Genomic DNA, 222,684 nt, shown 5'->3' on the forward strand with positions numbered 1-222,684 from the left:
ACGGCATCTTCAACGAAGCCATCGCCCCCGAGATCAAGGCGCTGGCGCCGCCGCGTTATCTGGAGCGGGCGCGCGTGCTCGCCGCGATGATGCGCGTCGTCTACCTGCTGACGGCGTCGATGCCCGGCATCATGCCCAGGCTGAAATGGGAACAGCGCGCCAACGGCGTGCTGGCGCTGGTCTTGCCGGCATCGCTGGCCGATCTCTATGGCGAGCGGCCGGCCGGGCGCCTGGCGCAACTGGCCAGGATCACCAACCGCCGGCTGGTGCTGGCCGTCGAAGGTGGGCCCAGTGGGTCGGTGAAGTAGAGTCGGAGCAGAGCGGATTAGAACCTGCTCGGTCGAGTTTCTTCACACCCCTCTCTGTCCTGCCGGACATCTCCCCCGCAAGGGGGGAGATTGGCTGCTTCGTCGTCGGTGCTTTTTTCTTGCAACATTGAAGATTGGCGAAAGCCTGGATGACATCCGATCTCCCTCGTTGCGGGGGAGATGTCCGGCAGGACAGAGGGGGGTGCTGTCCCGTTGACGTTTCCAACCCAGTCCGTCAGGCCAAACCGCGCCCGTCGACCGACCAGGCTCCCGCGCCAGCCATCGCCAGCGCAACGAACCCGCCTGCTATCGCAATGTCCTTCATCAGCATCTGCTGGTGCAGGAAGGCGAGCATCGCGTCGCCCCCGCCCTGGCCGTAATGGCCGATGAAACCGGCGGCAATGCAGAAGGCGGCGAGCAGCAGCGCCGCGATCCGGGTCTGGAAACCGACCAGGATGAGCAGCCCGGCGATCAGTTCGAACAGTCCCGTGCCCCAGGCGGCAAGCGTCGGCAGCGGCAGGCCGAGGCCGGCGAAATAGCCTGTCGTGCCGGCAATATCGCTCAAAGCTTGGAAACCGGAGGGCACGAACAGGGCGGCGAGCAGCAGCCGGGAGAGCAGGAGCAGCGCGTTGCGGGGCATGTTCACCTCCGTTATCGGCCGCCGGCCGGCCTCGTCCGATGCCCCGATCCTATCAGAAAACTCCGGCCGACAGATCGGCGGGCATGTACCAACAACGAAAAAGCGGCGCGGAAAATTCCGCGCCGCTCTTTCGTTCGGCTATTGCCAGTTTTTGGCTCAGCCGCGCTTGGCGTCGATCGAATAGGCACCGGCGCCCGAGGAAGCCAGCACGAGGAAGCCGCCAGCGATGGCGAGGTTCTTGAGAAACTGGATCATCTGCATCTGGTCGGCCCAACCGGTATGGGCGACCAGTCCGGTAGCGACCGTGAAGACCGCCAGCACCCAGCCGACAATTCGGGTCTTGAAGCCGACGAGGATGGCGAGGCCGCCGAGAAGCTCGATCAGGCCGACGACAATGGCCGTTACGGTCGGCAAGGGCAGGCCGAGTCCGCCGAAATAGCCGGCCGTGCCGGTGATGGCGGTCAGCTTGCCGAAGCCTGAAAGCAGGAAGATGACGGCAAGCAGGACGCGGCCGAGGAGAATGGTGGTCGAGGCATTGGATGCGCCGGAACCGGCGACTGAAGTGTTGATGGACATGGTGGCTCTCCGGGATGGGTTGATACCGGGGAGATAGAGCAAGCCGACTGTTCACCAAAGCCACCAGGTTGGCGACACATTGTTCACAGTACTTACGTTTCCGTGATCGGGCGGCCCGCGCAAAATTCGCTTCGGGTCAGGTCGTGACGGGAGTAAATTCTCCCATCACGAACACCGGGCTTCTGGCTGACGCAATTCCGGACGGAAAACCGCAAGACATTTTTCCTGGAATTGCCTACCCCGGATGCGTCATGTCCTCCGGCCGCACCAGCCGGTCGTAATCGGCCTCGCTGACCAGTCCGGTGGCGAGCGCTTCCTCGCGCAGCGTGGTGCCCTTCTTGTGCGCGGTCTTGGCGATCTTGGCGGCATTGTCGTAGCCGATGGTCGGCGCCAGTGCCGTCACCAGCATCAGCGAGCGGTCGAGTGCCGCCTTGATGTTGTCTTCGCGCGCCTCGATGCCGACGACGCAATTGTCGGTGAAGGAGACCGAGGCGTCGGAGAGCAACTGCACCGACTGCAGGAAGTTGTAGGCCATCAGCGGGTTGTAAACGTTGAGCTCGAAATGGCCTTGGCTGCCGGCGAAGGTGAGCGCCGCATTGTTGCCGAACACCTGCACGCAGACCTGCGTCAGCGCCTCGCACTGGGTCGGGTTGACCTTGCCCGGCATGATCGACGAGCCCGGCTCGTTTTCCGGCAGCGACAGCTCGCCGAGGCCCGAACGCGGGCCGGAACCGAGGAAACGGATGTCGTTGGCGATCTTGAACAGCGCGGCGGCCGCCGCATTGATGGCGCCGTGCGAAAACACCATGGAATCATGGGCCGCCAGCGCCTCGAACTTGTTCGGCGCGGTGATGAAGGCAATGCCGGTGATGGTGGCGATGCGATCCGCCACCCTTTCGGCGAAGCCGACCGGCGCGTTGAGGCCGGTGCCGACGGCGGTGCCGCCTTGCGCCAGTTCCTGCAGGCCTGGCAATGTCAGCTCGATGCGCTTGATCGACGAGGCAACCTGCGCGGCATAGCCCGAAAATTCCTGGCCAAGCGTGAGGGGGGTGGCATCCTGCGTGTGCGTGCGGCCGATCTTGATGATGTGATTGAACTCTCTGCTCTTGGCGGCGAGCGCCTTGTGCAGGTGCTTCAGCGCCGGCAAGAGGTCGTGCACGATGCGTTCGGCGCAGGCGATGTGCATGGCCGTCGGATAGGTGTCGTTCGACGACTGGCTCATATTGACGTGGTCGTTGGGATGCACCGGCTTCTTGGAGCCCATGATGCCGCCCAGCATCTCGATCGCCCGGTTGGAGATCACCTCATTGGCGTTCATGTTGGACTGCGTGCCCGAGCCGGTCTGCCAGACCACGAGCGGGAAATGGTCGTCGAGCTTGCCGTCGATGACCTCTTGTGCCGCCTCGACAATCGTCTTGCCGATCGCCGGGTCGAGCCGCTGAAGGTCCATATTGGCTTCGGCCGCGGCCCGCTTGACGATGCCCAGCGCGCGCACGATCGATGCCGGCTGCTTTTCCCAGCCGATCTTGAAATTGCCAAGGGAACGCTGCGCCTGCGCGCCCCAATAGCGATCGGCGGCGACTTCGATCGGGCCGAACGTGTCGGTTTCGGTTCTGGTCTTTGCAGCGGTCACGGGTCTCTCCTTGTCGAAGTCGGCAACGGCGTATCGCGTTGCACAAACGGCTTCAAGCGGAGATTGCGGGCGGCGAGGATGCGAATCGGTTGAAGGTGCGGCGCTTCTCGCCTTCTCCCCTTGTGGGAGAAGGTGGATCGGCGCGCAGCGCCGAGACGGTTGAGGGGTGGGTGACGGAGTGCCGTTGGCGCCAAGCTGGAACACCCCTCATCCGACCTCTTCGCGGCCACCTTCTCCCACAAGGGGAGAAGGGAAAGAATGCGCGGTTTCGGCCTCTCACCCTAGCGGCGGACCGACAATGTCGATGCCGTTTTCTGCGCAGAGCTGCACCAGTGCCGCGATGATTTCCGGTGTTGGTTGCATCTGCGGCGGCACCTCCGGCTGTTCGGCGGGACGGCTCGCCTGACGCAGCATCGTCTCGAAATCCGAACCGCGCGTGATGGTGAGCGTACGCGCGCCTTCGCGCGATTCGACCCGGTAGGTGTGCGGCAGGCCTTTCGGCGCAATGACGGTTTCGCCGGCTTCAGCAATGCGTTCGTGGCCGTCGATCTGAAAGCGCAGTCTCCCGTCCAGGATGTGAAACACTTCGTCCTCCCTGCGATGCACATGCAGGGGCGGGGAGTCGCCATAGGGCATGCGATGCTCGACGACGCAGGTGCCGTCCTCTCCTGCCGCCGACGAGACGTGGATCGCGACAAGCGTGTTGTTGAACCAGAAGAGTTCCTTGCCTGTGATCGTGCCGGGGGTCATTGTCATGGCCGTCTGATCCTCCTGTTGCCTGTGCCTGCTGGGCCGATGACGATCTAGCCAGGGATATGCCGACAACGGAAATCGAATGATCGTATGGGGCGAATTGATGCGATGAATTTGAACGCGCTCGACCTCAATCTCATCAGGGTGTTCGACGCCCTTCTGCGGGAGAGAAGCGTTACGCGTGCCGGCGAGCAGATCGGCCTCAGCCAGCCTGCCGTCAGCGCTGCGCTCAATCGCTTGCGGCATCTCCTCAACGACCAGCTGTTCGTGCGACGGGGCAATGACATGATGCCGACGCCACGCGCCGAGAGCATGGCCGAGCCGTTACGCGTGGCGCTTCGTGAAATCGAACGCGTCTTCCACTCGGCCAAGGCGTTCGATCCGGTGGAACTGGAGCGAACCTTCACGTTCATGGGTGCGGATTTCTTTTCCATGATGCTGATGCCAACTTTAGCGGCGCGCATCGCGGGTGCCGCGCCGCGCGCGTCGCTAAGGTTTCTCGACAGCGCGCGCGGCGACGTCTCGCGGCTGCTCCAGGACGATGAAATCGACGTAGCGCTCGAGCGTCCGCTGGAGGTCTCCGACTGGGTCTCAAGCACGCCTCTGTTCCATTCACCATTCGCCATCATCGCCGCGAGCGACAACGCTGCGATCAGGCAGGCGGGGATCATGGAAGGCGAGCTTCTACCGATCGAGCTCTTCTGCGAACTGCCCCATGTTCTTCGTTCTATCGATGGCTCGATGTCGGGCTCCACCGACGAGGCGCTCCGCAAGATCGGACGAACGCGCCGTGTAAGCCTGGCCCTGCCGCACTTTCAGGCTGTCGCATTGGCAGTGGCAAACGGAAACCACCTCGCGGCAGTTCCCAGGCAGTTCGCGGTTTGGGCGGCCAAGACCCTGCCGCTCGTCATCTTTGAACCGCCACTTCCCATTGCTGTTCCGGAAATCAGGATGTACTGGCACGCGCGCCACGACGACGAGCCACCCCATCGCTGGGTTCGCGATCAGATCCTGGAGGCGGTAGGCGCACTCGGATTCGTGGAAAGCGGCGCCGCAGAAAATGCCGGCGCCTGGTCTGGTGGCCGGACGGATCAGCCCGCGGTATAGCCACCATCGATCGAAAAGATGCCGCCGCTGGTCCAGGCGGCCTCTTCGCTGGCCAGATAAACCGCGATACCGGCCAGATCGTCAGGGCGGCCGATTCTGCCGAGCGGATAGCTGCGCTCGACATAGGCTTTCAGCTCGGCCTTTGCCTCGGCCGGCAAATTGTCGACGGTCTTGCGCCGCATGGCTGTGTCGACCGTGCCGGGCGCGATGGCGTTGACGCGGATGCCGCGCGGGCCGAGTTCGAAGGCCAGCGATTTGGTCAGCGAGTTCAACGCGCCCTTCGATAGGGAATAGAGGCTCGACGGCCGCTTCGGGATCATCTTGTTGGCGAAGTAGGACGAGATGTTGATCACCGATGCGCCGGCAGCCAGATGCGGCAGCAGGCCCTGCGTGAGGAAGAACACCGCCGTCACATTGAGCGCGAAGGATTGCTGGAACTGCGCCTCGCTGACGGTTTCGAACGGCACCAGGAAAGCCACTCCGGCATTGTTGACGAGGATATCAAGCGGCCTGCCGGATTTTTTCACCTGCTCGACGACGGCCGCGATGCCGGCCGATGTGGCAAGATCGGCCGACAGCGTCTCGATAGTGCCGCCGAGTTGCTCGCGGGCAGCGTCGAGCTTCTTGGTGTCGCGGCCGACGATCAGGACGTCCGCGCCCTCGCGCGAAAAGGCCTCGGCGATCGCCAGGCCGATGCCGTCCGAGCCACCGGTGACCAGCGCGCGCTTGTTGTGAAGTCTCATTCGACGCTCCGAGATTTCTGCCTCGTCGAGAGCACCGTATTGTGGCGGCCGTGGTCAAGCCGTCGGCCTATCCCCGGGTATGAACTTCGACGCCCGCCGGCCGGCAGGCCAGCCGAGGCCGGTTACGCGCCGGCGGTCGCAAGCTCCCGCAGGGCCAGCCGGCCCGCGACATAATTCTTGACCTGGCGGACCGCCTGTTCGCGTGAGACGCTGCCCGGCTGCAGGCCGAGCCGCAGCCAAAGCCCGTCGATCAGCGCGGTGACGCCAAGCGCGATGTCGTCGGCATCTCCAGGCGAGGCGAGGCCGCGCAGGCCCGACAACAGGTTCGAGCGCATGCGCGCATGGATCACTCTCTGGATACGGGCCATCTTCTCGTCGCGCGGCACCTCGGCACAGAGCGACAGCCAGGCATGGCACAGGGGAGGCTGGAACAGATGCGTCTCGAAATTGCCCTCGATTACCGCATCCAGGCGCTCCATCGGCGTACGCGCCCGGCGAAGCCGCGCGATCACCGCCTGGCACAGGACGGCATTGGCCTCGCGCATCGCGTGCTCGAACAATTCCTGCTTGTTGCGGAAATAGTGCAGCACGATGCCCTTGGAGGCACCTGCCTGGGCGGCCACTTTTTCCAGGGTCGCGCCGGCAATGCCTTCGCGCTCCAACACCGCGAAGGCCGCCTGCCGCAGCTCCTTGCGGCGGATATCACTGAGACGCTTGAGTTTCACGGGATCGGTCCATTTCGAATCCACGTTGACATTTTCGTCCGATCAGATCAACAATTGACCCATGGGACAATAAAAAGACCGATTGGTCAATTTGATGACAATGAGGAGAACCGAAATGTTCCGCATCCTTGCAAATGGCGTCTGCCTTGCCGCTCTCATGTTGGCCTCTCATGCGGCCCAAGCGGCCGAGGCCGAGCAGTGCAAGACGGTCCGCATGGCCGAACCCGGCTGGAACGACCTTGCCTTCACCACCGGGGTCGCCAACGTCCTGTTGGAGGCGCTCGGCTATCAGCCGCAAAGCCAGGTGCTCGGCATCAACGTCATCTACGAGGGCATGAAAAACAGGGACCTCGACCTGTTCCTGGGCTACTGGGATCCGGCCATGGTCACCTATTACGAGCCCTACAAGAAGGACGGCTCTGTCGAGAATGTGCGCGTCAATCTCGTAGGTGCCAAATACACCTTCGCCGTCCCGACTTACGCTTGGGATGCCGGCGTCAAGGACATTTCCGACCTGCACAAATTCGCCGACAAGTTCGGCAAGAAAATGTACGGCATCGAGCCCGGCTCCAACCAGTTGATGATGGACGCCATCGCCGATCCCGCCTTTGGCCTGGACGGCTGGCAGGTGGTCGAGTCCAGCGAGGCCGGCATGCTGTCGGAGGTCGGCTACGAGATCAAGGAAAAGCAGTTCATCGTCTTTCAGGGCTGGGCGCCGCATCCGATGAACACGATGTACGACTTGAAATATCTGACCGGCGGCGACAAGTTCTTCGGCCCGAATTTCGGTGCCGCGACGGTAACGACGCAGGTGCGCAAGGGCTATCTTGAGCAGTGCCCGAACGTCGCGCAATTCCTCAGGAATCTCGTCTTCGACATCGATTTCGAGAATGTCGGCATGGGCTATCTGATCAATGACGGCATGAAGCCGGAGGACGGTGCGCTGAAGGCAATCATGGCGAACAAAAGCCGCCTCGACGCCTGGCTCGCCGGCGTCACCACTTTTGACGGCAAGCCGGGCCTCGCCGCGGTCAAGGAAAAGCTCGGCCTGTGAGAGCGGCCGCGCTCGATGGCTTGCCGAAGCAGGATGTGATGGCGGAGCAGGGCGCCTGGGCCAGCCGCAAGCAATTCGTCACTGTCGGCGATCTCGACATCGCCTATGTCGAGATATCGGGCGCCGAGCCGGCACTTCTGTTGGTGCACGGCTTCACCGACACCAGCCGCAGTTTTTCGCTTCTGGCGCCATATCTGGCCGGCCGCCGTCTGATCATGCCGGATCTGCGCGGCCACGGCGCCTCGCAGGCTGGCAAGAACTGCGGCATCGCCGATCTTGCCGAGGATATCGCCGGGCTGATCCAGAGTTTACAACTCGACCGACCGGTCGTCGTCGGCCATTCGCTGGGCGCCATGGTGGCTGTCGCTTTGGCTGCGGGGCACAAGGAGTTGATCGGCGGGCTGGTGGTCCTGGCCGGCACGTTGAAGCCCGATTTCGCGCCGGGTCATCCGCTGGTGGTGAGCGTCGAGGCCCTGCGAGATCCGATATCGCCGACCGATCCGTTCTATGCCTGGTGGCATGCCTGTCGTCCCGACGTGCCCGCAGCCTTTCTCACCGGCTTGGCGCAAGAGGCCTCGGCGATGCCGATCCCGCGCTGGCGCGCGATTCTCGAGGAAATCCGCCGCGCCGACCTGACCGATGCTGCGCGGGCCGTGCAGGCCCGGACGCTGATCATCGCCGGCGCCTGCGACCCGCTGTTCGGCGCGGCGCACCAGCAGGCGTTGCGGTCCGCTCTTCCTGAAGCTCTCCTCGTCCGCGCCGAGGCCTGTGGCCACAACCCGCATTGGGAAGATCCGGCCCTGGTCGCGAAGGCCATAGTCAAGGCATTTGAAGTCTAACGCCCGACCAACGATTGCGATGTGGGCGACAGCCGCAATGTCTCCGTTGGTTTGGTCAGACCAGCTTGCGCGGCCTGCCAAAAGGCCTGCCATGTCGGCGAGGCGGCGAGAGCGGCTTTGTGGCGGGCATGCGCCTCTGCGTTGTCGAAGCCGGTGACGGACATGAAGACGTTTTCATCAGCCCGCACCGGCAGGCGCGGAAAACTGTTTTCGGCATGCTCCGTAACGAAAGCGGCGAGCAGGCGTGCGTCGGCCGTCATCAGGCACGCCGTCTCAGTCTCGAAGCGAGTGGCGAAATCAGCCTCTGTGCCGGGCTGCAAATGATGAATCGCGATGACAACGATGCCGGTCAGCGGTTTGTTTTGAATGGGTTTTTCGTCATCGGCCAGGCTTGGCCGCTGCGCGCCCGCGAGGTCGAAGCCTGCGCCCGGCCACGCCGGCTTGAGCAGCAGCACATCGTCGGAATCGATCATCGTCGCATTGGCCGCATCACTGTGCGCCGCCCAGACCGGCCCGCCATAAAAAGCGGCGAGAGCATTTTTCCGCGCATCCATGCCGTCGAAGCCGCGCATCCAGACGAACATGTCAGGCCGATCGAGGTCCCGGAACTGGCCGATGACGTTCATGCCGGCGTCCTCCTGGCCCTCGATCAGCCTGCCGTCGAAGATGCCGATGAGCGTGTCGCGCCGGCCGGGCTTCAGCGTGTATTGCCGCAACTCGACGACAGGCGAGGCGAGCGCCGTGGGTTTCGGCGCGACGTTCTGGGGCAGGTTCATCCGACATTCTCCAAAACAGGGTGATCGTCCTGTTTTGTAAAACAGACCGGTTGTCCTGTTTTGTCAACATGCTAAAGTTCGGCAATGTCAGCAGAGATGACCGTCCAGCCAAAACCGCGCCCGGGAAAACGCATCAACGACCCTGAAGGCATGCGCAAGAAAGTGCTCGATGTCGCCGAGGACGCGTTCCAGGCGCGCGGCTATCACGCCTCCAGCATCGGCGATCTGATGGCGGCGGCTGATGTCAGCGGCGGAGCGCTGCATCACCATTTCCCGACCAAGAAGGCGCTGGCGCTGGCTGTGATCGACGAGCGTGTGGCGGCAGCGGTCGAAGAGACATGGATCGCGCCGGTGCTGGCGGCGGCGTCAGTGCGCGAGGGCGTGCGCTCGGTGTTCGAGGCCGTGGCGGCGGAACTGGAGCAGCAGGGGTTCGTGCGCGGCTGCCCGCTCAACAATCTGGCGCACGAACTGTCGCTTGCCGATCCCGATTTCCGCCTTGCCCTTGCCGGTATCTTTGGCGGGTGGCGGCAGGCGATTGCCGACAAGGTGCGTGCCGACCAGCAGGCGGGCAAGGACGAGGGCACGGACCCCGAACGCTTCGCCGCGCTGACGGTCGCCGCCTATTCCGGGGCGATGTCGATGGCCAAGACGGCGCAGGATGCCGGTGTGCTGCGGGATTGCCTGGCAGGGTTGGAGCGCAGCGCGCCGTCGCAGGGCGGCTTGGTTGCCAGGCGACGCAACAGGATACTGCCACGGCCGAGAATTATTTGATGTCGGCGGGACAGCACCCCCCTCTGGCCTGCCGGCCATCTCCCCCGCAAGGAGGGAGATCTGCAGCATCGGCGCTCGCTCGTACCTTCACCGGTGGAGATTGGCGAAAGCCGGTGTGACAGCCAATCTCCCCCCTTGCGGGGGAGATGTCCGGGAGGACAGAGGGGGGTGTGCAGGATCGCGACGCAGCCACTTCTCTCGACCTTGCGGCTTCGCTCTGGCTGACACGAGGGGGAAGCGAAGAAGCCTGGGCTCTTACCTACTCGGCCAGCGGCTTGATCGTCTCGTAGCCGTTGACGGATTCCGAACTGGTGCCTTCATCGTAGCGCCGCGCGAGCGCGGCTTGCAGATCGGGAGCATAGAGCGCGGTGAATGAATCCAGCGTCTCGCCGGCACCGTTCTTGAAGGTCTCCTTGACCGCCAGGACATTGTATTTGCAATCGCCCAGACGGAATGTTTCCTTGCCCTTGACGATCAGGCTCAGCGTCTTGGTGCCCTTCGGCGGCTGGTTCAGCGACAGCTCGACGAACTCTATCGTGGCCTTTGCCCCCGCCTTCAGCGGGAACAGCTTGCGCAGATCGGAAAACGGGATCATCGCCTGGCGGCCGGTGTCGCTGTCGCGAAACACCTCGATCAGGCCGGCGAACAGATATTGGGTCTGGGGCGATTGCGATTCGTAGGTGTTGGCAACCGACATCATCCCGCCGGCCACGGGCCGAAATTCGCTCTGGATGCCGGGTCTCGCCAGAACGAAACCCTTCCTGGCGGACTTGGCATCGACGCAACCGGCGGCATGCGCTTGCGCAAGCGAGACATGCCAGACCCGTGGCGTCATGTCGATGATGGCGCAGAGGCGCTGGACGACCGGCTGCTGTCCATGCTGAATCAGCAGATGATGAATCGCCGTTCGACTGGATCGCTTTCCCGACGCAACTTCCTGGTACAGGCTGCAGGATTTGCCGCGGCCGGCGCCTTGCCGCGGCCGGCCTTAGGCCAGACCGGGCAACGCGTCCAGTCGATCGACGCCACCTTCCTGTTCATCGCCGATGTCCATGCCTGCCGCATGGCGAGCGGCTTGAGCCCCAACTGCCTGCAAGAAGGCAAGACCGACGCCGCGCTGCTGCGCAACGTGGCGGTGCTGAATGCGCTTGGCGACAAGGACTGGCCGGCCGAGATCAATGGCGTCGCCACCGGCCTGCGTTCGGCCGGCAAGATAGGCGCGCCGCTCGGCCTTGTCGTCGGCGGCGACATCACCGACGATGGCGGCGGCCAGATCACCCAGCCGAGCGAGGGCACCCAACTGCTCCAGTTCAGCCAGCGCTACAGCCAAGGCGTCGGTCCGGATCGCGTGCACATGCCGGTTTATGTCGGGCTCGGCAACCATGATCTCGACCAGAACGGGCCGCCGCACCATGTCGACTGGTACCGGCGCGAACTGCGCGACTATGTCGAGGTCAACCATCGCGCCGGCGTGTTCTTCAAGCCGCCAGTGCCGGCCACCGACTATGATGTCGACACCGACTGCTACTCCTGGGACTGGGGCGGCCTGCATCTGATCCAGACGCATCGTTTCGCCGGCGATACCGGCCACGGTGCCGAGAGCAGCCTGCCATGGCTGAAGCAGGACCTGGCGACCTATGCGGCGGACGGCCGCCCGGTCGTCCTGTTCCAGCATTATGGCTGGGACACTTTCTCGGTGGAACGCTGGGATGCCGCCAGGAGCCACTTTGATGATGACGGCACCGGTGCGCCGCATTGGTGGAGCGAGGCCGACCGGCAGGCGCTGCTGGCGGCGCTCAAGGGCTACAATGTCGTCGGCATTTTCCATGGCCACCAGCACGAAACGCCGCTGATCTATCGCAGGGACGGGATCGACCTGTTCAAGCCGAAGGCTGCCTATATGGGCGGTTTCGCCCTGGCCAGGGTGACCAGCAACGGCATGGACGTGGTGCTGGGCGAGGCGATCGGCGATAATGGCGAGGTCGTGTTCACCAATGCTTTCAGCAAGGGCTGGAGCACCTGAAAAAGGCGGCCTTCGCGACCGCCTTTCCCTCGATAACAACGCGTTCCTCGATGCGGATCAGAGCGCCTTCCTGACCTTGTCCTTGACGTCGCCATAGGCCTTCTGCACCTTGCCGGCGATCCTGTCGGCCGTGCCTTCGGCCTGGGTCTGCCGGTTGCCGGTTGCCTTGCCGGCGGCTTCCTTGACCGAGCCCTTGACCTGCTTGGCCACGCCCGCGACCTGATCCTTGTTCACCATTTTTGCGCATCTCCCGGGATTTTGAATTCGAAGGAATTCATTGCGGTAGCTAACGAGCCGATGTCGGTTAGGTTCCAGGCGTCGCCCGATCGGCAGATCAGGTCGCGCGGCCGCCGCCTGGGGCAAGGTCGGTGGGCTAGGCTGTGAACACGCGTTGGCAATGGGATTTTGGAGGCCGTGCGTGCGGGGAGAAAAATGGCAGAATTTACGCTCTATATTGGCAACAAGTGTTTCTCCTCATGGTCGCTGCGGCCATGGGTGGCGATGAGGCATCTGGAGATCCCGTTCGAGGAAGGTTTCGTACGGCTGCGCACGCCTGAAACTTTTGCCAATCTGGCAAAAGTGTCGCCGACCGGTCAGGTGCCGGTGCTGAATCACAACGGCAAGATCGTCTGGGAAACCCTTGCCATCCTTGAATATCTCGCCGACCTGTTTCCCGAGAAAAAGCTCTGGCCCGCCGATATCGACGCCCGTGCGCTGGCGCGTTCGGCCGCGACCGAGATGCATTCCGGCTTTCGCGAGGTTCGCTATGGCTGGCCGATGAATTTGCGTCGGCCGAAGGGCCACAAGCCGCTTGACGCCGAGGGCGAGGCGCAACGCGCCCGCATCGAGGCGCTGTGGCGCGAGTGCCGGGAAAAATACGGCAAGGGCGGCCCGTTCCTGTTCGGCCACTTCACCGTGGCTGATGCCATGTATGCGCCTGTCGTCACCCGTTTCGATACCTATGGCGGCACGCTGGCGCAGGATACGCGCGCCTATGTCGATGCCGTGCTGGCAACGCCGGCGATGCGCCACTGGTATGCCGAGGCGGCCAGGGAGACGTGGCCGGAACCCGGCCCGGACGAATAGGATCCAAACGAAAACGCCCCTCGCACCTTTTATCGTGCGGGGGGCGTCTTTGCCATCAACTGTTATTCGATTGCTCTCATGAACTGCTGATGACACCGAATAAATGCGCGTCTGCGCAGATGGTTCCTAGATGCCGGAAAACTTTTTTCAAGTTGGCGCAAGCGCGCTGTTTGGGGTCCGATTTGCCGTCATCTCAGGTGTTTTGGCCAGGTGGTTTGGGAGAATTCCGCAGCTGTGGCTTTATGCAAATTTGACAGCGCCCCAAAAGAAGCCTATAAGCAAATCGTCGATATTTGTTTGACTGACTTTTGTTATCCGCGCTTTCGAGCGCGCCTTTGACGAACTTCCCACATCAAAAATCGGGACAAACGACGTTGTGCATCCGCATGGCGTCGAACGAATATTTGCCATGGAAAGGGTTCGTCATGAGCACCGGCACAGTTAAATGGTTCAACGCCACCAAAGGTTTTGGTTTTATTCAGCCTGACGACGGCTCGGCCGACGTTTTTGTCCACATCTCGGCCGTAGAGCGCGCCGGCATGCGCGACATCGTCGAGGGCCAGAAGCTCGGCTACGAGATGGTCCGCGACAACAAGTCGGGCAAGATGTCCGCCGACCAGTTGAAGGCGGCCTGAAAAACGAATTCAGCTCTCCCGGTGACCACGGATGTACTGGCACCGGTGAGTGGCGAATTCGGGCGCATGGCCGCGGAGACCTGAGTTTCCACGGCATATCATGTGCATAAGCAGGGCGTTCCCGTGCACCCCCGGTGCATCCTTTTGGATGTCGTCTGGTTGCGCGACGCTCTCATGGAAGGTCAGGCGGTGCCTGGCCTTTTTCATTTTGCGCGCCTTACCGCCGAAAGTGCGCTGCGCGCCGGCCTGGACGTGCTAAGGGACGCTCCAGCAATTTGAATTCGCCGCGCGTATTGCTTTGTGCGTGATCCTGACCGAAGACCCGGTCTCGCTCCATCGGCACAGGCTCCTGACAGGAGAAAGATTTGACCACCAGTTCAAAGACAACCGTCGATCAGGCCGTGTCCCTGTTCAGCAAGACGCAAACCCAGTCGATGTCGCTCAACCGCATCAATTCCGAGCGCGACGCCGTCAGCGAGGCACGCGAAGCCAAGACCGCGCGTCTGCGCGAATTGCGCCTGGAAAAGGAGGCCGACGAGATGGCCGCCGCCGCCGCGCTAGCCGCTTTGCCGAAGCGGGCCGGAAGACGCTGATGGCCACCAAACGCGTACCGCCAACACCGATCGCCGCCGACGCAACCATTGCCGACATGGTCGAAGGCCTCGACAAGCCGGTCGAATTCGTCCGGCGTGTGCTGGAAAAGCTCGAACGCTGCAAGCGTGCCCACGGTGATGCCCAGGTGCGCGTCGGCGTGCGCGGCCGCGCCGAATGCCCGAACTACCTGATCGAATATGTCCGTGAAGACGCCAAGACCCATGAGCGGGTGACTTATCAGGACGCCGCCTACAGCGGCAGCACGCATCGCGAGCTGGCGGCCCATCACATCGAGGCGGTGAAAAACTGGTCGCCCGAGGAAATGAACATCACGGCCGTTTCGGCGCTGATCGGCCGCCTGCGCAATCCGCGTGCCCCATCATCGCGCTTCGCCGACGAGGACTGACATGGCCATAAAATTCTCCTCCAAGGATCAGCCGGCAGCCTCGGGTGCCGCGGCAAAACCGGCCAAGCCGGCTGTCGCGCCGAAGGCCGGCGACGCCACCGATGCCGCGACCGATCTGTTCAAGTCGCCGGCGGATTCGCCGAAGGGCAAGACGGCTAAGAAGAAATAGCGCCTTGCCGCAAGACGCCGATCGCAACCCCGCCGCGCCAGGGCTGTCCGCCCTGGTGGCCGCCGCAAGCGTTTTGTCGTCGCAACAGGGCACCTTCGATTGCCAAAGCTGCGGTGCCTGCTGCTCCTATTCGGCCGAGTGGCCGCGCTTTTCCACCGAGGATGACGCACAGCTCGACCGTATCCCGGAAAAATATGTCGCATCAGACCTGTCGGGCATGCGCTGCGAGGGCGTGCGCTGCTCGGCGCTGTCCGGCGAGATCGGCAAGTCGACCGCTTGCGGCATCTATGACGTCCGGCCGGACGTCTGTCGCGCCTGCATGCCCGGCGACGAGGAGTGTCTGATGGCACGCCGGGCGCTCGGATTGCCGGTGTAACGGCCAATCTCCAATCGCCTCCGCTTGTGCGCCGACCCGCAGCCCGATACCTTCCTGGCCGGGTCGGGTGCCGGAGGAACCATCGTGAGCATCGAATTTCTGTTGACGTCGCTGATTGTCGTGGCTTCGCCCGGCACCGGCGTTCTCTACACGCTGAGCGCCGGCCTTTCGCGCGGCGCGCGGGCGAGCGTCATTGCCGCCTTCGGCTGCACGCTCGGCATCATCCCACACATGGCCGCCGCCATCACCGGCCTTGCGGCGCTGCTGCACACCAGCGCTCTCGCTTTCGAGACGCTGAAATATCTCGGCGTCGCCTACCTCCTCTACATGGCCTGGAACACGCTGAAGGAGAAGGGTGGCCTCAGCGTCGAGCAGGATGTGACGCCGCGCTCGGCCGGCAAGGTGATTGCCACCGGCATCCTCGCCAACGTGCTCAATCCGAAACTGTCGATCTTCTTCTTCGCCTTCCTGCCGCAATTCGTCAGCACCACCGAGCCCAATGCGCTGTCGAAGATGCTGGAACTGAGTTCCGTCTTCATGCTTTTGACCTTCGTGGTTTTCGTCGGCTACGGCATCTTCGCCGCCTCGATCCGCAGCCACGTCGTCTCGCGGCCAATGGTGTTGACCTGGATGCGCCGGACCTTCGCCGGCGCCTTCGTCATGCTCGGCGCGAAGCTGGCGCTGGCCGATCGGTAGCGCCACGGGGAGCGGTTCAGTCTCGCTGATCCGCTCCTCTTTGTTGCGCTATTCCGGGCGAAAAGCCGTTATGCGCTTTCGGGGAATTGCTCGGGCACGCTACCCCTTCACATAGCCCATCGCTTCGACGATCCGCCCGCCGGCCACGCGCATGAGGTTGACGCCGCGCAGCGAATTGCCGTCGGTCATGAAATAGCGCCAGCGGATCGTTGCCCGGTCGCCGGCAACGAAGGTTTCCTCGATATCGAAGCGCGTGCCGGCCTGGGTTGCTATCGCCGCCCAAAGCCCGACGCACGCCGCTTGACCGGCATAACGGGCGCCGTCCGGCGCTGGCACGGTGTTCTCGATCACGCAATCCTCAGCCACCAGCTCGGCGAGTGCCGAAGGATCATGGCGTTGGAATACGTCGTTGTAGCGCCGCATGATCTCGGCCGTCTGCTGGGACAGGTCGTACGCGGCTGCGTCCATGACAAGCTCCTGTGTCATCTTCTTTCTCCTGGCTTCATTGGCCTTTGGTGGCTTCGACGAGTGTTGCCTTGAGGGTGATCTGGGACACGCCGGCAAGGGCCCGCGAGACGAGGCAGCCCGCCTTGGCGGACTGTGCAAGGCGCTCGAATTCATCTTCGGCAAGTCCCGCGACCTCTGCCTCGGTTTCGAGTTCGATGCGGGTGATCGTCGGACCGGCAGCGGTTGCGCCAAGATGCACCTTGGCGACGGTGCTGATGCTTGTCGGAACATGATTGGCGTTGCCCAGTATGGCGCTCAGCGCCATCGAGAAGCAGCCTGCATGCGCTGCGGCGATCAGTTCCTCCGGATTGGTGCCCGGACCGTTCTCGAAACGCGACGGGAAGGAATAGGCGCCTTCGAAGACGCCGCTGCCGAGCCGCAACCGTCCCGAACCTTCCTTCAGCGTCCCCTGCCATTTGGCCGAGGCTTCACGAATTGTCATTGTCGTTCTCCCTTCGCATGGCATTCCTCAGGAATATATAGACTGATCTACATATTATGTAGACCGATTGTCATATTCTGCGCAAGGCCTATAATGATTCCTGCTGACAGAGGTTGACATGGCCAACGACACCCGCACCCGCATACTCGAGACGACTGGGCTGCTGCTCAGGCAGCGCGGCTATCACGGCACCTCGCTCAACGACATATTGAGCGCCAGCGGCGCACCGCGGGGCTCGCTCTATTTTCATTTTCCCGGCGGCAAGGACCAACTGGTCATCGAGGTGACGCGCGCTAGCGTTGCCGACGTGACGGAGAGGCTGGGCGAAGCGCTGGCTGCCGAAAAGGATCCGGCGGTGGCCGTCCATCATATCTACCAGTCGGTCGGGCGCATGCTGGAAGACAACCAGTTTTCGCTCGGCTGTCCGGTCGCGCCTGTCGTGCTGGACTCGCCCACCGACGTGCCGGAACTGGCGGAGTTGTGCCGCTCGGCCTTCGAACAGTGGATAGGCCTGTTGCGGGACGCCTTCGTCAGGGCAGGGGTGCCCGAGCGCCGCGCGCATGCATTGGCACTGCTGGTCGAATCGTCGCTGGAAGGACTGATGGTGATCGCCCGCGCCACCCGCGACCGCGCCCCGGTACAGGCCGTGGCCGATGAGGTGGCGGCGCTGATCGAAGCCGCGGTGGTTGCCGGCGAGGTAAAGCAACGCGCGGATGCCGCCGTCTGAGAGGCCACAACGACCGCTGCGCAAAACAAAAAGGGCGGCATCTCTGCCGCCCTTTCCGTATCTGAAGGCTGATAGGGCTGGATTAGAAATCCATACCGCCCATACCGCCCATACCGCCGCCCATGCCGCCAGGCATGCCGCCGCCGCCAGCCGACTCCTTCTTCGGAGCCTCCGCGATCATGGCTTCGGTGGTGACCAGCAGGCCGGCGACCGAGGCCGCGTCCTGGAGAGCGGTGCGGACGACCTTGACCGGATCGACGATACCCATGGCGATCATGTCGCCATATTCGCCGGTCTGGGCGTTGTAGCCGAAGGTCAAGCCCTTGTTCTCAAGGATCTTGCCGGCAACGATCGATGCTTCCGCACCGGCGTTGGCCGCGATCTGGCGGGCCGGAGCCTGCAGCGCACGACGAACGATGTTGATGCCGGCGGCCTGGTCGGCGTTGACGCCGGTGGCCTTGATGTTGGCCGAAGCGCGCAGCAGGGCTACGCCACCACCAGCAACGATGCCTTCTTCGACGGCCGCGCGGGTCGCGTTGAGGGCGTCATCGACGCGGTCCTTCTTTTCCTTGACTTCGACTTCCGTCGCACCGCCGACGCGGATCACCGCAACGCCGCCGGCGAGCTTCGCCAGACGTTCCTGCAGCTTCTCCTTGTCGTAGTCCGAAGTGGTCTCTTCGATCTGCTGCTTGATCTGGGCGACGCGGCCCTGGATCTCGGCCTTCTTGCCGGCGCCGTCGACGATGGTGGTGTTCTCCTTGGAGATCGACACCTTCTTGGCGCGGCCGAGCATGTTGAGGCCGACGTTCTCGAGCTTGATGCCGAGGTCTTCCGAGATGACCTGGCCACCGGTGAGGATGGCGATGTCTTCCAGCATGGCCTTGCGGCGATCACCGAAGCCCGGCGCCTTGACGGCGGCGATCTTCAGGCCGCCACGCAGCTTGTTGACGACCAGCGTGGCCAGAGCCTCGCCTTCGACGTCTTCCGAGATGATGAGCAGCGGCTTCGAGGTCTGCACGACGGCTTCGAGAACCGGCAGCATGGCCTGGAGGTTGGACAGCTTCTTCTCGTGCAGGAGGATGTAGACGTCCTCGAGCTCGGCAACCATCTTGTCGGCGTTGGTGACGAAGTAGGGCGAGAGGTAGCCGCGGTCGAACTGCATGCCTTCGACGACTTCGAGTTCGGTCTCGGCGGTCTTGGCTTCTTCAACCGTGATGACGCCTTCGTTGCCGACCTTCTGCATCGCTTCCGCGATCATCTTGCCGACCGACTCGTCGCCATTGGCCGAGATCGTGCCGACCTGGGCGACTTCCTCGGAGGTCTTGATCTTCTTGGCAGCCTTGCCGAGCGCCGCGACGACTTCGACGACGGCCAGATCGATGCCGCGCTTCAGGTCCATCGGGTTCATGCCGGCGGCAACGGCCTTGTGGCCTTCCTGGACGATCGACTGTGCCAGAACGGTTGCGGTCGTGGTGCCGTCGCCGGCGATGTCGTTGGTCTTCGAAGCAACTTCGCGGACCATCTGCGCGCCCATGTTCTCGAACTTGTCTTCAAGCTCGATTTCCTTGGCGACGGTGACGCCGTCCTTGGTGATGCGCGGGGCGCCGAACGACTTGTCGATGACGACGTTGCGGCCCTTCGGGCCGAGCGTGACCTTCACCGCGTCGGCGAGGATGTTGACGCCGCGCAGCATGCGCTCGCGGGCATCACGGGAGAATTTTACGTCTTTGGCAGCCATTTTTAGCTCCTGGCAGGGGCTTTGATCGAGCCCGGGAATTCAGTTGACGGAAAGGCCTGATATCAGCCGATGATGCCCATGATGTCGGATTCCTTCATGATCAGAAGGTCTTCGCCATTGAGCTTGACTTCGGTGCCCGACCACTTGCCGAACAGGATGCGGTCGCCGGCCTTGACGTCCAGCGGGACCAGCTTGCCAGCTTCGTCACGAGCGCCGGAGCCGACAGCGATGATCTCGCCTTCCTGCGGCTTTTCCTTTGCCGTGTCGGGGATGATGATCCCGCCAGCGGTCTTGGATTCGGATTCGACCCGGCGAACGACCACGCGGTCATGAAGCGGGCGGAACTTCGACTTTGCCATTTTTTCTTCCTCGATGAGAACGGTGAGAAACAGTTCCTCCATCCGGCGGCGCCGGACATATGAGTTAGCACTCACCAATGGAGAGTGCTAACGTGGCGCTGAAATAGGCTGACGGCGCGCCGGAGTCAAGGCGCTCGGAGCGCCTCTTGGCGGCATGATGATGAACTTACCGGTGCCTGGCCGAACCGAGTACCAGAAGCGGGCACCGTTCGGCCAGCGGATAGCTGCCGCTCGGCACGACGCGCACCTCGCCGAACCAGTTGGCGGCCTCTTCGATCAGCGTGGCCAGGGTCGCGAAACTGTAGCTTATGTCCGAGCCGGCATAGACGTCGATCGTGTTGATCGAGGTCATGCTCCAACCCGTCCTTGCGGCAAGAGCTTCGCGGTCTGGGAACAGGCTGCCGAAGGTATCGCGGATCGTTCCCACCTTGATGGTGAAATCGCGGTCGTTCGTCGTGGACGCCATCGCGATCCGCCATTTGAGCGCGTGGAAATTCTCGACCCCGCCGGCCAGAACCAGAGCTTCGATGCCGCGCAGATCATCTGCCGTTTCCGGTCGTGCGAAGACGCGGATCGCTGCGCGCCTGCCAGGCTTCAGCACCCTGGCGACCTCGCCAAACAACGAACTGCGCGCCGCCTGGGAATCGACCGCCGACAGGCATCCGTCGCCGATGACGGCGTCGATGCTTGCGTGATCCACGGGCAGGTCAAGCCAGTTGCCGGCGATTGCCCTTCGCGAGCCGTCGTCGCCGGCCCATACGCCGGAAATCATGGCCGCCGACTGGTCGACCGCCAACATCGACTTGCCCAGAATTGCCAATTCCGGGGTCACCCCCAAGAGCAGGACATCGGCATTTCCGAGATCAAGTTCGCGATCGAATATAGCGACGGTTTCCGCTGTTGGCCGGAGCGGCGCTTCCAGAAGTTTCCAATGGCGGTGGTAATCGTCCCAATGATTTGTCATGCAATTTTATTAACCCCTGGACGCCTGGATTTAGATACCCGCCGGGGCTTAATAGAGGTCGTCGGACAAGCCAAGACATTTCAAGAATTTACAGACAGTCCAAGAGGTAGATAGTGGCGCGCATCGTTGTGATAACGCACGAGCATGACAGGTTCCTGGGCAGGCGCGACATCCTGCTGCGCACGAGCAGCCCATACATGCTGTTCGACATTCTTGCGGAATTGAAAAGGCGCGGCCACTCGGTTCAGGTTCAGCAAGGCCTGTCGAAGCTGGTCAGCGGCGATATGGCGGTATTGCATGTCGATGCCACGGTGACGCCCACGGACTATGTCGACTACGCCCGGAGTTTTGCCTTCTGCCTCAACATCGGCGCCGACGACATATCCAAGCGGCGGATCAGCGGCGCATTGGTCGACAGAACCGATAGCTGGCAAGGTCAGGTGATCGTCAAAAGCAATCTCAACAATCGGGGTATTCCGGAGACGCTCCTCAACCGGCGATCCGAGCGCGCCGGGAAACAGCAGCCGTTTCCGCGTTTGCCAACCTTGCATCCTTATGAGGTCCATGGATCTCTCGGCGACGTTCCAGATGGCGTCTTTGATTGCGACGATCTCGTCGTGGAAAAGTTCATTCCGGAGAGAGAACCCGACGGTTTTGCTGTTCGTTTCTGGGTGTTTTGCGGAGAGCGCGAGCGCTGCACCCGCTACGTCTCTCCGAACGGGCTGGTCAAGGCATCGGAGACGATCCGGCGCGAGCCCGTCCCGGTGCCCGACCAATTGCGTGAGCGTCGGCGTGAACTCGGCTTTGACTATGGAAAATTCGATTTCGTCATGCATGAGGGCAGGGCCGTCCTCCTCGACGCAAACAAGACTCCCGGCCGTCCGCAAAATCTCGTCAAGATGTTCGCGGCCGGCGCTTTCGATCTGACACACGGCTTCGAAGGCCTCATCCCTCGAGCGAAATAGGCCGCGGCTGAGATCGCCACGGCTACAAAAACAGCCGCAGCTGGGTGTGAATGATAGACCGGTAATCCTCGATGGTCTGGCGGCTTTCCGGTTCGCCCTCGGCGAGCGCCAGGCGCACCACGCCGCCGGCGAGCTGGAAGATCAGCAGAACCATGCGTTCGAACTGCTCGCGCCTCTCGGGCTCGAGCAAGGCGATGACGTGGTCGCAGAACATTTTGGCTTGGTACCGGGTTTCCGCGATGTCGAGGTTCTTGAGCGCCTTGTCGGCCTGGATGGCGTTCTGCAGATCCTGGATGGCCGGATCGCCGGCGACACGGTTGAGATAATCATCGAGCAGCCGGTCAGCGGCCACGATCACATCCTTCGCCTCGTGGATTTCGGCGATGATCGTCGTCAGCCGTGCCCGGCTGACCTCTGAAAACCGTTCATAGAGCATCGCCAGGATCGCCGATTTGTTGGGAAAATAGTGGTAGACGGTGGCGATCGGCCCGCCCGCCAGCATGCCGACCTCCTTCATGGTGACGGCGTCGATACCCTTTTCCCCGATCAGCCGCATGGTCGTCGACAGGATCGCGTCGATGCGCTCGCGGCTGCGTTCCTGCTTGGGCCTGCGCCTCGGCTCGGTCGCCATTCTTTTCAATTCGGTCATGCACCGATCTTTCGCACGATTTTCAAATTCCGGTTGACAAGAAATATGATCAAGTATCAGTTTCTGAAATACTGACAGGTTGTCAGCTTTTTTGCCGCACGGCAAGGACGTTGGGAGGCGCCTTTGGCTTCGACAGACACCGGCCATGCAGGCAGTGGCGACTGGCTGGTCGGTAATCCGACCGGCTGGCAGCTTGCCTCGGCCCTGTGGATCGGTTCGGTCGGCCTGCTCATCCTCGGCCTGCAGCCGGTGCTGCTTGGCGCCCTTTATACTGAGGGCCATGTCAGCGGCGACGCACTGGCGCTGGTCGCCACCGCCGAGATGATCGCCATTGCCATCGGTTCGGCCGTCGTGGCGATGCTGCTTTCGGCCCACCACATGCGCTGGAAAAGTGCCGTCCTTCTGCTGCTGCTGGCGCTGGCCAATATCTGGACGGCCTATGCCGCGAGCGCCAACATGCTGATTGCGGCCCGCGCCCTGGCCGGGCTCGCCGAGGGCGGTCTGGTCGCCATCGCCACCGAACTGATCGCCCGCTCGCGGCGCGCCGAGCGCATCGGCGGCTATTTCGTCACCATGCAGACGCTGGCGCAATGCGCGCTCGCCTTGTTGCTGGCGCTCTATGTCATCCCCGCCGCAGGGTCGGCGGGCGGCTTCATCGTGCTTGCCGTCGTCTGCGTCGTGTCGCTGGCGGTCGCCTTCACTGTTCCCGGTGACTATGCCGACCTGCCCAAGGCGGAGAACCTGGCCAATGTGCTGACGGTTCCTTCACTCACCGCGCTGCTGTCGGTCTTCTGCTATTTCATGTTCTTCGGCGCGGTCTGGGCTTTTCTGGAGCCGCTTGGCGCGCAATACGGCATCGATGGCCGCACCGTCGGCCTGATCGTCTCGGCCAGCCTCGCCGTGCAGGTCCTGGGGGCGATGACGGCGACGGCGTTCGAGGCGCGCATCGATTATCGCCTTGCCATCGCGGCGATCGGCGTCGTCGCGCTTGTCAGTTCCCTGGTTCTTGCCAGTAGCCCCGGCCTGACGACGTTCTGGGTCGCTGCCCTGGCCATGGGCTTTATCCTGCTGTTCATCGTGCCCTACCAGATCCGTCTGGCGATTACCGCCGACGAGACACGCACCACCGTGCTGCTGGTGCCGGCAGCCCAACTTTTCGGCCTGGCGATCGGACCCATCGCGGCGTCGCTGCTCATTGATGGCAAGGATTTCCGGCCGGTGCCGGAATTCGCCGCCGCCAGTGCGGTGGCCAGCGTGGCGCTGCTCGGTCTGTTCGTCCTTGTGTCGCGTCGCCGTCGTGCGGTTGCCTGAGCGGGGAGGTGGGATGTCAAACATTTGGAGCAACTGGTCGGGCTTTGTAAGTGCCGAGCCCAAGCTGATCGCCAGCCCCGGCGATGCCGGTGAGCTCGGTGATCTCGTCCGGACCGCGCCTGGCCCGGTGCGCGTCGCCGGCGCCGGTCATTCCTTCACGCCGCTGGTGAAATCGCAGGGCACGATCCTGTCCCTGGAGAGACTGGAAGGGCTGGTCTCGCACGACGCTGAAAAACATCAGGCGCGGGTGCGGGCAGGGACCCGGCTCGGCGCGCTGATGGGCATCCTGCAAGGTATTGGCCAGGGCCTGCCCAACATGGGCGATATCGACCGCCAGGCGATCGGCGGCGCGCTGGGCACAGCCACGCACGGCTCGGGACCGACGCTCGGCGCCTATCACACGCAACTGGAGACGGTGCAGATCGTCGACGGGCTTGGCAAGCTCCGCGACTTCAAGCGGGCAGGGGATCAGGACATGATCCATGCCATCGGTGTCGCGCTCGGCGCTTTCGGCGTGCTCACCGAAGTGACGCTGAACAACATCGCGACCTACCGGTTGCGCCGCCGCAAATGGGTGCTGCCGATCACCGAGATGCTGCGCGATTTCGAGGCAATGATGGCCGCGCATCGCTCGGCCGAATTCTACTACATTCCGTTTTCCGGCTATGCGCAGTTCATCGCCAGCGATTTCAGCGACGCCGCACCCACCACACGGCCGCCGGAAGAGGACGAGGCGGGTTTGAGGACACTGCGCAGGCTGCGCACCTCACTTGCCTGGCTGCCATCGCTGCGTGGCCGTCTGATCCTGGGCGCCATCGCCAAATTGCCGGCCGAGGACTACGTGCAGGACTGGCTCAACGTCTATGCCAGCGACCGGCAGACCAAGTTCAACGAGATGGAATATCATTTGCCGTTCGAGGAAGGGCCGAAGGCGCTGGCCGAGATCATCGAGCTGACCGAGAAGCGTTTTCCCGAGGTCTATTTCCCGATGGAGGTGCGCTCGGTCGCGCCGGACCAGTTCTGGCTTTCGCCATTCTACAACAGGCTGACCTGCTCCATCGCCATCCACCATGATGCAGCGAACGATCCGTTGCCGTTCATGCGGGCGGCAGAGCCGATCTTCCGCAGATATGGCGGCCGGCCGCATTGGGGCAAGATGCACAGCCTGAAAGCGGCGGATCTGAAAAAGCTCTACCCGCGCTGGGACGATGCCATGGCGGTGCGCCGCGACGTCGATCCGCAAAACCGCTTCGTCTCGCCCTATATGGCCGGCCTGTTCGGCATCGAATGATGAGCACCTATTTTTCCACCCTGTCCGATGCGCTGAAGGAAGCCGGCATCTTCCAGCCCTGCCTGCTGCTCGATCGCGACCGGCTGGACGGCAACATTGCCCTGGTAAAGGAGAGACTGGATCCCGGCCTGGCCGTGCGGCTGGTCGACAAATCGCTCGCCTGCCTGCCGCTGCTTGCGCATATCGGCAAGGCGCTCGGCAGTGAGCGCTTCATGACCTTTCACCCGCCGATCAGCGAGGCGGTGCTGAAGGCGTTCCCGGATGCCGATCTGCTCTATGGCAAGCCGATGCCGATCGGTGCGGCAAGGGCTGCGCTGGTGAAGGGTAATGTTGACTGGTCGCGTGTCTGCTGGCTGATCGACAGCGAGGAGAGACTGGCGGAATATGGCGCCCTCGCTGGCGAACTCGGCATCGGCCTGCGCATCGCTTTCGAGATCGATGTCGGGCTGCATCGCGGCGGGTTCGCCAATCCTGAGGCCTTGTCGAAGGCGTTGAGCGCGTTGCCGGCCCGGCTGCATTGCGAAGGCGTCATGGCCTACGAGGCGCATGCGCCGCTCATTCCCGGCCTTTTCGGCGGACCGGCAAAGGCATTGGCCAAGGCGTCGGCGCAGGCGTCGGCGTTCGTCGCCTGTCTCGGCGCCGACCAGCGCCGTATCCTGAACATCGGCGGCAGCAAGACCGCGCTGCTTCATCATGGCGGCATGGCCAACGAGGTTTCGATGGGCTCGGCCTTTGTGCTGCCCAGTGATTTCGATACGCCAGGCCTCGACGGCTTCCAGCCGGCGGCCTTCATCGCCACGCCGATCCTGAAAATGGTCGAGCCGATGCTGCCTGGCCCGCCGGCCGTCACCCGCCTGCTGCAGGCGCTCGGCCGCTTCCCGCGCAAGGGCTGCTATCTCTATGGCGGCAAGTGGATGGCCGAGCCCGTCTTCCCCGAAGGCATGAAGGCGAACGGGCTGCTCGGCCTGTCCTCCAACCAGCAATTCATGGGCTTGCCCGCCGACGCGACCGCAAAGCCCGGCGACTACGCGTTTCTAAGGCCGACGCAGAGCGAAGCCGTGCTGCAGCAGTTCGGGTCGATCGCTGTGTTTTCCGGCGGCGGGATAGTCGATCGCTGGCCGGCGCTGCCGATGGCCTGACCGACTACGCCTTCACCGGTATCCAGATCTCCAGCCCGCCATTGCCGCTGCGTGGGTCGAACTCAGGGCCGTAGCGTTCGAATTCCGGCGCATCCGATATCTCGTGGCCGGAAGCCGGCAGCCATTTGTTCCAGATCGTATTGACCGTGCGGCGGATGGTCGAGATGTGTTCGCGGTGGGCAAAGACCGCATATTTCTGCGCCGGCACCCGCACCCGGCTGAATTCCCTCGGCAGGTCGGAAAAATCAGACACTTCGACGCCGGCGATGTAGTCGAAATTGCCGGCATCGTCGCCGTTGACGCAGACGCCATAGGCGACGTCGCCGGCCTCGCCCGGAATGTTGCCGATATAGGGGCCGAAGCGCTGCCATTGCATCGGAATGGCGGCGCTGGTTTCGCAGCTGTAGCGTTCGCCGAGGCCGGCGATCAGGAACGGCCGGCTGGTCTCGAAACGCGGTGGTTCGAGATTGGTGAGGAAGGACTGGTCCATCAGGATCGGCTCCACGAGGTCGAGCTTGTCGAGTGTGCCTTGCGCGCGCACCAGTTCCGGCGTGGTGCCGAACTGATCGCGGAAGGCACGGGTGAACGCCTCATGCGAGTTGTAGCCGGCGTCGAGCGCGACGGAGAGAATGTCGGGCGCCCCGCCGGCCAGCTTGCGCGCCGCCTCGGTGAGCCGGCGTGAGCGCATGTAGCCCATCACCGAGCGGCCCGTGGCAGCGCCGAAAGCCCGCGTCACATGAAAACGCGACACGCCGCTGCTTTGCGCGACATCGTCAAGCGAGATCGCCTCCGGCAGATGACTTTCGACGAACCACAGCGCTTTCTCGGTCGGGTTCATTTTGCTCCTCGCATTGGCCAGATCATCCTGCCGTTTCCTGGCGCGGCCAGTTTGATCGAAATTGCGCATCCCGCGCAATCGAACCGATCCCGTCACAGTCGCACACCGATATGGCACAGCGGTCGAGCGCCCCTTGCCGCCGACGAGCCAAATTCGGCAGGCTTCGCTTGACAGCGCCAGGCGGCATCCTCTAAATGCGTAATGTTATTACATATCGAGAGCGTGAAATGCATGTTTCCCCTAGCCGGCCCACCACTCCGTCCGAGAAATCCATTGCGAAGCGATTGGGGGAAATCTACGCTGAAGCGGTGATGGTCCCCGAGTCGAAAGGCGAGGGGTGAAAAGGGAACACGGTGAGATCCCCAGGGGTCGAGGCCGTGGCTGCCCCCGCAACTGTAAGCGGCGAGCAAAATCCGTGAATGCCACTGGCCGGCAAGGCTGGGAAGGCAGGATGGCGCAACGACCCGCGAGCCAGGAGACCTGCCATCACTGAGTTGACCGGACGGGGTGTGCCGGGAGGAAACGCGAATCCCGGTCTTGTCGGCCGCTTCGCCAGCTTCCTTCCGTCGCCAGTTTTGGAAAGTGACGGAAAGTTGGACGGCTCTATCGATCATCGCATCATCGTGTGCACGCTTTGCCATCCCGGCAATCTGGCGGGCAGCCGATGACCGTAGCGCTTCTCGAAGCACATGACCTCTGCGCCATGGCCAATGGGCGGGATCTGGTCCAGGCGGTCAGCTTCTCGGTGGCCGCTGGCGATCGCCTAGCCATCATCGGTCCCAACGGCGCGGGCAAGACGACGCTGCTGCGCATGCTGTCGGGCATGCTGCGGCCGAGCTCCGGCGAGGTGAACCTCGGCGGGCGCCGGCTGGGCGGGATTTCCGCCGCCGAGCGGGCGCTGCATATCGCCGTTGTCGGCCAGACCGACCAGCCCGATCCGCGGCTGGCGGTGATCGACTATGTCGAGCTGGGCCGGGTCCCGCACGCTCGGCTACGGCGCAGGAGCGAGGAGCGTGACATTGTCGTCGATGCGCTGCGCCGGACCGGCCTGCTGCCGCTGCTTGGCCGCACCATCGGCTCGCTGTCGGGCGGCGAGCGCCAGCGCGCCCAACTGGCCCGCGCCATCGCCCAGCAGCCAAAGATCCTGTTCCTCGACGAGCCGACCAACCATCTCGACCCGCGCGCCCGCGGCGAACTGCTCGACCTCGTGGCAGGCTTCGAGATGACGGTGATCGCGGTGCTGCACGATCTGGCGCTGGTGGCACCGTTCGCCACCAGGGTGGCGGTGATGAACCATGCCCGTCTGCAAGCGCTCGCCGCACCGCGCGAAGCGCTGACCCAAAAGCTGATTCGCGAAATTTTCGGCATCGATGTGCTGCGTCTGCGCCATCCGACCGAAGACCGCGAACTGACGGTGTTCGATGTTCCGAACCGTGCCGCGCCGCCATCCTGATTGAAGCCGTCCCATATCGATCATCCCGTCCACAGGAGCAAACCCTTGAAACGCCTTGCTTTTTCGCTTGCCTTCTCGCTGCTGGCCTCGACAGCCCTGGCCTTCCCGGTAACTGTCGACAGCTGCGGCAAGCCGCTGACCTTCGATGCGCCGCCGAAGCGCGCCGTCATCCAGGATCTCAACATGGCCGAGATGGCTTTCGCGCTGAAACTGCAGCCGTCGATCGTCGGCCTGACCGGCATCACCGGATGGTACAAGGTGGGTCCTGAGTTCAAGGCCGAGCAGGGTTCGATCCCGGAACTGGCGCCGAAATATCCGACGCTCGAAAACCTCGTCGCGGTCGAGCCCGATTTTTTCTTCGCCGGCTGGTACTACGGCATGAAGCCGGGTGGTGAAGTGACGCCCGACACGCTTGCTCCGCACGGCATCAAGACGCTGGTGCTGACGGAAAGCTGCGTCCATCTCGACAAGAGCCGCCCCGCCGCCTCGATGGACCTGCTCTATGGCGACGTCGAGAAACTGGGCAAGATCTTCGGCAAGGAGGCCGAAGCTGAGAAGCTTGTCTCCGGCTGGAAGACGCGGCTCGCCGACATCACCGCCAAGGTCGGCGACGCCAAGGGAACGCGGGTCTTCCTCTATGATTCCGGCGAGGACAAGCCGTTCACCGCAGGCAAATTCGCCATCCCCAGCGCCATGATATCAGCCGCCGGCGGCGACAACATCATGGCCGACATGGACACCAGCTGGGGCAACACGGACTGGGAAACGGTGGCGTCGCGCAATCCGCAATTCCTCATCCTGCTCGATTATCAGGACGGTGGCGGCTACAGGAAGCTGCTCGATTTCCTGAAGGCGCATCCAGCGATGAAGGAGACCGACGCGGTCAAGAACGAGCGCTTCGTCGCCCTGCGCTATGCCGAACTGACGCCGGGACCGGCCAACATCGAAGCCATCGACAAGATCGCCAAGGCCATGCATCCGGAAGCGTTTTGATGCCTGTCGCCCAAAAGTGCGCAGCGGTTTTGGGGCACCGACATGCATGAACAAAAGATCCTGGAAGTGCGTCGCACGCGTCCTGACAGACACGACGCATTTCCAGGCTTGCGCCATCCGGCATTTGCACTGGCCATGCTGGTGGGAGCGGCGGCGATTGCCGCTCTCGCTCTGCTGTCGATCGCCTATGGTTCGACACTGATCCCGTTGACCGACGTTGTTGCAGCACTTGGCCGCGCAATCGGCTTCAGCGGGCACGACGTGGCAGGACCGGTCGGCAAGATCGTCGTCGACCTGCGGCTGCCGCGCACGATCCTGGCCATCTGCGTCGGGGCCGGTCTCGGCGTCGTCGGTGCGCTGCTGCAGACGGTGACCCGCAACGACCTTGCCGACCCGTTCCTGTTCGGCCTGTCGTCGGGCGCCGCCGCGGGTGCGGTTTCCGTTATCACCGTCTTCGGCGACAGTTTCGGCATCTGGACATTGCCGGTCGCGGCCTTCACCGGCGGCATATTGGCTGCCGGTGTCGTGCTGCTGCTGGTGGCGCGGGTGAGGGGCCAAGGCCCGGAGCGGCTGATCCTCGCCGGCCTTGCCGTGTCCTTCATGTTCACCGCCTTGACCAACTATCTGGTCTTTGCCGGCGACCAGCGCGCTGCTCATTCGGTGCTGTTCTGGACGATGGGCGGCCTTGGCCTGGCGCGCTGGGATAATATCTGGCTGGGCGCGCTGGGAGCAGGCACCATTCTGGCTTACGCGCTGTGGAACCACCGCCGGCTCGATGCTTTCCTGGCCGGCGAAAACGCCGCCGAAAGCCTGGGCGTGCCGGTGGCGCGGATGCGAAGGATGACCTTTCTCGTCGCCGCCTTCTCGACGGCGATCCTGGTCTCGGTCGCCGGCGTCATCGGCTTCGTCGGGCTGATGATCCCGCATCTGTCGCGGCCGCTGGCGGGCCCCTTGCACCTGCGCCTGGTTGCCAGCTGCGCCGTCTTCGGCGCCGTGCTGTTGCTGGCCAGCGATCTTCTGGCCCGAACGCTGCTGCCGCCGCAGGAACTGCCGATCGGCATCATCACCAGCTCCGTCGGCGCGTTCTTCGTCGTCACCATGCTGATCCGCAACCGGCTTTGAGTGCGGCGGGCAACACTTCGCAGTTCGGAGGCTCTCAAACGGTCCAGAAATAGCGCACGATGTGGAAGAACACCGGGGCGGCGAAGACCAGGCTGTCGGTGCGGTCCATCATGCCGCCATGGCCTTCGATCAGATGGCCCCAGTCCTTGACGCCCTGATCGCGCTTGATGGCCGAGGCGACCAGTCCGCCTAGAAATCCCATCGAGCAGGCGACGAAGGCCACGGCTGCTGCCTGCAGCGGCGAGAAGGGTGTCACGAACGATAGCAGCGCGCCGAGCAGGCTCGCCGACACCAGTCCGCCGATCAACCCTTCCCAGGTTTTCGACGGCGAGACGTTCGGCGAAAAACGGTGTTTTCCAAACAGCTTGCCGAAGATGTACTGCAGCACGTCGCTGCCTTGCACGACGATGATCAGGAAGGCGATCAGCAGCAGGGTGCGGCCTTCGAAGCCCGGCACCTCGAGTGTCAGCAGGGCAGGGACATGGCTGACGCAATAGACCGAGATCATCACCGCCCATTGTTGCGCGGCGATCCGCTCGAGGAAGCGTTCCGTGTCGCCATGCAGCGCCGTTATGGCCGGCATCAGCAGGAAGCAGTAGACCGGAATGAAGATGACGAAGAGCCCGTACCAGGCGGTCCACACCAGCCAGTACTGAAACGGGATGATGATGCCGAACATGCCGAGCAGCACCCAATGGTCGCTGCGGCGGGTGTGCGTCAGCGTCACGAATTCGCGCAGCGCAGCGAAGGAGATCAGAGCGAACAGAATGGTCATTCCGTAACGCCCGAAGAAGAAGGCGACCGTCATCAGCGCCACCATCACCCACCAGGCGTTGATGCGCTGGGTGAGATTGACCAGCGTCGAACTGAGCGGCTTCGGCGCTCGCGCAGAAAGTATGGTGGCGACGATGCTGGCGGTGGTCAAAACCGCCAGCAGGCCGATGATCAGGATGGAGATTTCGTGGCGCATCAATCGTCTCGCTCGGGACGCGGGTTGAGCGCCAGAAGCGCGGCGTGGGCGCGTTCGAGGAAGGCGCGGCGTTCTTCGCCCGGACCGATCGCCACCGGCGCGCCGAAGACGACGCGGCACAACAGCGGCACCGGCAGGAACTGGCCCTTGGGCAGCACGCGCGACATGTTCTCGATCCAGCACGGGATCAGCTCGACCTCAGGCCGCGCCGTCGACAGATTGTAGAGCCCGGAGCGGAATGCCAGCAGCGGCTCTTCGGTCATGTTGCGTGTGCCTTCGGGAAACAGGATCAGCGAGTGCCCCTGGTCGAGAACCGACAGCATGATCTCGATCGGATTTTCCTCAGGTCTCGTCCACTGCCGGTTGATGAGCACCGACGACAGCATATCCTGCGCGATGAAGCGGCGCAGCCGCGACTTCCCCCAATATTCGCCTGCGGCAACAGCATGGGTGATCGCGCGCTCCCTTTCGCTGAGGCAGGCCGACAAAAGGATGAAGTCGCCATGGCTGGTGTGGTTGGCGAAATAGATGCGCTGCCGGTCGGACGGCAGGCTGCCGTTCCAGATCGGACGCACGCCTGTCACCATCCGAGCCAGCGCCGACAGGCCGACGGAGGTTACCGTCTGCAGCAAGGTGAAGGTCTTGAGCGAAAGCCTGTTCATCGCGGCGCCCAAAACCCTGCCGCCAGAAGTGCTGCGGCAAACAGAGCCAGGGCGGCACGCTGCTTGAACAGCAGACGACGCGTGCCGGCCATGCGGTCATCAAGCGAACGTGTCGCGGACGGGGCCGTTTTCAGGCGCATGCGCGCCAGCATGTCGTCCACTGCGGCACCGCCGGAAGCTTCGTCATCATGGCTGGCCATGATCCGGAACAGCAGCGCGTCAAACGCCAGCAGTGTCGACAGCATCAGCACCGCCACCGCGCTCGCGGCGGTGATCGACAAAGCAACGGCCGCGGGCAAGTTTTCGAAAGCGCCGCGCGTCGAGGCAGCCAGCGGCGCAAGGATATTCGCGGCCACCACGATTGCGGCCGGCCACCCTGCCTGCCGCATCAGCATGCCGGCGAAGCGGTCGGTGCGGTCCTGATAGGCATTGCCGGTCATGACGCTACCGGATCCGTGGCTTCTGCAAGATGAACCGGCCGGCCGAGGGCCGCGAGCATCTCGCGGGCGAGCGTCGACGTTTTGGCCCTGCCGGTCACCACCAGCCATTCGGCTACGACGCCGGCGCTGCGCTGGAAGCCGAGCGCGCAGCACACCAGCACGGTGCCGTCCCGGCGCGCGCTTTCCAGCGCGCCGGCTGCCTGTTGCTGTACCGACACGGACGGCGGCAACAGGTCGATCATCGGAAAGCTGAGCCAGCGGCAATCGGCTGCCGCCGGCTTTTCGAGTTCGGCGGCGAGGTCGATGACCGTGCCGAAGCCGTTGGCCTCGCGTGTAGTGGGAAAGCGCCCGAGAAAGACGCCATCGGCAATCGCCACCTGGGGAGCAAGTTTGCGCGTCCAGGCCCATATGTTTGCCCTGGCGCCGAGACGGTAAGGCAAGAGCAGGACACGGCTTGCAAGCGTGATGCTGCCATCGGCGGATTTCTGGAACACTTTTTCGCCTGCCCCTGCATAGGCGAGGGCGACGATGGCCAGCGCCAAAGCCGGCCAAAGCAGGAAGAGGGCGACAGCGCAAACGAATGCACCGAGCGCGGCGCCCGCCAGCGCAAGAACGGCGCCCAGCGCATAGAGCCGCGCCAGCCGCCGCGCTTGCACATCGCTGGTCAGCCGGAAGTCTGAAAACGGCAACGCGCCGCTGCGCGGAAACAGCCACAACGCAAAGAACCCGAGCAGTGCGCCGGTCGGGATGTCGATGAAATGATGCTGCCAGGTCGTCAGCACCGAGGCGCCGATGAGGAAGCACCAGCCGTGCCAGAGCGCCAGGAGAAGGCCACCGAGCCGACGGCGCCAATGATCCCAGATGATCACCAGAAGGGCGATGTGCAGCGAGGGCGCCTGGTTGAACGGCTTGTCGAAACCGCCGAGCACGGCAAACAGGAAGCCGGGCAGGCCGGTCGTCGCCGGCCGCACGAATGTCGCGGTCAGCGGGAACAGGATGAAGCAGGCAACGGCGACGATCTGCGCGGTGAGATAACGCCCGGCCAGGCGGTCCACCCCTTGCCTGTCGTTGTTGAGCAGCAGCGACAGGCCGTAGAACAGGTTGATCGACCAATAGGGCACGATGGTCCAGGCGACGAACGGGATGCCGTGCTCCCACGAGAACACGATGCTGCCGACCTCGTCGCGCCGCGAGGCCAGCCAGTTGGCGAAGCCGTAGCTGAGATAGAAGAACGGCGCCAGGAAGGCCAGCCAGAGCGCCGCCCTGACGACCACCCGTCCATAAGGCTCGGCGCGCGCGGTGGGTGCAGGCGATGAGACCATGCTGTTCAGCGGCGCCGCGCGACCGAGACGGTGAAGATGCCCCATTGGTCGATGCGCTGGTCGAGCTTTTCGAAACCGGCGGCTTCGACGAGCTGGTCCATCTCGCCTTGCGTGCGACGCCGCATGACCCAGGCCTCGCCGCCGCGATGCGAGGTCAGGCTGCGGGCGATCATCTCGAGCTGCGGGTGCCAGGGCTGGTTAGTGTAGAGCAAAAGGCTTCCCGGCTGCATGGCGCGGGCGAGCCCACCGAGCGAGCGGGCGATCATCGCATTGTCCGAGAACAGCTCGTAAAGGCCGGAAACGATGGCGAGGTCGGGCGCTGGATCGGCGCCGGCGAGCATGTCGGCATCGAAAGCGTCCGCACGCTGGAACGAGACATCAGCCGGCAATTGCCGCTCAGCGATCAGCTTGCGGCCAAGCTGGACGTTGAGGTCGGAATAATCCTGCAGGCGAACGCTCGCTGGCTGGTCGGGGCTCTTCGCGATGGCATCGAGAACATAGCGGCCATGGCCGGCGGCGATGTCGAGAATGTGCGCCGGCCGACCAGCGGCCTTGAGCGTCGCCAGGCAAGAGCCGATGAGCTCTTCGAGATGCAGCTTGCGCTGGCGGATGCCGCGCCAGCCGATGGCTTCCAGGAAGACGCGGTCGACGACGCGGCCAAGGGGCGTAAGCCCGCGCGCGTCGTTCTCGTAGACGTAATCCAATGTCGAGCCGGAATCGAAGCCGGTGGCGATGCCGGTCTTCATACCTTGCGAGACCCAGGCACCCATGCGGATGGAGGCGCGGCTGAATGCCCAATAGAGGCCCTTGGGCGACATCAGAGCGAGCGGCGAGGCAAGCCGGTCGGCCTCGTCGCGGGTGTAGCCGGCGATGTCCGCCTGCTTCAGGTCGACCGGCGCGTCCGGTGCCGCGAATTGCCTGGCGAGGAACGGCCGGATCAGCTCGAGGGCCTGCGCCCGGTCGCGTTCGCCCAGCGTGTCGTGAAAGAAGCCCGGCAGCACATGGCGTTCCTTGGTGCGGCTGCCGAGATTGACGAAGAACTCGTGCTGCGGGCCGTGGCGCACCACCCAGTCGCTGCCCGAGAGCAGAAGCTGGGTCGGCACGCTGATGGCGCGGGCGTCAGCGACGATGCGTGCGGCATGCTGGTAGAGTTCGACCAGGATGTTGGAAGCGATCGGCCGCGCGATCAGCGGATCGCTCTCGAAGGAGGCGATGCGCACAGGATCATGGGTCAGGAATTTCGCCTTGACGTAGGAATTGACGAAAAAGCGGCCCTTGATCTTCTGCCAGAGCGCGATGCCCTCCTTGGCGAAGGGTACGTAGAGTTTCACCGAGAAGGCCGGTGAAGCCAGCACCATGGCGCGCAGCTTCGGCGCATAGTCATGCACCCAGGCGGCGGCGAGCACGGCGCCGAAGGACTGCGCGATCAGCGCGATATCCCCAGTGGCGACGCCATCCCTGGCTGCAATCTCGCGCATGAAGCAGTCGATGTCGCGCACCAGCGCCGAGAAGTACGGGGCATAGCCGCGCTCGCCGGATGAGCGGCCATTGCCGCGGGCGTCCCAGGCATAGAAGGCGTGGTCCGGCATCCGCAATTCATCGACGAGATGGGCCATGCGGCCGCCATGCTCGTGGCCGCGATGGAAGAGCACCACCGCGCCCTTGGCACCGGCGGAGTCCGCCGGCCAGAATCGGTAGAAGATCTCCGTCCCGTCATGGCTGCGGAAAACCCGCTCCTGCGCTTGCCGCGCAAGGCTTTGCGTGGCCGCGGCGGCGATCGGTTCGTGCATCATGGTCTTTTCCCTCTGGCGGCCCAATGGCGGCATGGCGAGCCTCGATGCTCAGCTGGCGCTGCCAATAAGGCCGGCGCGTATCCGGTTTATGGCGGTCAGCAGCGAAAGCGTTGCCATGGCCGGAAACACAAATGGCGCGATGGATGCCGGCCACAGCCCGGCGGCGCACAGCACGGCGACCACACCCAGTGCCAGCGCCCTGTCGCTCTTGCCGAACGGCCCGGCATAGTTGCGTCCGACCTTGGCGGCGATGCCGAGCACGCCGGCGAACTCGGTCAGCACGGCCGATATCGCGAAGGCGATGACGCCCCATGCGCCAAACTCCGGAAAGACGGCAAAAGGAAGAATCAGCGCGAGGTCCGAAACGACGTCGCACAACTCGTTCAGATACATGCCAAGCGTCGAGGCTTGGCCATGCTCGCGCGCCAGCATGCCGTCCACGGCATTCAGCGCCATGCGCACGAACATCACCGCGGGGATAAGCAACAGCAGCCAGCGCCATTCGTGCCAGATCGCAATGGCCGCGCCGGCGGTTATCGACATCACGGCCGCCAGGATGGTTATGCTGTTTGCGGTGACCCCGATTGCCGCCAGCCGATTGACCAGCGGCCGCAGTCGACCCTGGAAGGCCGGCTTGAGAGCGTAGAGCGTCGGCATTTTCGTGATCCCCCGATCCTGACCAACGGCTGTACATCAATATGTCAGACCCGACCAGCATGACGTGGCGGAGCGGCGAAGCCGGCTGGCATGGCGACAGGCGATCACCAATCGGTAACCATGCCTGCATCGCATGACTGTCGTGCATATCTGCCGGCTTCTTACGCAACGCGGCATCTTGAATAGTGAGCACGCTTATTATATATCCCGCTCATGGTTTCCGATGGCATCGACAGATTGGGCTTCTTGATTCACGACGTGCAGCGCCTGATGCGCAAGCGCTTCGAGGCGAGGGCCAGTGGCTTGGGGCTTTCTTCGGCGCAATGGCGGCTTCTGGTCCGCGTTGCCAAGGAAGACGGCGTCGCGCAGGCACGGCTGGCCGAACTTCTCGAAATCGAGCCGATCAGCGTTTCGCGCCTGGTCGACCGCATGGAGGAGGGAGGCTGGATCGAGCGTCGTGCCGACGCCGCCGATCGTCGCGTCCGCATGATCTTCCTGACGCCCAAGGCGAGCGACGCCTACGCCGTGATCAAGAGCATTGCCGGAGAAGTCTATGAGGAATCGCTGGTCGGCGTGAAGCCGGAAGCCCGTCGCGTCCTCGTCGAAGGGCTCGAGGCGATGGTCCGCAACCTGACCGACGACGAGACGCCGTCCATTGAAAAAGTGAAGAATACAGAAGGCGCAGCAGCATGAACGCGGTAGCCAAGATAGACAAGAACACGACCGAACTGGAGATGGAAGCGCCGGCGCAGCCGGCCGCGGCCCCGGTGGCGGTTGCTCCCCCAGTGCAGCCGGCCTCGGCGCCGGTGAAGAAAAAGCGCCGGCTGGGCCGCCTTCTGCTGATGGTTGCGCTGCCCGCGGCACTCGCTGTCGGGGGCGGCTACGTCTGGGTCACCGGCGGCCGCTACCAAGAGACCGAGAACGCCAACCTGCAGCAGGCCAAGGTGTCGATCGCTTCCGACACGGCAGGCCGCATCGTCAAGGTCGACATCTTCGATAACCAGCTGGTCAAGCAGGGTGACGAGCTCTTTGCCATCGACCCCGAGCCATACCGGATCGCGCTGGCGCAGGCCGACGCGGCGGTGGCGGGCGCGCGTCTCAATGTCGAGCAGCTGCGCGCGGCCTATGGCCAGTCGATGGCTCAGCAGAAGTCCGATGCCAGCCAGGTCGTCTTCGCCCAGTCGCAGTTCGACCGCGCCGCCGATCTTGCCCAGAAGGGCATCAACGCCAAATCGTCGCTGGACGAGGCCAAGAACGATCTCGACAAGGCCAAGCAGCAGCTGGCCGTTGCCGAGCAAGGCATCATCAGCGCCAAGGCAGCCCTTGGCGGCAATCCCGACATCGAGACCGACAAGCACCCGACCGTGATGGCCGCGCTCGCCGCGCGCGACAAGGCGGCCTACGACCTGGCGCAGACCACGGTCAAGGCGCCGGCGGACGGCATCGTCAGCCAGGCCTCATCGTTTAAGGTCGGCCAGTATGTCGGTTCCGGCACGCCGCTGTTTTCACTGGTCGAGACCGGCGACACCTGGATCGATGCCAATTTCAAGGAAACACAGCTCACCCACATGAAGCCCGGCCAGAAGGCCGAGATCGTGGTCGACACCTATCCAGGGCGCACCTTCGAGGCGACGGTCAAGGCGATCGGCGCCGGCACGGGAGCCGAGTTCTCGCTGCTGCCAGCCCAGAATGCCACCGGCAACTGGGTCAAGGTCACACAGCGCATCCCGGTTCGTCTCGAACTGACCGATGCGGACGCCAAGATGGCGTTGCGCACCGGCATGAGCGCCACCGTTACCGTCGACACCGGCGTGGCGCGTGGCCTGCCTTCGATCTTCGGTCACGCCACGGCTGGCGAGGCCGCGCAGTAACGTCAACAGAATGCCGCAGGACCAGCGGCGGAGGTTAATAGCAGGATTGGTCTGATGGGAGGAACTGGAGAATCAGCGTTTGGGCGTGCCGCGTAGCGGCCTGGCCGAAATCTGAAATCTCCGAGGCAGCCCCGTCGGTCCTCATGTTTCCGGGCGGCAGGCATCCGCTCATCAGAGACTTTCAGTCGATGTAACCCCCACATCGACAATCGCGTCCCACCGCGACGAGGGTCTCTCAACGGAAGGCGTTGCCGCCCGGAAACCCCTTGTACACGTTTTTGTTACCTGCTGGAAGTTTCATGCCATGAGCACGCCCGAACCCTTCAAAGAAGTGCCGCATCGCGGCCTGATCACGGTCGCGCTCATGCTGGCGACGATCATGCAGGCTCTCGACACGACGATCGCCAACGTCGCGCTGCCGACCATGACCGGCGATCTCGGCGCCTCACCCGACAACATCAACTGGGTGCTGACCTCCTACATCGTTGCCGCCGCCATCATGACGCCGGTCACCGGCTGGCTGGCCGATCGCTTCGGCCGCAAGGAACTGTTCCTTGGGGCGGTTGTCGGTTTCACCGTGTTTTCGATGCTGTGCGGTATCGCCTGGAGCCTGGAGAGCATAGTGTTCTTCCGGCTGATGCAAGGCGTGTTCGGCGCCGCCATCGTGCCGCTGTCGCAAACCTTCCTGCTCGACATCAACCCCAGGGAACGCCACGGCCAGGCAATGGCCATCTGGGGCGCCGGCATCATGCTGGGGCCCATCCTGGGTCCGACGCTCGGCGGCTGGCTGACCGAGAATTTCAACTGGCGCTGGGTGTTCTTCATCAACCTGCCGGTCGGCATCATCGCCTTCCTCGGCATGGCCGCCTATCTGCCGGCGGTTGCCCGGCGGGTGCGCAGCTTCGATTTCTTCGGCTTCGCCATGTTATCGCTCGGTGTCGGTGCGCTGCAGCTGCTGCTCGACCGCGGCGGCGAGGTCGACTGGTTTTCCTCGGTCGAGATCTGGATCGAGCTTGCTCTTTCGATCACCGGATTCTGGGTGTTCATCATCCACACGCTGACGGCGGAACGTCCTTTCATCGATCCCAAGATCTTCCTCGACCGCAATTTCGTGACCGGGCTGGCATTCATCTTCGTCATGGGCGTGCTGATCCTGGCCTCGATGTCGCTGCTGCCGCCGATGCTGTCGACCATCTTCGGCTATCCGACCGTCACCATCGGTGTCGTGTTGGGGCCGCGCGGTGTCGGCACCATGATTTCGATGCTTGTCGTCGGGCGGCTCATGAGCAGGATCGACGCCAGGATTCTTGTCGTCATCGGCTTTCTGCTCACGGCGCAATCGCTCTACACCATGTCCAGCTTCACGCCACAGATGGACAATTGGCTGATCCTCAGCTCCGGCGTCATCCAGGGCCTGGGGATGGGAATGGTGTTCGTGCCGCTGTCGACCGTCGCCTTCGCCACGCTTGACGTGCGCTTCCGCACCGATGCCACGGCTTTGTTCAGCCTGGTGCGCAATCTTGGCTCATCCATCGGCGTGTCGGTCGTGACGGTTCTGATGGTGCGCAACACGCAGGTCAACCACACCGAGCTTTCGGCCTTCATCAACCCGTTCAATCCGAATCTGTGGGCGGTCTCTCCAGCCGCCGCGAGCGGCGATCCTATGGCGCTCTCACAGGTCGATCGCATGGTCAATCTCCAGGCGATGATGATCTCCTACGTCAACGACTTCAAAATGCTCATGGTGATGACGCTGCTTGCCATTCCGTTTGTTTTCCTGCTGCGCAAGCCGAAGCAGGCGCCTGCCGGCGGCGCGCCGGCAGCGCATATGGACTAGCTTTCCATCCTATTTCCCGAGCACCAGGCTCCAGTAACGGAGCTTGCTGTCGCCGCCGTCGCGCACATAGGCAAGGCCGAAGCGGGTGAAGCGCGGGTCGAGCATGTTGCGGCGATGGCCTGGTGAGTGCACCCAGATGTCGAACAGCTTCTCGAGGTCGAAACGGCCCTCGGCGATGTTCTCCGCCGCGGCACCGGAAATTCGATTGTCCTTGACGCGCGAGGCGAAATCCTTGCCCCAGCCGGTGGTGTGGCTCATGCGGCGGCGCTGCGCCATGTAGCCGGCCTGCTGCAGGGCGGCCTGTTCGAGCTGCCGGTCGGGGACCATCGGCGCGAGCCCGGCCGAGGCGCGGATGCTTGCCAGCGTGCCGGTGGCGGAGGAGGAGACCCCGGCGCCTTCGCCGGTTGGCAGTGAAACGGTGCTGCAGGCGGCGAGGCCCGCCAGGGCTGCGAGGCCGGCCAGCACCATGCGCCTGTTCAGTTTCGGCATCGGGTGGGTTTCGATTTTCGCTATGGTCATGCCCCTGAGATAACGTCGATCATGGCTTTTGCCGGGCAGAGCGGCGAAAATCGAAGATGTTAGGCGGCAGTATCGAGATCTGCGTCCGAGGAACCGCGCATCCGGTCGTCTTCCGTATGCACCCACCACGAGCCCAGCGCGTCGATGAGCGGTACAAGCTTGCGGCCAGGCGCCGTGAGGTCATAGTCGACCCGCAGCGGATAGCCGGAGTGCGCCGTTCGCCGCACGATGCCGGCTTCCTCCAGCTTGCGCAGTTCCAGAGCCAGAATGCGGTGCGACACGGTGGGGTTGTCGCGCCTCAGGTCGCTGAACCGCTTGGTCCCGTCCTTCAGATAGTAGAGCAGCAAAGTGGGCCAGCGGCCGCTGAGCACGCGCATGGTCTCTTCGATCGGACAGCATGAGACGACGTCTTTCATGGGCGGATCCTGGTTACAGAATTGTGCGTAATTTACATGGGACGACCAGCGTTTAGGGTCAAGTTTCGCTGCGCGGCGTGATCTCCTCAATCACGGAAGAAAACAAATGGAACCTATCCTGCTTTATGGCTTCCCGGCGGGAAGCTCGATGGGGCTCGTCGCTGCCTTCGAACGCGTCGGGCAACCCTATCGCCTGTGCCGCGTCGACATGCTCACCGAGATGAAAAACGATGCCTATGCCAGCATCAACGACCGTCAGGAAACGCCGGTGCTGATCACCGACGAAGGCCGGGTGCTCACCGAGACAATGGCCATCGCCGCATGGCTCGAAGCCCGCGACACACAGCGTCGCATCAGCTTCGAACCGCGCACGCCGCAAGCCGACCGCATGCACCAGCTGATGGCCTTCGTGAACACCGGCTTCACCGCCGCCTTCAGCCCGCTCTGGGTGGCATGGGAAATGGCGGCGGATGAACCGGCGCTGAAGGCGACCTTGCGCGCCTTCGGCCGCAAGGCCGTTGCGGAACGTCATGATCGGCTCGAGGCGATGATCGCCGATACGGATTTCCTGGTCGGCGACGGGCTGACTCTTGCCGATACCACGCTGATCGGCGTGGCACGCTGGGCGGAATTTCACCAGGCGATCGACGGCGCTGCCTATCCCAAGCTGGCCGGATTGCGCCTTCGCATCGAAGCCGATCCGGCCGTGCGTTATGCCCTGGCTGTCGAGGATGGCGAACAGCCCGCCGGTTCTGGCGCCTGCCTTGGCCACGTCCCCCTGACTGAGGTGATCGATCGCTTCGCTGCACCGGCGCAATCGTAGCGATACCCCATTTTCAACCAGGATGTGCCTTTGTGAGAGGCACTGATCTGCCGGAGTGCGGTCGCCGCACTCCGGCATTGTTAAACGCGACCGCCATTTTTCTCAACGCGACCGCTTGGGCCGCCTGTCGTTTCTCATTTCACCAGAGTGATCATCCGATCGGCATACATTGTGCGATTTCCGAGCGCCGCCGCGCAGTCCGACTTGACGGACGAGTTTCCGGTCATCTGTATCGTATTGCCGACAAGCCTGAGACAGTTGCCCTGGGCGCTCATATCAGAGTTGCCGGCGTAGGAAATGGGCGCGTCCGGCGCGTAGATAAAACCGCTGATCACGGAATTTGCGCCGCCATTCAATGTCAGAGCAGACGTGTTGCCGTGATCCTGAAAAATGGTGATACCGGCATAAGGGCCGCTGGTGGGCGGGGAAAGGTTCACCTTCTCATTGGCATTTATGTAGATCTGAGCGCTTTCCATGAGGAATATGGTCACGCCCTGGCCAGTCAGGCTGCCGTTTCCCCCTGGCTTTATGGTGGTGCCGCGCATGATGTAGACGCCCGGATTAAGCGTGATGTTTCCCGACAATGTCTTGTCGCAATAAGTGCCTGGCGACAGCGTGTAGGTTTTGCCGTTCGGGACCGGCAAACACAATGTGTAAGGGGGAGGAACGACGTCGGCCAGCGGATCAAAGGATGCGTACCGATGTTCGTGCGGCGTTCCGCAGGCGAGACTGGCGCTGGGTGGCAACAGCCCGCTGGTGCCGCCGACAGTTGAGACACAGCCCGCTGAAACCAGGGCGGAGCCGCCCCTGTTCACGGAATCGGGGGCGTCCGAGTTCGCCGCGATCACACAATTGTCCATCGAGACGTTGGTCGAGCCCTGCAGGTTCACGGCGGCGGACGCATGCGGATCGAGCGCCAGCACGCAGGCCTGCGCGCCAGGTTTTATCTTGACCGAGGCCGAGCGGTAGGCCTGCCAGGGGGCCGAGGCGCTGATGAAGCTTGGGCGGCTTATGCTGGACGACAGCGAGATAAAGTAGGCGCTTGGGCTGCCGCTTGCCGTTGCCGCGAAAGCGGAGACGCTGCCCAGATATTCCTGCTGGTCGGCCACGCTCATATTGGCGGCGAAGAATTGCAGCCCAAGCTGCTGGACATCGCCGGCCGCCATATCGGGAGAGAACTTCGTGCCGATGGCGAGCCCCGCCGCGTCAAGCGAGTTCTGTAGTTGCGAGGCGTCATGGCTCGTGCCGATCAGATCAACGGCGCCGGCCAAACCAATCATTATCGGCAGCATCCCGATGGCGGTCGTTATGGCAAAGTTGCCACGCTCCGAAGACCAGAAGCCTTTCAATGCGAACATAGTTCCTCGCCGAACTTCGTAAAGCTCAGGTGATACGCCAAAGATCCCTACGAGCAATTTAAGTAAATGCTAAAATGCGTAAATGCTAAAATGCAGCACAATGATTGGTCAAAATGAAGGACCGCCAAGGTACGCCATATGAGAGGTCATACGGAGAGTTGAACACTACGAGGAGTTGCTCCCCAGGCAATTGACGCGGCGACAATCGCCGCCAACTCTGCTATAGTGCCTCTCGTTCTTGAAGTGGCAGCTCTGGCGGCCATCCTGGCGGTGACCGCCCCGACACACGGGAGGAAGGTTATGGCCGGCTTTCATGTCATGGCGGACGCACGTGGAATGCATGTGCAGCCAACGGTGCGCCGCATCACCACGTCGGACCTTTGGGATGCGCTGCGCCTCGGCGTCGAGGATTTCTGGGCAAAACCTTCGCACTATGTGTTCCTGTGCTTGATCTATCCCATCGTCGGCCTGATCCTGACGCAGTGGACGTCCGGGGCCAACGCCATCCAGCTCATCTATCCCCTGATGTCGGGTTTCGCGCTGGTCGGGCCCTTTGCGGCGCTCGGCCTTTACGAGATCAGCCGCCGGCGCGAACTCGGCATGAACACCTCCTGGCGGCACGCGTTTGATGTGCGGCGCTCGTCCGCGGTTCCGTCGATCGCCGTCATCGGGATCATGCTGGTGGCGCTGTTCCTGTTATGGCTCTACACCGCGCAATCGATCTACACCGGCCTGTTCGGCGACCAGCCGCCGGCCTCGATCGGTGGCTTCATCCGCGACGTGCTGACCACCAGCAAGGGCTGGACGCTGATCCTTGCCGGCAATGCCGCGGGCTTTGTCTTTGCCGTAATCGTGCTGGCCACCACCGTGGTTGCCTTCCCGCTGCTGCTCGACCGTGACGTCGGCGCCGTTTCGGCGATCGAGACCTCGGCCCGGGCGGTAATGGCCAACCCGCTGCAGATGGCGCTGTGGGGCTTGCTGGTCGCCGTGCTTCTGGTGATCGGTTCCATCCCGCTGTTTGCCGGGCTAGCCGTCGTCATGCCGGTGCTCGGCCATGCCACCTGGCATCTCTACCGCAAGGTGGTCGAGCCCGAGCGGGCGCAGCAGACAAGGCGGCCGATGTAGGGTGCGCTGTCGCTAACTTCTTGCAATCACTCAACGACGATAGGCCGTTCAGCGATTGAGCTGGGAAACATCACCGCCCCAAAACGCGGCGCGCGGTCTTGACCGGGCGCTTTCCAGGAAGGCGACAATGATTGGATGCGGGTGCTGCTTTGTCGACGTCAGCTGCGGCACGAAGAGCGTGGCAAGGTAGAATGGGTGGGATGGCAGCAGGAGGACGCGAGCCTCGCCATTCGAATCCGTGCCGACAATGTGAAAGCCGCCGGCGTCCAGTTCTTTCTGGTAGGCTGGATTGATGCCGAAGTTGCAATAGTAGCGCTCTTTCGTGTTCGTTTGTCCATAAATCCGCGCTGCCCGGCTCCCTCGCGTCAGAAATACGTCCATGGTTTGCCCAACGAGTGAACAGGTCAGCTGTGTGACGAACAGGGTGGAAGCATAGGGATCGTATTCCGCATGCTCGGCGTCCTGGAAACCCAGCACGTTGCGGGCATATTCGACGACCATATGCTGGCAACCGCCGCAGGTTCCCAAAGCAGGAATTTCGTTTTCCCTGGCATGCCGGATGGCATTCAGAGCGCCATTCATGCTCCTGTACGGGCTGCCTGGAGCGATCCAGATCGCATCAAAAGGTGCCAGCTTGTCGCTGACCCCGGTGATCAGTTCTTCGGTCGAAATCCACTGGTGTTCGTACTGGATACCGAGCGTGGACCCGGCATGATCCAGCGCTTCGTCCATCTTGGCGTGTGGTTCGAAAGATGGCGTGTATTCACCGATCAGCGCCAATGCGAGTCGTTGTGTCATGAGAGCTCCTATGAATTGAAGTGAGCTTCCAGATGCGTTATCGGAGATGCATAAGTAAAATGCATTCGGATGATATCTATCATGACTATCACTAATATCACTCTCGCTCAGCTGCGGGTTCTGACCATGATTGTCGAAGACGCGAGCTTTTCGACGGCCGCTACGCGGATCGGCATGACGCAGTCGGGCGCAAGCCAGGCGATGAGAAGCCTTGAAGGCGTTCTTGGAGTGAAGCTTCTGGTTCGCGGCAAGAACGGGGTGTTTCCGACGGAAATTGGACAAGCAGTGCTTCAGGATGCGCGAGAGGCCGTTCTGGCCATCGAGCGAATCCAGCAAAGGAGCGCCGCAGCTTCAGGCGCTCAGACCGGGCGGTTGCGCATTGGAAGCGTGGCAAGCGCGGTAGAGCGTTTGCTGCCGCAAATACTTGCCCGCTTCCAGCGGCTTTTCCCCGGCGTCGAACTGGTTTTGCTGGAAGGAACCGATCATGAGGTTCTGGAATGGGTTGAAACAGCAGTCGTTGACGTCGGCCTGACCTCCGAACAATCAGCCGAAACTGTCGGGGATGTAGTCCTGGAGGATGATTTCGTCTTTCTTGCTGCTTGCGACCACCCGCTAGCAGCGACGGCGCGCGTCAAATTGTGCGACCTGGCCGACGAGAATTTCATCATGTCGGGCTCTGGTTGCGAGCCGGTCATCCGTCAGCTCTTCGCATCCGTGAACATCTCGCCTAAGGTTGTCCTTACGGTTCGCGATACGGCTGCCCTGGTGGAAATGGTGTCGCAGGGGATCGGTGTGACACTGATGCCTGAGCTTTCCACTCCGGAAGGAGACGCTCGCGTGTGTCGAATTCCCATTGTTCCTTGTGTTCAGAGGCGGCTGCTCGTTGTCAGTCTTGCAAGGGCCAATCGTTCGCCAGCCGCGGAGAAATTCGTGCAGCTGCTGGCGCCCTGACGTTTCTAGCTCAGCTCGCGATCATCGTCCAAGGCGAATTCAGCGCTGCGCCTCTGTCGCCATCTTCAGCGCAAGTGCCGCCAGCACGGTGCCCATCATCCAGCGCTGGATGACCAGCCACAAAGGCCGTCCGGCGAGAAAGGTGGCGATCGAGCCGGCCGTCACCGCGATGACGGCATTGACGCTGAGACTGATCGAAATCTGCGTCGCGCCGAGCACCAGTAGCTGCGACAGGACGTGGCCTTTGCCGGGGCTGATGAACTGCGGCAACAGCGACAGATAGAGCACGGCCACCTTCGGATTGAGCAGATTCGTCATCAGGCCCATGGCGAAAAGCTTGCGCGGCCTGTCCCTCGGCAATTCGCGCACTTCGAACGGCGAGCGTCCGCCCGGCTTCACCGCCTGCCAGGCCAGCCACAGGAGATAGAGCACGCCGGCAAAGCGCAGCGCGTCATAGGCGTAGGGCACGGCGAGCAGCAGCGCGGTGATGCCGAACGCCGCCGCCAGCACATAGAAGACAAAGCCGAGTGCCACGCCGCCAAGCGAGATGAGCCCCGCCTTCGGCCCCTGCGACAGGGAACGCGAGATCAGATAGATCATGTTGGGGCCAGGCGTCAGCACCATGCCGAGGCAGACCAGCGCGAAGGCGAGATGATTGGCCGTTTCGGGCATCTGTTCTTCCCCAGCGCGCCGCGAATGGATGCACGATCCGGCAGGCGGCCAACATGTGCCTGTCCCGGCAGGCGCGCGCAAGTGCATGGCGGCGCCAGCCGTTGTTCCAGCTAGCCGCCGGTGCCTACGGATCAGCCGACGACGCGCAGGTTCGACAGTTCGTTGCCGATTTCCTTGAAATCGTTCGACAAGCTGGCGCCGGTGGCGTTCCAGAACAGTTTTGCCGGCTTGCTCGCGTCCGTTGGATCCTTGCGGAAGCGCGAGTTCGACGAGCAGGATTTCAGCGCCTCGATCGCCTGCTGGTCGGCGATTTTAGTCGTCGACAGATCGAGCGCCACAGTCATCACCATGATGTTGGCTGCCTTGGCGTTGTTGCAAAGCGTCGCCATCTGCTCGTTGAGCGCGTTGGTATAATTGCCGTTAGAATAATCGAATTGGCCAATGGTGCTCGATGTGCCCATGAACAGGCGGCCCACCGACGTGCCGTTGTAGCCGGGTTTGAGATAGCCGAAGGACGCATAGGTCGACTTCGAATCGGCGGGGTCGGAATAGCCGAGCGAGGAAGGCGTGTAGTAGGTGTTGGCGCCGTCGGTCAGCACGATCACGACCTTGTCGTTGCCCCTCTCGGTTTCCGGGCGTCCTTGCGTGAAGGGCTCGCCGCTCGAAACCACGCGCCATCCCCAGGCGATGCCTTCGGGAACATTGGTGCCGCCATCGGGCTTCATCAGGTCGATCGCGGCCTTGATCGCCGTGAGCCCAGTGGCAACGCTGACATCGGTCAGCGGCGTGATCGGGTTGGTGGAGCAGCTGTAGTTCGGCCCGTTGCCGGCGGCCAGCGCCGGCGCATTGATCGGCCGCGGCTGGAAATATTTGGCCATGTTGCGCAACCGGGATTGGCCGGTGCTGCTTGTCGGGTCGTCATTCCACCAGCTGTTGATAGCGCCATAGGCCGTCGGCGCGGCCTCATCCGGATCCTGAGTGATCTTCCAATGGTTGCCGGGTTCGTCAGGGGCGAACATCGGCACGAACATCGTCGCCGGATCGCCAATCCCTATGCCGGTGTTCGCAGAGCCGCCGGAAGGCGCCGCGTCGTTGACATTGTAGGGATAGGGCCTGGCCTCGACGCAACCCTGCCAACTGGCGAACGGGCCATAGGAATCGATGTAGTCGTATTCGTCGTGGTCGCGTTTGCAGGTGTTGTTCGAGTTGTATTCGTCGCAAACCACGCGCTTGCTGTTGGTGACACGCTCATGGTTGGTGACGACCTTCATGTCTCGGTAGAGCGAAAACCGGGTCAGCATCTGGCCTTCGCCGGTACCCCATCCGGTGCCGCGCTTGTACCAGATACCGTTGGTCTGCTGGGCGTATTTGTCGACCGCGTTCAGCGTCGACCAGTCGAAATTCTCGTTCGATACCGGCGACAGTCCTTCGGTGTCCATCCAGGACGCGTTACCGTTGCCGGGTCCGACATTGACCGAGGCGGCAAACGGCACGAGGCCGAACTGCACCGGCCTGTCGACCTGCTTGATCATCGCCGCCTGCTGGGCCAGCGTGTCGACCAGCTGTTTGGCCGCGGTCTTGAGAAGGTCGATCCGCGTTTGCCCCGAGCCCGTTCCGGTCTTGGTCATCGACCCGGAATTGTCGAGCACCAGGGCGACTTCAAGAGTGTTCTTCAGCCGCACTTCCGAGGAGACGTTGAAGCTGATCTTCTGGTTGGCGTCGGTTTCGGATTTGCCGACGAGCTGACCGAAGACCGGATAGAAATAGGGCTTGTAGTCAAGCCGCGCGCTCATCTTGAGCAAGCCCCCGCCGGCGGTGTTGCTTGGCAAGGTGACGCTGAGCGTCGTGTTGGCAGGGTTGATCTTGTTGAGGTTGGCATTGAAGAAATCGAGCGCATAGGCTCTCAACTGGTCGTCGGTAGCACCTTCCGTCAGCCGGCGCGCCGTGGCGAAGTTTGCGGCATCGAGCGCATTCGAAACCGCCTGTTTTTCGCGGCTCATCTCGGTGAAGTCGACGGCCATCGCCAGGGCGCCCATGAGCGGAACCATCGCGACGACGGTCATAAGAGCATAGTTGCCGCGTTGGTCGCGGCAGAACTGACGCCAAAGTCCATGCATGTCTTGCAGCGGCCCCCGCCGGCGGATTCTCGATCAATGCCAGCTTTCCACAAAACGCTGAAGGCCGTGTTTGGGAAATCGCTCGATTGCCGGGGCAGCGCTTCACCAACCGCTAACCAATCGTGCCTGGCGAAAGCTGATGACAGGCCGGGGCGGTTCGGCTAATCCGAACCGGCTGCGGCGAACCGTCGGTCGCGGCGATCGCAACGATCATGACTGAAGGAAACGGCATGGCGGATTCGCCTGAAATCATCAGCTCGCTCGAAGACGTGTCGAAGGCCTATTCGGCAATCCTGTGCGACGTCTGGGGCGTGGTGCACAATGGTGAAACGCATTTCCCGGCGGCGGCCTCGGCATTGGCAAGGGCTCGAGAGGCGAAAATCCCCGTCGTCCTCATCACCAATTCGCCGCGCAGAAGTGCCGATGTCGTGGCGCAGATGAACGCGATCGGTGTTCCACCGTCAGCCTACGACCGGGTGGTTACCTCAGGCGACGTGACGCGGGATCTGATCGCCGAAGGGCCGCGCAAGATTTTCCATATCGGCGCCGACCGGGACTTCACCCTCTATGAAGGTCTCGACGTCGAGCTTGTCGAGGAGTTCGAGGCGTCCGGCATCGTCTGCACCGGCCTGTTCGACGACGAGGTCGAAAACCCCGAGGATTACACGGAGCTCCTGCGGCGGCTGCGCGCCCGGAACCTGCCTTTCATCTGCGCAAATCCCGACATCGTGGTCGAGCGCGGCGAACGCATCATATGGTGTGCCGGCGCGCTGGCGCGTGACTACGCCCAGCTCGGCGGCCGCACATTGATCGCTGGAAAACCTTACGCGCCGATCTACAATCTCGCGATGAAAGAGGTCGCCGAGATTCTTGGCCAGCCGGTCGAGCGCGGCCAGGTGCTGGCCATCGGCGACGGCATGATGACCGATGTGAAGGGCGCCGCCGACAATGGCTTCGATGTTCTTTATGTCTCCGGCGGCATCCATGCCCGCGACTATGGCGATGCCCTGTACCCGGACCCGGCAAGACTGGCGGCGTTCCTGGAAAAGCATGGCTATGGTCCGGTGGCCGTCATTCCCAGACTTCGGTAGGTGACGATGGCAGCCTTCCAACGCATCCTGGCAACCGCGCCGCTTCCCGCCGACCTGCGCGGCGGCGTGGTGGCGATCGGCAATTTCGATGGCGTCCATCGCGGCCATCAGGCGGTGCTCGAGCGGGCCTCTGCCGAGGCCGGACGGCGTGGAGTGCCGGCCCTGGTGCTGACATTCGAACCGCATCCGCGCAAGATCTTCAGGCCTGATATCCCGTTGTTCGTGCTGACGCCGCCGCCGATGAAGGCGAGGCTCCTGTCGCTGCTGGGCTTTGCCGCGCTGGTCGAACAGCCGTTCACGCGCGACTTCGCCTCGCTGTCGGCGGAAGCGTTCGTGACGGATGTGCTGGAAACGAACCTTGGCATTACCCACGCCGTGACCGGGTTCGATTTCCACTTCGGCAAGGATCGTCAAGGCGGCCCGGCCTACCTGATGGCGGCCGGCGAACGTCATGGCTTCGGCGTCACGCTCGTCGACGCCTTCCGGGACGAGGGCGCCGAGGTGGTGTCGTCCAGCCGCATCCGCGGATTGCTGGGCGAGGGCGAGGTGGCTGAAGCCGCCGGTCTGCTCGGCTACCGCTTCACCGTCGAAAGCGAGGTGGTCGGCGGACAGCAGCTTGGCCGCACCCTTGGCTTTCCAACCGCGAATATGAGGCTGTCGGCTGAAGCCGCACTCAAGGAGGGCATCTATGCCGTCCGCTTCCGCCGCGCCGACGGCACGCTTCACGACGGCGTCGCCAGCTTCGGCCGTCGCCCGACGGTCGACGACAATGGCGCGTCGCTGCTTGAAACCTTCGTCTTCGACTTCTCCGAAGACCTCTATGGCGAGGTCTGTCAGGTTTCCTTCTTCGGTTTCCTGCGCCCGGAGGTGAAGTTCGAAGGGCTCGATGCGCTGGTCGCGCAGATGAAGCGCGATGAAGCCGAGGCACGCGCGCTGCTTGCCGGCGTCAAGCCGCTCTCCGATCTCGACGCGGCCATGGCTTTTTGAGTCCAGGCGTGATCCCGGCTATTTTTTCAGCGCGAGGCCGACGGCGATGAAGGTCCAGCCCTGGAAGATCAGATCGATCGCAAGGAACAGACCGAGCACCCACAGGCTGTTGACCGGCCAGCCCATGGCGATGATCAGACCTGCAAGGGCGCTGATGACACCGGCGGCGACGATCCAGCCCCAGCCGCGTTCCGGCCGATGGCTGTAGCCGACCCAGGCCCTGAGCACCCCTGACGCGACCAGCGCGATCGCCAGCAGGAACGTCAGCACCGCCGAGGCAAGCAACGGATTGCCGAAAGCGAAGAAGCCGGCAACGGCGTACAGCAGTCCGCTGAGCAGCCAGTAGAAGAAGCGGCTCCAGGTCTTGACGCCGAACGCATGCACGATCTCGATGATGCCCGCCATCAGCATCAGCCATCCCACGACGTAGACGGAAGCCACCGTGGCGACGAACAGATTGGCAAAGGCAATGCCGCCGAAGATGAGCAGCAGCACACCGAGCGCGACAAACCATCCCCATTTTGTCCGTGTCTGTTCGATCGCGATTTTCAAGGCGTCGCCATGCAGGGTCATTGTCGCGGTCTCCATCGAGGGCTGCGGAATACTGCGAATGGAAGGTAATCCGGGCGCGGGCCAACGTCCAGTCGATGACCGGCAGCCGGATCGCAGCAAAGCGCGAGCGTATGTCTCGGGTTTAAATCAAATTTTACCAAACGGCCGTCAAAGCTGTCGTCGGTAACCGTGTGTGTTGTGTTAGTGGAGTGGCCATGAGTCCGGTCGGAAGAATCTCTCTGGTGTTGGCCGCTGCGATGCTGGGTGGCGCGGGCGTTGCCAATGCGGGCGAGGGCAGCTGGCTGTCCGGCGACTGGTATCTGACCGTTGGCGCCACTGGCATGGTGGCGCCGAATTTCGAGGGCGGCAAGAAGTACCTGCTCAGCGCCTCGCCGATCATTTCGCTGGGCAAGGCCGGACCTGCCGCCCGCTTTGTCTCGCGCAACGACAACATCTCGCTGGCGCTGGTCGATGATGGCGGTGTCCGCGCCGGCCTGACCGGCAAGTTCCTGTTTTCCCGCGACGATGACAACGCCGATGAGCTGAAGGGCCTCGATCCGGTGCGCTGGGGCGGGGAAGTCGGCGGCTTCTTCGAATTCTATCCGACGGACTGGCTGCGCGCCCGCGCCGAGCTGCGCCATGGCATTCGCGCCCACAACGGCTTTGTCGCCGACATTGCCGCCGACGCCTTCTACGATGTGACGCCAACCGTCAGGATTTCGGGAGGACCGCGTGTTTCCTTCGCCTCAGGCAACTATTTCGACGCCTATTATGGCGTCAACGCGCAGGAAGCGGTGGCTTCGGGCTTGAGCGAATATCATCCCGGTGGCGGGCTGAAATCGACCGGCCTTGGCGGCGCCATAACCTGGAAGGTGACCGAGCCGATGACCGCCAGCCTGTTTGGCGAATATTCGCGCCTGATGGGACCGGCGGCCGATTCCAGCCTGGTCAAGGAGCGTGGCGACCGCAACCAGTTTATGATTGGTGTGTCGACCACCTACCGCTTCGATTTCACGATGTAGGTGAATCGAACGAGAGACGCTTTATTCCTGCGTCTATCTCCGCTAAAAGCCCACCAATGACGAGCTTTTTGCGCCTTCGCGTGCTGACGATACGAATTACCGGCCCGGTGTTCCGGGCGGCCTGAGGGTCGCCGGAACCGCCGGGAATTCTGCGCGCGGCCTCTCGCGCTTTTTCCAGATCATCAGGAATGTCGCCCAAAAGTGGCCCCGGTTTTGGGAAAACGACATGCGCAAAAGTATAGTTCAACGCCCGAGCTCTTTTGCCGCCGGGCAATGCACATGGCAGACCAATGACCGATACAACTGAAACGATCGACTATTCCAAGACGCTTTACCTGCCGCGGACGGATTTCCCGATGCGTGCCGGCTTGCCGGAGAAGGAGCCGCTGCTGGTCAAGCGCTGGCAGGACATGGACCTCTACCGCAAGCTGCGCGAGAGCGCTGCCGGCCGCACGAAATACGTGCTGCATGACGGCCCGCCCTACGCCAACGGCAACATCCATATCGGCCATGCGCTGAACAAGATCCTCAAGGACGTCATCACCCGCTCGTTCCAGATGCGCGGTTACGACTCGAACTATGTGCCCGGCTGGGACTGTCACGGCCTGCCGATCGAATGGAAGATCGAGGAGCAGTACCGCGCCAAGGGCAAGAACAAGGACGAGGTGCCGGTCAACGAATTCCGCAAGGAATGCCGTGAGTTCGCCGCAGGTTGGATCACGGTGCAGGGGGCCGAGTTCCAGCGCCTCGGCGTCATCGGCGACTTCGAGAATCCCTATACGACGATGGCTTTCCATGCCGAGTCGCGCATCGCCGGCGAGCTGTTGAAATTCGCCATGTCGGGCCAGCTCTACCGCGGCTCCAAGCCGGTGATGTGGAGCGTGGTCGAGCGTACGGCGCTGGCCGAGGCCGAGATCGAGTACCACGACTATGAGAGCGACACGATCTGGGTGAAGTTTCCGATCCAGTCTGCTGATGGGGATACGATTTTACACGTCGAGGACGAAGGTGGTGAGCGAACTGGCAGGAAAATTGTCGTAAAGCCGCCGCACAGTTTGTCCCATGCTTCAGTTGTCATCTGGACGACAACGCCTTGGACGATCCCGGGTAACCGGGCGGTAGCCTATTCGCCACGCATTGCCTACGGACTTTACGAGATCGTGGCAGCCGAAAATGACTTTGGCCCTCAGCCCGGTGAGAAGCTGGTCTTTGCCGACGCGCTTGCCGATGAAAGCGCAGCCAAAGCCAAGGTGAATTTTAAGCGACTTCGCACCGTGACAAGCGAGGAACTTGCCAACGTAACGTTAGATCATCCGTTTTTTGCGTTAAACGGAGGGTATCATTTCGATGTGCCCATGCTCGTCGGCGACCATGTCACCGACGATGCCGGCACCGGCTTCGTCCACACCGCGCCCGGTCACGGCCGCGAGGACTTTGACGCCTGGATGGATGCGGCGGTGGATCTGCGCACACGCGGCATCGATCCCGCCATCCCGTTCACCGTCGACGATGGCGGCTTCTTCACCAAGGACGCGCCGGGGTTCGGCCCCGACCGCGAGGGTGGACCGGCACGCGTCATCGATGACAATGGCAAGAAGGGCAACGCCAACCAGGCCGTCATCGACGAGTTGATCAAACGCAACGCGCTGTTCGCGCGTGGCCGGCTGAAGCACAGCTACCCTCACTCCTGGCGGTCCAAGAAACCGATCATCTTCCGCAACACGCCGCAATGGTTCGTCTACATGGACAAGGACCTCGGCGATGGCTCGACGTTGCGCAGCCGGGCGCTCAAGGCCATCGACGACACCCGCTTCGTGCCCGCCGCCGGCCAGAACCGCATCCGCGCCATGATCGAGGAGCGCCCGGACTGGGTGCTGTCGCGCCAGCGCGCCTGGGGCGTGCCGATCGCCGTCTTCGCCGATGCCGACGGCAATGTGCTGAAGGACGAAGCGGTCAACCAGCGCATCATGGACGCCTTCGAGAAGGAGGGCGCCGACGCCTGGTTCGCGGCTGATGCCAAGGAGCGTTTCCTTGGCAATCACGACGCTTCGAAGTGGAAGCAGGTGATGGACATCCTCGACGTCTGGTTCGATTCGGGCTCGACGCATGCCTTCACGCTGGAGGATCGTCCTGACCTGAAATGGCCGGCCGACGTCTATCTCGAAGGCTCCGACCAGCATCGCGGCTGGTTCCATTCGTCGCTGCTGGAGAGCTGCGGCACCAGGGGCAGGGCGCCTTACGACACCGTCGTCACCCATGGTTTCACCATGGACGAGGATGGCCGCAAGATGTCAAAGTCGCTGGGCAACACCGTGGTGCCGCAGGACGTCATCAAGCAGTCGGGCGCCGATATCCTGCGTCTGTGGGTGGTGACGACCGACTACTGGGAGGACCAGCGGCTCGGCAAGAACGTGCTGCAGACCAACATCGACGCCTACCGCAAACTGCGCAACACCATCCGCTGGATGCTGGGTACGCTTGCCCATGACGATGGCGAAGAGGTGCCGATGGAGAAAATGCCGGAGCTGGAGCGGCTGATGCTGCACCGGCTGGCCGAGCTCGATGAGGTCGTGCGTTCGGGCTACGACGCCTTCGAATTCAAGCGCATCACCCGCATGCTGCTCGATTTCATGGTGGTCGAGCTGTCGGCGTTCTATTTCGACATCCGCAAGGACGCGCTCTACTGCGACGCGCCGACGAGCCTGAAGCGCAAGGCTTCGGTGCAGGTGGTGCGCCATCTCTTCGATTGCCTGGTGAAATGGCTGGCGCCGATGCTGCCTTTCACCATGGAGGAGGCCTGGCTTGACCGTCATCCCGACGCCGTCTCTGTGCATCTCGACCAGTTCCCGCAAATCCCGGCGGACTGGAAGAACGAGGCGCTGGCGGAAAAGTGGCGCCAGGTGCGGCAAGTGCGGCGCGTCGTCACCGGCGCGCTGGAGATCGCGCGCGCCCAGAAGGTGATCGGATCGTCGCTGGAAGCGGTGCCGGTCGTCACAATCAACGACGCAGCGCTCGAAGCGGCGATTTCAGATGTCGACATGGCCGAGATGGCGATCACCAGCGATCTGGTCATCGCTCATGGCGAGGCACCGGCTGGTGCCTTCGCGATCGACGACGTCAAGGGTGTCGCCGTGGTGGTCGAGAAGGCCGAGGATCGTGGCCTGTTAAAATGTGCACGCTCCTGGCGCTACACCGCCGATGTCGGCCAGGATCCGGAATTCCCGGATGTTTCGGCTAGGGATGCGGCGGTGCTGCATGAATTGAAGACGCTTGGCCGACTTTAACGGTTAGTCGGCTGGATCGGTGCACAAATGCCACGCCGGGCGGGCGAAAACCGCCCGCGCGTTGCCCTTAACGAGTGGTTGAGGTAAACACGCGAAACTCCGGAAGACAAATTGTCGCCGGATTTCCGTCGCAAGTGCTTGGACGATGGGGACCGGCCACAAGGCCGGCGGCAATCGAGAGGCTGTCTAGAGTGGGACTTTTTGGCATGACCGAGAGATATAATGCGCGCTTGGCGCTGCTGGCGCCGCTTGTCGCGTCGGGCCTCGCTTTGTCCGGCTGCATGGGCTCTCCGACCTACGGCACCGACAAGACCGCCGGCGAACAGCTGGCCGGCGATATTTCAGGTGCCTTTTCATTCGCGCCGAAGCGCAAGGAACAGATCGACTACAAGCCGCGTCCGACGCTTGTGAAGCCGGCGCCAGGCCAGAAGGAAGCGCTGCCGGCCCCGCAGGACAGCATCGAGACGGCGAGCGCCGAATGGCCCGAATCGCCCGAGCAGCGCCGCGCCCGCCTGCGCGCCGACGCCACCGCCCATCAGAACGACCCGGCTTACCAGTCGGAGATCGTCGACGACGTGCAGACCGATCCGGCCTCGGTGAAGAGGGCAATGGCGGAATCAGGCTCGAGCCACCCGCCGGCATGGACACCGGCCGATTCCGACAAGGGTCGCGCCGCCGAGATCCAGCGCCGCCTTGCCGACAGCAAGCAGGGCGATCCGAACACCCGCAAATATCTGAGCGAGCCTCCAGTGCAGTATCGTGTCGCGGCCGGCACGGCGCCGCAGAACGAGCTTGGCGAGGACGAGTACAAGAAGGAACGCCGTCTCAAGAAAGAGGCGGAAGGCAAGAAGGGCAGCGGCTGGTTCGACTGGATGCCGTCCCTGTAAAAACCGCTTCTTTCTTATTTCTTGCCGAAGGGCGCCCGGCTCAGCCGCGCCGTTCCCGGAAAAATCCTTTGAGCAACAAGGCCGCCTCGGTCTCGCCCATGCCTGGATAGATGTCGGGCCTGTGGTGGCAGGTTGGCGATGCGAAGAAGCGCACGCCATTGACCACCGCGCCGCCCTTGTCGTCGGCGGCACCGAAATAAAGCCGGCGCAGCCGGGCGAAGGAAATGGCGCCGGCGCACATGGCGCAAGGTTCCAGCGTCACATAGAGATCATGGCCGGTCAGCCGTTCGGCCGACAGTTTGCGGCAAGCTTCGCGGATGACCAGCATCTCGGCATGCGCGGTCGGGTCGGCAAGTTCGCGTGTGCGGTTGCCGGCGCTGGCGACAACACCAGCGCCGTTGGCGATGACGGCGCCGACCGGCACTTCGCCTCGCAAGGCGGCAGCCTCGGCCTCCTTCAGCGCCAGCGCCATGAAATCGGGCCGCTTCACGCGATTTCCACTCTGATTATCTCCTCGCCACCTGACGGTGATCCTGTTATTGAGCGCAGGACCTCGAAAATCGGGACTCGGTTTTCGAAAATGATCATGCGCCACATCAAAAGTGCTACAGCGTTCGTTGCGCGCCCGAAAGGATGCGCCACGCTGTAGCAGCGCAAACGGATAAAGGCCACATGGACGACAACGACAAGAAATTCCGACCCAGGAAGGGTCCGGCCAAGAGTGGGCCGAAAGCCGCGGGACCGCGCAGCCGTGATGGCGCCGCCGGCAAGGGCGGCAAGCCGTCCTTTGGCGCCAAGAAGCCTTACGCACCGCGTGGCGATCGGCCGATGGCCGCCGATGGCGAGCGGCCGAAGCGCGATTTCAAGGGCGGCGACAAGCCTTTCAGCAAAGGCCCGCGACCCGAAGGGAAGCCTTTTGAGAAGCGCGAAGGGCCGCGCAAGCCCTACGCACCGCGCGGCGACCGCCCGATGGCCGCCGAGGGTGAGCGCAAACCGTATGAGAAGCGCGAAGGACCACGCAAGCCCTACGCACCGCGCGGCGATCGCCCGGTGGCCGCCGAAGGCGAGCGCAAGCCCTATGAAAAGCGCGAGGGGCCGCGCAAGCCCTATGCACCGCGGGGCGACCGACCGGCTGCGGCGGCAGCGGGCGGCGAAAAGCGTTTCGACCGTCCCAAGCGTGATTTCAGTGACCGCGCGCCGCGCGACGCCGGCGATCGCCCGAAGCGTGACTTCGCCGACCGCCCCAAGCGCGATTTCGGCGACCGGCCGAAGCGGGATTTCAACGATCGGCCGCAAGGCGCGGCAGGCGGCAGCTTCCAGCCACGCCCGCGTCCCGCCGAGGGCGCGGAAGAGGCAGGCGAGCGCATCGCCAAGCGGCTGGCACGCGCTGGCCTGGCCTCGCGCCGCGATGCCGAGGAGCTGATCGCTGCCGGCCGCGTCAAGGTCAATGGCCGCGCCCTGACTTCACCGGCCTTCAACGTGATGCCTGATGACATCATCCATCTCGACGGCATGGAAATCCCGCCGATCGAGCGCACCCGGCTGTTCCTGTTCCACAAGCCGGCCGGCGTCGTCACCACCAACCGCGATCCCGAGGGCCGCAAGACCGTCTTCGACGTGCTGCCGGCTGAATTGCCGCGGCTGATGACCATCGGCCGGCTCGACATCAACACCGAAGGCCTGCTGCTGCTCACCAATGATGGCGGCCTGTCGCGCGTGCTCGAACTGCCGGCCACCGGCTGGCTGCGCCGCTATCGCGTGCGCGTCCACGGCAAGGTCGAGGAAAGCGCGCTTGCCGGCCTGCGTGAAGGCATTGCCGTCGACGGCGTGTTCTACGGTGCCATCGAAGCGACGCTCGACCGTGAGCAAGGCACCAATGCCTGGCTGACGATCGGCTTGCGCGAGGGCAAGAACCGCGAAGTCCGGAATATCCTGGGCTCGCTTGGCCTCGACGTGACGCGGCTGATCCGTATCTCCTACGGGCCATTCCAGCTCGATGACCTCGCCGAGGGCCATGTGCTGGAGATCAAGGGCAGGGTGTTGCGCGATCAGCTTGGCGAGCGCCTGGTCGAAGAATCCGGCGCCAATTTCGACGCCGATGTCACCAAGCCATTTTCCAACAAGCCGGTGCGGCGCACCGAAGTTCGCGAGCCGGAGCCGGAGCGGCCGAAATTCACCCGCGACGGTGAGCGCCGCCCGATCGGCGAGGGCGGTTTGATCAAGAACCGCAAACGCCGCGAAGGCAGCCGCGACGAGGCTCTGGGCAAGCTGTCGACAAGCCCTGACAGAAGCGCGGAGAAGAGTTTTGGCGAACGCGGCCCGCGTCCCGAACGCAGCTTTGGCGACAAGCCACGCGGCAGTTTTGGCGACAAACCGCGCGGCGGCTTCGGCGACAAGCCGCGTGGTGCTTTTGGCGGCAAGCCGGGCGGCGGGAAAAAGTCCGAGCGCGAGCAGCGGCCGATCGAGCCGCCCGGCCAGCGCAAGGCCAATGTCTGGATGGCACCGGGCGCGCGGCCGATCGGCAAGGGCAGGGCCGATGCAGACGCAGCCAAGGCCGCTGAAGCAAAGGCGCGAAAGGCATCGTTCAAACCGACCTATGGCAAACCGGCCGGCGCAAAGCCGTTCGGCAAGCCGCGCGGCGACCGTCCGACCAGCACACGCGGTGAGCGGCCGCGCGGCGGCCCCAAGGGCAAGTAATGCGGATCGTCGGCGGTGAGTTTCGCGGGCGTCCGCTGGCCACGCCGCGCAGCGACGCCATCCGGCCGACGACCGATCGCACCCGCGAGGCGGTCTTCAACGTGCTGGCGCATCGCTTTGCCGAGCAGTTGGACGGCGCGCGTGTGCTCGACCTGTTCGCCGGCACCGGTGCGCTCGGGCTGGAAGCCCTGTCGCGCGGTGCCTCCTATGGCGTCTTCATCGAGGAATCGGCCGAAGGCCGTGGCCTGATCCGCGACAATGTCGAGGCCTTCGGCCTGACCGGCCGCACCAAGATCTTCCGCCGCGATGCCACCGGCCTTGGCGAGGCCGGCACGCTGGCGCCGTTCGGCCTCGTCTTTGCCGACCCGCCCTATGGCAAGGGCCTTGGCGAGCGCGCCTTGCAGTCGGCGAAAGCCGGCGGCTGGCTTCGCCCCGGCGCGCTGTGCGTGGTCGAAGAGGCGGCAGTGGCGCCCTTCGAGCCGGGTCACGGTTTTTCGGTGCTGGACGAGCGCAACTACGGCGAGACCGTCATCCGCTTTATCGAGGCGGCCTGATACGCCATCGCGATTGGCGGTTCCTCTCCCCCGCTTCACGGGGACGAGGAACCGAGCTCCGCCTCTAAAATGACCAACAATTAACTTTGCTTGTCGCCAGTACCTTGCCTATCGTCTGCAGACAGAACCGGAGCCGTTGATGACATCCAGGATTGAATGGCTGCGCGGAACGCTGTTGGCGTCCTCTTTGGCTTTTGTCATGACCAGCCCGGTGGCGGCCGAGAGCCCCGTCTTGCCCAACACGGTTCCGGCCGAGTTCAAGGTCACGGATTTCCTGCTCGATAACGGCATGGAGGTGGTCGTCATTCCCGACCACCGTGCGCCGATCGTCACCCATATGGTCTGGTACAAGATCGGCAGCGCCGACGAGCCGCCCGGCAAATCCGGCATTGCGCATTTCTTCGAACATCTGATGTTCAAGGCGACGACCAATCATGCGGCGGGCGAGTTCGACCGCGCCATCTCCGATATCGGCGGCTCCAACAACGCCTTCACCTCCTACGACTACACCGCTTTCCACGAGACGGTGGCGCCGTCGGCACTCGAGCTGATGATGAGCTTTGAGGCCGATCGTATGCGCAATCTCATCCTCACCGACGATGTCATCAAGACCGAGCGCGATGTCATCCTCGAGGAGCGCCGCTCGCGCATCGACAACAGCCCCGAGGCCGTGCTGGACGAGGAGGTCGATGCGGCGCTGTGGCAGAACCAGCCCTACCGCATCCCGGTCATCGGCTGGATGCAGGAGATGCAGCAGCTGAACCGCGCCGACGCTGTCGCCTTCTATGACAAATATTACCGGCCCAACAACGCGGTGCTGATCGTTGCCGGCGATGTCGAACCGGACACGGTGCGGGCGCTGGCCGAAAAGACCTATGGCAAGGTGGCGCGCGGCCCCGATCTGCCGCCGCGCATACGCCCGGTCGAGCCGGAGCAGAACACCAAGCGCACGGTGACGCTCGCCGATGCCCGCGTCAGCGTGCCGAGCTTTTCCACCCAATGGGTGGTGCCGTCCTATCACACCGGCAAGCCGGGCGAGGCGGAAGCGCTCGACCTCTTGGCGGAGATCCTTGGCGGCGGCAATCGCAGCCGGCTCTACCAGGCGCTCGTCGTCCAGCAAGGTATCGCATCCAGCGCCGGCGCCTTTTTCCAGGGCACCATGCTCGACGACACCAACTTCACCGTCTATGGCGCGCCGCGCGGGGATGCCAAAATCTCCGACGTCGAAGCGGCGGTCGATGCCGAAGTGGTGCGCATCGTCAAGGATGGCGTCACGCCATCGGAGCTGGAGAAGGCCAAGGACCGCTATGTCAGATCGATGACCTTTGCCCGCGACAAGCAGGATTCCATGGCCAACATCTATGGCTCGACGCTGGCCACCGGCGGCAATGTGCAGGACGTCCAGCAGTGGACGGACCGCATCCGCAAGGTCACGACAGACGAGGTCAAGGCCGTCGCCGCGCGCTATCTCGTGCTCGCCCGGTCGACCACCGGTTATTTGCTGCCGCAGCAACAGGCGGGGAATTGATTTGATGAAGAGATCGAGCGTTGGCGCTGCCCCTCACCTGCCTGCCGGCATCCTCTCCCCGTACAGTGACGGGGAGAGGGGCGCCGTCATCGCCGGTTTCGCCAGTCACCATGGTTGCAAGACGGAAGCCGAGGTTGCGGCCAGCCTCCTTCTCCCCGTCACTATACGGGGAGAAGTGCCCGGCAGGGCGATGAGGGGCGGCGCCGACTTCGACAATTGTTCGTTTGGAACGACCACCCCGAGCCGCGCCATCGCCCCGCTGATCACTTTACTTCTCTCCATCCTCTTCCTCATCCTGCCGGCACTCACCGCGCGGGCCATGGACATCCAGTCCGTCACCTCGCCAAAGGGCATCACCGCCTGGCTGGTCGAGGACTATTCCGTGCCGGTTGTCGCCATCCGCTTCGTCTTCGGCGGCGGCTCGACGCAGGATGCGGTCGGCAAGGAAGGGCTGGCCAATCTGATGACCGGCCTGTTCGACGAAGGCGCCGGCCCGCTCGACAGCGAAGACTTCCAGATCAAGCTCGACGATGCCGGCGCCGAGATGAGCTTCGACGAGAGCCGCGACGGCATCTACGGCTCGATGCGCATGCTGGCCGAGCAGCGCGACCAGGCCTTCGACCTGTTGCGGCTGGCGGTCAACGAGCCGCGCTTCGACCAGCTGCCGATCGACCGCATCCGCGCCCAAATCCTGTCCGGCATCGTCGCCGGCGAAAACGATCCCGACACGGTGGCGCAGAACAAATGGGCGCGAGCGCTTTATGGCGATCATCCCTATTCCCGCTCCGACCAGGGCACCAAGGAAAGCATCGCCACCATCACGCGCGATGATCTCAATGCCTTGCACAAAGCGGTGTTCGCGCGCGGCGGGCTGCGTGTCGCCGTTGTCGGCGCCATCGACGCGGAGACGCTGAAGAAGAAGCTCGACATGGTGTTCGGCGACCTGCCGCAAAACCAGGCGCTGAGGCCGGTGGCCGATATCGACCCGAAGCTGGCGCAGCATATCGAGGTCGACTACGACCTGCCGCAGACCTCCCTGCAGCTCGCCTTTCCCGGCGTGAAACGCAAGGCGGCGGATTTCTTCCCCGCCGTGCTGATGAACGAGATTCTTGGCGGCGGCACCTTCACCTCGCGCCTGTTCCAGGAGGTGCGCGAGAAGCGCGGGCTGGCCTACAGCGTCAACTCCTCGCTCATCAACCAGGACCACGCCAGCGCGCTGATCGTCAGCACCGGCACCCGCTCCGACCGTGCTTCCGAAACGCTGGGCATCATCCGCGACGTGGTCAAGCGACTGGCCGAAGAAGGCCCGACCGAAGCGGAACTGGCGGCCACCAAGAAATACATGATCGGCGCCTACGCCATCAACAATCTGGACTCGTCCAGCGCCATCGCCTCGACGCTGGTCGAACTGCAGCTCGACGATCTCGGCATCGACTACATGCAGCGCCGGACCGGTTACATCAACGCGGTGACGCTCGATCAGGTCAAGGCGGCGGCGAAGAAGCTGCTGACCACCGAGCCGACCATCATGGTGATCGGCCCGAAATTGGCCGGAGCCGGCAAGGGATGAGAGCGGGCACGCATTTCTCTTTTCCGGACGCCGGCGCCGCCCCTCATCGCCCTGCCGGGCACTTCTCCCCGTATAGTAACGGGGAGAAGGGGGTTGGCCGCAACCTCGGCCCCCACCTTGCAACCTTGGTGATTGGCGAAATCGGCGATGGCAGCACCCTTCTCCCCGTCACTATACGGAGAGAGGATGCCGGCAGGCAGGTGAGGGGCGGCGCCAACTTCAACAATTGGCGGTCTCCGTCGCCGGCCAGAAACGAGGCAGGAGTCACGCAAAATGGCGCCTAGCTTCGGCATCGCCTTCGGCGGCGGCGGCGCGCGCGGGCTGGCGCATATTCATGTCATCGAGGCGCTGGACGAGTTGGGCATCAAGCCGGTGGCGATTGCCGGCTCGTCGATCGGCGCCATCATGGGCGCCGGCATGGCATCGGGCATGACCGGCAAGGACATCCACGACTATGCCCGCTCGATCCTCGGCCGCCGCGCCCAAGTGGCGAGCCGCATGTGGCGGGCGCGGCCGGGCACCATCGCCGAAGCCATGCAGGGTGGCATCCGCGTCAGCCAGTTCAATGTCGAGCGCATCCTGAAAGCCTTTCTGCCCGAAGCCATTCCCGAAACCTTCGGCGAGCTGCAAATCCCGCTGAAGGTGACTGCGACCGACTATTTCGGCCACAAGCTCGCTGTCTTCGAAGACGGCGACCTGCACTCGGCGCTGGCGGCCTCGGCGGCCATCCCCGCCGTGTTCCGGCCGGTGACGCGCGACGGCAGGCTGCTGATCGACGGCGGCATCTACAATCCCGTGCCGTTCGACCTGATCGAAAACGACGCCGACATCATCATCGGCGTCGACGTCGTCGGCGCGCCGGAAGAGGCCGACCGCAAACAGCCCACCTCCGTCGACCTGATGTTCGGCGCCACGCAATTGATGATGCAGTCGATCACCGCCAACAAGCTGAAGCAATGCCGCCCCGACATCCTGGTCCGCCCGGCAGTCTCGAGATACCGCGTCCTCGATTTCCTGAAGATCGACGCCTTGATGAACGAGACGGTCGATATCAAGGATGAGCTGAAGCGGCAGGTTGAGAAGGTGGTTGAGGCGAGGAATAGCGCCGCCATCAAGGGGAGGCGGGGGAAACAGGTCGGGTGAAGTGCATCTTTCCTTCACCTGAGAGGAGAGAGCCCAACCGTCTTACGACTTAGCCGTCATCGGCGCATACTCTAGCGCCACCACGCCGTTGCTAAACGGCTTTGCGGAAATCAGGTCGAGCGTCACCGCCGCGCCGCCTGGGAACAGCGGCTTGCCCTGGCCGACGGCGCCTGGATAGCTGAGCAGCCTGACGCGGTCGACCAGGCCGTGGCGCAGCAATTCCTGCGCGACGCTGAGGCTGCCATGCACGTAGATGTTGCCGCCGCTGCCTTGCTTCAGCGTCCTGACCGCTTCCGGCAGAGGCCCTTTCAGCAATTCGGCCGGCTTCCAGTCGAGCGCCTTCAGGCTGTTTGAGGCGACATATTTCGGCAGCGCGTTGAACCGGTCGGCAAAATCTCCGGTTTCCGTTGGCCAGGAGCCGGCAAAGATCTCATAGGTCGTGCGCCCCAAAAGCATGGCGCCGCTGTCGGCAAGCTCGTCCTCCTTGAACCTGTTCATCTCGTCGTTCCAGGTCACGCTGGGCAGCTTCTCGACCTCAGCAATGCCATCGACGCTGATGAATTCGGTTACTATAAGTTTTCGCATAGCGCTCTCCCTTTCCGTCAAAGGACGAACCGCGTGGGCGCTTTGCGACACGCTTCATGAAAAAAATCGCGACGCCTTGTCGTCTTCGGTTAGTGATCGAGACACGCATGACCTCAGCCGGCCTGACGGCGCACCCCGACATATTGATCCGCCCGGGGGTGTCGAAGTACCGCGTGCTCGACTTCCTGAAATCGGCGCGCTGATGAACGAGACAGTGGATACCAGGACGAGCTGAAGCGGCAGGTGGAGAAGGCGGTTGAGGCGAGGGCGGGAAGGGGAAACGACGGAAGCGGGTGGCTGGGTGAGGGTGGTGGCGTGCCGCTGAGGCGTGACGCCTACTCCGCTTGCTGAGCCGGCTTAAGCGAGCAAAATGCGACCCATAGAACGGTCGCATTTGACCTGGTGCGGATATAGGCGAGTTCACGGATGAATGGCGGCTATGCACCTCATTCCGTGCCACCTAGCCTAAGCGATTGCGTTCTTGCAATATCTCGGGACAAGCTCCAGAGCCAGTTTACATCAATGGATCTCTAATGAGTGCGCGCTTATCGACTGCCATTAGGATCGGGGAAGCCGCAAAGGCGATCTTTCGAAAAACTCAGAGCTTTCCAAGTCGAGAATTCGGAGAGCATGCAGACCTGAGCGAACGCGAACACGTCGGTGTTGAACCGATGCTTTTGGCGCTTTCGATGGAGCTAGCACTCAAAGCGTGGTTCGTCTTCGACCACGACGATCCAAGAGTTGCCAAATCGCACAATTTGATGAAGCTGTTTGATCGCCTAAAGCCCGAAAGCCAAGAGAAACTCGACGCTGAGTTCAAAAGGTCAGTGCTCCCGTATCATCCCAACGGTTTCTACATGGACTACAGCATTCGCCACATTCTGCATCAACACCAAGATGCCTTTACCGACTGGCGCTACCTTCACGAGGCGAAGAAATCGATGATGTTCGATCAGGGTGCTTTTGAGGCAACGCTCGAAATGGTGCTCCGTGAGTTCGAGAAAAGATATCGCGTTGAGCGGGCGAAGCCGCTTTGGCCATCCTGAATGCAGTCCGGATCGGGGGGGCCGATGCGGCATTGAAGGCTCGTTTCGAGCGGTAGCTTCGGGCAGGAGCTTTCCGTGCCGGAGCGAAAGGCTAACGACCGCAGCGAGGGGAGTTACGGCTGGGCGGTAACGCGCCCAATGTCGGACGTTCGACTGCCAATAGACCTATCCCATGAGCCGTCATTCGACGGATCGTAGAAGGGGCGTTTTGGTCCCAGCGTCAACGCCGAAGCGATCTAGGCAAGTCAGCGCTTCTAACTTGTCACGACGGAGACCAGTATACGCAAAATACGTATCCTGGAATTCTGTGCGCTACAGCCGATTCTTGTTTGAAGCCGCCAACGAATTTGGTACAAAGTAAGAACATCTGAATCTGGAGTCCGGTGGCCAATTTGACCTTTTTTTCAAAGCTATGGCTCCGTTTAGTCGACCATGACGCAGGCGCCCCACCCCCAAGGTATGTCGATCTTGCACCGACCGACAAAGCAGATAGGTCCGGCATCTATTCGGATGCTCTAACCTATGCAACCAACAATCCGAATGTATCGAATATTGCGCTGACCGGACCATACGGCTCAGGAAAAAGCAGCATCATAAAAACATTCCTGACCAAATACGAAAGGCCGGTCCTCCAAATATCTCTTGCGGCCTTCTTGCCTGAAGCTGACGGATCGGTCTCAACAACTGAGGTCAGGTATCCCCAACGAGCCACTGTTAGCAAGCAGGAAATTGAACGAAGCATCCTGCAACAGATGCTCTACGGCGCAGATGCCAATAACCTACCCCTGTCACGGTTTAAGAGAATTCAGTCGCCACAATGGTCGTCCTGGCTCATTTCCTTATTCATTATGGTTGGCTTGATCGCCTGCTGGCACTTACTGCAGAACAGCACAGAAATAACAAGTGGAGCTTTTTTCAAACCTAAAGATTATACTAACTGGTTTAACTTCGTTAGTTTTTCAGTAGGGTTCTTGTTTGTGTGGCAATTATTGCATTACATATATGTAAAGAGCTTAGGCGTGTCTCTGAAGAGTATATCTCTACGGGATATCGAGATCGCTTCGGAGACCGCAGCAGAAGAGTCAATTTTGAATCGGCACTTGGATGAAATTATCTATTTCTTCCAATCAACCAAGTATGACCTCGTAATCATTGAGGATTTAGATAGGTTTAATAATCCAGACGTCTTTGTAACCTTGCGCGAAATAAACAGTCTCATAAACGCCAATGCAGGCGTGAAGCGGCAGATACGTTTCCTCTATGCGCTTCGAGACAACATGTTCGTGAACACGGATCGGACAAAATTCTTCGAATTTATCGTTCCGGTGATCCCGATTATAAATAGCTCTAACTCGATCGACAAAGTTATTGAACAAGGGGAGCGTTTGTCCCTAGACAAACGGCTTGATCGTCAGTTTCTGCGCGAGGTGTCGCGCTACCTTAATGATCTGCGGTTGATACAAAATATCTTCAATGAGTACGCTGTTTACGTCGCAAATCTGGAGACGGATGGCGAGAACATTCTCGATGCGAACAAGCTGCTCGCTATCCTGATTTACAAGAATGTACTCCCCAGCGATTTTGAAGAACTGCACCGCGAAAAAGGGAAGGTCGCAGGTATACTCCATAAGCATGATGATTATGTCGCGAATTCTGAGATCAATTATAAAAATAAGATATCTGAATTAGAGCGTCATATTAGCAATGCTGAAAAGCAACTGCCCACAGATTTGGAAGAGCTCCGCAAGATTTATGCACTGACGTTGCTCACGAAAGCGCCATTGGGTTACACCTTGATCGAATTCAATGGTGCGCGGAACGACGCAATACAGACTATTGGAAATCATCAACAATTCGACGAACTCATTGAGGCGGCAGAGATCGTATTTCGTTCGCCGCAGGGTCACGCGCAGAGGATCAACATCAGCGGTTTGCAAAAAGAGGTCAATTCTGAAAAAACCTACCAAGAACGGAAAGCAGAGCTCCATCACAAGTCCGGCGAAGCCAAGGACGCGGCTGCACTAGCCGTTCGAGATCTCAGGGTGAAAATTTCGACGCTGCGTACGACAAAATTCAACGAGATCATTCGGAACGACGCGAAAGGCACGCGAGAGCTGTTCGAGGCTTTTGGTGAGAACAAAGAGCTGGTGAAGTTTTTAGTTCTTGAGGGATTTCTCGACGACAGCTATTATCAATACACATCTTTATTCCATTCGGGGCGTCTATCCCCAAATGACAACAAGTACTTGATTCAGATACGGAGCTTCAACAATCCGGCACCAGATTTTCAGATCGATAATCCCAAAGAAGTTATTGCGGGAATGCGCGAAGACGATTTCCGTCAGTCTTTCGCGCTCAACAAAGCTCTGGTTGACTGCATGTTCAGCGACCCACGCGAATATGGCTCGCAGATCGAGAAGTTGATTGGCTACATATCTTCAAATTTTTCCGCGTGTGGTACATTCTTTTCAATCTATTATGAAAGAGGAAAGCGCGTCACCGAACTGACATCTGCTCTAGCCAGCAGGTGGCCAGGATTCGTGTCTACCGCGATTTCGTCTCCTGATAGCGCTAGCCATATTGCACGGATGATTGCGCATCTGCCGGAGAGGGATATTTCATCTCTGCATCAGAAGGCTGCTGGAATCTCCGAGAATATCGCCATCAACCTGTCCAAAATCTTGGCTTTGGGGATCGATTTTGAACCTAGTCGATTGGCGCTACTTAAATTTGAGTTGAAAGATCTCAGGAGCATAAGGGATTACCCGGCCATAGCCCGGCTGATAGCCGAAGAAGGGCAATACGAACTTTCTATTGAGAACTTGGAGTTCGTGTTTCGAGATGTGTACGGTTTGACCGCTATGCGCGACCTGCAAGTCAAGCATTATACAACTGTCTTGAGAACTGAGAATCTAGCCCTGGTCGACAAGATTAAAAGTGATTTCGATCTCTATCTCAGGGGCATTCTTCTCCAATCAGACACCAATACCGAAGAAGAGGTGTGGGCGATCATTGAAGTGATCAGCCATGATGCAATCGATGGCAAATATCTTGAGCAGTTCATCGCAAAGCAATCCGCAAAACTTCCCTCACTCGTTCAAGTTCCTGCACGCCTACATTCGATGATGTTTCGCCACCGAAAGATGGAAGCTTCATGGGAGAATTGCTTGGCATATTTGGCCAGCGAGAATTTTGATCCGATGACACTCACAGCCTATTTGGATCACGACGAATCCCTGTCCATTCTTTCTTCAACCGCTGTGGCGGATCAGGAGTCTGCCCTGCCATTGCGCCAGTTCCTGCTAAAGAATAGTGACTTTAGCGATAGTGCCTACAGGGCCTATATCCGAGCCCTTCCAAAGCAATTCAAGCAGTTCCCAAGTGGGGTCAGCTTGGAAAAGTTGCAAATATTGATTGAAGAGAGGACCATAACGTTTGCAGAAGACAGCTTCGCGTTCTTAGATGGAAAGGAAAATCTACGAGTTGTTTATGTCGCGAACAACATTGATCGTTACCTGGCTGATAAAGCGAAGTTTACGTTGGACGACGATTTTCGTCAGAATCTTTTGAGTTCAAAAATTAGTGACGATCGAAAGCTAAAGATCATTGCCGATATGGATTTGACGTTATTGGCCAGTTTGCCAGATCGCGCGTCGGTTATCGGACAGATATTCCACCGTGCCGGTGCAGATTTGGGTGGCTTGAGTGCGGAAGTGGCTCAAGCTCTAATTATACATTCTAAGCCAATTGCGACTCAGATTTCGCTGTTTAACAGATGCCAAAAGACGTTGTCAGACGAAGAGGTATGGGCAACGCTCAATCAATTGCCTAAGCCATTTTCGGAGATTGAGCCAGGTTGGAAGCAACCAACGATACCGACAACGCCCGAAAATCTTGAGCTTGTAGAATGGTTGGAATCGCGCTTCATTATTTCTTCTTCCAAGCGGACGTTCTTTACAGACGAAATTCGTATCTACAACCGTAGAAAGAAGGGCTAGAGGTCGACAGGGTAGGCGACACCCTTTCCGATGTGCAACCCATTAGGTGCCTGTCCGCTTCCGGCCCCATTCGGCGTCTGGCGCGAAGCTATCGCTGAGGAATAACCGCCTTCGCCCGCTTCACCCCTGAAGGCAAAAGACCCCGGCGCCCTCAGTCCTTCGCCCGCTCCACATAGGCCCCATCGGCGGTCATCACCACAACGCGGGTGCCCGGCGCGATGTGCGGCGGCACCAGGGTGCGCACGCCGTTGGACAGCACGGCCGGCTTGTAGGATGACGAGGCCGTCTGGCCCTTGGTCGTCGGCTCGGTTTCCACCACTTCGAAGGTGGCGCGCTGCGGCAGCACCAGGGAAATAGCAATGCCGTTGAACTGCGACACCTGCACGGCCATGCCTTCCAGCAGGTAAGGCGCCATGTCGCCGACCACGGCTTCCGACACCGCGACCTGGTCGTAGCTTTCCGGGTTCATGAAATGAAAGCCTTCGCCGTCGCGATAGAGGAAGGTATGCTCGCGCTCTTCCACATAGGCGCGCTCCACCTGTTCGGTGGTGCGGTAGCGCTCCGAAACTTTCACCCCGTCGCCGATGCGGCGCATGTCGAGCTGCGTTACAGGCGTGCCCTTGCCTGGGTGGATGTTTTCGGCAAAGAGGATCACATAAAGCTTGCCGTCCTTGTCGACGACGTTGCCTTTGCGGAGCGAACTGGCGATGACTTTCACCACGGTTTTAAATCCTGCAAGAAGAGTTGACTGGCGTTTGCCGGCTTGTGCGGCGCTGGATGGGGGCCTACCGCATCTTGGCCGCCACCGCCAGCCCCCTTCCACCATGATCCGAGCCGCATGACCGAAGCTTCGCCCTGGTGGACGCCTGACGTTCATGCCGACCGCCGCCCGCGGCTGATGCTGCGCAACGGCATCGCCGCCAGCCTGCGCGACTGGTTCGCCGCCCATGATTTCGTCGAGGTGCAGACGGCGGCCCTGCAGGTCTCGCCCGGCAACGAGGCGCATCTGGCGGCTTTCGCCACCGATGCGATCGGGCCGGACGGCGCAAGGGCGCCGCTTTATCTCCACACCTCGCCGGAGTTTGCCTGCAAGAAGTTGCTCGCCGCCGGCGAGCAGCGCATTTTCAGCTTCGGTCCGGTCTATCGCAACCGCGAGCGCGGCCCCTTGCACCATCCCGAATTCACCATGCTCGAATGGTATCGCGTGGGCGAAGCCTATGAGAGCCTGATGCTGGATTGCGCGGCCTTCCTGGCGCTGGCCGCGACAAGGGCAGGGGCTACTCTTTTCTCGTTTCGTGGCCGCGACTGCGATCCGTTCGCCGAGCCGGAACGGCTGACGGTGGCAGATGCCTTCTCTCGCCATGCCGGCATCGATCTGCTGGCCACGGTCGCCGCCGACGGCAGCACCGATCGCGACGCGCTATACGCCGCCTTGATCCGGGCCGGCATGCGTACCGCGCCCGACGACAGCTGGGCCGACCTGTTCAGCCGGGTGATGGTGGAAAAAATCGAGCCATTCCTCGGGCAGGGACGAACGACCATCCTGTGCGAATATCCGGTGGCCGAGGCGGCACTGGCACGGCCGAGCCCACGCGACCCGCGCGTGGCGGAGCGTTTCGAGCTCTATTGCTGCGGCGTCGAGCTCGCCAACGGCTTTGGCGAACTGACCGACGCCAAGGAGCAGCGCCGGCGCTTCATCATCGAGATGGATGAGAAACAGCGCATCTATGGCGAGCGCTATCCGCTCGACGAGGATTTCCTCGCCGCGCTTGCCATCATGCCGCCGGCCAGCGGCATCGCGCTCGGCTTCGACCGGCTCGTCATGCTGGCGACAGGCGCGCAAAAAATCGAGGACGTGATCTGGACGCCTGTTGCCTGAGGCGCGGAAAGATCTGGCCTATTCGATTCCAGGGATCAAGACTGGACCGTGACCCCGAACCAAGAGACCACATGATCGGTACTGGATTTCAAGGTCAATCGGAAGATCTACAGTGGCTGCTTCTGAAACGGTCGAAATCGCCATTGTCGGCGCCGGAGTTGTCGGGCTGGCGACGGCACTTCGCCTTGTCGCGGACGGCCGCGAAGTCCTGCTCATCGATCCGAACGAGCCGGGCTCCGGCGCGTCATCAGGCAATGCCGGAACGATCGCCGAATATGCCTGCATGCCGGTCGGCACTCCTGCGGTGCTGCGGGCGTTGCCAAAGCTGCTGCTTGATCCCGACAGCCCGTTTTCGCTGCGCTGGCCGGCGCTGCTGCAGCTGGCGCCATGGCTCGTTCGGTTCATGCGGCAATCGCTGCCGGCGGCCACCCGGGCCAATGCGCTGGCGCTCGCCGGACTGCTGGCCGACGCCCTCCCGGCCTGGGAAGACATGGCCGGGGAGGCCGGCCTGGAGGACCAGCTGCGCCGCAATGGCTGTCTTTACCTCTATCGCCGCGAGAGCGATTTTGCCGCTGGCGCCAGCGGCCGGGCAATGCGCGCTGGGTTTGGCATCCGCCAAGAGGTGCTGACTCCCGAAGAGGTGGCGGCGCTTGAGCCGGGCCTGCCGGCGACAGCAGCGCATGGCGTGTATTTTCCCGACTCGATCAATGTCACCGATCCGGCAATGGTGATGCGGCGGTTGCTGGGCGCGGTGAGTGCCCGTGGTGCATCGGTGAAGCAGGCTGAGATCACCGGACTGCAGGTCGAGGCTGACGGTGTCCAGCTCAGCGGACCCGGCGTTCGCATCAAGGCTGGCACGGTGGTGATCGCCGCCGGTGCACGGTCGCGCGCACTGGCCGCGCAGGCCGGCGACAGGATTCCGCTCGAGACCGAGCGCGGCTATCATCTCGAATTCCACACCGACGCGCCGCTGCTCAACCGACCTGTCTGTCCCGTCGATCTTGGTTTCTACCTGACGCCGATGGCTGGCCGCTTGCGGGTCGCCGGCACCGTCGAACTCGGCGGCCTGGTCGCGCCGCCAAATCCGCGCCGGCTGGCACTGCTTGACCGTGGCGCCAGGCAAATTTTTCCCGGGCTCGGCTCGCCTGCCTCGCAATGGCTCGGCTTCCGGCCGTCCCTGCCGGATTCCAGGCCGGTCATCGGCGCTTCGCGCGGCAGCTCCCGCGTAATTCATGCTTTCGGGCACGGCCATCTCGGCCTGACGCTGGCTCCGATCACCGCGCGGCTGGTCGCCGACTTGATCGGCGGACGCGGCGGTCCGGCTCGGCTCGCACCTTTCGCGGCGGGCCGTTTCGGCCGTTGATCGACGGATGCCCCCGATCTGAGCTAGTGCGCGAAAACCTGCTCCAGCGAGCGAAAACCCTTGAATTCCAGGGCATTGCCCGAGGGGTCGCGGATGAAAAGCGTTGCCTGTTCGCCGGGCTCGCCCTTGAAACGCACCATCGGCCGTTCCAGCCAGTCGATGTCGTCACGCGCCTCCAGCCGCGTCGCCAGGCGCTGCCAGTCGTCCATCAAGAGCACGGCGCCGAAATGCGGGATCGGCACGACAATGCCGTCGACCTTGCCGTCACTGGGGGCCTGTGCGGCCTGCGGACGCAGATGCGCCGACATCTGGTGGCCGTAAAGGTCGAAATCGACCCAGGTCGCCGATGAACGGCCGATCGCACAGCCCAGCACCTCGCCATAGAAAACGCGGGTTTCATCGAGATCACGGACCGGGAAGGCGAGATGGAAAGGCGTCATCGAAATGCTCCGTGCAAGCTGCGAACCGATTTTGCGTCACAGGGTTCGCGGTTTTGAACCGCCCACCCTGCATTTTGATTGAAGCCTATGCCATTGCACAAGCCGGACCGGAACAATAGATGGGTGGGCAACGGCCGCACACCGGCCGCACCAGCAGGATTTCAGGCATGACCGATATATCAGACGCAGCAAAATTGACCGACCGCGTCGCGGCCTTGGTCGAGGCTGCCAAGAAGGCCGGCGCCGATGCCGCCGACGCCGTGGCCGTGCGCGGCCGCTCGACCGGCGTGTCGGTGCGTCTCGGCAAAGTCGAGGCTACCGAAGCCTCCGAGAGCGAGGATGTCGCGCTGCGTGTTTTCGTCGGCGGCCGCGTGGCGAGTGTCTCGGCGACAGCGGCGTCCGACCCGAAAACGCTGGCCGAACGCGCTGTTTCCATGGCGAGAGTCTCGCCTGAGGATCCCTATCAGGGGTTGGCCGACCCGGCATTGCTGGCCAAACAGACACGCGATCTCGATCTGTTCGACGCCACCGTGGTGTCCGCCGACCAGTTGAAGGAAGCCGCATTGGCGGCGGAGGCGGCAGCGCTTGGCGTCAAGGGCGTGACCAATTCGGCCGGCGCCAGCGCCGGTGCCGGCCTCGGCGGCCTGGTGCTGGCCACCTCGCACGGCTTCCTCGGCCATTATGTCGGCTCGCGTTTCTCGCGCTCGGCCAGCGTCATCGCCGGTGAGGGCACCGGCATGGAGCGCGACTATGAATTCTCCTCGCGCCAGCACTTTGCCGATCTCGATGCGCCCGAGGACATCGGCCGCAAGGCCGGTGAACGCGCGGTGCGCCGCATCGGCGCGCGCAAGGCAGCGACCGGGCCGGTCGACGTGGTGTTCGACCCGCGCGTCGCGCGCGGCATCGCCGGCCATCTTGCTGGCGCCATCAACGGCGCCTCGGTGGCGCGCAAGACCTCGTTCCTGCGTGACATGATGGGCAGGCAGGTGGCCGCGTCCGCCATCACCGTCACCGATGAGCCGCTCAGGCGGCGTGGCCAGGCCTCGCGGCCGTTCGACGGCGAGGGCGTCGAGGGCGAAAAGCTGTTGATGGTCGAGAAAGGCGTGCTCAACCACTGGTTCCTGTCGACCTCGGCTGCAAGGGAACTGGGCCTCGTCACCAACGGCCGCGGCGCGCGCGGCGGCTCCTCCGTGACGCCATCCTCCACCAATCTCGCCATCGAACCGGGCGAGCGGTCGCCGGAAGAGCTGATCAAATCGCTCAGGACCGGCTTCTACGTCACCGAAGTGTTCGGCCAGGGCGTCGACATGATCACTGGCGAATACAGCCGTGGCGCTTCCGGTTTTTGGATCGAGAATGGCGAGCTTGCCTATCCGGTCGCCGAGGTCACCATCGCCTCGAACCTGAAGACGATGTTCCTCAACATGGTGCCGGCCGATGACCTCGACCGCAATTTCGGCACCGCCGCGCCGACGCTCCTGATCGAAGGCATGACCCTTGCCGGAGCATGACCTGACCATAGCCGGGGCCATCTCCGGCGCCTCTGGGGACTTGCCGCTGCTGCGCGATGCCGCCCGCGAGGCGGGGGTCATCGCCATGCGCTACTTCGGCAACAGCCCACAAGTCTGGATGAAGGGCGGCACATCGCCGGTCAGCGAGGCCGACCATGCCGCCGACGCCTATCTGCGCGAAACGCTGCTGGCGGCCCGGCCCGACTATGGCTGGCTGTCGGAAGAGACGGTCGACGATCCGGTCCGGCTTTCCGCACGCCGGACCTTCGTCGTCGACCCGATCGACGGCACACGCGGTTTTCTGGAAGGCCAGCGCACCTGGTGCGTCAGCGTCGCCGTCGTCGAGCGTGGCCGTACGCTGGCCGGCGTGCTGGAATGCCCGGCGATGGAGGAGACCTATTGGGCGCTGCCCGGCCAGGGTGCTTTCCGCAACGGCAAGCGCATTGCGGTTCGCAAGCTGGCGGATACGGCCGAGATTTCCGGGCTGAAGCAGTTGACCGACCTGATGCCGGCCGAATGGCAGGCGCGGCTGAAACGGGCGCCTTACAGCCCTTCGCTCGCCTATCGGCTGGCCATGATTGCCAATGGCGCGCTGGATGCCACTTTCGTCAAGCCGAACGCGCATGACTGGGACATCGCCGCGGCCGACCTCATCTTGCGCGAGGCCGGCGGCCAGCTGCTCGACCAGCATGGCCGTGCTCCGCTCTATGCCGGCGAGGTGACCCGTCACGGCGCGCTCGCTGCAGGCAGCGGTGAATTGCTGGCCGTGCTCGCCGGCGTCATCGCCGGTCTGGACGCGTGAAAGCGTTTTCCCGGGCGAGATGAATTCATCTCGCCCTAAAGGTTCCAAAGTCGGCGGCTTTGGTCTAGACCTGTCACAAACTCACGATATGTGAAGGACCGACATGGCCGCGGAAGACGGAAAGAAACAGCTTTTGCATCTGGTGTTCGGTGGCGAACTGAAGAAGCTTGGCGGTACCGAATTCCGCGATCTCGACGGGCTCGACATCGTCGGCATCTATCCCGACTATCAATCCGCGCACACGGCATGGAAAGCCAAGGCGCAAGCCAGCGTGGACAACGCCCACATGCGTTATTTCGTCGTTCATCTGCACCGGCTGCTGGACCCCGACAACAAGGCTTCCGGTTGACTTCGATGGAGCATGACCTGGCGAAAGGGCCAGCAAGCGATGCCGCGCCCACGGGCAGGGGACGCAGCCGCACGACCAAGGCCTTCTGGCGCAAGATTCGCCAACCGCTGGCGCAGTCGCGATTCGTCAAGAACGCCATCGCCAGCCTGTTCGCCCAGTTCGTCCGCTTCGTGCGCCTCACCAATCGCGTCGTGGAGGGCTCGGCGCGGTTTTCGGGCGGCGCCTATACCGAGTTCGAGCCTGGCATCATAGCCTTGTGGCACGGCCAGCATCTGCTGACGCCGGCCTACTACCCCAAGCGCAAGCCGCTGGTCGCCATGGTCTCACGCAGCGCCGATGCCGAGCTCAACGCGCTGATGCTGGAAAAATTCGGCATCGAGGCGGTGCGCGGGTCGGGCGGGCGGGAAAATGCCAGGCATCTCGACAAGGGTGGGGCAAAAGCGCTTATCGCCCTGAAAAAGTCGCTCGCCGTCGGCAAGAACGTCGCCATGATCGCAGATATTCCGCACGGCACGCCGCGAGACGCAGGGCTTGGCATCGTTCTCCTGGCCCGCCTCTCGGGCCGGCCGCTTGTGCCCGTCGCCATCACCACCAGCCGCCGCAAGGTGCTGGAGAAGAGCTGGGACAAGACCACCATCAACCTGCCGTTCGGCCGTTCGTCGATCGTCATCGGCCAGCCGATCTTCGTGGCGGCCGGCGCCGATGACGCCGAAATGGAGCGCAAGCGCCAGGAAGTGACGACCGCGCTCAATGCCGCGACTGCCGAGGCCTACCGTCTCGTGGATGCTCCGCGATGAGCGGCCGCTGGGCACGGGCCATGCTGTCGGCTTACCGGTTCGCGGGTGCGGCAGCCTATCCGCTGGTCGGGCCCTATGTTGCCTGGCGCACCTCGCGCGGCAAGGAAGACCGCTACCGCCGCCGCGAGCGCTATGGCGTCGCCGGCCGCGCGCGCCCCGACGGGCCGGTGATCTGGATCCATGCCGCGAGCGTCGGTGAGACCATAGCCGTCGTGCCGCTGGTCGAAAGCATTCTCGACTACGGCGTCAACATCGTGCTGACGACCGGCACGGTCACCTCGGCGCAGGTCGCCGACGAGCGGCTCGGTGATCGGATCATCCATCAATACGTACCGCTCGACCTGAAGCCGGCGGTCAGCCGGTTCCTTGATCACTGGCAGCCGGATCTGGCGATCATCGCCGAATCCGAGATCTGGCCGATGACCATCCTCGAGCTCGGCGCGCGCCGCGTGCCGCAGGTGCTGGTCAATGGCAGGCTGTCCGACCGCTCGTTCAAGTCGTGGAAGAAACGGGCCAACATCGCCGAGGCGTTGTTCGAGAACCTGGCTCACGTCGTGGCGCAGTCGGATGTCGATGGCGAGCGGTTTCTGGCGCTAGGCGCGCGGCCGGTCACCGTGTCGGGCAATCTCAAGGTCGATACCTCGCCGCCGCCCGTCGACGAACGGGCGCTGGCGACGCTGCGGCGGCAGGTAGGCACGCGCCCGACCTGGGCGGCGATCTCGACCCATGACGGCGAGGAAGTGGTCGCGGCTGAAGTCCACGCGACGCTGCACAAACGCCACCATGGTCTGCTGACGATCGTCGTTCCGCGTCATCCCGATCGCGGCGAGGCGCTTGCGGCACAAATTTCCGGCATGGGCCTGAAGGTCGCGCGGCGCAGCAAGGGCGACAGGATCGCCGCCGACACGGATATATTGCTCGGCGACACGATCGGCGAGATGGGACTCTATCTCCGGCTGACCGAAATCGCCTTCGTCGGCCGCTCGCTTACCTCCGAGGGTGGCCAGAACCCGCTGGAGCCGGCCATGCTCGACACGGCGGTTCTCGCCGGGCGCAATGTGCAGAATTTTCGCGAGGCCTACCAGCGTCTGCTCGACAGCGGCGGCGCCAAGCTGGTGCGCGATCGCGACATGCTGGCCGGCGCCGTCAATTTCCTCCTGACCAACGAAGTGGCGCGCCACGAGATGATGGCGGCAGGCGTGGCGACCGTCGACGAAATGCGCGGCGCGCTGGCGCGCACGCTGAAATCGCTCGAGCCCTATATCCAGCCGCTGGTCGTCAAGTCGCGCCTGAAGGGCGCTAACGGGCGCTAACGTGGCCTCCGAAGCACCACCATTCTGGTGGGAAGAGCCGGACTGGCGGGTCTTGGCGCTGTCGCCGCTATCGGCCATCTATGCCGCCGCCGCCGGCCGCGGCATGCGGCGGGCCAAGCGCGAGAAGATCGAGGCACCCGTTCTGTGCATCGGCAATTTTACGGTTGGCGGCACCGGCAAGACACCGGTGGCCATCGCGCTCGCCGAAAAGGCCAAGCGCATGCATCTGAAACCAGGCTTCCTGTCGCGCGGCCATGGCGGCTCCTTCGCCGAGCCGCATGTCGTCGATATCCATCACGACAGCGCCAGGCATGTCGGCGACGAGCCGCTCCTGCTGGCCGAACACGCGCCGGTGGCGGTGACGCCCAACCGCGCCGCCGGTGCCCGGCTGCTGCTGGAACGGCATGGCTGCGATTTCCTGATCATGGACGATGGATTCCAGAGCGCCCGCATCCACATCGACTATGCGCTGGTCGTCGTCGATGCGCGCTATGGCATCGGCAATGGCCGTGTCATTCCGGGCGGTCCGCTCCGAGCCAGGATCGTCGATCAACTGGTCTTCACCAGCGGGCTGTTGAAAATGGGCGAGGGCACTGCCGCCGACGCCGTCGTCCGCCAGGCGGCACGCGCCGGCCGGCCGATCTTCGAGGCCCATACAGAGCCAAGCGGCAAGGCAGGGCTTGCCGGCAAGCGGTTCCTCGCCTTCGCCGGTATAGGCCATCCCGAGAAATTCTTCGACACGGTGCGCGAAGCCGGCGGCGAACTGGCGTTGACGCGGCCGTTTCCGGACCATCATTTCTATGCCGAGGACGAACTTGCCGAGTTGGCGGCGACCGCGCACGCCGAAGGGCTGGTGCTCATCACCACCGCCAAGGACGCCGCCCGGCTGCGCCACGGCGCCTCACAGGACTTCCTCGACCGGCTCGAGGTGCTCGAGATCGACACGGTCTTCGAACTCGACCACGTTCCCGAGCGCATCATCGACGAGACGCTCGATGCCTGGCGCCAGCGCAAGCTGAAGGGCTAAAGCAATTCCAGGAAAAGTGTGAAACGGTTTTCCTGGGAAAAAGCGCATAGCGCTTTCCCTTGGGAATTGCGTCAAACAAAGAGCTGGAGCGGTTCGCCGTTCCGTGAAACGGGGAACTGCTCTAACCGCGCTTACGCAGCTCCGGATGCATCTCGATTTCGCGGCGCAGCGAGGCGGTGGCGCTGATGTAGGGCTCCTGCCTGGCGACGCTCCAGTATTTCAACTCGTCGAGCGGAATGCTTTCGCCTGTCACCGCGCAACGCACGAACGCGCCGGGACTGGTAACCTGGAAGTCGCCATCCAAATAGCGGATGCGGGCTTCCTTGCCGCCGGGGCCTTCGAAACGGTTCATCATGCGGGGACGCCAGGGTTCATGAGGATTTCATCGCCATAAATTCCCGGCGAGGTCAAGCATGCGACAAGCCTGAGACAATGCTGAACGCTTATTGTGAGGCGGAAAAATGGTGTTGGCAGGCCGCAATGGACATTTCCTCCACTCGTCTTCCCGCCTTGCTCAGGGAAGTGATGACGCCGCAGGCAGTGCCCTCGGGGCAGGCTGATCCAGTCATGACGGCACTGGTCAAGGCGCTGGTCCAGCCGCCGGCGCCGTCTCTGCTCGCACAACAGACAGCGCCAGCGCTGTTGACTTTGCCGGCCGCGCCGATGGCCGTCAAATCGCAGCAGATCGCATCGGCTGGCATCGTCGATGCCTATCTTGCCCAACTTGAGACGGGCGAAGAGGCGGCGTTGGCAACGATCGCGGCGAGAAAGGCAGAACCCGAAGCCGAAACGCTGCGAGCCTTCTTGCCGCTTTCGACAACGGCCAATGACAATGCCCCTGCCAAGGTTGCGGGGCTGTCATTGCTGTCGCTTATCCCGCCGCAGGCTCCAGTCCCGCGCAACGCTGCCGCCCTGGGTACATTGGCGGGCAGGCACAGGCCGGCCAATCAATCCCATGGTGCGGTGCCGAACCCTGAGCAGTTGCTGGTGAAAATTGGCTTTGTTTCGATAATGGCCGGTTTTCTGGGAATCGTGATCCTCGGGTTCGTTCTGTTGTTGCTTCGCTGAGCTTCGAATCGGCCGGTTCTCGATATATGTCCGAGAGGCCTATCGCTCGGCTTCGATAAACGCCTCGATCTTGTCCGGAGCCAGCCCGGCCTCTGCCGCGATGCGGCGGGCGAGGTCGGCGGCTGCGGCACGCGGCCGCCCGATCGGCCGGTCAAGCCAGTAGGACACCGGATTGAGCGCGGTGCGCTCATCGACGGGAGTGATGCGGCCCGATTGCAATTGATGCCCGGTCAGGGGTGGGCGTGCCAGCGCGATGCCCAGCCCATAGGCGGCGGCGTCGAGCACCAGATTGTAGTCCTCGAAGCGGCGGTCCTGCGGGCGCGGGCGATAATCCATGCCTTGCGCGGCAAACCAGGCGCGCCAGGCAGACGCGTCGGAATCGTTGATCAGCGGATATTTGAGCAGCCGGGCCGGGTCGCCGCGGCCGATCTCGCGGGCAAGCCCGGGTGACGCGACGGGGAAGACATGTTCCTCGAAAAGCTGCACCGAGACGCGGCCCGGAATGCCGCCGCGTCCACAGCGGATGGAGAGATCGATACCCTCATCGGCAAGGTCGGCCTGGCGGATGTCGACATCGAGCACGATGCGCAGCTTCGAGGGATTGTTCTCCAGAGCCGCCATGCGCGGCATCAGCCACAGCCCGCTGACCGAGGGGATCGAGGTCAGCCGCACCACGGCGGTGCCACGCGGCTCGACCCAGCGGTCGGAATGGGTCGATATCAGCGCAAAGGCTTCCGACGTGCGCAGATGCAGCCGGTTCCCCTCGATCGTCAGCGAGACGCCGCGCGCACCACGGTCGAAGACTTTCAATCCCAGCCAGTCCTCGAGCTTGGCGATCTGCCGGCTGACGGCGCCATGGGTGATATTGAGCTTTTCGGCGGCCGCCGAAAAGCTGCCTGTCCGCGCCGCCGCATCGAAGGCGCGCAGCGTCTCGAGCGGCACCATTGTGTCCGAGCTGTGATCCATAGTCACAGGTGATCCTCGATTTGGTCGTTTGTCAACTGGCCTGAAATGGCGTTTTCTGCCTCTCAGGACCGAAGAATACGAGGGCAGTGAGATGAGCGCGATGACGGGCACGTTGAATTCGACACAGCGGATGGACACCACGGCAGCCATTGCTGTCGCGCTGACGGTGGTCGGCTGGGCTTCTGCCTTTCCCGCCATCCGAGCCGGTCTCGCCGCCTTCGGACCGCTGGAATTGGGTGCATTGCGCTTTGCCATCGCCGCGGTGCCGGCGGCGATCTTCCTGGCCGTCAAGCGCCCGGTGCTGCCCAGGCTCGACGAAGTGTGGCGCCTTGTCTTTGGCGGCGCCATCTTCGTCGCGCTTTATACCGTCATGCTCAATTTCGGCGAACTGACCGTCTCGGCCGGTGCCGCCGGCTTCATCATCAATGTCAGCCCGATCTTCACCGCCATCATGGCGATGGTCCTGCTGGGCGAGCGCTTTTCGGGCATGGCCTGGGCCGGCACGGTGATTTCCTTCGCCGGCATTGGCGTCATCGCCATGGCCGACGGGCATGGCCTGTCTTTCAACACCGGTGCTCTTCTGGTGCTTGGTTCGGCCTTGTGCTCGGCCGTCAACACTATCGTCCAGAAGCCGCTGTTTGCCCGCCATCATCCGTTGACCATTTCGGCTTCGAACATGGTGCTCGGCGCACTATGCCTGGCGCCCTTCCTGCCGTCGGCCTTTTCGCAGGCGGCGGTTGCCGACACGGCAGGCCTCGGCGCCGTCATCTTTCTTGGCATCGTGCCCAGCCTGATCGCCTATGCCGCCTGGGCGACCGCGCTGTCGCGTCTGCCCGCCGCACGTGCCTCCAACTTCCTCTATCTGGTCTCGCCGATGTCCGCGCTGATCGGCTTCTTCTGGCTGGGCGAAGTCCCGACGCTGCTCGGCATAATCGGCGGCGCGCTGGCGCTGGGCGGTGTCATCGTGGTGAATTTGAAGAGATGATTTGGTAAGTCGGAGCCATTCCCCGGGCGGGAGTTGCGCCTTTGCCTGCCTTGCTGGTCATCCGGAGATCCGGCCTGATCCATATTGCCGTTTCCCTCATTCGGAACGATCCCTCGGTCAAAGGCGTTTAGCCGGTGTTTATTCGACGGAGGTCCGAATGCCGGGTGCAACGACGCACCGACGCATGCAACTGGATGATCTATCCATTTTTTATCGCGAGGCAGGGCCGCCAGAAGCACCTGTCTTGCTCTTGCCGCACGGCTATCCCTGCTCTTCGTTCCAATTCCGCCGACTGATGCCGGCGCTCGCCGACCGCTGGCGAACGATTGCATTCGACTGGCCCGGCTTCGGATACAGTGGCACACCCGATTCGGCTGCCTTCGGCTATGATTTCGCCGCCTATTCCAACGTGCTTTCCAAACTTGCCGATGAATTCGGTCTCGAACGCTACGCCTTGTGGCTGCATGATTATGGCTCGCAGATAGGACTCCGGCATGCGATCTCGCACCCGGAGCGGATCAGCGCCCTGATCATCCAGAACGGCGACATCTACGAGGACGTGCTTGGCCCCAAATACGCCACGATCAAGGCTTGGTGGACCGACAAGACCGCCGACAAGCACCGTCCGCTCGAGGCCGCGGTGAGCGAGGACGGGTTCCGGGGCGAGTTCATCGGGGAAGTGGCTGACGACGTTGCAATCCGCGTGCCGCCCGATCTCTGGAGCCTTCACTGGCCATTGATGAACACGCCGGTTCGTCGGCAGATCGCCGTCGGTCTGATGGAGAAGCTGGAAGCCAATCTCAATTGGTTTCCGCGTTACCAGGCTTATTTGCGTGAACACCACCCGCCCACGCTGATCGTTTGGGGGCCAGAGGACGGCTATATGCCCGCGGCGTCGGCGCAGGCCTATAATCGCGATCTGCCCGATGCGGAACTGCATCTGATCGAGGGGGCGGGTCACTGGCTGCTCGAGACACATTTCGACGACGCGCTGCCGCTGGTCCGCGATTTCCTGGCTCGTGTTCACGGCTGATCTCACCCGGCGTCGCTTGCTGCGCTCAGTTGTTGTCCCCTGTCTGAAGGAGAACCTCATGCCGACCAAACCGACCATCGCGCGCATCTGGCGCGGTCGCACCCGCCGCGACGTCGCCGACGCCTATGAGCCATACCTGCGTGCCGAGGGTATTCCGCCCCTCGAGAAGACGGCGCTTGGCGTCCAATTGCTGCGCGAAGACCGCGATGCCGAGACGTGGTTCACAACCATCTCGTATTGGGCCGACATGCAAGCGATGACGGCCTTTACCAGAGGCGAACCGACCAAAGTCCATCATCTGGACCGCGATGCCGAGTTCCTGATCGAGCTGCCGGAGCGGATCGACATCCACCGGATACTTGTCGATCGTCAGGGACTGCGCTGAGCGGCGAATCTGGTGGTTCGCAATCTCGCCTTCTTCGCGGTGATGTCGCTGATCTGGGGGCTGACCTGGGCGGCGATCAAGCTCGGTCTCAATGACGTGCCTCCGCTACTGCTGGCGGCGGCGCGCTATTTGCTGACCGCCGCGCTTCTGGCAACAGCGGTGCGTGGAGCCGGCGCGGCATTCGCCCACGGGCGAACGGGGCGAACGGTGGTCTCGGCATTGCTGGTCAATACCGGCACCTACGGTCTGCTTTTCTGGGGAATGCAGCACGTGCCCTCGGGATTGTCGGGGCTGGTCAACCTGGCGCTGATCCCGATCCTGCTGTTCGCGATTGCCGCATTCACCGGCGAGGAGCGACCGACCTGGCGCCACGCTTCCGCGCTCGCTATCGGCAGCATTGGGCTGGTTGGGCTGTTCTGGACGCGGCTTGGCGCGGGAAGCGGTTCGAGCGGCATCGGGCTCGCTGCGATCGTCGTTGCGACCGCTTGTTATTGCTTCGGCAGCGTGGTTTCGCGCCCGCTGGTGGGCGCGGTCAAACCACTGGCGCTGACAATGGTCCAGGCTGCGATCGGCGGTGTTGCACTGCTTGCGCTGTCGCTCGTGCTGGAGCCGATCTCGGGTGAGACGCTCGAGGCGCTGCACACGCCGGCCGCCATCGGCAGTCTGCTGTTCCTGTCGCTGTTTGGCACGATCGTCGCCTATACGCTCTATCTCGTGCTGATGCGTGATTGGGGCACCGTCCGTGCCGGGCTCTACGCCTTCGTTTCGCCGATCGTCGCTTTAGCGGCCGGAGCCTGGCTCTTCGGCGAGGCGGTCGGCTGGGCTGAAATCGCCGGTGCGATCCTCCTGCTGGCGGCGGCTGCGATCGCGCTGCTCGGGCCGCCAGGCGAAAATCGCGGGTGACCGCATTGTCGGCCGATCTCCTTGGCTTGCCGGTCTCAAGTGGTGAAGCGATGGCCCGCAATCCGTCCGCAGCTATCGCCGCCCGAAAAGCCGTTCGATATCCGCCAGCTTAAGTTCGATGTAGGTCGGGCGACCGTGATTGCAGGTGCCCGAGCCGGGCGTCGCCTCCATCTGCCGCAGCAGGGCATTCATCTCCTCGGCCTTGAGCAGGCGGCCGGAGCGCACAGAGCCGTGGCAGGCCATGGTCGCGGCTATTTTGTCCAGCCGCTCCTTCAGCGTGTCGACCGTGTCGTTGTCGGCGATCTCGTCGGCGAGGTCGCGCACCAATTGCCCGACATTGGTCTCGCCCAGCATCGACGGCGTCTCGCGCACCGCGACGGCGCCGGGGCCGAAGCGCTCGATGCCGAGACCGAAGCGGGCCAGCGTTTCCGAATGCAGCGCAAGCCGCTCGGCATCCTCCTCCGGCAGGTCGATGATCTCGGGCAGAAGCAGCATCTGCGAGGGCACCGGGCGCGAGTGCAGCGCATTCTTCAGCGCCTCGTAGACCAGCCGTTCATGCGCCGCATGCTGGTCGACGATGATGAGCGAATCCCTGGTCTGGGCGACGATGTAGTTCTCATGCACCTGGGCGCGCGCCGCGCCCAGCACCGCGCCGAGCAGCGTCTCGGCCGCTTTATCCTGCCCTGCGCGTGCATCGGCGCTATGCTGCGGACCGGCATCGAAAGCCGCTTGCTCGTTTTCATGCAAGCCGCGCTGCTGGAAGCCCGCACCCTCGAAACCCATATCGAGCGGCCGCTGCGACGACCGGGCGGGATCGAAGCCGGACGGACCCGAGGCGCGGTAGGCCGCGTCGTAGCTGCGGTGGCCGTTTGCCGCTCCACCGTGGCCGTAGGATGCGGCCCCTGGCCGGAACGCCGCCATCATGCCGGCGGCCCCCGTGGTGGCGGCGCGGACGCCGGCATCGGCCAGTGCCTGTCGGATTGCCCCGACGATCAGTCCGCGCACAAGGCCGGGATCGCGGAAGCGCACATCGGCCTTGGCTGGATGAACATTGACGTCGACGATGGCCGGGTCGAGCGTCAGGAACAGCACCGTCACCGCATGGCGGTCGCGCGGCAGGACGTCGGCGTAGGCACCGCGTATGGCGCCGGCGATCAGTTTGTCGCGCACCGGGCGGCCGTTCACATAGGCATATTGCTGCAGCGCGTTGGCGCGGGTGAAGGACGGGATCGACACGTGGCCGGTCAGATGCACGCCTTCGCGCATCGCGTCGAGGGCAATAGAATTGTCCGGAAAGTCGGCGCCCATCACCTGGGCGACACGGCGCAGGCTGCCTTCCGCGCTGTCATCCGCCGCCGGCAATTCCAGCGTCGAGCGGTCCGAGCCGGCCAGCGTGAAGCGCACGGCGGGGAAGGCGATGGCGATGCGCTTGACCACATCGCTGGTGGCCGAGCTTTCGGCGCGCTCGCCCTTCATGAACTTTAATCGGGCCGGCGTTGCGAAGAACAGGTCGCGCACCTCGACCGTGGTGCCGCGATTGGCCGCCGCCGGCCTGACAGGCAGGACGCGGCCACCCTCGATGCCGATCTCGGCGGCGCTGTCACTTGCTGCCGTGCGCGAGCGGATCGAAAGTCGCGACACCGAGCCGATCGACGGCAGCGCTTCGCCGCGGAAGCCCAGCGAGCGGATGTCGTTGATATCCTTGGTGAGCTTGGAGGTGCAATGACGTGCGATCGCCAGCGTCAGCTCCCGTTCGGGAATGCCGGAACCGTCATCGGTGACGCGGATCAGGTTCAGCCCGCCGCCGGCTGTGACGATCTCGACGCGCGAAGCACCGGCGTCGAGCGCATTCTCGACCAGTTCCTTGACCACGCTTGCGGGACGCTCGATGACTTCGCCGGCGGCGATCTGGTTGATCATCGTTTCGGAAAGCTGGCGGATGGGCATGGCGCCACTATAGGCGGATTCGACGCCGATGAGGAAGCATTCGATGTCGGCGGAATAGCGATGATGCTGGCGGGACAGCACCCCCCTCTGGCCTGCCGGCCATCTCCCCCGCAAGGAGGGAGATCGGATGTCGCCACGGCTTTCGCCAATCTGCAGCGCTGCAGGAAGGGTGGCGAGGCTGGAACTGCCAATCTCCCCACTTGCGGGGGAGATCTCCGGCAGGACAGAGGGGGGTGCTGTCCCGCCGACTTCCAAGGGACTGGGAGGCACTGCCCCTCATGCCTGAGCGGCCAGCCAGTCGCGCACCTTGCGGGCGTTGTCGCTGAGTTCCCGGTTCTTCGGCCAGACGACATAGAACGCCTTGCCGGTCTTCAGCACATGATCCGTCACCGGCACCAGCAAGCCCGACGCCAGCAACCGCTCGGCGAGATGCCGCCAGCCGAGCGCAATGCCTTGGCCTTCCATGACGCCCTGAATCACCAGGCCGTAATCGTTGATGCGCAGGCCGCGCGCGGTATCGCTGAGATTGGCGCCCGCCGACTGGAACCATTCGTCCCAGCTGGCCGCCTCGCGATACGGCTCCTCCAGATGGATGAGGCGGTGCGTGGCCAGTTCGGCAGCGGATTTGGGCAGGCCGAACTTTGCCGCATAGCTGGTGCCGGCGACGGGAAATATCTCCTCGTCCGCCAGCGGCAACGAGTGATAGTCCGGCCAGTCCCGCGGCGCGCCGCCGCGCACGCCGAGCGGAATGCCTTCGGCGATGATGTCGAGGTCGCGGTCGGCGGTCTGGATACGCAGGTCGATGCCCGGCAGTTCGTCGCGGAACTGCTGCAGGCGCGGCATCATCCAGAACGAACCGAACGCGGTCGAGGCGGCCAGCGTGACATGACCGCCGGTCGCCTGCAGGCGTAGATCCTCCGCCGATTTGCGGATATGCGAAAGCCCAAGCGAGACATCGGCATGGAAGCGCTCGCCGGCCTCGGTCAGGAGAACCTGGCGGTGGCGGCGCTGGAACAGCTTGGCGCCAAGCTGCTCTTCCAACCCGCGCACGGCATAGGAGACGGCGGCCTGCGTCATGCCGAGCTCGCGGCCGGCGGCGGTGAAGCTCGAAAGCCGCCCGGCCGCCTCGAAGACGATCAGGCTGCCGGCCGAGGGCAGGAGGTGGCGCAGGCTTCGCATAATCTGAGCTTATACAAGAGATCAGGATTTTCCAGCGTCACATCACCATTTTGTCGCGCTAGGCTCCTTCATGAGTGGAATGGAGTTGCCATGAACGCACCGGCCCCTGAAGTCACCGAACATGCCAACCGCCGCAGTGGCGGCCGCCTGGGGCGCAAGGCGCTGCGCGGAGCCCCTGTAACGTCGTTCCCGACCCTGGTCCGCCAGATCCCCGTCTACCAGATGGTCCCCGATGAGGCGGTCGAACTGATCCACGAGGAGTCGCTCTTGATCCTCGAAGAGGTGGGATGCGAATTCCGCGACGACGAGGCTATCGCGCTGTGGAAGGCGGCGGGCGCGGATGTCTCGGAAACTCGTGTGCGGATCGACCGGGCCCTGCTGATGGAACTGGTATCGAAGGTCCCGTCGGAGTTCACGCTCAATGCGAGGAATCCGCAGCGTACGGTGCGGGTGGGCGGCAACAATACCATCTTCGTGCCGATGTATGGCGCGCCCTATGTGCGTGACCTCGACAACAACAGGCGCTACGGCACGCTGGCCGACCTCAACAATTTCCACAAGCTCGCCTACATGGCGCCGGCGCTGCATTCATCGAGTTCGGTCATTTGCGAGCCGATGGAAATCGCGGTACCGAAGCGTCACCTCCACATCATCCATTCCGCGCTTAAGCATTCCGACAAGCCGTTCATGGGCATCGTCACGTCCAAGGAGCGGGCGGAAGACACGATGGCGATGGCGGGAATCGTGTTCGGCGAGGAGTATGTCCGCGACAATCCGGTCCTGGTGTCGATCACCAACTGCAATTCGCCGCTGGTGTGGGACGCCACCATGCTGGACGCGATGAAGGTCTATGCGCGAAGCAACCAGCCGCTGATCCTCGCACCCTTCGCACTGTGCGGCGCCTCGACTTCGGCGTCCGCCGTGGGCGCGGTTGCGCAGGTCAATGCGGAAGCGCTGGCGGGCGTCGCCTTCACGCAACTGCTGCGCCCAGGGTCGCCGCAGATCTACGGGCAGTTCATGGTCACGGTGGACATGAAGACCGGCGCTCCGATGGGCGGCACGCCCGAGGCGGCGCAGATGATGTATCTGATGGGAGCCTTGGCGCGGAAATACCGGCTGCCGTGGCGCACGTCCGGCTTTCATGTCGGGTCGAAGCTCAACGACGCCCAGGCGGGTTACGAGGCGAACATGCTGATGCATGCCGCCATCCTCGCCGGCGCCAACTATATCTGGCACTCCGCCGGGTGGCTCGAGGCCGGCCTGACCTGCGGCTATTCGAAATTCGCCACCGACTGCGAACAGCTCATCGGCTGGTACAAATATGCCGGCGGTCTGCCGTTCGACGATTTCAAGGAAGCGATGGCGGCCATCCGCGAGGTCGGACCGCAAGGCCATTTCCTCGGCACTCAGCATACGCTCGAACATTTCGAGTCCGCCTTCTTCATGCCCTCGATCATGGACTTCAATTCGTTCGAACAGTGGAAGGCAGAGGGGGCGAAGGACCACGACACGCGCGGTCGCGAGAAGGCGCGCAATATGCTGGCGGATTACCAGGAGCCGAAGCTCGACGAAGGCATCGCCGATGGCCTGATGGATTTCATCGCGCGGCGCGAGGAGAGGCTGCCGGACAGCGTCAGTTGACGCGAAGAACCAAGATCAAAGGGAACCAGACGGGAGGAAAAAATGGCATTCTTCAGAAGCAGTGGTGATCGCGTGCCGAGCGCTATCGAGGCAATGGCGATCGAAGCACGCGCGGGTCGTGTCGACCGGCGCGAGTTTCTGGCGCTGGCAAGCGCCTTCGGCGCATCGACGGCGCTTGCCTATGGCATGATCGGCCTTGCCGTGCCGGATCGGGCCTTGGCCGAAGAGCCGAAGAAAGGCGGAACGCTGCGCGTCTCGATGTCGGTGAAGGGACAGAAGGATCCGCGCACTTACGACTGGGTGGAACTGGCGAACATTTCGCGTTGCTGGCTGGAGCCGCTTGTCCGCTATACCAGGCAGTTCACCTTCGAGCCGGTTCTGCTCGAAAGCTGGGATATCAATGACGACGCCACCGAATATGTGCTGCATGTGCGCAAGGGCATCACATGGAACAACGGCGATGCCTTCAACGCCGATGACGTCGCTCACAATCTGACGCGCTGGTGCGAGAAGAATGTCGCCGGCAATTCCATGGCCGCCCGTGTCGGCGCGCTGATCGACACAAAGACCGGCAAGGCCAGGGATGGTGCGATCACCAAGGTCGACGACAACACGGTCAAGCTGAAGCTAAGCGAACCAGACATTTCACTGATCCCGAATTTCACCGACTATCCGGCGCTCGTCGTCCATCGCAGCTTCGATGCCGATGGTGCCGATCCGATCAAGAAGCCGATCGGCACGGGACCGTTCGAACTGGTCTCCTACGATGTCGGCCAGAAGGCGGTCGTCAAGCGTCGTGAGAATGGCAAATGGTGGGGTGGTGAAGCGCCGCTCGACAGCGTCGAGTTCATCGACTACGGCACCGATTTCAACGCCACCGTTAACGCGTTCGAATCGGGTGAGATCGACCTCAATTTCGAGTCGCCCGCCGACTTCATCGACATTCTCGACAAGATGGATCTGGTGAAATCGGAGGTGGCGACGGCGACGACGCTGGTTGCCCGCACCAACATCACTCACAAGCCCTATGACGACAAGCGGGTGCGCAACGCCTTGCAAATGGCCGTCGACAACAATGCGGTCCTCCAACTTGGTTATGCCGGGCGAGGCACCCCTGGTGAAAACCACCACGTTGCCCCGATCCATCCGGAATACTATCCGCTGCCCAAGAAGACACGCGACGCCGCCGGCGCCAAGAAGCTGATGGCGGAAGCCGGACAGGCTGACTTCGAGCATGAGCTGATCACCATCGAGGACGATTGGCAGAAGAATACCGGCGACGCCATTGCCGGCCAGCTGCGCGATGCCGGGATCAAGGTGAAGCGCACGGTGCTGCCGGGTTCGACCTTCTGGAACGACTGGACGAAATATCCCTATTCGATGACGATCTGGTACATGCGTCCGCTTGGCGTCCAGGTGCTGGCGCTCGGCTATCGCACCGGCGAGGCCTGGAATGAATCGGCATATTCCAACCCCGATTTCGACGCCAAGCTCAAGCAGGCGCTATCGCTCATCGACGTGGAGAAACGACGCGAGGTCATGAAGGATGTCGAGCAGATCCTGCAGGATTCGGGCGTCATTATTCAGCCATTCTGGCAGAAGCTCTACAGCCATCAGTACAAGAAGGTGAAGAACTATGGTGTCCACCAGACATTCGAGATGGACCTTCAAAACGTCTGGCTGGACGGCTGAAACAAGGCGCGGCAGGACTTCATGAGCCGCAAAAAAGCCGATATGCAGGATACGTGGTACTGATAGGCTCAAGCCATCAAAAGCCGGAGATTCTGCATGAGACTGACAGTGCTCGTTGCCGCCCTTTCGATAGCCCTGCCGGCCGCCGCCGTCGCCGGACCGGCATCCGACGCGGTGAAGTTCTTCTATGTCCCGGCGGTCAAGTTCGAGGCCGACGAACAATATCGGGACCGGTTCACCGAACCGGTGACGAAACTGTTCGAGCTGAACGACCAGGCAACGAAGAAGAACCCGGACCAGGTCGCCTGCATCGATTTCGATCCTGGTCTCGACGCCCAGGATTTCGATCAGAAAACCGTCTCGAAAACGCTGAAACTGTCTGAGAAGCTGGATGGCGATAACGCACAGGTCACGGCAACCTTCGGCCTGTTCTCCGAGGGCGACGATTCCAAGCGTGAAATGCTCTGGTCGCTCAAGAAGATCGACGGCAAGTGGAAGATATCGGACATCGCTTCCAAGACCAGCGACTGGACGCTCAGTGCGCTGGAATGCATGGCCGGCCAGACGCCGGAGTGAAGCGATGGCCCATCGCCGGTTCCTGGCACTGTCGGGTGTGTGCCTGCTGGCGGCTCTGAGCGGCGCCGCCGCGCAAGGCCTGTTGGGTGCGCCGCCGGCAAACGCCCCGGCCGGCACCCAGCCGGGCGACAGCGGGGCACCGCCCGCAAATGCACCCGGAACCGGGGTGGAACCGGCAACGCCGCCGGTTGGATGGTCGCCAGCCGAAGCCGCGCCGGCCGCACCGATCCAGCCGGGCTCGCCGACCGCTGTGGTGCGGCCGTTTTACGATCAGGTCGGGCTGGAGATCGATCCAGCCGAGCGAAGCCATTTCATCGACCCGGCCAAAACCGTGCTCGACAAGAGCGACGCCTTGCGCAAATCCGGGCAGGGCGTGTGCCTCGACCCCAACATGGCGCTCGATAATGCCGATTACGACAAGGCCGAGATCGACAAGAGCCTGAAGACGCTCGAGGCGATCAACGGCGACCAGGCCAAGGTCATCGTCGCCTTCGTCATATCGGGCAACCCGCACCGGCTGGAATGGAAATTCAAGAGGGTCGACGGCGACTGGAAGATATCGGACCTGCTGTCGGTGACCGGCGAATGGGCACTCAGCCAATATCAGTGCGAATGATGGGCGAGCTCAACCCCGCCCGCGATAGGGCGCCACCCCGGTGTCGGGCAGCCAGGCGCCTTCGGGCGGAGCGCCCGTTTGCCAGAACACATCGATCGGAATGCCGCCGCGTGGATACCAATAGCCGCCTATGCGCAACCACAGCGGCTTGGTTGCCGCCACGATGCGGCGGCCGATCATGACGGTGCAGTCTTCATGGAAGGCGCCATGGTTGCGAAACGAGGTCATGAACAGCTTGAGCGACTTCGATTCCACCAGAGCCGCATCGGGTGCGTAGTCGATGACGATATGGGCGAAGTCCGGCTGGCCGGTGACGGGGCACAGCGAGGTGAATTCCGGACAGGTGAAGCGCACGATCGCCGGCGGTCCGTCACCACGCGAAAACGGTACGGTCTCCAGGACCGCTGCTTCGGGGCTTTGTGGCGTCTCGACGTGCGCGCCGAGCTGGGTGAGGGTTTTGGTGTCGATCATGGGCGCAATCCTTGTCGCATGCGCCCGGAGTGCGTGCGGGACGACATGCTTGAAAACGAATTTTGCCGCTCATTAGCACAATTTGAAACCGCAGGAAGACGATGACCAGCAACGATCCGCTTCTCCAGCCCTACCAGCTCAAACATTTGACGCTGAAGAACCGGGTCATGTCGACCAGCCATGAGCCGGCCTATTCCGAGGACGGCATGCCGAAACAGCGCTACCGGCTCTACCATGCAGAGAAGGCCAAGGGCGGCATGGCGCTGACCATGACCGCCGGCTCGGCGATCGTCTCGCGCGACAGCCCGGCCGCCTTCGGCAATCTGCATGTCTATGACGACAGGATCGTGCCGTGGCTGGCCGAGCTCGCCGACGCCTGCCACGAGCACGACTGCAAGGTGATGATCCAGATCACCCATCTCGGCCGCCGTACCGGCTGGAACAAGGCCGACTGGCTGCCGGTGCTCTCGGCCTCGCCGGTGCGTGAGCCGGCGCATCGCGCATTCCCGAAGACGATCGAGGACTGGGACATCGAGCGCATCGTCGCCGACTATGCTTCGGCCGCCCAGCGCTGCGAGGCCGCCGGCCTCGACGGCATCGAGTTCGAATCCTACGGCCATCTCATGGACGGCTTCTGGTCGCCGGCCACCAACCATCGCGACGACGAATTCGGCGGCTCGCTGGACAATCGCCTGCGCTTCACCAACATGGTGCTCGATGCCGTGCGGGCAGCTGTCGGCGACAAATTCGTCGTCGGCATCCGCATGGTCGCCGACGAAGATTTCGAAAAAGGCCTGTCGAAGGCGGAGGGGATCGAAATCGCCAGGCGGCTGGCGGGCTCCGGCAAGGTCGATTTCCTCAACATCATTCGTGGCTCGATCGAGAGCGATGCGGCGCTGACCAAGGTCATCCCGGTAACCGGCATGCGCTCTTCGCCGCATCTTGATTTCGCCGGAGAGGTGAGGGCGGCGACGAAATTCCCGACCTTCCACGCGGCGCGCATATCCGACGTGGCCACCGCACGCCACGCCATCGCCACCGGCAAGCTCGACATGGTCGGCATGACCCGCGCCCATATCGCCGATCCGCACATCATCAAAAAGGTGATGGAGGGGCGCGAGCATGAGATCCGCCCGTGCGTGGGCGCCACCTATTGTCTCGACCGCATCTATGAGGGCGGCGAAGCGCTTTGCGTCCACAATGCCGCGACCGGCCGCGAGGCCGAAATCCCGCATATCATCGTCAAGACCGAAGGACCGAAGCAGAAAATCGTGGTCGTCGGAGCCGGCGCCGGCGGGCTGGAGGTTGCGCGGGTCGCGGCCGAGCGCGGCCACAAGGTGATGGTGCTTGAAGCATCGAGCCAGGCCGGCGGCCAGGTGCGATTGGCGACGCAGAACCCGCGCCGCAAGGAACTGATCGGTATCATCGACTGGCGGCTGGCTGAACTCGACCGGCTCGGCGTCGAGATCCGCTACGACACTTGGGCGGAAAAAGACGATGTCCTGGCGCTGTCGCCCGATGTGGTGGTGGTCGCTACCGGCGGCCTGCCGCAGAACCCGCCGCTGACGGCCGGCGACAACCTTGTCACCTCGAGTTGGGACATCATGGCCAGCAGCGTCAAGCCGGCCGAAAATGTGCTGCTCTATGACGACAATGGCGGCCATCAGGGCATGGGCGCCGCCGAACTGATCGCCAATGCCGGCTCGAAACTCGAGCTTGTATCGCCGGAGCGTTTCTTTGCCCCGGAAATGGGCGGCATGAACCATGTGCCCTATATCAGGGCCTTTCAGGAAAAGGGCGTCACCATCACCATCAACACGCGGCTGCGTTCGGTGCGGCGCGAGGGCAATCAACTGATCGCAGAGCTGGCTTCGGATTTCGCCGATGGCTGGCGCGGCGAGCGCAGGGTCGACCAGGTGGTGGTCGAGCACGGTACGCTGCCGCTCGATGATCTCTACCTATCGCTAAAGCCTCTGTCGAAGAATGGCGGTGCGGTCGACTACGAACGGCTGGTGAGTGGTGGCGACATCTTTCCCAAGCGCAATCCAGAAGGCGGCTTCGTGCTGTTCCGCATCGGCGACGCGGTCGCCTCGCGCAACATCCACGCCGCCATCTATGACGGCATCAGGTTCGGCTTGCGTATCTGAAATTAGCTATTGCGAGGATCGGTGGCGCGCGGTCGGACCTGCGTACGAGAGCCCGTGTACTTCGGTCTGACCGCGCGCCCGCACGTCATTGGCTCGTCGCCAGATAACGTACGATTCTGCGAGCTTGTGCTGCGTGGCGGCGCTCAAAACATTCTGGCGGTGGCCATGCACAGCACGGTCAGCACCAGCAGCCCCCCTGCGATGCGCTCGCCTCTTGTCATCTTCGCGCGCAACTGGCTTTCCGTTGCCGCATCGGCACCGGCAAGCTGCCTGCTGGCTGAGCCCACCAGCGCGCCTTGCACGCCGGCGGCGATCAGGGCCGTCACGATGCCCAGCGCCAGCACCTTCTCCATCGAGCCGAAAACGCCCTCGTGAAAGAAATACCAGAGCAGTATGCCGGTCAGGAAAACCAGACCGGCAGCGCCCATTTGCGGCCGGAAGAACCGTTCCGCCCGGATGTCCGGGTCACGGCCGACCGCGATCGTCGTACCCGCCCAGAATACACCTGCCATGACATGAAGGCCGATAACGACGATGTAGACATATTGCATGACCGGATTTCCTCTTTAGCCCGCCATCTCTCGGTAATTAGATATCAAATGGTTAGATGTTAATGTATAAGTCGCGCCAGTTCCATCCGTGCATGACACCGTCTAGTGTCCTGCAATGACACCCTTCGAACGCCCGCCAGTCGGCATGAATCTCGGACGAACCGCCAAGCTGGTTGCCCAGGCCTTCGACGCTGCCCTGGTCGAGGCCGGTGGCACGCTGCCGGTCTGGCTCACTCTGCTGTCGGTCAAGTCGAGCAAGCTTGCCAATCAGCGTGAACTCGCCGGCATGATCGGCATCCAAGGCGCGACGTTGACCCACCATCTCAACGCGATGGAGGCGCAGGGCCTGCTGACGCGCCGCCGTGATCCCGTCAACCGCCGGGTTCATCTGGTCGAACTGACCGCGGCCGGAGAAGCGATGTTCGAGACATTGCGTAAGGCTGCGCTTTCCTTTGACAAGCGGCTGCGGGTCGGACTGTCCGACGAGCGGCTGGCGGAGTTCGCGCAGGTGCTGGCCGTGTTGCGGGCGAATGTGGGATGATCTTGGGGGGATCGACAGGCCTTGTTTGATCCGAGTTGCTCTGCTATATGACCACTCTAGTCATTTTGGAGCAAGCTATGCGCGAGATTCAGTTGAAGGATGCCAAGGCAACACTTTCAGCGGTGGTCGATCAAGCCGTCGCCGGGACGCCTGCCGTCATCACCCGTCACGGGCGCAAGCAGGCTGTCATTCTGTCTTTCGAAGACTATGAAAGGCTTTCGCGCGTGCCAAGTTTTGGACAATTGTTGGCGGCCTTCCCTGGTGACCTTGGCGATATTCCGCCTCGTTCCCGCAAACCGGCTCGCAAGGTCGCGTTGTAACGCGGTCGATGTTTCTGCTGGATACCAATATCATCTCGGCAATGGCGCCGTCCAAGAAAGCGGATCGGCATGCATTGGCGACTTGGCTCGACCAGGCGAGCAACCATCTGTTCCTGTCCGTTGTCACCGCATCTGAAGTTGCCGCTGGAATAGCGAAGGCCGAACGTGAGGGTGCGACAACAAAGGCGAACTCGCTGCGCGGCTGGTGGCAAGCGGTTCAGCACCTTTATGGAGAAAGAGTGCTTCCCTTCGATTTGCGCGCCGCGCATGCTGCCGGACTAATCCTGGATCGGGCGAGGGCGCACCGGCCTGGATTTGAAGACATAGCGATCGCTGCCACTGCCGAGGTTCATGGTTTAACGATACTGACGGACAACGAGCGTCATTTCGCGCCACTTGGTGTGCCAATGCTCAATCCGCTGAAGAGCTTGCCGTCTTTGCCGGCTCAGTCGTCGTAGCCCTGGATTGTCCCAAAAGTGTAATGGCGCAGCTTCAGAGCGGTGATCAGGTTTGTCAGCTTCGTCTTGCCGTCGAACGCGTTCTGGAACATCTCGTCATGCATCAGCAGGATCAGCTTGCCGGGCTTGACGAAGCGGCCATAGCCGAACAGGTGATCGATCTCGCTGACCAGATGATCGACGCTCTGCACCGGCTCGCCGTTGTCCTTGTGCACCCATTCATGGTCCCAGCCGTAGAGATAGAAGCCTGAGGCCGCGACAAACTCGTAATCGGGCTCTTCACGCCCCTCCTGGGCGAGGCCAAGCGAAGTGTCGTTCTTCGACATGGAGGGCAGCCTGAACACGTCGCGCCCCGGCAGTCTTGCATGCACCAGGGGCTTCAACCCGAGCACCGCGTTTGCCCGTACCATGTCGGCGACGACACCCTCGGTGTCGCCGTAAAAATGCCGGTAGTGATTGTAAGCATGGCTGTAGCTGTGGTTGCCGAGCGTCACCAAAGGAAGCTGCCTGGCACGCTGGACGAGCGCTCTGTTGGCGGCGCTAGCCTGTGCGTGCATGCCGACCATGAATAGGGTTGCAGGAACCTGCTCGGCTTCCAGCACATCGAGGATGTTGCTTGTGCCGTTCAGCGGCCCATCGTCGAAGGTAAGATAGATTATGCGATCGGCCCCTTGGGCGGGAACCGCAAAAATCAAAAGCGCCGCCAGCACAAACCGAAACGGTGTCATCGGCCCCGATATCCGGTTGCGATCACGACAAGGCCGCCATGTCCACAACGGCTTGTCAAGGCGAGCCGGTGCATGTCGCCCAAAAGTGCGCAGCGGTTTTGGGATAACGACATGCACAAACAAAAAGGCAAACCTATGCCAGGCTTCCTTGCAGCACCGTCAGCTTGGCCTTCTTGGGCATGCGGGCGGTCAGCCATTCCAGCGCCTTGTCGTGCGGCATCGGGAAGGCGATGGAGTAGCCCTGCACCTGGTCGCAGCCGATCGCCATCAGCGAATTGAGCTCGGCCTCGGTTTCGGCGCCCTCTGCGACGATCGAGATGCCAAGGCCACGCGCCAGCTCGGTGATGGCGCGGACGATCTTCGAGTTGTCGCCATTCTCATGGATGTTCTGGACGAAGCGGCGATCGATCTTCAGCCGGTCGATCTCGTTCGGGTTGACATGGCTGAGCGAAGCATAGCCGGTGCCGAAATCATCGAGTTCAAGATGGACGCCGGCTGCCCGGATGTGCCGCAGCTTGGCCGCGATGCCCGTCTTTTCGTCATCGAGGATGACGGATTCGACGATTTCCAGCGACAGTTTCTGCGGCGGCAGCCCGGCCTTTTCCAGCGTCTCGAACAAAAACACATCGAAGTCGTGCTCGCGCAGCTCGGTGCCGGAAACATTGACGGCAAGCCGTCCGAAGGCAATGCCGGCGCGATTCCATTCGGCCGCCTCGTTGATCGCCTTGGTGATGACGATGCGGCCGATCTCGGGCATGAAGCCGCATTTCTCGGCGACCGGAATGAACTCGCCGGGCGGGATCATGCCGCGCTCCGCATGGTTCCAGCGCACCAGCGCCTCGATGCCGCTGATCGTGCCGTTGGTCAGCGAGACCTGCGGCTGGAAATAGACCTGGAACGCCCGCTCCGCGATGGCGACCTTGATGTCGTGCTCGAGCTGCTTGCGATAGTCGAGTTCGCGGCGCAGCTCCTCGGAGAAGAAGGAGAAGTTGCCGCCGCCAAGCTTCTTGGCGGAGTAAAGCGCCAGATCGGCGTGGACCAGCAAATCCCCAGCATTGTCGGCGTCGATCGGATAGACCGCGATGCCGGCGCTGGCGCCTGGGAGAATGGTCGTGCCCTGGAAGACGATCGGCTCGTTGATGTGTGCCAGGATGCGCCGCGCCAGCATATTGATGTCTTCGGTGCCGCCGGCGCCGCCGAGGATCATGACGAACTCGTCGCCGCCCAGGCGCACGCACAGATCCGACGCCCGGCAGGAATCGCGCATGCGCTGTGCCGTGACGACCAGCACATAGTCGCCGGCGGCGTGGCCGAGCGTATCGTTGATCTGCTTGAATCGGTCGAGATCGAGCTGGACGACGGCAAGGCGTTCGCGACGCCGGTGCGTGCCCTTGATCAGCGTGTCGAAATGATCGGTCAGGAACGTGCGGTTGTGCAGGCCAGTGAGGCCGTCATGCACCGCGATGAAGGCCATGGAATTGCGCGCGTCGATCAATTCATGTGTCTTGCGCAGGATGGCGTTCGACATCGGCCTGAAGATGAACAGCGCCACCAGTATGATGACGCCGATTGTGGCGTAGAACAGCGTGCGGTGGAGAGCGAGCAGCTTCTCGGAGCGGTCGTCGGCGTCGGCAGTGATGCGCTGGCCAAGCGCGGCATAGCCCGACAAGGTCGCATTGGCGACAGAGGCGTCGAGATTGACGCGTTCGCCGCCGCCCTTGTAACCGCCATTGCCGCTGAATTGCGATTCATAGGCCGAGATCAGGCGGTCGCCATTGGCGATCAGCCCGACCGAGAAATAGTCGAGGTGGAAGGGCTTGGCGAAAAGGACGCTTTCGATCGACTTCGGGTCAAGCTTGGCCGGCGATTGCGGATCGGCTCCCGTCTGATCGAGCAGCAGGTCGTAGTTCGTCTCGAACTCCGCCGTTGCCTGCTTGAGCGCGCTGACCAGCGCCGGTTGCTTGTCGCGTGAACCGGCACCCGTTGCGCTGGCAAGGAAGACGATGCGCTGCGACAGCGTCTTTTGCGTGCTGACGATGTCGAGCAAGGTGTGGTTGTGCTGCTGGGTGGCCATCATCTGCTGCAGCAGGATGAAGGAAGCTATCACCATGGCCGCAATGATCAGCAGGGCCAGCCAATAGCCAGCCTTGATCAGCAGTATGAGCTTGCCTGAAACGGTTTGCACCGGCTGCTGCGACATTTTCGGGGGCGGCCCTCTCGCCTACGGATTCTTGCCTAAAGATTCTTGTATGAGCACCATTGAACTGCAAACGTTAACAGGACCGGAAATCGACGGCTGCCCGGCGAGGGGCGGCTGTCGAAAGATCGCGAAATGGTTATCGGCTCGTTTAGCGCCGTACCGGCATTTGAGCGGTCATCGGCCAGAACCCTTTGTCGCGGCGTCGTTCCGCGGCTGCATGATGATCGACATCGGGCCCGCATCGTGCTGCTTGCCACCGGTCCGGTCGTTTTTGCGATGGATTTTTCGCGCGGACGAGACGACAGTCAGCCCACATCAACGAGGCCGACCATGACCGCAGCATTCCTCTCCCACATCGACAGCGAACTCGTGGGGCTCAAATCGGCAGGCCTCTACAAGTCGGAGCGGGTGATCACTTCGACGCAGTCGGCCGAGATCGAGGTTGGCGGCGACAAGGTGCTGAATTTCTGTGCCAACAACTATCTCGGCCTCGCCGATAGCGCCGATTTGCGCAATGCTGCCAAGCAGGCGCTCGACCGCTATGGCTACGGGATGGCATCGGTGCGCTTTATCTGCGGCACGCAGGAAGAGCACAAGCAGCTCGAATCCACGATTTCCTCTTTCCTCGGCATGGAAGACACCATCCTCTACGGCTCCTGTTTCGATGCCAATGGCGGCCTGTTCGAGACGCTGCTGGGCGAGGAAGACGCCATTATCTCGGATGCCTTGAATCATGCCTCGATCATCGATGGCGTGAGGCTGTCGAAGGCCAAACGTTTCCGCTACGCCAACAACGATATGGCCGATCTCGAGGCGCGACTGAAAGAAGCCCGGGACTGCCGCTTCCGGTTGATCGCCACCGACGGCGTGTTTTCGATGGATGGCATCATCGCCAATCTCAGGGGTGTCTGCGACCTCGCCGAGAAATACGACGCCATGGTGATGGTCGACGACAGCCATGCCGTCGGCTTCGTCGGCCAGAACGGCCGCGGCTCGGCCGAGCATTGCGGCGTCGAGGGCAGGGTCGACATCATCACCGGGACGCTCGGCAAGGCGCTCGGCGGCGCGTCGGGCGGTTATACATCAGGCAAGAGCCAGGTGGTCGACTGGCTGCGCCAGCGCTCGCGGCCCTACCTCTTCTCCAACACGCTGATGCCGGCGATCGCCGGCGCTTCGATCAAGGTGTTCGAACTGATCAAGGACGGCGATGGGCTGCGCGACAAACTCTACGACAATGCGGCGCGCTTCCGGTCGCAGATGGGCAAACTCGGCTTCACGCTGGCCGGAGCCGATCATCCGATCATCCCGGTGATGCTGGGTGATGCCAGCCTGGCGCAGGAGATGGCGGCGCGCATGCTGAAGCGCGGCATCTATGTCATCGGCTTCTCCTTCCCGGTGGTGCCGAAAGGGCAGGCCCGCATCCGCACGCAGATGTCGGCGGCCCATTCCAGCGCCGATATCGACCGCGCGGTGGAAGCGTTTGCCGCCGTCGGGCGCGAACTCGGCGTCATTTCCTGACAGGCCAGAATCGAAAAGCGATTCCGGATCAAGAGATTCAAGGGACAAAAGCATGTCGAACATGATGAAGGCGCTGGTGAAGGCCAAGGCCGAACCGGGCATCTGGATGGAAGAGGTGCCGGTGCCGGAAATCGGCCCCAACGACGTGCTGATCAAGATCAAGAAGACGGCGATCTGCGGCACCGACGTGCATATCTACAATTGGGACCAGTGGGCGCAGAAGACGGTGCCGGTTCCGATGGTGACTGGTCACGAATTCGTCGGCACCGTTGCCGATTTCGGCACCGCGGTCACCGAATACAAGGTCGGCCAGCGTGTGTCGGGCGAAGGCCACATCGTTTGCGGTCATTGCCGCAACTGCCGCGCTGGGCGAGGGCATCTCTGCCGCAACACGCTCGGTGTCGGCGTCAACCGTCCCGGCGCCTTCGGCGAGTATCTGGCGATCCCGCAGCACAATGTCGTACCGATCCCCGATGATGTGCCCGACGAGATCGCCGCGATCTTCGATCCGCTGGGCAATGCCGTTCACACCGCATTGTCCTTTGATCTGGTCGGCGAGGATGTGCTGGTGACCGGCGCCGGGCCGATCGGCATCATGGGCGCGCTCGTCGCCCAATGCGTCGGCGCGCGCAAAGTGGTCATCACCGACATCAACCCGGTGCGGCTGGCGCTGGCCAAGAAACTCGGCGTCCAGCATGTCGTCGACGCCTCGAAGGAAAAGCTGCGGGAAATCATGCCGGCGCTTGGCATGACCGAAGGCTTTGACGTCGGCCTCGAAATGTCGGGCGCCGCTCCCGCCTTCCGCGACATGATCGACACCATGAACAATGGCGGCAAGATCGCCATTCTGGGCATCGCGCCGACCGGCTTCGAGATCGACTGGAACAAGGTCATCTTCAAGATGCTGCATCTCAAGGGCATCTACGGCCGCGAGATGTTCGAAACCTGGTACAAGATGATCGCGCTTGTGCAGGGCCCGCTGGATGTCTCCGGCCTGATCACGCACCGCATCGGCATCGACGATTTCCAAGCCGGCTTCGATGCGATGCGCAGCGGCAGTTCCGGCAAGGTGGTGATGGACTGGTAGATGCCGCCCTACCGCAGAATTCTGTTTTTCATCAGCCATTTCACGGAGCGGGGCCACGCGTAGTTCGCACCCATGCGAAGATCGGTAAACCCCTCCGAAACATGTCTCCCGGTTTCGGCGTCAAGGATGCGAATGAACATAGTATGTTCTGTTCGGTTGACGCGCGTTACGACGCCAAGCAAGGCAAGCGCCGCGCCGTGCTCCTTGGCAATCGGGCCTTCACAACCAGCGCAGTTGCGCAATCCGTGCGGCGCAGCAGCCTGTGTATCCCTCGCCGGCACATCAATTACTGTAAAACGCCCAGACTGAGAGAGCATGTCCCTCGCAACTTGTGCCGATTCCGACAGATAGCGCCTGTCATATTCATCCGGGGGAATTATTCCCGCCCCGGCGCTCTTATCCTCCAATTCGAAAGGGAACACTTCGATCGACATCGGCTTTGTCTGCTGGGCCTGCGCAAATGTGCAGGTGCCTACAAGCAGCGTCACCAGGACACTTAATGTGCGAATGCTCATCGTAGTCCTCCCGTCGGTGTGATGGGCATTATACGCGGCCTGACAACGCAAATCACGATCAAATCGAAGGCAATGCTATGCTTTGGCTGTGGTGGGAGCTCCCACGCAGTCTCGCTCGAACTCCGTCGTCCAGAGTGATTGGCTTGATCTTGGACTAGCTAGGGACCAGGCATTGGTCTCCAATGCAGCCAGTCCGCTGGTGATCGCCGCGCGCTCTTCAGCACTTAATCTTGCCAGCAAATCCCGTTCGAACGCCTTCGCCAGCGGCACCATCTCGCGATAGGCGGCAAGCCCCGTTCCGGTCAGCGTCAGATGTTCGATACGGCGGTCTTTTTCGTCCGGTTTTCGCGTCAGCCAGCGACGCCGTTCGAGTTCGGCGACAGCGCGCGAAACCTTTGTCTTGTGCATGGCCGACTGTTCGCCCAACGCCGTCGCCGTCATCGTGCCACGCTGTCCGAGCCCGGCCAGCGTGCGCCATTCGGGACGCGTGAGGCCGTGACGATCCTTGTATATCCTCGAGAATTCCCGGCTGACGGCCTCGGCAAGCCGGTGGAGCCGGTAGGGCAGGAAATTTTCCAGATTGAGAATTTCAGGCGCGTCGGACGCTTCGCTCTTGATCACCATTTTTCAAAGCCGCCATTGATGGTTACATTTTCAATGGTTACAAATGAAACCAGTTTGGTCAATGGATATCCATTTCGGGAGGAAGCAATGGCCTTTTCCTATATGCCGGGCTTCGGCAACGACTTCGAAACCGAGACGCTGCCCGGTTCGCTGCCGCAAGGACGGAATTCGCCGCAGCGGCCGGCCTACGGTCTTTACGCCGAGCAGCTTTCGGGCTCGCCCTTCACCGCGCCGCGCGGCACCAATGAGCGCTCCTGGCTGTATCGCATCCGACCGAGCGTCAAGCACACTGGGCGTTTCAAGGCGGCCAGCTATCCCTTGTGGAAGACCGCTCCCAATGTCGGCGATCATGAACTGGCGCTTGGCCAGTATCGCTGGAATCCGGTGCCGATGCCGAAGGAGCCGACCGATTTTATCAAGGGCATGCGCAGCATCACCACCGCTGGCGACGTGCTCGGGCAAACAGGCATGGCAGCGCATGTCTACGTCGCCAACCGTTCGATGGTCGACGATCATTTCTTCAACGCCGACGGCGAGTTGCTGGTCGTGCCGCAGGTCGGCGCATTGCGCTTCGTCACCGAGATGGGCGTCATCGAGCTGCGGCCCGGCGAGATCGCGGTGCTGCCACGCGGTCTGGTCTTCAAGGTCGAGCTGGTCGACAAGGAAGTCCGCGGCTACGTCTGCGAGAACTACGGCGCCAAGTTGACGCTGCCCGACCGCGGCCCGATCGGCGCCAACTGCCTTGCCAACCCACGCGATTTCAAGACGCCTTGTGCCTGGTTCGAGGAGAAGGAAACGCTGTGTCGGCTGACGGTGAAATGGTGCGGCAATTTCCATGTCACCGAGATCAGCCATTCGCCGCTGGACGTCGTTGCCTGGCACGGCAATTACGCGCCATACAAATATGATCTGGCGACCTTTTCGCCGGTCGGAGCGCTGCTGTTCGACCATCCCGACCCATCGATCTTCACGGTGCTGACCGCGCCGAGCGGCGAGGAGGGCACCGCCAATATCGACTTCGTCATCTTCCCGCCGCGCTGGCTGGTGGCCGAGGATACGTTCCGGCCGCCCTGGTATCACCGTAACATCATGAGCGAGTTCATGGGCCTGATCCACGGCCAGTACGACGCCAAGGAAGAAGGCTTTGTGCCCGGCGGCATCAGTCTGCACAATCTGATGCTGGCCCATGGGCCGGATGCGCCTGGCTTCGAAAAGGCCTCGCGCGCGGACCTGAAACCGGTCAAGCTCGACAACACCATGGCGTTCATGTTCGAAACCCGATTTCCGCAGATGCTGACCCGCTACGGCGCCGAACTCGAAACCCGGCAGGACAATTACATCGACTGCTGGGCGGATCTGAAGAAGCGTTTCAACGGCACGCCCGAGGGCGACTGGTCTTGAGCACCGAGCCAATGCCGGATCGGTTGGTGATTTTGGGCTCGAAGGGTGGTCCGGCATTGCGGCCGGGTGGTCCATGGCCGAGCTCGTCGCTGCTGCAGATGGGCGGCCGCTGCATCGTCGTCGATTGCGGCCTTGGCGTCACGCGGGGTCTCGTCGATGCCGGCATCAGCCTGAAATCGCTCGACCTGATCTTCATCACGCATCTGCATTCCGATCACGTGCTGGAGCTGGGGCCGCTGATCCACACCGCCTGGACGGCGGGTCTGGCGGCGCCGGTCCACGTGTTCGGTCCGCCCGGCACGGATCATTATTGGCAGCGCTTTTGCCAGGCGATGGAGTTCGATATCGAAATCCGCATCGTCGACGAGGGCCGGCCGGATATTCGAGACCTGGTTTCGATCGTCGAATTCGGCGAAGGCCAGGTGCTCGAGCAGGGCGGCTTGACGGTTTCGGCGCTGCGCGTCGAGCATCCGCCGGTGACCGACTGTTTTGCCCTGCGCTTCGAACACGGCGGGAAAAGCGTGGTGTTCTCCGCTGACACGGCCTTCTATCCGCCGCTCGCGGAGTTCGCCCGGAGTGCGGATATCCTCGTCCATGAAGCCATGCTGGAGCAAGGCATCGAGCGGCTGGTGGCCAGGACCGGCAATGGCGCGCGGCTGAAAGGCCATCTGCTCGCGAGCCACAGCTTTGCCGAAGAGGCCGGCAGCATCGCCAGCGATGCCGGGGTGAAGAGGTTGGTGCTCAACCACCTCATTCCGGCCGACGATCCCGGGATCGGCGAGGCCGACTGGACTGACGCTGTCAGGAAAACATGGGCCGGCGACTTGACGATCGCCCGCGACGGCCTTGTTGTGGAGTTAAGCAGCGAGAAAGCTGCACAAGGAGAGGAAACTGCATGAAGCTTGCCACATTGAAGGACGGGACGCGCGACGGAAAACTCGTCGTCGTCTCGCGCGACTTGACACGCTTCACCGACGCCTCGTTCCTGGTGCGCACGCTGCAGGCGGCGCTCGACGACTGGCGCCGCATCGCCCCGCATCTCGCGACAATAGCGGAATCGCTTGAGAACAATGCGGTGCCGGCGGAGCGCTTCCACGAGCATGACGCCCACTCGCCGCTGCCGCGCGCCTATCAATGGGCCGACGGCTCGGCTTACGTGAATCATGTCGAGCTGGTGCGCAAAGCGCGCGGCGCCGAGATGCCGGCAAGCTTCTGGACCGACCCGCTGATCTACCAGGGCGGCTCGGACGCCTTCATTCCGCCACGTGACCCGATCCGCATGGCTGACGAAGGCTTCGGCATCGACATGGAGGGCGAGGTCGCCGTCATTGTCGACGACGTGCCGATGGGCGCCACTCTCGAAGAAGCGCGCGCTGCGATCCGGCTGGTCATGCTGGTCAATGACGTCACGCTGCGCGCGCTGACGGGGCCGGAGCTGGCGAAGGGATTCGGGTTTTTCCAGTCAAAACCGTCCTCGGCGTTTTCGCCTGTCGCGGTCACGCCGGACGAATTGGGTGACACCTGGGATGGCGGCAAGGTCAGCCTGCCGCTGCTCGCCGATCTCAACGGCAGGCCGTTCGGCCGCGCCAATGCCGGTATCGACATGACCTTTAATTTTCCGGCGCTGATCGTTCACGCCGCCAAGACCAGGCCGCTTGCCGCCGGCACGATCATCGGTTCCGGCACCGTCTCCAACAAGCTCGACGGCGGACCGGGCAAGCCTGTCTCGGCCGGTGGCGCCGGCTATTCCTGCATCGCCGAACTGCGCGTGATCGAGACCATTGTGTCAGGCGAAGCCAAAACGCCGTTCCTGCGCTTCGGCGACACGGTGCGCATCGAGATGAAGAACAAGACCGGGCATTCGATATTCGGCGCCATCGAGCAGAAGGTCGAGAAATACGAGAGGTGAGGGCATGACCGGGGTCTATCTGCTGGCCGGTGTCTGGGCACTCGCTATACTGGCGGTCTTCATCCAGGCGATCCGGCTGAGTTACCGCATCGAGGCGCGCTCGCCTGACCTGACCAACCGCGGCGGCTTTCCGCGCAAGGCGATGATGTTCCACACCATCACCAACATGAAAGTCGCGCGGGATGAGGAGACGCAAGCCATGCGTCGGCGCATGAACGGGCTGCTGCTGATCGTTCTTGCCGGATTCGCGATCATGGGGGCAGGCTTGCATCTGGTGCGGGCAGGGGGATGATCTCGTGAACCTGCTCGACCATCTGCGCCGTATGGCCGGCAACAATCTGTGGTCGAACGACCGGCTCTACCGCGCGGTGCTGTCCCTCCAGCCCGGTGAGTTCGAGGCCGAACGCACCAGCTTCTTTCCGTCGATCAAGGCAACGCTCAACCACATCCTTGCGGTCGATCTTCTCTATCTCGATTTTCTCGAAGAGGGTGGTCTCGGTGCTGCCGCCCATGACGACTTCGTGCCCCTCGACGAGCCGGCGGCGTTGTTTGCCGCGCAGGTCGCAGCCGACCGGCGGCTGATCGCCTTTTGCGATAGGCTGTCGGCCGACGATCTCGATCGCCGCGTCATCACCGACCGGCGCGAGGACGGCATGATCCCCGAGCGCATCGGCGATATCCTCGCCCATGTCTTTCTGCACGACATCCATCACCGCGGCCAGGTGCACGCAATGCTTTCGGGCACGTCGGTCAAGCCGCCGCAATTGGATGAATTTCTGCTCTGTTATGATGCGAAGCTGAGGGAGAGAGAGGTCGAGCGGTTGGGTTTGTGAGAGCGACTTGTCTCGCTAATCATCCCAGAGCGACATCATAACGGGCAAAACACGGGTCGGATGTAAGGATTGCTAGGTTCTCCATTTGCGCCTGCGCGATCAGCAGTCTGTCGAATGGATCACCATGATGGTGGGGTAGGCTGCTGACGGCGTTCGCATGCTGCAAAGTGACGGCAAGTGGCTGAAATTGCATTCTGGGAAGCAGCGTTGGCAGATCGTCCGGCGCGTTGAGTTTTCCGATTGAGCGTTTGATGGCAATTTCCCAGACGCTTGCCGCGCTCGCGAACACCACCGCTTCCGAAGCCAAGATAGCGCGGTGGTGCTGGCTGAGACGTGGATCGTCTGAAATCGACCACAGGATGATATGCGTGTCGGCGAGAAACGGGCCGACCGTCATTTCACGTACTCGTCCCATTCGGGACCGAGTTCATCAAAATCGTCCGCAATCCAAATCTTGCCCTTCAAGGCGCCAATACGCGGCAGTGGTTCGGCCGCTGCCGGCGGTACGATGCGCGCGGCCACCTTGCCGTGGCGTGTGAGAACGATCTCCTCGCCGGCTTCCGCGCGGCTGACGAGTTCCGACAATTTGGCCTTGGCCTCGGCGATGGAAACATTCATAGCGCGATCCTTATGACCATAATTTAGGTCATAATTGGTCGCGCCGCAAGAAGCCCGGTTCGAATCTACCTACTCCGCAGCCTGAACCTTGATCACCCCGCGCTTGATCTGGTCCTGCTCGATCGATTCGAACAGCGCGCGGAAGTTGCCCTCGCCAAAACCTTCGTCGCCCTTGCGCTGGATGAACTCGAAAAAGATCGGGCCGATCACGGTCTTCGAAAAGATCTGCAGCAGGATCTTGGTCGTGCCGCCGTCGACGACGCCTTCGCCGTCGATCAGGATACCGTGCTTCTTCATCCGCTCGATCGGTTCGTCATGGCCATTCACGCGGTCATACGACATGTCGTAGTAGGTCTCCGGAGGGCCGGGCATGAACTTCAGGCCGTTCTCAGCCAACCTGTCGGTGGCGGCGTAGATCTCGTCGGTGCCGACAGCGATGTGCTGGATGCCCTCGCCATTGTACTTCTTCAGATACTCGGCGATCTGGCTGGTCTCGTCCTTGGACTCGTTGAGCGGAATGCGGATCTTGCCGCAGGGCGAGGTGATGGCGCGGCTGACCAGGCCGGTGATCTTGCCGTCGATGTCGAAGAAATGGATCTGCTTGAAGCCGAACAGATTGCGGTAGAAATCCCACCATGTGTCCATCTGGCCGCGGTAGACATTGTGGGTCAGGTGATCGAGATAGTAGAAGCCGACGCCTTGCGGCCGCGGGTCGCGCTCGCCCAGCCACTCGAACTCGGCATCATAGGCCGAACCCTTCTTGCCATAGGTCTCGATGAAATAGAGCAGCGAGCCGCCAATGCCGACGATTGCCGGCACGTCGAGCGCCTTGTCGGCGCCTTCGTAAGGCGTGGCGCCCTTGGCAACGGCGTGATCGAAAGCGTGCTTGGCATCGACCACCCGCCAGGCCATAGAGGCAGCACAGGGGCCGTGCTTGTCGACGAATTTCATTGCATGCGAGCCGGGTTCGGCATTGACGACATAGTTGATGTCGCCCTGGCGCCAGATGGTGATGTCTTTCGTGCGGTGCTTGGCCACCGCAACATAGCCCATACGGGTGAACAGCTCAGCGAGCTTCTGCGGCTCCGGATGCGCGAATTCGACAAACTCGAAGCCGTCGGTGCCGGCCGGGTTGTCCTTGCTGATCTTGGCGGGCGGGGCGTCGTGCGGGAAGGGACCCATGATATTCCTCCGAAAGCTGGCCTAGCCTGCGATCATAACGCGGAGGAGGCGCACGGTGCTTGCATTCAAACGCTTGAAATGATGATGTCATGCGTGAAGCGTGCATGATATGAGGAAAAGCCATGGATGAGACGCGGATTGATCAGTTCGACCGCAAGATAATGGCGCTGTTGCAGGGTGATGCGCGGCTCACCAACAACGATCTTTCGGAGCGGGTGAACCTGTCGGCGTCGCAATGCTCGCGCCGCCGCCAGCGGCTGGAGGAGGATGGCTTCATCAGGGGCTATCGCGCCGTTCTCGACCGCGACAAGCTCGGTTTTTCCCTGGTCAACGTCATTTCGGTCACGCTCGCCACGCACAACCGCGACAATGCGCGGCGCTTCGGCGAGCTGGTGGCGCGGCTGCCTGAGGTGCAGGAAGCGCACGCGCTGACCGGCGAGATGGATTATATATTGAAAGTGGTGACGCCCGACCTGAAGTCGCTGTCGGAATTCGTCAACGGGGTGCTCCTGCCGCACGAATCCGTGCAGCATGTGAAAACGGCGATCGTACTGGAGACGCTGAAGGAGACGGGTGCGTTACCGATTTAGGCAGAACAGATTTCAGTTGATACGTCGGAGGGGCAGCACCCCCCTCTGTCCTGCCGGACATCTCCCCCGCAAGGGGGGAGATTGGATGTCGCGAATCCCTTCGCCAATCGCCAACGTTGCAGGAAGAGCCTTGGCGGCGAAGCTGCCGATCTCCCCCTTGCGGGGGAGATGGCCGGCAGGCCAGAGGGGGTGTGAAGGATCGCCAGCTACGGAATGACGGAAAGGCCGTTCAGCCCTTCGACTGTTGGATCAGCCCATAGAGATTGGTGCAGCGGGCGCCGGAGCGGCAATAGGCGAAGACCGGGCCGTCGAGTTCGTCGAGCGCTTCGGCCTGATCCCCGACATTCTCGGCCGTAATCTGGCCGCTGATGACGGGGATGTAGCGGAAGGCAAGCCCTGCGGCTTCGACCGCTGCCTTGACGGTGTCGGCAGAAGGCTGGCCGGGCTGTTCGTCATCGGGCCGGTTGCAGATGACGCTCTTGAAGCCGGCTTCCTTGATGGCGGCGACGTCCTCAGGCTGGATCTGGCCCGAAACCGAATAGTCCTCGCTGATTTCGCGGTATTCCATGGCAGCATCCTCGCAAACTGGTCAGGCGGCAGTCTTGCCACTCCCCGACATGGGCGGCAATCCATACCGAAGGAATTCTCTGCCAAATAGACACTGCGTGCCGGAAAATCCAACCGGGCCGATGCGGCCCGGCTGGACAATCCTTCATACTCAACTGCCGAGAATGGCGCCTTTGATCTGACGGATGTTGTTGTGCATCATGTCGATATAGGTCGCAGCCGGGCCGTCGGGCTGCGACAGCGCATCCGAATAGAGCGTGCCGCCGACCTTGATGCCGGTTTCGCTGGCGATCTGTTCGATCAGGCGCGGGTTGGTGATGTTCTCGACGAAGATCGCAGCCGCCTTGTCCTGCTTCACCTGATTGACCAGTTTGGCGACGTCTGCGGCGGATGGCTCGGAGTCGGTCGAGATGCCTTGCGGGGCGAGGAAGGTCAGGCCGTATGCGTGTTCGAAATAGCCGAAGGCGTCATGCGAGGTGATGACGACGCGCTTGCTCTCCGGGATCGAGGCAATCGCCATTTTCACTTCACCTTCGACCGCGTCGAGCTTCTTGGTGTAGGCGGCGGCATTGGTCTGGTAGCTGACGCAGCCTTCGGAATCGGCCGCGCAGAAGGCCTCGGCGATGTTCTTCACGTAGATCCTGGCGTTGGCGATCGACTGGAAGGCGTGCGGATCGGTGACCGTCTTGCCGCCGTCGGTGCCGGCACCTTCGGCCGCGTCGGCGTCGGCGAATTCAGGCTTGAAATCGATCGGCGTCACGCCCTTGGTCAAGGTAATGATAGACGCCTTGGTGGCGCTGGCATCGACCAGCCGCTGCAGGAAACCTTCGAAATGCAGGCCGTTGACCAGCACGATGTCGGCCTTGGCCATGGCCACAGCATCGGCCGGGCTCGGCTCGTAGACATGGGCGTCGCCATCCGGCCCGACAATGGTGGTGACGTCGATGCGGTCGCCGCCGACATTTTTGGCGAAATCGGCAATGACGGTGAAGCTGGCGACCACTTTCAGCGGTGCCGCCAAGGCCGACGATGCGCCAAAGGCGGTTAATGTTATAACGCTCATAGCCAGGGCGGCATGGATCGATTTCAGCATAGACGGGTCTCCTTCTAGGGGCGGGGATCAGGCCGTTCTGTGACGGTGATGGATGATGCGCGCGCGCAGAATGCCGCGCGTGCCAAACAGGATCGAGGCGAAATAGACGACGCCGGCCGACAGGATGATGGCCGGGCCGGATGGCAGCGACGCGTGATAGGACAAAAGCAGCCCGGCGACGCAGGACGCGAAGCCGATCAGCACCGCCAGCACGCACATCGGCTCGACGCGAACTGTCCAGAAGCGGGCGGCTGCGGCCGGCAGCATCATCAGCCCAACCGACAGAAGCGTGCCGAGTGCCTGGAAGCCGCCGACAAGGTTGAGCACGACAAGGCCGAGGAAGATGAAGTGCACCGGACTGCCGAGCCGGCTGACCGAGCGCAGGAACAGCGGGTCGAGGCATTCGGCGACCAGCGCCCGCCAGAAGATGGCAAGGCTGACCAGCGTCACCGCGACGATGCCGCCGATCAGCGTCAGGGCCTCATCGTTGAGCGCCAGCACGGTGCCGAACAGCACGTGCATGAGATCGACGCTGGAACCGCGGATCGACACCATCAGCACGCCGATGGCGAGCGAAATCAGATAGAACGCCGCCATCGAGGCGTCTTCGCGCTGGATGGTGAAGCGCGAGACGGCGCCGGCGCCGAGCGCGACGATGACGCCGGCGATCAGGCCGCCGATGGTCATCGGCAGGATTTCCAAGCCATAGAACAGGAAGCCGGCGGCGGCACCGGGCAGGATGGCGTGCGCCATCGCGTCGCCCGACAGGCTCATGCGTCGCAGCATCAGGAAGACGCCGATAGGGCAGGCGCCGAGCGACAGCATCAGCGAACCGATCAAAGCCCGCTGCATGAAGCCGAAATCGGCGAAGGGCGCGATGACAAGACCGTAAAGCATGTCCATCAGGCAGCCCTCGGTCCGACGCCGTGTTGATGGTCATGGTGATCGTGGCCATGGTGATCGTGACCATGAGCGTCCTCGCCCGGCTCGCACCAGGGCGCATTTTCTTCCCAGGCCTCGTGGAAGCGGCGGGCGCGCAACAGGTTATCAGGCTTCAGCGTTTCCCGGGTTTCGCCCCAGGCGATCGGCTGGCGGGCGAGAAGCAGCGTTTCGGGGAAATTCTGCCGCACCAGGTCCAGATCGTGGACGACGACCATGATGGTGCGTTCCTCGCCATGCCAGTGCTTGATAAGGGCAATGAGGTCGCCGACCGTCTTGGCGTCGACGGCATTGAAGGGTTCGTCGAGCAGGATGAGGTCGGCGTCCTGCAGCAGGACACGCGCAAACAGCGTGCGCTGCAACTGGCCGCCCGACAGCGTGTCGATCGGCCGCTTTTCGAAACCACCGAGGCCCACCGCCATCAGCGCCTTGCTGACGTCTTCGCGATCTTCCTTGGTGTAGCGGCCAAGCAGGCCGCGCCGTGGCCACAGGCCGAGCGAAACCAGATCCACCACCCGTGCCGGAAAGGAGCGGTCGAGCTCCGATTGCTGCGGCAGATAGGCGGCACGTACACCGGGCGCGCGGATAACCTCGCCGGCCATCGGCTTCAGGACGCCGACAATGCCTTTCATCAGCGTCGATTTGCCGGAGCCGTTGGCGCCGACCACAGCGGTCAGCGAGCCCTTGCGGATGGTGCCGTCGAGATGATGGATCGCCGGATGGCTGCCGTAGCCAAGCGTCAGGTCGCGGAATGTCAGGCAGGTATTTGTCATTCTGCGATCCGTAGGCGGCGAAATCCGGCTGCTGGCAGCGGCCGATTGGATATGTGATGTTATTACATTAGTCAACAAGCCATCCGGCGGAATTGCGGCTGGCGGGTCAACTTGCCGTGTGTGGATATCATATGCCGTTGGCCCAAGGGGATTCGACCTGACGATCTTGCCCGAAGCCGGCCGCGACTCTAAAGAAGCGCAACCGCCACAGGAAGGAACCATCCAATGAGCATTCGTCGCATCGATGTTGGCCCGCGCATGAGCCAGATCGTCATCCATGGCAACACCGTCTATCTGGCTGGTCAGGTCGGCCAGCCGACCGGCAACGTCGCTTCGCAGACCAGGGATATCCTGGGGGCCGTCGACGAACTGCTGGCCAAGGCCGGTTCCGACAAGACCAAGATCCTGCAGGCGATCATCTGGCTGGCCGACATGAGCACCTTTGCCGAGATGAACGCGGAATGGGACAAGTGGGTGCCGCAGGGCAACACGCCAGCCCGTGCCACCGGCGAAGCAAAGCTCGCCACCCCGGATTATCTGGTCGAGATTATTATTACCGCGGCGATTTGATCGGCGGCCTTCTACCTCCCCCTTGTGGGGAGGTCGGACCGAAGGTCCGGGTGGGGGTCGGCGCCGCTGCCCTCCGCTATGGCTCCGGGCGTTCGGTGTTCGAAAAGCCAAATCGTTGGCTTTTCGCCAGCCTGCGGCTGGACACGCCTCACCCCTGCGAGGGCCTGAACCTTGCCACCAGCGTGTGGCTCTCGGCCGCGTAGGTAAAGCGCACATGGGTGACCGGATGTTCGGCGCTCCATGTCCGCCGCTCGACCACCAGGCATGGCGCGCCGGCTTCGATGTCGAGTGCGGCCGCTATATGCCTGTCGGCGGCGACAGCGCGAATCCGGTGCTCGGCTTCGCTCCACGGCACGCGGCCGATCAGCCATGGCCCTGGCGCTATGGCCAGGAATTCCTCATCGGCTGCTTCAGGCACGGCGGTGAGGTTGATCAGCCGCTGTTCATGCGCGAACGGCCGCTCGCCGGCGAAATGCCCACACTCCAGCGCCAGCACCGGTCCGGCCACGCCCAGCTCCAGCAGCGCGCGATCCCCGGCGCTGCTGCGCCTTTTGTGTCGCGCGACGCGCTCATAGCGGTAGGGCAGGCCGAGCGCTTCGACCTCGATGCGGATATCGTGGATTTCCAGCACCGCGGCCTGCGACTGCGGCCGGCGCACAAAGCTGCCGGAGCGGCGGCGCCGCTCGATCAGCCCGGCCTTGGCAAGCTGCGACAGCGCCTTGTTCACCGTCATGCGCGAGCAATTGTATTGCGTGCTCAATTCGTGCTCGAACGGGATGCGATGGCCGGGCGCCCAGGCACCGGATAGGATTTTTTCGCTGATGTCGGAGAGGATGCGCTGGTGCAGCGAGCCGCCGCCTTCCGCTTCCACTGTGCCGGCCATGCTCATGCCGAAAGCGCCCTCATCACGTTTCGAAAACGCTCAGCGATGGCCTCTCGCTTCGCATGCCTGCCGCCGCTGACCTGTTTGAGCCCATGCACCCAGACGCAGTCGACCTTGCTGCCATTGGCGAAGATCCAGGCGTCGAGAATTGCGTCGCCGGTCTTGCCGGCCAGCGAGGGATTTTTGGGATCGAGCGAGACGAGATCGGCCGAGGCGCCGGCGGCGATCGCGGAAGCACCGGCGCCAAGCGCGACGCCGCCACCGTCGAGTGCGGCGTCGAACAGCGCGCGGCCGGTCGAGCCGCCGGCGACCGCCAGCACATTGCGGGCGCGGTGGGCGAGGCGCTGCGAATATTCGAGCTGGCGCAACTCGTCGGGGAGGCCGATGAGCACGTTGGAATCGGAGCCGACGCCATAGCGGCCGCCATGTTCCCTGAACAGCGGCGCGGCAAAAGTGCCGTCACCGAGATTGGCCTCGGTGATCGGGCACAGGCCGGCGATGGCGCCACTCCTGGCCATGGCAACGGTTTCCGCATCGGTCATGTGCGTGGCGTGGATCAGGCACCAGCGCTTGTCCACCTTGGCATGGCCAAGCAGAAACTCCACCGGCCGCGCGCCCGACCAGGCAAGGCAATCCTCGACCTCTTTCACCTGCTCGGCAATGTGGATGTGGATAGGCCCATCCGGTGCTATGGCAGTCACCTCAATCAGTTCTTCCGGCGTCGCGGCGCGCAAACTGTGCGGAGCGACGCCGACGACAGCCTGATTCAGCGCACGAACCGATTCGCGGCATTTCTCAACAAGCCGCGAGAAGCGATTCACATCGTTGATGAATCGCCGCTGGCCTTCGTTTGGCACGGCACCGCCGAAAGACGAGTGCGCATAAAACACCGGCAACAGCGTCAGGCCGATGCCCGTCTCGCCGGCCGCGGCCGCAATGCGTTCGGCCATCTCGGCGAGGTTGGCATAGGGTTTTCCATCGCGGTCGTGATGCAGATAGTGAAATTCGCCGACGCGGGAAAAACCGGCCTCCAGCATCTCGACATAGAGCTGCGCTGCAACCGCCTCGACCTGATTGGGCGTCATCGACAGGGCGAAGCGGTACATCACCTCTCGCCAGCTCCAGAAACTGTCGGCGGAGGGGCCGCGAAGCTCGGCAAGGCCGGCCATGCCGCGCTGGAAGGCGTGGCTGTGCAAATTGGGCATGCCGGGCAACAGGATCGCGTGGCGTTCGTCGTCGGCTGTCGCAGCGGCACCAGGCTGAACGGCTGTAATGCGCCCCTCGGCCAGGGTGATCCGCACATTATCGCGCCAGCCATTGGGAAGGAGCGCCTGTTCCGCAAAGATCGCTGCCACTTTTCTCTCCGGTTCTCTGTCTCTCATGCGATGATGGCACTTGCAGTGCGTTTCGATATGTATATACATAATCGTCATCGATTGAAACGGAAAAGATGATGGCTGGACAGAGCAAAAGCCGGGCAGGGGATCTTCGTCTGTGGCGCAATGCGCGGCTCGCGACCATGGCCGAAGGGTCTGCCGGACTTGGCATCGTCGAACACGGCGCGGTCGCTTCGCGTGACGGCCGCATTGTCTATGCCGGCCCCGAGTCGGAGCTGCCCCCAACACTTGCCCAGGGCGTCGAGACGATCGATTGCGAGGGCCGCTGGATCACACCCGGCCTGATCGACTGCCACACCCATCTGGTCCATGCCGGCAACCGCGCCAACGAATTCGAGATGCGGCTGGCCGGCTCCACCTATGAAGAGGTCGCCCGGGCCGGCGGCGGCATTGTCTCCTCGGTCAAGTCGCTGCGCGCCGCCAGCGAAGACGAACTGGTCACTCAATCGCTGCCGCGCCTCGATGCGCTGATCGCCGAAGGCGTGACCACCGTCGAGATCAAGTCCGGCTATGGCCTCGACCTCGAAAACGAAAAGAAATCGCTGCGTGCAGCCCGCCAACTGGGCAACCAGCGGCCGGTGACGATCCGCACGACCTTCCTCGGCGCTCACGCGCTGCCGCCGGAAGCCAAGGGCGACAAGGACGCTTTTATCGATCTGGTCGCCAATGAGATTCTTCCTTCGGTTGCCGCCGAGGGGCTGGCCGATGCCGTCGACGGTTTCTGCGAGGGCATCGCCTTTTCGCCGGAACAGATGGCGCGCGTCTTCGATGCGGCCAAAGCGGCCGGCCTGCCGGTCAAGCTCCATGCCGACCAGCTGTCCAACCTGCATGGCGCCGAACTCGCCGCCCGCTACGGCGCTCTGTCGGCCGACCATCTCGAATACACCGATGATGCAGGTGCGGCGGCGATGGCCAAGGCCGGAACCGTGGCGACGATCCTGCCCGGCGCCTACTATTTCATCCGCGAAACCAAGAAGCCGCCGATCAGCCTGTTTCGCCAGCACGGCGTCAAGATGGCTGTCGCCACCGACAACAACCCCGGCACCTCGCCGCTGACCTCGCTGCTTCTGACCATGAACATGGCCGCGACCCTGTTCGGCCTGACCGTCGATGAATGTCTTGCCGGCGTCACCCGCGAGGCGGCCCGCGCGCTTGGTTTGCTGGAAGAAACCGGCACGCTTGAGGTCGGAAAGTCCGCCGACCTGGCGATCTGGGACATCGAGCGCCCCGCCGAACTCGTCTACCGCATGGGCTTCAACCCGCTGCATGCCCGCATTTGGAGAGGACAATGACCGAACTGACCCTGAAGCCCGGCAATGCGACGCTGGCGGACTGGCGCGCCATCTATCGTGGCGCCGTGCCCAAGCTGGACAACGCCTGCCGGCCAAAGATCAAGGCGAGCGCCGAGGCCGTCGCCAGGATCGTCGCCAAGGGCGAACCGGTCTATGGCATCAACACCGGTTTCGGCAAACTGGCCAGCGTCCGCATCCCGGCCGAGGATCTCGAGACCTTGCAGCGCAACATCGTTCTGTCGCACGCCGCCGGCGTCGGCGAGCCGATGCCGGTTGCTGTCTGCAGGCTGATGATGGCGCTGAAGCTCGCCAGCCTGGCGCAGGGCGCGTCCGGCGTGAGGCCGCAAACCATCGAATTGCTGGAAGCAATGCTGGCCAACGACGTCATCCCGGTGGTGCCGGCGCAGGGTTCGGTCGGCGCCTCCGGGGACCTTGCCCCGCTGTCGCACATGACCGCGGTGATGATCGGCGTCGGCGAATGTTTTACCCCGCATGGCCGTTTCCCGGCCAAGGTCGCCTTCGTCTCACATGGACTGGAGCCGGTGACACTGGGCGCCAAGGAAGGCCTGGCGCTGCTCAACGGCACCCAGTTTTCGACCGCCTATGCGCTGGCCGCCTTGTTCGAGGCCGAAGTGCTCTATCAATCGGCGCTGGTCGCTGGTGCCCTATCGACCGACGCGGCAAAAGGTTCTGACGCCCCCTTCGATCCGCGCATCCATGTGCTGAGAAAGCATCCCGGCCAGATCGAGACGGCCGACGCCCTGCGCAATCTGATGGCCGGCAGCGCCATCCGTGAATCGCATCGGGTTGGCGACGAACGCGTGCAGGATCCCTATTGCCTGCGCTGCCAGCCGCAGGTCATGGGCGCCGCACTCACCGTGCTGCGCCAGGCGGCCGACACGCTGGGCACCGAAGCCAATGGCGTCACCGACAATCCGCTGATCTTCGCCGAGGATGACACCGCGCTTTCCGGCGGCAATTTTCACGCCGAACCGGTGGCCTTCGCCGCCGACATGATCGCGCTCGCGGTCTGCGAGATCGGCTCGCTGTCGGAACGCCGCATTGCCATGCTTGTCGATCCGGCACTTTCGGGCATGCCGGCCTTCCTGACGCCGAAGCCCGGTCTGAACTCCGGCTTCATGATCCCGCAGGTGACGGCGGCGGCTCTCGTCTCGGAAAACAAGCAGAAAGCCTATCCGGCCAGCGTCGATTCGATTCCCACATCGGCCAACCAGGAAGACCATGTTTCGATGGCCGCGCACGGTGCGCGCCGGCTGATCGGCATGGTCGAGAATGCAACGGCGGTGGTTGGCATCGAATTGCTGGCCGCCGCGCAAGGCTGCGACTTCCATGCGCCGCTGGCCTCGAGCGACGCCCTGGAGGCAGTGCGCAGGCTGGTCCGGGCCGAAGTGCCGCATCTCGACAATGACCGGCATTTCCACCCTGACATGGAAAAGGCCATCGCCATGGTCCGCACTGGCGCAACCATCAAGGCCGCTGGCGCGATAGCGCTGCCGTCGATTTCGGGAGCGGTATGATGACCGCCACGCCCTGGCTCACCGTCACGCCCGGCACGACTCCGCTGCTGGTGTCGATACCACACACCGGCATTGACCTCGCCGGCCTTGAGAATCGGCTGGTCTCGCCCTGGCTCGGCCGCCGCGACTGCGATTGGTGGATCGACAATCTCTATGACTTTGCTGCCGGCCTCGGGGCGACGGTGGTGCACACCGCGATCTCGCGCACCGTCATCGACGTCAACCGCGATCCCTCCGGCGCCTCGCTTTACCCCGGCCAGGCGACGACCGGCCTTTGCCCGACCGAGACTTTCGATGGCGATCCGCTCTATCGCGAGGGCGAAGAACCGGGGCCGTCGGAGATCGACGAGCGTCGCGAGAAATTCTTCGTGCCCTACCATGCCGCCCTGCAGGTCGAGATCGACCGGTTGCGTGGCTTGCACGAAAAGATCGTGCTCTATGACTGCCACTCGATCCGTTCAGTGCTGCCGCGCCTGTTTGAAGGCACGCTGCCGGTTTTCAACCTCGGCACCAATGACGGCAGGAGCGCCGATCCGACGCTGCAGGCGATGGTCGGCCAGATCATGGCCGAAACCGGTGAAACCTCTGTCATCAACGGCCGCTTCAAAGGCGGCTGGATCACACGCCATTTCGGCCAGCCGCAACAAGGCGTGCATGCGCTGCAGATGGAACTTTCCAATCGCGGCTATATGCGCGAGCCCGATGGCAAGGGTACGCCGGACAACTGGCCAGTGCCTTACGATGCCGAGTTTGCCGCACCGATCCGCGCCACGCTGCGGAAAATCCTCGAGACCGCGACATCCTGGGCGCGTGTCTGACATTAGGTCCTTTTATGGAGTGACGCCATGAACAATCCTCGCCACAACATCCGCGAAGTCCGCAGCCCGCGCGGCACCGAAATCAGCGCGCGCTCCTGGCTGACGGAAGCGCCGCTGCGCATGCTGATGAACAATCTCGATCCGGACGTTGCAGAAAATCCCAACGAGCTGGTCGTCTATGGCGGCCTCGGCCGGGCGGCGCGCACCTGGAACGACTTTGACCGCATCGTCGCCTCATTGAGGACGCTGGCCGATGACGAGACTTTGCTGGTGCAGTCAGGCAAGCCGGTCGGCGTCTTCCGCACCCACCCGGACGCGCCGCGTGTGCTGATCGCAAACTCAAATCTGGTGCCGCACTGGGCGAATTGGGAAAAATTCAACGAGCTCGATAAGAAGGGCTTGATGATGTACGGCCAGATGACGGCCGGCTCGTGGATCTACATCGGCACGCAAGGCATCGTGCAGGGCACCTACGAGACCTTCGTCGAGGCCGGCCGCCAGCACTATGGCGGCAATCTCCGGGGAAAATGGATCCTGACCGGCGGTCTCGGCGGCATGGGTGGCGCCCAGCCGCTCGCCGCCGTCATGGCCGGCGCCTGCTGCCTGGCGATCGAATGCAATCCGGACTCGATCGATTTCCGCCTGCGCACCCGCTACGTCGACGAGCGCGCCGACACGCTCGACGAGGCGCTGGAAAAGATCGAACGCTGGACCAAGGCCGGCGAGGCGAAGTCGGTCGGCCTGCTTGGCAATACGGCCGACATCGTGCCGGAGATGTTCAGGCGTGGCATTCGCCCCGATATGGTCACCGACCAGACCTCGGCGCATGATCCCATCAACGGCTACCTGCCGAAGGGCTGGACGATGGCCGAGTGGCGCGAGAAGCGCGTCAGCGACCCCAAGGAAGTCGAGAAGGCAGCCCGCGCCTCCATGCGCGAACATGTCGAGGCGATGGTGGCGTTCTGGAACGCCGGCGTGCCGACGCTCGACTATGGCAACAACATCCGCCAGGTGGCCAAGGAGGAGGGGTTCGAGAACGCTTTCGCCTTCCCCGGTTTCGTGCCGGCCTATATCCGTCCGCTGTTCTGCCGCGGCATCGGCCCCTTTCGATGGGCGGCCCTGTCGGGCGATCCGGAGGATATCTACAAGACCGACGCCAAGGTGCGCGAACTGACGCCCGGCAACACCCATCTGCACAACTGGCTCGACATGGCGCGTGAGCGCATTGCCTTCCAGGGTCTGCCAGCGCGCATCTGCTGGGTTGGCCTCGGCGACCGGCATCGGCTCGGGCTCGCCTTCAACGAGATGGTGGCCAGGGGCGAGTTGAAGGCGCCTGTCGTCATCGGTCGCGATCACCTCGATTCCGGCTCGGTCGCTTCGCCGAACCGCGAAACGGAATCGATGAAGGACGGCTCGGACGCGGTATCCGACTGGCCGCTGCTCAACGCATTGCTCAACACGGCGTCCGGCGCCACCTGGGTGTCGCTGCACCATGGCGGCGGCGTCGGCATGGGTTTCTCGCAGCACGCCGGCATGGTGATCGTCGCCGACGGCACGCGCGAAGCCGCCAGGCGCCTGGAGCGGGTGTTGTGGAACGACCCGGCGACCGGTGTCATGCGCCACGCCGATGCCGGCTACGAGATCGCCGTCGAATGCGCCAAGGAGCACCAGCTCAATTTGCCCGGCATTCTCGGCTGATTGGTTGAGCCGATGCGTGTTCTGCGGGCAGCCGAATACCGGTCGATGCCGTGGAAGAACGGCGGCGGCGTGACGACGGAAATCGCCGTCTCGCCCACTGGTGCCGGGCTCGACGATTTCGACTGGCGCGTCTCGATGGCGCGCGTCGAATTGAGCGGTCCTTTCTCGCAATTTGCCGGGATCGATCGCACCCTTGCCGTGCTCGAAGGCGAGGGCATCGTCCTCGAGATTGCCGGCCACCCGCCGACATCCATAAACAGGACGACTGCCCTGTTTTCTTTCCCTGCCGACGTGCGGACCTCGGCCGCGCTGATCGGCGGACCGATCACTGATCTCAATGTCATGACCCGCCGAAGCCGGATGACGCATTCGGTCGAACGCCTGGTGATTTCGGCCCCCGTGGAAATCCGGACTGAAGCCGGCACAACGCTGATCCTGTGCTTGAACGGCGACGTCAGCGTGCCCGCCGCTGAACCGGTTCGCCTCGGGCCGCTCGACACGCTGCGGTCCGGTCCGGTCAGCACCGGCCTGCTTGTCCAGCCCGCCCATGAGGCAACGCTGTTCGTGATCCGGATCTGCGCCATCGCCGGCAAGGATTAACGCTTGTTTCCAAACATGATCGCGGTACCGGCGAAATATAGCGTAAGCTGCTGGTGGCATCACGAAAAAGCCTGAATCCTCTCCGCCGATCTGGCTTGGTGGGAAGTAGGGTGCTTGTCTTTGAGTCTTGCTGAGAGATGACGCCCTGTCGCGGTGCGGAAACAAACTTTCGGCAAGTGGGGTTTATGCAACCAATTGCATTTGAACCGGTTTTAGGGCCATTGCCGTGGCGGTGACGCCGCTCAGTGCCCGCTTACGGAATTTTCAATGAATATTCAGACCAATCCTGCCCAAATCGAGAAGACAAGCGCAAGCTTCCCGGCCATTACCGAAGAGCCGATCCGTTCCAATTACCTGCCCGAAGAGCGCCTTCGGCTGCTTGGCGAAAGCCTGGCAAAAGGCGACCTCACGGACCTGTTCGGCCTGACGCCCTTTGATTTTCAGGCCCGTATCCGGGATAGCGCCAAGAAGATCCTGGAAGTCTACCGGTCGACCAATGCTGCGCAGGCGAGGGGCGAGACGATCACGCCGGCGGCACAATGGCTGCTCGACAACAATTACCTGGTCGAAGAGACCATTTTCCAGGTTAAGCGCGACCTGCCGCGCCGGTTCTATCGTCAGTTGCCGACGCTGAAACTGCCTGACAACGGCACTGTGCCGCGCGCGCTGGCGCTGGCCTGGACCTATGTGGCGCATTCGGACAGTTCCGTTTCGGCGACGATGTTCAAGTCCATCGTCCAGGGTTTCCAGTCGGTCGAGCCGCTGAAGATCGGCGAACTCTGGGCGCTGCCTTCGCTGTTGCGCTTCGTCCTGATCGAAAATCTCCGCCGGCTGGCCGTCAGGGTCAATCGCACCCGCCAGATGCGCCAGATCGCCAACGATGTGGCCGACAAGGTCCTGGCCACCGACGACAGCGCCGACCGGCAGTCGATCCTGTCCAACTTCAGCGCCCACGCGCAGGACACCACCTTCGCCACCCAGCTGCTCTATCGCTTGCGCGATGGATCGCAGAATGCCGGCAAGGCTCTGGAATGGCTGGAAGGCGAGCTCGAAAAGACCGGCTCCGATGCCGAGGAAATCATCATTTCCGAACATCACACGCTGTCCAGCGGCAATGTGACGACGGGCAACATCATCCGCGGCCTGCGCCTCATCAACGACGTCGACTGGACGGTGTGGTTCGAAGGCGTCAGCCGCATCGACACCGTGCTGCGCGAGCGCACCGATTTCGCCGCGCTCGACTTCTTCTCGCGCGATCAGTACCGGACCGCGATCGAGGAATTGGCGCGCCGCTCGAACCTTTCGGAATATCGCGTTGCCGAGATGGCCATCGAGTTGGCCGGCCACGCCGCCAGCGATGGTGACGGCGACGCCGTTTTAACCGGGTCCGCCCACACCGATGTCGGCTTCTTTCTCGTCGGCCCACGCCGGCTGGAGCTGGAGAAGGCGATCGGCTATCGGCCCACCATCAGCCAGACAGTCAAGCGTGCCTTCCGCAAGACCGGCTGGCTCGGCATCGTCGTGCCCGTGTTTGCGCTGACGGCGCTGCTTCTCGTTCTGTCCGGCAACGCGCTTGCCAATCTTGGCCTGTCGGTGCCCTCGATCGTCCTCATGCTGGCGCTTTTTGCCGTGCCGGCCAGCGAGGGCGCGCTCGCCTTCTTCAACACGGTCGTATCGCTGTTCCTGAAACCGACGCGCCTCGTCGGCTACGATTACCGACACGGCGTGCCGCCCGAGGCGCGCACGTTGGTGGTGGTGCCGTCGCTGATCGGCTCGCGCGACGATGTCGAGGAAAACATCCGCAACATCGAGGTGCATCATCTCGCCAACACGGCCGATGAAATCCATTTCGCGCTGCTGTCGGACTGGCCAGACTCGAAGACCGAGATCGATGCGGCGGACACCGAAATCCTCGAATTCGCCCGTACCGAAATCGCCCGTCTCAACGCCCGCTATCCCTCCGAAGGCGCGCCGCGTTTCTACATCCTGCACCGGCGCCGGCTCTTCAACGCGGCGCAAGGGGCCTGGATGGGCTGGGAGCGCAAGCGCGGCAAGCTGCACGAGCTCGATCTTCTGCTGCGCGGCGACAGCGACACCACGTTCCTGCCGCTCGACGTGCCGCTGCCGGAGAACGTCGTCCATGTGATGACGCTCGATGCCGACACGCGCACCACCCGTGACGCAGTCGCCACCCTCGTAGGCAAGCTCTGCCACCCGCTCAACCGGCCGCATTTCGATGCCAGCAAGCGCGTCGTCACCGCCGGCTACGCGATCCTGCAGCCGCGCATCACCGCGTCGCTGACATCGGGCGACGATGCGTCGTTCTTCCAGCGGGTGTTTTCGGCCAATCGCGGCCTCGACCCTTATGTCTTTGCCGTGTCCGATCTCTATCAGGACGTCTTCGGCGACGGGTCCTTCACCGGCAAGGGCCTCTATCATGTCGACGCCTTCGAGGCCGCGCTGCAGGGCCGCATCGAGGAAAACACCATCCTCAGCCACGATCTGCTGGAAGGCGCGCTGGCGCGCGCGGCGCTGGTCACCGACGTCGAACTGGTCGAGGACTATCCGACCCGATACTCGGTCGACGCCTCGCGCCACCATCGCTGGGCGCGCGGCGACTGGCAGCTGCTCGGCTTCATGCTCGATCCGCGCTCCGGCGTGCCGGCGCTGTCGCGCTGGAAGATGATCGACAATCTGCGCCGCTCATTGACGCCGATCTTCTGGGTGATGGCGGCGATCGCCGGCTGGACGCTGCTGCCCTTCACGCAGGCCGCGCAATGGCAGGCCCTGCTGATCCTCAGCCTGTTCATGGCGCCGACATTCGACATCGTCAACGCCATCCTGCCCAAGAGCGGCGACCAGACGCCGCGCGGTCATTTCTCGGCCCTGGCACGCGACGTCGCCTTCGGCACCGCCATGGTGGCGCTGAAGATCGTGCTGATGGCGCACAACGCCTGGATGATGGGCGATGCCATCGTGCGCACGATCTACCGGCTCTTCGTCAGCCGCCAGAACCTTTTGGAATGGCGCACCGCCTCGCAGGCGCACAAGGCGGGCGACAACGATGTCGGTTCCTATTACGGCATGATGTATGGCGCCGTGATCATCGGCTTCGTCGGCCTTGCCATTCCGGTGCTGGCCGATTCGACCGGCGCCTTCGTCGCCTTCTTCTTCGCCCTGTTCTGGATTGGCTCGCCGGCCATCGCCAGCTGGATCAGCCGTTCGGCTGAAACCGAGGATCGGCTGCGCATATCGCAGGCCGACATCCACACGCTGCGCACGGTGGCGCGGCGCACGTGGCACTATTTCGAAAGCTTCGTGACGGCAGAACACCACCATCTGCCGCCCGATAATTTCCAGGAAAGCCCGGCGCCGGTGGTGGCGCCACGCACCTCGCCGACCAATATCGGCGTCTACCTGCTGTCCGTCGTCTCCGCCCGCGACTTCGGCTGGATCAGCCTGTCCGACGCCATCACCCGCATCGACGCCACCATGGCGACGATCGAGGGCATGCCGCGTGAGCGCGGTCACCTCTTCAACTGGTACGACACGACGACACTGAAGCCGCTCTATCCGCTTTACATCTCGGCTGTCGACAGCGGCAATCTCGCTGGCCATCTGGTGGCGGTGGCGGCGGCCTGCGCCGAATGGGCCGAAGCGCCCTCCGTCCATCTCCAGGGCGATTTCGAAGGCATTCTCGACACGGTCACCATCCTCAGCGAAAGCCTCGATGATTTGCCCGACGACCGCCGTCAGTTGCGCCCGCTGCGCCAGCGTCTCGCGGACCGTCTCGACGGCATGCGGCGCGCTGTCGACACCATCAAGGCGCAGCCCGAAATGGCGTCGATCCGCACCATCAACCTGGCTGTGCTGGCCGGCGAGATCCGCAAATTGGCCACCGCCATCCATACCGAGGCCGTGTCGCCCCAGAGCGACGTCATTGTCGACTGGGCGGCAAGGCTGGAAGCCACCTGCGAAGCGCACGTCCATGACGCGCACAGCGACGACAATGCCGTCGAGGCGCTGCGTGCCAAGCTGCTCACCTTGCGCGAGCGCACGCGCCGCTACGCCTTCGAGATGGATTTCTCCTTCCTGATGCGACCGGAGCGCAAGCTGTTGTCGATCGGCTACCGGGTCGAGGAACATCAGCTCGACGAAAGCTGCTACGACCTTCTGGCCTCCGAGGCGCGGCTGACCAGCCTGTTCGCCATCGCCAAGGGCGACCTGCCGACGGAGCACTGGTTCCGGCTTGGCCGGCCGATCGTCGAAATCGGTTTCCAGGGCGCCCTGATGTCCTGGTCCGGCTCGATGTTCGAATACCTGATGCCGCCGCTGGTGATGAAGGAGCCGCAGGGCTCGATCCTCAACCAGACCAGCAAGCTGATCATCAAGCGCCAGATCCAGTACGGCCGCCAGAAGAACGTGCCGTGGGGCATTTCGGAGGCCGCCTACAATGCGCGCGACCGCGAACTGACCTACCAATACACAAATTTCGGCGTTCCAGGTCTCGGGCTGAAGCGCGGCCTTGGCCAGAACACGGTGATCGCGCCTTACGCCACCATACTCGCGGCCCAGTTCAACCCGCGTGAAGCCGTGCTGAATCTCGCCCGATTGCGGGAGATCGGGGCGCTCGGCCGCCACGGTTACTACGATGCCGTCGACTTCACGCCGCAGCGCGTGCCGGAAGGCACGGATCACGTCGTCGTCCAGAACTACATGGCCCACCATTCGGGCATGTCGATCGCGGCGGTTGCCGACGCCATCTTCGAAGGTCGCATGCGCGACCGCTTTCACAGCGACCCGGTCATCGAATCGGCCGAACTCTTGCTGCAGGAGAGGGCGCCGCGCGACATCCCGACCGCGACCGTCAGGACCGAGGCCGACGAACGCTCCAAGGACGAGACCGAAGTCGACAGCCCCGACACCCGCATCGTGCTCAATCCGCTGCAGTCGCTGCGGTCGACCAACGTCATGTCGAACGGCCGCTATTCGGTGATGGTCACCGCGACCGGCTCGGGCTACAGCCGCTGGGGCGATCTCTCCGTCACACGCTGGCAACCGGATCCGACCGAGGACCGGCTCGGCTCCTACATCTTCCTGCGTGACGCAGGCTCAGGTGACTGGTGGTCGGCTACAGCCGAACCGAAGCGCGCCGCCGAGGAAAAGGCGCAGACCTTGTTCTCCGACGACAAGGCGAGCTTCGTCAAATCGGTGGGCACGTTGCGCTCCGAGGTCGAATGCATCGTCATCTCGGAAGGCAATGGCGAGGGCCGTCGGGTCACGCTCTACAATGACGGTCCGTCCGACCGTCACATCGAAGTGACCTCCTTTGCCGAACTGGTGCTCGGCCTGGAGGCGTCCGACAACGCGCATCCGGCCTTCTCGAAGATGTTCGTGGAAACCGAAATCTCTGCGAACAACGCGGCGATCTTCGCCACGCGGCGCAAGCGCGAGACCAGCGAGCCCGATATCGCCATGGTGCATTTCGTCACCGATCCGTCCGGATCGGCGCGCGATGCCGAGGCCGAGACCGACAGGCGCGCCTTCATCGGCCGTGGCCGTACCATCGTCGACGCAGCCGCTTTCGACCCGGGCGCCAGGCTGGGCGGCCATTCAGGCTTTACGCTCGATCCCGTCGCGTCGCTCCGCCGCCAGGTGCGCGTGCCGGCCAACAAGAAGATATCGCTGACCTTCTGGACCGTCGTCGGCGCTGGCCGCACCGAGCTGGACGAAGCCATCGCCCGCCTCGACCATCCGGAGAGCTTTGCCCGCCAGGCCATGCTTGCCTGGACGCGCAGCCAGGTGCAGACCCGCCATATGGGCCTCAGCCTGACCGATGCCGCCAATGTGCAGAAGCTGGCGCGCTACCTGATCTATCCGGATCCGTTCCTGCGTCTTCCCGCTGAATCCATCGCCACGGGGCTGGGCAAGCAGTCGAGCCTGTGGCCGACAAGCATTTCCGGCGATTTCCCGATCTTCCTGGTCAGGATCGGCGATGTCGCCGATCTCGAAATCGTTGCCCAGGCGCTGCGTTTCCAGGAATATATGCGCACCCGCGGCATGATGATCGACTTCGTCGTCGTCAACGAGCAGGCGTCCTCCTATGTCCAGGACCTGCAACGGGCGGTCGAGACGCTGTGCGAAAACAGCCGCCTGCGCGGCAAGGAGCTCGGACCGCGCCAGCACATTTTCGCGGTGCGCCGCGACCTCATGGACGAGACCACCTACAAGACGCTGCTCGCTGTCGCCCGGGTGGTCCTGCACACGCGCAATGGCACCATCTTCGACCAGATCGAGCGCGCCGAGGCGGCGGCTCTGCAGGCGCGGGACGCTCTGGCAGCATTGCCGATTCCGCGTGAATTGCCGTCGCCGACACCCACGACGCATGCTCCTGCCTCGCAGGCGGTGGCAAATGTCAGCGCCGATGGCAGCGGGCTCAGCCAGTGGAACGGCTTTGGCGGTTTCGACGGCGACGGGCGGCACTATGTCGTGCGCCTGGCCGGCCGGCGCACGACGCCGCAGCCGTGGATCAACGTCGTCTCCAACGCCTCGTTCGGCTTCCATACCTCGGCCGAGGGCGCCGCCTTCACCTGGAGCCGAAACAGCCGCGACTACCAGTTGACGCCGTGGTCGAATGATCCGGTCTCGAACCGGCCGGGCGAGGGCTTCTATATCTACGATCAGGCGAGCGGCAAGGCATTCTCGCCGCTCGCCGCCATGGTGCGCGATCCCTCGATGACCTACGAGGCCTGGCATGGCCAGGGTTTCTCGACCTTCCGCTCGAAGCGCGGACCATTGTCGATGGATCTCACCCATGTCGTCGATCCGGTCGATCCGCTGAAGATCTCACGGCTGCGCATCCAGAATTCCGGCTCGGTGCCGGCGCGGCTGCGTGTCTATGCCTATGCCGAATGGGTGCTCGGCGGGCACCGGTCGCGCACGGCGGCAACCATCGTCCCGTCGCGGGATGCCGCCAGCGGCGCGCTGCTGGCACAAAACCCCTACGGGCTGGATTTCGGCGAGCGCGTTGCTTTCCTCGCGGCCGACGGTGGCGTCCATTCGGTGACAACAGACCGATCGGAGTTCCTGGGCCGGCATGGTTCCAGCGAGCTACCCCAGGCGGTGCTGAGTGGTGCGGCGCTGTCTGGCCGTGTCGAGGCTGGTGACGATCCGTGCGCGGCGATTGCCCGCGATGTCGAGATTCCGGCTGGCGGCGACGTGACGCTGCTCTGGCTGCTCGGCGACGCCGAGTCCGCCGAGGAGGCTAGCGCGCTGGTGCAAGAGCACCGGGTCGAGGATTTCGACCAGCGGCTGGCCGACAATGAGCGCGAATGGCGCGGCTTTCTCGACACCATCCAGGTCGAGACGCCTGACAAGGCGCTCGACGCCATGGTCAATCACTGGCTGCCCTATCAGAGCCTGGCCTGCCGCATCCGTGCCCGCTCCGCCTTCTATCAGGCCAGCGGTGCCTTCGGCTTCCGCGACCAGTTGCAGGATACGCTGGCGCTGCTGGCGCATGACCCGCAACTGGCGCGCGACCAAATCCTCAACGCGGCGCGGCGGCAGTTCCCCGAAGGCGACGTGCAGCACTGGTGGCTGCCGCGCACGGGTGCTGGCGTGCGTACGTTGATCTCCGACGACGTGGTCTGGCTTGCCCACGCCACGGCGCGCTATTTGCTGGTCACCGGCGATGCCACCATCCTGAAGGAGCAATTGGCCTTCATCGATGGACAGCCGCTGGGCGAGGGCGAGCACGATGCCTTCTTCACCCCGGAAATCTCGAAGAAGACAGCGTCGCTCTACGACCATTGCGCGCGTGCGCTCGATCTCGCCATCAAGCGCAGCAGCCCCGCGGGCCTGCCGCTGATCCTCGGCGGCGACTGGAACGACGGCATGAACCGCGTTGGCGAGCAGGGCAAGGGCGAGAGCGTCTGGCTCGGCTGGTTCCTGCTGAAGACGCTGGGCGACTTCGCCCCCGTCGCCAAGGCCGAGGGCGACGCCAAGCGAGCACAGGCCTGGGCAAAGCATGCCGATGTTCTGAAGCGGGCGCTTGAGAGCACCGCATGGGACGGCGAATGGTACCGGCGCGGCAGTTTCGACGACGGCACCCCTTTGGGGTCTCGCAACTCGCAGGAGTGCAAGATCGACTCGATCGCCCAGTCCTGGAGCGTTCTTTCGGGAGAGGGCGATCCGGCACGGTCGACGACCGCGATGGAGCAAGCAACGAAGCTGCTCGTCGACGACAAGCTGAAGATCGTCAAGCTGTTCACGCCGCCCTTCTCGAAGACGGAGAAGGACCCGGGTTACATCAAGAGCTATCCGCCCGGTGTGCGCGAGAATGGCGGCCAGTACACCCATGCCGCCACATGGTTCGTCATCGCGCTTGCCGAGATGGGACAGGTCGACGAGGCCTATCGCTGTTTCTCGATGCTGAACCCCGTCAACCATGCGACCGACGAGGCCACGGCCGAGCACTATCGTGTCGAGCCCTATGTCGTGGCGGCCGATATCTATGCCGGCGACGACAATGCCGGCAACGGCAAGGGCGGCCGTGGCGGTTGGACCTGGTACACCGGCTCTGCCGGCTGGCTCTACAGGGCTGCGGTCGAGGGCATTCTGGGCATCGAACGGCGCGGCAAACGTGTCCAGTTCAAGCCGAAGCTGCCGAGCCACTGGAATGGGTACTCGGCAAATCTCAAAATGCTGGGAGCGGAACTCAGGGTTCGCGTCATCCGCGACAATAAGGCCAAGGCCGTGTCGCTGGAGGTGAATGGGACAAAGACCAAGGTTTCGGCAGTCGAACTGAAGGACGGCGAAGTTGCCGAGGTGGTCATCCGGATCCCGGCTTAATGCAATGTTGCTCAAAAACTATGCGCTCGGGCCTGGGATCCGGGGCGCGACTTTTGCCGCCACGGCGGGATGAGAGGCCGTCCCGCCTGGCGTTGCCGCCTGCCGATTGAAGGACATGCCACCGAGGAGTGCATGAAATCAAAGGCTTGAGGCGTCCGACAGGGGCGCCACGAGCAGTGAGAGTTTGGCCTCCCTTCACCTGGAAGGGCGCCCTGCAGCTTTGTTTCGCTCTATACTTCGCAAAAGGCGATTTCGGCCTTAGTCATCCGCCCGACATTGTTGCTGATTAAAATTGTGGCAGCACGTGCCAACTGCCATGATTTCGCCGCATGCCTGACATTTTACCTGTCTTCTCAAACCGTTAGGTGATCACGGCAGATTTCGGAACGTCGCCATCTTTTGTTCGCTCTAAGGGAACTGAAGGGGTACACGGCCATTGTTTTGCGACGTATCAACCGGTACGAATAAAATGATGCAGTGCACAATAAACAGCGTGGCGGAGTAACTGGGGTGACCCTTCTGCAAATCTACTGGCGAGCTCTCGGTTATCTGGCCGCGGACAGGAAACGCGTTGCGTTGATCTGTTCGGCCAACGTGGCTCTCGCCATCGTAGCGCTTCTCGAGCCAATTATGTTCGGTCGCGTCATCGGCGCCATCTCCGAGCGTGGCTCTGTCTTCACCACGCTGGTCATGTGGGCCGGTCTCGGCGCCTTCAACATCGTTGCTTTCGTCATGGTGGCGCGCGGCGCTGACCGCTTCGCCCATGCTCGGCGCAGCGAAGTGCTGTGCCAGTCCTTCGAGCGTGTGATCACCATGCCGCTCGCCTGGCACCATCAGCACGGCACCTCCAATGCGCTGCACACGATGCTGCGCGCCGTCGAAACCCTGTTCAGCCTTTGGCTCGAATTCATGCGCCAGCATCTGTCCACGGCTGTCGCCCTCGTGCTGCTGGTTCCGACCGCGATCAGCATGGACCTGCGCATGTCGCTGGTGCTGCTTGGCCTCGGGCTGCTTTATGTCGGCATCGGCCGGATGGTCATGCGCCGCACCAAGGCGGGCCAGGCTGCGGTCGAGCGTCACTACCACAAGGTGTTCGCGCATGTGACCGACTCGGTCAGCAACGTTGCGGTGCTGCAGAGCTACAATCGCCTCGGCCACGAGGCCGATACGCTGCGCCGCTACGTCAAGAACCTGCTCGACGCGCAGAACCCCGTGCTCGACTGGTGGGCGCTGGCCAATGCCTTGCACCGTCTGTCATCGGCAATCTCGATGCTGATCGTGTTGTCGATCGGCTCCTATCTCGTCACTCATGGTCAGTTGGGTGTCGGCGACGTCATTGCCTTCACCGGTTTTGCCACGATGCTGATCGCTCGCCTCGACCAGATGTCGGCTTTCGCCAACCAGATTTCGGAGGCCCGTGCCAAGCTCGAGGATTTCTACCACCTCGAGGACTCCGCGGCTGATGCCGCCGAGCCGGACGGCTTGCGCGATCTTGCCAACGTCACCGGCCATGTCCGCTTCGAGAATGTCGGCTTTGAGTTCGCCAATTCCGGCCAAGGCATCGACGACGTGTCCTTCGAGGTGCAGGCGGGCCAGACCGTCGCCATTGTGGGCCCGACGGGCGCCGGCAAGACCACGCTCATCAACCTGCTGCAGCGTGTCTTCTCGCCGTCCCATGGCCGTATCCTGATCGACGGCATCGACACCCGTACCGTGACCCGCAAGTCGGTGCGCCATTCGATCGCCACCGTGTTCCAGGATGCCGGGCTGCTCAACCGCTCGATCGAGGACAACATCCGTGTTGGCCGCGCCGATGCAAGCAATGACGAGATTCATGCCGCCGCCAATGCGGCTGCCGCACAGGACTTCATCCTGTCCAAGAGCAATGGCTACGACACGGTGGTTGGCGAACGTGGCGGCCAGCTGTCGGGCGGCGAGCGTCAGCGCATCGCCATTGCCCGCGCCGTGCTGAAGGACGCACCGATCCTGGTGCTCGACGAGGCGACCAGCGCGCTGGACGTCGAGACCGAGGACCGCGTCAAGGAAGCGATCGACGAGTTGCGCCGCGACCGCACGACCTTCATCATCGCCCACCGCCTGACCACCGTTCGCGACGCCGATCTGGTCGTGTTCATGGACAAGGGCAGGGTGGTCGAGATGGGCGGCTTCACCGAGCTGTCGCTGCGCAATGGCCGCTTTGCCAGCCTGTTGCGCGCCGGCGGCCTGCTCAACGACGAGGAAGTCCGCCGCCTCAGCCGCACCGTGCAGCAGCAGCAGGAAGCCGCCGCCTGAGCTTCTTTCTTCTACCTCCCCCTTGTGGGGAGGACCGTAGGTCCGGGTGGGGTAAGGGCGCCATCGCCGCTCCCCCACCCCGCTGCTTCGCAGCGACCCTCCCCACAAGGGGGAGGGTAAGAAGACCTGCGACACCACCGCTCGATTGCCCCGAACGCCGCGGCGGTTTATGTAGAAACGCATGAGCGACACGACTTCACGCCTGACCGGCTGGATGGATCTCGCCAACCCGACGCGCTTCGTCGGGCTGGCGGACAAGGTCGTGCCGTGGCTGGCCACGATCGCCACACTCATCCTCGCCGTCGGGCTCTATATGAGCTTCGCCGCGCCTGAGGATTTCCAGCAGGGCATAACCGTCCGCATCATGTACATCCACGTGCCTTTCGCCTGGCTGGCCATGATGTGCTACACGCTGATGGCGGTCTCGGCGCTGGGCACGCTTGTCTGGCGGCACCCGCTGGCAGATGTCGCGCTGAAATCCGCAGCCCCCATCGGCGCTGTCTCCACCGCGCTGGCGCTGATCACCGGTTCGATCTGGGGTAAGCCGATGTGGGGCACCTGGTGGGTCTGGGATGCGCGTCTGACCTCGGTCTTCGTGCTGTTCCTGATGTATCTCGGCATCATCGCGCTGACCCGCGCACTCGACGACGCAAGCCGCGCCGCCTGGGCCGCCGCCATCATCACGCTGGTCGGCTTCATCAACATCCCGATCATCAAATTCTCGGTCGACTGGTGGAACACGCTGCATCAGCCAGCCTCGGTGTTCCGCATGGGCGGCTCGACTATCGACCCCAGCCTGCTATGGCCGCTTCTGGTGATGGCGCTCGGCTTTACCGTGCTGTTCTTCGCGCTGCACCTGATGGCGATGCGCACCGAAATCCGCCGCCGCCGGGTGATTGCCATGCGCAGGGTTGCGGCACGGCAGGCCGAGCGGTCCGCCAACTGACACGCGTCGACTGTAATTTTCGCTTTCGCCAACGTCTATCTCTGAGCAGTGAGTGGGGCGCTGAAGCTGCTGATCTCCCCACTTGAGGGAGGTGGCCGGCAGGCCAGAGGGGGCGCTGTCCCGCCGGCGTGCTGAAGATACTGCGGCGTTTCGCTGGCCTTGATGATGACCCTCACCCCATCCTTCCGCGCGCCGCCACCGGCAACGTTTCCAGCACCTTGTCGCCGTCGACCAGATTGACCTCGTTGAACAGGTTTGTGACGACGCAGCAATGGTCGGGCACGACACGCACGCGCTCGCCGATGCGCAGCTTGCCGTCGCCCGAAAACGTGACGGTGCCGTGCTCCTCGCTCAGGCCCGTCACCCGCGCTCCCGACACGCCGAGCAACTCGCCGAAATCGGCGAGACCCAGCGTGTCGCTGGACAGCGCCTTGCTGCCGGCATCGAGGATAGCGCGCGTCGCTGTGGGATGGCTGACCACCGTCGACAGCACCGTCAGCGCGCAGTCGTCGAGGCCGCCGACGCCTTTGGCGACTTGATAGCGGTCGAGATAGATGTAGGTGCCTGGACGATACTCCGTGACAACAGATGTATCGCTGGAGCGCCACATATCCGGCGTGCCGCCGCTGGAGATGCGTTCGCAGGCGAGGCCCGACGCGGCAAGTGCCTGCTTGGCCTCGGTGAGCCAGGCTTCGGCCTCCGCTGCCCGCCCGGCGGCCGGGTAGGTCATCAGTCCGCCGAAGGCGAGGCCGCCGGCTCTGTCGATCCGTCTTGCCAGCGCGACCGCTTCATCAGCCGACTGCACGCCGCAGCGGCCCATGCCGGTGTCGCATTCGACCAGCACCTGCAAGCGATGACCGGCATCGGTGAAGGTGGTTGCCAGCCCTTCGAGCGTCTCCATGCTGTCCGCTGTCACCGACAGGGTGACGCGCCCGTGCAGCCCCAGAAGCCGCTCCAGCTTGGCGCGCCCAAGGATGTTGTAGGGAAGAAAAATATCGGTCAGCCCGGCATCCGCCATCACCTCGGCCTCGCCAATCTTCTGGCAGGTGATGCCGACGGCGCCGGCCGCCACCTGCTTCTTCGCCCAGTAGGGCAATTTGTGCGTCTTGATATGCGGCCTGAGCTTCAGCCCGTTCTTGTCGGCATGCGCCTGGGCGCGGGCAATGTTGGCTTCCGCGCGCGCGGCGTCGATCAGGATGGATGGCGTATCGAGATCGTGGACGGTCGGCATCATCTTTCACCCCATGAGGAATCCGCGGGTTTTATGGCCCTGAAAATCCGTGATGTCACGCGGCCAGCGAAGCGGATCTGTGGTCCATGCACCTAAGCGCAACGCCGGACAGGACGGCGAGATGGATCGACACCGCATCGACGTTCGGCTATGCGATTTGCCAGACAAATCGATACGAAGGGATCATGATCATGAAGCGCTCCGCCATCAACGACATCATCCGCGAAGCCGACGCTTTCATCCGCTCGTTCGGCTACATCATGCCGCCCTTCGCCTATTGGTCGCCGCAGGAGGCGAAGGCGCGTCAGGTCGACTCGTCGGCCGTATTCACCTCGCGGCTTGGCTGGGACATCACCGATTACGGGCAAGAGAAATTCAGGGAACTCGGCCTGTTCCTGTTCACCGTTCGCAACGGCCGCTACGAGGACATGAAGAAGGGCATGGGCATGCTTTATGCCGAGAAGATCATGATCTCGCGCAAGGACCAGCTGTCGCCGATGCACCGCCACAACATCAAGGCCGAGGACATCATCAACCGTGGCGGGGGCAAGCTGGTGCTGGAACTGTTCATGCATGACCGCGACGGCGGCATCGATCCCAAGGCCGAGGTTTCGGTGCCGGTCGACGGAACCATCCACAGGCTGCCTGCGGGTGGGCTCCTGAAGCTCGACCCGGGCCAGAGCGTCACGCTGCTGCCCGGCGTCTGGCATGCCTTCTGGGCCGAGGGCAAGGACGTGCTGATCGGCGAGGTCTCGACCGTCAATGACGATCTCACCGACAATGTGTTCCGCGAACCGATCGGGCGTTTTTCCAACATCGACGAAGACGTTGCCCCGGCGCACCTGCTGGTGTCCGACTATGAGAAGTGGCTGGGGTAGGGGGCGCCGCCCCATGCCTTCGGTGACGCCAGCCCCACGATCGAAAGCGGGTTAGCCGGTAGCGCCTACCTACTGCGATCCTTGTTCGACCGATCCTGCCGCTTCGTCCTTGAAGACGACCTTTGTGCCTTTTTGCACTTTGGAGGCGAGGTCTTCGGCATCCCAGTTGGTCAGGCGGATGCAACCATGCGAGAAGGTCTTTCCGATCTTGCCTGGGTCCGGCGCCCCGTGAATGCCATAACTATCGATGGACAAATCGATCCAGACCGATCCCACCGGATTGTTTGGTCCGGCAGCGATCGTGAAGGGGCGCTTGGTCTTCACCCCCTTGAAGGCAAACTCTGGATCGTAGTGATAGGTTGGGTGGCGCACCACGCGTTTGACCTCTGCCTCGCCACTCGGCGCGGGCTTCTCCTGGCTCCCGATCGAGGCGGGGTACGTCGCAAGCACTTTGCCGAAAGGGTCCAGCACGCGAACCTGGCGAGCGCTCTTGTCGACCTCGACGTTCCCAATGTCTTGCGGCGGATCACCTCGGGCGACAGCTGGCACCAGCAGCTTTTGCCCCGCCTTCCTGAAGCCGATGCCGGGATTGAGCCGTTCAAGCAGCTGCTCGCTGATGTGGAAGCGCTCCGCCATCTTTTCCAAGGCATTGTGATAGGCGAGCCGGGGCAGGCGGGCCATCCTCTCCATGCGCGCCGGAATTCGCCTGGTGAACGGTCCACGCACATCCTTGCGCGTCAACTCGTAGGTCTCAAGCGCGGGGCGCGAGGAGGTCGCGACCAGCTTGTCCCATGTCTCGCGGCTAAGCTTGCCGTCGGCAGGCAATCCGTTGGCCGCTTGAAACGCACTGACTGCCCGGGTGAAGTTCTCTGCTTGGCGGCCGTCGATCAGGCCTGGCGAGAAGCGTGCACGATCCAGGAGGATTTGCGCCTTCAGCACGGTCACACTGACGCCTTTCGCTTCGCTGCCGTCAAATTGGGCGTTGTTGACGGTGGCCGCGTCCAGTTTTGCCGCCGCCGTTGCATCGCATGCCATGACGAGCATGGCGGCCGCGGCAAGAACGAGCCTGATCATGGAGGTCACACTCCTGTATGAGCACCTGCTTCTATGACGTCGCACGGCCGATCTGGTTCCATTCCCCTGCATCTGAGTCCGGTTGCCGAGTGCCGATGCGCCGCAGCGAACCCGGACCAGGAGCACCCGGCGGTGGCGCGGGTGCATTGTTGATAAGGGTCCGCCATCATCAAGATGGATGGCGACTCTCGTCAGCGCCTGTGTTGGCAATAGGCCAAGGTCCCATTGAGCGTCTGTCTCCATAGGCTCGGTGATCGAGGAGAGCCAGGATGCAATTTCCTGCCCAGAAGAACAGAAGACCGGCTCAACCAGCCGAGGACGAGCGCCAGGCACGGCTTGAGAAAACAGCCAGGCTCAAGCAGCTTAGGTCCTATGCTTCCTGGCTTTCGTCTGACCCAAACGCCCAACTTCACGATGAGATAGACTGCTCGGTGCTGATCGAGGAAGGCGTGGAACGACGCGGCATGGAGCCTTGGCCGATCGGCAGGTGACACGACCGGGCGGCGAGATTTCCACCGCCAACGACGATCGGCCGACAATTGTTTGGCGAGCCGATCGGCCGCAACAGTGGCGGCAGGCTGACTTCGCGTCAGTGACAGCAGCCTTGCTGCGCGCTCGTCCTGCACAGGCAGGACGAGGTGATCGGCACATCCGCCTTGGCCATCGCCGCGGCAAGGCTTGTCTGCAGTATCGACAATTCATCAGTCTCGCCGCGCCGTTTCAGGCATTCCACCAGCCCGTGCAATGCCCAGACATTGTTCGGATGTTGGGCGCAGCGCTGCACCTTGCCGCTCAGGCCCAGGTCGTCGCGATAGACCTGTTCTGCTTCTTGCGCGTGGCTCTGGTCGAGAAGCAGCGCCGCCAGCGCATGGCGCGGCGGGTGCATCCAGGCCCACGGTTCGGTGTAGGACAAATTGTCGTCAAGCTCGACCGCCTGCCGCAAATGGCCATAGGCCTCGTCATGCCGGCCCTGGTGGTACGCCAGCTCGCCGTCGAGCAGAGCGACACCGACAGCCAGCGAAGCCTGCGCCGGGTTGCTGAGGAAGCGCCGCTCGGGCGCAATGCCTTTCAGATGCCGATGGAATTCTTCGCGCTCGCGCTCGGCTTCAGCGAAATTCCCCAGCGTCGCATGCGCCACACCCTTGGCGTAGTGCTGCATGGCCGCCGTCAGCACATAGAGGCCCGGATCGTCGGTCACCGGTTCGTCGATGATCTCCTGCCAGCGGCCGAAGCGCACTTGCACATGCGATTTCATCGCATGGTAGCCTTCCACCGTCTGCGTGAGTTTGGGCCGGCCCTGGATGGCGACCACGTCGCGCGCGACCAGGCTGCGCACTCTGTCGGCGGCCCACAGTGCAGGCTGGTACTGGCCCGACAACATGCAGGTAAACATCATCAGGTGCAGATCGTGGCAGCAGCCCAGCAAGTAGTAGGTCGGCTCGTCCGCATAGGCCAGATAGAGGTCGTTGGCGCGCACCGCCTTTTCGCTGGCACGTTTGGCTTTCTCATACTCGCCGCACAGCACATAGATGTGCCCCGGCATGTGGTTCATATGTCCGGCATCGGGGCACATCTCGCCGAGCAGATCCGCCGAGCGCATGCCGCGCTCCGGCATGGTGGACATTTCCAGGAGATGAATGTGCAGGTGGACGATCGCCGGATGTTGTGCCGCGCCGGCTTCATCGGCAAGCCGGATCGACCGCTCGCAGACATCGAGCGCCTCGACGACATCGGAATTCGGCGCCGGCGCGCCGGTCTTGAGGTTCCACAGCCGCCGCACCGTGCGCATCATCAGCGCTTCGACCAGCAGTGCCATCACATCATGGTCGTCGGGAAAGTCCCTGTATACTCGGCGCATCTCGGCGGCGTAGGCGTCATCCCACTGCTCGAATTCCGGCAGTGGCACCCGATGCGGCTTCTGAAAGCGGGCGGCCAGCGCCTCGATCAGCCGCTTCTCGACCTCACTGGCGGAAGCCGTATTGGCACGCGCCAGCTGGACATGCTCGAAGCAGCGCCTGGTCGCGCTGTCGGCCTCGGCCGCGCCATGCTCTTTCCAGGTCAGATTGTAGAAAGGGCCGGCGGCATAGGCGATGCCCCAATGGATCATCGGGCAGTGAGGATCCGTCTCCAGCGCCTTCTGAAAACACTTGATGCCTTCCTCATGGTTGAAGCCGTAGCACCAGTTGAGGCCGATATCGAACCAACCCTGGGTTTCTGCCGAGCGAGTGGAGATGGGGCGGCGGTAGGTGCCGAGGTCGAAGCGGTCCATGTCTTCCATTCAAGTTTGGGCTGTTGTTCTAGATATTGCCACCACTGCTAGCTGGTCCTTAAGCGGCGCTTCATTTTTGCCAGCCGGCTAGCTCTGGCAGGTCGTCGAGCCAACTTTTTTCCGTCATCAAGACATCGCCGGGCTGCGGGTCAGTGGCGTTTTGAATGAGCCAGTCCATCCACTTCCGATAGGCAGCCGGGTCCAACTGAGGCGGCAACACCTTGGCCTTGGCCAGCATGCGTTTGCGGAAACTCACCTGCCTGCGGAGTTTGGTCGTCGTGAATTTGATGGCCTTGCCCTGGTATTCGACCGTCCAGCGCTCATCGCCATGGCTGGTCAGCCTGTCGATGGCGAAACCGACGTCCACCGGCCTATCCCGCCACGGAAGCTCGATGGCATTCTTCCTCAGATCGAGTGCCCATCGCCTGTAGTCGGTTCCGGCACGCTGGGGCGGCAGCACCCCAGCCTGTTCGAGTATCTTCCTGCGGAAGGTCGGCTGCTTCTTGAGCTGGCCTGTCGTCAGCTCGACGCGATGCCCACGGAATTCGACATGCCATCGGATCCTCCCATTGCCGAAATACTTCACCAGCCTGTCGATGACGAACTCGTCATCGGAGAGCGTCAAGCAGCCGTCCTTGATGCTTTCGAAAATGTACTGGCTGTCAGTGAGCATGACGCGGCATTGTGCTGGAACCTTCATGAAGCTTAGCGAGTAGCACGCGCCGGCGGCAACGATCTTTTTCGCTCCGGGAATCTCGACCGGCTCAATTGCGGGCAACTGCGGGTAGCGCCCGTAAAAGCCCGGTACTGTGCGTAACTGACATAGCGATGCAGATGAAAACGATGCCAAATTGGCGTGCTAAATCATCGGTTTGCTTGTGGGATTTTGGCTGGGGAACCTGGATTCGAACCAGGACTAACGGAGTCAGAGTCCGTGGGTCTACCGTTAACCTATTCCCCAGCAGGCGCGGTCATGAACCGTGCGGGCCGAGCGGGCAAGCCGCTGTGAGCGCTGCCTTGTAGCCGCCAGCGGAAAATAGTCAAGCCTGCTCTGTGGTTCAATGGCAGGTTTCGTCAGGTGATTTCAGACACCACACTTCAGATGCAGGCGCGCGGCTCCCAGTCCAATCCCATGCCTCAAGGCTCTGTCCGGCCGAACTGTGAGCGTTCGAAGAACAGCACGACGCCCAGGCCCAAAATCAGCGGGATGATCAGGTAGAACAGCCGGAACACCAGCAGCGCCGCCAGCACGCCGACCGGATCCATGTCCGACAGGCCGGCGAGAAACACCACCTCGAACACGCCGAGCCCGCCCGGCGCATGCGAGATCTGTGCGATCGAGAAGGAGACGAGGAAGACGCCGAGAATGACGAAATAACCGGGATTGTGGGCTGCTGGCAGGGCAAAGAAGATGATCGCGGCGGCGGCCAGCAGTTCGATCGGGCCGATCAGCAACTGCCGGGCGACGATCGGCAGCGCCGGATAGTGGAGCTGAAAGCTGGCGATCTTCAGCGGGCGCAGATGCAGCCAGCTGCCGAAGACATAGGCGGCGACGAGCAGCAGCATCGCGATACCGGCCGCTTCCGACAGGCCATGATGGGCGATGCCGGAAAACCGGTCGAGTACCTCTGGCTCGAACACCAGAACGAGGCCCGAGGCGAGAATCGTCGACAGCACGAAGGTGATCCAGCAGACCGCCACCAGCACGCCGACATCCTGTCCGGTCAGGCCCCTGGTACCGTAGGCGCGATAGCGGATGACGGCGCCCGAAAACACCGAACCGCCAATGTTGTGCGACAGCGCATAGGTCGTGAAGGAGCACAGCGTGACGAACAGCCACGACACGCGCTTGCCGATATGCAGGAGCGCGATGTGGTCGTAGCCGGCAAGCGAGGCATAGGCGATGACCGAACACAGCGCGGCAAGGACCCAACCCCGGGTCGGAATGGCCGTGATACCGTCCCAGACGTCGTCGAGTGAAACGCCGCGCAGTTCGTGCCAGAGCAGCAGCAGCGAGAAGATCACGGCGGCGATGCCGACAACCGGCCAGAAATAGCGTCTCCAGTTCATTGCCTGCCAATTCATTGCCTGACTGCCATGCGTTGCGGGTCCGCTTCCTTTTCCGTGGCTGGTGGGAGGCCGGCTTGCCGGATTCTTCCGCTCATTTCAGAAATGCCTCATCGAAGCCGGCTATTCAACCGCGAACCCTTGTCGCAGCGGCGGCCGGCAAGATTTGTCCGTCGTGAGCGGCCGAAAGAGATGCCGGCAGGCGTAGCGCCGGCATCTGCGGCGTGCGGGTTCATACGCGGCCGCACCGGAACGGCGGTTTGCGGCCTGCCGGCAAAATTCGGCACGCGGCTCTTGGTGATCGGGCGCGGCGCTGTTAGTCTGGCGGCAACTTAAAACACTGAAGCGCCTGCTGCGTCCATCATAGGTTCGCGCGGCGCCGGAAGGAACGACAGTGGAAGACCACGACACCGGCGCCGGCGCGCCGGAGGTGGGCGTGTCCAGCGCTTCCCAGCGGTCGGCTGGCCCGGGGAACGCAAGCTGGCAGCAACGTCGCCCGACGGAGCTCCGCTCCGCGGACGGGCAGGCGGGCGACGCACCCCACAAAGGCAAGCCCAAGAAGCGGCGCAAGCGAAGGCGCGGGCGCAAGGTTTTTGCGCGCGACGAGGCACGTCCCACGGAGAATCGATCGCCGGCGCCGGGCAAAGCCGGTGTCCCGGCGGCGGAGTCCCACAGACCGGCGGAATCGGTGGTCTCGCCCGCCGCTGTAGTGCCACGGCCGGAACAGAGCGCCCGTCGGCCGCCGGTCCAGGAGCTTCCGGTGTTTGCGGCGCTTGACCTCGGCACCAACAATTGCCGGCTGCTGGTGGCGGTGCCGACGCGGCATGGCCAGTTCCGCGTCATCGACGCTTTTTCTCGCATCGTCCGGCTGGGCGAGGGGCTCACCGCCAATGGCCGGCTCGGCCAGCCGGCGATGGACCGCGCGGTCGAGGCGCTGAAAATCTGCGGCGACAAATTGCGCAACCGCAAGATCAGAAAAGCCCGGCTGATCGCCACCGAGGCCTGCCGCACGGCCGAAAACGGCGTCGAGTTCATCGACCGTGTCGAACGCGAGGCCGGCCTGAAGCTTGAGATCATCGACCGCCAGACCGAGGCGCGGCTGGCGGTGTCCGGCTGCGGCTCGCTGGTCGAGCGCGACACCCAAGGCGTCGTCCTGTTCGATATTGGCGGAGGTTCGTCGGAAATCGCGCTCATCGATCTCGCCGGCCGCCGTTCGCCAAGGCTGGCCCATCATATCGTGTCGTGGACGTCGCTGCCGGTCGGCGTCGTCTCGCTGGCCGAGCGCTTTGGCGGTCGCACGGTGACGCGCGAGATCTTTGCCGCCATGGTCGACGACGTTGCCGGCCGGCTGGCCAGCTTCGACGGTCGCGATCGGCTGAGCCATCTCAAGGCCAGCCCGAATTTCCATCTGCTGGGTACGTCAGGCACTGTGACGACGCTGGCCGGTGTCCACCTTGAGCTCGAGCGCTATGATCGCCGCCGTGTCGACGGGCTGTGGATGGACCGCGACAGCGTCGATCGCATGGTCGAAAGACTGGTCGGCTGGGATTTCCAGCAGCGCTGCGCCAACGCTTGCATCGGTGCCGATCGCGCCGATCTGGTGCTGGCCGGCTGTGCTATCCTCGAAGCGATCCGCGCCGTGTGGCCGTCCGAGCGGCTGCGAGTCGCCGATCGTGGCCTGCGCGAAGGTATTTTGAGCGAACTGATGGCCGATGATGGCGTCTGGCGCAACGATGGGCGTGGCAGAGCGTGAGCCCGAACCGAAGAAATAAGCAATGACGAAGAAACCGGAAAAACCAGGGTCCGCCAGCATTCGTGTGCTGAAGACGCGGATCAAGAAGAAGAGCGGGCTGAAGGAATCGTCGCGCCGCTGGCTGCAGCGCCACATCAACGATCCCTATGTCCAGCGCTCCAAGGCTGACGGCTATCGCTCGCGCGCGGCCTACAAGCTGATCGAGATCGACGACAAGCATCATCTGCTGAAACCCGGCATGAAGGTGATCGATCTTGGTGCGGCCCCCGGCGGCTGGTGCCAGGTTGCGGCCGCGCGGACGAAATCGACGGCCGACAAGCCGCATGTCATCGGTATCGATTATCTCGAAATGGACGCCGTGCCCGGCGCGCCGGTGCTGTTGATGGATTTCCTCGATCCGCTGGCGCCGCAAAAGCTGGCCGAGGCGTTGGGCGGGGATCCCGATATCGTGCTGTCCGACATGGCGGCACCGACCACCGGCCACAAGCGGACCGACCATATCCGCACCATGCATCTGTGCGAGGTGGCAGCCGATTTCGCGCTGTCGGTGCTGAAGCCGGGCGGGCATTTCCTTGCCAAGACCTTCCAGGGCGGCGCCGAAAACGAACTGCTCTCCATGCTCAAGAAGAACTTCCGCTCCGTGCATCACGTCAAGCCGCCGGCGTCGCGGGATGAATCGGTCGAGCTCTATTTGCTGGCCAAGGATTTTAAAGGGCGAGAGCCGCCGCCAGGCGGATCGGAACGTCCAGTGGACGTTCCGAAGGACTCGAGCGCCCAGAGCCATAGCGAAGGGCCGGAGGACGACGAAACGTAAAGCCAGCCGCATCAGTTGCCGGGCGGGCTCACCGTTTCCAGCGTCTTGGGCATGGTCAGCTGGCCATGGCCCGAGACGGCGTTTCCGGCATCGGGCGCCAGCCGGACGAAGGATAGCGATGCCGCCGCCGAGACCGCTGCAACGATGAAGAAGGCAATGTGGAAGTCGTCCAGCGACAGCGGGCCGCCATGGATTGACGTCGATACTTCCAGGATTCCGCCGGCCAGCGCCACGCCGAGCGCGACCGACAACTGCTGGAACACCGCTGTAATCGGCGTCGCCTTGCTGGTGTCTTCAGCCGAAACCTCGGCATAGGCGAGCGCATTGACGCCAGTGAAGAACATCGAGCGGATGATGCCGCCGACGAGCAGCATGGCCAGCATCAAGAGATAGGGTGTGTCGGGTGTGAACAGGCCGTTGATGGCGATCGAGGCGGCAGCGACCAGCGAACCGACAACCAGAACGCGGCGGAAGCCGGCGACGCGGAAGATCAGCGCGGTGACGAATTTCATGCCGATTGCGCCGATTGCAGAGACGAAGGTGATCATGCCGGACTGGAACGGCGTCAGCCCAAAGCCGATCTGGAACATCAGCGGCAGCAGGAACGGCACAGCACCAATGCCGATGCGGAACAGCCCGCCGCCAAGCACCGAGGAGCGGAACACCTGGTTGCGGAACAATTCGAGCGCCAGCAGCGGGTTTTTGGCGTGGCGCGCATGCAGCAGATAGAGCGCGCCCGATACGAGGCCGACCGCTACGGTGAGGACACCGACGATTGGCGGCAGATAGGGCAAGCTGACCACCGACAGGCCGAACACCACGCCGGATGCCGCCAGCCCGCTCAGCACGAAGCCGATGAAATCAAGTGGTGGGGTCTGCGCGGGTTCGGTCTCCGGCAGGAAACGCGTCGCCAGCCAGATGCCGATCAGACCGATCGGCACATTGATCAGGAAAATCCAGTGCCAGGTGAAGTAGGTGGTGATGAAGCCGCCGACCGGCGGGCCCACCAGCGGTCCGACCAGCGCCGGAACGGTCAGCCAGGACATCGCCGCGACGAGTTCGCTTTTCGGTGTCGCGCGCACCAGCACCAGCCGCCCGACCGGCGTCATCATGGCGCCGCCGATGCCTTGCAGGAAGCGCGACACCACGAAAGCCGGCAGCGAACCGGAGAGGGCGCAAGCGATCGACCCGACGATGAAGACGGCGATCGCGGCGCGAAACACGTGCTTGGCGCCGAAGCGGTCGGCCATCCAGCCGCTGACCGGAATGAAGATCGCCAGCGATACCAGATAGGCGGTCAGCGCCAGCTTGAGCGCGATCGGGCTGGTGTGGATGTCGACGGCGATCGCCGGCAGCGATGTCGCGATGACGGTCGAATCCATGTTTTCCATGAAAAGGGCGACCGCCAGTATAAGCGGAATGGTGCGGTTCAAGGAACGCGTCCAGACTTGAATGTTGCGTTGCCGGTTGCATGTCGGCCTTGAGGCGGGCGGTTACCATGCCTTCGCCGGCATGTCGCATTAATTTGCTGTCACTTTTGTGCGACCGGCAACCACAGGTCGCATCCCTTCGCCGAAAAGTCACCTTTCCGGGAGCGTGAAATCATCGGCTTTTCATCGGCGCTTGGACGTGGTACCAGCCAGCGCCAATCCTGAAAGGGAAGAAACGAGTCGGCGCTGTCCATTCCGGTCCAGCGCTTTTTTGTATTCCCCCACCACGTTTTATATTCAAGGGACTGGCTATGGCAAAAATCATCGAAACGTCCACCGGCGCATTGGCGCTGACCTTTGACGACGTGCTGCTGCAGCCGGGTCATTCCGAGGTCATGCCTGGCGAAACCGACGTCCGCACCCGCATCGCCGGCGACATCGACCTCAACGTGCCGATCCTCTCGGCGGCGATGGACACCGTCACCGAGGCGCGGCTTGCCATTGCCATGGCCCAGGCCGGCGGCATTGGCGTCATCCACCGCAATTTCTCGCCCGCCGAACAGGCCGAGCAGGTGCGGCAGGTCAAGAAATTCGAGTCCGGCATGGTGGTCAATCCCGTCACCATTGGCCCCGACGCGACGCTCGCCGACGCGCTGGGCCTGATGCGCAGCTATTCGATCTCGGGCATTCCGGTGGTCGAGAACGGCGGCAGCGGCGGCCACAAGATCGGACGGCTGATCGGTATCCTGACCAATCGCGACGTGCGCTTTGCATCCGATCCGGCGCAGAAGGTCCATGAACTGATGACCCGTGACAACCTGATCACGGTCAAGGAGAACGTCGACCAGGACGAGGCCAAGAGGCTTCTGCACCAGCACAGGATCGAAAAGCTGGTGGTCGTCGACAGGCAGGGCAATTGCGTCGGATTGATCACCGTCAAGGACATCGAGAAGTCCCAGCTCAACCCGCACGCCAGCAAGGACTCGCAGGGCCGCTTGCGTGCCGCCGCCGCCACCAGCGTTGGCGATGACGGTTTCGAGCGCGCCGAACGCCTCATCGATGCCGGCGTCGACCTTCTGGTGATCGACACCGCGCATGGCCACTCGCAACGCGTGCTCGACGCTGTCACGCGGGCGAAAAAACTATCCAACTCGGTCCGCATCCTGGCCGGCAACGTCGCCACCGCCGCGGGCACGCAGGCGCTGATCGACGCCGGTGCCGACGCCGTCAAGGTCGGCATCGGTCCGGGCTCCATCTGCACCACCCGCATCGTCGCCGGCGTCGGCGTGCCACAGCTCTCGGCGATCATGTCGGCGGTCGATACGGCGCACAAATCCGGCGTCTCGGTGATCGCCGATGGCGGCATCAAATATTCCGGCGATCTCGCCAAGGCGCTCGCCGCCGGCGCCAGTGCCGCCATGATCGGCTCGCTGCTGGCTGGGACCGACGAAAGCCCGGGCGAGGTCTATCTGCACCAGGGCCGCTCCTTCAAGGCGTATCGCGGCATGGGCTCGGTCGGCGCCATGGCCCGCGGCTCCGCCGATCGCTACTTCCAGGCCGAGGTGCGCGACACGCTGAAACTGGTCCCTGAAGGCATCGAGGGGCAGGTTCCCTACAAAGGACCTGTGTCTGGGGTGTTGCACCAGCTTGCAGGCGGGCTGAAAGCCGCTATGGGTTATGTTGGTGGCCGTGATCTTGCCGATTTCCGCGAGCGCGCCACTTTTGTGCGCATATCCAATGCCGGACTTCGTGAAAGCCACGCCCATGACGTCACGATTACCCGCGAAAGCCCGAACTATCCCGGCGGAGCCTGACCAGTACGGGCTCGGGCGGAACCTGACGGCAACGATCCTGCGGCTATCGCGCCACGCAGGCGCGCTCTGTTTCCTGTCGGTGGTGGTTTTCATCGCCATGACGGTTCTGGAATTCTTCTATTTCCGCCAGTTGAGCGGCGGCTTGCCGTCACTCGACATGCGCATTTTAGGGTTTACGCCGGACGAAGGCATGGCCTGGCTGACGGCGCTCGGCCGGCGCGGCGGCGAGATCATTCTCGTCTGGCATTATCTGACCTTCGATCTGTTGTTCCCGGCGCTGTTGTCGGTCACGCTGGTCAGCCTCATCCTGGCCACCGGCCGGCGATTGAAGGCTTTCCGCGTGCTGCCGGCGCAGCTGCAGTCGATTTTCGCGTTGGTCCTGGTGCTTCCCTACACGCTTGCACATTACGTTCAGAACTTTGCGGTGGCGCGGCTTCTGTCCGATTTCCTGTCGGCCAACCCGGACTCGCTGTCTTTCGCCTCGGCGCTCACCGTCACCAAATTCGCGCTTTTCGCCATACCGGTGATCGTCATTGCGGCCTTCTGGCTGGCAGGCCAGAAACGCCAGGCCTGATGCCGCACGCGAAGCCCAACCGGGCAGGGGGCACTTGATGAACCAGACCACGATCTTCTGGCCCGTTCTCGCGCATGTGCTGCTGATCTACATCGTCTACTGCGTGCTGGGTCGCCGCAGATACGGCGCAGTCAGGTCAGGCGAGGCGAAACCCGGTCAGTTCAAGGTGCGTTCGACCGAGCCGGCCTCCAGCGTCACCGTTGCCGCCAATCTCACCAACCAGTTCGAACTGCCGGTGCTGTTCTATGTGCTGTGCCTGACGCTGCACCTGACCAACGGCGTCAACTATCTGACCTTGGCGCTGATGTGGATTTTCGTCGCGTCGCGCTATTTCCATGCCTGGGTTCACCTGACCAGCAACAATCTGCTGCTGCGCAGCCGGTCCTTCTTCGTCAGTGCGGTGATTCTCCTGCTGGGATGGATCTGGTTCGCGCTGCACCTGCTCGGCGTGGTTTGAGCAGACAGTTCTCCCTTCTCCCAGCTTGCGGGAGAAGGAAAGAATGCTCGTCTACAGATCGAACACCGCAATCTTGCGCTTGTCGAACTTGATGCCGATCTCGCCGCGCACCAGCTTGAGCGCGGCCTCGCCGAACACCGCGCGCCGCCAACCCTGCAGGGCCGGTACGTCGGCCTCCTCGCCCTCGGCGGCGATACGGTCGATGTCGTCGCTGGAGGCCAGCACCTTCGAGGCAACGCCTTCCTTTTCGGCGACGATCCGCAGCAGCACCTTCAACAGTTCCGCCGCGGCGCTCGAGCCCTCGGGCGGCTGGAAACTCTTCGGCAATTTCGGCATCTGCTCCTTGGGCAAGGCAAGTGCGGTGTTGACCGCGCCGAGCAGCGCCGTTGCCGTCGACGAGCGCTCCCAGCCCTTCGGTGTCGTGCGCAGCTTGCCGAGGGCTGCCGTGTCGCGCGGCGCCTGCTGCGCCACCTCGTAGATCGCGTCGTCCTTGAGCACGCGGCCGCGCGGCACGTCGCGTTCGCGCGCCTCGCGCTCACGCCACGCCGCAACGCCCTGCACGATCGCCAATTCCTGCGGTTTGCGCAGCCGCATCTTCAGCCGCTTCCAGGCGTCCTCGGGATGCGGATCATAGGTTTCGCGTGAGGTCAGCACCTCCATCTCCTCGTTGAGCCAATGGGCGCGGTTTTCCCGCTCCAATTCGGCGCTGAGGTGCTGATAGACCTCGATGAGATGCGTGACGTCGGCCAGCGCGTAGTCGAGTTGCTTGTCGGAAAGCGGCCGGTGGCGCCAGTCGGTGAAGCGCGACGACTTGTCGAGCCGCGCGCCGGTAATGCGCTGCACGAGCTGATCGTAGGAAACACTGTCACCGAAGCCGCAGACCATCGCCGCCACTTGCGTGTCGAACACCGGATGCGGAACCAGATCGCCGAGGTGGACGATGATTTCGATGTCCTGCCGCGCGGCGTGGAAGACTTTGACCACCGCTTCATTGGCCATCAGCCTGAAGAACGGCTTCAGGTCGATATCGGGCGACAGGGGATCGATGAGCGCCGTCACGCCGGGTGCGGCCATCTGGATCAGGCACAGGATCGGCCAAAAGGTCGTTTCCCGAATGAATTCGGTGTCGACGGTGACGAAATCCGACTTTTCGAAAGCGGCGAGAACGGTCTCGAGTTCTTTCTGGGTGGTGATGACGTTCATCAAATCGCTTTTGACAGGAGTAAGGTCTTCCTAGATTTCAGCCGCCGGGGCTTTCGTCAAGCTTTGGCACCGCCATCATCAGGTTCCCGGACCATCGGAATCGTCGTTTCTCCTGGCCAGCCGCGCGAAAACCGTCGAAGTGCGCAGGAGCGCGGTGAAGCGGCCGCGCCTGCCTGCAGGCACGCCAGACCGGGCCTGCATGCGGTAAAGGATGACGGCGATGAAGATCGCATAGACCACCGCGCTGAATACAAACAGGGCGCCCGGTCCGAAATATTGCATCGCGGTCGAGGCGGCGAACGGGCCGCCAATCGCGCCGAAGGAATAGAACAGCATCAGCGCCGCGTTGATCAGCACGAACTCGCCCGTGTCGGCGCGATCGTTGGAATGCGCCGCCGACAGCGAATAGAGCGGCATGGCGAAACAGCCGAAGATGAAGATGAAGATGAAGTTGAGCGCCGGATTGCTGCCGGCGATGAACACCAGCGCCAGCGCCGAGAACATCGCGCAGCACGTCGTCATCAGCAGCACCCGGCGCCGGTCCCAGCGGTCGGAGAGGTAACCCAGCGGATACTGGATGATGGCGCCGCCGAAAATGCCGACGCTGACGAAGGTGACGACATCGGCGACCGACATGCCGATCTGCTCGGCATAAACCGGCGACAAGGTGCGAAAGGCGCTGTTGGTGACGCCGACAGCGATGCAGCCGAAGCAGCCGAGCGGCGAAATTCGCCAGACGCGCGCCAGGTCGAGCTTGACCTCATCGGGTGGTGCCGGGTTGGAGCGGTCGCCGAGCGACACCGGCACCAGTGACAAGGTGATCATCATCGACATGATGGCGAAGATGGCGAAACCGCCGGCGCCGAAGACCGGGATCAGGAACTGGGCTGATGTCACCGAACCGATGTCGACCATCCGGTAGATCGCCAGCACGCGTGCCCGGTCGTGATTGCCGACGCCGGAATTCAGCCAGCTTTCGACGATGGTGAACAGCCCGGCGAAGCAGAAGCCGCCGGCAAGGCGCACCGCGCACCACATCACCGGATCGATGACCAGCACCAGGAGCAAGGTGCCGACCGAGGCGATTGCCGCCAGCGCCGAAAATGCCCTGATATGGCCGACCGCCTTCATGATGCGGGTGATGGCCAGGCAGCCGAGCAGGAAGCCGGCGAAGTAGAAGGTGCCCATCAGGCCGATGTCGGAAGCCGAAAACCCTTCCTGCGCGCCGCGCAGCGCGATCAGCGTGCTCTGCAGCCCATTGCCGCCGAGCAAAATGCCGGCGGCGAGAAGGAGCGGGATCATCGGGCGGATGGAGGACATGAAGAGGCGATCACGTGTCGGTGATCCCTTCTTGGACCATCACCCTGGCCAACGCCAGCAGCAATTCCCTGCGCCAACAGGGATGATCGCTGTATTCGCCTGGATTCGTTTCCGCGTTTTGCTTGGTCAGCGCTCAAGGCAGCCGGCGACGTGACTGCCGATCGTCGGGCCACAGGCTGAGCCGCTCGGCTGCTCCCGTTGCGATGCCTATTCCTGCGAGGACTGCCACCAGCCCGACAATCAGGTTCGCGCTTACCTGTTCGCCCAGGAAGACAACACCAAAGATCGATGCCGTCACCGGATTAACCGCAACGGAGACGGCAACCAGTGTCGGCGACGCGCGCTCGAGCGCGAATGCCCAGAGGAAGAAAATGAAGGCGCCGCAAATTATGGCCAGATATGCGCTTGCGATCCACTGAGGTGCGCTGAGAGTGGCAAGTCGCGCGAAGCCTCCGTTCGAAACCACCAGGACCGATAGGCAGACCGCGCCCACGCCCATGCCAAACGCCACGAACGGGATTGGCGCGGTGCGGGATAGAAATGGTCTCGACCAGACGTTGTAGAGCGCCATGCAGAAAGCGGCCGCGACCATGAGAAGATCTCCGCGCCAGGCATCTGGGGGAGCAGTCGTCAGGCTCGTGCCGAGCGCTACGGCCACCCCTGCCATTGCGATCAGGACACCGACGATCTTGCGGATGGTCGGCGGCTCGATCCTCAGAACTGCCGCGGCAAGCATTGTGAGCAGAGGCAGTGTCGAAAGCGCAAGCGCACCTCGCGCGGCCGTTGTGTAGACAAGGGCTCCATTGAAGAGCACCGGAAACAGCCCGAAGAACAGAAGACCCAATGCACCAGTGCCGAGCCAGTCGCTCTTCGGCGGCCACCTGTCTCGTCGCCAGAGAGCTACGGCGGCCAAAACCAGAAAGCCGCCGCCGAACCGGACCGCACCGATAACGAGAGGATCGAGCGTGCCCGCGAGATATCGCGTTGCGCCAACGGCGGTGCCCCCAAAAGCGCTGGAGAGAATCGCGGCGAGCACTCCTGTGATTTCCATGGTTCCTGACCTTGCCAACTCTGAACCACGGATATCGGACAGGCGGGCCATAAGGAATCGAATAAGCTCAATGAGTTTGATAACATTCCACTATGAGCATCCCGAATCTCGATCCGGACCTTCTGCGGGCCTTCGTCGTCGTTGCCGAGCGCCTCTCGTTTACGCGAGCCGCCGAGCAGCTCAATAGAACGCAGGCGGCCGTCAGCTTGCAGGTGAAACGTCTTGAGGAGCGCATCGAGACCATCTTGTTCCGGCGCTCGACAGCCCGCGTTGAACTCACCGCCGCCGGGGAGGGCTTTCTGATCGATGCCCGCCGCATACTTGCTCTCAATGAGCAGGCGATTGCGCGTGTTTCCGGTCAGCAGGTGGCCGGACAGGTTCGCATCGGGGTCATGGAAGATTATGGCACCAAGATCCTGCCGCGCCTCCTTTCTGGCATCGCCGAGCGATTTCCGTTGGTGCAGGTCGAAATGGAGATCGGTCTCACCGCCCGGCTCCTGAAACGGCTTGGGTCGTCGTTCGACGCCGTCATCGCCATGCACCCGGAAGGCACAACCGAGGGGGATCTGATATGCCGCGAAAGGGCGATTTGGGCGGCGGCGGCGACGCGAGCCGTCGAGGAACTCGATCCGTTGCCGGTCGCTCTGTCGAGCCCCGATTGCCTGTTTCGCTCCTGGGCCATTGAGGCGCTCGACAAGGCAGGCCGGCCATGGCGTTTGGCCTATGTCAGTCCAAGCCTTTCAGCCACGGAGGCAATTGTCGAACAGGGACTGGCGGTCACCGTGGTCAAAGGCAGCATGCTTGCGCCTGGCCTGCGAGATGTCCATCCCGGCCGGCATGTGCCCCCGCTGCCGGGGGCGGAAATTCGCCTTCATCATGCCGCAACGTCGTCCGCCAGCGCTGCATTGGTCGTCGAGCACCTTGCCCAGCGTCTTCGGCTATCGGCACTGGGCTCATAGGTCGCCTGGGAAAGCGGAACCAAGATACCAACACGGGCCGCTTGCCTTGACAAATCCGGCCTCCCATGCGCTTTTCGCGCAAATTTTCAGGGCCGGGCCGTGATGCCTCGGCCGGCAACTAGAGCACCCCGGACTTTACCAATGACAATGCACCGTTACCGCAGCCATACCTGTGCCCAGTTGAGGAAGAGCGACGTCGGCTCGACCGTTCGCCTGTCGGGCTGGGTGCATCGCGTGCGCGATCATGGCGGCCTGCTCTTCATCGACCTGCGCGACAATTATGGCTTGACCCAGATCGTTGCCGATCCGGATTCGCCTGCCTTCAAGGTTGCCGAGACCGTGCGCGGCGAGTGGGTCATTCGGGTCGACGGCGAGGTCAAGGCGCGCTTGCCCGAGACCACCAACGCCAATTTGCCGACCGGCGAGATCGAGATATTCGCCCGCGAGATCGAGGTGCTGTCGGCGGCCAAGGAATTGCCCCTGCCGGTGTTCGGCGAGCCCGACTATCCCGAGGATATCAGGCTGAAATACCGTTTTCTCGACCTGCGCCGCGAGACGCTGCACAAGAACATCATTGCGCGGACAAAAATCATCGCCGAAATGCGCAAGCGCATGGGCGATGTCGGCTTCACCGAATTCTCGACGCCGATCCTCACCGCCTCGTCGCCGGAAGGCGCGCGCGACTTCCTGGTGCCGTCGCGCATCCACCCCGGCACCTTCTACGCGCTGCCGCAGGCGCCGCAGCAGTACAAGCAGCTGATCATGGTGTCGGGCTTCGACCGCTATTTCCAGATCGCGCCCTGCTTCCGCGACGAGGATCCGCGCGCCGATCGTCTGCCCGGCGAATTCTACCAGCTCGACCTCGAAATGAGCTTCGTCGAACAGGACGACGTGCTGTCGACCATGGAGCCGGTCATGCGCGGGGTCTTCGAGACCTTCGCCAACGGCAAGCCGGTGACGCAGAAATTCCAGCGCATCCCCTATGATGTCGCCATGCGCAAGTACGGTTCCGACAAGCCGGACCTGCGCAACCCGATCGAGATGCAGGCCGTTTCCGACCATTTTCGCGATTCCGGCTTCAAGGTGTTCGCCAACATCCTGGCCAACGATCCGAAGGCCGAAGTATGGGGCATTCCGGCCAAGACCGGCGGCAGCCGCGCCTTCTGCGACCGCATGAATTCCTGGGCGCAGGGCGAGGGCCAGCCGGGGCTGGGCTATATCTTCTGGCGCAAGGAGGGCGACAAGCTCGAAGGCGCCGGCCCGCTCGCCAAGAACATCGGCGAGGAGCGCACCGAGGCGATCCGCGCTCAACTCGGCCTTGCCGATGGCGACGCCGCCTTCTTCGTTGCAGGCGATCCGAAGAAATTCGTCTCCTTTGCGGGTGCCGCGCGCACGCGCGCCGGCGAGGAACTGAACCTTGTCGATCGCGAGCGTTTCGAACTGTGCTGGATCGTCGACTTCCCGTTCTTCGAGTGGAACGAGGAAGAGAAGAAGATCGACTTCGCCCACAACCCGTTCTCGATGCCGCAAGGTGGCATCGATGCGCTGAATGGCGAGGACCTGCTCGGCATCAAGGCGTTCCAGTACGATATGGTCTGCAACGGGTTCGAGATCGCCAGCGGCGGTATCCGCAACCATCTGCCCGAAACCATGGTCAAGGCGTTCGAGACGGTCGGGCTGGATCGCGCCACGGTCGAGGAGCGCTTCGGCGGCCTCTATCGTGCCTTCCAGTATGGCGCGCCGCCGCATGGCGGCATGGCCGCCGGTGTCGACCGCGTCGTCATGCTGCTGCTCGGCGCCAAGAACCTGCGTGAGATCACCATGTTCCCGATGAACCAGCAGGCCTACGATCTGTTGATGAACGCACCGTCGGAAGCGAGCCCGCAGCAGCTTCGCGAGCTGGCGCTGCGCGTTGCCGTGCCCAAGAAGGACGCCTGATCGCGCTTCGGGCGATGCCTTAAAGAACCGCCCGAACCGATTCTTTCGATTCGCTGATCCCGACAAAAAAAGCCCGGCATGCCGGGCTTTTCGCATATTGAGATCGCTTCGATCAGTCTTCGTTGGCCTTGACGGTGACGCCGAGCGTCTTCGGCAGGTCGAGCGGGTTGGACATGGCGCCCGCCATGATCAGTGCGAACGGCACGGATGCCGGCGGCTCGGCCGAGATTTCGAGGCTCTTCGGATCGTCGAGGAATTTGCTGACCGCGGCCGTAACCTGCGCCGTCAGTTCCGGATTGTTGAGCTGCGCCATGCCGAACGGCACGATCGCCTTGGCCTGGTTGGCGATGTCCTTGCCGGACATGCCTTGCTGCTTGCCGACATAGTCCAGAACCTTGTTGGTCAGCGAATCGTCGTCGAAGCGGATCGAGGCGCTGTTGAACGAAAGCTGCTGCAACAGGCCGAGCATGGCCATGCCTTGCGCCGAATTGTCGGCGCCTTCAGGCTGTGCCGCCATCTTCTTCTGCATTTCCTGCAGCGACTTGATAAAATCCAGCGTGTAGCCGCCGAGATTGAAGGTCATGCCGAGCGTGCCGGCATTCTCGACCGAGATGTCGTATTTCGACAGTTCCATCTTGCCGTCCGTGGGCTGCCAGGTGCCGGCCATTTCGAGATTGCCCGCGATGTTCTGGTAGCCGAGCGCGTTGATGACTTCCTTGGACTTGGGATCGTCCACCAGCGTCAGGTCGGCGTTGAATTTCTCCGTGGTGGCGGTGAATTCCATTGCCTTGCCGTCCGCCGGCGGCGTGATTTCGATGGCAAGCCCGTCCATCGAGAAGGCGGTCTTGTCGGCGACCTTGACGGTCATGTTCGAGAGTTCGGCGGACTTGTACATCATCAGCGAGCCGAGCGGGCCGGTGGCGCCGTCGGCCGGAACTGTCATGTCATGGATGACGAAGGGGCTGAGGTCGAGGGTGACGCCGTCCTTGCTGTGTGTGAAGGCAGCCGTCGATACGGTGGCGATGTCATAGCCGCCATTTGCCTCGGTCACACCTTCGAGTTTGACGTCGCCGATGGGAAGCGCTTCCTTCTCCGCCGCCGGTTTGATGGCAACGCCCTGCAGCACCATGCTGGTGTTGTCGCCGGTCACGCCGGTCCAGGTGATGTCGACACCTTGTGCGACAAGCGCGGCCTTCAGCCGGTCGGCCACTGCCGTATCCTGTGCGAGGGCCGCATTCAGCGGCAGCGTGAGCAAGAAGGTCGAAAGGGCTAATTTCCTAAGAGTTGAGCGTTTGATTGTCATCGCAAGGTCCCTGAGAGTGTCCTGAAATTGTTTTTCAATTATTTGCGCCATCACCATTCCGTGACGAACTGGACCGGAAAAAGGCGTGTCCCGGCACAATGGTCAAAAATCGCGGTGAAAGGCAAACCTGATCCCGCCGTCTTTGCGCAAACCGGTGAATTTGTCATGAAGAGCCGATAGCCGGATACTCGTCACGCTTGGCCATAGAACCCGCATGTAACAGCCTGATGTTGGCCGACATCCCCCGCGGTGCGGTTTCATGTTGCAGAAGGGCCGGTATCTCTGTCGGGCTCTTGCCGCGAATCACCCGCTCGGCTAGTCCGAGCCCATGGGAAAAAGGCTTTTGCCGCCTGAAAATGGCGGTGGCGATCATATCGAGCCGGTCGATCTGAAGAAGGCGCTGGAAGAGCGCTATCTCGCCTATGCGCTGTCGACCATCATGCACCGGGCGCTGCCCGACGTGCGCGACGGACTGAAGCCGGTCCATCGCCGCATCATGCATGCCATGCGCCTGCTGCGGCTCAACCCCGACCAGGGCTTTGCCAAATGCGCCCGCATCGTCGGCGAGGTGATGGGCAAGTTCCACCCGCATGGCGACCAGTCGATCTATGACGCGCTCGTGCGGTTGGCGCAGGATTTTTCGATGCGCTATCCCCTGGTCGACGGGCAGGGCAATTTCGGCAACATCGACGGTGATAACGCCGCCGCCATGCGCTACACCGAAGCGCGCATGACCGATGTGGCGACCGAACTGTTGTCCGGCATCACCGAGGATGCCGTCGATTATCGGCCGACCTACAATGAAGAAGACGAGGAGCCGGTGGTTTTGCCCGGCGCCTTTCCGAATCTGCTGGCCAACGGCTCGTCCGGCATCGCGGTGGGCATGGCGACATCGATCCCGCCCCACAACGCCGCCGAGCTTTGCGATGCCGCATTGCACCTGATCGAAAACCGGGACGCGCCGGTGGCGAAGCTGATGGACTTTGTCCAGGGGCCGGATTTCCCGACCGGCGGCATCATCGTCGACAGCCGCGCCTCGATCCTCGAAGCCTACGAAACCGGCCGCGGCGGTTTCCGCGTGCGCTCGAAGTGGTTCCAGGAGGACCAGGGCAGGGGCACCTGGAGCATCGTCGTCACCGAAATCCCCTACGGCGTGCAGAAGGCGCGGCTGATCGAGAAGATCGCCGAGCTGCTGATGGCACGCAAGCTGCCGCTGCTCGAGGACATCAGGGACGAAAGCGCCGAGGACGTCCGCGTCGTGCTGGTGCCGAAGAGCCGTTCGGTCGATCCCGGCATCCTGATGGAATCGCTGTTCAAGCTGACCGAGCTCGAAAGCCGCTTCCCGCTCAATATGAACGTCCTGTCGCGCGGCAAGGTGCCCAACGTGCTGTCGCTGAAGGGCGTGCTGCAGGAGTGGCTCGAGCACCGCCGCGAGGTTTTGATCCGCCGCTCGAAACACCGGCTCGGCGAAATCGAAAGACGGCTGGAGATACTTGCCGGCTACCTGATCGCCTACCTCAACATCGACGAGGTGATCAGGATCATCCGCGAGGAGGACGAGCCAAAGCAGGTCATGATGGCCCGCTGGTCGCTCACCGACAACCAGGCCGAAGCCATTCTCAACATGCGCCTGCGCGCGCTGCGCAAGCTTGAAGAATTCGAGATCCGCAAGGAATTCGATGGCCTGAGCGCGGAGAAAAAACAGATCGAGGCACTGCTTGCTTCAAACGAGAAGCAGTGGGCGACGATCAAGTGGGAAGTCACCAACATCCGCGACAAGTTCGGCCCGGAGACCGAGCTCGGCAAGCGCCGCACGCAATTCGCCGACGCGCCCGAGCATGATCTGACCGACATTGCCCATGCCATGATCGAGCGCGAACCGGTCACCGTGGTGGTTTCGGAAAAAGGCTGGCTGCGGGCGATGAAGGGGCATTTGGCCGATCTCTCGACGCTGACCTTCAAGGAGGGCGACAGCCTCAAGCTCGCCTTCCATGCCCAGACCACCGACAAGGTGCTGGTCTTCACCACCGGCGGCAAATTCTACACCATCGGCGCCGACCGGCTGCCTGGCGGGCGAGGCCATGGCGAGCCGATCCGCATCATCGTCGATATGGACAATGACCAGGACATCGTCACCGCCTTCGTTCATGACCCGAAACGCAAGCTGCTGCTGGCCTCGCATGATGCCAATGGCTTCATCGTGCCGGAAGAGGAAGTCGTCGCCAACACCCGCAAGGGCAAGCAGGTGATGAACGTCAAGGCGCCGGACGAAGCCAAGCGCTGCATCCCGGTCACCGGTGACCATCTCGCCATCGTCGGCGAGAACCGCAAGATGCTGGTGTTCGCGCTCTCCGAGATTCCGGAAATGGGCCGCGGCAAGGGCGTGCGGCTGCAGAAATACAAGGATGGCGGCCTTCTCGACCTCAAGCCGTTCACGCTGGAGACCGGCCTATCCTGGCAGGATTCGGCCGACCGCACTTTCATCCGGTCGCGTGAGGAACTGACTGAGTGGATCGGCGCCCGCGCCTCAGCCGGACGCATGGTGCCGAAGGGATTCCCGAGGACGGGGAAATTTGGGTAGCGGCAGTTTTCAGGTTTGAAAATCTCAGGCGCTAGCAATCCTTCACACCCCCCTCTGTCCTGCCGGACATCTCCCCCGCAAGGGGGGAGATCGGAAGCTTCGCCCTTTCTGCCCGCTTTCCAATGTTGGCGATTTGCGAAAGCCGACATGACAGCCAATCTCCCTCCTTGCGGGGGAGATGTCCGGCAGGACAGAGGGGGGTGCTGGCCCGCGGCGACGCCAATGGCGCGCGCAACTCCATCACCATTTGGACTATCGTCACGATTGCTGCACTATATCAGTGCATAAGCGGGAAGGGTGTTTGAGAGAGGCAGGCGTTTGAAGGAATCCAGAATCCAGAAACCGGAACGGCAGCAACGCCTGTTCGGCCTGTCGACGCCGCTCAGGTCCGCCGTCATCCCGCCGCTGTCGGCGGCGCGCTGGCTGCTGGTGCTGATCGTCGCCGCCGGCGTTTATTTCTTCCACGGCTTCCTGTTTCCGGTGCTGGCGGCGCTCGTCATCGCTTTCGCCAGCTGGCCGCTCTACCGCCGCCTGCTTGTCGCGGTCAGTGGCAACCGCACCATCGCCGCGACCTTAGCCATCCTCTTCATCCTCGCCTTCCTGGTGATCCCGATCGCGCTCGCCGGCACCTATGCGATCAACGAGGTCCGCGAATGGGTCGCCTGGGCGATCGAGACCAACCGTCATGGCGCGGTGACACCGCACTGGATCGTCACGCTGCCTGTCGTGGGCGAGTGGCTGAACCAGCAGTGGACGACCAATTTCGGCCATCCGGGCGGCATTGGTGAACTGATCCAGCTGGTCAGCGGCGCCAATATCGGCAGCATCTATCGCGGTGTGCTGGCGGCTGGCGGCAGCGCGTTCGGGCTGCTGTTGACGCTTTTGTTCATGATGATCGCGCTGTTCTTCGCCTATCGCGACGGCGAGCATTTTGCCGGCCAGGTCGACCGTCTCGGCGAGCGCATCCTGCCGACCAGATGGGAGCGGATCTCGCGCGTCGTGCCGGCAACGATCTCGTCGACGGTGACCGGCATGACGGTCATCGCCATCGGCGAAGGCCTGGTGCTGGGCATTGCCTACTGGCTGGCCGGCGTGCCGTCACCGGTAACACTCGGCGCCCTGACCGGCGTCATGGCGCTGATCCCCGGCGGTGCACCGCTGTCCTTCACGCTGGTCTCGATCTACCTCGCCGCCAGCGGGTCGCCGATGGCCGGGCTGGCGCTGTTCATCTGGGGTGCGGTCGAACTGTTCATCGTCGACAAGACATTGCGCCCGAAGCTCGTCGGCGGGCCGATAAAACTGCCGTTCCTGCCGACCTTTTTCGGGCTGATCGGCGGCGTCAAGACCATGGGGTTTCTCGGCCTGTTCATCGGCCCGGTGCTGATGGCCCTGCTGGTCGCGATCTGGCGCGAATGGCTGCGCGAGGTTGAAATGGCCGACGACATCGTCCCGGGCTCGGCAGCCGAAATCGAAGCCGGTCCGCAAATCGAGGTCCTGCCGGAACCTGACGTGGCGAAGAAGGCCAGCGCTTGATCTCAACGCACCTCAGACCGGATGTTGCACCGCAAGGTCGCCACGCCGCTTGCGTCCCTCGTGAAGTTGCCACAGCGAATGCGCGACCAGTGTGACGATCAGGATCCCGCCGCCGATCAGGCTGTTGCGCGTCGGTGTTTCGGCAAAGATCATCCACACCCAGACTGGCGCCAGCACGGTTTCAAGCAGGTAGAACATCGCCACTTCAGGGCCCGAAATGTATTTCGGCCCGGTGGCAAGGCAGAAGAACGCTATCGGCATGATGACGGCGCCGTTGAGGATGATCCACCATGGCGCCTCCACCTGAAAGCCGGTCTTGGAGACCATGAACGCCGCCAGCCCTAAAGGCAGGACGACGCCGATCAGTGAGGTAAAGCCCATGTCCTTGCCGCTGGCGCGCGAGATGGTGATGGCGCAGGCGATCAGGAAGGCCGAACACAATGCCATCAGGTCGCCGAACAGATGTCCGGTGCCGACGGAATCGCCGACGATGATGACGACGCCGACAATCATCATGGCCAATGCCGCAAGGGTCAGCGGCCGCGGCCGCTCCTTCAGGAACACCCATGAAAGCAGCGCGGCGAACATGGTTGTGAAGGCCAGGATGAACACCAGGTTGGCGGTCGAGGTGTTGTAGACGCCTGTGATGAACGCAATCGCGCCGAGCCCGTAGATCGCGGCAACGATCAGGCCCGACCAGCCAGGTATCAGCTGCGGCGCATTCTTGCTGAACGAGCGCCAGATGGTCCACATGATCAGTGCCGCGGCCAAGGTGCAGCCGGTGCGCAGCAGCAAGATTGTCCACGCCTCGCCGTGGGCGAGCCGGATCAGCGGGATATCCACGGTCAGCGTCAGCCCGCCAAATGCGGTGAGCAGAAGTCCTTTGGTGTGAGTATCGTGAGATGACATGCAGCGACTTTCACAATGAATTCGGGAGAGGATGGCGGACCGGCGCAATCTCACGCTCTCCGCCAACCAGCGGAAAGACCAGCATCGTCTCGATTGAAAATGTTTAAGCCCGGACTTGGGAAAGACTAATCAGCGCGCGACCGCTTCGTTGGTGTAGCGCTCCCAGCCCTTCGGGCCGAGATGCTCCTGCGGCATGAAGCGCATCTTATAATTCATCTTGCGCGAGCCGTTGACCCAGTAGCCGAGATAGACATGGGGCAGGCCCATCGCCCTGGCGCGGGCGATGTGGTCGAGGATCATGAACGTGCCGAGCGACCGTTCCTCGAAATCGGGATTGAAGTAGGAATAGACCATCGACAGGCCGTCGGCCATCTTGTCGGTGAGCGCCACCGCGATCAGCTCGCCCTGTCCCTTGCCGGTGATGAACGTATCGGGTCCACGCCGCCGATACTCGATCACCTTGGTGTCGACATGGGTATCCTCGACCATCATCGCATAGTCGAGCACCGTCATGTCGGACATGCCGCCACGGCGGTGGCGGGCGTCGAGATAGCTGCGGAACAGGGAATATTGTTCGGTCGAAGGCTCGGCATTGTGCATGTGGCCGACGAGGTCGGAATTGTGCTGCAGCACGCGCTTCATGTTGCGGCTGGCGACGAATTCCTGGGCGAGGATGCGTACCGAAACACAGGCGCGGCAGGTCTCGCAGGCCGGCCTGTAGGCGATATTCTGCGAGCGCCGGAAGCCGCCTTGCGTCAAGAGGTCGTTCATCTCCGCCGCCTTGTCGCCAACCAGGTGCGTGAACACCTTGCGCTCGAACTGGCCGTCGAGATAGGGGCACGGCGAAGGCGCGGTCAGGAAGAACTGCGGCGACTGGGTCGGATGCTGCGTCATCGAGCCTTGGAAACACTCCTTCGAATCGCTCTACCTTTGGCGCGGACGGCGAAAAATTCAACAGGATTGTGTGGGCGTGGTCGACTCGACGCCTTCACATTTGTGCTCAATCAGTTGCGACTGCTCTTCAGAGGGCCGTTTCAGCGGTCGGTGCGGCTGACGACCGTGCCAAGCAAAAGATCGTGCAAGGTGCGCTTGCGGTCGGAAAACAGCGTCACCAGCAGGACGAGCGGCGACAGGATGACATTGCCGGCCCAGAACAGCACCGAATGGACGACCGCGGTGAGGCCGTCGATCGGCCTGCCGTCGAGCCGGTCAAGGCGGATGCCCATCATCTTCATGCCCGTGGTGGCCTGGTCGGTGTTGCCCAGCGTGTTCCAGATGTAGAGGATGGCGACGGCCGGTACCAGGATGCCGAACAGCATCCAGCCAAGCCCGAGGGTCAAAAGCCCGAGGAAGAACACCAGAATGGCAAACGGAATGGTAAGCAGCGCGACGATGACATAGTCGATTACGAAAGCCAGAATGCGCTTCGTGCGCACACCGTCATAGGCCCTGACATCGTCGAGCCTGCTGGTGATGATTTCGCCGTCGAGAACGCGCGCGTCCATGTCATTTCCTCGTAACAAGGTCCGACATAGGGTGCGGACCGCTCAGCCATGAAATGGTGAAGGCCTGTGGCGGAATCAAGATCGAGCTTCTTGCGGTGCGCCGGCCTTCAAGGCGCCAGGCGCAATCTGAACCGGTTGAATTTGCGGCGCGGATAGCATTAGCTTGCTGCGGCGCAACAAAAGCGCACATGGCAGGGGACGGGGCAATATGGACTACGACATGCTGGTCATCGGCAGCGGCCCTTCCGGTCGCCGGGCCGCGGTGCAGTCGGCCAAGCTCGGCAAGTCGGTGCTGGTGGTCGATCGCGGCCGGCGTCTGGGCGGTGTCTCGGTGCATACCGGCACCATCCCGTCGAAAACGCTGCGCGAAACGGTGCTCAACCTTTCGGGTTGGCGTGAGCGCGGCTTCTACGGGCGCGGCTACCGGGTCAAGCAGGATATCTCGGTCGGCGATCTGGTCGAGCGCCTGCACAAGACGCTCGACCATGAGGTCGAGGTGCTGCAGCACCAGTTCATGCGCAACACGGTCAAGAGCGCCCGGGCTGCGGTCAAATTCCTTGGCCCCAACAAGGTCAGCCTGACCACCGACACCGGCGATTACAGCGAGGTCGGTTTTGCCAATGCGCTGATCGCGGTCGGCACCAGGCCGCACCGGCCGCGCGACGTGCCTTTCGACAAGACCCGCGTCTTCGACAGTGACGAGATGCTGGAGCTTGATCGCTTGCCGCGCACGCTGACCGTGATCGGCGCCGGCGTCATCGGGGTCGAATATGCCACGATCTTTTCCGCGCTTGACGTGCCGGTAACCTTGGTCGAGCCGCGCAACTCCATCCTCGATTTCGTCGACCGCGAGATCGTCGACGATTTCATCCACCAGATGCGCGATCGTGGCATGACCATCCGGCTGGGCAGCGCGGTGAAGGAAATCCGCTCCAAGCCTGATGCCGCCGAGGTGGAACTGGCCGATGGCCGCACTATCCGTTCCGAGGTCGTGCTCTACGCCGCCGGTCGCACCGGCAATGTCGGCAGCCTGGGCCTCGATGTGGTCGGTATCGACGCTGATTCCAGGGGCCGTATCAAGGTCGATCCGCATACGTTCCAGACCAGAGTGCCGAACATCTACGCCGCCGGCGACGTCATCGGCTTTCCGAGCCTGGCCTCGACGTCGATGGAGCAGGGCAGGGTGGCCGCCTGCCATGCCTTCGGCGTGCCTTTGCCGCCGCCACCGGAAACATTCCCCTATGGCATCTATGCGGTGCCGGAAATCTCGACGGTTGGCCAGTCCGAGGAACAGGTGCGTGAAAGCGGTGCGGCCTATGAGGTCGGCGTAGCGCGCTTTCGCGAAACCTCGCGCGGCCACATCATGGGCGTCAACACCGGTTTCCTGAAGCTGCTCTTTTCGATCGAAACGCGCCGTCTGCTCGGCGCGCACATCATCGGCGAGGGCGCCACCGAGCTCATCCACATCGGCCAGGCGGTGATCAATCTCGGCGGCACCGTCGACTTCTTCGTCAACAACACCTTCAACTATCCGACGCTCGCCGAAGCCTACAAGATCGCCGGACTGGATGCCTGGAACAGGATGGGACGAGGGTAGGCAGACTGGTCATGCTGGTGAGTCCGTCAGCCTGCCTGCGCCGCCGATCCCGGCAGCCATTGCCTGACGATTGCCGCGTCAGCGCTGCCGAATTCATGACCTGATGGGACAATCCGGGCGTCGATCTCGGCGCCATGCTGGCTGAGCAATGTCACCAGAGCAGGGGCGAAGGGCGAATAGGTGAGATCCGCGGCGCCGGCGATCATCAGGACGCGCACCTTTGACAAATCCGTCGCCGGCACATCATCGAGCACCGGCATCGGCCGCAGCAGTGCGGCGCGCTCTATAAGAGCCGGATGCAGCAGCATCAGGCTCGAAATCAGATTGGCGCCGTTCGAATAGCCGAGGAACGTCGCGCGTGAGAGATCGAGATGGTGGCGTCTGGCCGCGTCGGCGACGAAGCCCGCAAAGGCATCGGTTTCGGTGCGGATGCTGTGCTGTTCGAAGCGCGTCGGCGTGATGCGCCCGAACCAGCGGAAACCATCCTCCTGGACAATGCGGCCACGCACCGCGATCAGCTTGGCCCGCGGTGCGATCTCTCGTGCCAGCGGCACCAATGTCGTCTCGTCGACACCCGATCCATGCAGCAGGAAGAGACATTCGCCGGTTGAATCCGCCGGACTGTAAAGCCGGTAGCTGAAGGCGAGATCGCGCCGCAGCGCACCATCTTGTGAGGTCTCTTCGATCATCGCGCATCCTCTTGATTATATGAGGTTTCGCTCAATTTGCCGGCTTCAAAACGCAATATTTTCAAGCTCCGCGAAAGTTGATTGAACCGGGCGCATTACAGTCCGTTTCTCCGCCGATAACATTCCTTCGGGAGGAATCGAAGCGGTGCGCCGGGGGTCGCATTGCGCGGTATGAACAACCAGCTTTGAGGCCTTTTTGTCGATGACCACCCAGATTTCCCCGGACCGCGATGCGCGTGTCCCGGATCGCACTGAGCGCGACACGCGCATAGACGTGCTCCGTGCTCTCGCTTTGCTGACCATCTATGTCGACCATGTGCCAGGTACCGCCTTCGAGTATCTGACCTACAAGAATTTCGGCTTTTCCGATGCGGCGGAAGTCTTCGTACTGATCTCCGGCATCTCGGTCGCACTTGCCTATGGCAGGAAATTCCAACCTGGTAACCGGCTGCTGGCAACGTTGAAGATGTGGCGCCGCGCCGGTGTCCTCTATGCCGCCCACATCGTCACCACCATGGTGGTGATGGCCATCTTCTGCGCGGCGGCAGTGTTCGTCAGGCGGCCGGAGCTTCTGACGATGATCAACATCGAGCCGTTGATCAAGAATACGCCGCAGGTGCTGATCGGCATCGTGACGCTCGGCCACCAACTCGGCTACAACAACATACTGCCCGTCTATGCGGTGCTGCTCTTGCTGACGCCGGTGTTCCTGCTCATTGTCAGCTATCGGCCGGTCTCGGCACTGGTCGCCTCCGGCGCCCTGTGGCTGGTCGCGGGGGTTTATCAAATTGCTCCGCCCAACTATCCCGAGCCCGGCTTCTGGTTTCTCAACCCGCTGTCGTGGCAGTTCCTTTTCAACATCGGCCTGGCAGGCACGCTGCATGTGCGTCGCGGCGGCATCATCCCGGTCAATCGCTGGCTGGTTGGCGCTGCCTTGGCCTACACCGCAACCGCGCTGGTCTGGGTGCACAGCCCGCTTTGGGGGCATATCTCCTGGTTGGGCCTGCCTCCGGTGCTGACCGGCTTCGACAAGACATTTCTGTCGCTGCCGAGGCTGCTGCATATATTGGCGGTGAGCTACCTGATCGTGGCATTCCCCGCCATCTCGAACCTGTTTCGCACCGGGCGCGATCATCCGCTTGCCATATTGGGCAAACGATCGTTGCCGGTTTTCATTGCCGGCACGGTGCTCGCGATGGCGGCGCAGGTGCTGAAGCTGATCAATCCGGGCGGATTTGCCTATGACAGCCTGTTGATATCGGCCGGCATCGTCATGCAGTTCGCGCTTGCCTACTATCTCGAATGGCTTTCGGGACTTGGCTGGTCCGCCAAAAGCAGGCCGGCTCACGCCGCACCGCCCGTCCATGCTGCATCCTTCGCGATGCCGACCATGGCGACAAGAATGGGCCGTTGAGCTTAGGCGGGCGAGGGGCCGGATGAAGCTCGCACCACGAGTTGGACCGGCAGCGATTGCCGGCTGAACGAGCCATCATTTTCAAGGATCGCCTTGACGGCAAGACGGCCCATCTCGGCGATCGGCTGGACGATCGTGGTCAGCGGCGGACTGGAAACCGCTCCTTCCGGAACACCGTCGAAGCCGACGATCGAAACGTCGCCGGGTACCGTGACGCCACGCTGCCGCAGCCAGTCCAATGCATGCAAGGCCATCCTGTCTGACATAGCCAGGATGGCGGTCGGGGTCTCGGCGCCGGCGAAAATATGATCGAGGCCGGCCCGCACGCTTTCCTCGTCATTGACGGTTTCGTAGATCGGCACACGCTCGACGTCGATGTCGACGCGGGAGAGTTCCGCGAAATAGCCACGCAGGCGGTCGCGCGTCCCGGAATAGAGGGCCTTCTCCATCTGCTCCCTTGTGGTGGGGCCGAAGCCGGAGTCCGCGACGGGCAGGGCAAGCACGGCAAAGCGGCGATGTCCGAGTTCGGTCAGGTGGCGGGCCGCCAGGCCAGCCCCGGCGATGTTGTCGACGCCGATCGCTGCAACGGCGTCGTCGTCGTCCGAATCGAGATCGAGCGCGACAAAGGGGAGTTTGCGTTCACGCGCCAGTTCGACCAGCCTTGAACCGCCATCGACGCAAAAGACGATGAAACCGTCGACCAGCGCACTCTGTATGTTCCAGGCAAGCTGTTCGTTGTTGGCTGCGGAGACCAGCGAAATCCCCGCACCGGTCGCGTCGCAAGCCTGCGAGATGCTGGCCATCATCACCCGGGCAAAGGGGTCGTCGAAGAAATAGGAGAGGGGTTCCGCGGTCGCGACACCGATGGCATTGACCTTGCCGGCGCGCAGCAGCCGGCCCTTGGGATCGGGGCCGCCATATCCCATGGCCTCGGCTGCCGCCTTGACCCGCTCGCGGACCTCCTCACGCACGATCTCCGGACGGGCGAACACGTTGGACGCGGTGCCGTGCGACACGCCGGCCGCCTTGGCAATGTCCGCCAGCCGGACCGGTCTTGTCTTTGCAGAGATAAGTGGCGCCATCTTCGTCTCCTGAATCCCTCCCATCTAACACTTTCGTTGGATCGGTTCAAATTTTGACTTGATCGCAGCCTCGCCAAGGCGTATATTTGAATCGATCCAAGTGAGCGATGGTTCTCTGAATTGGATCGATTCAACATATTCAGGGGAGTTGTGCCATGCATCCCGTCAATTTTCTGTTCGAAGACATTTACCGCAACGACTGGAGCATCTCGTCGAACACCACGACGCAGAAGCGCCGCGGCAAAGCCAGCCCATGGGTTCGCGAGTTGCGGTTCCTTGTGGAGCGCAAGCGGAGCTGAGCGGGGTCGGTTTTCGCGCCTGTCGATTGGATCGATTCAAGAATCTAAAGGAAGCACATCATGCACCCCGTCAGCTATCTGTTCGAAGACATCTACCGCAACTATTGGGGCATCGCGCCGGCTTCCAAAAGGCCGCAAGAGCGCTGGTTGGCCAAGCTGCGGCGACGCAATCGCGAATTGCTCATCAAGCCCGAGCGTCGGCAAGACTAGCAGCCACGCTTTGACGTTTGGTGCCGGCGGGCGCGCCGAGGCGTCAGGAGCGCACGCGCACCAGCGCCGAGGCGGCGATCGTCAGCCAGCCGGCGATGAGTAAGGTGCCGCCGGTCGGCGCCGACAGCGGGAACAGCCGCGACCCGATGAAATCGCGGGCCAGCAGATCGCCGCAGAATAGCAGGAGCCCGACCAGCAGGATCAGGCTGCCGATGCGCAGGGTCCGGTTCGCGCCAAGCAATCCGGCGACAAGGAAGACCGGCGCATGCATCAGCAGGAACGATGCGGCGGTGCCGACGAAGGCGCCGCCCAGATGCGCCGCCGCGGCCGACAGCGCCACGCCGGCCGCGCCACAGAGGCCTCCGGCCAGGACGAGGATACGGGTGCTGGTGCCGGAAAATTGCTCGGCCGTGCTCATGTCCGTGGCTCCGTGGTATCAGAGGGATATGCCTGACCCGGTCAGGGCTTGCCGGGGTTGGCAAGCATGTCCTGCTCGCGGCGTGACTGTGCCAGCCAGTTATACACCGCGCCTCCGGCCATCAAGACGGATGTGCCCAGAAACACCGAGCGCATGCCGAAATGACCGCCGGCAAAGCCGCCGAGCAAGGGGCCGGCGACCTGTCCTGCATATTGGGCGGAGATCGACAGCCCGAGCACATTGCCGCCGACGCCGTCAGGCACATTGTGACGGATAACGCTGGTGATGCACGGCAAGAGGCCGCCCAGCGCCAGGCCCATCAGGAAGCGCAGGCCGATGAGTTGCCAGCTTTGCGTGACGAAGGCCTGCGGGATCAGCAGCAGCGCCGAGACGGCAAGCGCGCCGATGATGACGTTCCAGTGGCCGATGCGGTCGGCGAGCTTGCCGAGACGCGAGGCCGACAGGATGGCGCCAAGGGCCGCCGCCGACATGACGACGCCTGATATCAGCGTCACACGGCTTTGGTCCGCAATCAACTGCTGCACATAGACGGTGATGATCGGCTCGATCGACATGGTGGCGAAGCTCAACAGCATGCCGGTCGCCAGCATGGCGACGACAGGCCGCTTGTCGGGGATTTGTGACCAGCCGCCTTTCCGCTTCTGCGTCGCTGCGGCGTCCGCTGTTTTCGGCCGGGGATTCTCCTTGATCAGAAACGTGGTTGCCAGGAACGCCAGGAAGATGACGCCGCCGGAGAGGAGAAAGGTGGCGCGGATGCCGATCAGCGGCGGCAGGGCGCCGCCAACCAGCGGACCGACCAGAGCCCCACCCGTGATACCGGCCGACAGCAGGCCCAACGCCCAGCCGGAACGCTCCTTCGGCGTCTGCATGGCGACGAGGATGGTCGATCCCGAGGAATAGCCGCCGGCAAAACCGATCAGCAGCCGCAGCAGCACCAGTTGCCAGACCGTCTGCACCATGCCGGTCAGCGACATGCATATGGCCATGCCGAAGCTGGCGCGAACCAGCATCACCTTGCGGCCGTAGCGGTCGCCGAGACGTCCCCAGAGCGGCGCCACCAGCGCCGCCGCGAAGAATGTCGCGCCATAGGCGATCCCCGACCACTGCACGATCGCCGCGTGGCCCTCGGCGCCGAGCTGCTCGATATAGAGCGGCAGGAACGGCAAAAGCAGCGTCATGGCGACAAGCGTCGAGAACGAGCCGGCAAAGCACACGAACAGATTGCGCCGCCAGTGAATGTTGTAGGTGCTGTCGGTTGCCGGGGGCGTGCTCTGCTGCTGCATGTCATATGTCCTGTCCCAGCAACTCTTTATCGATGGTTGCTGCGGATACCAAATTGGGATACCAAGATGGTGCCCCTGATGGACGCAAGCTTGACCGCTGTCAATGCGACCGTCTCAAACGTGATCGGAAAAGGCGGCCGGCAAGACGATCGCCAGCAACGATCAAAAAATGGAAAACGACAATGTCGCAGATGCAGAGCGTCGAGAAACAGCTTCGGCAAATGATCCTGGGCCTCGAGATCGGTCCCGGCGAGAAGCTGACCGAGCGCTGGATCGAGAGCCGCTTCGGCGCGTCGCGAACCCCGGTCAGGGCAGCACTGCTGCGGCTTGAGACCGAGGGCCTGGTCGGCAGGGACGGACGTGGCTGGACGGTGTCGCCGATCAATCTGGCTGAACTCGAGCAGATCGCCGTCTACAGGGAGGCGGTCGAGGTTGCGGCGCTTCGCCTGACATGCAGCCTGGCGGACCGGAGCGCCGTCGATGTCATCGAGGCGATGCTCGAGTCCTGCGACAATGACACGCCGCGCGAGGAATGGCATCGCGTCGGCATGGATTTTCACATCGAACTGGCGCGTCTGTCGGGCAATGAATTCCTGTTTAGGGCGGTGCGCGATGCCATGACGCGCCTGTCGCGGGCGCGCTGGCTGGAGGTTCGCGACGAAGCGGCCCTTGCCCGCGCCTGGGCTGAACATCGCGCCATTCTGGCGGCCACGCGCCTTGGCGATGCCGATGAAGCCGCGCGCCTGCTCTCGGTCCATATCGTCGGCAGCCGCGACCGACTGGTGACGTCGCTCGCCAACGATCGGCGCGGTCTTCGCGCCAGAGGCTTTGCCGTCGTTGCTGCTTAAAGGTGGATGAAGGGGCGCAAAGCGGCGTCTGGACGTATGCGCACTTTCGCCTCGCTTCGCAGACGCCGATGGCGTAAGGAGCGGCCATGGAAAACAACCGATTTGAAACACCTGTGACTGTGAAGTCAGTCGCAGCGGGAAGCACTCAGCTCTTGCGCACGGCGCGTGAGGCTTCCGACTACCTCCTCAACAGCTGGCCCGGCAAGCGCAGCCCCAAGCATCGGGCGGCCCTGCAGGCCTGCCATGACGCACTGGCCGGCGACAAGCCGGCGATGAACGCCAGGCGCGCCTTCATCGCGGCAGCGCGTGAAGTGGACGTCTTCGTCAGCGACAAGGCGCCGGCCTGACACAAGGCGACATCCGGGGCGGCAATCCGAATTGAGGCGCGGCCCGCATCTGCGGGCCGTTTGCCGTCACTTTGCCGTTTCGGTTTCGGCTTCAGTCTCGTCTTCGGGCTTCGAACGTTCCCTCGCTGCAACCTTGGCTGCCAGCTTCTCGGCCTTCTTGGCCGCCTTCTGGCGGTCGCGTTCCTTGCGTTCCTGATCGTAATTTGGTGGTCGCGCCATATCGGCTCCTTTTCACTGCCTCGCGGCTCTGGTCCTGCCTAGGAGCATTAGCCGTCAAACACAACAGCTGAAGCGATAGTGCGTCGATGATGGCCAGGCTTGCAAGATGCGCGTTGCAATGAAGGGCCAGGCTCGTCATTGCGGCGGCCGATACCTATCGCCGTCGATTTGTCGATCAGATGCCGCTTCGGTCAATCACCAGATCGGCGGCACCAAAACGGTCCTTTGCCGTCAATTGCTGGTGCCAGTAGGGATAGAGCAAGGGCGGCCGGCTCACCACGTCGAGGCGCTCGCGCTCCTCGCCGGAAAGCACCAGGCTTGCCGCAGCGATGTTGTCCTGGAACTGCGTTTCGGTCCTGCCGCCGATCACCAGCGAACTGACAGCCGGCCGGCCAAGCAGCCAGGCCAGCGCCACCTGCGCTGCCGACACCCCGCGTTGCGCGCCGATCTCCACAAGCACATCGACGATCCGCCACAGCCGGTCCTCGTCGCGGATCGGCGGTTCGGACCAGCCGGCGAGCTGCCGGGCGGTGGGGCTGTCACGGCGGTATTTACCGGACAGCAATCCGCCGGCAAGCGGGCTCCAGACCAGAACGCCCAACCCCTGGTCGACGGAAATCGGCAGCAGTTCGTACTCCGCCTCGCGCGCTTCCAGCGTGTAATGGATCTGCTGCGTAACGAAGCGCGGCTGATGATGGCTGTCGCTGATGCCGAGCGCCTTCATCACTTGCCAGCCGGAATAGTTGGAGCAGCCGACATAGCGGATCTTGCCCTGGGCAACCAGCGTGTCGAGCGCGGCGATGGTTTCCTCCAGCGGTGTCACACCATCCCAGTCGTGCAGGAAGTAGATGTCGATGACGTCTGTCTTGAGCCGCTTCAGGCTCTTCTCGCATTCGCGGATCAGGTGATGGCGCGACAGGCCTTCATCGTTGGGACCGTTACCGATCCGCATCCGCGCCTTGGAGGCGATCAGCACGTCACCCTTGCGCTTGCCGCCGAGCGCTTCGCCGATGATTTCTTCCGACATGCCGTTCGAATAGACATTGGCGGTGTCGATGACATTGATGCCGGCGTCGATGCAGAGATCGATCATCCGGCGCGCCTCGTCGAGGTCGGTCTTGCCGACAGCCGAAAATGCGCCGGCGCCGCCGAAAGTCATGGTGCCCATGGTCAGCGTCGATACTTTCAGGCCGGAACGGCCGAGAGTGCGGTATTCCATGTCGGTCCTCGCGATTGCATTGAGAAGGGGTTGGGAAGGGCGCCCGAATGTGGCTGCTATTTGTAGGACAATTTGCGCGGTATGTCTCCATGCCAGGGCGGCGGATCGATCATGCCTCGCGGGTTTTTGCAGTGGTGGCGATCAGGTCAGGCTGCAATAAAACCGTCATTGCGGGCCTATATTGAAGTCGGCTCAGGCGTTGCCGTTCCGGGCTGTAAGCCGGGAGTTTGGGGCGCCGATCGACAGAGCTTGCAAGTGGAGCAGCCGATAATGACCGAGCTAAAACAGAATTCTGCGGCCAGGGATTGGCTTGAAGCCGAACTCGCCGACACGCTCGACGAAGACTATGAGCTCGAAATGTCGGAGCCGGCGCTGTCGATGGAGATCGCCAAGATCTACAAGAATTCGCATCCGCCTTCGATCGATCGCATGCAATATTTTCGCGACCTGATCAGCCTGCAGTCCGAATTGATCAAGCTGCAGTCCTGGGTCGCCTATCACAAGAAGAAGCTGGTGGTGATCTTCGAGGGACGCGACTCGGCCGGCAAGGGCGGTGTCATCAAGCGCATCACCCAGCGGCTCAATCCGCGCATCTGCCGTGTTGTGGCACTGCCGGCGCCGACCGAGCGCGAAAAGTCGCAATGGTATTTCCAGCGCTATGTCCCGCATCTGCCGGCCGGCGGCGAGATCGTGCTGTTCGACCGCTCATGGTACAACCGCTCGGGCGTCGAGCGGGTGATGGGTTTTGCCCAGCCCGATCAGGTCGAAGAATTCTTTCACGACGTGCCGGAGTTCGAGCGCATGCTGGTCCGCTCGGGCATTACCGTGGTCAAATACTGGTTCTCGATCACCGACGAGGAACAGCAGATGCGCTTCCTGATGCGCATCCATGATCCGATGAAGCAGTGGAAACTGTCGCCGATGGACCTGCAGTCGCGCGTGCGCTGGGAGCAATACACCAAGGCCAAGGAAGAGACCTTCGCCCGCACCAACATCTCGGAAGCGCCCTGGTTCATCGTCGAGGGCAACGACAAGAAGCGCGCGCGGCTGAACTGCATCGACCATCTGCTCAGGCAATTGCCTTACGAGGAGGTGCCGCACGAGGAGATCACGCTGCCGGAGCGCGTCTTCAACCCCGAATACGAACGCCAGGTGCTGCCGCGCGAGCTTTACGTGCCGGAGAAGTATTGAGATAGACGAAGCTGCGATCTCCCCCTCGAGGGGGGAGATTGGCTCTCCACCTACGCCCGCTTGATGATGACGTGCGTGGCGAGCGGCGTCGCCACCTGCTCGTTGCAGACATAACCGAGCTTGAGCATGTCCAGGCCGGTAAAAAGGTTCTCGCCCGTGCCCAGCAGCACCGGCGCGATCGCCAGATGCATCTCGTCGATCAGTTTTTCCTGCAGATATTGCCGGATGGTGGCGACGCCGCCGCCGACCCGCACGTCCTTGCCGCCAGCGGCAGCCTTAGCCTGTTCAAGAGCTGAATGGATACCGTCAGTGACGAAGTGGAAAGTGGTGCCGCCCTCCATCGTGATCGGTTCCCGCTTGTGATGGGTGAGCACGAAAACCGGCACATGATAGGGCGGGTTGTCGCCCCACCAGCCCTTCCAGCTGTCGTCAGGCCACTCGCCGCGGATCGGTCCGAACATGTTTCGGCCGAGGATCCAGGCGCCGACATTTTCGAAGCTGCGCGCCGCGAACGCCTCGTTGACGTCGGTGGTGCCGCCATCTTGTCCGAGCACCATCTCTCGGAAGGTGCGGGTGTCGACAAACCACTTGTGCAAGGATTCCCCACCGACGCCGAGAGGATTTTGCAGATCCTGATCGGGACCGGCGCCATAGCCGTCGAGCGACAGGGTGAAAGCGTTGACGCGAAGTTTGGACATGCGAGCCTCCTCGATAACCAGTTGTATTTTGCAAGCAGTTGTTTTGTATCAAACTGATTGTGAATTGCAAGCGGTATTTCAAGCGCGAACGAAGCCCAGGCTAGGGGTCAAGCGACCCCCGCTATGGATTCCCCGGCCAGGAGCCGGAAATTGGTAGGGATGTAGAAGCGGATTCGCCGACATTGGTTGCCGCGACCGGTCATCGTCGGAAGAGAAATTACCCCTTGAGCAGCTCCGCCACCTCGGGCGCGAAATAGGTCAAAATGCCGTCGCAGCCGGCGCGCTTGAAGGCGAGCAGCGATTCCAGCATTGCCTTCTCGCCGTCGATCCAGCCATTGGCGCCTGCCGCCTTGATCATCGAATACTCGCCCGACACCTGGTAGGCGAAGGTCGGCATCTGGAACTCGTCTTTCAGCCGCCGGATGATGTCGAGATAGGGCAGGCCGGGCTTGACCATCAGCATGTCGGCGCCCTCGGCAATGTCCTGTTCGGCCTCTCTCACCGCTTCGTCGGAATTGGCATGGTCGATGTAATAGGTCTTCTTGTCGCCCTTGAGCAGGCCGGCGGTGCCCACCGCCTCGCGATAGGGGCCGTAGAAGGCCGAAGCGAATTTGGTCGCATAGGACATGATCGCCACATCCTGGAAACCATTGGCGTCAAGCGCGTCCCGGATGGCGCCGATGCGGCCGTCCATCATGTCGGACGGCGCGATGATGTCGGCACCGGCGGCCGCCTGGATGACAGCAGCGGCGGTCACCTGTTCCACTGTCTCGTCGTTGACGATGATGCCGTCGCGCAGGATGCCGTCATGGCCGTGGCTGGTGAACGGGTCGAGCGCTGCGTCGGTGATGATGCCGATCTCCGGCACCGCATCCTTGATCGCACGGGTGGCGCGGTTGATGACATTGTTGGGATCGAGGATGTGCGAGCCGGTCTGGTCGCGCAGCGAGATGTCGACATTGGGGAAGGTGGCGAGTGCCGGAATGCCGAGTTTTGCCGCGCGCTCGGCCTCCTTGACGGCGAGATCGATCGACAGGCGGAAGACGCCGGGCATGGCGGCGATCGGCTCGCGGACACCCTTGCCCTCGACGACGAAGATCGGCCAGATCAGGTCGTCGACCGTGAGCCGGTTCTCCTGCACGAGACGGCGCGACCAGTCGGCCTTGCGCATGCGGCGCAGACGGCGGCTGCCGGTGATCTCGTCGACGCCGCGCGCGCCGGCGGGCTTTGCGGGGGTGAATTTGTTCATCGCCAATACTCTCGTTCGGGCAGGCTTTTACCACGAGCTCCCGCCGCTGACCAATGCGGCACGATTGTGCCAGCGACGCGGTCGAGGTCTATTCGGGTTGCCCATTGCCTGACAGAACCTGTGCTGCGCCCCTGATGGCGACACGGAAAGCTTCGTCGAAGCCGACACCGCGCACCTGCCAGATGTAGGTCTTGCCGGCCATGGCCAGCCGCCAGTCGGCGATCCAGCCCAGTTCCTTGTCGCTCCAGACAAGGTTGCCGGAAAGCGCCTGGTCGGCACCGGCCTTTTTCGCGATGCTGTCGAGCTTGGTCATCTCGGCGTTGCGAAGTGTCTGATCGTCCAGCCCGGCCTGCGACAGCAGTGCTGCCGTTGGAAAACTCACCTGCATGGCCAGTGGCGCGGCGGCATTGCTGAAGGATTCGCGCATCAGCATGCCGCGCTCGTCATTGGCATCGAGCGCGGCATGCCTTGGGCCGCGTTCGGTCACCAAAAACACCGCCAGCCGTGGCCGCTCGGTCAGCCACGGCCTGCTGTCGAGCGAAGCCAGCACCGGGTCGATGTCAGCCGGCTTGTACTGGCAATAAAGATTATGAGGCCGATCGTACGTGCCCTGATCGTCATGGTTGGGAATGCCTTCCATGCGGTCGCGGTAGCGAAAGCCAGCGACGAAGCTGCCGGCCTTATCACGCAATACCGTCATTTCAGGTTTCGCCGGCAGGCGCTGATCACCGGAAATCCGCACCAGAACCGCGTCGAGACAGCGCTTGAAGCCGGACTGGCGGTTCTTCTCGTACTTGCCGTTGACGATGGTCTGCGAACTGTAGAGGTCTTCCAAAGTCCCCGCCATGACAGGGTGAACAGCCAAGCAGATGCTCAGCCCAATTGCCACCGGCGCAAAGCGTGAAAATCGAGTCATAACCAATCGTCCCGTTCGAAGACCCGCCAGAGCTGCGCTGCAATGAACTCTATCCAGTTTTTCGGTATTGCAGCTCGATTTTTAGTACCGGCTCCTGGTCCGGGCCAGAGCTTGCACCGGTGTGCTCGCCATTGACGCACCCATGCGCCACGCTTTAGCACTTCAGTCCCGGCGGCCGGGGGAGGGATTCTTCACGATGGATTTTGGCGGAGGCGACGAGATCCGCTTCGAACATCTGGGCCGGGCCGGCGTCGTCACCTTGACGCGGCCGCAGGCGCTCAATGCCTTGACGCACCGCATGATCGGGGCGCTCGACGCTGCCCTTTCCGCCTGGGAGGCCGACCAGGGCGTCGATGTCGTCGTCGTTAGGGCCGAGGGCAGGGCCTTTTCGGCCGGCGGCGATATCCTGCATGTCTATGAGACAGGCCGGGCGGGAAAACCGCCGGTCGAGTTCTTCGCCGACGAATATCGCCTCAACGCCCGCATCAACAGTTATAGGAAACCTTATGTGGCCCTGATCGACGGCATCGTCATGGGCGGTGGTGTCGGAATCTCCTTCCATGGCTCGCACCGGGTGATGACCGAGAATGCCCAATTTGCCATGCCGGAGGTCGGCATCGGCTTTTTTCCGGATGTTGGCGCCAGCCACCTGCTGCCTGATCTCGGCGGCTCCTTCGGCATGTATCTGGCGCTGACCGGCAATCGCATCCGCTATGGCGATGCGCTGTGGTCGGGGCTGGCCACCCATACCATCAAGGCCGAGGACCAGGCTGGCTTCCTCGACCGCCTGGCGCTGACCGGCGATCCGGAATCGGTGCTGCGCGGCTTCTTCGTGCAGGCAAGGCGAGAAACCGACAGGCCGACGCTGGAGGCGATTGTCCGCCATTTTTCGCAACCGTCCCTGAACCGCGTCATCGACAGCCTCGAGCGTGCGGCCGCCGCCGACGAGTTCGCGGCACAGACACTGGCGACGATCCGCACCCGCTCGCCGACCAGCCTGCGCGTCGCCTGGCGCCAGATCAGCGCCGGGCTGACCCTGTCCATGGAAGCCTGCATGAAAATGGAGTTCCGCATCCTCAACCGGATGCTCGCCGGCCATGATTTCTACGAAGGCATCCGCGCCGCCATCATCGACAAGGGCTCGAAGCCGCAATGGCGGCCGGCAAGCCTCGCTGCGGTTAGCGAAGCGGATGTCGACGCCTATTTCGCTCCGCTCGGCGAACGGGAACTCTTGATATGAGCGAGGTGACCTCGAGGCGCGTCGTGCTGCAGCCCTCCGGGGTGGAGGTGATCTTCGCCTGGTTCCAGCGCGTCATATCGGGCTACTGCCTGCTGTTCGGCATTCTCTACTGGATCAGGCTGATCGGCTTTTATCCGGGCACACTGTGGCGTTTCGACCTGATGCCCGTGCACTGGCAGGTCGCGGCGGTGGTGCTCGCCGTGTTCTTCCCCTTTGCCGCTGCCGGCCTGTGGATGCTGGCGTCCTGGGGCCCGGTGATCTGGTTCATTTGCGCGGTGACCGAGACGGTCATGTATGCCGGCTTTCCCGAGCTATTCGGCCATCGCTTGCTGATTGTCGTCTCGCATGCGGCGGTGGCGGTGCTCTACATTGTCTTCCGCGTCGTCATCTACCTGCAGAAGCGCCCGGTCCGCCACTAAGCCCTTGAGCACATTGGCGGCCCGGCTGTCGCCTCGAATGAGCCCCGCAATCGTTGCCGAAATCTTTAGGTTAATTATCCTTGCTCGGGTGACCGTTCGTTAAGCCTCTTGCGAAACCTCTTACCGGTAAGCTCTTGTTAGCCCTAGCGTTTAAGTCGAATTTTATGAGTATTCGATAGTGTCGCGATCAAGGTGAAAAACAAAAAATCACCAGGGCGACAAACGAGAGGCAAAGACAATGATCAATTCGCGTCCGGCGGCGAAGACCGCCAACGTATCCGACGATCGCCGCGAGGCTATCCGTTCCCTGTACATGGAATCGCTGCAGCTTGTTGAGCGGCTGCACCGCCGCCTGCTTGATGTGATCAAGGACGAATTCGACCGCAACGGCCGTTCCGACATCAATGCCATCCAGGCGCTGCTGCTGTTCAATATCGGCAATTCCGAGCTGACCGCCGGCGAGCTGCGCTCGCGTGGCTACTATCTCGGCTCGAACGTCTCCTACAATCTGAAGAAGCTGGTCGATCTCGGCTTCATCAACCATCAGCGCTCGCGCATCGACCGCCGTTCGGTCCGTGTCTCGCTGACGCCGAAGGGCAACGAGGTGGCGGAGGTCGTTGCCGGCCTCTACGAGCGTCATGTCGGCTCGATCGAACAGGTCGGCGGCATCAACACCGACGAGTTCAAGCAGATGAACCGCGCTTTGCAGCGGCTCGACCGCTTCTGGAACGACACCATCGCCTACCGGATGTAAGGCGCCGCATCGGATCCGGCCCGCGCCACAGAAGCGCGGCCGAAATATCGACCTTCAGTCAGGGCCGGTGCCGAGAGGCATCGGCCTTTTCTTTTCCTGATCCCAAAGCCCAAATATCCGGCCAGGTTTGCTTTCGCTGCAGCAGTGCCTAATGTCACGGCCTGGAGGGGCACGTTATGGGTGAGGGAAAACGCACGAAGATTTGCTCGGTTGCCGCAGTGCTTTTGTTGGTCTCGCAAACGGCTTTTGCCGAGGAATGGTGGAAAGATTCTTTCGCTGGGGAAGGCAGCGAGCCCTGTGACAACAATGACTCGATAGTGACGTTTACCGACAAAGCAATGGAGATGTGGGAGGTCCGCTGCACGTTGGACAAGGTTCAGAAGATCAACCGCCTGGATGTCGTCATCCTGGATATGACGTGTACGGACGGCGAGAGCACAGACAAGAGGCGGGAGCTGCTGCTCAAACTCGAGGACAACAAAGTCCTGCGCTACCCCCAGCATGAGGTGTTGCAACGATGTTCGGAATTGAAGGCGAAGCCAGGTCCGGGCCCAAAGGTTGAAACCTCACACTGAGGGATCGTGAGGATAGGCAGCGCGTCTCGTGGAGCGGCCGAACCGCCGTCTGCTTGACGCGATCAAGGATGCCGATCGATACCGAAAAAGCACGGGCCTTTCATTTCGCTGCGGCGCCCGATGCAAATCGCGGGCCAAGGCCACGTTGCCGCCATATTCCAATGGAACCGAGAGTGGCAGTGATGCTGGTGTGAAGACCATGCGTTCACCCGCAATCCGTATCGCGCCTGGGCGCTGTCACACCAAGGTGATACGGAGCATGGTTGGCTAATTGTTAAGATTGCCAATTTTACAGTGCGGGCGAGATCGCCCGGTGATCAACGCAGCAAGTGATCGAACTGCTACAAATGTCTGGAACGTCCATGAGAACCAGCCGTCGTTTTTTCCTCTCCGGAGCCTCCGCGCTCGCAGCCGCGGTGGTCGCCGGCGGCGCCAATGCGCAGGATGTGATCGGTGATATCCTGAAATCCTCGGCGCGCGGCAATTGGGACGACCAGTTCGACGCCCGCGCCAGCGAGGGCGGCAAGGTGGCCTCGACGCTGCCGATCTTCAGCCCGCAGACCGTCGTCTTCACGGAACAGGCGGTCGGGCAATACCAGAACATTGTCGGGCAGGGTGGCTGGGTCGAAGTTCCCGCAACCAAGAAGCTGCAGCTTGGCGTCGACGACCCGGATGTGGTGCCGTTGCGCAAGCGGCTGATGGTTTCCGGCGACCTGTCGCAGAGCGCCGGCATTTCGACGGCCTTCGATTCCTATGTCGACTCGGCGGTCAAGCGCTTCCAGCTGCGCCACGGCCTGCCTGCCGATGGTGCGCTCGGCAAATACACCTATGCGGCGATGAACGTTTCGGCGCAGATCCGGCTCGGCCAGCTGCAGACCAATCTGCAGCGGCTGCGCGAGAAGGCCGGCACGCTGGGCAGCCGTTACGTGCTGGTCGACATTCCGGCAGCGCAGGTCGAAGCGGTCGAGAACGACCGTGTCGTGCTTCGCCACACCGCGATCGTCGGCAAGATCGACCGGCAGACGCCGATCGTCAATTCCAAGATCAACGAGATCATCGTCAATCCATACTGGAATGCGCCCGTCTCGATCGTGCGCAAGGACATCATTCCGCTGATGCGGAAAAATCCCGATTATCTCAAGAACAGCCACATCCGCCTGTTCGCGCCCGATGGCAGCGAAGTCGATCCGATGAATGTGGACTGGTCGACCGACGACGCCGCCAAGTACCGTTTCCGCCAGGATCCCGGCTCGGAAAACGCCATGGCCTCGGTGAAGATCAATTTCCCGAGCCCTGACGGCGTCTACATGCACGACACGCCGCAGCAGAGCCTGTTCGGCAAGATGTTGCGTTTCGATTCCTCGGGCTGCGTGCGCGTGCAGAATGTGCGCGACCTCGTCACCTGGATCCTGCGTGACACGCCCGGCTGGGACCGCCAGCATTTCGAGGCGGCGATCAAGACCGGTGAAAACACGCCGATCCAGGTCACCAATCCGGTGCCGGTCCACTTTCTCTATCTCTCGGCCTGGTCGACCGGTCCGGGTGTCGTGCAGTTCCGCGACGACGTCTACGCGCTTGACGGCAACAACGAACTGCAGATCACGTCTGCGCTGTAAGCGTTTGATTCTTATCTAAAAAGGCCGCCTCTCAGGGCGGCCTTTTTATTGATTGGGTGCCGCGGCGTTTTCACGGGACGGGCGGCTGGACGGATCGGCCGGCTTTGCGCATGGTCGGCGGAAAGCCTGGAACCGGACCATGGAAGTCGCCGTCTTCATTCTGGTCGTGCTCGTCTTCGTGGCGCTTTCCGGCGCTCTGGTTCGCCTGGTGCGGGTGCCGTTGCCGGTGCTGCAGATTGCGATCGGTGCCGCGCTCGCCTGGCCGGTGCGCGGCATCCATGTCGAGATCAATCCGGAACTGTTTCTGCTGGTGTTCATTCCGCCGCTGCTGTTCGGCGATGCCTATGGCGCACCGAAGCGTGAACTGATGGCGCTGCGCGGACCGATCCTGGATCTGGCCATAGGGCTGGTCTTCTTCACCATCGTCGGCTTCGGCTACGCCTTGCACTGGCTGGTGCCGAGCATCCCGCTGGTGGTCGCTTTTGCGCTTGCCGCGGTGCTGTCGCCGACCGACGCGGTGGCCGTGTCCTCGATCGTCGACAAGAATGTCGTTCCGGCGCGGCTGATGCACATCCTCGAAGGCGAGTCGCTGCTCAACGATGCTTCGGGCCTCGTCATGTTCCGCTTTGCCGTGGCAGCGGCGCTGACCGGCAGCTTTTCCTTTGTCGCGGCTTCGCTCAGTTTCCTCTATGCCGTGGCTGTCGGCATCCTGATCGGCGTGGCGGCGTTGTTCGTCGCCGCCAAGCTGCTGCAACTGCTCAACCGCATCGGCGGCGTGCCGGCCGAGGCGCAGGTGCTGGTGATGGTCCTGCTGCCCTTCATCGCCTATCTCGGCGCCGAGCATGTCGGAGCTTCCGGCATCCTGGCGGCTGTCACCGCCGGCCTGCTCACCGGCGGCTCCGGCGTGTTTCGCTTCCTCGGTGTCTCGGCGCGCATGCAGACGATGTCGCTGTGGACGACGCTTTCCTTCGTTTTCAACGGCGCTCTCTTCATCGTGCTCGGCCTGCAGCTTCCCGACATCATCCGCCATGTGCCGCCGGAACTCATGAGCCTGCACCCGATCATCCAGCCGATCGCGACCGTCATCGCGCTGACGCTGTGCCTGATCGCGTTGCGCTTCCTGTGGATCTGGGTGGGCGATATCGCGGCCGGCATCGCCGCGCGTCTGGGCAAGCGCAAGGTGGAGCCGTTCGGGTTGGGCGTGCGGCTTGCCGGTTCGGTGGCCGGCGTGCGCGGCGCCATTACGCTGGCCGGCATCCTGTCACTGCCGCTCGCCATGCCGGACGGCTCGCCGTTTCCGGCGCGCGACCTGGTCATTTTTCTGGCCGCCGGCGTCATCATCTGCTCGCTGGTCATCGCCAGCCTCGCTCTGCCGACGATCGCCAGGGGACTGGTCGAGCCCGGTGAGGATGCCGGCGCCGCCGAGGAGCGCCTGGCGCGCGTCGGCGCCGCCAAGGCGGCAATCGCGCGCATCGAGAGCATTGCCGGAGCCGCTGATGATGAGGGAGGCGATGTGCCCGGCGCCAGGCTTGCCGCTGCCGACAGCATCGTCGCTGGCTACCGGCGCCGCATCGCCGCCTCGGACGAAGCCGATGAGGCCCGCGCTGAGGCGCGCGAAGCCGGAAGGCTGGAACTCGAGCTGAGATTTGCGGGCATCGAAGCCGAGCGCGAGGCCGTACGCGCCATGTTTCGCCGGGGCGAGATCAACGACCACACGTCGCAGGCGCTGTTTACCGAGATCACGCTCACCGAGGCCTTGCTGAGAGGCCGCAAGGCGAGGAAATAGCGACCTGAAGGCTTCGCTGGCGCAATCCGGCCAGCAAATTTCGCGCCGCAAACGTGGCGGGGCGAAAACAACTGTGTTAATGGCCCGGCAAATGCAGGTCGCCCAAAAGTGTGCAGCGGTTTTGGGACAACGACTTGCATAAATCGAAAATTGCCCCCGAACCCCGAGGATTTCAGGCCATGGCAACAGCAGCGGCAGTGTCGAACAAATTCGAATCCTTCTTCGAAACCACGCTGGCCGATGCCGATCCGGAGATTTTCGGCGCCATCCGCAACGAACTCGGTCGCCAGCGTCACGAGATCGAGCTGATCGCCTCGGAAAACATTGTTTCCCGCGCGGTGCTTGAGGCGCAGGGCTCGATCATGACCAACAAATATGCCGAGGGCTACCCGGGCAAGCGCTACTATGGCGGCTGCCAGTTCGTCGACGTGGCCGAGGAACTGGCCATCGAGCGCGCCAAGAAGCTGTTCGGCTGCAACTTCGCCAACGTCCAGCCGAATTCCGGCAGCCAGATGAACCAGGCGGTGTTCCTGGCGCTCTTGCAGCCGGGCGACACGTTCATGGGCCTCGACCTCAATTCCGGCGGCCATCTGACCCATGGTTCGCCGGTCAACATGAGCGGCAAATGGTTCAAGGTCGTCTCCTACGGCGTGCGCCAGGACGACCATCTGCTCGACATGGACGCCATCGAGAAGACCGCCCATGAGACCAGGCCGAAGCTGATCCTGGCCGGCGGCACCGCCTATTCGCGCGTCTGGGACTGGAAGCGGTTTCGCGAGATCGCCGATGCGGTCGGCGCCTATCTGATGGTCGACATGGCGCACATCGCCGGCCTGGTCGCCGGCGGCGTGCATCCGTCGCCGCTGCCGCATGCCCATGTCGTGACCACCACGACGCACAAATCGCTGCGCGGCCCGCGCGGCGGCATGATCCTGTGCAATGACGAGGACATCGCCAAGAAGATGAATTCGGCGGTGTTCCCAGGCCTGCAGGGCGGCCCGCTGATGCATGTCATCGCCGCCAAGGCTGTCGCTTTCGGCGAAGCGCTGAAGCCAGGCTTCAAGGTCTATGCCGAGAGCGTTGCCGCCAACGCCAAGGCGCTCGCCTCAAGCCTCAAGGAGACCGGTCTCGACATCGTCTCCGGCGGCACCGACAACCATCTGATGCTGGTCGATCTGCGCCCGAAGAACGCCACCGGCAAGCGCGCCGAGGCAGCGCTCGGCCGCGCCAACATCACCTGCAACAAGAACGGCATTCCGTTCGACCCGGAAAAGCCTTTCGTCACATCCGGCGTGCGTCTCGGCACCCCGGCCGGCACCACGCGCGGCTTCGGCCAGGCCGAATTCCGCGAGATCGGCAAGCTGATCGCCGAAGTGCTGGACGGTCTCAAGGTCGCCAATTCCGACGAGGGCAATGCCGCTGTCGAAGCTGCGGTCAAGGCCAAGGTCGTGGCGCTGACCGATCGTTTCCCGCTCTATCCCTATCTCGGCTGACGCGATAGGAAGTCTTACCGCCTGCTGCAACCACAAGCGTCGTTGCAGCAGGCCGGGGCGGCCGGCAGGAGCCTTGATGATGCGACCATTTCGTTTCGCCGACCTTGGCGCCGTTGGCGCTCTGGCCGCTTTGATCGCCGTGCCTTTCCCCGGCATCGCCTTGGCGCAAACCGCCCCTGCTCAAGCCGCGCCCGCGCAACCCGCACCTCAGCCCGAGCCGGCGGCGCCCGCCCAGCCGGCACCCAAGCTCGAAACTTTCGGCAGATGGTCGACCCTGGTCGACGAGGTCGACACCGGTGAGGATCTGCGCAAGACCTGCGCTGCCTCGACCGCCTTTATCGGCGCGGGCGGCGTGCCCGGTACCTTGACGCTCGTCATCACGAACGGCGATGCACTGCCGCCGGATGCCTACCCGTCCGTAACGATCGCCGTCGACAACAAGGATCTGCCGGCCGGCAAGTCCGTCGCCGCCACCTTCGGCGACGACAAGGGCCGTGTTGCCGCAAAACTCCATTCCGATGGCGCCGTCAACGGCCGGCTCAGCTGGACCGTGGACAACCAGGCCAAGACCAGCCTGGCGCTCCTGCGCGCCATGCGGCGGGCATCGGTGCTTGACGTCTCCTTCGGCGACGCGCCGGTTGGAAGCATATCCATGGACGGCTTCACCAAGGCCTATCGCAGTCTCGGCACATCATGCGGATTTCCGACCGCCGACGTCGATCCCTGAAGACATCGGTACGCTGTGCGGCCGCCTGGCGAGGCTGGCAATCCTGCTTGCGCCTCGCTATCTCTGTGCGACGAGGGGCTCTGAAGGGCGATTGTTGGCGACACTTTGCCATCGCTGCAAAAACCTCTAAGCCTTTCGCTTCACCAGATTCGCCAACCAAAGGCTTCTCCATGCGCTGTCCCTATTGCCAGTCGGAAGATACGCAGGTGAAGGATTCGCGCCCCGCCGAGGATGGCGCGGCGATCCGCAGGCGGCGCGTCTGCCCCGATTGCGGCGGTCGCTTCACCACCTTCGAGCGCGTGCAGTTGCGCGACCTCGTCGTGGTCAAGAAATCGGGCCGCAAAGTACCCTTCGACCGCGACAAGCTGCTGCGTTCGGTGGAGATCGCCGTGCGCAAACGCAATGTCGATCCCGAGCGCATCGACCGCGCGGTGACCGGCATCGTGCGCCAGCTCGAAAGTTCCGGCGAGACTGAGGTTGCTTCGGGAGAAGTCGGCCGGCTGGTCATGGAAGCGCTGAAATCGCTCGACGATGTCGCCTATGTGCGTTTCGCCTCGGTCTACCGCAATTTTCGCGAGGCCAAGGATTTCCACGAACTGCTGGGCGAGCTCAAGGGCGACGAAATCAAGGGTGAAGAGGAAGCCAGCTGAGCATGACTGCAAGCGAACAGGCCGCCCTTGATCGCCGCTTCATGGCGGCGGCACTCAGACTGTCGCGAAAAAATGCAGGGCGCACCGCGACCAACCCCTCCGTCGGCACGCTGATCGTACGCGATGACGGCAATGGCCCGATGATCGTCGGCACCGGCGTCACCGCTGTCGGCGGCCGCCCGCATGCCGAGACCGAGGCCTTGGCCGAGGCCGGCGACCTCGCGCGCGGCGCCACCGCTTACGTCACGCTGGAGCCTTGCGCCCATCACGGCCGCACGCCGCCTTGCGCCAATGCGCTGGTCAATGCCGGTGTCGCACGCGTCGTCGGTGCGGCCAGCGATCCCGATTCGCGCGTATCCGGCAAGGGCTACGCGATCCTGCGTGCCGCCGGTGTCGAGGTGGTCGAGAAAGTGTTGGCCGAGCAAGCCGCCGAGCAGATGGCCGGCTATTTGATCCGATCATTGAGAAAACGCCCAGAAGTGATTCTCAAGCTTGCGCTTTCCAGCGACGGCAAGATCGGCAGGGAAGGCGGTGGGCAGGTGTCGATCACCGGAGATATCGCGCGCCGCGAAGTGTATCTGATGCGGGCCGAGGCGGATGGCATACTGGTTGGTATCGGGACGGCCCTTGAGGATGATCCGGCCCTGACGGTGCGTTTGCCGGGGCTGGAGAACCGTTCGCCTGCCCGCATCGTGCTCGACCGCCAGATCCGGTTGCCGGAGGCCTCGAAGCTGGTTTCGGGCGTCGACCGGGTGCCGCTCTATGTCGCCGCCTGCCTGGAGGCCGATCCGCTGCGGCGGGCAGCACTCGAACGCGCAGGCGTGCGCTTCATCGGCACTGAAACACATGAGGGCGGCATCGCTCTGCCGGAACTGCTCGAGGATCTGGCCGCGCTCGGCATGGGCAGCGTGCTGGTCGAGGGCGGCGCCAAGGTGGCGAGCGCCTTCCTGGCCGATGGGCTGGTCGACCGCATTGTGCTGTTCCAGGGGCCGGAAGCGATCGGCGACGACGGCATTGCATCGCCGATCGACGCCGACCATATCCCGGCAGGATTTCGCAAACTGCGCGACATGCGTTTCGGCGAAGACAGCTACGCCGAGTGGATAAGGGATATCTGATGTTTACCGGGATTGTCACCGATGTCGGCACTGTCGCTTCCGTCAAGCCGCTCAGGGAAGGGGTGGGGTTGCGCATCGACACCGCCTATGACCCGCAGACCATCGCCATCGGCGCCTCGATCTCCTGCGGCGGTGTTTGCCTGACAGTCACTGCCTTGCCCGACAGCGGCTCGAACGCGCGCTGGTTCGAGGTCGAGGCTTGGGAAGAGGCGCTGAGGCTGACGACGGCCTCGGGCTGGAAATCCGGCACCAAGGTCAATCTGGAGCGGGCGCTGAAGATCGGCGACGAACTCGGCGGCCACATCGTTTCGGGCCATGTCGACGGCATGGCCGAAATCGTCGAGCGCAAGGATGAGGGCGAGGCCGTGCGCTTCACGCTGGAGGCGCCGCGCGACCTGGCGAAGTTCATCGCGCCCAAGGGCTCCGTCGCGCTCGACGGCACCTCGCTCACCGTCAACAAGGTCGAAGGCACGCGCTTCGACGTGCTTTTGATCCACCATTCGCTGACCGTGACCACCTGGGGCGAGCGCAAGGTCGGCGACCGCGTCAACCTCGAGATCGACACCATGGCCCGCTATGCGGCGCGGCTGGTGGAGGCGACGAAAGAGGGGCTTTGATGACCAAGGACAGGGTGAATTCCACGCAGGAAGACAAGTTGATGCGTGAGGTGCAGGCCGATGTGAACACCGAAGAGCACTCGCAACTCGATCTGTCCGTCAACGACAGCAGAGTCTTCGTTGAAGCCTTGATCAATCCTCGATCGGTGAACGATCGTCTGCGCGATACCGTGCGTGGCTACCGTCACAATACAGGCGTATGAGCACTGGAAACCAATAAGTTCTGCGGACCTTCGGCAACGTGGACAATCTTCCGCTTGCGATGAACCCGGCTTCGGCCTAAGTCACCGGCAACTCCCCGGAGACTTTTATGGCTGGTACATCCCAACACGGCAAAGCCTTCATTCGTCCGAAGGCGAAGGCGCATCTGCTCATTGTCGAAGCGCGCTTTCACGACGACCTTGCCGACGCGCTGCTCGATGGCGCGACAAGCGCGCTCGATGAAGCGGGCGCGACTTATGATGTCGTCACCGTTCCAGGTTCGCTCGAGATCCCCGCGGTGATTACCTTCGCGTTGGACGGCGCGACGGAAGGCGGCACGAGTTATGACGGCTTTGTCGCGCTCGGCACCGTCGTCCGCGGCGACACCTATCATTTCGACATTGTCGCCAATGAATCCAGCCGCGCGCTCATGGATTTGAGCGTGCAGGACTCGGTCTGCATAGGCAATGGCATCCTCACCACCGAGAACGACGCACAGGCGTGGACGCGGGCCAAGCGCTCGGAGGGTGACAAGGGTGGTTTCGCGGCGCGTGCGGCGCTGACCATGATCGCCCTCAAAGAACAATTGGGAGCGCGATCGTGAGCGAACCCGCTTCGCCCGGCCAGCCTGCGGTGCGCCACGCCAACAAGCGCGGTGCTGCCCGTCTGGCCGCCGTACAGGCGCTCTACCAGATGGATGTGGCCGGTAGCGGCGTCTTCGAGATCACCGCCGAATACGAGGCGTTTCGCCTTGGCAAGGAAGTCGACGGTGCGCTCTACCGCGAGGCCGATGCGCAATGGTTTCGCGCTATTCTGGCGGGTGTCGTCGAGAACCAGAAGACCATCGATCCGATCATCCGCCAGGCGCTGACCGAGGACTGGCCATTGTCGCGGCTCGATTCGACGCTGCGTGCCATTCTGCGTGCCGGCGTCTACGAGTTGATGAAGCGCGAGGATGTCCCCGTCGCGGTCATCGTCTCCGAATATGTCGACATCGCCAAGGCCTTCTACGAGGAGGACGAGCCGAAGCTGGTCAATGCCGTGCTCGACCGTGTGTCACGCCGGGTGCGTGGCGAAGGGCGCGGCAAGGACGCATCATGACGGCCATCGCCTTCGAGGCTGGTCAGGAGGCGCGCCGCACCGCTTTGATCCTCGCCGCCTCGCAGGCGATCATCGGCTCGGCGGCCCCCATCGCCATCTCCGTGGGGGCGCTGGCCGGGCAATATCTGCTTGGTCCCGACAAATCATTGGCGACAGCGCCGATCACCGGCTTCAACATCGGCGTGGCGCTCGGCGCGCTGCCTGCGGCGGCTATCATCCGTAGTATGGGCCAGCGCGGCGGTTTCATGACCGGCACGATCGTCACGGCGCTCGGTGGCCTGATCGCCACGCTAGCGCTTTTTCAAGGCAGCTTCTGGCTGTTTGCCTTTGGCTTGCTCACGATCGGTGTCGGCGGCGCCTTCGTCCAGCAGTTCCGCTTCGCCGCCGCCGACAACGCACCGCCTGAATTCAAGGCGCGCGCCATCTCCTTCGTGCTGGCCGGCGGCATCGTCACCGCCATCCTCGGACCGCAGATCGTCATCTTCACCCGCGAATTGCTTGCGCCGGTCATGTTTGCCGGTTCGTTCGTCTCCATCCTGCCGCTGGCAGCGGTCGGCGCCATCATCCTGTCGTTCCTGCGGCTGCCGGCGAAAGCATCCGGCAAGGTGGAGATCGCCGACAGCGACGCCAGGCCACTGGCTGAGATCGTCACGCAGCCGCGTTTCGTCGCCGCGCTTTTCTGCGCGGTCGGCAGCTATGCGCTGATGAGCTTCGTCATGACGGGCGCACCGCTGGCCATGGTCGGTTGCGGCCTGTCGGAGAACGACGCGACGCTCGGCATCTCCTGGCACGTCATGGCGATGTTCGCGCCAAGCTTCTTCACCGGCTCGCTGATCCATCGCTTCGGCGCCGAACGCATCGTGGCCACCGGCCTGATCCTGCTCATCGGCTGCGCCATTGTCGCTCTGTCGGGCCTGGCGCTGTGGCAGTTCTGGACGTCGCTGATCCTGCTAGGCCTTGGCTGGAACTTCGGCTTCATTGGCGCGACCGCGATGGTGGCCGCCACCTACCGGCCGTCGGAAAAGGGCAAGGTGCAAGGCTTCCACGACTTCGTCCTGTTCGGCTCCGTCGCCTGCGCCTCGCTGATGTCGGGCATGGTCTACAACGCCTGGGGCTGGGAGATGCTGAACTGGATAGTCTTTCCGGTCACCGTCCTGTGCTTCGTGGCGCTCGGCGCGCTCAAGCTGACGAGCCTGCGCAAAGCCGAAGCCTGATCCATCCGCCGTTTCACCTGACACGGCGCTGTCAGCACGATGTCGGTCGAATTTACCGCTCCGGAACAAAAATATTGCGTCTGTACCTATTGTTATGAAACCGTGTGCCCCGACTGGCCGTTGAAGCCATGCTCATATGCGGTCACCGCGTTTCGGTTCATAGCAAGGGGTTTCACAATGTTTTCAGTCAAGTTTCTGGCCAGCGCCGCATTGGCGCTCGGCGTCACGGTGGCTTCCGCCAATGCCCAAGTGGTTGTCTCTTCCAAGATAGACACCGAGGGCGGCGTGCTCGGCAACATCATCCAGCTCGTGCTCAACGCCAACAACATCAAGACATCCGACCGTATCCAGCTCGGTGGCACGCCGGTGGTGCGCAAGGCGATCACCGCCGGCGAGATCGACATCTATCCCGAATACACCGGCAACGCCGCTTTCTTCTTCGAAAAGGCCGACGACCCGGTCTGGAAAGACGCCGCCAAGGCCTATGAAACGGCCAAGAAGCTCGACTACGACGCCAACAAGATCGTCTGGCTGTCGCCGTCGCCCGCCAACAACACCTGGGCGATCGCGCTGCGCAAGGAAGTCGCCGAGACCAACAAACTTGCCACGCTCACCGACTTCGGCAAATATATCGCGGGCGGCGGTCAGGTGGTGCTGGCGGCTTCCGCCGAGTTCGTCAATTCGGCGGCTGCACTTCCGGCTTTCCAGACCACCTATGGCTTCACGCTGAAGCCGGACCAACTGATCACCCTTTCGGGCGGCGACACGGCAGCAACCATCGCCGCGGCCGCCAACCAGACCAACGGCGCCAATGCAGCCATGGTCTACGGCACCGATGGCGGCATCGCACCGTCCGGCCTCGTCGTGCTCGACGACGACAAGGGCGTGCAGCCGGTCTACCAGCCGGCGCCGATCATCCGCGAAGCGGTGCTGAAGGAACATCCCGAGATCGAGACGCTGCTGAAGCCGGTCTTCGCCAAGCTCGACCTCGTCACGCTGCAGGAACTGAACGGTCGCGTGCAGGTCGGCGGCGAGCCGGTCAAGGGCGTCGCCGAGGACTTTTTGAAGAAGAACGGGTTTTTGAAGTAGTCAGTGACACCGGTGCAAGGCACCCCCCTCTGGAAGCTGCTGATCTCCCCCCTTGCGGGGGAGATGTCCGGCAGGACAGAGGGGGGTGCTGTCCCGCCGACCTCTCAACCCGTCAAAGGTGCGTGCCTCGACAGGGTTGCTTCTGAACAAGCCGACACCCGAAAGTTGGCGATCCTTCACACCCCCCTCTGGCCTGCCGGCCATCTCCCCCGCAAGGGGGGAGATCGGATATCGCGTCGGTTTTCGCCAATCCCCAAAGAAAGCTGCGCGATGTGGCAAATCGCCCCTCATGAGGGGCAACCATGACTCCCCGCTTCGACAAGCTCGGCGTGGTCATCGCCGCGATATCAGCCTACGCGGCTTTTGCCGCGCCCTTTGCCACGTTCCGTGCCAACCGCATCGTCCCCGGCCAGGCGCGCTCGATTCTCGAGGCGCTGCCGGCAACGACCGGGACGCTGCTGCTCGCCATCATTGTCGCCGCAGCACTCATCGCGCTGTTCAAGACACCACTTGTGCTGCGCCTTGCCGCCAGCGTGATGGCGCTTGCCGCGCTCGCGCTGCTGATCGGTGTCGCCGGAACATTTCTCACGCCGGCGGGCAACACCTTCGCCAGAGTTTCGCCAGCCTCCGGTTTCTGGATTCTGATCTTTGCCTTCACGCTTTTGCTCGCCGACGTGCTGACAAGGCTGAACCTGTCGCCATTGGCGCGGGTTGGCGTGCTTGTGGTCGCGGCTTTGGCGATCGGGCTGCTGTTGATTTCGGGAAGCTGGGACAATCTGTCGATCCTGAAGGAATATTTCAACCGCGCCGACAGCTTCTGGGCAGAGGGCTCCAAGCATGTAATGCTGGCGCTAGGATCGCTGCTTGCGGCGGTGGTCGTCGGCTTACCACTCGGCATTCTCTGCCATCGTGTCGAAAGTCTGCGCGCCGGCGTCCTCAACGTGCTCAACATCATCCAGACCATTCCCTCGATCGCGCTGTTCGGCCTTTTGATCGCGCCGCTCGGCTGGGTTGCCGCGCATGTGCCGGGAGCTGCCGCGCTCGGCATTCGCGGCATCGGCACCGCACCGGCTTTTGTGGCGCTGTTCCTTTACTCGCTGCTGCCGGTGGTGGCCAACACCGTGGTCGGTCTCGCCGGCGTGCCGCGCGCGGCCAATGACGCGGCGCGCGGCATGGGCATGACCGACAGGCAGCGCCTGTTCGGCATCGAGTTTCCGCTGGCTTTTCCTGTCATCCTCACCGGCATCCGCATCGTTTTGGTGCAGAACATCGGCCTCGCCACCATTGCCGCGCTGATCGGCGGCGGCGGTTTCGGCGTGTTTGTCTTCCAGGGTGTGGGTCAGACGGCAATGGACCTTGTGCTGCTCGGCGCCGTGCCGACGGTCGCGCTCGCCTTTGCCGCCGCCATCATCCTTGATGCGGTGATCGAAATGACCGCCACCAAGCGCAGGGTTGAAACGGCATGATCGAGATCGAAGGCATCACCAAGCGCTATGACGCGACGACCGTGGTCGATGACGTGTCGATGGTCATCGAGCCGCGCACCATCGCCGTCATTGTCGGCACGTCCGGTTCCGGCAAGACGACGCTGCTGCGCATGATCAACCGGCTGGTCGAGCCGACTTCGGGCATCATCAAGCTTGACGGCGCCGACAATCGTTCGCTGCCCGGTTACGAGCTGCGCCGCAGCATCGGCTACGCCATCCAGGGGCACGGCCTGTTTCCGCATCGCACGGTGGCACAGAACATTGCCACCGTGCCGGTGCTGCTTGGCTGGGACAAGGACCGTATCAAGGCCCGGGTCGACGAGCTGATGACGCTCTATCAGCTCGATCCCGAAGCCTTCGGGCCTCGCTACCCGCACGAACTGTCCGGCGGCCAGCAGCAGCGCGTCGGTGTTGCCCGCGCACTCGCCGCCGAGCCCAACGTGCTGTTGATGGACGAACCGTTCGGCGCCCTCGACCCCATCATCCGCACCAAGGCGCAGGAAGATCTGCTGGCGATCCAGAAGCGCTTCGGCACCACCATCATTCTCGTCACCCACGACATGGAAGAGGCCGTGCATATGGGCGACAAGATCGCGGTCATGGATGCCGGCAAGCTGGTGCAATACGCCAAGCCGGCCGAGATCCTGGCAAAGCCGGCAAGCGCCTTCGTCGAGACCCTGGTTGGCGCCAGCGAAAGGCCGTTCCGGTTGCTGTCGCTCGGCCGGGTCCGCGATGCCGTGGAGAAGGGCTCCGCCGAAGGCGAGGCGATCCCCGGCGATGCCAGCCAGCGCGACGCGCTGGCCGAATTGCTGTGGTCGGGCCGGCCGGCGCTGCCGGTCACAGGCACCGACGGCAAGCCGCTTGGCCGCGTGACCGTCGACGGGCTGGTGAAGCGCGCAGCGAGGCCGGCATGAAGGCCTGGCTTCCATCGCTGCTCAGGCTAGCCTTGGTGGTGCTGCTCGTTGCCTTCGTCACCAATCCCTCATGGTTCGAGCCGCTGCTGAAGCCGCTGACCGAGAACAATGCGCCGGTGATCTACAACCAGGGCAGCCTGCTGACGCTGACCCTGCTGCACTTACGCACGGTTCTGATCGCCACCGTGGCAGCAACCGTCGTTGCGGTGGCGCTTGCCATCCTGGTCACCAGGCCGGCCGGCGCCGAATTCCTGCCGCTATCGCGCAGCCTGGTCAACATCGGCCAGACATTTCCGCCGGTGGCGGTGCTGGCGCTTGCGGTGCCGGCCGTCGGCTTTGGCGAGAAGCCGACGCTGATCGCCCTGTTTCTCTACGGCCTGCTGCCGATCTTCGAGAATGCGCTGACCGGCCTGACGACGCTGCCGGCCAATGTCGTCGAGGCGGCGCGCGGCGCCGGCATGACCGGTTGGCAAAGGCTCACCAAGGTCGAGCTGCCGCTCAGCGCCCCGATCATTCTCGGCGGCATCAGGCTGTCGGTGGTGATCAGTCTTGCCACCGCGACCATCGGTTCGACCGTGGCAGCCAAAACGCTGGGCGAAGTGATCATCGCCGGGCTGTTGTCCAACAATCTCGCCTTCGTCCTGCAGGGCGGCCTGATCGTGGCAGCCCTTGCCGTGCTGGTCTATGACGGTCTATCGGCGATCGAGCGCTACACGGCGCGCCGCATGGGCCGGGAGACCGAGTAGCCGCGTCTTGCGTCAAGGCCAATTTCAATCGATCTAATAGGAGAGTGCTAACGGCAGCCGCCGCTTGGCCCCAACCATTTAGGCGAAAGCCGGGCAAAAACCGAACAATATCTTGACGTTCGCAGCCCTGTTTCGCATACACCGCTGCGAAGAGGCGGATTCCGTGCACGGAATCCGGTCTTTGTCTCAACGGCCCAGGGAGGGGTTCTTTTGGGCCATCAATCGAGGAAAATCCGGCAATGACAATTATTTCCGCCGTCATCGCCTGCGGCCTGCTTTCAATCCTTTACGCCATCTGGGCGACACGTTCGGTCCTTGCGGCCGATCAGGGCAATGCACGCATGCAGGAAATCTCCGCGGCTATCCGCGAGGGCGCACAGGCCTATCTGGCGCGTCAGTACACCACCATCGCCATCGTTGGCGTCGTCGTCCTCGTGCTCGCCTGGTGGCTGCTGTCCATCACCGCCGCGATCGGCTTCCTGATCGGTGCAGTGCTTTCAGGCGCCGCCGGCTTCATCGGCATGCATGTCTCCGTTCGCGCGAATGTTCGTACGGCGCAGGCCGCATCGAACAGCCTCGCTGCCGGCCTCGACATCGCGTTCAAATCGGGCGCCATCACCGGCATGCTGGTTGCTGGCCTGGCCTTGCTCGGCGTTTCGATCTACTACCTCATCCTGACCCACTTCATGGGCCTCCAGCCCAATGACCGCATCGTCATCGACTCGCTGGTCTCGCTCGGCTTCGGCGCATCGCTGATCTCGATCTTCGCCCGTCTCGGCGGCGGCATCTTCACCAAGGGCGCCGACGTCGGCGGCGATCTCGTCGGCAAGGTCGAAGCCGGTATTCCCGAAGACGATCCGCGCAACCCGGCCACCATCGCCGACAATGTCGGCGACAATGTCGGCGACTGCGCCGGCATGGCCGCTGACCTGTTCGAAACCTATGCGGTGACCGTTGTCGCCACCATGGTTCTGGCAGCCATCTTCTTTGGCGGTACCGCCGTTCTGGGTGCAGCCATGCTTTATCCGCTCGCTATCTGCGGCGCCTGCATCCTGACCTCGATCGTCGGCACCTTCTTCGTCAAGCTCGGTTCCAACGGCTCGATCATGGGCGCACTCTACAAGGGCCTGATCGTCACCGGCCTGCTGTCCATCGTCGGCCTCGGCGTCGCCACCCATGTCACCCTCGGCTGGGGCGAGATCGGCACCGTCGCCGGCATGGTCATCACCGGCAAGAACCTGTTCATATGCGGCCTGGTCGGCCTCGTGGTGACCGGTCTCATCGTGGTCATTACCGAATACTACACCGGCACCAACAAGCGCCCGGTCAACTCTATCGCCCAGGCGTCGGTCACCGGTCACGGCACCAACGTCATCCAGGGCCTTGCGGTCTCGCTGGAATCGACGGCGCTGCCGGCGATCGTCATTGTCGGCGGCATCATCTCGACCTATCAGCTTGCCGGCCTCTTCGGTACGGCGATCGCCGTCACGACGATGCTCGGTCTTGCCGGTATGATCGTTGCGCTCGATGCCTTCGGCCCGGTCACCGACAATGCCGGCGGCATTGCCGAAATGGCCGGCCTGCCCAAGGAAGTGCGCCAGTCCACCGACGCGCTCGACGCGGTCGGCAACACCACCAAGGCGGTGACCAAGGGTTACGCCATCGGTTCGGCCGGTCTCGGCGCACTGGTGCTGTTTGCCGCCTACTCTAACGACCTGAAGTTCTTTGCCGCCAATGGCGACAAATATCCCTACTTCCAGGGCATGGGCGAGATCTCCTTCGATCTCTCCAACCCATACGTCGTCGCTGGCCTGATCTTCGGCGGTCTGATCCCGTATCTGTTCGGCGGCATCGCCATGACGGCCGTCGGCCGCGCGGCGGGCGCCATCGTCGAGGAAGTGCGCAAGCAGTTCCGCGAGGATCCGGGCATCATGGCTGGCACCTCGAAGCCGAACTACGCACGCGCGGTCGACCTGCTGACCAAGGCGGCAATCAGGGAAATGATCATCCCGTCGCTGCTGCCGGTGCTGGCGCCGCTCGTCGTCTATTTCGGCGTGCTGCTGATCTCGGGCTCGAAGGCGTCCGCCTTTGCCGCCCTTGGTGCCTCGCTGCTCGGCGTCATCGTCAACGGCCTGTTCGTCGCCATCTCGATGACCTCTGGCGGCGGTGCCTGGGACAACGCCAAGAAGTCCTTCGAAGACGGCTTTGTCGACAAGGACGGCGTCAAGCATCTCAAGGGTTCCGAGGCGCACAAGGCTTCGGTGACCGGCGACACGGTCGGCGATCCCTACAAGGACACCGCTGGCCCGGCCGTCAACCCGGCGATCAAGATCACCAACATCGTCGCGCTCTTGCTGCTGGCCGTGCTCGCGCACGGCTGATCAAAAGCATCCACTCGAAAACAGAACCCGCGGGAGCGATCCCGCGGGTTTTTTGTTGAAGCGATGACAACGTCGACCCTTCAGCGCTTCGCTTCGCCTGGGTCCTCCAGTGCGTGGTGTGCAAGCATCTCATCCAGGCTCGGCTCGCGTTTCCTTGGCCACGGCCACACCGGTGACCGATCCCCGTAACAAAAACCCGCAGGATCGCTCCCGCGGGTTTTTGGTCGCCTGAGATGATGAGGCTTCCGGAATGAAAGCCGAAAGGAATTAGACGCCGCCGCCCGGAATGCTGGGTGCCAGCTTGCTGGCACCGTTGATGATCTGGCTGAGGAAGTTCTGGTCCTTGCCGCCGGTCGGTGTGGTGCGCGAGATGAAGTCGAACATCTTGCCGTCCTTCATCCCGTAATTGGCGATCTGGGTGACGCGGCCATCGGCGCCGAAATAGACCGCCAGCACATGCTGGTCAATCAGCCGTGGCTTGTCGAAGGCGACGTAGCGCTTGCGCGTCTGCGAAATGTAATAGAAGGCCTCGTTGTCGAAGGTCGCGGTCGTCGACGGCGTGCCGAGCGCCAGAAGCACCTGCTCGCGGCTCGAACCGACCGGCACCAGGTCGATTGCCTGCTGGTCTATGACGTAACCTTGCGTCAGCGTCTCACTTGGGCTGAGGTCGCCGATCATCTTGGAGGTGTGGCAGGCGGACAGTGCCGAAACGATCATCAGCAGCGAGATCGCGCCGGCGGGCCTGGACGAGAAGGTCGACTTGAAATTCAGCGCGCGCAACAACAACTCCATTAGCTGGCCGCAACTTGCGCTGGGCCGCGAAACCGGTAAACCAGCTTGCTTGCCGATGCAACAAGCCCACTTCAACAAACGGTCCCCAGGAGACCATCCCCAATGTTCCAGCGCTTTTTTGGCCGCGAACGCTACGCCAACCGCGCTATCACCGAGGCGCTTTACGCACAAATCGTGGCGGCGGCGCGGCAGACCGTGTTTTATTCCCACTGGAATGTGCCAGACACGCCGCTTGGCCGTTTCGAGATGCTGTCGCTGCACATGTTCCTGTTCCAGCACAGGTTGCGCGGGGAGGGCGGTGCGGCGCAAGAGGTCGCCCAGGTGCTGATCGACGAGTTCTTCCTCGACGTCGACCATTCGTTGCGGGAATTGGGCATTGGCGACGTGGGCGTGCCCAAACGCATGAAAAAGCTGGCAAAGATGTTTTATGGCCGAACCGCTGCCTATGACGATGCCCTGAAAAGAAACGACCATGAAGGGCTGACCGCGGCTCTTGCCCGCAATGTCCGGCCCGACGCGGGCGCCTGGCTGGAAGCATCGCTGCTGGCCAACTATGTTACCGACGCGCGCAGTCATCTGGCCGCGCAGACATCCGAATCGATTGTCTCCGGCACGCTGACCTTTCCCGCCGCCAAGGAGGTTGAACAATGAAGCATGTTGACCCGCAAAGCCCGGTCTCCTTCCGGGCAAACGTTACGCGCCTGCCGCAGAAGGGCCTGCCGCTGGTTATCGAGGCCGATGCCGCGCAGCGTGCGGCACTGGCCGAGGAGCACGGGCTGATTTCGGTCGAATCCTATCGCGCCGAGCTTCTGGTCGCGTCGTGGAAGCGCAATGGCGTGAAGATAAGCGGTCGCGTCGAAGCCGACATCACCCAGGCCTGCATCGTCACGCTCGAGCCTGTCGAGGCGCATATCGACGAACCGGTCGAAGCGCTGCTGCTGCCCGAGGATTCCAAGCTTGGACGGCAGGGTTTCGATGGTGGCGGCGAGATCCTGCTCGACGCGGAAGGCCCTGACAGTCCAGAGACATTTTCCGGTGACACGATCGATGTCGGGGCAATCGCCGAACAGTATTTCGGGCTCGCCATCGACCCCTATCCGCGCAAGCAGGGCGCATCGCTCAACACCGGCAGCGAGAACGAACCGGCGGAGAATGAATTTCAGCAAAAACTGCGATCCTTGCTGGGAAAATCCTGAAAAGCTCGCCCGCGACGGAAAAGTCGGTTGTGCGGCAGCCCAAAACCGTTATTTTCGCCGAACCTTCGCGGTCGCTAAAGCGACCTGCCGCCTAACCGTGAGATAAATACCGCGTGATCAGGATTTCCATCGATGCCATGGGCGGCGATCACGGACCAGCCGTGGTCATTCCAGCGCTCATGACGGTCGCGACCCGTCGTCCCGACATCCGCTTCGTCATCTTCGGGCGTGAGGAGGTCGTGCGCCCGGAGCTTGCCAAATTTCCCAAGCTCGCCGAGATCAGTGAATTCTTCCATTGCGAAATTGCGGTCAGGATGGACGACAAGCCGAGCCAGGCGCTGCGCCACGGCCGCTGGAAGTCATCAATGTGGAAGGCCGTCGAAGCGGTCAAGGCCGGCACGGCCGACGCCTGCATTTCCGCCGGCAACACCGGCGCGCTGATGGCGATGTCGAAATTTTGCCTGCGCACCATGGCCACCATCGATCGCCCGGCGATCGCAGCCCTTTGGCCGACATTGCGCGGCGAAAGCGTGGTGCTGGACGTCGGCGCGACCATTGGGGCCGATGCACAACAGCTCATTGATTTTGCCATTCTCGGCACCGGCATGGCGCGCTCGGTCTTCGGCATAGCCCGGCCCAGCGTCGGCCTGCTCAATGTCGGCGTCGAGGAGATCAAGGGCCAGGAAGAGGTCAAGGAGGCCGGGCGCATGCTGCGCGAAGCCAACATGGCCTCGATGAACTATCACGGTTTCGTCGAGGGTGACGATATCGGCAAGGGCGTGGTCGACGTCGTCGTCACCGAAGGCTTTGCCGGCAACATCGCGCTGAAGACGGCGGAAGGCACGGTGCGCCAGATCGGTGGCTATCTGCGCGCCGCGATGAGCCGGACTCTGATGGCCAGGATCGGCTATATCTTCGCCAAGGGCGCCTTCGATCGCCTGCGCGAAAAAATGGATGTCGGCCGCTCCAATGGCGGCGTTTTCCTGGGGCTGAGCGGCATCGTCGTCAAAAGCCATGGCGGTGCTGATTCTGACGGGTTCGCCGCCGCGATCGAACTCGGCTATGACATGGTCCGCAACAACCTACTCGACCGCATCGAGGCCGATCTAGACCTGTTTCATGCGCGCAACCCGCGTGCCCTGTCAGCTAGGAAATCCGACGTCGTCACCGACGCAAAGGAATAGGAAAGAACTTTGATCAGATCAGTCGTGCGCGGCACGGGCGCCGCGCTGCCCCGCCGAATCATGAAGAATGCCGATTTCGAAGGCATGGTCGAGACCTCTGACGAGTGGATCGCCCAGCGTACCGGTATTCGCCAGCGCCATATCGCTGGTGACGACGAGACCACGGCTTCGCTCGGGGAAGCAGCGGCACGTGCCGCACTTGCCAATGCGGGCCTCACGCCCGCCGACATCGATCTGATCGTGCTGGCGACCTCGACGCCAAACAACACATTCCCGGCCACCGCCGTCGAGATCCAGAACCGGCTCGGCATGCATCACGGCTTTGCCTTCGACCTGCAGGCGGTCTGTTCGGGCTTCGTCTATGCCGTGACCACCGCCGATCTCTACATCCGCGGCGGCCTGGCCAAGCGTGTCCTGGTGATCGGTTCGGAAACATTCTCGCGCATCCTCGACTGGAGCGACCGCTCGACCTGTGTGCTGTTCGGCGACGGCGCCGGCGCCATGATTCTGGAAGCAGGCGAGGGGGCGGGCACGATCGCCGACCATGGCGTTCTGGCGGCCAGCCTGCGCTCCGATGGCACGCACAAGGACAAGCTTTTCGTCGACGGCGGGCCGTCGACCACGGGTACGGTTGGCCATCTCCGGATGGAGGGTCGCGAAGTCTTCAAGCATGCGGTCGGCATGATCACCGACGTCATCGAGGCGACGTTCGCGCAAGCCGGTATCTCGGCCGATGATCTCGACTGGTTCGTGCCCCACCAGGCCAATAAACGAATTATTGACGCTTCCGCCAAGAAGCTCGGGATAGCTGAGCAAAAGGTGGTGGTTACGGTCGATTTGCACGGTAACACCTCGGCTGCTTCCGTGCCGTTGGCGCTGTCGGTGGCCGTCGCCGACGGCCGCATCAAGAAGGGCGATCTCGTCCTCCTGGAAGCGATGGGTGGCGGCTTCACCTGGGGCGCTGTCCTGGTTCGCTGGTAAGTGCCGAACGGTCCAGTTTCGGTCCTTGACCTTGACGGATCAATTACTTAGGCTCTGCCGTTGTTGTGCCGAATTTTATGTTTTGAGCTGATGGGACGGTCGCATGGGGGGAAAGACACTTACGCGCGCCGACCTTGCCGAGGCAGTTTACCGGAAGGTCGGCCTGTCGCGCACTGAATCGGCCGAGCTCGTCGAAGCGGTGCTGGATGAAATCTGCGAAGCCATCGTGCGCGGCGAAACGGTGAAGCTGTCGTCCTTCGCGACATTCCACGTCCGCTCCAAGAACGAACGCATCGGCCGCAATCCCAAGACCGGCGAGGAAGTGCCGATCCTGCCGCGTCGGGTGATGACCTTCAAGTCGTCGAATGTGCTGAAGAGCCGTATCTTGCGCTCCCATCAGAGCGGCAAGGCCAAAAGCGGCAAGTAGTCCATTGCGCGGTTGAAAACTGCCGCCGCCATGACGCCGGGCTTGAATATTGCTTCATAAACCGCTGAAATAAGCCCCGATTCGGCAGGTAGGCCGGATCATCGTCCAGCGTGAGGATTCGCCCATGGACAAGAGCCCCGACGCCTTTCGTACCATCAGCGAGGTCGCCGAAGATCTCGATCTGCCGCAGCATGTGCTGCGTTTCTGGGAAACGCGTTTCAACCAGATCAAGCCGATGAAGCGCGGCGGCGGCCGTCGTTACTACCGGCCGCAGGATGTCGAACTGATCAAGGGCATTCGCCACATGCTCTACGACCAGGGCTACACCATCAAGGGCGTGCAGAAGCTGTTGCGCGAGAACGGCAACCATTTCCTGGTTGCCATCGGCAATGGCGACATGGCCGCCGTCGAGGCGATCTCACAGCGAAGGCAGGCTGACCAAGTGCCGCTGACGCCGGCGGCCCAGCCGCGTGGCATGGACGACGAACTGGTCGGCCAGCCGCGGGTGAAGCCCAGCCGCCGCTTTTTCGGCCTGGGCAAGAGCGACGAGGACGGTCCGGTGCAGCCGGATGCATCGAAACTCTCGCGCGACAACAGGGCCTTGCTGCAGGAGGCGCTGTTCGACCTCCTGGAATGCAAGCGCCTGCTTGACCAGGTGCGCTGACCGCAGCCCGACGCGACATCGATAGTTCGAAACCGGAACCCGTCTTCCGGTGAGGCGTTACGTTTCCTTCTGCAAGTGAAGGAAACACATCATGGCATCATTTTCGACCCTCTCGGACATCGATCTCGACAGGCAGGTCGCGGTTCTCAGCAAGGAACTGGCCAGCTTGAAGAGGGCTGTGGCGAAGCGAGGCGGCGCCTACTACGAGGACGGTCGCGATGCCGCGCTCGACACCTATTCCGATCTTGCCGGCCGCCTGCACGATGCCATGCCTGCAATCCGCAAACAGGGCAGGGTGATCGAGAAGTCGGCCCGCGACCATCCGGCGGCTGCCGCCGCGGTGGGCCTTGTGGTGCTCGGTCTTGTCGCCAGTCTGCTGTTCAGCCGGCGCTGAATTCTAAAACCCAAATCCCACAGATACGAGCAAGAAGAAGTGACGGCTCGCCCTAAGGTGATCCGTCATTTTCCTTGCGATCGGCCATGTCTGTTGTCGCTCCGGCATCTGGCGAGGAGCGTGTCGGCATAGAGGCGCCCAGCACCTCTGTGTCGCCGGCGCAGGAATGCGGATTGGTCAAGCCGCCAGGGCCGCTCGATTTCGCCGGTGAACGCCGGATTGGTGGTGGTGCCATAGCCAGCGCCGGGATAGACGACGATCTCACCGGCGTCGCGCATTGGATTTGCGTGAATTGTCGATCCGCGATCGAGCCTCGCGGGGCGGAGTAGCCGGCCTTGGACAGGAAGCCAAGGCCGGTCTTCTCGGTGGCGGTCTGCGGAGCTTAGGCCTTGTTTCCGATCACATGGTGGTGGTGGCGGTGATGATGGTGGTGGCGGACATGGTGGCGATGATGATGGTGGTGACGATGATGCTTTGCCATCGGGGCGGCATCCGCACTCGTCGCACCGATGACGGGCACCGTGAAAGCCAATGCAACTGCAAGCCCGAGGGCCGAGAGAAGGGACTTCTTCATGGATCGTTTCCTTTTGTTTCGCGGGCGTATGGATCGGGGCGATAGCCCGGCCGCCGCGAATGGAATTACGCGCCTGAATTTTTTCGTCAGTATTTCCCGATTGTAGAATTTTGTTTCTGTACTGTTTCTGCCCAATTCAGCCTCCCGCCACCAAGCACGGCAAGATCGAGAGGCGGCCATTGGCCGCCTGTCCCACTACATCGGCGGCACGACGCCGTTGTTTCCGACCACGACGCGGCTGGCGCTCAGCGCGCCGTCACTGCCCCGCTCAGCGGTGACAAAGACCGTCGCACCCGGCTTGAGGTCGGTCGGCGTCGCCGGCGCGAAGGTCACGACGGGCGTGGTGTCGGGGATCGAAATCTTCTTGGTCTGGCCATTGTCATAGGTCAGGGTGACGGATCGCCCGCTTATATCGGTAACGTCGGCGACGGTGCCGTTGGTCATCCGGCTGTTTGGCTGCAGGTCCCAGGGACGGTCGCCCTCGCCAGTGCCTTTCAGCGCGGCCGGAAAGACCACCACCTCCAGGGCGCCGCTGCCGCCATCCGCTTTCGAAACGGAGGCAATGCCGAGGAAATCCCCTTGCTTGATTTCTTTTGCCGAGGCGTTGGCGACGCCCGAGATCTTCCAGCCGGCCTTGAGCTTGATCGCGTCGGTATCGCCCTGGCGGGTTTTCACGGTGAGCAGCGTGGGCTCAAAACTGACCACCGTGCCGCGCACACGCAGCGCGTCGGCGGCACGGGCGGCGTCCGCGCCGGTGAGGGAAAGGCTGGAAATCGTGCCGAGCACGACCATGAATGTCTTCAAGTTCATTGCAAAAAATCCTTCCGGGAACGAGCTGGCTGGAACCGGATGGTTTCACGCCAGCGACCCGGAGATAACGAATGGGCGCGGCGAAACTGCCGGCAAAAGCCCGATCAGGCCTTCAAAACAACTTGATCGCGACGTGTACGCGAGAGGGCCGCGCCAGGCGCCTGGTTCACGATCCCGTGACGGCCCTTTTGGCTCTTGGCAAATCGCCGGCGAGAGGGCATCTTCCCGACCGTCTCAGGCAACACTCCTCATTTGATCAAACTCTTTCAGTCATGGAGTTGCCAATGCCCCATAATGCGAAAAGCGAACCCCTCTCCGAACCGGCAACCAACGGGAGCGGGCCAGATTACAATACCCTCAGAGCGATGCGGGAGACCCGCGGTTACAGCGTGGAAGAGCTCTCCCTGACATGCGGCCTGGCGGTGGACGAAATTGAGGATATCGAAAGCGGCAGAGTGACCGACCCGTCGAAGCTGCGTCGTATTGTGTCCGCGCTTCACCTTCCCCAGGAGGCTCTGATCACCCCGGCTGCGCCGACGCCGGCGGCGCAAGGTCGATCGCTGGCGTAGATCCGCACCACGCATTCCAGAGAACCCGCCAAGGCCCCTTGGCGGGTTTCTTTGTACCTGCCGCAGCGCTTTGCTTCAGCCTGGCACTTGCCGATCTGTCTATCGCACGTGCCTATGCGTGCCGCGGCCCTGGCTGCTGGACCGTAATCCGCCCTCCACAACGTTTTTGAACCGTCGGTTTTTCGATATGAGCCTGGAATCCGTTCGTGCCTTCTTCGCCGCCCATGCGCCGGACATCCATGTCATCGTCACGCAGGCGAGCTCGGCGACGGTGGCCCTGGCGGCCGAGGCGCATGGCGTGCTGCCGGCCCAGATCGCCAAGACGATCTGCCTGCGCGTCGGCGACCGCACCATGCTGGTGGTGACCAGCGGCATCGCCAGGCTGGACAACCGCAAATTCAAGGACCAGTTCGGCGGCAAGCCGCGTATGCTCGACGCCACCGAGGTTGTCGAAGCAACCAGCCATCCGGTCGGCGGCGTCTGCCCGTTCGGCCTGCCGGCGCCGCTGCCGGTCTATTGTGACGTGTCGCTGCGCGAATTCGACGAAGTCGTGCCCGCTGCCGGCGCCACCAATGCGGCCGTGCGGATTGCGCCGCAGCGCATGGTTGAGCTCATTGGGGCTGAATGGGTTGATGTGTGCCAAGGGTAGAGTTGGCGCCCAAGCCGGAGTTCAAATGGGAGAGGACATGGTTGCCCAGATCCGAGATTTGGCCGGGCTGACCGGGGCATCTGGAGGGGCGGACTTCGGGGGCAAGTCCTGCTTTGAATTGGTCGGAGTGGCCGGATTCGAACCGACGACCCCTTGACCCCCAGTCAAGTGCGCTACCGGGCTGCGCTACACTCCGGACCGGTCGCGATGTATCGTGATAACCCCGTGCGGGTCAACCGAATTCCGCGACTTTTATCCCGCTGCGATTGCCGGTGCCGGCGAGCCCTGCAAGGCAGGCCGCAACAGCCGCTGATGGCTGTATTCCAGCGCGATGGCGCCCCAGATCAGGCCGAGCAGCAGATAGACGTGGCGCCAGTGGTCGATGTCGATGAAGGTGCCGAGCCCGATATTGCCGATAAAGGCGACATAGGCGCACAGGAGATAGGGCTGCCACGGCCGGTCGCGCAGCAGGATGCGGAAGCCGGCTGCTATCGTCCATAAGACGAGCGCGAGGAACGACACGAAGCCGAGCCAGCCATAATCCATCAGCATCTTCAGCCAGATGTCGTGGGTGTCTTCACCGAAGATCGTGCCGAAGACCAGCGGGCCGATGCCGAACGGATGCTCCATCGCCATCTGGAAGCCGATGCCGTAGCGGGCGAAGCGGCCGAGGCGGGCGGTGTCGTAGCTCTGTTCGAGATGGGCGCGGTTGGAGAACATCTCCGACACGCCGGGCAGCTGCAGGATGACGATCATGGCGACGACCAGCAGCGCTAATGCTGCAATCGTCATCACCACCACGCGCAGCCGGAACTTGCCGCTGGCGCTCTGCAGGAACAGGCAGCCGGTGAGCAGGACGGCCGAAACGGCGAACATGCCCCAGGCACCGCGCGAGAAGGAAAAGAAGATGCCGGCGGTGATGATCAGCAGTGGTACCGCCAGCAGCGGCATGCGTGTTACCGGTCCGGTCAAAAGCAGATAGAGCAGATAGATGCCGGGCAGCACCAGGAAGGGGCCGAACACGTTCGGGTCCTGGAAGGCGCCGGCGGCACGATCGTATTTGGTGAACATCTCCGCGCCCGGAAAGGCATGGAAGTAGCCTGCAATGCCAAGCAGCGAGGTGGCCACGGCCGAAACCACATAGGCAATGAAGATCAATCGGTAGAGGCCCGGCTGTACGGCGGTGATCGATGCGAAGAACACCGCGCTGAAGGCGAGAAACAGCGACACGGCGAGATAGAGCGGTGTGTTGGCGAGGTCCGCCATCTGCGTCATGGAGATCATGCCGCCGATGTTCATCGTCACCAGCAGCACCAGCAGCGGCGTGGCCGCGCGGGAAATCCGCAAGCCGAAAAGCGCCCAGATGGCGATCAGCCCGGCCATGTAGAGCTCATAGGGCGCCGGCTCGCTGATGACGAAGCCGGACAGCAGAATGCCGAGGAAGACCGCGCCCGAGGAAATCAGCGCGACCAGCTTGGCGTTGACCGCCGCGCGCGGCAGATCATGGCTGATCGCGCTCAATAGGCGTTTTCCGTGTTGAGCAGCCGGAGCGGCGTGAGGAACAGGATCCGCAAATCGAACAGCAGCGACCAGTTCTCGATGTAATAAAGATCATACTCCGTGCGCATGCGGATCTTCTCGTTGGTGTCCATCTCGCCGCGCCAGCCATTGATCTGCGCCCAGCCGGTGACGCCGGGCTTGACCTTGTGGCGGGCGAAATAGCCGTCGACAACCTCGTTGTAGAGCAAATTATGCGACTGTGCGGCGATGGCATGCGGGCGTGGACCGACCAGCGACAGCGAACCCAGCAGCGAGTTGAAGAACTGCGGCAGCTCGTCGATCGAGGTCTTGCGGATGAAGCGGCCGACGCGGGTGACGCGCGGGTCGTTCTTGGTCACCGTCTGCTTGGCGGTCGGATCGGCCTTGTCCGTATACATCGAACGGAACTTGTAGACCTCGATGATCTCATTGTTGAAACCGTGCCGCTTCTGATGGAACAGCACCGGCCCCTTGCTGTCGAGCTTGATGGCGATGGCGGTCGCCAGCATCACCGGCGAGAACACGACGATGCCGATCAGGCTGAAGACAATGTCGAAGGCGCGCTTGGCGACCGAATCCCAGTCGTTGATCGGCTTGTCGAAGATGTCGAGCATCGGCACCGCGCCGATGTAGGAATAGGCGCGCGGGCGAAACTGCAGCGCGTTGGAATGCGCCGAAAGCCGGATGTCGACCGGCAGCACCCACAGCTTCTTCAGCAACTGCAGAACGCGCGATTCGGCGGTCAGCGGCAGCGATACGATCAGCATGTCGATGCGGGCGATGCGGGCGAATTCGATCAGTTCCGAAATGGTGCCGAGCTTGGGGTAGCCGGCGACGATGGGCGGCGAGCGCTTGTCGCCGCGATCGTCGAAGATGCCGCAGATGCGGATATCGTTGTAGGGCTGCTTTTCGACCGAGCGGATCAGGATTTCCGCCGCCTTGCCGCCGCCGACGATGACGGCGCGCCGCTCCATGCGGCCATCGCGCGCCCAGGCCCGGATCAGCTTCGACATCACCAGCCTGAGGCCGAAGATGAGAACGAAGCCGATGACGAACCAGCTGCCGAACAAAAGGCGCGAATAGTCCTGCGACATCTTCATGACGAATGCCGTCAGCGCCATCAGGGCGAAAGTGCCGGCCCAGACGAGCAGCACGCGGCCGAAATTGGCGATGGGCCGCATCAGGGCGACGATCTGGTAGCAGTCGGTGACGTCGAGCAGCACCACGGCAAGGAACGAGCCCGCTGCGATCGTCACCGGATATTGCCAGGCGAGATAGTTGAAGAACCCGACATAGTGGAAATAGACGGCGAGTCCGGACAGGAACAGCAAGCCGAATTCGACCATGCGCAGGACACCGCTGACCATGATCGGCGACATCGTATCGCGCCGGTACTGCGAGGCGACCTGGCGGGCGACATCGTTCATGCCGCTTGGCGTGTCGCCGTCGGCCGGGCCGTCGAATTTACGCACCGCCTCTGCTGAAAAGCGGCGCGCGGGGTCGATCTCGTTCATGAGGGCTTTCCGCAAGCTTCCCCCCGGTCATAGCAAAAGAGAGCTAAGAAACCCTTGAAACAACGCATGGCTTTGGAACGGCTTGGTCCTGCGCCTACGTGTCGAGCGCGGCGAAATAGGCCTTCTCGATGTCGGCGGCCATCACATCGGCGCCGAAGCGTGCCTTGAGGTTGGCGCTATCGGGCATCAGGTCGCGATAGGCGGCCGGGTCGGCCAGCGCCTGGCTCATCCTGTCCGCGAGCTCGATCGGGTCAGGTCGGATCAGGGCGGGGGAACCGGTGTCGAATATCTCCGGAATGCCGCCGACCGCGGTTGCGATCATCGACTTTCCCGCGGCAAGCGTTTCCAGGACGATATAGGGCATGGCTTCGGCGCGCGAGGGAACGATGATAAGCGCGGCAAGGGCAAAGGCCTCCCTGGCCGGCATCGGCGGCAGGAAGCGGACATGGCGCTCGAGCCCCAGGCGTTTCACTTGCCCGTGGTAACGCGGAAGGTCGTCGCCGTCGCCGACCATCACCGCGGTCAGCGCGCGGCCGAACCGCGGGCCGGCGAGCGCCAATGCGTCGATGAAGATGTCCGGTCCCTTCAGGTCGCGCATCATGCCGATATAAAGCAGGTCGGCTGCGTCCGGCGCGGTGATCACCGGCTCGAATTCAGTGGCGCGCAGGCCGTTATAGACGAGGGTGTTGGGAATGGGCGGCTCGCCTACCTTGTGGCGATAGGTCCGCCGCTCATAGTCCGAGACAAACAGCAGATAGTCGGTGAAGCGAGCCATGAAGCGCTCGAGCGCGAAGAACAGCTTTCCGGTGGTCGTGTTCTCGTCATAGTGGAGCGAGCCGCCATGCGGCGAATAAAGGCGGGCTACGCGAGACCTTGATACCCGCAACAATGAGCCGAACAGACGGGCATAGGCGCCACCCTTGGCGCCGTGCCCATGCAGTACGTCCGGCCGCAATTCCTTGATGATCCTGTACGTGCGCCAGGCCGAGGCAAGGTCGCCGGGACCGACGTGGCGCTGCATCGGCGTGCGATGAATGCCGAGCGCCAGCAAGTCCTTCATCTGCTCGAACAGATGTTCCTCGAACGTGCCGCCTGTCGTCGAATCGCAGACGATGCCGACGGAATGCCCGGCGGCGACCTGCGCCTCGGCCAGGTCGCGCACATGCCGGAAAATTCCTCCGACGGGTGAGCGAAAGCAATGGACGATCCTGAGCCTGTCCGCCACTTGGTATCTGTCAGAACAGACGTTCGCGGACGTAGACCGTATCGCCCGGCAGCAGCGGGTCGGAGGTGACCACGCGGCCGGTCATCACCTTGCCGTTGATGTCGCGGGTGATGTCGACGCTTTCCTGGTTGGCGCGCGGCGTGAAGCCGCCGGCAATGGCGATCGCCTTCTGCACCGTCAGGCCGGGAACATAGGAATATTGGCCGGCGGCACCCACTTCGCCCATGACGAAGATCGGGCGGTAGCGGTCGATCTCGACCGAAACGTCGGGATCGCGCAGATAGCCTTGCCGCAATTTGTCGGCAATCTCCTTTTCCATTTGCTGCGCGGTGTGGCCGCGCGCTGGTATGGCGCCGACAAGCGGGAAGGAGAGATAGCCGGATTGATCGACGCTGTAGGTGTTGGTCAGCCCGTCCTGCTCGAACACGGTCACGCGGACGCGGTCGCCGGCGCCAAGACGGTAGGGCTGATCGAGCACCTCATGGAAGGCGGCCGGCGTCGGCCGGTAGCTGGAACAGCCAGCCAGCATCGATACGGCAAGCAGCGCGCGAAACAGGGAAGCAGTGCTTTTCATGGCCGGACAGGTACCTTCGACTGGTCGCTGCAACGTCGCAGCAACTCTAGGGATCGAGGTCCGTTATCATCCTGTTAGGGTTAATGGCCGGTAAAGGGAGCGGCCGACACGTGGCGCATCGGCAAGAGTTTTTGTGATTTTTGGCGGTTTTGTTTGTCACCCGCCAGTAAACCCTAACGGAAACTTACCACGATCTTAACGGCTGAGTTACCATAGTTGTTTACGGTGCGTGCTGACCCAGTATCGGAGTAGGGATGCATGTCCGTTCAGTCCGCGGCCGCAGATGTCGATGTCGATCTCAGGCAGCTCTTCGCCAGCCTGGCGAGGAACTGGCTGCGTATAGTCCTCGTCGTCCTGTTGGCAACCGGGCTGGCCTTCGCTTTCGCCTCGCTGGCAACCCGGCACTACAAAGCCGAGACGCAGGTGGAGATCGCGCCGCGCGAATCCATCTACACGCGGCCGGCCAGCAACAACAACGACACCGACAAGCCTATTCTCGACGAACAGGGCGTCGCCACCCAGGTCCAGATCATTTCCTCCAACGAAATCCTCAAGCAGGTCTCGCAAAAGCTCGGTCTGGAAAAACTGCCCGAGTTCAATGAAGCGCTCGACATGTCGGCGCTGAGCCGCGCTCTGGTCCTGGTCGGCCTGAAAAGCGACCCGATGGAAATTCCGACGGAAGAGCGCGTGCTCAAGAAAATGCACGAGAAGCTCAACGTCTATGGCGTCGAGAAGACCCGCATCATTGCCATCGAGTTCTCATCGGAAGATCCCAAGCTCGCGGCCGCCATACCAGACGCGATCGCCGCCGCCTATATAGCGGGGCAAGGGGCGGCCAAGCTCGAATCGAACAGCGCCGCGGCGGACTTCCTGGCGCCGGAAATCGCCGACCTGCAGCGGCAGGTCAAGGATGCCGAGGCGAAGGTCGCCGCTTATCGCGCCCAGTCCGATCTTCTGATGGGTGGCAACAATTCGGTGCTGGCCACCCAGCAGCTTTCAGAACTGTCGAGCGAACTGTCGAAAGTGCGCGCCAACCGCGCCGCTGCGGAAGCGACCGCCGACGGTGTGCGCAGGGCGCTGCAGAATGGCGGTTCGCTGGATGCCGTGCCGGAGGTTCTGTCATCGGACCTGATCCAGCGCTTGCGTGAGCGACAGGTCGAATTGCGCTCCAACATCGCCGATCTGTCGACGACACTGCTTGGCAATCATCCGCGCATTCGCGCGCTGAAATCGCAACTGTCCGATCTCGACGCGCAGATCCGCAGCGAGGCCCAGAAGATCATGAAAGGCCTGTTGATGCAGGCCGAGACCGCAAAGGCCCGCGAGAACCAGCTTGTCGCCGACGTCAACACGTTGAAAGCCGCTTCGGCGCAGGCCGGCGAACAGCAGGTCGATCTCGACGCACTGCAGCGCGACGCGACCGCCAAGCGACAGCAACTCGAGCTCTACCTGACCAACTACCGCGAAGCGGCATCGCGCCAGGATCGCAACTATCTGCCGGTCGACGCCCGGATCGCCTCGAAGGCTTCTGTTCCCTCCGAGGCCTATTTCCCGAAGGTCGGGCCGATCGTCGGCGCGGCTTTCGCCGCATCGCTGCTCATCATGGCCATCGTGACGCTTCTGCGGGAGCTGTTTTCAGGCCGCGCGATGCGGCCGGCGAGCGGTTCCCGTTTCGAACGGATCGATGAGGTCGCGATGCCCCATGTGGCGCAGCCGCCGGTCGCCAAGCCTTTTGTCCGCCACGAGCCTGCCATCCTGCAGGAACCCGTCGTTCGCCAGGAGCTGCCTGACCTTGCGGATGAAGCAGATGCGGAGCCCTATGCCGCCGCGATGCCGGCCATGGCCGAGGCGCCGGATGTGGTCGCAATGCCCGATACGGCGGCGACAGAGCAAACGGTTGTCGAGCCCGAACCGGCGCGTTCCACCCTGGGCGAGATCGATATCGAGAAGGCTGCCGAAAAGCTGATCTCCAGCGGTGCGGCGCGCGCCATATTCGTCTCGCCGGAAGGCGACGAGGCGGCTGCATCCGCGATCCTGGTGGCGCGCGAGGTCGCCGACGCCGGCCTGCGCGTGCTGTTGCTGGACCTCACCGCATCGGGGGCCGCCTCGCGGCCGATGCTGGACAGCGGCCTTTTCCCGGGCATTACCAACCTGCTCGCTTCGGAAGCGCAGTTCAGCGACGTCATCCATGCCGATCTGTACTCGGACTGTCACGTCATTCCGGTCGGCACCGCCGATCCGGTTCGTGCCATGCGTGCCGCCGACCGGCTGCCGATCATCATGCAGTCGCTGACGACAGCCTACGATCTGGTCGTGGTCGAGTGCGGACCGGCCGACGCGCAAGGCATCGGCCGTCTGACTGGCGACGCCACCGAGGTCTTTCTCTCCATGCTGGAGGCCGACGATGAGGTGACGCAGGCTGCGGTCAAGCTGATCGAGAACGGCTATCCCGACCTGACGCTGGTGACGCCGCTCGGCCACGAACCGCCCGGCAATCCGGTGCCCGGACGGCGCACTGCCGCCGCCTGAGAGAGCCGCGGATCGTTTGGCGGAGCCGCTCAGCGGTTCGCCCGATCTATCCCAGTTCCAGAGTCGTTACGCCGAACACCCTTTGCAGGTCCAGTTCCGGGGCAGGACCTTTGTACATGCGCGTGGTGGTGAAGGTCGGCGCAAATCCGGCCGCATCGAGCGCAGTTATGAAGCCGGTGTTATCGGCGGGGACGTCGATGTGCAGCTCGCCGCCCTCACAGGCACCGGCCAGTCCCTCCAGGAGTTGCAAAGCGGTTTCCATGTCGTCGGCAAACAGCGGGCCGATCTTGAAGCCGGATCGACAGCGGCGCGCCACACCAAAGCCGGTCACGCCGCGCGAACCGATCGCCGCCAGCCCATGATGCGGTTCCTGCAGCCATCGCTTCAGAAAGGTGCCTCGGGGCGCCGGAAAACAATAGGAGTCATAGGCGATGACATCGGACAGGAGCTGCGTCGTAATCATCCGCAACCCATCGTCCCTGACCGCCGGGCCTGCCTTGCGCCCGGTGAAGCGGATGGTCTCGTAGGCCGGTGCGAAGCCCTTGCGCCGGTAATTGGCCTGCTGCTCGACGACGCCGTCAAGGCCGACGGTCCGGCCAGCGAGCCTTTTCATGCCGGCGTCCCACACTGTCTTGCCGTAGCCCATGCCGCGCATGTCAGGCCGGGAGATGTAGAGGCCGATGAAACCGAATTCGCTTCCATAGGCCACGGCCGAAATTGCCGCGGCCATGTCGTCGCCGACAAAGGCGCCGATGAAGCCTTCGGGGTCCGCCGCCTGGAGCATCGCCGGGTCTTCAAGACCTGGGTTCCAGCCTTCCGCGGCCGCCCAGTCGACGAGAAGCGCCAGTTCCTGCAGGGACAGTGTGCGGATGATCGGCTTCATGGTGTCAGCTATCTTCTTCCGAGGGCGCTGCCTGGCCGGCGGCTTTGCGGCGCAGCACCTTGGTCAGCTTCCAGATCACCGGGCTGTTCTTGACGAAGGCTTTCAGCCGCGCGCCTTGCCGAAGCGTCAGCGCCAGCATGCGGCCCTTCACGGTCAACGGGACCAACACTTCGAAATGCCGCGTTTCGATATCGCACCACAGCCGCTTGTAAGGCTCATCTCCGACCGAAAAGTCATAGACCTCGAAACCGGTCTCGCAGGCTTCCTGGATGTTGTCGAAGAACAGGAAGTCGCCGGGGCTGGCGTGCCCGAGATCGTCCTCGGCGATCGCTCCGAATTCGCAGATCAGGCGTTTGCCCGAGCGGCTTGAACCGGTGATGGCGCGCAGCTTGCCGGCAACCGCAAGTCCGTGCAGCACGAACGAAGGCTTGTCCTCGGCAAGCGCCTGCATGAACAGCGCGCGGAAGAAGCCGCGTACCTGCGCGTCGCCAAAAACATTGGCGATGCCCATCTTGCGGAAGCGGAGCTCCTTCATCTCGAAGAAGGCGTCGAGCAGCGTGTCCACCTCGTCGGGGGTGCGGGCCTCGATGCGCCGATAGCTGCCTACGGCCTCGAATTTCCGGATCTGCGACCGGTGCTTCTTGCGTTTGCGTTTGCCGCTCGCGCGGGAAAGCAGCGCATCGAAGCCGCCGGCGAGATCGACGGCCAGCGACAGATTGGGGCTGGAAAAATGGTCGAGCGATGCGAGCGGATTGGCGACGCCGTCGAGATCGGGCAGCAACCGCTCGAGCGCGACCAGATCGATGTCCGGGCGTGCCTTGGCGATGGCCGCCAGTACCGATCGGAGGGCCGGTATATCCGCCTTGGCCAGCCAGTTCGGGTCCGCGGCGACGAAGTTGCCGTTGGCGTGGCGCCCACCCATGAAGCGGGCGATCCGGAACGGCCCCTTGGAGGAAACTTCCAGCGCCAGCGAAAAAACCGGTTTGCCCTCGGCACTCAGCGTCGCGACGAGCAGGTCCGGTCGTGTCTCGGCCGCCCAGTTCAGGATCCAGGCAGCACTCTGCGCCGGCCCAAACAGAGCCGAGCGGCAGAACTCGGCATAGGCCGCGAGTCCATCCGTGGACGCCACTGAAATCGACAGGCCGGCATGGTCCCGTGGCAAGGCGCGCGACGATGCCTCGGTCGCCGCAAGCCGATTGCCGTCAAATGACGCAGTTGCGTCAACCATACCTCAATCCTTAGGGCGTATTGATCGCGATTTGGGGGGTCGCATAGGCGCATTCCGTGCTTGGATCAGCCTAGGCGCAAAAGGTGAATGAATGATCGACGGCGGGGAGGCAATCCGGAAACTGGCGCTGAACGTCGCCCGCTATACCGGCCTCGCACCGCTGGCCAAGCCGTTCATCGGCGGCATTGGCGCCATCCTTATGCTGCACCGTGTTACCGCGACGCCGGAAAAGCCGGACGGCGTCAACCGGCACCTGAATATCGCGCCCGGCTTCCTTGACGCCATGATCGCCGACATGAAGGCGCATGGCTATGCCTTCGTCTCCATGGACGAAGCGGTGGAGTGCATCAAGGTGGGCGGCAAAGGCGGTCAGTTTGCCACGATCACCGCCGACGATGCCTATCGCGACAACATGGTCGAGGCGCTGCCGGTGCTCGAGAAGCACGGCGCGCCGATCACCATCTATGTCGCGCCCGGGCTGATCAACGGCACAGCCGACCTGTGGTGGGATGTAGTCGAGGACATCGTCAACGCGCGCGATACCTTGACGCTGACGCGGCCGAAGGGTCCGCTGACGATCGATTGCTCGACCCCCGCGAAGAAATTGCAGGCCAATGCACGCCTGCACGCCTATCTCACCTCGGAAGTCCGCGAGGAGGACCTGCAGGCCGTGTTGCGTGACCTGGCTCGCGCAAACGGCATCGACGCCGACGGCCCACGCTTGCGCACATTGATGAGCTGGGATGAAATCCGTCGCATCGCCGCGCATCCGCTGGTGACGATCGGCGCCCATACGATCAACCACAGCAACCTGAAGCGGCTCTCCGAAGCCGATGCCCGGCACGAGGTTGGCGCCGTGCGCGCCATGTTGCAGGCCGAACTGGGCGAAATGCCCCGCCATTTCGCTTATCCCTATGGCTATGCCAGCGCCGTCGGCTGCCGCGAAGTGGGCTTTGCCCGCGACGCCGGCTATACCTCCGCCGTGACGACGCGCCACGGCGTGCTGCGCGCCGAGCATGCCGGGTTCCTGCACGCCTTGCCGCGCATCTCCGTCAACGGCCGCTACCAGAGCCTCGCCCACATCCGCACCATGCTGTCGGGCGTGACGACGCCGCTCGCCAACGCCGGCAAGATGGTCGTCACCATCTGACGCTGGCGTTTTCGCCTAGCGCTTGGCTCTCGGCTCCAGCATCAGCCACTTGATGATGCCCATCGCCGGCAGCACCCAGAGCAGGCCGCTGAGCAAGAAAAAAAGGAAATGCACCCACGGACCCGACTCCGACAGCCGGGCGACCGCGAAGATCGATGCGACCAGCGCATAGACAATGACCAGCGCCACCAGCAGAAACATTCCGATCAGCTTTTTCAGGCGCAGGGGCATGGTGGTCTCCTGATCGAGCATGCCGGAATTCGCACAGGCGGCCTGGCCGGCTCAAGGGGTATTGGCCTCGCATAGGCCTTGAGGCGAGACTGTGCAACCGGTGAGACGCGGCGCGACGGCGTGCCGCGCCGTATGGTCTTGCCAGCACGGGTGCGATGGTCCACCAATCCGCCAAATCAACCTGCCGGGACAAGATCATGGCTGCCATATCAGCTGCCGCGCCATACGTTGCCCGCGACCGCGACCTGCATAACCGGGCGCTGCTGCGCGGCTGGCTCTATGTGGTGCTTCTGGTGCTGTTTGCGCTGGTGCTGGTCGGCGGCGCCACCAGGCTGACCGATTCCGGCCTGTCGATTACGCAGTGGAAACCGATCCACGGCGTGATCCCGCCGCTCAACGACGCCGAGTGGCAAGAGGAATTCCAGCTCTACCAGCAGATCCCGCAATATGCCGAGCTCAACAAGGGCATGAGCATCGAGGCCTTCAAGTCGATCTTCTGGTGGGAATGGGCGCACCGCATCCTGGCGCGCAGCGTCGGTCTGGTCTTTGCATTGCCGCTGCTGGTTTTCTGGGCGACGCGCCGCATCGAGCGCGGCCTGGGCCCGAAACTCGTGGGCATTCTCCTGCTCGGCGGCCTGCAGGGCGCCATCGGCTGGTGGATGGTGGCTTCAGGATTGGTCGACCGCGTCTCCGTCAGCCAGTACCGGCTGGCGACCCACCTGACGCTTGCCGCGCTGATCTTCACCGCCACCATGGTGGTCGCGCGCGGACTGGCGCCGCATTCCGAGCCTGCCGCCGATGGATCGACGCAGAGGCTGGCCGGCTTCATCGTGCTGCTGGCGCTGATCCAGATCTATCTCGGCGGCCTGGTCGCCGGGCTCGACGCGGGCTTGAGCTACAACACCTGGCCGTTGATGGACGGCAAGATCATCCCGGGCGATCTGCTGATCCTCGAGCCGGCATGGCGCAATTTTTTCGAGAGCCCAAAGACGGTGCAGTTCGTCCATCGGCTTGGCGCCTACACGGTATTCGTCGTGGCGTTGTGGCACGTGATCGCCACGCGCCGGCGGCTGCCTGAAACAACGCATGCGCGCCGCGCGACGCTGCTGTTCTTGGCTGTGCTGGTGCAGGCCTCGATCGGCATCGGCACGCTGCTGATGCATGTGCCGCTGCATATGGCGCTGACCCATCAGGGATTTGCGCTCATCGTCCTGGGGTTTGCAGCCGCCCATTGGCGCGGCACCAAGGGCGCCTATCCCTTGCCGCACGAAATCGCACGCAGGGCCTGACCTCGAACCGATCGGGCCAACTACATCCAGAATTCGTTTGTAGATGTCGTCTTCTCGCCATCGAATTCCGCCTGCCGCAACGCCGCGGCGGATGGTGCGGACTGGTCCTGAGCGGCTTTGGCTACCTTGTCGGCGGCCTTGAGCGCATCAAGCCTGGCCTGGGCCGTGGCGATATCCTGCTGCACCTGGGCAGCCTTTACCTGATCCGTGATCGCCTTGGCCTGGTCTTCCAGGTCCTGGATCTGCTTTTCGAGCGCGGCCTCCTGAGCCGCATTGCTCGATGAGCTGGACGAGGAATACTGGGTCGCCTGTGACGAACCCGAAATCGCGCTGACCATGACAAATCCCGAAGTGGAGCCGAGACCAGTCTGTAGCCCATCGCGGTGAACAAGCGGTTAGCACCGCGCCGTTGCCCGTGCGATCAGAAGCTTGCCCGCACCGCCCGGATCGCCTCGGCGATCGACAATTCGCGGCTCTCCTCGACCTCATTGTCGTCCTCATGATGCCAGGACGCCGACAGGCACCCATAGGCAATGGCATGATCGAGGATGGCCGGCGGTGTCTGGCCCAGCGTTCTGGCAAAGATCCCGGCCATGTGTGCGATCCGCTCCGGGTCGAGGCAGAGCTCGTCCCGGTCGAGCGGGTTGTAGAACATGTTCGCGGCGTCGAAGCCGGGGTCGCCGAGAACGCCCTTCGGATCGATGGCCAGCCAGCCGCGCGGCCCGTGCAGGATGTTCTCGTGATGCAGGTCGCCATGCAGGGGCCTGATATCGTGCGGATTGGCCAGCAGTCGATCGGCGATGATGGCGGCCTCGACATAGAGGCTGTCATGGCCCGAATCGCGGTCGATTGTCGCCTTCTTGAACAGGCTTGAAAACCGTTCCCGGAGCGGCTGAAGCTCGGGCGGGAAGGGGTCTTTCCCCTGTGAAAATAGTTTCGCCATCACCTCGGCCGCGATTTCGGTGGCGGCGTTGTCGCCCTGTTGGTCGAGCACCTGCTCCAACAAGGTCTCACCGGCATATTCGAGCAGCATGCTGTGGCCGTCGCGGCCGAGCAGGCGCACCGCGCCTTCGCCGCGTCGCCAGGCGAGATAATGCTCGCCGCGCAACTCGTCGGCGACATCGTCGAAAGGCTTGAGCGCCTTGACGATCGCCGGCGAGCCGTCTGCGCGCAAAACCTTCCAGATGCGGCTCGAAAAGGTCTCGGCAATGAGTTCGGGCGCGCTGACGTTCCAGCGCACCGGAAAGGCGGGCGTGTCCATCAGAGGCCGAGCATCAGGTCCATGTTCTGCACGGCGGCACCGGAGGCACCCTTGCCGAGATTGTCGTAGACAGCCAGCAGCAGGGCCTGCGCCCGTTTGTCGTTGGCGAAGACGTAGACCTTCATCCGGTTGGTGCCGTTGTAGATCTCCGGATCGATCTCCGGCACGCGCTCCGAATGCGCATAGGGCGCCACCTCGACCAGGCCGCCCTTGATGGCGGCGAAATGGTCGGCAATCGCCGCATGCAGCTCCGCACCGGTCGGCACATGGTCGAGACCGCCAAGCTGCAACGGCACCACAGTGATCATGCCTTGCGCGAAATTGCCGACCGCCGGCTGCATGATCGGATCATGCGACAGCCTGGCATAGGCCCTCAATTCCGGCACGTGCTTGTGCTGAAGGGTGAGGCCGTAGGGCAGGAATTCCGAGGCGTCCTCGCCCTTGGCGACATAGTCCTCGATCATCGGCCGTCCGCCGCCCGAATAGCCCGAAATGCCGTTGACGGTGATCGGGAAATCGGCCGGCAGCAGGCCGGCGGCGACCAGCGGCCGCAGCGTGGCGATCGGTCCCTGCGGCCAGCAGCCGGGGTTGGCGACGCGTTTTGCCGAGGCGATCGCCTTTGCCTGGTCCTTGTCCATCTCGGCGAAACCATATGCCCAGCCTTCAGCCACGCGATGCGCGGTCGACGCATCGATGACTTTGGTGGTGTCGTTGGCGATCAGCGAGACGCTTTCCTTCGCCGCATCGTCGGGCAGGCACAGTATCGCGACATCGGCGGCGTTGAGGAACTCGGCGCGTGCCGCCGTTTCCTTGCGGCGCTCGGTCGGGATGGAAATGATCTCCAGATCACTGCGCTCGGCAAGCAGCGCCCTGATCTGCAGGCCTGTGGTGCCGTGTTCGCCGTCGATGAAGATTTTCGGTTTCATGGGTTGATCAAATTCCTTGATATTTCAAGACTATATGCCCTGACCTTGAATCACTGCGGCACCATTGTGGTTGCCGTTGTTCAACTCTTCAAGCCGGGCCTTTCGCTCAGCCAGCAGGCCGAGATATTGCATAGCCACCATCGAGCCGGCGATCGCCGTTATATCGGCGTGATCATAGGCCGGCGCAACCTCTACGACATCGGCGCCGACAATATCGACCTGGTTGAGTTGACGCAGCGTCGACAGGATCTTCGCCGAGGACGGCCCGCCGGCAACTGGCGTGCCTGTGCCAGGCGCATAGGCCGGATCGAGGCAGTCGATGTCGAAGGTGAGATAGGTCTTCTTGCCGCCGGTGCGGTCGACGATGGCGTAGGCGATATCGGACGCCCGCATCTCCTCGATTTCATGGCCATGGAGGATCTTGATGCCGAACGTGTCGGGCGCATGGGTGCGGATGCCGATCTGGATCGAACGGTCGGGATCGATGATGCCTTCCTTGACGGCACGGCCAACGAAGGATCCGTGGTCGATGCGCTTGCCGTCGTCCGGCCAGGTATCCTGATGGGCGTCGAACTGCACCAGTGCGAGCGGACCATGGATGGCGGCATGCGCCTTGAGCAGCGGCCAGGTGACGAAATGGTCGCCGCCGAGCGTCAGCAGGAAGGCGCCGGATTTGAGGATCTTGGCCGCTTCGCGCTCGATCGTGCCGGGGGTCTTCTGGTGATTGCCCGAATCGAGCAGGCAATCGCCATAGTCGACGACCGCCAGATGCTCGAACAGATCGCGTGAAAACGGATATTGCGGGTCGTTGTCGAGGATCGCCGAGGCGCGGCGGATGGCCTGCGGCCCGAAGCGGGCGCCCGGCCGGTTGGTGACGGCGGCATCGAAGGGAATACCCCATACCACAGCATCCGCGCCCTTCACGTCCTTGGTGTATTTGCGCCGCATGAACGACAGCGCGCCGGAATAGGTCGGCTCGAACGCGGCGCCCGTTTTGGAACGGGCGGTGAAGGCGTTGTCGATGTTGTTGTTCGCCATTACGGATCCTCGTTTTTCATCGGGTTGCAACAACTACAGAACCGGCACGGAAGATGCCAGTCACAGCTTGGCGAGACGGAATGGCGCTGCCCGAGTGCCACGGCAAGACAGGATTGTATCATCATGACGCAGACCGCGTTTCTCAACCCCACCCGTGCCGCGGCGTCGACCCACACCGGCACGGTCGCCGGTGAACGCTTCCTGGTGCTCGATTCGTGGCGTGGCATCTGCGCGCTTCTGGTGGCGCTGTTTCACTTTCCGACCGCTTCGACGATTTCGCAAAGCGCCTTCATCGGTTCGTCCTACCTTTTCGTCGACTTCTTCTTCGTCCTTTCCGGTTTTGTCATCGCCAGCAGCTACGGCGATCGGCTGAACCAGCCGGAACAGGTCGCGCGTTTCGCCCTGGTCCGTTTCGGCCGTATCTACCCACTGCACCTTCTGATGCTTGCCGCCTTCGCTGGCTTCGAGCTGCTGCGGCTGATGCTGCCGCAATTGCACGGCACCGGGGCTGCGCCCTTCACCGGAGGCTTCGACCCTGGGAGTCTGCTTGCCAATCTTCTGCTGCTGCAAGGTGTCGGCTTCGAGGATCAATTGACCTGGAATGCGCCAAGCTGGAGCATTTCCGCCGAGTTCTTCGCCTATCTCTTGTTTGCCGGCGTGGTCTTCGTCGCCGGCGCGCGCGCCTGGATATGGTTCGTCGCCGCCGCCGCCACCGCGCCGCTGTTCCTGCTCGGCTTCTCGACCCATCATATGGATGTGTCCTTCGATTTCGGCTTCATCCGCTGCCTGTACGGCTTCTCGCTCGGCGCCTTGCTGGCCTGGTTTCAGCATGATTCCATTGCAGGCGCGCGACAGGTCCTCGCCAGGAATGGCCCGCGGATGGACTGGACCCTTGCCGAGATCGTCATGGTGGCCGTCATCGTGCTTTTCGTTTCGCTGGCCGGCGGCAATGATTTCGGCATCGCGGCACCCCTGGTGTTCGCGCTGGCGCTGTTTCTGTTCGCCCATGAAGGCGGCTGGATCAGCGCCTTGCTGAGGGCGCCGTTCATGCTGACCCTCGGCGCGCTGTCCTACTCGATCTACATGGTCCACATCTTCGTCCAGGCGCGCATGATCAACGTCGCCGGGCTCGTCGAGCGCAAGCTCGGCCTCGGCCTGATCGGCGACTTCACGCTGCGCGGCCAGCCTGCCACCGGCTTCGGTGCCGGCTGGATGGGAGCGGTGGCAATCGCCGTCATGCTCGCCGCCACCATTGCCGCCTCCTGGATCACTTGGCGCCTCATTGAGATGCCGGCCATGGCGTGGTTCCGCAGGCTCTCAAAACGCATCTGACGCGCACTCCCCGCGAACAACCGCTAGCCGGCTTCGTTCACCTGGATGTCACGAGGGTCGCCTATCCCGATTTCGATCCGGCAAGGAGCGATTCTCGATGCGGACCATCTGGCTGAGCCTTCTGTTTTCCTCGGCACTTGCGGCCTTTTCTGGCCAGTCATTGGCCGGCGAGACCCGCGCCAGGCAGATTCTTGACCGCTTCGAGCACGCCAACCAGTGGCGCGACCACGTCATGGTGGTCGCGCATCGCGCCGGCAGCATGCAGGCGGGCAAGACGCTCTACGCGGAAAATTCGATTGCCGCCGTGGAGGGGGCGATCGCGATGGGCGCAGAAATCGTCGAGGTCGATATCAGGCGCTCGAAGGACGGTGAGTTCGTCGTCATGCATGACAGCTGGCTCGACCGCACCACGACCTGCAAGGGCGAGGTGGTCAAATACACACTGGCCGAACTGAAGACCTGCAGGCTGGTGATCGAGGGCACCGGCGCCGTCACCAATGAGACGGTTTCGACGCTGCGCGAGATGCTCATGGCAACCAGGGACAGGATCCTCATCAACCTCGACAACAAGCTCGACGTCGGCGACCTCTCGGGCATGATCGCGGTGGCTCGCGATCTCGGCTTGGCCGAGCAGGTCATCGTCAAGGAGAATTTGTGGAACCAGGCCAGGATCACCACGGTTAAGGCCGCCATGGCCGCTATCGGCGGCGGCTTCCAGTTCATGCCGATCATCGCCGATGATGCGGTGCGTGATGCCGGCTTCGCCCGGACGGTCGACCATGCCTTTTCGCCGCGCGCGATCGAGCTCATCAACTGGCGGGCAGGCGCCGACACGCTGACCGAGACCGGCGGACCGTTGTTCAGCACACGCATGCGCGCGGCCGCGGTGAGGGGAAACTGGCATATCTGGGCCGACACCTACGCCATCGCTGGCAAGCCGGGCGGCTTCCTTGCCGGCGGCCGCGGCGACGAACTGGCCGTGCAGGCCAGCCTGCCGCGCGAAAGCTGGGGTTTCTGGGCCGATCGCGGCGCCACCATCATCCAGACCGACGAGCCGAAGGCGGCCATTGGCTGGCTGGCGGTGAACGGTTTTCGCGTGCCTTATGCGAACGAGGCGCGGCCCGTTGAGC

217 protein-coding genes, 2 tRNA genes and 1 riboswitch (2 of these 220 cut by a window edge) are annotated in these 222,684 nt (G+C 62.9%); of the genes, 128 read left to right on the plus strand and 91 right to left on the minus strand.

Annotated elements, in window-relative coordinates:
• Positions 1-308, plus strand: the 3' end of a protein-coding gene (ppx, locus tag NKJ00_RS10575) for an exopolyphosphatase (RefSeq protein ID WP_352629660.1). The gene continues 1,228 nt to the left of window position 1, outside the view; only the last 308 of its 1,536 coding nucleotides appear in the window; the start codon falls outside the window, past its left edge; its stop codon occupies positions 306-308.
• Between the two features lie 235 nt (positions 309-543).
• On the opposite strand, the gene NKJ00_RS10580 is transcribed toward ppx, so the two are convergent.
• From NKJ00_RS10580 to NKJ00_RS10595, 4 genes are all read right to left on the minus strand, one after another.
• Positions 544-948, minus strand: a complete 405-nt coding sequence (locus NKJ00_RS10580) for a DoxX family protein (protein ID WP_031213894.1) — start codon at positions 946-948, stop codon at positions 544-546.
• Between the two features lie 156 nt (positions 949-1,104).
• Positions 1,105-1,524, minus strand: a complete 420-nt coding sequence (locus NKJ00_RS10585) for a DoxX family protein (RefSeq protein WP_352442926.1) — start codon at positions 1,522-1,524, stop codon at positions 1,105-1,107.
• Positions 1,525-1,759: 235 nt separating this feature from the next.
• On the minus strand, positions 1,760-3,157 hold the full coding sequence (fumC, locus tag NKJ00_RS10590; RefSeq protein WP_352629663.1) for a class II fumarate hydratase: 1,398 nt from the start codon (positions 3,155-3,157) through the stop codon (positions 1,760-1,762).
• A gap of 276 nt (positions 3,158-3,433) precedes the next feature.
• On the minus strand, positions 3,434-3,907 hold the full coding sequence (locus NKJ00_RS10595) for a cupin domain-containing protein (RefSeq protein WP_023814131.1): 474 nt from the start codon (positions 3,905-3,907) through the stop codon (positions 3,434-3,436).
• Between the two features lie 111 nt (positions 3,908-4,018).
• Here NKJ00_RS10595 and NKJ00_RS10600 point away from each other — a divergent pair, with 111 nt between their 5' ends.
• A complete protein-coding gene (locus tag NKJ00_RS10600) occupies positions 4,019-5,017 on the plus strand; it encodes a LysR family transcriptional regulator (RefSeq protein WP_128306040.1) in 999 nt (332 codons plus the stop codon).
• On the opposite strand, the gene NKJ00_RS10605 is transcribed toward NKJ00_RS10600, so the two are convergent.
• Complete coding sequence (locus NKJ00_RS10605) at positions 5,002-5,760, minus strand: SDR family NAD(P)-dependent oxidoreductase (protein WP_128306039.1); 759 nt, start codon at positions 5,758-5,760, stop codon at positions 5,002-5,004. The genes NKJ00_RS10600 and NKJ00_RS10605 overlap by 16 nt on opposite strands.
• 122 nt (positions 5,761-5,882) lie before the next feature.
• Complete coding sequence (betI, locus tag NKJ00_RS10610; protein ID WP_031213897.1) at positions 5,883-6,485, minus strand: choline-binding transcriptional repressor BetI; 603 nt, start codon at positions 6,483-6,485, stop codon at positions 5,883-5,885.
• A gap of 115 nt (positions 6,486-6,600) precedes the next feature.
• Between betI and choX the strand changes: the two genes are divergently transcribed.
• Both choX and NKJ00_RS10620 read left to right on the plus strand, forming a co-directional pair.
• Positions 6,601-7,539, plus strand: coding sequence for a choline ABC transporter substrate-binding protein (choX, locus tag NKJ00_RS10615; RefSeq protein WP_352629665.1), 939 nt, complete (start codon positions 6,601-6,603; stop codon positions 7,537-7,539).
• The gene (locus NKJ00_RS10620) at positions 7,536-8,378 is read left to right on the plus strand and encodes an alpha/beta fold hydrolase (protein ID WP_023814136.1); all 843 of its coding nucleotides are present in this window, start codon (positions 7,536-7,538) and stop codon (positions 8,376-8,378) included. The genes choX and NKJ00_RS10620 overlap by 4 nt, the downstream gene beginning before the upstream one ends.
• Here the strand turns inward: NKJ00_RS10620 and NKJ00_RS10625 are convergent.
• Positions 8,375-9,094 carry an NIPSNAP family protein gene (locus NKJ00_RS10625; protein ID WP_245273314.1) on the minus strand — a complete coding sequence of 240 codons (720 nt, stop codon included), beginning with the start codon at positions 9,092-9,094 and terminating at the stop codon, positions 8,375-8,377. The genes NKJ00_RS10620 and NKJ00_RS10625 overlap by 4 nt on opposite strands.
• Before the next feature lie 156 nt (positions 9,095-9,250).
• On the opposite strand from NKJ00_RS10625, the gene NKJ00_RS10630 reads away from it, so the two are divergent.
• Positions 9,251-9,925 carry a TetR/AcrR family transcriptional regulator gene (locus NKJ00_RS10630; protein WP_023814138.1) on the plus strand — a complete coding sequence of 225 codons (675 nt, stop codon included), beginning with the start codon at positions 9,251-9,253 and terminating at the stop codon, positions 9,923-9,925.
• A gap of 259 nt (positions 9,926-10,184) precedes the next feature.
• On the opposite strand, the gene NKJ00_RS10635 is transcribed toward NKJ00_RS10630, so the two are convergent.
• Positions 10,185-10,760: a hypothetical protein gene (locus tag NKJ00_RS10635; protein WP_031213898.1), complete on the minus strand. Its 576-nt coding sequence runs from the start codon at positions 10,758-10,760 to the stop codon at positions 10,185-10,187.
• A 57-nt stretch (positions 10,761-10,817) separates the two neighbouring features.
• On the opposite strand from NKJ00_RS10635, the gene NKJ00_RS10640 reads away from it, so the two are divergent.
• Positions 10,818-11,948 (plus strand): metallophosphoesterase, encoded by a 1,131-nt coding sequence (locus NKJ00_RS10640; protein WP_352442936.1) that lies wholly within the window; start codon positions 10,818-10,820, stop codon positions 11,946-11,948.
• Positions 11,949-12,005: 57 nt separating this feature from the next.
• On the opposite strand, the gene NKJ00_RS10645 is transcribed toward NKJ00_RS10640, so the two are convergent.
• Positions 12,006-12,185, minus strand: coding sequence for a CsbD family protein (locus NKJ00_RS10645; protein WP_023814141.1), 180 nt, complete (start codon positions 12,183-12,185; stop codon positions 12,006-12,008).
• Positions 12,186-12,380: 195 nt separating this feature from the next.
• Here NKJ00_RS10645 and NKJ00_RS10650 point away from each other — a divergent pair, with 195 nt between their 5' ends.
• The 7 genes from NKJ00_RS10650 to NKJ00_RS10680 all read left to right on the plus strand — a co-directional run bounded on the left by NKJ00_RS10650 (position 12,381) and on the right by NKJ00_RS10680 (position 15,910).
• On the plus strand, positions 12,381-13,034 hold the full coding sequence (locus NKJ00_RS10650; protein WP_023814142.1) for a glutathione S-transferase family protein: 654 nt from the start codon (positions 12,381-12,383) through the stop codon (positions 13,032-13,034).
• 425 nt (positions 13,035-13,459) lie between these two features.
• A complete protein-coding gene (locus NKJ00_RS10655) occupies positions 13,460-13,669 on the plus strand; it encodes a cold-shock protein (RefSeq protein ID WP_010915421.1) in 210 nt (69 codons plus the stop codon).
• A gap of 365 nt (positions 13,670-14,034) precedes the next feature.
• On the plus strand, positions 14,035-14,262 hold the full coding sequence (locus NKJ00_RS10660) for a hypothetical protein (protein WP_013532399.1): 228 nt from the start codon (positions 14,035-14,037) through the stop codon (positions 14,260-14,262).
• Complete coding sequence (locus NKJ00_RS10665) at positions 14,262-14,669, plus strand: hypothetical protein (RefSeq protein WP_013532398.1); 408 nt, start codon at positions 14,262-14,264, stop codon at positions 14,667-14,669. The genes NKJ00_RS10660 and NKJ00_RS10665 overlap by 1 nt, the downstream gene beginning before the upstream one ends.
• A 1-nt stretch (position 14,670) precedes the next feature.
• Complete coding sequence (locus NKJ00_RS10670; protein WP_352553862.1) at positions 14,671-14,838, plus strand: hypothetical protein; 168 nt, start codon at positions 14,671-14,673, stop codon at positions 14,836-14,838.
• Between the two features lie 4 nt (positions 14,839-14,842).
• Positions 14,843-15,214 carry a YkgJ family cysteine cluster protein gene (locus NKJ00_RS10675; RefSeq protein ID WP_352553863.1) on the plus strand — a complete coding sequence of 124 codons (372 nt, stop codon included), beginning with the start codon at positions 14,843-14,845 and terminating at the stop codon, positions 15,212-15,214.
• A gap of 84 nt (positions 15,215-15,298) precedes the next feature.
• Positions 15,299-15,910, plus strand: a complete 612-nt coding sequence (locus tag NKJ00_RS10680) for a LysE family translocator (RefSeq protein WP_352611841.1) — start codon at positions 15,299-15,301, stop codon at positions 15,908-15,910.
• A gap of 99 nt (positions 15,911-16,009) precedes the next feature.
• Here the strand turns inward: NKJ00_RS10680 and NKJ00_RS10685 are convergent, their stop codons facing one another.
• On the minus strand, positions 16,010-16,396 hold the full coding sequence (locus NKJ00_RS10685; RefSeq protein ID WP_128306034.1) for a nuclear transport factor 2 family protein: 387 nt from the start codon (positions 16,394-16,396) through the stop codon (positions 16,010-16,012).
• Between the two features lie 16 nt (positions 16,397-16,412).
• Positions 16,413-16,859: an OsmC family protein gene (locus tag NKJ00_RS10690; RefSeq protein WP_352442934.1), complete on the minus strand. Its 447-nt coding sequence runs from the start codon at positions 16,857-16,859 to the stop codon at positions 16,413-16,415.
• 118 nt (positions 16,860-16,977) lie between these two features.
• Here NKJ00_RS10690 and NKJ00_RS10695 point away from each other — a divergent pair, with 118 nt between their 5' ends.
• A complete protein-coding gene (locus NKJ00_RS10695) occupies positions 16,978-17,586 on the plus strand; it encodes a TetR/AcrR family transcriptional regulator (RefSeq protein ID WP_352611840.1) in 609 nt (202 codons plus the stop codon).
• Between the two features lie 82 nt (positions 17,587-17,668).
• Here the strand turns inward: NKJ00_RS10695 and groL are convergent, their stop codons facing one another.
• From groL to NKJ00_RS10710, 3 genes are all read right to left on the minus strand, one after another.
• The gene (groL, locus tag NKJ00_RS10700) at positions 17,669-19,324 is read right to left on the minus strand and encodes a chaperonin GroEL (protein ID WP_352553866.1); all 1,656 of its coding nucleotides are present in this window, start codon (positions 19,322-19,324) and stop codon (positions 17,669-17,671) included.
• A 62-nt stretch (positions 19,325-19,386) separates the two neighbouring features.
• On the minus strand, positions 19,387-19,683 hold the full coding sequence (groES, locus tag NKJ00_RS10705) for a co-chaperone GroES (RefSeq protein WP_006203049.1): 297 nt from the start codon (positions 19,681-19,683) through the stop codon (positions 19,387-19,389).
• A gap of 166 nt (positions 19,684-19,849) precedes the next feature.
• A complete protein-coding gene (locus NKJ00_RS10710; RefSeq protein WP_352611839.1) occupies positions 19,850-20,647 on the minus strand; it encodes a class I SAM-dependent methyltransferase in 798 nt (265 codons plus the stop codon).
• 113 nt (positions 20,648-20,760) lie between these two features.
• On the opposite strand from NKJ00_RS10710, the gene NKJ00_RS10715 reads away from it, so the two are divergent.
• Positions 20,761-21,612 carry an ATP-grasp domain-containing protein gene (locus tag NKJ00_RS10715; RefSeq protein ID WP_352629667.1) on the plus strand — a complete coding sequence of 284 codons (852 nt, stop codon included), beginning with the start codon at positions 20,761-20,763 and terminating at the stop codon, positions 21,610-21,612.
• A gap of 22 nt (positions 21,613-21,634) precedes the next feature.
• On the opposite strand, the gene NKJ00_RS10720 is transcribed toward NKJ00_RS10715, so the two are convergent.
• A complete protein-coding gene (locus tag NKJ00_RS10720) occupies positions 21,635-22,261 on the minus strand; it encodes a TetR/AcrR family transcriptional regulator (RefSeq protein WP_352553869.1) in 627 nt (208 codons plus the stop codon).
• Between the two features lie 123 nt (positions 22,262-22,384).
• Here NKJ00_RS10720 and NKJ00_RS10725 point away from each other — a divergent pair, with 123 nt between their 5' ends.
• The 3 genes from NKJ00_RS10725 to NKJ00_RS10735 are packed head-to-tail and all read left to right on the plus strand — an operon-like array spanning position 22,385 to position 26,002.
• Positions 22,385-23,572 carry an MFS transporter gene (locus NKJ00_RS10725; protein ID WP_352611837.1) on the plus strand — a complete coding sequence of 396 codons (1,188 nt, stop codon included), beginning with the start codon at positions 22,385-22,387 and terminating at the stop codon, positions 23,570-23,572.
• Positions 23,573-23,585: 13 nt separating this feature from the next.
• Positions 23,586-24,863, plus strand: coding sequence for a D-arabinono-1,4-lactone oxidase (locus tag NKJ00_RS10730; protein WP_352611836.1), 1,278 nt, complete (start codon positions 23,586-23,588; stop codon positions 24,861-24,863).
• A complete protein-coding gene (locus NKJ00_RS10735; RefSeq protein ID WP_352629669.1) occupies positions 24,863-26,002 on the plus strand; it encodes a DSD1 family PLP-dependent enzyme in 1,140 nt (379 codons plus the stop codon). Before NKJ00_RS10730 ends, NKJ00_RS10735 begins: the two co-directional genes overlap by 1 nt.
• A gap of 4 nt (positions 26,003-26,006) precedes the next feature.
• Here the strand turns inward: NKJ00_RS10735 and NKJ00_RS10740 are convergent, their stop codons facing one another.
• Positions 26,007-26,840, minus strand: a complete 834-nt coding sequence (locus NKJ00_RS10740; RefSeq protein WP_352611834.1) for an AraC family transcriptional regulator — start codon at positions 26,838-26,840, stop codon at positions 26,007-26,009.
• Between the two features lie 295 nt (positions 26,841-27,135).
• A riboswitch (cobalamin riboswitch) is annotated at positions 27,136-27,342 on the plus strand.
• Positions 27,343-27,504: 162 nt separating this feature from the next.
• Between NKJ00_RS10740 and NKJ00_RS10745 the strand changes: the two genes are divergently transcribed.
• From NKJ00_RS10745 to NKJ00_RS10755, 3 genes are all read left to right on the plus strand, one after another.
• Positions 27,505-28,293 carry an ABC transporter ATP-binding protein gene (locus tag NKJ00_RS10745; protein ID WP_352611833.1) on the plus strand — a complete coding sequence of 263 codons (789 nt, stop codon included), beginning with the start codon at positions 27,505-27,507 and terminating at the stop codon, positions 28,291-28,293.
• 45 nt (positions 28,294-28,338) lie between these two features.
• Entirely contained in the window at positions 28,339-29,286 is a 948-nt protein-coding gene (locus NKJ00_RS10750) for an ABC transporter substrate-binding protein (RefSeq protein WP_352629671.1), read from the plus strand.
• Between the two features lie 135 nt (positions 29,287-29,421).
• Positions 29,422-30,408, plus strand: a complete 987-nt coding sequence (locus NKJ00_RS10755; protein ID WP_352629816.1) for a FecCD family ABC transporter permease — start codon at positions 29,422-29,424, stop codon at positions 30,406-30,408.
• A 34-nt stretch (positions 30,409-30,442) separates the two neighbouring features.
• On the opposite strand, the gene NKJ00_RS10760 is transcribed toward NKJ00_RS10755, so the two are convergent.
• Genes NKJ00_RS10760 through NKJ00_RS10785 form a run of 6 tightly spaced genes read right to left on the minus strand, consistent with a single transcriptional unit; the run spans position 30,443 to position 36,252 of the window.
• The gene (locus NKJ00_RS10760) at positions 30,443-31,378 is read right to left on the minus strand and encodes a phosphatidate cytidylyltransferase (protein WP_127289053.1); all 936 of its coding nucleotides are present in this window, start codon (positions 31,376-31,378) and stop codon (positions 30,443-30,445) included.
• On the minus strand, positions 31,378-32,040 hold the full coding sequence (locus tag NKJ00_RS10765; protein ID WP_127289051.1) for a lysophospholipid acyltransferase family protein: 663 nt from the start codon (positions 32,038-32,040) through the stop codon (positions 31,378-31,380). The genes NKJ00_RS10760 and NKJ00_RS10765 overlap by 1 nt, the downstream gene beginning before the upstream one ends.
• Complete coding sequence (locus NKJ00_RS10770; protein WP_352629673.1) at positions 32,037-32,480, minus strand: hypothetical protein; 444 nt, start codon at positions 32,478-32,480, stop codon at positions 32,037-32,039. Before NKJ00_RS10770 ends, NKJ00_RS10765 begins: the two co-directional genes overlap by 4 nt.
• The gene (locus NKJ00_RS10775; RefSeq protein WP_352629674.1) at positions 32,477-33,802 is read right to left on the minus strand and encodes a phosphatase PAP2/dual specificity phosphatase family protein; all 1,326 of its coding nucleotides are present in this window, start codon (positions 33,800-33,802) and stop codon (positions 32,477-32,479) included. The genes NKJ00_RS10770 and NKJ00_RS10775 overlap by 4 nt, the downstream gene beginning before the upstream one ends.
• A gap of 5 nt (positions 33,803-33,807) precedes the next feature.
• Positions 33,808-35,592 carry a bifunctional alpha/beta hydrolase/class I SAM-dependent methyltransferase gene (locus NKJ00_RS10780; protein WP_502895799.1) on the minus strand — a complete coding sequence of 595 codons (1,785 nt, stop codon included), beginning with the start codon at positions 35,590-35,592 and terminating at the stop codon, positions 33,808-33,810.
• Between the two features lie 51 nt (positions 35,593-35,643).
• Positions 35,644-36,252 carry a CDP-alcohol phosphatidyltransferase family protein gene (locus NKJ00_RS10785; RefSeq protein ID WP_352629679.1) on the minus strand — a complete coding sequence of 203 codons (609 nt, stop codon included), beginning with the start codon at positions 36,250-36,252 and terminating at the stop codon, positions 35,644-35,646.
• A gap of 213 nt (positions 36,253-36,465) precedes the next feature.
• Between NKJ00_RS10785 and NKJ00_RS10790 the strand changes: the two genes are divergently transcribed.
• The 3 genes from NKJ00_RS10790 (at position 36,466) to NKJ00_RS10800 (ending at position 39,960) form a co-directional block, all read left to right on the plus strand.
• A complete protein-coding gene (locus NKJ00_RS10790) occupies positions 36,466-36,945 on the plus strand; it encodes a MarR family winged helix-turn-helix transcriptional regulator (RefSeq protein ID WP_023813527.1) in 480 nt (159 codons plus the stop codon).
• Positions 36,942-38,123, plus strand: coding sequence for an HlyD family secretion protein (locus tag NKJ00_RS10795; RefSeq protein WP_127289040.1), 1,182 nt, complete (start codon positions 36,942-36,944; stop codon positions 38,121-38,123). The genes NKJ00_RS10790 and NKJ00_RS10795 overlap by 4 nt, the downstream gene beginning before the upstream one ends.
• 304 nt (positions 38,124-38,427) lie before the next feature.
• Positions 38,428-39,960, plus strand: coding sequence for a DHA2 family efflux MFS transporter permease subunit (locus NKJ00_RS10800; protein WP_023813528.1), 1,533 nt, complete (start codon positions 38,428-38,430; stop codon positions 39,958-39,960).
• A gap of 9 nt (positions 39,961-39,969) precedes the next feature.
• Here the strand turns inward: NKJ00_RS10800 and NKJ00_RS10805 are convergent, their stop codons facing one another.
• Both NKJ00_RS10805 and NKJ00_RS10810 read right to left on the minus strand, forming a co-directional pair.
• Positions 39,970-40,479 (minus strand): CAP domain-containing protein, encoded by a 510-nt coding sequence (locus NKJ00_RS10805; RefSeq protein WP_352629682.1) that lies wholly within the window; start codon positions 40,477-40,479, stop codon positions 39,970-39,972.
• A gap of 59 nt (positions 40,480-40,538) precedes the next feature.
• The gene (locus NKJ00_RS10810; RefSeq protein WP_352629684.1) at positions 40,539-40,895 is read right to left on the minus strand and encodes a winged helix-turn-helix transcriptional regulator; all 357 of its coding nucleotides are present in this window, start codon (positions 40,893-40,895) and stop codon (positions 40,539-40,541) included.
• A gap of 106 nt (positions 40,896-41,001) precedes the next feature.
• Between NKJ00_RS10810 and NKJ00_RS10815 the strand changes: the two genes are divergently transcribed.
• Complete coding sequence (locus tag NKJ00_RS10815; RefSeq protein ID WP_352629686.1) at positions 41,002-41,718, plus strand: glutathione S-transferase family protein; 717 nt, start codon at positions 41,002-41,004, stop codon at positions 41,716-41,718.
• 134 nt (positions 41,719-41,852) lie between these two features.
• Here NKJ00_RS10815 and NKJ00_RS10820 read toward each other — a convergent pair whose 3' ends face one another.
• Positions 41,853-43,076: a TadE/TadG family type IV pilus assembly protein gene (locus NKJ00_RS10820; RefSeq protein ID WP_128304793.1), complete on the minus strand. Its 1,224-nt coding sequence runs from the start codon at positions 43,074-43,076 to the stop codon at positions 41,853-41,855.
• A gap of 300 nt (positions 43,077-43,376) precedes the next feature.
• Between NKJ00_RS10820 and NKJ00_RS10825 the strand changes: the two genes are divergently transcribed.
• Complete coding sequence (locus tag NKJ00_RS10825) at positions 43,377-44,201, plus strand: DUF2189 domain-containing protein (RefSeq protein WP_023813533.1); 825 nt, start codon at positions 43,377-43,379, stop codon at positions 44,199-44,201.
• Between the two features lie 48 nt (positions 44,202-44,249).
• On the opposite strand, the gene NKJ00_RS10830 is transcribed toward NKJ00_RS10825, so the two are convergent.
• A complete protein-coding gene (locus NKJ00_RS10830; RefSeq protein ID WP_352629688.1) occupies positions 44,250-44,999 on the minus strand; it encodes a CTP synthase C-terminal region-related (seleno)protein in 750 nt (249 codons plus the stop codon).
• Between the two features lie 81 nt (positions 45,000-45,080).
• On the opposite strand from NKJ00_RS10830, the gene NKJ00_RS10835 reads away from it, so the two are divergent.
• Positions 45,081-45,950, plus strand: a complete 870-nt coding sequence (locus tag NKJ00_RS10835) for a LysR family transcriptional regulator (RefSeq protein ID WP_164892996.1) — start codon at positions 45,081-45,083, stop codon at positions 45,948-45,950.
• Positions 45,951-45,989: 39 nt separating this feature from the next.
• Here NKJ00_RS10835 and NKJ00_RS10840 read toward each other — a convergent pair whose 3' ends face one another.
• Both NKJ00_RS10840 and NKJ00_RS10845 read right to left on the minus strand, forming a co-directional pair.
• Positions 45,990-46,622, minus strand: a complete 633-nt coding sequence (locus tag NKJ00_RS10840) for a LysE family translocator (protein ID WP_023813536.1) — start codon at positions 46,620-46,622, stop codon at positions 45,990-45,992.
• 131 nt (positions 46,623-46,753) lie between these two features.
• Positions 46,754-48,739, minus strand: coding sequence for a TadE/TadG family type IV pilus assembly protein (locus tag NKJ00_RS10845; RefSeq protein WP_023813537.1), 1,986 nt, complete (start codon positions 48,737-48,739; stop codon positions 46,754-46,756).
• Positions 48,740-48,969: 230 nt separating this feature from the next.
• On the opposite strand from NKJ00_RS10845, the gene NKJ00_RS10850 reads away from it, so the two are divergent.
• Both NKJ00_RS10850 and NKJ00_RS10855 read left to right on the plus strand, forming a co-directional pair.
• Positions 48,970-49,830, plus strand: a complete 861-nt coding sequence (locus NKJ00_RS10850) for a TIGR01459 family HAD-type hydrolase (protein WP_023813538.1) — start codon at positions 48,970-48,972, stop codon at positions 49,828-49,830.
• 6 nt (positions 49,831-49,836) lie between these two features.
• Positions 49,837-50,817, plus strand: a complete 981-nt coding sequence (locus NKJ00_RS10855; protein WP_352629690.1) for a bifunctional riboflavin kinase/FAD synthetase — start codon at positions 49,837-49,839, stop codon at positions 50,815-50,817.
• Positions 50,818-50,835: 18 nt separating this feature from the next.
• Here the strand turns inward: NKJ00_RS10855 and NKJ00_RS10860 are convergent, their stop codons facing one another.
• Positions 50,836-51,390, minus strand: a complete 555-nt coding sequence (locus NKJ00_RS10860; RefSeq protein WP_023813540.1) for an HdeD family acid-resistance protein — start codon at positions 51,388-51,390, stop codon at positions 50,836-50,838.
• Positions 51,391-51,584: 194 nt separating this feature from the next.
• Here NKJ00_RS10860 and NKJ00_RS10865 point away from each other — a divergent pair, with 194 nt between their 5' ends.
• The gene (locus tag NKJ00_RS10865; protein ID WP_023813541.1) at positions 51,585-52,391 is read left to right on the plus strand and encodes a MipA/OmpV family protein; all 807 of its coding nucleotides are present in this window, start codon (positions 51,585-51,587) and stop codon (positions 52,389-52,391) included.
• Here the strand turns inward: NKJ00_RS10865 and NKJ00_RS10870 are convergent.
• A complete protein-coding gene (locus tag NKJ00_RS10870) occupies positions 52,381-52,638 on the minus strand; it encodes a hypothetical protein (RefSeq protein ID WP_352629692.1) in 258 nt (85 codons plus the stop codon). The two genes, NKJ00_RS10865 and NKJ00_RS10870, sit on opposite strands and share 11 nt — an antisense overlap.
• A gap of 43 nt (positions 52,639-52,681) precedes the next feature.
• On the opposite strand from NKJ00_RS10870, the gene ileS reads away from it, so the two are divergent.
• A complete protein-coding gene (gene ileS / locus NKJ00_RS10875; RefSeq protein ID WP_352611819.1) occupies positions 52,682-55,675 on the plus strand; it encodes an isoleucine--tRNA ligase in 2,994 nt (997 codons plus the stop codon).
• A gap of 206 nt (positions 55,676-55,881) precedes the next feature.
• Positions 55,882-56,562, plus strand: a complete 681-nt coding sequence (locus NKJ00_RS10880; protein WP_023813543.1) for a hypothetical protein — start codon at positions 55,882-55,884, stop codon at positions 56,560-56,562.
• 40 nt (positions 56,563-56,602) lie between these two features.
• Here the strand turns inward: NKJ00_RS10880 and NKJ00_RS10885 are convergent, their stop codons facing one another.
• Positions 56,603-57,052 carry a nucleoside deaminase gene (locus NKJ00_RS10885; protein WP_023813544.1) on the minus strand — a complete coding sequence of 150 codons (450 nt, stop codon included), beginning with the start codon at positions 57,050-57,052 and terminating at the stop codon, positions 56,603-56,605.
• A 182-nt stretch (positions 57,053-57,234) separates the two neighbouring features.
• Between NKJ00_RS10885 and NKJ00_RS10890 the strand changes: the two genes are divergently transcribed.
• The 5 genes from NKJ00_RS10890 (at position 57,235) to NKJ00_RS10910 (ending at position 64,054) form a co-directional block, all read left to right on the plus strand.
• Positions 57,235-59,259 carry a pseudouridine synthase gene (locus NKJ00_RS10890; RefSeq protein ID WP_352629694.1) on the plus strand — a complete coding sequence of 675 codons (2,025 nt, stop codon included), beginning with the start codon at positions 57,235-57,237 and terminating at the stop codon, positions 59,257-59,259.
• On the plus strand, positions 59,259-59,813 hold the full coding sequence (gene rsmD, locus NKJ00_RS10895; RefSeq protein WP_352629696.1) for a 16S rRNA (guanine(966)-N(2))-methyltransferase RsmD: 555 nt from the start codon (positions 59,259-59,261) through the stop codon (positions 59,811-59,813). Before NKJ00_RS10890 ends, rsmD begins: the two co-directional genes overlap by 1 nt.
• Positions 59,814-59,952: 139 nt before the next feature.
• Positions 59,953-61,341 (plus strand): M16 family metallopeptidase, encoded by a 1,389-nt coding sequence (locus NKJ00_RS10900; RefSeq protein ID WP_352629698.1) that lies wholly within the window; start codon positions 59,953-59,955, stop codon positions 61,339-61,341.
• Positions 61,342-61,531: 190 nt separating this feature from the next.
• Positions 61,532-62,911: a M16 family metallopeptidase gene (locus NKJ00_RS10905; RefSeq protein ID WP_502906407.1), complete on the plus strand. Its 1,380-nt coding sequence runs from the start codon at positions 61,532-61,534 to the stop codon at positions 62,909-62,911.
• A 273-nt stretch (positions 62,912-63,184) separates the two neighbouring features.
• Positions 63,185-64,054, plus strand: a complete 870-nt coding sequence (locus NKJ00_RS10910) for a patatin-like phospholipase family protein (protein ID WP_128309988.1) — start codon at positions 63,185-63,187, stop codon at positions 64,052-64,054.
• Positions 64,055-64,096: 42 nt separating this feature from the next.
• On the opposite strand, the gene NKJ00_RS10915 is transcribed toward NKJ00_RS10910, so the two are convergent.
• Positions 64,097-64,639: a dihydrofolate reductase family protein gene (locus NKJ00_RS10915; protein WP_292459269.1), complete on the minus strand. Its 543-nt coding sequence runs from the start codon at positions 64,637-64,639 to the stop codon at positions 64,097-64,099.
• 533 nt (positions 64,640-65,172) lie between these two features.
• On the opposite strand from NKJ00_RS10915, the gene NKJ00_RS10920 reads away from it, so the two are divergent.
• Positions 65,173-65,685 carry a hypothetical protein gene (locus NKJ00_RS10920; RefSeq protein WP_352629702.1) on the plus strand — a complete coding sequence of 171 codons (513 nt, stop codon included), beginning with the start codon at positions 65,173-65,175 and terminating at the stop codon, positions 65,683-65,685.
• A gap of 383 nt (positions 65,686-66,068) precedes the next feature.
• The gene (locus NKJ00_RS10925; RefSeq protein ID WP_352629704.1) at positions 66,069-69,683 is read left to right on the plus strand and encodes a YobI family P-loop NTPase; all 3,615 of its coding nucleotides are present in this window, start codon (positions 66,069-66,071) and stop codon (positions 69,681-69,683) included.
• A gap of 151 nt (positions 69,684-69,834) precedes the next feature.
• Here NKJ00_RS10925 and efp read toward each other — a convergent pair whose 3' ends face one another.
• On the minus strand, positions 69,835-70,404 hold the full coding sequence (gene efp, locus NKJ00_RS10930; RefSeq protein WP_027038615.1) for an elongation factor P: 570 nt from the start codon (positions 70,402-70,404) through the stop codon (positions 69,835-69,837).
• A gap of 117 nt (positions 70,405-70,521) precedes the next feature.
• Between efp and epmA the strand changes: the two genes are divergently transcribed.
• Both epmA and NKJ00_RS10940 read left to right on the plus strand, forming a co-directional pair.
• Complete coding sequence (gene epmA / locus NKJ00_RS10935) at positions 70,522-71,562, plus strand: EF-P lysine aminoacylase EpmA (protein ID WP_352629706.1); 1,041 nt, start codon at positions 70,522-70,524, stop codon at positions 71,560-71,562.
• Positions 71,563-71,674: 112 nt separating this feature from the next.
• Complete coding sequence (locus NKJ00_RS10940) at positions 71,675-72,925, plus strand: NAD(P)/FAD-dependent oxidoreductase (protein ID WP_352629708.1); 1,251 nt, start codon at positions 71,675-71,677, stop codon at positions 72,923-72,925.
• 23 nt (positions 72,926-72,948) lie between these two features.
• Here the strand turns inward: NKJ00_RS10940 and NKJ00_RS10945 are convergent, their stop codons facing one another.
• The gene (locus NKJ00_RS10945) at positions 72,949-73,365 is read right to left on the minus strand and encodes a VOC family protein (RefSeq protein WP_013532348.1); all 417 of its coding nucleotides are present in this window, start codon (positions 73,363-73,365) and stop codon (positions 72,949-72,951) included.
• 167 nt (positions 73,366-73,532) lie between these two features.
• Here NKJ00_RS10945 and NKJ00_RS10950 point away from each other — a divergent pair, with 167 nt between their 5' ends.
• From NKJ00_RS10950 to lpxK, 6 genes are all read left to right on the plus strand, one after another.
• Positions 73,533-74,876: a TldD/PmbA family protein gene (locus NKJ00_RS10950; RefSeq protein WP_352629710.1), complete on the plus strand. Its 1,344-nt coding sequence runs from the start codon at positions 73,533-73,535 to the stop codon at positions 74,874-74,876.
• The gene (locus NKJ00_RS10955; protein WP_128304770.1) at positions 74,863-75,678 is read left to right on the plus strand and encodes a 3'(2'),5'-bisphosphate nucleotidase CysQ; all 816 of its coding nucleotides are present in this window, start codon (positions 74,863-74,865) and stop codon (positions 75,676-75,678) included. The genes NKJ00_RS10950 and NKJ00_RS10955 overlap by 14 nt, the downstream gene beginning before the upstream one ends.
• Before the next feature lie 103 nt (positions 75,679-75,781).
• On the plus strand, positions 75,782-76,027 hold the full coding sequence (locus NKJ00_RS10960) for a DUF4170 domain-containing protein (RefSeq protein WP_127288992.1): 246 nt from the start codon (positions 75,782-75,784) through the stop codon (positions 76,025-76,027).
• 5 nt (positions 76,028-76,032) lie between these two features.
• On the plus strand, positions 76,033-76,824 hold the full coding sequence (locus NKJ00_RS10965) for a lysophospholipid acyltransferase family protein (RefSeq protein ID WP_013532344.1): 792 nt from the start codon (positions 76,033-76,035) through the stop codon (positions 76,822-76,824).
• Positions 76,821-78,137 carry a lipid IV(A) 3-deoxy-D-manno-octulosonic acid transferase gene (gene waaA, locus NKJ00_RS10970; protein WP_128305059.1) on the plus strand — a complete coding sequence of 439 codons (1,317 nt, stop codon included), beginning with the start codon at positions 76,821-76,823 and terminating at the stop codon, positions 78,135-78,137. The genes NKJ00_RS10965 and waaA overlap by 4 nt, the downstream gene beginning before the upstream one ends.
• Position 78,138: 1 nt before the next feature.
• Positions 78,139-79,164, plus strand: coding sequence for a tetraacyldisaccharide 4'-kinase (lpxK, locus tag NKJ00_RS10975; RefSeq protein WP_352611649.1), 1,026 nt, complete (start codon positions 78,139-78,141; stop codon positions 79,162-79,164).
• 121 nt (positions 79,165-79,285) lie between these two features.
• Here the strand turns inward: lpxK and NKJ00_RS10980 are convergent, their stop codons facing one another.
• Positions 79,286-79,519, minus strand: a complete 234-nt coding sequence (locus NKJ00_RS10980) for a DUF2093 domain-containing protein (RefSeq protein ID WP_031213688.1) — start codon at positions 79,517-79,519, stop codon at positions 79,286-79,288.
• A 125-nt stretch (positions 79,520-79,644) separates the two neighbouring features.
• On the opposite strand from NKJ00_RS10980, the gene NKJ00_RS10985 reads away from it, so the two are divergent.
• Positions 79,645-80,232 (plus strand): hypothetical protein, encoded by a 588-nt coding sequence (locus tag NKJ00_RS10985; RefSeq protein ID WP_352611650.1) that lies wholly within the window; start codon positions 79,645-79,647, stop codon positions 80,230-80,232.
• 39 nt (positions 80,233-80,271) lie between these two features.
• Here the strand turns inward: NKJ00_RS10985 and NKJ00_RS10990 are convergent, their stop codons facing one another.
• Positions 80,272-81,198 (minus strand): LysR family transcriptional regulator, encoded by a 927-nt coding sequence (locus NKJ00_RS10990; RefSeq protein WP_352611651.1) that lies wholly within the window; start codon positions 81,196-81,198, stop codon positions 80,272-80,274.
• Between the two features lie 91 nt (positions 81,199-81,289).
• On the opposite strand from NKJ00_RS10990, the gene NKJ00_RS10995 reads away from it, so the two are divergent.
• From NKJ00_RS10995 to NKJ00_RS11010, 4 genes are all read left to right on the plus strand, one after another.
• The gene (locus NKJ00_RS10995; protein ID WP_023813564.1) at positions 81,290-82,183 is read left to right on the plus strand and encodes a DMT family transporter; all 894 of its coding nucleotides are present in this window, start codon (positions 81,290-81,292) and stop codon (positions 82,181-82,183) included.
• Between the two features lie 157 nt (positions 82,184-82,340).
• On the plus strand, positions 82,341-83,216 hold the full coding sequence (locus NKJ00_RS11000) for an alpha/beta fold hydrolase (protein ID WP_352611652.1): 876 nt from the start codon (positions 82,341-82,343) through the stop codon (positions 83,214-83,216).
• A gap of 58 nt (positions 83,217-83,274) precedes the next feature.
• On the plus strand, positions 83,275-83,601 hold the full coding sequence (locus tag NKJ00_RS11005) for an antibiotic biosynthesis monooxygenase family protein (RefSeq protein ID WP_023813566.1): 327 nt from the start codon (positions 83,275-83,277) through the stop codon (positions 83,599-83,601).
• Between the two features lie 12 nt (positions 83,602-83,613).
• Positions 83,614-84,504 carry a DMT family transporter gene (locus NKJ00_RS11010; RefSeq protein ID WP_023813567.1) on the plus strand — a complete coding sequence of 297 codons (891 nt, stop codon included), beginning with the start codon at positions 83,614-83,616 and terminating at the stop codon, positions 84,502-84,504.
• 72 nt (positions 84,505-84,576) lie between these two features.
• On the opposite strand, the gene mutL is transcribed toward NKJ00_RS11010, so the two are convergent.
• Together mutL and NKJ00_RS11020 are read right to left on the minus strand one after the other, a co-directional pair.
• Positions 84,577-86,451, minus strand: coding sequence for a DNA mismatch repair endonuclease MutL (gene mutL, locus NKJ00_RS11015; protein ID WP_352611714.1), 1,875 nt, complete (start codon positions 86,449-86,451; stop codon positions 84,577-84,579).
• A 276-nt stretch (positions 86,452-86,727) separates the two neighbouring features.
• Positions 86,728-87,630, minus strand: a complete 903-nt coding sequence (locus tag NKJ00_RS11020; RefSeq protein ID WP_127288978.1) for a LysR substrate-binding domain-containing protein — start codon at positions 87,628-87,630, stop codon at positions 86,728-86,730.
• A 90-nt stretch (positions 87,631-87,720) separates the two neighbouring features.
• On the opposite strand from NKJ00_RS11020, the gene NKJ00_RS11025 reads away from it, so the two are divergent.
• The 4 genes from NKJ00_RS11025 to NKJ00_RS11040 all read left to right on the plus strand — a co-directional run bounded on the left by NKJ00_RS11025 (position 87,721) and on the right by NKJ00_RS11040 (position 92,155).
• Positions 87,721-89,271, plus strand: coding sequence for a trimethylamine methyltransferase family protein (locus NKJ00_RS11025; protein ID WP_352629713.1), 1,551 nt, complete (start codon positions 87,721-87,723; stop codon positions 89,269-89,271).
• A 42-nt stretch (positions 89,272-89,313) separates the two neighbouring features.
• On the plus strand, positions 89,314-90,963 hold the full coding sequence (locus tag NKJ00_RS11030; protein WP_352611653.1) for an ABC transporter substrate-binding protein: 1,650 nt from the start codon (positions 89,314-89,316) through the stop codon (positions 90,961-90,963).
• 96 nt (positions 90,964-91,059) lie between these two features.
• Entirely contained in the window at positions 91,060-91,539 is a 480-nt protein-coding gene (locus NKJ00_RS11035) for a DUF3828 domain-containing protein (RefSeq protein WP_352611654.1), read from the plus strand.
• 4 nt (positions 91,540-91,543) lie between these two features.
• On the plus strand, positions 91,544-92,155 hold the full coding sequence (locus NKJ00_RS11040; RefSeq protein ID WP_352629715.1) for a hypothetical protein: 612 nt from the start codon (positions 91,544-91,546) through the stop codon (positions 92,153-92,155).
• 9 nt (positions 92,156-92,164) lie between these two features.
• Here NKJ00_RS11040 and queF read toward each other — a convergent pair whose 3' ends face one another.
• Positions 92,165-92,626 (minus strand): preQ(1) synthase, encoded by a 462-nt coding sequence (queF, locus tag NKJ00_RS11045; protein ID WP_010915503.1) that lies wholly within the window; start codon positions 92,624-92,626, stop codon positions 92,165-92,167.
• 101 nt (positions 92,627-92,727) lie between these two features.
• Between queF and NKJ00_RS11050 the strand changes: the two genes are divergently transcribed.
• Complete coding sequence (locus tag NKJ00_RS11050; protein WP_023813573.1) at positions 92,728-94,773, plus strand: NADH:flavin oxidoreductase; 2,046 nt, start codon at positions 92,728-92,730, stop codon at positions 94,771-94,773.
• A gap of 143 nt (positions 94,774-94,916) precedes the next feature.
• Here NKJ00_RS11050 and NKJ00_RS11055 read toward each other — a convergent pair whose 3' ends face one another.
• Complete coding sequence (locus NKJ00_RS11055) at positions 94,917-95,324, minus strand: hypothetical protein (protein WP_127258021.1); 408 nt, start codon at positions 95,322-95,324, stop codon at positions 94,917-94,919.
• 115 nt (positions 95,325-95,439) lie between these two features.
• Between NKJ00_RS11055 and NKJ00_RS11060 the strand changes: the two genes are divergently transcribed.
• The 3 genes from NKJ00_RS11060 to NKJ00_RS11070 all read left to right on the plus strand — a co-directional run bounded on the left by NKJ00_RS11060 (position 95,440) and on the right by NKJ00_RS11070 (position 96,643).
• Entirely contained in the window at positions 95,440-95,865 is a 426-nt protein-coding gene (locus NKJ00_RS11060) for a MarR family winged helix-turn-helix transcriptional regulator (protein ID WP_128305073.1), read from the plus strand.
• A 77-nt stretch (positions 95,866-95,942) separates the two neighbouring features.
• On the plus strand, positions 95,943-96,185 hold the full coding sequence (locus NKJ00_RS11065; RefSeq protein WP_023813576.1) for a type II toxin-antitoxin system Phd/YefM family antitoxin: 243 nt from the start codon (positions 95,943-95,945) through the stop codon (positions 96,183-96,185).
• An 8-nt stretch (positions 96,186-96,193) separates the two neighbouring features.
• Positions 96,194-96,643 (plus strand): type II toxin-antitoxin system VapC family toxin, encoded by a 450-nt coding sequence (locus NKJ00_RS11070; RefSeq protein ID WP_023813577.1) that lies wholly within the window; start codon positions 96,194-96,196, stop codon positions 96,641-96,643.
• Here the strand turns inward: NKJ00_RS11070 and NKJ00_RS11075 are convergent.
• Both NKJ00_RS11075 and NKJ00_RS11080 read right to left on the minus strand, forming a co-directional pair.
• A complete protein-coding gene (locus NKJ00_RS11075) occupies positions 96,631-97,371 on the minus strand; it encodes a polysaccharide deacetylase family protein (RefSeq protein ID WP_352442452.1) in 741 nt (246 codons plus the stop codon). The genes NKJ00_RS11070 and NKJ00_RS11075 overlap by 13 nt on opposite strands.
• Positions 97,372-97,504: 133 nt before the next feature.
• A complete protein-coding gene (locus NKJ00_RS11080) occupies positions 97,505-99,571 on the minus strand; it encodes a putative bifunctional diguanylate cyclase/phosphodiesterase (RefSeq protein ID WP_352629716.1) in 2,067 nt (688 codons plus the stop codon).
• Positions 99,572-99,901: 330 nt separating this feature from the next.
• Here NKJ00_RS11080 and NKJ00_RS11085 point away from each other — a divergent pair, with 330 nt between their 5' ends.
• Entirely contained in the window at positions 99,902-101,089 is a 1,188-nt protein-coding gene (locus tag NKJ00_RS11085; protein WP_128305076.1) for a glycine C-acetyltransferase, read from the plus strand.
• 52 nt (positions 101,090-101,141) lie between these two features.
• Positions 101,142-102,176 (plus strand): L-threonine 3-dehydrogenase, encoded by a 1,035-nt coding sequence (gene tdh / locus NKJ00_RS11090; RefSeq protein ID WP_352629719.1) that lies wholly within the window; start codon positions 101,142-101,144, stop codon positions 102,174-102,176.
• Positions 102,177-102,184: 8 nt separating this feature from the next.
• On the opposite strand, the gene NKJ00_RS11095 is transcribed toward tdh, so the two are convergent.
• Positions 102,185-102,691, minus strand: a complete 507-nt coding sequence (locus NKJ00_RS11095) for a DUF2380 domain-containing protein (RefSeq protein ID WP_352629721.1) — start codon at positions 102,689-102,691, stop codon at positions 102,185-102,187.
• Positions 102,692-102,766: 75 nt separating this feature from the next.
• Positions 102,767-103,315: a MarR family winged helix-turn-helix transcriptional regulator gene (locus NKJ00_RS11100; protein WP_023813582.1), complete on the minus strand. Its 549-nt coding sequence runs from the start codon at positions 103,313-103,315 to the stop codon at positions 102,767-102,769.
• 87 nt (positions 103,316-103,402) lie between these two features.
• On the opposite strand from NKJ00_RS11100, the gene hmgA reads away from it, so the two are divergent.
• The 5 genes from hmgA to NKJ00_RS11125 are packed head-to-tail and all read left to right on the plus strand — an operon-like array spanning position 103,403 to position 107,458.
• Complete coding sequence (gene hmgA, locus NKJ00_RS11105) at positions 103,403-104,716, plus strand: homogentisate 1,2-dioxygenase (protein WP_352629724.1); 1,314 nt, start codon at positions 103,403-103,405, stop codon at positions 104,714-104,716.
• Positions 104,717-104,727: 11 nt separating this feature from the next.
• Positions 104,728-105,615, plus strand: a complete 888-nt coding sequence (locus NKJ00_RS11110; protein ID WP_352629818.1) for an MBL fold metallo-hydrolase — start codon at positions 104,728-104,730, stop codon at positions 105,613-105,615.
• Complete coding sequence (locus NKJ00_RS11115; RefSeq protein WP_352629726.1) at positions 105,612-106,625, plus strand: fumarylacetoacetate hydrolase family protein; 1,014 nt, start codon at positions 105,612-105,614, stop codon at positions 106,623-106,625. The genes NKJ00_RS11110 and NKJ00_RS11115 overlap by 4 nt, the downstream gene beginning before the upstream one ends.
• Positions 106,626-106,629: 4 nt before the next feature.
• On the plus strand, positions 106,630-106,917 hold the full coding sequence (locus tag NKJ00_RS11120) for a hypothetical protein (protein ID WP_023813586.1): 288 nt from the start codon (positions 106,630-106,632) through the stop codon (positions 106,915-106,917).
• A gap of 4 nt (positions 106,918-106,921) precedes the next feature.
• Positions 106,922-107,458 carry a DinB family protein gene (locus NKJ00_RS11125; RefSeq protein WP_127288940.1) on the plus strand — a complete coding sequence of 179 codons (537 nt, stop codon included), beginning with the start codon at positions 106,922-106,924 and terminating at the stop codon, positions 107,456-107,458.
• 19 nt (positions 107,459-107,477) lie between these two features.
• On the opposite strand, the gene NKJ00_RS11130 is transcribed toward NKJ00_RS11125, so the two are convergent.
• From NKJ00_RS11130 to hppD, 3 genes are all read right to left on the minus strand, one after another.
• The gene (locus tag NKJ00_RS11130) at positions 107,478-107,855 is read right to left on the minus strand and encodes a type II toxin-antitoxin system VapC family toxin (protein ID WP_352553954.1); all 378 of its coding nucleotides are present in this window, start codon (positions 107,853-107,855) and stop codon (positions 107,478-107,480) included.
• Complete coding sequence (locus tag NKJ00_RS11135; RefSeq protein ID WP_023813589.1) at positions 107,852-108,076, minus strand: type II toxin-antitoxin system Phd/YefM family antitoxin; 225 nt, start codon at positions 108,074-108,076, stop codon at positions 107,852-107,854. The genes NKJ00_RS11130 and NKJ00_RS11135 overlap by 4 nt, the downstream gene beginning before the upstream one ends.
• Positions 108,077-108,145: 69 nt before the next feature.
• Positions 108,146-109,258: a 4-hydroxyphenylpyruvate dioxygenase gene (gene hppD / locus NKJ00_RS11140; protein WP_352629729.1), complete on the minus strand. Its 1,113-nt coding sequence runs from the start codon at positions 109,256-109,258 to the stop codon at positions 108,146-108,148.
• 122 nt (positions 109,259-109,380) lie between these two features.
• Here hppD and NKJ00_RS11145 point away from each other — a divergent pair, with 122 nt between their 5' ends.
• Positions 109,381-109,848 (plus strand): Lrp/AsnC family transcriptional regulator, encoded by a 468-nt coding sequence (locus tag NKJ00_RS11145; RefSeq protein WP_352629731.1) that lies wholly within the window; start codon positions 109,381-109,383, stop codon positions 109,846-109,848.
• A 229-nt stretch (positions 109,849-110,077) separates the two neighbouring features.
• On the opposite strand, the gene NKJ00_RS11150 is transcribed toward NKJ00_RS11145, so the two are convergent.
• The 4 genes from NKJ00_RS11150 to aztA form a co-directional block, all read right to left on the minus strand.
• Complete coding sequence (locus tag NKJ00_RS11150; protein ID WP_352629733.1) at positions 110,078-110,416, minus strand: protein tyrosine phosphatase family protein; 339 nt, start codon at positions 110,414-110,416, stop codon at positions 110,078-110,080.
• Between the two features lie 150 nt (positions 110,417-110,566).
• Positions 110,567-111,508 carry a zinc ABC transporter substrate-binding protein AztC gene (aztC, locus tag NKJ00_RS11155; RefSeq protein ID WP_352629735.1) on the minus strand — a complete coding sequence of 314 codons (942 nt, stop codon included), beginning with the start codon at positions 111,506-111,508 and terminating at the stop codon, positions 110,567-110,569.
• Between the two features lie 27 nt (positions 111,509-111,535).
• Positions 111,536-112,411 carry a zinc ABC transporter permease AztB gene (aztB, locus tag NKJ00_RS11160; protein ID WP_031212890.1) on the minus strand — a complete coding sequence of 292 codons (876 nt, stop codon included), beginning with the start codon at positions 112,409-112,411 and terminating at the stop codon, positions 111,536-111,538.
• Positions 112,411-113,220: a zinc ABC transporter ATP-binding protein AztA gene (gene aztA / locus NKJ00_RS11165; protein ID WP_023810169.1), complete on the minus strand. Its 810-nt coding sequence runs from the start codon at positions 113,218-113,220 to the stop codon at positions 112,411-112,413. The genes aztB and aztA overlap by 1 nt, the downstream gene beginning before the upstream one ends.
• Positions 113,221-113,445: 225 nt before the next feature.
• Between aztA and NKJ00_RS11170 the strand changes: the two genes are divergently transcribed.
• Positions 113,446-113,790 carry a RidA family protein gene (locus NKJ00_RS11170; RefSeq protein ID WP_352629737.1) on the plus strand — a complete coding sequence of 115 codons (345 nt, stop codon included), beginning with the start codon at positions 113,446-113,448 and terminating at the stop codon, positions 113,788-113,790.
• 148 nt (positions 113,791-113,938) lie between these two features.
• Here the strand turns inward: NKJ00_RS11170 and hutC are convergent, their stop codons facing one another.
• Both hutC and NKJ00_RS11180 read right to left on the minus strand, forming a co-directional pair.
• Entirely contained in the window at positions 113,939-114,679 is a 741-nt protein-coding gene (hutC, locus tag NKJ00_RS11175; RefSeq protein WP_352553962.1) for a histidine utilization transcriptional repressor HutC, read from the minus strand.
• Entirely contained in the window at positions 114,676-116,028 is a 1,353-nt protein-coding gene (locus NKJ00_RS11180; RefSeq protein WP_352629739.1) for a formimidoylglutamate deiminase, read from the minus strand. Before NKJ00_RS11180 ends, hutC begins: the two co-directional genes overlap by 4 nt.
• A 98-nt stretch (positions 116,029-116,126) precedes the next feature.
• On the opposite strand from NKJ00_RS11180, the gene hutI reads away from it, so the two are divergent.
• The 8 genes from hutI (at position 116,127) to NKJ00_RS11220 (ending at position 134,104) form a co-directional block, all read left to right on the plus strand.
• Positions 116,127-117,362, plus strand: coding sequence for an imidazolonepropionase (gene hutI / locus NKJ00_RS11185; RefSeq protein ID WP_352629741.1), 1,236 nt, complete (start codon positions 116,127-116,129; stop codon positions 117,360-117,362).
• On the plus strand, positions 117,359-118,900 hold the full coding sequence (gene hutH, locus NKJ00_RS11190) for a histidine ammonia-lyase (RefSeq protein WP_352629744.1): 1,542 nt from the start codon (positions 117,359-117,361) through the stop codon (positions 118,898-118,900). Before hutI ends, hutH begins: the two co-directional genes overlap by 4 nt.
• On the plus strand, positions 118,900-119,718 hold the full coding sequence (hutG, locus tag NKJ00_RS11195) for an N-formylglutamate deformylase (RefSeq protein WP_352442515.1): 819 nt from the start codon (positions 118,900-118,902) through the stop codon (positions 119,716-119,718). The genes hutH and hutG overlap by 1 nt, the downstream gene beginning before the upstream one ends.
• Positions 119,719-119,745: 27 nt before the next feature.
• Entirely contained in the window at positions 119,746-121,416 is a 1,671-nt protein-coding gene (gene hutU / locus NKJ00_RS11200; RefSeq protein WP_023810176.1) for a urocanate hydratase, read from the plus strand.
• Between the two features lie 12 nt (positions 121,417-121,428).
• Positions 121,429-122,016, plus strand: a complete 588-nt coding sequence (locus NKJ00_RS11205) for a HutD/Ves family protein (RefSeq protein WP_352611673.1) — start codon at positions 121,429-121,431, stop codon at positions 122,014-122,016.
• 267 nt (positions 122,017-122,283) lie between these two features.
• Positions 122,284-130,866 carry a glycoside hydrolase family 94 protein gene (locus tag NKJ00_RS11210; protein WP_352629746.1) on the plus strand — a complete coding sequence of 2,861 codons (8,583 nt, stop codon included), beginning with the start codon at positions 122,284-122,286 and terminating at the stop codon, positions 130,864-130,866.
• Positions 130,867-131,376: 510 nt separating this feature from the next.
• On the plus strand, positions 131,377-133,158 hold the full coding sequence (locus NKJ00_RS11215; RefSeq protein WP_023810179.1) for a glucan ABC transporter ATP-binding protein/ permease: 1,782 nt from the start codon (positions 131,377-131,379) through the stop codon (positions 133,156-133,158).
• Between the two features lie 181 nt (positions 133,159-133,339).
• Entirely contained in the window at positions 133,340-134,104 is a 765-nt protein-coding gene (locus tag NKJ00_RS11220; protein ID WP_352629749.1) for a heme ABC transporter permease, read from the plus strand.
• Between the two features lie 172 nt (positions 134,105-134,276).
• Here NKJ00_RS11220 and NKJ00_RS11225 read toward each other — a convergent pair whose 3' ends face one another.
• Complete coding sequence (locus NKJ00_RS11225; RefSeq protein WP_352554005.1) at positions 134,277-135,335, minus strand: D-TA family PLP-dependent enzyme; 1,059 nt, start codon at positions 135,333-135,335, stop codon at positions 134,277-134,279.
• A 191-nt stretch (positions 135,336-135,526) separates the two neighbouring features.
• Here NKJ00_RS11225 and NKJ00_RS11230 point away from each other — a divergent pair, with 191 nt between their 5' ends.
• On the plus strand, positions 135,527-136,213 hold the full coding sequence (locus tag NKJ00_RS11230) for a D-lyxose/D-mannose family sugar isomerase (protein ID WP_352629752.1): 687 nt from the start codon (positions 135,527-135,529) through the stop codon (positions 136,211-136,213).
• 69 nt (positions 136,214-136,282) lie between these two features.
• Here the strand turns inward: NKJ00_RS11230 and NKJ00_RS11235 are convergent, their stop codons facing one another.
• The 5 genes from NKJ00_RS11235 to NKJ00_RS11255 all read right to left on the minus strand — a co-directional run bounded on the left by NKJ00_RS11235 (position 136,283) and on the right by NKJ00_RS11255 (position 141,626).
• A complete protein-coding gene (locus tag NKJ00_RS11235) occupies positions 136,283-137,434 on the minus strand; it encodes a L,D-transpeptidase family protein (protein WP_352629754.1) in 1,152 nt (383 codons plus the stop codon).
• Positions 137,435-137,876: 442 nt separating this feature from the next.
• Positions 137,877-139,556, minus strand: a complete 1,680-nt coding sequence (locus NKJ00_RS11240) for a hypothetical protein (RefSeq protein WP_352629756.1) — start codon at positions 139,554-139,556, stop codon at positions 137,877-137,879.
• Positions 139,557-139,626: 70 nt separating this feature from the next.
• Complete coding sequence (locus tag NKJ00_RS11245) at positions 139,627-140,229, minus strand: hypothetical protein (protein WP_352629820.1); 603 nt, start codon at positions 140,227-140,229, stop codon at positions 139,627-139,629.
• Positions 140,230-140,443: 214 nt separating this feature from the next.
• Positions 140,444-140,517 (minus strand) — tRNA-Gln (locus NKJ00_RS11250).
• Positions 140,518-140,693: 176 nt separating this feature from the next.
• Positions 140,694-141,626 (minus strand): lysylphosphatidylglycerol synthase domain-containing protein, encoded by a 933-nt coding sequence (locus NKJ00_RS11255; protein ID WP_352629758.1) that lies wholly within the window; start codon positions 141,624-141,626, stop codon positions 140,694-140,696.
• Between the two features lie 391 nt (positions 141,627-142,017).
• Between NKJ00_RS11255 and NKJ00_RS11260 the strand changes: the two genes are divergently transcribed.
• Complete coding sequence (locus NKJ00_RS11260; RefSeq protein ID WP_352629760.1) at positions 142,018-143,376, plus strand: Ppx/GppA phosphatase family protein; 1,359 nt, start codon at positions 142,018-142,020, stop codon at positions 143,374-143,376.
• Between the two features lie 22 nt (positions 143,377-143,398).
• Entirely contained in the window at positions 143,399-144,190 is a 792-nt protein-coding gene (locus tag NKJ00_RS11265; protein ID WP_352629762.1) for an RlmE family RNA methyltransferase, read from the plus strand.
• An 11-nt stretch (positions 144,191-144,201) separates the two neighbouring features.
• On the opposite strand, the gene NKJ00_RS11270 is transcribed toward NKJ00_RS11265, so the two are convergent.
• Entirely contained in the window at positions 144,202-145,623 is a 1,422-nt protein-coding gene (locus NKJ00_RS11270) for an MFS transporter (RefSeq protein ID WP_352629764.1), read from the minus strand.
• A gap of 308 nt (positions 145,624-145,931) precedes the next feature.
• Between NKJ00_RS11270 and guaB the strand changes: the two genes are divergently transcribed.
• From guaB to NKJ00_RS11285, 3 genes are read left to right on the plus strand one after another with little or no spacing between them, the layout of a single operon-like run.
• Positions 145,932-147,434, plus strand: coding sequence for an IMP dehydrogenase (gene guaB / locus NKJ00_RS11275; RefSeq protein WP_352629766.1), 1,503 nt, complete (start codon positions 145,932-145,934; stop codon positions 147,432-147,434).
• Positions 147,385-148,008 carry a hypothetical protein gene (locus tag NKJ00_RS11280; protein WP_352629768.1) on the plus strand — a complete coding sequence of 208 codons (624 nt, stop codon included), beginning with the start codon at positions 147,385-147,387 and terminating at the stop codon, positions 148,006-148,008. The genes guaB and NKJ00_RS11280 overlap by 50 nt, the downstream gene beginning before the upstream one ends.
• 37 nt (positions 148,009-148,045) lie before the next feature.
• Positions 148,046-148,465: an MAPEG family protein gene (locus NKJ00_RS11285; RefSeq protein WP_352629770.1), complete on the plus strand. Its 420-nt coding sequence runs from the start codon at positions 148,046-148,048 to the stop codon at positions 148,463-148,465.
• A 51-nt stretch (positions 148,466-148,516) separates the two neighbouring features.
• Here NKJ00_RS11285 and rnd read toward each other — a convergent pair whose 3' ends face one another.
• The 3 genes from rnd to NKJ00_RS11300 form a co-directional block, all read right to left on the minus strand.
• Entirely contained in the window at positions 148,517-149,668 is a 1,152-nt protein-coding gene (gene rnd / locus NKJ00_RS11290) for a ribonuclease D (RefSeq protein WP_023810193.1), read from the minus strand.
• Between the two features lie 78 nt (positions 149,669-149,746).
• The gene (locus tag NKJ00_RS11295; protein WP_352611682.1) at positions 149,747-150,988 is read right to left on the minus strand and encodes an MFS transporter; all 1,242 of its coding nucleotides are present in this window, start codon (positions 150,986-150,988) and stop codon (positions 149,747-149,749) included.
• A gap of 133 nt (positions 150,989-151,121) precedes the next feature.
• Positions 151,122-152,090: a DMT family transporter gene (locus tag NKJ00_RS11300; protein ID WP_352629772.1), complete on the minus strand. Its 969-nt coding sequence runs from the start codon at positions 152,088-152,090 to the stop codon at positions 151,122-151,124.
• A 41-nt stretch (positions 152,091-152,131) separates the two neighbouring features.
• On the opposite strand from NKJ00_RS11300, the gene NKJ00_RS11305 reads away from it, so the two are divergent.
• Together NKJ00_RS11305 and aspS are read left to right on the plus strand one after the other, a co-directional pair.
• The gene (locus NKJ00_RS11305; RefSeq protein ID WP_352442527.1) at positions 152,132-152,998 is read left to right on the plus strand and encodes a LysR substrate-binding domain-containing protein; all 867 of its coding nucleotides are present in this window, start codon (positions 152,132-152,134) and stop codon (positions 152,996-152,998) included.
• A gap of 147 nt (positions 152,999-153,145) precedes the next feature.
• Positions 153,146-154,936 carry an aspartate--tRNA ligase gene (gene aspS, locus NKJ00_RS11310; RefSeq protein WP_352629822.1) on the plus strand — a complete coding sequence of 597 codons (1,791 nt, stop codon included), beginning with the start codon at positions 153,146-153,148 and terminating at the stop codon, positions 154,934-154,936.
• Positions 154,937-155,048: 112 nt separating this feature from the next.
• Here the strand turns inward: aspS and NKJ00_RS11315 are convergent, their stop codons facing one another.
• Complete coding sequence (locus NKJ00_RS11315; RefSeq protein WP_127267503.1) at positions 155,049-156,239, minus strand: aq_1923 C-terminal domain; 1,191 nt, start codon at positions 156,237-156,239, stop codon at positions 155,049-155,051.
• Positions 156,240-156,567: 328 nt separating this feature from the next.
• Between NKJ00_RS11315 and parC the strand changes: the two genes are divergently transcribed.
• Together parC and NKJ00_RS11325 are read left to right on the plus strand one after the other, a co-directional pair.
• Positions 156,568-158,820, plus strand: a complete 2,253-nt coding sequence (parC, locus tag NKJ00_RS11320) for a DNA topoisomerase IV subunit A (protein WP_352611686.1) — start codon at positions 156,568-156,570, stop codon at positions 158,818-158,820.
• Between the two features lie 318 nt (positions 158,821-159,138).
• Positions 159,139-160,353, plus strand: a complete 1,215-nt coding sequence (locus tag NKJ00_RS11325) for an AI-2E family transporter (RefSeq protein ID WP_352611687.1) — start codon at positions 159,139-159,141, stop codon at positions 160,351-160,353.
• A gap of 12 nt (positions 160,354-160,365) precedes the next feature.
• Here the strand turns inward: NKJ00_RS11325 and NKJ00_RS11330 are convergent, their stop codons facing one another.
• From NKJ00_RS11330 to NKJ00_RS11340, 3 genes are all read right to left on the minus strand, one after another.
• Entirely contained in the window at positions 160,366-161,262 is an 897-nt protein-coding gene (locus NKJ00_RS11330; protein ID WP_023810204.1) for a DMT family transporter, read from the minus strand.
• A 129-nt stretch (positions 161,263-161,391) separates the two neighbouring features.
• Positions 161,392-162,156: an arginyltransferase gene (locus tag NKJ00_RS11335; RefSeq protein ID WP_023810205.1), complete on the minus strand. Its 765-nt coding sequence runs from the start codon at positions 162,154-162,156 to the stop codon at positions 161,392-161,394.
• A 140-nt stretch (positions 162,157-162,296) separates the two neighbouring features.
• The gene (locus NKJ00_RS11340) at positions 162,297-162,767 is read right to left on the minus strand and encodes an RDD family protein (RefSeq protein ID WP_352629775.1); all 471 of its coding nucleotides are present in this window, start codon (positions 162,765-162,767) and stop codon (positions 162,297-162,299) included.
• A 208-nt stretch (positions 162,768-162,975) separates the two neighbouring features.
• On the opposite strand from NKJ00_RS11340, the gene sthA reads away from it, so the two are divergent.
• Positions 162,976-164,364 carry a Si-specific NAD(P)(+) transhydrogenase gene (gene sthA / locus NKJ00_RS11345; protein WP_023810207.1) on the plus strand — a complete coding sequence of 463 codons (1,389 nt, stop codon included), beginning with the start codon at positions 162,976-162,978 and terminating at the stop codon, positions 164,362-164,364.
• 26 nt (positions 164,365-164,390) lie between these two features.
• On the opposite strand, the gene NKJ00_RS11350 is transcribed toward sthA, so the two are convergent.
• A complete protein-coding gene (locus tag NKJ00_RS11350) occupies positions 164,391-165,053 on the minus strand; it encodes an alpha/beta hydrolase (RefSeq protein ID WP_128305700.1) in 663 nt (220 codons plus the stop codon).
• 202 nt (positions 165,054-165,255) lie between these two features.
• Between NKJ00_RS11350 and NKJ00_RS11355 the strand changes: the two genes are divergently transcribed.
• Positions 165,256-166,467 carry an OpgC family protein gene (locus NKJ00_RS11355; protein WP_128305701.1) on the plus strand — a complete coding sequence of 404 codons (1,212 nt, stop codon included), beginning with the start codon at positions 165,256-165,258 and terminating at the stop codon, positions 166,465-166,467.
• A gap of 2 nt (positions 166,468-166,469) precedes the next feature.
• Here the strand turns inward: NKJ00_RS11355 and NKJ00_RS11360 are convergent, their stop codons facing one another.
• Positions 166,470-167,549: a LacI family DNA-binding transcriptional regulator gene (locus NKJ00_RS11360; RefSeq protein WP_128305702.1), complete on the minus strand. Its 1,080-nt coding sequence runs from the start codon at positions 167,547-167,549 to the stop codon at positions 166,470-166,472.
• A gap of 155 nt (positions 167,550-167,704) precedes the next feature.
• Between NKJ00_RS11360 and NKJ00_RS11365 the strand changes: the two genes are divergently transcribed.
• Entirely contained in the window at positions 167,705-167,848 is a 144-nt protein-coding gene (locus NKJ00_RS11365; RefSeq protein ID WP_126068772.1) for a hypothetical protein, read from the plus strand.
• A gap of 60 nt (positions 167,849-167,908) precedes the next feature.
• Positions 167,909-168,058 (plus strand): hypothetical protein, encoded by a 150-nt coding sequence (locus NKJ00_RS11370; RefSeq protein ID WP_127288860.1) that lies wholly within the window; start codon positions 167,909-167,911, stop codon positions 168,056-168,058.
• Positions 168,059-168,101: 43 nt separating this feature from the next.
• Here NKJ00_RS11370 and NKJ00_RS11375 read toward each other — a convergent pair whose 3' ends face one another.
• Entirely contained in the window at positions 168,102-168,476 is a 375-nt protein-coding gene (locus NKJ00_RS11375) for a DUF423 domain-containing protein (RefSeq protein WP_127288858.1), read from the minus strand.
• 41 nt (positions 168,477-168,517) lie between these two features.
• Complete coding sequence (locus NKJ00_RS11380) at positions 168,518-169,780, minus strand: multidrug efflux MFS transporter (protein ID WP_352629778.1); 1,263 nt, start codon at positions 169,778-169,780, stop codon at positions 168,518-168,520.
• Between the two features lie 182 nt (positions 169,781-169,962).
• On the opposite strand from NKJ00_RS11380, the gene NKJ00_RS11385 reads away from it, so the two are divergent.
• Positions 169,963-170,628, plus strand: coding sequence for a GntR family transcriptional regulator (locus NKJ00_RS11385; RefSeq protein ID WP_128305704.1), 666 nt, complete (start codon positions 169,963-169,965; stop codon positions 170,626-170,628).
• A gap of 113 nt (positions 170,629-170,741) precedes the next feature.
• Positions 170,742-170,975: a DUF982 domain-containing protein gene (locus tag NKJ00_RS11390; protein WP_244506945.1), complete on the plus strand. Its 234-nt coding sequence runs from the start codon at positions 170,742-170,744 to the stop codon at positions 170,973-170,975.
• A gap of 66 nt (positions 170,976-171,041) precedes the next feature.
• Here the strand turns inward: NKJ00_RS11390 and NKJ00_RS11395 are convergent, their stop codons facing one another.
• Together NKJ00_RS11395 and NKJ00_RS11400 are read right to left on the minus strand one after the other, a co-directional pair.
• Positions 171,042-171,194 (minus strand): hypothetical protein, encoded by a 153-nt coding sequence (locus NKJ00_RS11395; RefSeq protein ID WP_013532262.1) that lies wholly within the window; start codon positions 171,192-171,194, stop codon positions 171,042-171,044.
• 175 nt (positions 171,195-171,369) lie between these two features.
• The gene (locus NKJ00_RS11400) at positions 171,370-172,413 is read right to left on the minus strand and encodes an aldo/keto reductase (RefSeq protein ID WP_352629781.1); all 1,044 of its coding nucleotides are present in this window, start codon (positions 172,411-172,413) and stop codon (positions 171,370-171,372) included.
• 270 nt (positions 172,414-172,683) lie between these two features.
• On the opposite strand from NKJ00_RS11400, the gene ppk2 reads away from it, so the two are divergent.
• Positions 172,684-173,604 (plus strand): polyphosphate kinase 2, encoded by a 921-nt coding sequence (gene ppk2, locus NKJ00_RS11405; protein WP_128305706.1) that lies wholly within the window; start codon positions 172,684-172,686, stop codon positions 173,602-173,604.
• 50 nt (positions 173,605-173,654) lie between these two features.
• Here the strand turns inward: ppk2 and NKJ00_RS11410 are convergent, their stop codons facing one another.
• From NKJ00_RS11410 to NKJ00_RS11420, 3 genes are all read right to left on the minus strand, one after another.
• Positions 173,655-174,302 (minus strand): dihydrofolate reductase family protein, encoded by a 648-nt coding sequence (locus NKJ00_RS11410; RefSeq protein WP_023810218.1) that lies wholly within the window; start codon positions 174,300-174,302, stop codon positions 173,655-173,657.
• 217 nt (positions 174,303-174,519) lie between these two features.
• Entirely contained in the window at positions 174,520-175,551 is a 1,032-nt protein-coding gene (gene hemB, locus NKJ00_RS11415; RefSeq protein ID WP_023810219.1) for a porphobilinogen synthase, read from the minus strand.
• Between the two features lie 88 nt (positions 175,552-175,639).
• Complete coding sequence (locus NKJ00_RS11420) at positions 175,640-176,416, minus strand: DUF8605 domain-containing protein (RefSeq protein ID WP_352629783.1); 777 nt, start codon at positions 176,414-176,416, stop codon at positions 175,640-175,642.
• 247 nt (positions 176,417-176,663) lie between these two features.
• Here NKJ00_RS11420 and NKJ00_RS11425 point away from each other — a divergent pair, with 247 nt between their 5' ends.
• The 20 genes from NKJ00_RS11425 (at position 176,664) to NKJ00_RS11520 (ending at position 196,595) form a co-directional block, all read left to right on the plus strand.
• Positions 176,664-177,707 (plus strand): enoyl-CoA hydratase/isomerase family protein, encoded by a 1,044-nt coding sequence (locus NKJ00_RS11425; protein WP_352611697.1) that lies wholly within the window; start codon positions 176,664-176,666, stop codon positions 177,705-177,707.
• A complete protein-coding gene (locus NKJ00_RS11430; protein ID WP_023810222.1) occupies positions 177,704-178,126 on the plus strand; it encodes a DUF6163 family protein in 423 nt (140 codons plus the stop codon). The genes NKJ00_RS11425 and NKJ00_RS11430 overlap by 4 nt, the downstream gene beginning before the upstream one ends.
• A 238-nt stretch (positions 178,127-178,364) precedes the next feature.
• Positions 178,365-178,880, plus strand: a complete 516-nt coding sequence (ldtR, locus tag NKJ00_RS11435) for a transcriptional regulator LdtR (protein WP_008875359.1) — start codon at positions 178,365-178,367, stop codon at positions 178,878-178,880.
• Between the two features lie 176 nt (positions 178,881-179,056).
• Entirely contained in the window at positions 179,057-179,455 is a 399-nt protein-coding gene (locus tag NKJ00_RS11440) for a hypothetical protein (RefSeq protein ID WP_352611698.1), read from the plus strand.
• 362 nt (positions 179,456-179,817) lie between these two features.
• Positions 179,818-181,071, plus strand: coding sequence for a L,D-transpeptidase family protein (locus tag NKJ00_RS11445; protein ID WP_352611699.1), 1,254 nt, complete (start codon positions 179,818-179,820; stop codon positions 181,069-181,071).
• A gap of 139 nt (positions 181,072-181,210) precedes the next feature.
• Positions 181,211-182,857 carry a Na+/H+ antiporter gene (locus tag NKJ00_RS11450; protein WP_352611700.1) on the plus strand — a complete coding sequence of 549 codons (1,647 nt, stop codon included), beginning with the start codon at positions 181,211-181,213 and terminating at the stop codon, positions 182,855-182,857.
• A 179-nt stretch (positions 182,858-183,036) separates the two neighbouring features.
• Complete coding sequence (glyA, locus tag NKJ00_RS11455) at positions 183,037-184,350, plus strand: serine hydroxymethyltransferase (protein WP_352611701.1); 1,314 nt, start codon at positions 183,037-183,039, stop codon at positions 184,348-184,350.
• A 76-nt stretch (positions 184,351-184,426) separates the two neighbouring features.
• On the plus strand, positions 184,427-185,077 hold the full coding sequence (locus tag NKJ00_RS11460; protein WP_352629785.1) for a hypothetical protein: 651 nt from the start codon (positions 184,427-184,429) through the stop codon (positions 185,075-185,077).
• Between the two features lie 170 nt (positions 185,078-185,247).
• Positions 185,248-185,727, plus strand: a complete 480-nt coding sequence (nrdR, locus tag NKJ00_RS11465) for a transcriptional regulator NrdR (RefSeq protein WP_023810227.1) — start codon at positions 185,248-185,250, stop codon at positions 185,725-185,727.
• A gap of 2 nt (positions 185,728-185,729) precedes the next feature.
• Positions 185,730-186,845, plus strand: coding sequence for a bifunctional diaminohydroxyphosphoribosylaminopyrimidine deaminase/5-amino-6-(5-phosphoribosylamino)uracil reductase RibD (ribD, locus tag NKJ00_RS11470; protein ID WP_352611702.1), 1,116 nt, complete (start codon positions 185,730-185,732; stop codon positions 186,843-186,845).
• Positions 186,845-187,462: a riboflavin synthase gene (locus tag NKJ00_RS11475; protein WP_352611703.1), complete on the plus strand. Its 618-nt coding sequence runs from the start codon at positions 186,845-186,847 to the stop codon at positions 187,460-187,462. The genes ribD and NKJ00_RS11475 overlap by 1 nt, the downstream gene beginning before the upstream one ends.
• Entirely contained in the window at positions 187,462-187,665 is a 204-nt protein-coding gene (locus NKJ00_RS11480) for a type II toxin -antitoxin system TacA 1-like antitoxin (RefSeq protein WP_023810230.1), read from the plus strand. The genes NKJ00_RS11475 and NKJ00_RS11480 overlap by 1 nt, the downstream gene beginning before the upstream one ends.
• A 107-nt stretch (positions 187,666-187,772) precedes the next feature.
• Positions 187,773-188,267 (plus strand): 6,7-dimethyl-8-ribityllumazine synthase, encoded by a 495-nt coding sequence (ribH, locus tag NKJ00_RS11485; protein ID WP_128305717.1) that lies wholly within the window; start codon positions 187,773-187,775, stop codon positions 188,265-188,267.
• Positions 188,264-188,764, plus strand: a complete 501-nt coding sequence (gene nusB / locus NKJ00_RS11490) for a transcription antitermination factor NusB (RefSeq protein ID WP_023798402.1) — start codon at positions 188,264-188,266, stop codon at positions 188,762-188,764. Before ribH ends, nusB begins: the two co-directional genes overlap by 4 nt.
• Positions 188,761-189,978: an MFS transporter gene (locus tag NKJ00_RS11495; protein WP_352629787.1), complete on the plus strand. Its 1,218-nt coding sequence runs from the start codon at positions 188,761-188,763 to the stop codon at positions 189,976-189,978. The genes nusB and NKJ00_RS11495 overlap by 4 nt, the downstream gene beginning before the upstream one ends.
• Positions 189,979-190,155: 177 nt before the next feature.
• Positions 190,156-191,067 (plus strand): glycine betaine ABC transporter substrate-binding protein OsmF, encoded by a 912-nt coding sequence (gene osmF / locus NKJ00_RS11500; protein ID WP_352629789.1) that lies wholly within the window; start codon positions 190,156-190,158, stop codon positions 191,065-191,067.
• 302 nt (positions 191,068-191,369) lie between these two features.
• Positions 191,370-192,533 (plus strand): ABC transporter permease, encoded by a 1,164-nt coding sequence (locus NKJ00_RS11505; protein ID WP_352629791.1) that lies wholly within the window; start codon positions 191,370-191,372, stop codon positions 192,531-192,533.
• On the plus strand, positions 192,530-193,468 hold the full coding sequence (locus NKJ00_RS11510; RefSeq protein WP_127288814.1) for an ABC transporter ATP-binding protein: 939 nt from the start codon (positions 192,530-192,532) through the stop codon (positions 193,466-193,468). The genes NKJ00_RS11505 and NKJ00_RS11510 overlap by 4 nt, the downstream gene beginning before the upstream one ends.
• A complete protein-coding gene (locus NKJ00_RS11515) occupies positions 193,465-194,214 on the plus strand; it encodes an ABC transporter permease (protein ID WP_352629793.1) in 750 nt (249 codons plus the stop codon). The genes NKJ00_RS11510 and NKJ00_RS11515 overlap by 4 nt, the downstream gene beginning before the upstream one ends.
• Before the next feature lie 239 nt (positions 194,215-194,453).
• On the plus strand, positions 194,454-196,595 hold the full coding sequence (locus NKJ00_RS11520; RefSeq protein ID WP_128305721.1) for a sodium-translocating pyrophosphatase: 2,142 nt from the start codon (positions 194,454-194,456) through the stop codon (positions 196,593-196,595).
• Positions 196,596-196,862: 267 nt separating this feature from the next.
• On the opposite strand, the gene NKJ00_RS11525 is transcribed toward NKJ00_RS11520, so the two are convergent.
• Positions 196,863-197,375 carry an outer membrane protein assembly factor BamE gene (locus tag NKJ00_RS11525; RefSeq protein WP_023810238.1) on the minus strand — a complete coding sequence of 171 codons (513 nt, stop codon included), beginning with the start codon at positions 197,373-197,375 and terminating at the stop codon, positions 196,863-196,865.
• Positions 197,376-197,489: 114 nt separating this feature from the next.
• On the opposite strand from NKJ00_RS11525, the gene NKJ00_RS11530 reads away from it, so the two are divergent.
• The 7 genes from NKJ00_RS11530 to NKJ00_RS11560 all read left to right on the plus strand — a co-directional run bounded on the left by NKJ00_RS11530 (position 197,490) and on the right by NKJ00_RS11560 (position 202,233).
• Entirely contained in the window at positions 197,490-198,038 is a 549-nt protein-coding gene (locus NKJ00_RS11530) for a ubiquinol-cytochrome C chaperone family protein (RefSeq protein WP_023810239.1), read from the plus strand.
• Complete coding sequence (locus NKJ00_RS11535) at positions 198,035-198,583, plus strand: YceD family protein (RefSeq protein WP_023810240.1); 549 nt, start codon at positions 198,035-198,037, stop codon at positions 198,581-198,583. The genes NKJ00_RS11530 and NKJ00_RS11535 overlap by 4 nt, the downstream gene beginning before the upstream one ends.
• Before the next feature lie 113 nt (positions 198,584-198,696).
• A complete protein-coding gene (gene plsX, locus NKJ00_RS11540; protein ID WP_023810241.1) occupies positions 198,697-199,767 on the plus strand; it encodes a phosphate acyltransferase PlsX in 1,071 nt (356 codons plus the stop codon).
• A gap of 9 nt (positions 199,768-199,776) precedes the next feature.
• Positions 199,777-200,748: a beta-ketoacyl-ACP synthase III gene (locus NKJ00_RS11545; protein ID WP_023810242.1), complete on the plus strand. Its 972-nt coding sequence runs from the start codon at positions 199,777-199,779 to the stop codon at positions 200,746-200,748.
• Between the two features lie 103 nt (positions 200,749-200,851).
• Positions 200,852-201,175, plus strand: coding sequence for an integration host factor subunit alpha (locus tag NKJ00_RS11550; RefSeq protein WP_013532231.1), 324 nt, complete (start codon positions 200,852-200,854; stop codon positions 201,173-201,175).
• Positions 201,176-201,299: 124 nt separating this feature from the next.
• The gene (locus NKJ00_RS11555; protein WP_023810244.1) at positions 201,300-201,839 is read left to right on the plus strand and encodes a MerR family transcriptional regulator; all 540 of its coding nucleotides are present in this window, start codon (positions 201,300-201,302) and stop codon (positions 201,837-201,839) included.
• A gap of 91 nt (positions 201,840-201,930) precedes the next feature.
• On the plus strand, positions 201,931-202,233 hold the full coding sequence (locus NKJ00_RS11560; RefSeq protein WP_352629796.1) for a hypothetical protein: 303 nt from the start codon (positions 201,931-201,933) through the stop codon (positions 202,231-202,233).
• 65 nt (positions 202,234-202,298) lie between these two features.
• Here the strand turns inward: NKJ00_RS11560 and NKJ00_RS11565 are convergent, their stop codons facing one another.
• A complete protein-coding gene (locus NKJ00_RS11565; RefSeq protein WP_352629799.1) occupies positions 202,299-202,511 on the minus strand; it encodes a hypothetical protein in 213 nt (70 codons plus the stop codon).
• 491 nt (positions 202,512-203,002) lie between these two features.
• A complete protein-coding gene (locus tag NKJ00_RS11570) occupies positions 203,003-203,617 on the minus strand; it encodes a hypothetical protein (protein WP_352629801.1) in 615 nt (204 codons plus the stop codon).
• A 71-nt stretch (positions 203,618-203,688) separates the two neighbouring features.
• Here NKJ00_RS11570 and NKJ00_RS32215 point away from each other — a divergent pair, with 71 nt between their 5' ends.
• Entirely contained in the window at positions 203,689-204,186 is a 498-nt protein-coding gene (locus NKJ00_RS32215) for a helix-turn-helix domain-containing protein (RefSeq protein ID WP_502895798.1), read from the plus strand.
• 187 nt (positions 204,187-204,373) lie between these two features.
• Positions 204,374-204,835 carry a YbaK/EbsC family protein gene (locus NKJ00_RS11580; protein ID WP_128305465.1) on the plus strand — a complete coding sequence of 154 codons (462 nt, stop codon included), beginning with the start codon at positions 204,374-204,376 and terminating at the stop codon, positions 204,833-204,835.
• A gap of 119 nt (positions 204,836-204,954) precedes the next feature.
• On the opposite strand, the gene NKJ00_RS11585 is transcribed toward NKJ00_RS11580, so the two are convergent.
• The 5 genes from NKJ00_RS11585 to NKJ00_RS11605 all read right to left on the minus strand — a co-directional run bounded on the left by NKJ00_RS11585 (position 204,955) and on the right by NKJ00_RS11605 (position 209,687).
• Positions 204,955-205,031 (minus strand) — tRNA-Pro (locus NKJ00_RS11585).
• 56 nt (positions 205,032-205,087) lie between these two features.
• Complete coding sequence (locus NKJ00_RS11590) at positions 205,088-206,356, minus strand: O-antigen ligase family protein (protein WP_352629803.1); 1,269 nt, start codon at positions 206,354-206,356, stop codon at positions 205,088-205,090.
• On the minus strand, positions 206,353-207,888 hold the full coding sequence (locus NKJ00_RS11595) for an undecaprenyl-phosphate glucose phosphotransferase (protein ID WP_127267065.1): 1,536 nt from the start codon (positions 207,886-207,888) through the stop codon (positions 206,353-206,355). Before NKJ00_RS11595 ends, NKJ00_RS11590 begins: the two co-directional genes overlap by 4 nt.
• 94 nt (positions 207,889-207,982) lie before the next feature.
• Complete coding sequence (locus NKJ00_RS11600) at positions 207,983-209,113, minus strand: glycosyltransferase family 4 protein (protein WP_352629805.1); 1,131 nt, start codon at positions 209,111-209,113, stop codon at positions 207,983-207,985.
• Positions 209,114-209,123: 10 nt separating this feature from the next.
• The gene (locus NKJ00_RS11605; protein ID WP_013532220.1) at positions 209,124-209,687 is read right to left on the minus strand and encodes a polysaccharide biosynthesis/export family protein; all 564 of its coding nucleotides are present in this window, start codon (positions 209,685-209,687) and stop codon (positions 209,124-209,126) included.
• Between the two features lie 258 nt (positions 209,688-209,945).
• On the opposite strand from NKJ00_RS11605, the gene NKJ00_RS11610 reads away from it, so the two are divergent.
• The gene (locus NKJ00_RS11610; RefSeq protein ID WP_352629807.1) at positions 209,946-212,216 is read left to right on the plus strand and encodes a GumC family protein; all 2,271 of its coding nucleotides are present in this window, start codon (positions 209,946-209,948) and stop codon (positions 212,214-212,216) included.
• 46 nt (positions 212,217-212,262) lie between these two features.
• Here the strand turns inward: NKJ00_RS11610 and NKJ00_RS11615 are convergent, their stop codons facing one another.
• Together NKJ00_RS11615 and NKJ00_RS11620 are read right to left on the minus strand one after the other, a co-directional pair.
• Positions 212,263-213,099, minus strand: coding sequence for a GNAT family N-acetyltransferase (locus tag NKJ00_RS11615; RefSeq protein ID WP_352629809.1), 837 nt, complete (start codon positions 213,097-213,099; stop codon positions 212,263-212,265).
• Between the two features lie 4 nt (positions 213,100-213,103).
• On the minus strand, positions 213,104-214,327 hold the full coding sequence (locus NKJ00_RS11620; protein ID WP_352629811.1) for a GNAT family N-acetyltransferase: 1,224 nt from the start codon (positions 214,325-214,327) through the stop codon (positions 213,104-213,106).
• Between the two features lie 91 nt (positions 214,328-214,418).
• Here NKJ00_RS11620 and NKJ00_RS11625 point away from each other — a divergent pair, with 91 nt between their 5' ends.
• Positions 214,419-215,477, plus strand: a complete 1,059-nt coding sequence (locus NKJ00_RS11625) for a polysaccharide deacetylase family protein (RefSeq protein WP_352629813.1) — start codon at positions 214,419-214,421, stop codon at positions 215,475-215,477.
• 15 nt (positions 215,478-215,492) lie between these two features.
• On the opposite strand, the gene NKJ00_RS11630 is transcribed toward NKJ00_RS11625, so the two are convergent.
• A complete protein-coding gene (locus tag NKJ00_RS11630) occupies positions 215,493-215,708 on the minus strand; it encodes a DUF2842 domain-containing protein (RefSeq protein ID WP_023810263.1) in 216 nt (71 codons plus the stop codon).
• A gap of 197 nt (positions 215,709-215,905) precedes the next feature.
• Between NKJ00_RS11630 and NKJ00_RS11635 the strand changes: the two genes are divergently transcribed.
• Positions 215,906-216,997: a COX15/CtaA family protein gene (locus NKJ00_RS11635; RefSeq protein WP_128305459.1), complete on the plus strand. Its 1,092-nt coding sequence runs from the start codon at positions 215,906-215,908 to the stop codon at positions 216,995-216,997.
• A gap of 20 nt (positions 216,998-217,017) precedes the next feature.
• On the opposite strand, the gene NKJ00_RS11640 is transcribed toward NKJ00_RS11635, so the two are convergent.
• The 4 genes from NKJ00_RS11640 to speB form a co-directional block, all read right to left on the minus strand.
• Positions 217,018-217,335: a hypothetical protein gene (locus NKJ00_RS11640; RefSeq protein ID WP_352611710.1), complete on the minus strand. Its 318-nt coding sequence runs from the start codon at positions 217,333-217,335 to the stop codon at positions 217,018-217,020.
• Positions 217,336-217,418: 83 nt separating this feature from the next.
• Positions 217,419-218,261 carry an aminoglycoside phosphotransferase family protein gene (locus tag NKJ00_RS11645; RefSeq protein ID WP_352629824.1) on the minus strand — a complete coding sequence of 281 codons (843 nt, stop codon included), beginning with the start codon at positions 218,259-218,261 and terminating at the stop codon, positions 217,419-217,421.
• Positions 218,258-219,184, minus strand: coding sequence for an N-acetyl-gamma-glutamyl-phosphate reductase (argC, locus tag NKJ00_RS11650; RefSeq protein ID WP_352611711.1), 927 nt, complete (start codon positions 219,182-219,184; stop codon positions 218,258-218,260). Before argC ends, NKJ00_RS11645 begins: the two co-directional genes overlap by 4 nt.
• Positions 219,185-219,214: 30 nt before the next feature.
• A complete protein-coding gene (gene speB, locus NKJ00_RS11655) occupies positions 219,215-220,222 on the minus strand; it encodes an agmatinase (RefSeq protein ID WP_127288726.1) in 1,008 nt (335 codons plus the stop codon).
• Positions 220,223-220,345: 123 nt separating this feature from the next.
• On the opposite strand from speB, the gene NKJ00_RS11660 reads away from it, so the two are divergent.
• On the plus strand, positions 220,346-221,554 hold the full coding sequence (locus NKJ00_RS11660; RefSeq protein WP_352611712.1) for an acyltransferase family protein: 1,209 nt from the start codon (positions 220,346-220,348) through the stop codon (positions 221,552-221,554).
• Positions 221,555-221,651: 97 nt separating this feature from the next.
• Positions 221,652-222,684, plus strand: partial view of a glycerophosphodiester phosphodiesterase family protein gene (locus NKJ00_RS11665; RefSeq protein ID WP_352611713.1) — the 5' portion only. It continues 26 nt past the right edge of the window; 1,033 of the gene's 1,059 nt are visible here — the first part of the coding sequence; the start codon lies at positions 221,652-221,654; its stop codon lies off the right edge, out of view.

The organism is Mesorhizobium sp. M0227 (assembly GCF_040321855.1).
Lineage (GTDB): Bacteria > Pseudomonadota > Alphaproteobacteria > Rhizobiales > Rhizobiaceae > Mesorhizobium.

Excerpts from the sequence above, each read along its gene's own strand:
- NKJ00_RS10995 (WP_023813564.1), top strand. The coding sequence starts at position 81,290 with ATGAGCGCGATGACGGGCACGTTGAATTCGACACAGCGGATGGACACC.
- NKJ00_RS11425 (WP_352611697.1), top strand. The coding sequence starts at position 176,664 with ATGGATTTTGGCGGAGGCGACGAGATCCGCTTCGAACATCTGGGCCGG.
- guaB (WP_352629766.1), top strand. The coding sequence starts at position 145,932 with ATGGCAAAAATCATCGAAACGTCCACCGGCGCATTGGCGCTGACCTTT.
- NKJ00_RS11570 (WP_352629801.1), bottom strand. The coding sequence starts at position 203,617 with ATGAACTTGAAGACATTCATGGTCGTGCTCGGCACGATTTCCAGCCTT.
- NKJ00_RS10845 (WP_023813537.1), bottom strand. The coding sequence starts at position 48,739 with ATGCATGGACTTTGGCGTCAGTTCTGCCGCGACCAACGCGGCAACTAT.
- hutU (WP_023810176.1), top strand. The coding sequence starts at position 119,746 with ATGAACAATCCTCGCCACAACATCCGCGAAGTCCGCAGCCCGCGCGGC.
- NKJ00_RS11040 (WP_352629715.1), top strand. The coding sequence starts at position 91,544 with ATGGCCCATCGCCGGTTCCTGGCACTGTCGGGTGTGTGCCTGCTGGCG.
- rnd (WP_023810193.1), bottom strand. The coding sequence starts at position 149,668 with ATGAACGTCATCACCACCCAGAAAGAACTCGAGACCGTTCTCGCCGCT.
- hppD (WP_352629729.1), bottom strand. The coding sequence starts at position 109,258 with ATGGGTCCCTTCCCGCACGACGCCCCGCCCGCCAAGATCAGCAAGGAC.
- NKJ00_RS10815 (WP_352629686.1), top strand. The coding sequence starts at position 41,002 with ATGGAACCTATCCTGCTTTATGGCTTCCCGGCGGGAAGCTCGATGGGG.
- NKJ00_RS11225 (WP_352554005.1), bottom strand. The coding sequence starts at position 135,335 with ATGCCGACCGTCCACGATCTCGATACGCCATCCATCCTGATCGACGCC.
- NKJ00_RS10685 (WP_128306034.1), bottom strand. The coding sequence starts at position 16,396 with ATGACACAGGAGCTTGTCATGGACGCAGCCGCGTACGACCTGTCCCAG.
- ileS (WP_352611819.1), top strand. The coding sequence starts at position 52,682 with ATGACCGATACAACTGAAACGATCGACTATTCCAAGACGCTTTACCTG.
- NKJ00_RS10840 (WP_023813536.1), bottom strand. The coding sequence starts at position 46,622 with ATGCCCGAAACGGCCAATCATCTCGCCTTCGCGCTGGTCTGCCTCGGC.
- sthA (WP_023810207.1), top strand. The coding sequence starts at position 162,976 with ATGGACTACGACATGCTGGTCATCGGCAGCGGCCCTTCCGGTCGCCGG.
- NKJ00_RS10795 (WP_127289040.1), top strand. The coding sequence starts at position 36,942 with ATGAACGCGGTAGCCAAGATAGACAAGAACACGACCGAACTGGAGATG.
- choX (WP_352629665.1), top strand. The coding sequence starts at position 6,601 with ATGTTCCGCATCCTTGCAAATGGCGTCTGCCTTGCCGCTCTCATGTTG.
- NKJ00_RS11235 (WP_352629754.1), bottom strand. The coding sequence starts at position 137,434 with ATGCACCCGCGCCACCGCCGGGTGCTCCTGGTCCGGGTTCGCTGCGGC.
- NKJ00_RS10855 (WP_352629690.1), top strand. The coding sequence starts at position 49,837 with ATGGCAGCCTTCCAACGCATCCTGGCAACCGCGCCGCTTCCCGCCGAC.
- rsmD (WP_352629696.1), top strand. The coding sequence starts at position 59,259 with ATGCGGATCGTCGGCGGTGAGTTTCGCGGGCGTCCGCTGGCCACGCCG.
- NKJ00_RS10650 (WP_023814142.1), top strand. The coding sequence starts at position 12,381 with ATGGCAGAATTTACGCTCTATATTGGCAACAAGTGTTTCTCCTCATGG.
- NKJ00_RS11410 (WP_023810218.1), bottom strand. The coding sequence starts at position 174,302 with ATGTCCAAACTTCGCGTCAACGCTTTCACCCTGTCGCTCGACGGCTAT.
- NKJ00_RS11205 (WP_352611673.1), top strand. The coding sequence starts at position 121,429 with ATGCGTGTTCTGCGGGCAGCCGAATACCGGTCGATGCCGTGGAAGAAC.
- NKJ00_RS11230 (WP_352629752.1), top strand. The coding sequence starts at position 135,527 with ATGAAGCGCTCCGCCATCAACGACATCATCCGCGAAGCCGACGCTTTC.
- NKJ00_RS11625 (WP_352629813.1), top strand. The coding sequence starts at position 214,419 with ATGATCGACGGCGGGGAGGCAATCCGGAAACTGGCGCTGAACGTCGCC.
- NKJ00_RS11380 (WP_352629778.1), bottom strand. The coding sequence starts at position 169,780 with ATGCAGCAGCAGAGCACGCCCCCGGCAACCGACAGCACCTACAACATT.
- NKJ00_RS11340 (WP_352629775.1), bottom strand. The coding sequence starts at position 162,767 with ATGGACGCGCGCGTTCTCGACGGCGAAATCATCACCAGCAGGCTCGAC.
- NKJ00_RS11520 (WP_128305721.1), top strand. The coding sequence starts at position 194,454 with ATGACAATTATTTCCGCCGTCATCGCCTGCGGCCTGCTTTCAATCCTT.
- hutG (WP_352442515.1), top strand. The coding sequence starts at position 118,900 with ATGACCGCCACGCCCTGGCTCACCGTCACGCCCGGCACGACTCCGCTG.
- NKJ00_RS11055 (WP_127258021.1), bottom strand. The coding sequence starts at position 95,324 with ATGCAATATGTCTACATCGTCGTTATCGGCCTTCATGTCATGGCAGGT.
- NKJ00_RS11660 (WP_352611712.1), top strand. The coding sequence starts at position 220,346 with ATGACGCAGACCGCGTTTCTCAACCCCACCCGTGCCGCGGCGTCGACC.
- NKJ00_RS11080 (WP_352629716.1), bottom strand. The coding sequence starts at position 99,571 with ATGTCGCAGCAGCCGGTGCAAACCGTTTCAGGCAAGCTCATACTGCTG.
- NKJ00_RS11355 (WP_128305701.1), top strand. The coding sequence starts at position 165,256 with ATGACCACCCAGATTTCCCCGGACCGCGATGCGCGTGTCCCGGATCGC.
- NKJ00_RS10835 (WP_164892996.1), top strand. The coding sequence starts at position 45,081 with ATGACTATCACTAATATCACTCTCGCTCAGCTGCGGGTTCTGACCATG.
- NKJ00_RS10600 (WP_128306040.1), top strand. The coding sequence starts at position 4,019 with ATGAATTTGAACGCGCTCGACCTCAATCTCATCAGGGTGTTCGACGCC.
- NKJ00_RS11330 (WP_023810204.1), bottom strand. The coding sequence starts at position 161,262 with ATGTCATCTCACGATACTCACACCAAAGGACTTCTGCTCACCGCATTT.
- NKJ00_RS11395 (WP_013532262.1), bottom strand. The coding sequence starts at position 171,194 with ATGGCGCGACCACCAAATTACGATCAGGAACGCAAGGAACGCGACCGC.
- NKJ00_RS10985 (WP_352611650.1), top strand. The coding sequence starts at position 79,645 with ATGGACATTTCCTCCACTCGTCTTCCCGCCTTGCTCAGGGAAGTGATG.
- NKJ00_RS11475 (WP_352611703.1), top strand. The coding sequence starts at position 186,845 with ATGTTTACCGGGATTGTCACCGATGTCGGCACTGTCGCTTCCGTCAAG.
- NKJ00_RS11305 (WP_352442527.1), top strand. The coding sequence starts at position 152,132 with ATGAGCATCCCGAATCTCGATCCGGACCTTCTGCGGGCCTTCGTCGTC.
- NKJ00_RS11580 (WP_128305465.1), top strand. The coding sequence starts at position 204,374 with ATGAGCCTGGAATCCGTTCGTGCCTTCTTCGCCGCCCATGCGCCGGAC.
- NKJ00_RS10665 (WP_013532398.1), top strand. The coding sequence starts at position 14,262 with ATGGCCACCAAACGCGTACCGCCAACACCGATCGCCGCCGACGCAACC.
- NKJ00_RS11565 (WP_352629799.1), bottom strand. The coding sequence starts at position 202,511 with ATGCGCGACGCCGGTGAGATCGTCGTCTATCCCGGCGCTGGCTATGGC.
- NKJ00_RS11030 (WP_352611653.1), top strand. The coding sequence starts at position 89,314 with ATGGCATTCTTCAGAAGCAGTGGTGATCGCGTGCCGAGCGCTATCGAG.
- NKJ00_RS11300 (WP_352629772.1), bottom strand. The coding sequence starts at position 152,090 with ATGGCCCGCCTGTCCGATATCCGTGGTTCAGAGTTGGCAAGGTCAGGA.
- NKJ00_RS10670 (WP_352553862.1), top strand. The coding sequence starts at position 14,671 with ATGGCCATAAAATTCTCCTCCAAGGATCAGCCGGCAGCCTCGGGTGCC.
- NKJ00_RS10905 (WP_502906407.1), top strand. The coding sequence starts at position 61,532 with ATGAGGGGCGGCGCCGACTTCGACAATTGTTCGTTTGGAACGACCACC.
- NKJ00_RS10965 (WP_013532344.1), top strand. The coding sequence starts at position 76,033 with ATGGAGCATGACCTGGCGAAAGGGCCAGCAAGCGATGCCGCGCCCACG.
- NKJ00_RS11240 (WP_352629756.1), bottom strand. The coding sequence starts at position 139,556 with ATGGACCGCTTCGACCTCGGCACCTACCGCCGCCCCATCTCCACTCGC.
- NKJ00_RS10950 (WP_352629710.1), top strand. The coding sequence starts at position 73,533 with ATGACCGATATATCAGACGCAGCAAAATTGACCGACCGCGTCGCGGCC.
- NKJ00_RS10945 (WP_013532348.1), bottom strand. The coding sequence starts at position 73,365 with ATGACGCCTTTCCATCTCGCCTTCCCGGTCCGTGATCTCGATGAAACC.
- NKJ00_RS10780 (WP_502895799.1), bottom strand. The coding sequence starts at position 35,592 with ATGCACGAACCGATCGCCGCCGCGGCCACGCAAAGCCTTGCGCGGCAA.
- NKJ00_RS11530 (WP_023810239.1), top strand. The coding sequence starts at position 197,490 with ATGTTCCAGCGCTTTTTTGGCCGCGAACGCTACGCCAACCGCGCTATC.
- NKJ00_RS11535 (WP_023810240.1), top strand. The coding sequence starts at position 198,035 with ATGAAGCATGTTGACCCGCAAAGCCCGGTCTCCTTCCGGGCAAACGTT.
- NKJ00_RS11440 (WP_352611698.1), top strand. The coding sequence starts at position 179,057 with ATGGGTGAGGGAAAACGCACGAAGATTTGCTCGGTTGCCGCAGTGCTT.
- NKJ00_RS11245 (WP_352629820.1), bottom strand. The coding sequence starts at position 140,229 with ATGCTCACTGACAGCCAGTACATTTTCGAAAGCATCAAGGACGGCTGC.
- NKJ00_RS11075 (WP_352442452.1), bottom strand. The coding sequence starts at position 97,371 with ATGACACCGTTTCGGTTTGTGCTGGCGGCGCTTTTGATTTTTGCGGTT.
- aztA (WP_023810169.1), bottom strand. The coding sequence starts at position 113,220 with ATGACAAATACCTGCCTGACATTCCGCGACCTGACGCTTGGCTACGGC.
- NKJ00_RS11335 (WP_023810205.1), bottom strand. The coding sequence starts at position 162,156 with ATGACGCAGCATCCGACCCAGTCGCCGCAGTTCTTCCTGACCGCGCCT.
- NKJ00_RS10775 (WP_352629674.1), bottom strand. The coding sequence starts at position 33,802 with ATGGTCTCATCGCCTGCACCCACCGCGCGCGCCGAGCCTTATGGACGG.
- aztB (WP_031212890.1), bottom strand. The coding sequence starts at position 112,411 with ATGGACATGCTTTACGGTCTTGTCATCGCGCCCTTCGCCGATTTCGGC.
- NKJ00_RS11385 (WP_128305704.1), top strand. The coding sequence starts at position 169,963 with ATGTCGCAGATGCAGAGCGTCGAGAAACAGCTTCGGCAAATGATCCTG.
- NKJ00_RS11110 (WP_352629818.1), top strand. The coding sequence starts at position 104,728 with ATGCCGGATCGGTTGGTGATTTTGGGCTCGAAGGGTGGTCCGGCATTG.
- NKJ00_RS10630 (WP_023814138.1), top strand. The coding sequence starts at position 9,251 with ATGACCGTCCAGCCAAAACCGCGCCCGGGAAAACGCATCAACGACCCT.
- NKJ00_RS11550 (WP_013532231.1), top strand. The coding sequence starts at position 200,852 with ATGGGGGGAAAGACACTTACGCGCGCCGACCTTGCCGAGGCAGTTTAC.
- NKJ00_RS10850 (WP_023813538.1), top strand. The coding sequence starts at position 48,970 with ATGGCGGATTCGCCTGAAATCATCAGCTCGCTCGAAGACGTGTCGAAG.
- hemB (WP_023810219.1), bottom strand. The coding sequence starts at position 175,551 with ATGAACAAATTCACCCCCGCAAAGCCCGCCGGCGCGCGCGGCGTCGAC.
- parC (WP_352611686.1), top strand. The coding sequence starts at position 156,568 with ATGGGAAAAAGGCTTTTGCCGCCTGAAAATGGCGGTGGCGATCATATC.
- NKJ00_RS11285 (WP_352629770.1), top strand. The coding sequence starts at position 148,046 with ATGAACCAGACCACGATCTTCTGGCCCGTTCTCGCGCATGTGCTGCTG.
- NKJ00_RS11360 (WP_128305702.1), bottom strand. The coding sequence starts at position 167,549 with ATGGCGCCACTTATCTCTGCAAAGACAAGACCGGTCCGGCTGGCGGAC.
- NKJ00_RS11050 (WP_023813573.1), top strand. The coding sequence starts at position 92,728 with ATGACCAGCAACGATCCGCTTCTCCAGCCCTACCAGCTCAAACATTTG.
- NKJ00_RS10655 (WP_010915421.1), top strand. The coding sequence starts at position 13,460 with ATGAGCACCGGCACAGTTAAATGGTTCAACGCCACCAAAGGTTTTGGT.
- NKJ00_RS11095 (WP_352629721.1), bottom strand. The coding sequence starts at position 102,691 with ATGAGCATTCGCACATTAAGTGTCCTGGTGACGCTGCTTGTAGGCACC.
- NKJ00_RS10980 (WP_031213688.1), bottom strand. The coding sequence starts at position 79,519 with ATGATGAACCGTTTCGAAGGCCCCGGCGGCAAGGAAGCCCGCATCCGC.
- NKJ00_RS10755 (WP_352629816.1), top strand. The coding sequence starts at position 29,422 with ATGCTGGTGGGAGCGGCGGCGATTGCCGCTCTCGCTCTGCTGTCGATC.
- ldtR (WP_008875359.1), top strand. The coding sequence starts at position 178,365 with ATGATCAATTCGCGTCCGGCGGCGAAGACCGCCAACGTATCCGACGAT.
- NKJ00_RS11620 (WP_352629811.1), bottom strand. The coding sequence starts at position 214,327 with ATGGTTGACGCAACTGCGTCATTTGACGGCAATCGGCTTGCGGCGACC.
- NKJ00_RS10960 (WP_127288992.1), top strand. The coding sequence starts at position 75,782 with ATGGCCGCGGAAGACGGAAAGAAACAGCTTTTGCATCTGGTGTTCGGT.
- NKJ00_RS10580 (WP_031213894.1), bottom strand. The coding sequence starts at position 948 with ATGCCCCGCAACGCGCTGCTCCTGCTCTCCCGGCTGCTGCTCGCCGCC.
- NKJ00_RS10595 (WP_023814131.1), bottom strand. The coding sequence starts at position 3,907 with ATGACCCCCGGCACGATCACAGGCAAGGAACTCTTCTGGTTCAACAAC.
- NKJ00_RS11365 (WP_126068772.1), top strand. The coding sequence starts at position 167,705 with ATGCATCCCGTCAATTTTCTGTTCGAAGACATTTACCGCAACGACTGG.
- NKJ00_RS10645 (WP_023814141.1), bottom strand. The coding sequence starts at position 12,185 with ATGGTGAACAAGGATCAGGTCGCGGGCGTGGCCAAGCAGGTCAAGGGC.
- NKJ00_RS11505 (WP_352629791.1), top strand. The coding sequence starts at position 191,370 with ATGACTCCCCGCTTCGACAAGCTCGGCGTGGTCATCGCCGCGATATCA.
- NKJ00_RS11515 (WP_352629793.1), top strand. The coding sequence starts at position 193,465 with ATGAAGGCCTGGCTTCCATCGCTGCTCAGGCTAGCCTTGGTGGTGCTG.
- NKJ00_RS11640 (WP_352611710.1), bottom strand. The coding sequence starts at position 217,335 with ATGGTCAGCGCGATTTCGGGTTCGTCACAGGCGACCCAGTATTCCTCG.
- NKJ00_RS11610 (WP_352629807.1), top strand. The coding sequence starts at position 209,946 with ATGTCCGTTCAGTCCGCGGCCGCAGATGTCGATGTCGATCTCAGGCAG.
- NKJ00_RS10710 (WP_352611839.1), bottom strand. The coding sequence starts at position 20,647 with ATGACAAATCATTGGGACGATTACCACCGCCATTGGAAACTTCTGGAA.
- NKJ00_RS11450 (WP_352611700.1), top strand. The coding sequence starts at position 181,211 with ATGGAAGTCGCCGTCTTCATTCTGGTCGTGCTCGTCTTCGTGGCGCTT.
- NKJ00_RS11025 (WP_352629713.1), top strand. The coding sequence starts at position 87,721 with ATGAACGCACCGGCCCCTGAAGTCACCGAACATGCCAACCGCCGCAGT.
- NKJ00_RS11400 (WP_352629781.1), bottom strand. The coding sequence starts at position 172,413 with ATGGAATACCGCACTCTCGGCCGTTCCGGCCTGAAAGTATCGACGCTG.
- NKJ00_RS10695 (WP_352611840.1), top strand. The coding sequence starts at position 16,978 with ATGGCCAACGACACCCGCACCCGCATACTCGAGACGACTGGGCTGCTG.
- NKJ00_RS10990 (WP_352611651.1), bottom strand. The coding sequence starts at position 81,198 with ATGGATCACAGCTCGGACACAATGGTGCCGCTCGAGACGCTGCGCGCC.
- NKJ00_RS11085 (WP_128305076.1), top strand. The coding sequence starts at position 99,902 with ATGACCGCAGCATTCCTCTCCCACATCGACAGCGAACTCGTGGGGCTC.
- NKJ00_RS11210 (WP_352629746.1), top strand. The coding sequence starts at position 122,284 with ATGAATATTCAGACCAATCCTGCCCAAATCGAGAAGACAAGCGCAAGC.
- NKJ00_RS32215 (WP_502895798.1), top strand. The coding sequence starts at position 203,689 with ATGGGCGCGGCGAAACTGCCGGCAAAAGCCCGATCAGGCCTTCAAAAC.
- NKJ00_RS11145 (WP_352629731.1), top strand. The coding sequence starts at position 109,381 with ATGGATGAGACGCGGATTGATCAGTTCGACCGCAAGATAATGGCGCTG.
- NKJ00_RS11555 (WP_023810244.1), top strand. The coding sequence starts at position 201,300 with ATGGACAAGAGCCCCGACGCCTTTCGTACCATCAGCGAGGTCGCCGAA.
- NKJ00_RS11495 (WP_352629787.1), top strand. The coding sequence starts at position 188,761 with ATGACGGCCATCGCCTTCGAGGCTGGTCAGGAGGCGCGCCGCACCGCT.
- NKJ00_RS11430 (WP_023810222.1), top strand. The coding sequence starts at position 177,704 with ATGAGCGAGGTGACCTCGAGGCGCGTCGTGCTGCAGCCCTCCGGGGTG.
- NKJ00_RS10880 (WP_023813543.1), top strand. The coding sequence starts at position 55,882 with ATGACCGAGAGATATAATGCGCGCTTGGCGCTGCTGGCGCCGCTTGTC.
- NKJ00_RS10745 (WP_352611833.1), top strand. The coding sequence starts at position 27,505 with ATGACCGTAGCGCTTCTCGAAGCACATGACCTCTGCGCCATGGCCAAT.
- NKJ00_RS11070 (WP_023813577.1), top strand. The coding sequence starts at position 96,194 with ATGTTTCTGCTGGATACCAATATCATCTCGGCAATGGCGCCGTCCAAG.
- hutC (WP_352553962.1), bottom strand. The coding sequence starts at position 114,679 with ATGAGCATGGCCGGCACAGTGGAAGCGGAAGGCGGCGGCTCGCTGCAC.
- NKJ00_RS11370 (WP_127288860.1), top strand. The coding sequence starts at position 167,909 with ATGCACCCCGTCAGCTATCTGTTCGAAGACATCTACCGCAACTATTGG.
- epmA (WP_352629706.1), top strand. The coding sequence starts at position 70,522 with ATGACCGAAGCTTCGCCCTGGTGGACGCCTGACGTTCATGCCGACCGC.
- NKJ00_RS11100 (WP_023813582.1), bottom strand. The coding sequence starts at position 103,315 with ATGGTGATCAAGAGCGAAGCGTCCGACGCGCCTGAAATTCTCAATCTG.
- NKJ00_RS10720 (WP_352553869.1), bottom strand. The coding sequence starts at position 22,261 with ATGACCGAATTGAAAAGAATGGCGACCGAGCCGAGGCGCAGGCCCAAG.
- groES (WP_006203049.1), bottom strand. The coding sequence starts at position 19,683 with ATGGCAAAGTCGAAGTTCCGCCCGCTTCATGACCGCGTGGTCGTTCGC.
- NKJ00_RS11510 (WP_127288814.1), top strand. The coding sequence starts at position 192,530 with ATGATCGAGATCGAAGGCATCACCAAGCGCTATGACGCGACGACCGTG.
- tdh (WP_352629719.1), top strand. The coding sequence starts at position 101,142 with ATGTCGAACATGATGAAGGCGCTGGTGAAGGCCAAGGCCGAACCGGGC.
- NKJ00_RS10585 (WP_352442926.1), bottom strand. The coding sequence starts at position 1,524 with ATGTCCATCAACACTTCAGTCGCCGGTTCCGGCGCATCCAATGCCTCG.
- NKJ00_RS10915 (WP_292459269.1), bottom strand. The coding sequence starts at position 64,639 with ATGCGAAAACTTATAGTAACCGAATTCATCAGCGTCGATGGCATTGCT.
- aspS (WP_352629822.1), top strand. The coding sequence starts at position 153,146 with ATGCACCGTTACCGCAGCCATACCTGTGCCCAGTTGAGGAAGAGCGAC.
- NKJ00_RS11000 (WP_352611652.1), top strand. The coding sequence starts at position 82,341 with ATGCCGGGTGCAACGACGCACCGACGCATGCAACTGGATGATCTATCC.
- NKJ00_RS11065 (WP_023813576.1), top strand. The coding sequence starts at position 95,943 with ATGCGCGAGATTCAGTTGAAGGATGCCAAGGCAACACTTTCAGCGGTG.
- ppk2 (WP_128305706.1), top strand. The coding sequence starts at position 172,684 with ATGACCGAGCTAAAACAGAATTCTGCGGCCAGGGATTGGCTTGAAGCC.
- NKJ00_RS11130 (WP_352553954.1), bottom strand. The coding sequence starts at position 107,855 with ATGACGGTCGGCCCGTTTCTCGCCGACACGCATATCATCCTGTGGTCG.
- NKJ00_RS11375 (WP_127288858.1), bottom strand. The coding sequence starts at position 168,476 with ATGAGCACGGCCGAGCAATTTTCCGGCACCAGCACCCGTATCCTCGTC.
- NKJ00_RS11170 (WP_352629737.1), top strand. The coding sequence starts at position 113,446 with ATGAGCATTCGTCGCATCGATGTTGGCCCGCGCATGAGCCAGATCGTC.
- NKJ00_RS10920 (WP_352629702.1), top strand. The coding sequence starts at position 65,173 with ATGAGTGCGCGCTTATCGACTGCCATTAGGATCGGGGAAGCCGCAAAG.
- NKJ00_RS11150 (WP_352629733.1), bottom strand. The coding sequence starts at position 110,416 with ATGGAATACCGCGAAATCAGCGAGGACTATTCGGTTTCGGGCCAGATC.
- NKJ00_RS11115 (WP_352629726.1), top strand. The coding sequence starts at position 105,612 with ATGAAGCTTGCCACATTGAAGGACGGGACGCGCGACGGAAAACTCGTC.
- hmgA (WP_352629724.1), top strand. The coding sequence starts at position 103,403 with ATGGCCTTTTCCTATATGCCGGGCTTCGGCAACGACTTCGAAACCGAG.
- NKJ00_RS10735 (WP_352629669.1), top strand. The coding sequence starts at position 24,863 with ATGAGCACCTATTTTTCCACCCTGTCCGATGCGCTGAAGGAAGCCGGC.
- waaA (WP_128305059.1), top strand. The coding sequence starts at position 76,821 with ATGAGCGGCCGCTGGGCACGGGCCATGCTGTCGGCTTACCGGTTCGCG.
- hutH (WP_352629744.1), top strand. The coding sequence starts at position 117,359 with ATGACCGAACTGACCCTGAAGCCCGGCAATGCGACGCTGGCGGACTGG.
- queF (WP_010915503.1), bottom strand. The coding sequence starts at position 92,626 with ATGATCGACACCAAAACCCTCACCCAGCTCGGCGCGCACGTCGAGACG.
- ribD (WP_352611702.1), top strand. The coding sequence starts at position 185,730 with ATGACTGCAAGCGAACAGGCCGCCCTTGATCGCCGCTTCATGGCGGCG.
- groL (WP_352553866.1), bottom strand. The coding sequence starts at position 19,324 with ATGGCTGCCAAAGACGTAAAATTCTCCCGTGATGCCCGCGAGCGCATG.
- NKJ00_RS10860 (WP_023813540.1), bottom strand. The coding sequence starts at position 51,390 with ATGACCCTGCATGGCGACGCCTTGAAAATCGCGATCGAACAGACACGG.
- NKJ00_RS10635 (WP_031213898.1), bottom strand. The coding sequence starts at position 10,760 with ATGACGCCACGGGTCTGGCATGTCTCGCTTGCGCAAGCGCATGCCGCC.
- NKJ00_RS10760 (WP_127289053.1), bottom strand. The coding sequence starts at position 31,378 with ATGCGCCACGAAATCTCCATCCTGATCATCGGCCTGCTGGCGGTTTTG.
- NKJ00_RS10820 (WP_128304793.1), bottom strand. The coding sequence starts at position 43,076 with ATGTTCGCATTGAAAGGCTTCTGGTCTTCGGAGCGTGGCAACTTTGCC.
- NKJ00_RS11220 (WP_352629749.1), top strand. The coding sequence starts at position 133,340 with ATGAGCGACACGACTTCACGCCTGACCGGCTGGATGGATCTCGCCAAC.
- NKJ00_RS10605 (WP_128306039.1), bottom strand. The coding sequence starts at position 5,760 with ATGAGACTTCACAACAAGCGCGCGCTGGTCACCGGTGGCTCGGACGGC.
- NKJ00_RS10805 (WP_352629682.1), bottom strand. The coding sequence starts at position 40,479 with ATGACCATAGCGAAAATCGAAACCCACCCGATGCCGAAACTGAACAGG.
- NKJ00_RS10800 (WP_023813528.1), top strand. The coding sequence starts at position 38,428 with ATGAGCACGCCCGAACCCTTCAAAGAAGTGCCGCATCGCGGCCTGATC.
- NKJ00_RS11005 (WP_023813566.1), top strand. The coding sequence starts at position 83,275 with ATGCCGACCAAACCGACCATCGCGCGCATCTGGCGCGGTCGCACCCGC.
- argC (WP_352611711.1), bottom strand. The coding sequence starts at position 219,184 with ATGAAACCGAAAATCTTCATCGACGGCGAACACGGCACCACAGGCCTG.
- NKJ00_RS11460 (WP_352629785.1), top strand. The coding sequence starts at position 184,427 with ATGATGCGACCATTTCGTTTCGCCGACCTTGGCGCCGTTGGCGCTCTG.
- NKJ00_RS11255 (WP_352629758.1), bottom strand. The coding sequence starts at position 141,626 with ATGAACTGGAGACGCTATTTCTGGCCGGTTGTCGGCATCGCCGCCGTG.
- ribH (WP_128305717.1), top strand. The coding sequence starts at position 187,773 with ATGGCTGGTACATCCCAACACGGCAAAGCCTTCATTCGTCCGAAGGCG.
- NKJ00_RS10890 (WP_352629694.1), top strand. The coding sequence starts at position 57,235 with ATGGACGACAACGACAAGAAATTCCGACCCAGGAAGGGTCCGGCCAAG.
- NKJ00_RS11315 (WP_127267503.1), bottom strand. The coding sequence starts at position 156,239 with ATGACAATCAAACGCTCAACTCTTAGGAAATTAGCCCTTTCGACCTTC.
- NKJ00_RS11605 (WP_013532220.1), bottom strand. The coding sequence starts at position 209,687 with ATGAAAAGCACTGCTTCCCTGTTTCGCGCGCTGCTTGCCGTATCGATG.
- NKJ00_RS11560 (WP_352629796.1), top strand. The coding sequence starts at position 201,931 with ATGGCATCATTTTCGACCCTCTCGGACATCGATCTCGACAGGCAGGTC.
- NKJ00_RS11135 (WP_023813589.1), bottom strand. The coding sequence starts at position 108,076 with ATGAATGTTTCCATCGCCGAGGCCAAGGCCAAATTGTCGGAACTCGTC.
- NKJ00_RS10730 (WP_352611836.1), top strand. The coding sequence starts at position 23,586 with ATGTCAAACATTTGGAGCAACTGGTCGGGCTTTGTAAGTGCCGAGCCC.
- NKJ00_RS11265 (WP_352629762.1), top strand. The coding sequence starts at position 143,399 with ATGACGAAGAAACCGGAAAAACCAGGGTCCGCCAGCATTCGTGTGCTG.
- NKJ00_RS10910 (WP_128309988.1), top strand. The coding sequence starts at position 63,185 with ATGGCGCCTAGCTTCGGCATCGCCTTCGGCGGCGGCGGCGCGCGCGGG.
- NKJ00_RS10785 (WP_352629679.1), bottom strand. The coding sequence starts at position 36,252 with ATGCCGACGCTCTACGCTCTCAAGCCGGCCTTCCAGGGTCGACTGCGG.
- NKJ00_RS11280 (WP_352629768.1), top strand. The coding sequence starts at position 147,385 with ATGACGTCACGATTACCCGCGAAAGCCCGAACTATCCCGGCGGAGCCT.
- NKJ00_RS10825 (WP_023813533.1), top strand. The coding sequence starts at position 43,377 with ATGGCCGGCTTTCATGTCATGGCGGACGCACGTGGAATGCATGTGCAG.
- NKJ00_RS10900 (WP_352629698.1), top strand. The coding sequence starts at position 59,953 with ATGACATCCAGGATTGAATGGCTGCGCGGAACGCTGTTGGCGTCCTCT.
- NKJ00_RS10765 (WP_127289051.1), bottom strand. The coding sequence starts at position 32,040 with ATGAACAGGCTTTCGCTCAAGACCTTCACCTTGCTGCAGACGGTAACC.
- NKJ00_RS10810 (WP_352629684.1), bottom strand. The coding sequence starts at position 40,895 with ATGAAAGACGTCGTCTCATGCTGTCCGATCGAAGAGACCATGCGCGTG.
- NKJ00_RS10830 (WP_352629688.1), bottom strand. The coding sequence starts at position 44,999 with ATGACACAACGACTCGCATTGGCGCTGATCGGTGAATACACGCCATCT.
- NKJ00_RS11035 (WP_352611654.1), top strand. The coding sequence starts at position 91,060 with ATGAGACTGACAGTGCTCGTTGCCGCCCTTTCGATAGCCCTGCCGGCC.
- NKJ00_RS11060 (WP_128305073.1), top strand. The coding sequence starts at position 95,440 with ATGACACCCTTCGAACGCCCGCCAGTCGGCATGAATCTCGGACGAACC.
- nrdR (WP_023810227.1), top strand. The coding sequence starts at position 185,248 with ATGCGCTGTCCCTATTGCCAGTCGGAAGATACGCAGGTGAAGGATTCG.
- NKJ00_RS10770 (WP_352629673.1), bottom strand. The coding sequence starts at position 32,480 with ATGACCGGCAATGCCTATCAGGACCGCACCGACCGCTTCGCCGGCATG.
- aztC (WP_352629735.1), bottom strand. The coding sequence starts at position 111,508 with ATGCTGAAATCGATCCATGCCGCCCTGGCTATGAGCGTTATAACATTA.
- NKJ00_RS10740 (WP_352611834.1), bottom strand. The coding sequence starts at position 26,840 with ATGAACCCGACCGAGAAAGCGCTGTGGTTCGTCGAAAGTCATCTGCCG.
- NKJ00_RS11630 (WP_023810263.1), bottom strand. The coding sequence starts at position 215,708 with ATGCCCCTGCGCCTGAAAAAGCTGATCGGAATGTTTCTGCTGGTGGCG.
- mutL (WP_352611714.1), bottom strand. The coding sequence starts at position 86,451 with ATGCCCATCCGCCAGCTTTCCGAAACGATGATCAACCAGATCGCCGCC.
- NKJ00_RS11615 (WP_352629809.1), bottom strand. The coding sequence starts at position 213,099 with ATGAAGCCGATCATCCGCACACTGTCCCTGCAGGAACTGGCGCTTCTC.
- NKJ00_RS11295 (WP_352611682.1), bottom strand. The coding sequence starts at position 150,988 with ATGTCCTCCATCCGCCCGATGATCCCGCTCCTTCTCGCCGCCGGCATT.
- NKJ00_RS10690 (WP_352442934.1), bottom strand. The coding sequence starts at position 16,859 with ATGACAATTCGTGAAGCCTCGGCCAAATGGCAGGGGACGCTGAAGGAA.
- NKJ00_RS11120 (WP_023813586.1), top strand. The coding sequence starts at position 106,630 with ATGACCGGGGTCTATCTGCTGGCCGGTGTCTGGGCACTCGCTATACTG.
- NKJ00_RS11445 (WP_352611699.1), top strand. The coding sequence starts at position 179,818 with ATGAGAACCAGCCGTCGTTTTTTCCTCTCCGGAGCCTCCGCGCTCGCA.
- NKJ00_RS11020 (WP_127288978.1), bottom strand. The coding sequence starts at position 87,630 with ATGCGAAGCCTGCGCCACCTCCTGCCCTCGGCCGGCAGCCTGATCGTC.
- NKJ00_RS11480 (WP_023810230.1), top strand. The coding sequence starts at position 187,462 with ATGACCAAGGACAGGGTGAATTCCACGCAGGAAGACAAGTTGATGCGT.
- NKJ00_RS11635 (WP_128305459.1), top strand. The coding sequence starts at position 215,906 with ATGGCTGCCATATCAGCTGCCGCGCCATACGTTGCCCGCGACCGCGAC.
- NKJ00_RS10865 (WP_023813541.1), top strand. The coding sequence starts at position 51,585 with ATGAGTCCGGTCGGAAGAATCTCTCTGGTGTTGGCCGCTGCGATGCTG.
- glyA (WP_352611701.1), top strand. The coding sequence starts at position 183,037 with ATGGCAACAGCAGCGGCAGTGTCGAACAAATTCGAATCCTTCTTCGAA.
- NKJ00_RS10640 (WP_352442936.1), top strand. The coding sequence starts at position 10,818 with ATGATGAATCGCCGTTCGACTGGATCGCTTTCCCGACGCAACTTCCTG.
- hutI (WP_352629741.1), top strand. The coding sequence starts at position 116,127 with ATGGCTGGACAGAGCAAAAGCCGGGCAGGGGATCTTCGTCTGTGGCGC.
- NKJ00_RS11595 (WP_127267065.1), bottom strand. The coding sequence starts at position 207,888 with ATGAACGAGATCGACCCCGCGCGCCGCTTTTCAGCAGAGGCGGTGCGT.
- NKJ00_RS11350 (WP_128305700.1), bottom strand. The coding sequence starts at position 165,053 with ATGATCGAAGAGACCTCACAAGATGGTGCGCTGCGGCGCGATCTCGCC.
- NKJ00_RS10790 (WP_023813527.1), top strand. The coding sequence starts at position 36,466 with ATGGTTTCCGATGGCATCGACAGATTGGGCTTCTTGATTCACGACGTG.
- osmF (WP_352629789.1), top strand. The coding sequence starts at position 190,156 with ATGTTTTCAGTCAAGTTTCTGGCCAGCGCCGCATTGGCGCTCGGCGTC.
- speB (WP_127288726.1), bottom strand. The coding sequence starts at position 220,222 with ATGGCGAACAACAACATCGACAACGCCTTCACCGCCCGTTCCAAAACG.